The organism is Micromonospora sp. CNZ303 (assembly GCF_004345505.1).
This window is the reverse complement of sequence record NZ_SLVT01000006.1, coordinates 113,517-334,839: the sequence shown is the minus strand read 5'-3', so window position 1 is coordinate 334,839 and position 221,323 is coordinate 113,517. Positions and strand designations below refer to the sequence as shown.

The window sequence follows — 221,323 nt, the reverse complement described above, 5'->3', positions numbered from 1 at the left end:
ACGCCCGGTTACATTCCGAACCCGGAAGCTAAGCCCTCCAGCGCCGATGGTACTGCACTCGGGAGGGTGTGGGAGAGTAGGACACCGCCGGACAATCTTTCAGTTCAGGGCCACCCTTCGGGGTGGCCCTGAACTGCTTTCCGTGAACGGGAGCCCGTCAGAACGCGTAGCGGACCCGGCAGTACGGCGCCTTCGTGGCGATCAGGTCCGTCAACGCCGCCACGTAGGCGCCCTTTCTGCCGGTGCGGTACCGCACGTTCCAGCCGCCGGTCTGCGACCGCTTCGGCTGCTGGAGATCCGGCCGCCAGAGGATCTCCTCGGCCTTCGGGTGCCAGCCGAGGTTCACCTCGTGCAGCCGGTCGTTGTGGGTCAGGAAGATGACCTCGGCGGCGAGCTGTGCCTTGGCGGCGGGCCCGAGCGCGTCGTCGAGCTGGTCGAGCAGCTCCGCCCAGTCGTCCAGCCACCCGTCGCGGACCACCACCGGGCTGAAGTTGACGTGCACCTCGTAGCCGGCCGCGACGAAGTCGTCGACGGCGGCCAACCGCTCCGCGACCGGGGACGTCCGGATGTCGAGCAGCTTGGCGTCGCGGGCCGGCATCAGCGAGAACCGGACGCGGGTCCGGCCCCGGGGATCCCAGTCGAGCAGGTCACGGTTGACGTGCTTCGTGGCGAACGTGGCCTTCGCCGTGGGCAGGCCCCGGAACAGCGTCACCAGGTCCCGGACGTTGTCGGAGATGCGGGCGTCCAGCGAGCAGTCGGAGTTCTCGCCGATGTCGTAGACCCAGGCGGCGGGGTCGCACTGGTTCGGCTCACCCTTGACGCCCTGCCGACCCACGTGCCGGCCCAGGTAGCCGGTGATCCGGTCGATGTTGGCGAAGACCGTCACCGGGTTGCTGTAGCCCTTGCGGCGCGGCACGTAGCAGTAGGCGCACGCCATCGCGCAGCCGTTCGCCGTGGACGGGGCGATGAAGTCGGCCGAGCGGCCGTTCGGGCGGGCGGTGAGGGACTTCTTGACCCCCAGGACCAGGGCCTCCGTCTTGATCCGCACCCACCGGGCCACATTCGTCTCGTCGCCGTACAGCTCCGGGATGCGGGAGTGGCTCTCGACCTCGACGCGCTCCGCGTCGGGAAAGCGCTCCAGCACGGCCCGCCCACGGGGCAGCGCGGCGGCCTCCGGCTCCACGTAGATCCGCCGGATGTCGAACAGCCGCGGGTGCGGGGCAGCGTCGGTCACGAAAGGGACAACTGCGGACCGATCGGTGTTGTTCCCGCGCTCCGGACGCGCCGTTTTCGTGCCCGTGCCGCGGGTACCCGGACCGCATGCCCGAGGGCCACCTCGTCCACCGGTACGCGCGCGAGCAGCACGCCGCCCTCGCCGGGCAGGTCCTCGCCGTGTCCAGCCCGCAGGGCCGCCTCGACGCCGGCCCGTACGACGGGCGGCGGTTGCGCGCGGTGGAGGCGTACGGCAAGCACCTGCTCTACCACGTCGACGACGCGCCGGCCCTGCACGTGCACCTCGGCATGCGCGGGCTGTTCCTGCGCCACGACGACCCGGCCGTCCCGCCCCGCAAGGGCGTCCGGCTGCGCCTGGCCCGCGCCGGCGTCGCGTACGACCTGATCGCGCCCATCCGCTGCGAACCGCTCCCGGACGACGGCGAGCGCGCGCTGCGGGCCTCGCTCGGCCCGGACCCGCTGCGCGCCGACGCCGACGGCGAGGACGCCGTACGCCGGCTCGGCGCCGCCAGGGGCGCGGTCGGCGCGGCGCTGCTCGACCAGGCGGTGTGGGCGGGCCTCGGCAACGCCTGGCGGGCGGAGCTGCTCTTCCTCGCCGGCCTCGACCCCGACGCCCGGGCGGTCGGGCCGGCACCGGCCCGCCGGCTGTGGGAGCTCACCGTCGGACACCTGACGCTGGGCCGCGACGCCGGCCAGGTGGTCAGCGACCCGGCGGCGCCCGACGAGCGGTGGGTCTACAAGCGGCCGACCTGCCGGCGCTGCGGCGCCCGGGTGCGCACATGGCAGCTGGGCGGTCGCACGGCGTACGCCTGCCCGGTCGACCAGCCTGCGACCTGACCCGTCCCCGGGACGCCGGCCCTCCGGGGATCGGACTCGGCCGGGAGGACCGGTCCACCCGGCCGGACGCCGCGGCGGTCGTCGGGAGCGGGCGCTCGATGAAGGGGCCGGCGTTCAGCGTTCAGTGGCGGGCGTTCAGTGGCGGGGCCGGCGCGAGGCGGCGAGCCGCAGGGCGTTGCAGACGTCGGCGACCCCCCGGACGTCCCAGGCGATCTCGCCGGCCACCCGCCGGGTCTCCGGGCCGGTCACGATGCCCGCGAGGATGACGACGCGGTTCTGCACGGTCACCACGATCTGCTGGCGACGGGTGGTCCAGTCGCTGCTCAGCCGCTGGGCGACCAGCGCCGCCAACCGGCCGTTCTCGTCGTCCGGCGAGGGGCCCGGCGGCTCGGGGCGGAACCCGCCCTCGTCCGGGTACGGCCAGGGGATGCGCATGGCGTGCTTCCTCTCGATGGTCGGCGGCCGGGCCACCCCGGCCCGGCGATCGGATCAGCGGGACGACGCGTCGGTCACCGCCGCCGCACGCAGGCCGCGCGGATCCGGCCCGGCGGCGACGGCCGCCAGCCCGGCGGTGTCACCTGCCCCGCCCGGGGAGAGCCGCCGGAACGCCTCCTGCGGGCTCGCGAAGACCGGGAACAGCCCGTCGAGCCGCATGGTGTGCAGCACGGTGCGGATGAAACGGGACGGAGCGGCCAGGCAGAGCACGGCGCCGCGCTCCCGGGCGTCGCGGTGGGCCCGGACGAGCAGCGCGAGCCCGCCGGCGTCGATGAGGTGCACCCGGGTCAGGTCGACCACCACGTGCCCGCCGACATCCACTGCCTGATCCAGCGCGGACCGCAGCTCGTCGGCGGTGTCGACGTCGACGTTCCCGGCGGCCGTCGCCGCCGCGACGTCGTCGAGGTGGTCCACGCCCGGCACCCCGCCCTGACCGGTGGCGTCGGCGTCGCCCCCGCCCGCGAGACCCGGCAGGCTGCACCGGGGACAGCGGTGCGGGCCCGTGGCGAACGGCGAGCCGCTCCAGCCGTGTTCGGCCACCAGGGTCCAGACGACCTCGGCGTCGGGCAGGACGCAGGCGGTGCCCGTGGTCGTGTCCCCGCAGCTGTCGCAGATCAACGTCATCAGGTGCTCGTCCGGTACGACGGTCATCGTGTCTTCCTCCACGGGAGGTCGGGCCGTGCCACGCGCCGGCCCGCGACCGGCGGCGTCTGGGCGGTGTCGAGGTCCGGCCCCGTCCCGCGCGGCGGGGCGGCGGTGCGCCGGGGACCGGCCGTGGCCGCCACGAGGGCGACGCCGACGACAGCCGAGGCGGCCGGCACGCCGACGCGCCACGCGCCCGACCGGTCGGTGTCGAGGCCGACGATGCGGGCCAGGATGACGCCGAGCAGCGCGGTGACGATCCCCGCCACCAGGGCCAGCCAGGCCGGCACCTCCCGCCGACGTGGGGTCACCCACCAGCCCGCCCCGGCGACGAGGAGACCGACGGCGAGCGCGGTGAGGAGACCGGCGACGGTCATCTGGTCCCTCCTGCCGGGCCGGCTGGCCGACGGCAGCCGGCCCACGGGTGTTTCCCCACCACCCTCGGCGCCGCCCGTGGCGCGGGTCACGCGGTTGTATGACAGTTGCGTGACAAAACCGCCGAACGCCGGACACGGTTGGGCGCCCGTCGCCGCCTTGGGGATGATGCCGGTATGACGGACGTGCTGGTGATCGAGGACGACGACCGGATCCGTCTGGCGTTGCTGCTCGCGCTCGAGGACGAGGGCTACCGCGTCCGGGGCGTGGCCACCGCCGAGGAGGGACTGCTGCGGCAACGCCGGGAGCCGGCCGACACCGTACTGGTCGACCTGATGCTGCCGGGCCTCGACGGCTTCGAGTGCATCCGACGGCTGCGCCGCGACGACGACGTGCCGATCGTGGTGGTCAGCGCCCGCGACGACACCCACGACATCGTCGCGGCACTGGAGGCGGGGGCCGACGACTACGTGGTCAAGCCGGTGGCGATCAAGGAACTGTCGGCGCGGCTGCGCGCCCTGCGGCGCCGGGCCCGGGCGACGCCCGAGCCGGTACCGGTGCTCACCTTCGGGCAGCTGGAGATCAGCCCGGACGCCGGGGAGGTACGCCTGGCGGGGCAGCCGGTGCCGGTCACCCGCACCGAGTTCCGGCTCCTGTGCGAGCTGGCCGAGCACGCCGGCCGGGTGCTGTCGCGCCACCAGCTGCTGCAACGGGTCTGGGGCTACGACACCGGCGACGAGCGGCTCGTCGACGTGCACGTGGGTCGGCTGCGGCAGAAGATCGAGGACGATCCGGGCAACCCCCGGCACCTGGTCACCCTGCGCGGCCTCGGCTACAAGCTGACCCGGTGAGACGCCTCGGACTGCGGGCCCGGGTGTCCGCCGGGTTCGCGGTCGGCGCGCTGCTGCTGTCGGCCTCGATGGCGCTGGTCTCCTACGAGCTGACCAGGCGATCCCTGCTGGACGAGCGGGAGCGCACCGCCGTGCGGGCGGCGTACTTCGACGCGGCGGTGGTGCGTACCGGCCTGGACACGGAGGCCCCCGACGTGGTGGAGGTGCTGCGGTCCCTCGACACCGGCGGCAACCGCCGGCCGCTGCTGCACCGCGGCGACGACTGGTACGCCCGTACGGCCGACGCCGGCCTGACCGCCGCCATCCCGGTCGACCTGCAACAGCTCGTTCACGCCGGGGAACCGGCCGTGCAGCGGGTCCGGGTCAACGGCCAGCCCACCCTGCTCGTCGGCCTGCCGTTGGCCCCGTCCACCAGCTACTACGAGCTGACGTCGCTGCGCGAGCTGGACCAGACCCTGCGGGTCCTGGCGCTGGCACTGACCGCCGTGGCCATCGTGGTCGCCGGGTCCGGCGCCGCCCTGGGCTGGTACGCCACCCGGCACAGCCTGCGGCCGCTGACGGCGGTGGCCGACGCCGCACAGGAGATCGCGGCGGGCAACTTCTCCGCCCGGCTCGCCGCGACCACCGACCCCGATCTCACCCGGCTCTCCACCTCGTTCAACCACATGGTCGACCAGCTCTCCCGGCGGATCGAGCGGGACCGGCGCTTCGCCGCCGACGTCAGCCACGAGCTGCGCTCGCCGTTGCAGACCCTCTCGGCCGCGGCCAGCGTCCTGGCCCGTCGCCGGGCCCACCTCGACGAGCGCACCGCCACCGCCGCCGGCCTCGTGGCCGACGAGATCACCCGGTTCCAGCAGCTGGTCGACGACCTCATCCAGCTGGCCCGCAGCGACCAGCCGGTCGACCGGACGCCGGTCGACGTGGCGGCGCTGGCCCGGCGCGTCTGTCAGGTCCGTGGGCTGCCGGCCACGCTCGTCCGGGTCGGCGCGGGTGTGCCGCCCACCTGGCTGGTCGACGAGCGTCGGGTCGAGCAGATCCTGGCCAACCTGGTCGACAACGCGCTGCGCCACGGCGGCGGGCCGGTGGCCGTACGGCTGTCGCAGCGGGACGGGACGGGGATCGTCGAGGTCGACGACGAGGGGCCGGGCGTGCCGCCGGAGGACCGTGACCCCATCTTCGACCGCTTCGTCCGTGGCCGGGCCGCGCACTCGCGGGCCGACGGCGACGGCACCGGGCTCGGGCTGGCCATCGTCGCGCAGCACGCCGCCGCGCACCGGGGGCGGGCCGGCGCGGGCGACCGCCCCGGCGGGGGCGCCCGCTTCCGGGTCGAGCTGCCCGGGGTGCTGCCGTGACCCGCCGCGCGGGCCGGTGGCGGGCCGTCGGCGGCGCGCTCGTCGTGCTGGGGCTGCTGGGCGGCTGCGGCGTCCCGACCGAGGGCGCCCCGCGCGCCGTGGCACCCCCGCCCGGGCCGTTCCCCTCGCCGGGGGCGATCGTGGCGACACCGACCCCCACCCTGACCGCGGGGCGGACGACGGAGGTCCTCTGCTTCGTCAGCGACGACCGGCTGGTCCGCGTCGAGCGTCGGGTCGACGGCACGCCCACCGTCGACGCCCAGCTCCAGCACCTGCTGGCCGGTCCGACCACCGCCGAGCGCGACCGGGGCCTCACGACGGCGCTGCCCGGGGCCGTCCCGGTCGCCGCCGCCCGGCCGCGGGGCAACGAGGTCGACGTGGACCTCGGCGGGGCCGGCGACGAGACGGGCCGCAGCGACGAGGTCCTCGCCTTCGGGCAGATCGTCTGCACCCTCACCGCCCGCTCCGACGTCGACACCGTGGCCTTCTTCCGGGCCGGAGCCCCGCTGGGGGTGCCGCGCGCCGACGGGGCGCTGTCCCGCCGGCCCCTGACCGCCGACGACTACGCCGGCCTCGTGGCACCCCGCTGACGGAACCGGCCCGTGCCGCGAACACCCCGACGGGCCCGCGCCCGACGGCGCCCCGCCCGGTGCCCCGGGGTGGCCCGCTCGGTGCCCCGACGCGGTCTCCGTCCGGTGCCCCGACGGTGGCCCTCGCCCGGTGCTGCGGAGGTGGGCCGTCGGGCACTCCGGGGGCGGGCCGCCCACGGTGTCGCGTGGGCGTGGTCAGCCGCCGAAGGCGGTGAGGAACCGGTCGCGGAAGGCGTCCATCGGCCAGACCGGCGCGCGCGGCCCGGGCCGGAGTCCGTCGTCCCAGCCCCATCCCGAGATCCGGTCGAGCACGGCCGGGTCCCGGGCGACGACGGTGACCGGCACGTCCCGGCTCGCCCCGGCGCCGGTGACGACCGGAGCGGGTTGGTGGTCGCCGAGGAAGACCAGCACGAGGTCGTCGTCGCCGTGGGGCTCCAGGTAGGACACGAGGGTGCCCAGGGAGTACTCGACGGAGCGGCGGTAGCCGGCGCGGGGCTGCGACGACGGGTTGCCGGTGCTCTCGCCGTGGAAGACGCTCCCGTCGCCGACCCGAGACCAGTCGACGAGTCGCGGGATCTTCGTCCAGGGGGAGTGGCTGGACACGAGCGCGATCTCGGCCATCACCGGGGCGCGATCCGCCCGGGAGCGTTCCAGGCGTTCGAAGGTCGCCAGGGTGTACTGGTCGGGCATCGGGGCGTAGCTGAACTTCGGCCCCCGGTAGTCGAGGCTGCGGGCGTCGTAGAAGCGTTCGTAGCCGAAGAAGGCACCCTCCGGCCAGGGCCGGGTGGCGGCCGGCATCACCCCCACCGTCCGCCACCCGGCCCGCCGGAAGGCGCCGCCCAGCGTCAACCGGTCGCTGGCCAGCAGGCTGCGGTGCCGCTGGTCGTTCTCCACCCACATGCCGGACAGCAGCGTGGCGTGGGCCAGCCAGCTGCCGCCGCCGGTGGTCGGCGAGGTGAGGAACCCGCTGCGCGAGGCGAAGCCGGCGGCCCGCAGCCGGCGGTCCCCGTCGGCCAGCACGGCGCCCACGCCCGGGGCGTACTCCGGGTTCTCCACCGCGTCGCGCCCGTAGCTCTCCACGAAGGCGACCACCACGTCCTTGCCGCGCAGCGCGGTCAGCAGGCGGTCGCCGGGGGCGTCCCGGAACGCGTCGACGCCGACCTGGGCCGCGAAGACCTCCCGGTCGCGCAGCCGGGCGCGTACCTGGCGGGCGTGGTCGCCGACCAGGTCGGTCGCGGCGGCGTCGGCCACCGGCACGCCGGGGGACACCCGCACGCCGAACGTGGCGCAGGCCAGCCAGGCCACCACCAGTGCGGCGACCGCGCGCCGGGTCGTGGCGCGGTGCCGCACCAGCAGGGGGGTCAGCCGCAGCACGGACCGCGTCGTCGCGAGGAGCACGGCGGCGAGCAGCAGCACGGCCGCGACGCCCGCCCCGGCGGCGCCCGCCCGCCCGACCGAATCGGTGAGGAACCCGAGCGCGTCGTCGAGCAGGGCCCAGTCGAGCACCAGGTCGAAGGGGCGGCCGAGGGTCGCGAGGAAGCCCAGGTCGGCGACCTTCAGCAGGGCCAGCAACCCGAGCAGCGCGCCGGCGAGCGCCGCCACCGGCCGCCGCGCGCGGGCCGGCAGGGCGAGCAGCACGGCGACCGCGAGCAGGCCTTCGACAGGCACCCGCACGAACGCGCCGGGTGTGAGCCGGGCCGGCTGGTGCGGCGCGGTCAGGGCGACCAGAACGAGCAGGGCGGCCAGCGCGGTCGTCACCCGCGCCGCGCCCCGCCGCCTCCCGCCCGCTCCGTCGAAGGTAGGGCCGCGCGCCCCGACGACCGACCGGCCGGTTTCGGGCGGCGACAAGGGCCGGCTGTTCGCGGGCGGCGACGAGTTTGCGAAGGGCGACGGGGGCCGGCCGTTCGTGCGCGGCGACGAGGTCGGCTCGGTCGCGGGCGGCGACGGGGGCCGGTCGGTCGCGGGCGGCGACCATGTCGGCTCGGTCGCCTGCGGCGACGGGTGCCGGCTGTTCGCGGGCGGCGCCGGGGGCCGGTCAGTCACGGGCGGCGACGAGGTCGGGGCGTACCGCCGCGGGCCGGATCCGGCGGCGCGGGGCGCCCGGCGGCGCCGCCCGGGCCGAGCGGCGCCGCCACAGCCATCCGACGTCGCGGCCGAACGACTCGACGAGCAGGGCCAGCGCGACCGCCAGCACCAGCGCGTCGCCCGGCCCGGGCAGCACCCCGGCGGCCGCGACCAGCAGCAGCACGCCCTGCGCCGCCGCGACGACCTTGCGCCAGTACCTCGGGGGCAGCGGCCGGCGCAGCCAGGGCAGCACCCACCCGGCGGCGACGAACGCGTACCGCATGCCGCCGAGGGCGAGCACCCAGGCGCCCACGGCGGGCGCGACGGCCGCCCCGAGGACGAGGATGAGGAACGCGTCGACCTCCATGTCGAAGCGGGCGCCCAGCGCGCTGGCGGTGCCGGTGCGCCGGGCCACGTACCCGTCGACGGCGTCGAGGGCCAGCGCCACGGCGGTGAGGGCGACCAGCACCCCGGCCGACGCGGCCCGGTCGACGGCGGTCGGGGCGAGCGCGTCCCCGGTCAGCGCCGTCACGCCGCCGACGAGGAGCGCCCGGGCCAGCGTCACCCGGTCGGCCGGCCCGAGGGCGTACGAGCCGGACCGGCGCAGCCCCCGGTCGAGGATCAGGCACAGCGCCGCCCCGTACGCGGCCCCGGCGAGCCAGCCCGCCGGGCCGAGACCGACCGTCGCGGCCAGCCCCGCCAACAGGACAATCTGGACGATCAGCCCGATCGCCGGGCCTTTTCGAACCGTGGGCACCGTGCCTCCGTGTCTATCGTCGACGACATCCGACAGGAACTACGGGAAATACCGCCGTTCGGTTCGCCCCGGATGCGGGTGAGGAGGAGCCGGTGACCGGTGAGGCGCGCGCCTTCTGGCTGCGTACGCCCGGCGAGGGTGAGATCCGGTCGGCTCCGCTCGCCGACCCCGGCCCGGACGAGGTGCTCGTCCGCAGCCGGTACTCCGGCGTCAGCCGGGGCACGGAGACGCTGGTCTTCGCCGGCCGCGTCCCCGCCGACCAGCACGCGGCGATGCGCGCCCCGTTCCAGGAGGGGGACTTCCCGGCGCCGGTGAAGTACGGCTACCTCAACGTGGGGGTGGTTGAGCGGGGCCCGGCCGAGCTGCGCGGCCGGACCGTGTTCTGCCTGCACCCGCACCAGACCGCGTACGTGGTCCCGGCCGCCGCCGTGGTGCCCGTGCCGGACGCGGTGCCGCCCGCCCGCGCGGTGCTCGCCGGGACGGTGGAGACGGCGGTGAACGCGCTCTGGGACGCCGCGCCCCTGGTCGGCGACCGGGTGAGCGTGGTCGGCGGCGGCATGGTCGGCTGCTGCGTGGCGGCGCTGCTCGCCCGCTTCCCCGGCGTGCGGGTGGAACTGGTCGACACCGACCCGGCCCGGGCGACCGTCGCCGCCGCGCTCGGCGTCGGCTTCGCCCCGCCGGCGGAGGCCGCCGGCGGGCGGGACCTCGTGGTGCACGCCAGCGCCACCGCCGCCGGCCTGCAACGCTCGCTGGAGCTGCTCCGGCCGGAGGGCACCGTCGTCGAGCTGAGCTGGTACGGCGACCGCACCGTCGCGCTGGCGCTGGGCGGGGCGTTCCACTCCGGACGGCTGAGCGTGCGCGGCAGCCAGGTGGGCGCCGTCGCGCCGGCCCGACGGGGCAGCCGCAGCTTCGCCGACCGGCTGGGGCTCGCCCTGGAGCTGCTCGCCGATCCCGCCTTCGACGCGCTGCTCACCGGCGAGTCCCGCTTCGCGGAGCTGCCCGACGTGCTGGCCCGGCTGACCGCCGGCAGCCTCCCCGCCCTGTGCCACCTCATCACCTACGACGGAGAGTGACCCGTGTTCAGCGTGACCGTCCGGGACCACATGATGATCGCCCACAGCTTCCGGGGGGAGGTGTTCGGCCCGGCGCAGCGCCTGCACGGGGCGACCTTCGTCGTGGACGCCACCTTCCGCCGCCCCGACCTCGACGCCGACGGCGTGGTGGTCGACATCGGGCTCGCCACCGACCAGCTCAAGGCGGTGCTCGGGGAGCTGACCTACCGCAACCTCGACGACGACCCGGCCTTCGCCGGGGTGAACACGACCACCGAGGTGCTGGCCCGCGCGGTCGCCGACCGCCTCGCCGAGCGGATACGCGCCGGCGACCTCGGTGCGGGCGCGCGCGGCCTGGCCGGCATCACCGTCACCCTGCACGAGTCGCACGTCGCCTGGGCCAGCTACGAACGGTCACTCTGAATGGCGACGGTGCACGTCGTGCTGCCGAACGACATCGACGACCCGGCCGAGCCGAGCGGCGGCAACGGCTACGACCGCCGGCTCTGCCGGGGCCTCGCGGCGGCCGGCTGGACGGTCCGCGAACACGCCGTGCCCGGCGACTGGCCCCGCCCCGACCGGGCCGCGCGCGCCGGGCTCGCCACGGTGCTCGCGACGCTGCCCAACCGGGCGCCGGTCCTGCTCGACGGTCTGGTCGCCTCCTGCGTGCCGGAGGTGCTCGCCCCGCACGCCCGGCGGCTGCGCCTCGTCGTCCTCGTGCACCTGCCGCTAGAGCACGACGCCGAGGCCGCCGCCCTGGCCGCCGCCGGCGCGGTCGTCACCACCAGTGAGTGGACCCGGCGGCGGCTGCTCGACCGGTACGCGCTGCCGGCCGACCGGGTGCACGTCGCCCGGCCCGGCGTGGACCCGGCCCCGCCCGCGCCCGGGTCACCGGCCGGCGGGAACCTGCTCTGCGTCGCCGCCCTCGCCCCGCACAAGGGGCACGACGTGCTGGTGGAGGCCCTGGCGGCGGTCGCCGACCTGCCCTGGGGCTGCGTCTGCGTGGGGCCGCTGACCCGGGACCCGGGGTTCGTGGCGGCCCTGCGGCGGCGGCTGAGCGGGCACGGTCTCGCCGACCGGGTGCGCCTGGTCGGCCCGCGCACCGGGGCGGCCCTGCACACCGCGTACGCCGCCGCCGACCTGCTGGTGCTGGCCTCGCGCCGGGAGACGTACGGGATGGTGGTCACCGAGGCCCTCGCGCGGGGCGTGCCGGTGCTCGCCACGGCGGCCGGCGGGCTGCCCGAGGCCCTGGGCCGTGCGCCCGACGGCGCGGCGCCGGGACTGCTCGTGCCGCCCGACGACCCGGCGGCCCTGGCCGGCGCGCTGCGGCGCTGGCTCGGCGAGCCCGACCTGCGCCGGGCGCTGCGGCGGGCGGCGCGCGGGCGGCGGCGCACGCTCGACGACTGGACGGTCCCCGCGACGGTCGCGGGCGCGGTGCTGGCCGGGACGGTCGCGGCATGACCGGGCACCTGCCGCCGCACTTCGCGCACTGGCTGGCGCTGCGGGAGCCCGCCGACGCGGCGGCCCGCGCCGAGGACCTGGTGGATCTGGTCCGCCCCCGGCTGGCCGGCGCCGGACCGCTCGTGGTGCACGACCTCGGCGCCGGCACCGGCGCGATGGGCCGCTGGCTCGCGCCGCGGCTGCCCGGCCCGCAGCACTGGATCCTGCACGACGCCGACGCCGACCTGCTCGCCCGCGCGGCCGCCGGGATGCCCGCCGTCGCCGGCGACGGTGGCCCGGTCACCGTCGAGGTCCGCCGCGGCGACCTCACCCGGCTGACGGCCGCCGACCTGGCCGACGCGTCGCTGGTCACCGCGTCCGCGCTGCTGGACATGCTCACCGCGGCGGAGATCGAGCGGCTCGTCGCGGCCTGCGCCGGGGCGGGCCGCCCGGCCCTGCTGGCCCTGTCGGTGACCGGCCGGGTGCGGCTCACCCCGGCGGATCCGTGGGACGGGCGGATCGCCGCCGCCTTCAACGACCACCAGCGACGCACGGTCGACGGACGCGCCCTGCTCGGGCCGGACGCCGTGCACGCCTGTGCGGCGGCGTTCGCCCGGCACGGCGTCGACGTGGTCCTGCGGCCCAGCCCGTGGCGGCTCGGCCCGCAGCGGGCGGAGCTGGCCGGCGAGTGGTTCACCGGCTGGCTCGATGCCGCCTGCGAGCAGCGGCCCGAGCTGACCGGCCCGACCCGGGCGTACGCCCGCCGGCGCCGCGCCGAGATCGCCGCCGGCCGGCTCGACGTGCTGGTCGAGCACCTCGACCTGCTGGCCGGCGGTGGCTGAACCGGGCGCCCCGCCGGTGCGCGCCCGCCGGCGGGGCGCGCGTCCGGGACGGGCCCGGCCGGTGGCGCGCCGGTGCTGGCCGTGGGTGCGGACGCTCGGTGGCGGGGGCGTGCTGGCCGTGCTGCTGGGCTGGCTGGGCGCCGGCCCGTTCCTCGCCGGGCTCCGCCTGGTCGACGGTCCGGCGCTGGCCGCCGCCGTCGCCATCGGAGCGCTGACCACGGGCTGCTGCGCCTGGCGGTGGAGCATTGTCGCCAACGGGCTGGGGGTGCGGCTGCCGCTGCCGACGGCGCTCGCGCACTGCTACCGGGCGGTGTTCCTGAACTCGACTCTCCCCGGCGGTGTGCTCGGCGACGTGCACCGGGCGGTGCGGCACGGCCGCGACGTCGGCGACGTCGGCCGGGGGGTCCGGGCGGTGGTGTGGGAACGCGTCGCCGGGCAGGTCGTGCTCGCCGCCGTGGCGGTGGTCGTGCTCGCCGCGTTCCCGTCGCCGGTGCGGCCCCACCTGCCGGCGGTGGCGGCGCTGCTGGCCGCCGTCGGGCTGGGCGTCGTCCTGCTGGCCCGCGCGCTGCCCGCCGCCGGGCCGTCGCGGTGGGCGCGCGCGGCGCGTGCGGCGGTGGCCGACGTGCGCGCCGGGCTGCTCGGTCGCCGCGCCTGGCTGGGCGTGCTCGTGGCCTCCGCCGTGGCCGTCGCCGGGCACCTCGCGACGTTCGTGCTGGCCGCGCGCACCGCCGGCTCCACCGCGCCGCTGACCCTGCTGGTGCCGCTGACGCTGCTGGCGCTGCTGGCCATGGGGGTGCCGGTGAACGTCGCCGGCTTCGGCCCGCGCGAGGGCGTGGCCGCGTGGGCGTTCGGCGCCGCCGGCCTGGGCGCCGCCGAGGGCGTCGCCACCGCCACGGTGTACGGGGTCCTGGTGCTCGCCGCCAGCCTGCCCGGCGCCGCCGTCCTGCTGGTCCGCCGTGCCCGCGTGCCCGCCGGCACCGTCTGACGAGGAGCCCGATGCCCGAGTCCCCGCCCGCCGCCACGGTCCGTACGCAGGTCACCGTGCCGCTGCGGTTCCCCGACGGATACCTCACCACCGCCCGGGTGTTCTCCTTCGACGGCCTCGTCGACGGCCGGGAGCACCTCGCGTTCGGCCTGGGCGACCGGGCCGGCCCCGTCGACAGGGCCGCGACGCGCCCGTCGCCGCCGCTGGTCCGCCCGCACAGCGAGTGCCTGACCGGGGACGTGTTCGGCAGCCGGCGCTGCGACTGCGGCCCCCAACTGCGCGAGGCGGTCGAACGCATCGCCGACCCCGGCGGCTACCTGCTCTACCTGCGGCAGGAGGGACGCGGCATCGGCCTGTACGCCAAGCTCGACGCGTACGCGTTGCAGGACGCCGGGCTGGACACCTACGAGGCGAACCTGGCGCTGGGCCACCGGCCCGACGAGCGGGACTACACCGTGGCCGCGCAGATGCTCGCCGCCCTGGGCGTGGACCGGGCCGCCCTGCTGAGCAACAACCCGGACAAGGCCGCACAGCTTCAGCGGCTCGGGGTGACGGTCACCGCGCGCGTACCCACCGGGGTGCACCTGTCCCCGGCGAACGCCGGCTACCTGGCGGCGAAGGCCGGGCGTGGCGGGCACGCCCTCGACCTGTCCCTCGTCCGTGACTGACCGCCCGTACGTCCTGCTCAGCTGCGCCACGTCGATGGACGGCTACCTCGACGACGCGAGCGGGCAGCGGCTGCTGCTGTCCAACGAGGCCGACCTGGACCGGGTCGACGCGGTCCGGGCGGGCTGCGACGCGATCCTGGTCGGCGCGGGCACGGTCCGCCGCGACGACCCGCGTCTGCTGGTCCGTTCCGCACGGCGGCGCGCCGAGCGCGTCGCGCGGGGCCTGCCCGCCTCCCCGGCCAAGGTGACGGTGACCGGCTGCGGCGACCTGGACCCGACGGCCCGCTTCTTCACCACCGGCGACGCCGACCGGATCGTCTACTGTGCCACCCCGGCCGTGGCGAAGACGGGGGAGCGGCTGGCGGGCCGGGCCACCGTCGTGGACGCGGGCGAGCCGGTGGACCCGGCGTGGCTGCTGACGGACCTGGCCGGCCGGGGGGTGGACCGGCTGATGGTGGAGGGCGGGGCGAGCGTGCTCGGGCAGTTCCTCACCGCCGGCCTCGCCGACGAGCTGCACCTGGTCCTGGCGCCGTTCTTCGTCGGTGACGGGCGGGCGCCCCGGTTCGTCGGCGACGGGAGCTTCCCCTGGCATCCCGGCCGCCGGGCGCGGGTGGCGGAGACCCGCCAGATCGGCGACGTCGTGCTGGTCCGCTACGCGCTCTCGGAGCGCTGCGACGCCACCTGAGCGGGCACCACCCCGAGCGCCTCGTCGACCCGCTCCAGCACGGCGTCGTCGTCGTGGCCGACCCCGCGCAGCAGGTCGATGGCGGTCGCCCGGATCTGGCCGACGATCATCGTGACGGGCAGCTCCGGGTCGGACGCGAGCAGCCGGCCGGCGACCCGGACCGCGGTCATGGCCGCCTCGTCGGCCCGGGCGGCGTGCCGGGCGGCGTCCTCGCCGGTCAGGTCCGTCGCGACGGCCTCGCCAGCGGCGCGTACGGCGGCGGCCAGGGCGGGGATCGCGTCGCCCAGCTCCGGCGGCGTGTCGGCGCACAGCCGGGTCAGCGTCACCGCGGCGCGGGCCAGGACCCGGACGTTGCGCACGGCGTAGTCCAGCTGCCGGGCGGTCGCCTCCACCTCCCGTACCTGCCCGACGTGCCGCCGCCGGCGGACCCGGAACCGCAGCGTCTCCCCGGTGGCCCGGACCGCCGTGCGCAGCCGGTCCACGCAGTCGTCCAGCTCCCGGGCCCGGTCCAGCGCCGTCCGGGCGGCGGTCCCGTCGCAGCGGGCGAGCGCGTCGTCGAGCGCGTCGAGCACCCCGGCGAGGTCGGCGAAGCTCTGCCGGGCCTCCCGCACCAGCGGGGCGAGGGGGTCGCGGGCCGTCAGGAGCTGGCTCGCGGCCAGCGCGACCGCGCCGCCGATCAGCGCGTCGACGAACCGGAAGGGCATCAGCGTGCCGCTGGGCGCGGCGACCGCCATCAGGTACATCGCGGAGACCGCCGCCTGCACCACGAGGGTGGTGCGGGCCCCGATCGCCACCATCAGGCCGGTGGTCAGCAGCAGCACCAGGAAGACGGTGCCGGTGCCGGGGCCGAGCGCGTACACCAGCAGTTCGGCGACGAGCACCCCGGCCGCGACCCCGAGCAGGATCTCCACCGTCTGCCGGACCCGCCGCCCCCGTGCCTCGCCCAGGACGACCAGCGCGGCCGTGGGCGCGAAGAACGGGTCCGGGTGGCCGATCACCCGCGCGGCGAGCATCCAGGCGACGGTCGCGGCGAGGGTCAGCTCGACCACGGTCATGCCGTCGTCGCGGATCCGCCCGCGCGCGCCCCGCCACCACTGTCGCACCGTCGGCACCCCTCTTCCGGTCGGGGCGCGCTCCACGCCGGACCCGTTCGCCGGGCCGGCGTCGAGGACCGCCCCGGCGAGTCCCCCGTTCCGGTCGGACCGGTTCGCGCGTCGCCTCTACCCGCGCCGCGCCCCTGGTAACCGTGCCGGTGCGCAGCCGCCGGACGGCCGGCGGCGCGGCGTGCCGGCCGGCGCGCGTGCGGCGACCGGGCTGTGCATACTTGCGCGGTCGATGTTGTGCCGGCGGGCGGGCCCCCGGCTGCTGCGCGAGGTGGTTGTGGTGGTCGAGAAGACGGCGTCGCGGCGCAACCCGGCGACCGGAGGGGCTGGGGCGATGGCTGACCCGGGGCTCCGGCAGCTGCTGGCCGGCCTGACGGCGGTACGCGACGGTGACTTCGGCACCCGGCTGCCGGAGGACGCCGACGGCCTGCTCGGGGAGATCGCCACGGTCTTCAACGGCATGGTCGACCAGTTGTCGCTGTTCACCTCCGAGGTGACCCGGGTGGCCCGGGAGGTCGGCACCGAGGGGCAGTTGGGCGGCCAGGCCGAGGTGCCCGGGGTGTCGGGCACCTGGAAGGACCTCACCGACTCCGTCAACGCCATGGCGGGCAACCTGACCGACCAGGTCCGCGACATCGCCGAGGTGGCCACGGCGGTGGCCCGGGGCGACCTGTCGCAGAAGATCACCGTGGACGTGCGTGGCGAGATCCTGGAGCTGAAGATCACCATCAACACGATGGTGGACCAGTTGTCGTCGTTCGCCGACGAGGTGACGCGGGTGGCCCGGGAGGTCGGCAGCGAGGGCCGTCTCGGCGGCCAGGCCGAGGTGCCCGGCGTGGCCGGCACCTGGCGCGACCTCACCGACTCGGTGAACTTCATGGCCGGCAACCTGACCAGCCAGGTCCGCAACATCGCCCAGGTCACCACGGCCGTGGCCCGGGGCGACCTGTCGCAGAAGATCACCGTCGACGCCCGGGGCGAGATCCTGGAGCTCAAGAGCACCATCAACACGATGGTGGACCAGCTGTCGTCGTTCGCCGACGAGGTGACCCGGGTGGCCCGCGAGGTCGGCACCGACGGGCGGCTCGGCGGTCAGGCCCAGGTCAGCGGCGTGGCCGGCACCTGGCGCGACCTCACCGACTCGGTCAACTCGATGGCGGTCAACCTCACCGACCAGGTGCGCAGCATCGCGCAGGTGGCCACGGCGGTGGCCCGGGGTGACCTGTCGCAGAAGATCACCGTCACGGCGCACGGCGAGATCCTGGAGCTGAAGAACACCATCAACACGATGGTGGACCAGCTGTCGTCGTTCGCCGACGAGGTGACGCGGGTGGCCCGCGAGGTGGGCACCGAGGGGCGCCTCGGCGGCCAGGCGGACGTCAAGGGCGTCTCCGGCACCTGGAAGGACCTCACCGAGTCGGTCAACGTCATGGCGGACAACCTCACCGCCCAGGTGCGCAGCATCGCCGAGGTGACCACCGCCGTGGCGAAGGGCGACCTGACGCAGAAGATCCGGGTCGACGCGCGCGGCGAGATCCTGGCGCTGAAGGAGACCATCAACACGATGGTCGACCAGCTCTCCGCGTTCGCCGACGAGGTGACCCGGGTGGCTCGTGAGGTGGGCACCGAGGGCCGCCTCGGCGGCCAGGCCCGGGTGTCCAACGTGGCCGGCACCTGGAAGGACCTCACCGACAACGTCAACGAGATGGCCAACAACCTCACCAACCAGGTGCGCTCGATCGCGCTGGTCGCCACCGCCGTCGCCCAGGGCGACCTGAGCCGGCAGATCACCGTGGAGGCCAAGGGCGAGGTGGCCGTGCTCGCCCAGACCATCAACACGATGGTCGGCACGCTCGGCGCGTTCGCCGACGAGGTGACCAGAGTGGCCCGCGAGGTGGGCACCGAGGGGCGCCTCGGCGGCCAGGCGCGGGTGCCGAACGTGGCCGGCACCTGGAAGGACCTCACCGACAACGTCAACTCGATGGCGAACAACCTCACCGGCCAGGTCCGCAACATCGCCCAGGTCACCACCGCCGTGGCCCAGGGCGACCTGACCAAGAAGATCGACGTCGACGCGCGCGGCGAGATCCTGGAGCTGAAGACCACCATCAACACGATGGTGGACCAGCTGTCGTCGTTCGCGGCCGAGGTGACGCGGGTGGCCCGGGAGGTCGGCAGCGAGGGCCGCCTCGGCGGCCAGGCCGAGGTCGAGGGCGTCTCCGGCACCTGGAAGCGGCTCACCGAGAACGTCAACGAGCTGGCCGGGAACCTCACCCGCCAGGTGCGCGCCATCGCCGAGGTGACCAGCGCCGTGGCCACCGGCGACCTGACCCGCTCCATCACCGTGGACGCCCCCGGCGAGGTCGGCGAGCTGAAGGACAACATCAACTCGATGGTGGAGTCGTTGCGCGAGACCACCCGCACCAACCAGGAACAGGACTGGCTCAAGACCAACCTGGCCCGCATCGCCGGCCTGATGCAGGGCCACCGCGACCTGGACGTGGTCGCCGGTCTGGTGATGAACGAGCTGGCCCCGCTGGTCTCCGCGCAGCTCGGCACGTTCCTGCTGGTGGACGACGGCCCCGACGGGACCGGCCTGCGGGTCGTCGGCGGGTACGGGCACGACACCTCCGGCCGCCGGTACGCCCTCGGCGACTCCCTCGTCGGGCAGGCCGCGGTGAGCAAGCGGGCCATCGTGGTGGACACCGTGCCGGCCGACTACGTCACCGTCTCCTCCAGCCTCGGCGCCGCCGCCCCGCTGCACCTGGTGGTGCTGCCGATCCTGTTCGAGGACCAGGTGCTCGGCGTCATCGAGCTGGCCAGCATGAGCCGCTTCACGGAGGTGCAGCGCGACTTCCTCGACCAGCTGACCGAGACCATCGGCGTCAACGTCAACACCATCGTCGCCAACGCCCGTACCGACGTGCTGCTCACCGAGTCGCAGCGCCTCGCCGCGGAGTTGCAGGCCCGCTCGGAGGAGTTGCAGGCCCGCTCCGAGGAGCTCCAGCGCTCCAACGCCGAGCTGGAGGACAAGGCGGCCCTGCTGGCCCGGCAGAACCACGACATCGAGACGAAGAACTCCGAGATCGAGCAGGCCCGGCAGGAGCTGGAGGCCCGCGCCCAGCAGCTCGCCCTCGCCTCCAAGTACAAATCGGAGTTCCTCGCGAACATGAGCCACGAGCTGCGTACGCCGCTGAACTCGCTGCTCATCCTCGCCCAGCTGCTCGCGCAGAACCCGAACCGCAACCTGACCGCCAAGCAGGTGGAGTACGCGACGGTCATCCACTCGGCCGGCACCGACCTGCTCCAGCTCATCAACGACATCCTCGACCTGTCCAAGGTGGAGGCCGGGAAGATGGACATCAACCCGGAGACCTTCGAGCTGGCCGCGCTGCGCGACTACGTCGACGCCACCTTCCGGCCGCTGACCACGCCCCGGGGCCTGGAGCTGGAGATCAGCACCGGGCCGGGCGTGCCGACCGAGCTGCACACCGACGAGCAGCGGCTGCGGCAGGTGCTGCGCAACCTGGTCTCCAACGCGGTCAAGTTCACCGAGAAGGGGCGGGTGCGGCTGCGCATCGAGCGGGCCGCACCGGGCGAGCTGCCGGAGGGGCTCGCCCAGACGGACGTCGTCCTCGCGTTCCGGGTGATCGACACCGGCATCGGCATCGCCGAGCAGCAGCTGACCGCGATCTTCGACGCCTTCCAGCAGGCCGACGGCACGACCAGCCGGCGGTACGGGGGCACGGGCCTCGGGCTGTCCATCAGCCGGGAGATCGCCCACCTGCTCGGCGGCCGGATCCAGGCGCGCAGCGTGCTCGGCCAGGGCAGCACGTTCACCCTCTACCTGCCCGTCGGGCCGGTGCCCGCGGGGACCGGCGAGGCGGCCGGCACGGACGACCGCCCGACCGGCGCGCCGCCGGTCGCGGGCCGTGCCGGCGCGCTGCCCTGGACGTCGCCGGCCACCCTGCCATGGACGCCGCCGGCCACCCTGCCATGGACGCCGCCGGCCACGCTGCCGCCGGCCGTGACCCTCCAGCCCGGCGAGGTCCGCCGGATGCTGGTGCTGGAGCGCCACGACAAGGGGCTGCTGACGCTGCTCGCCCAGGGCGTCGCGGCCGACCTGGGCAACGCCCACCCGCCGGTGGAGATCTCCACCGCGGTGGACGTGGCCTCGGCGGTCGAGGCGCTCGCCGCCGGGCGGCACCACGTCCTGGTGCTCCAGCTCGACCTGCCCGACGACGGCGGTACGAACCTGCTGAAGGCGCTGCACGACGATCCGGCGCTGCGCGCGGTGCCCGTGCTCGCGTACCACGGACACCCGCTGCCGGCCGGCTCGCAGGCCCTGGTGCAGGCGCTGACCCACGAGCGGCCGCTGGAGGTCCTGCGCAGCCTGGACGACCTGCGCGAGCGGATCGCCCTGCACCTCACGGCGGTGACGCCGGAGCGGGTGCTGCCGTTCGCCCCGGTGCTGCCCGACGTCCGTCCCGTCGCCGACGCCCTGCCCGGCGACCTGGCCGGGCGCAAGGTGCTGGTGGTGGACGACGACGCGCGCAACGTCTTCGCGCTGACCAACATCCTGGAGCTGCACGGGCTCGACGTGGTGTACGCGGAGAACGGCCGGCAGGGCATCGAGACGCTGATGCGCCACGACGACATCGACCTCGTGCTGATGGACGTGATGATGCCGGAGATGGACGGCTACGCCGCGACGGCGGCCATCCGCGCCATGCCCCGCTACGCCGACCTGCCGATCATCGCGGTGACCGCGAAGGCCATGCACGGCGACCGGGAGAAGAGCATCTCCTCCGGCGCCAGCGACTACGTCACGAAGCCGGTCGACGCCGCCGACCTGTTGCAGTGCATCCACCGCTGGCTGCACGGCTGAGGGCGTCCCGCCGCGCCCCCGGGCAGCTCCGCCCCCGGCCCCCGCCCCCGGCGGCGGGGGCGGGGCGAGTCGGATTTCGGCCCGTCGCCAATGCGACTCGCCGCATCCGCGCGGTGACGCCGGGTGCTCCCATGTCTCCCACTGGTCCGCACCGGGCGGGCCGAGGGAAACGGAGAGTGCGAGTGGGACCCAACCTGCTGCGCCGCGTCGCCACGGCGACCGTGGCGCTCAGCTGCGCCGTCATCGGGACGGTGGTGGCGGCGACGGGACCGGCGGCGGCCAGCCCGATCCGCAACAACACCCCCTGGTCGGTGCTGCTCTGCAAGTTCAGCGACAAGCCGGCCGAGCCGAAGACCCCGTCGTTCTTCGCCAACTTCCTCACCGACGCCGGCCTCGGCACCTCGGGAGTGGCGGACTACCTCGCCGACCAGTCCGGCGGGCGGGTCTCGCTGGCCGGCTCGAACGTGCGGGGTTGGTACACGATGCCGTACACCCTGGCGCAGTTCCAGTCGATCGACCGCGGCACCCGCATCCAGCGCTGCGTCGACACCGCCGCGGCCAACGGCTACACCGTCCCCGCCGGACACCGCACCGCCGTCATGCTCAACGACTGGGTCGACTCCGGGGCCGCCGGCGGGCGGGTGCTGCTCGACCCGGGCGCCTGGAACGTCGGCTTCGCCGCCCACGAGATGCTGCACGGCTACAACCTGGGGCACTCGTTCTCCAACGACACCACCTACCAGAACGCGCCGTGGTCCCAGCCGGGCGAGTACGACGACCCGTGGGACGAGATGAGCGCGATGCACATCTACGCCTTCACCACGGCGAACTACGGCACGAGCGCGGTCGGGCTCAACGCGTTCCACCGCGACGAGCTGGGCTGGCTGCCGAAGAACCGGGTGTTCACCATGGCCGCCGACGGGGTGGGCTCGCGCAGCATCACGTTGGCGCCGCTGGAGGTGCCCTCGGCGAGCGGCCCGCAACTGGTCCGGATCCCGTTCGACCCCGCCGACACGTTCCGCTACTACACCGTGGAGTTCCGCCGCAAGACCGGCTGGAGCGCCGGCATCCCGGCCGACACGGTCCTGCTGCACGAGGTCCGCAACGGCACGCCCACGCTGCTGCGTACCGGGCCCGGCGGCGGTCCGGCCCAGTCGCTCAACGCCAACGGGGTGCAGATCGGCGTGAACTGGATCTCGGGCAACTCCGCCTCGGTCACCGTCACCACGGACGTGGTGAACCGCTGCCTGCAGGGGTACGTCTGGCGGGAGGCCCGGCCGGGCGACATGGTCTGCGTCACCGGGGCCACCCGCAGCCAGGTGTGGGCGGACAACGCGGCGGCCCCGAGCCGCTGGACCAACGGCGCGTACGGCCCGCACACCTGCATCTCCGGCTACGTGTGGCGGGAGGCGTACGCCGGTGACGACGTCTGCGTGACCGGCGCCCAGCGCACCCAGGCCGCCTCGGACAACGCCGCCGCGGCGAGCCGCCGCAACCCGGCACGCCTGGTCGCCGGGCCGAACACCTGCGTCAGCGGGTACGTCTGGCGCGACGCCGACCAGTCCGACTACGTCTGCGTCACCGGGACGACCCGCTCCCAGGTGCTCGCGGACAACGCCGTCGCCACGAGCCGCTGGGTCAACGGCCCGTACGGCCCGCACACCTGCGTCGCCGGCTACGTGTGGCGCGAGGCGTTCCTCGGTGACGACGTCTGCGTCACCGGCACCCAGCGCAGCCAGGCCGCGGCGGACAACGTCGCCGGCCCGGGCCGGGTGCTGCGACCGGGCGGCTGAGCCGCCGACGCTCCCCGGGCGGGCGACCGCCCGGGGAGCGTCCCGCGTCTCAGGGCCGGCCGGCCTCGAACGTCTCCCGGTCGAGGAAGAGCAGCCGGGCCCGCTTGCCGTTGACGTCGACCAGCGGGCCGGCGACGAAACCGGTGCGCAGGAGCCGCTCGACCGCCTTGTCGTTGCGCGCGTCCGGCTCCATCACGACGCGCCGGTGTCTCGGGTCGGCGAAGACGAAGTCGAGGAACACGCGCAACAGGGTGCCGGTGAAGCCCCGCTCGACCGCGCCGGGCGGGCCGATCAGCAGGTGGGCCCCGTGGTCGCCGGGCTGGACCGGGTAGCACTCGCCGACCGGGTCGGCGGCCGGCTCGTAGGTCTGGAACAGCGCCACCGGTGTGCCGTCGCGGTGGGTCAGCCAGGCGTGGTGGGTGGGGAGCGAGTCCAGGTAGCGGTAGATTTCCTCGACCCGGTCGCGGCCGGCGTCGCGCATGCCCCAGAACCGGGCGCGTTCCTGGCTGACCCAGGCGTGGATCAGGTCGATGTCGGTGTCGGGGTCGACGGGTCGGATCGTCACCCGGCCGAAGCCGTCGACGTCCTGTCGGTAGGTGCTGGCGAGATCACGCATCGTGTGCCACCGTACGGTGATTCCGGTCGATGCGCGAGTAGGTCGGGCCGCAGCGCGGCGCGGGCCGGACGGCGGCCCGGGCCGCCGGCGCGAACGCCCGTCACCCGCCCACCTTCCCGCCGGCAGCGGTGACCGCCGGGGCGCTCGCGGCGGCCCGGCGGCGGGCGGCGGGGACCACCAGCGGGGTGCCGGTCTCCGGGTCGTCGATCACGCGGCAGGGGAGCCCGAAGACCTCCTCGACCAGCTCGGCGGTGACCACCTCCCGGGGCGCGCCGGCGGCGACCACCTCTCCCTCACGCATCGCGATCAGGTGCGTCGCGTAGCGGGCGGCGTGGTTGAGGTCGTGCAGCACCGCCACCAGCGTGCGGCCCTGCTCCTCGTGCAGCCGGGCGCAGAGGTCCAGGATCTCGATCTGGTGGGCGATGTCCAGGTAGGTGGTCGGCTCGTCGAGCAGCAGCAGGGGGGTCTGCTGGGCCAGCGCCATCGCGATCCACACCCGCTGCCGCTGCCCGCCGGAGAGCTCGTCGACGGCCCGGTCGGCCAGGTCGGCGACCCCGGTGGCGGCCATCGACTCGGTGACCACCCGCTCGTCCTCGCGCGACCACTGCCGCAGCAGCCCCTGGTGCGGGTACCGGCCGCGGGCGACGAGTTCGGCCACGCCGATGCCGTCCGGCGCGATGGACGTCTGCGGCAGCAGGCCGAGGGTGCGTGCCACGCTGCGGGCCGGCTGCCGGTGGATGTCCTCGCCGTCGAGCAGGACCGCCCCGGCGGCCGGCTTCAGCAGCCGGGACAGGGCCCGCAGCAGGGTGGACTTGCCGCAGGCGTTGGGGCCGATGATGACCGTGAAGGACCGGTCGGGCACGGCGACGCTCAGGTCCTGTGCGATGGTCCGCCGCTCGTAGGCGAGGGTCATCGCGGTGCCGCTCAGCCGGGACTGCATGCTCGGTGCTCCGTTCTCGTCGTGGGTGGCCCGCCGGCCCCGCCCGGTCACAGTCGGCCGGCCCGGCGCTCGGTGGCCAGCAGCCAGACCAGGTAGGCGCCGCCGAGCACGCCGGTGACCACACCGACCGGCAGCTGGTGCCCGGGGAAGGCCCGCAGCGCGAGCTGGTCGGCGGCGACCAGGAGGACCGCGCCGACGGCCGCCGAGGGCAGCAGGTTCGGCCCGGGGGCCCGGGTCAGCCGCCGCGCGAGGTGTGGCGCGGTGAGGGCCACGAAGTTCACCGGCCCGGCGGCGGCCGCCGCGAGGGAGACCAGCAGCACCGCCGCCGCCAGCACGACGAGGCGCAGCCGCTCCACGCGTACGCCGAGGGCGGCGGCGGTGTCGTCGCCCATCTCGACCAGCCGCATCGCCGGCCCGTAGCCGGCCAGCATGAGGGGCACCAGCACGCCCAGCGCGATCAGCAGCGGCAGCGCGTTCGACCAGCCGCGACCGTCGAGGCTGCCGGTGAGCCATAGCACGGCGCGGGCGGCATCCATCAGCGGGGCCCGGGTGAGCAGCCAGCCGTTGACCCCGGTGAGGATCGCCATGGTGCCGATGCCGACCAGGATCAGCCGGTACCCGTGCACGCCGCGCCGCCAGGACAGCGCGTAGACCAGCGCGCCGGTGACCAGCCCGCCGACCACCGCCGACGAGGCCAGCGCCACGCTGCTGCCGCCGAGCACCACCACGACGAGCGCCCCGGTGGCCGCGCCCTGGGTGAAGCCGAGCATGTCGGGGCTGCCGAGCGGGTTGCGTACGAGGGACTGGAAGACCGCGCCGGCCAACGCCAGCGCGGCGCCGACGCAGAGGGCGGTGACCACCCGGGGCAGCCGCAGCTCGGTGACGATGAACTCCTCGGCCGGGGTGCCCCGGCCGGTGAGGGCGCGCAGCACGTCGGCGGGGCTCATCGGGTAGTCGCCGCTGCCGATGGCGAGCACGCCCAGCGCCAGGGCCAGCAGCACGCAGGTGACGCCGACGGCGACGGCGCGGGGACGCAGCCGCAGGGACAGACGGCCGGTACGCAGGGTGATCACGGGTGGGCCACCCGTCCGCGCTGCACCAGCCAGAGGAAGAGCGGCCCGCCCGCCACGGCGGTCACGAGCCCGACCTGGAGCTCGCCGGGGCGGCTCAGCACCCGCCCGAGCACGTCGGCGCCGAGCAGCAGCACCGGTGCCAGCACCGCGCAGTACGGCAGCAGCCAGCGCAGGTCCGGCCCGGTGAGCGCGCGCACCAGGTGCGGCACCAGCAGCCCGACGAAGACGATCGGCCCGCAGGCGGCGGTGGCGGCGCCGCAGAGCAGCGTGATCGCCAGGATGACCGCGCCCCGGACCAGGGCCGGGCGGGCGCCGAGCGCGCGCGCCGCGTCGTCGCCCAGGGCGAGGGCGTTGAGCGGGCGGGCGACGGCCAGGGCGACCAGCAGGCCTGCCGCCATGAAGGGCGCGACCGTGCGGACGGTCGACGGTTCGGCGCTGGCCAGCGAGCCGACCGTCCAGAACCGCAGCCGCTCCAGCGAGGCCGTGTCCACCAGCATCACCGCGCTGACGTACGAGTAGAGGGTGGCGTTGAGCGCCGCGCCGGCCAGCGCCAGCCGGGCGGGGGTGGCCCCGCGCCCGCCGCCGACCGCGTACACGGCGGCGGTGACGGCGGCCGCGCCGAGCAGCGCGAACCACACCTGCCCGCCGACGCCGCCGATGCCGAACAGCAGCGCCCCGGTGGCCACCGCCGCCGCCGCGCCGGCGTTGATGCCGAGCAGGCCGGGGTCGGCGAGCGGGTTGCGGGTCAGCGCCTGCATGACCGCGCCGGCGACGCCGAGCGCCGCCCCGGCGAGCAGGCCGAGCAGCGTGCGCGGCAGCCGCATGCGGTGCACGACGGCGTACTCGGCGGCGTCGCGGTCCAGCAGGCCCTGCCACACGTCGGTGAGGGGGAGCTGTTTGGCGCCCACGGCGATGCTGAGCACCGCGACGGCCGCGAGCAGCAGCACCGACGCCGCGAGCCCGGCGGCCCGCAGGGCGGTCCGGCCGGGCCGGCGTACGGCCGGCGGTGCCGGCGGCGCGCCGACGCGGGGGGAGAGGGTGGCGGACAGTGTGGGCTCCGATTGGTGCGGAATTCCGAACGGGACTTGACAGCCGTTTAGGTTAGGTTAACCTAACCCCGCTGTCCATGGTCATTCGCCCGACCCTGATCGAAAGACACCGCCATGCCGCATCCCGTGTCCGCCCGCCGCCTCTCCCGCCGGGGCCTGCTCGCCGCCGGTGGCGCCGCCACCCTGGCAGCCCTGCTCGCCGGCTGCGGCGGGGACGAGGACTCCGCCACCCCCGCCGCCAAGGACTCCGGCGGGCCGTGGTCGTTCACGGACGACCGCAACGAGAAGGTCAGCGCCCCCGCCCGGCCGACCCGGGTGGTCGCCTTCACGGGGGTCGCCGCAGCGCTTGTCGACTTCGGGGTCGACAAGCAGATCGTCGGGGTGTTCGGCGAGACCAAGCGCTCCGACGGCAGCAAGGACCCGCAGGCCGGCGACCTCGACGTCGAGTCCGTGGAGATCCTCGGCAACGTCTGGGGCGAGTTCAACCTGGAGAAGTACGCCGCCCTGCGGCCCGAACTGCTCGTCACCCACATGTACGACCCGGGCGCCTTCTGGTACGTGCCGGACGAGAGCAAGAGCAAGATCCTCCCGCTCGCCCCCACCGTCACCGTGACCACCGCGCGGGTGCCGATGACCAAGCCGATCGAGCGGTACGCGCAGCTCGCCGAGTCCCTCGGCGCCGACCTGTCCGCGAAGAAGGTCACCGACGCCAAGGCCCGCTTCGAGGCCGCCGCCGAGTCGGTCCGCCAGGCGGTCAAGGACAACCCGGGCATCAAGGTGCTCGCCTGCTCCGGCAGCCCCGACCTGTTCTACGCCTCCAACCCCAAGGTCAGCACCGACCTGATGTACTTCGCCGAGCTGGGCGTCGACATCGTCGTCCCCACCAAGCTGGAGGCCGGCGACTACTTCGAGGCGCTGAGCTGGGAGAACGCCGGCAAGTTCCCGGCCGACCTGCTCCTGCTCGACAACCGCAGCACCGCCCTTCAGCCCAAGGACATGGCCGCGAAGCCGACCTGGCAGCAGCTGCCGGCGGTCAAGGCCAACCAGGTCGCCGCCTGGGACGCCGTGCCCCGCTTCTCGTACGCGGGTGCCGCGCCGCTGCTGGAGAACCTGGCCACCGCCATCAAGGGCGCGAAGAAGGTCACGTCGTGACCACCGCCGTAGCCGTCCAGTACCGCCTCTTCGCCGCGCAGGTCGTCGGCGCCCGCCGCGTCGGCGCCTCCCTGGTCCGGGTCACTCTCGGCGGGCCGGAGCTGGCCGACTTCGCCGGTGGCGGCCGGGACCAGAGCGTCTCGCTGTTCCTGCCGCACCCCGGTCAGCCCGAGCCGGTGCTTCCCGTCGGGGCGGGGGAGGACTGGTTCGGCGCCTACCGGGCCATGGACCCCGACGTGCGCGCGGTGATGCGCTCGTACACCATCCGGGAGCAGCGCCCCGAGGTGGCCGAGGTGGACATCGACTTCGTCAGCCACGGCGACACCGGCCCCGCCTCCCGCTGGGCCCGGCACGCCCTGCCGGGCGACCGGGTGGTGCTGCTCGGCCCGGCCGTGCACGACAACCGCAGTGTCTGCTTCCGGCCCCCGGTCGGCACGGACTCCGTCCTGCTGGTGGCCGACGAGACCGGGCTGCCGGCCGCCGCCGGGATCCTGGCCTGGCTGCCGCCGGGCACCCCGGTGCGGGCCTGGATCGAGGTCCCCGACGCGGGAGACATCCAGGAACTGCCCACCGAGGCGCGGGCCGAGGTGCGCTGGATCGTGCGCGGCGCCACCGCCCCCGGCAGCACCCTGCTGGCGGACGCGGTGCGTGCCGCCCGGCTGCCGGCCGGCAGCCCGTACGCCTGGATCGCCGGCGAGTCCTCGATGGTGCGCTCGGTGCGCCGGCACCTCGTCGGCGAGCGCGGCCTGGACCGCCGCCACGTCACCTTCTCCGGCTACTGGCGTCGGGGCGCCTCCGAGGAGGACCTGCGCGCCGAGGCCGTCGCCTCGGCCACCGTCTGACGATGCCCGCCGCGCGCCGCGTCCCGCCCCGATGGGACGCGGCGCGCGGCGTCCGGCCGGTCGCTCAGAACTCCCGGTACATCACGTGCAGGCCCACCCGGCCGAGGGTGGGATGCCGGAACGCGCCGGGCACCGTGCCCACCACGTCGAACCCCTCCCGCCGGTACAGCTGCACGGCGGTGGTGTTGCTCGCCACCACGGCGTTGAACTGCATGCCGGCGTACCCCCGCCCGCGGGCCCAGTCGACGGCGTGCCGGCACAGCGCGGTGCCGACGCCCCGCCCGCGCGCCGCGCGGGCCACCATGAAGCTCGCGGTGGCGACGTGCGCGCCCGGCCCGGGGCGGTTGGTGCCCATCTTCGCGGTGCCCAGCACCGCGTCGCCGTCGACCGCGACCACCGTCCGGCCGGGCGCGGCCTCCACCCACATGTCGTACGCCTGCTCGGCGGTCAGCTCCGGGTCGTAGGGGAAGGTCTCCCGCGCCCGGACCACCTCCTGGACGATTGGCCACACCTGGGCCCAGTCGGACTCGTGGAACTCGCGGATCCGCATCCGGCGGATGCTAGGGACGCCTCCGGTGCGGCGGCAAGGCGTTTACCGGCGGGGAGGGCGCGCCCGGCGGCCCCCGGTCGGCGGGGCGGACGTCCGCGCACTACCCGTCGACGAGCTGCTCCCGGAGGATGTCCGCGTGCCCGCAGTGCTGGGCGAGCTCACGCAGCACGTGCAGATACACCCACCGCAGCGGGAGCGGACCGCGCCGGTGCCCGGACAGGATGTCGTCCAGGCCCAGGGACGCCGTCGCGCGGCGCGACGCCTCGCAAGCTTCGCGGTGTGTGCGCTGGACGGTGGCGATCGTGTCGTCGTCGTCGAGGACGAACGACTCGTCCGGCGTGGCGGGGATGCCGATCTCCGCGCGCGAGCGGCACGTGACGGCCTCGTCGAACCAGACCTTCTCGACGAAGGTCGCGTGCTTCACGAGGCCCAGCAGCGTGGTCCGGGAGGCCACCAACGACCGGCGCGCCTGCTCCTCCGTCAGCCCGTCCAGGCAGCCGTTGAGCGCGCCGCGGTGCTCGTCGAGGAACGCCTCGAACTGGGCCCGGGCCGGCTGGGCGACGACCTGGTCGGCGAAGGTGGGCGGATAGGAAGGCATGGTGGGCAGCATTCCAGATCGGCGCCCGGGAGAGCGATTCCCTCGCACCCGGACGGACTGGCGGCGCTCTCCGCGGCCGGGTCTGTCGTCGGCCGGCGGCCGGCAGGCTAGTTTGCTCGGATGAGTCTCCTCGATGACGTCGCGAGGCGTGACGGTTGGCGGTGCTGGGTGTGCGACGAGCCGGTCGACGCCGACATGTCGGTGAACGATCCACGTGGTCCCAGCGTCGACAGCCGCACCGCCGACAGGAAGGCCAAGGTCGCCGAGCGACTCGCGCACCGGGCCTGCAACACCCGCAAGGGCGCGGTCAAGGTGGTCATCGCCTGGCCGGACCACCTGCACGTGGTGGAGCCCGCGCCACTGATCACCGTCGCCGAGCGGCTCGAACGCAAGGGTGGCCGCGAGCTGGTCGCCCGCTGCCCGAGCAGGAAGGACGCCCAGGAGGCGGCGGACTGGCTGGTCGACCGGTTCTCCCGGCTGGTGCCCGGACTGCCGGTGACCGCGAGCGTCGACGCCGGTGGCGGGCAGTATCTCGTCACCCTGGCCACCGGCCGTCGCTGACCGGTGACCAGAAAACCTGTCTTCTGATCAGAAGGGGGGTGCGTCCTCGCCCATCAACGCCAGCACGACGCCCCCCTTCCCGCTCTTGAGGCCCTGGACCACGACCTTGCCGGTGCTGCCGTCAGGAAGCTCCAACGTGAAGGTCTTCCCGACCGCGTTCTTGGGGCCGTTGCCGGCGCTGTTGGCGGGCCGGAAGTCACCTGCCCACGGCGGGGTCCCACCCCTGCGGGCGGGCTCGGCGAAAAGGGCGGCGGTGCCAGGGGTCCTGGTGCCGTCCGAGGAGAGAAGCACTGAGGCGCTGCGATAGGTAGCCATATGCGCCAAGGCTATCCCGGATGCCTCGCGGATGGTGTCCGCGGGCACGATCGGGGCCGCGATGGCGGCGGCGCTGCGGTTCCGCGATCTGGACCTGCTCGAATTTTCGGGATGGTGTCGGATCAGGGTGTAGCCGTTCGTGGAACCAGTGTGCGGCGGCGGCTGGGCCGCCGGACACGAGGAGCCGGGTAAGGCCCTCGTCCGGGACCGAGAGGAGACGACATGACGGAGTACCTGATCACCTTCAACGACGAGTGGGTGTCCGAACACACGGCGGAGCAGCTTCGCGAGAAGAGCAGGGCCGGCTGGGCCGTGATGGCGGACATGCAGGCCGAGGGCGTCCTGCTCTTCAGCAACGGGGGGCTCGACCGGTCCACCGCGGTGTGCAGCGTCGAAGCGGTCGACGGCAAGCCCGTCTTCACCGACGGCCCGTACGTCGAGACCAAGGAGCACCTCGGCGGCTTCGCCGTCGTGGACGTGCCTGACGACGAGGCGGCGCGATACTGGGCCGGCCGGCTCGCGACCGCGCTCGACTGGCCGCAGGAGGTGCACCGGTTCCGAGGCCCCGGGGCGCGCCCGGCGTAGCGGCTCCGGGAAGAAGTGAGCGTCATGCCCAGATACCTGCTGTCCGTCTACGGACCGGCCGAGCACACCGAGTTCGGCACCCATCCCTCCCAGGAGGCCGTGCCGCGGGCGTTCGCCGACACCGGCGCCTTCGACGAGAGGCTCCGGCGGGACGGTCACCTCGTCTTCACCGACGGTCTGGCGCCCGCGACGACCGCCACCACCGTCGAGGGGCAGGGCGAGAGGCCGGTTCTCACCGACGGGCCCTACCTGGAGACGAGGGAGCACCTCGACGGCTTCTGGGTCATCGAGGCGGCCGACCTCGACGTGGCCCTGGCCCTCGCCGCCGAGGGCTCGAGAGCGTGCCACGGTACGGTCGAGGTGCGTCCCTTCCGAACCGGGGAATCCCTCCGAGCGCTGCGGGAGCCATGACCGAGCTCACCGTCGAACAGGCGATCACCCGTGCCCACCACGAGGAGTGGTCGCGGGTGGTCGCCGGCCTCGCGCGCCGTTTCGGCGATCTCGACGTCGCCGAGGAGTCGACGGCCGAGGCGTTCGTGGCGGCCGCGGAGCGGTGGCCGCGCGAGGGCGTACCGTCCAATCCCGGCGGGTGGCTCGCCACCACCGCGACCCGCAAGGCGATCGACCGGCTCCGTCGCGAGTCACAGCGCGACGCCAAACACCAGGCGGCCCGGATCATGTACGACGACACCCCTGCTGAGCCGACCGGCCCGGTCGAGGACGACCGGCTCAGGCTGATCTTCACCTGCTGCCACCCCGCGCTCGCGTCGGAGGCCCGGGTGGCGCTCACCCTGCGCCTGCTCGGCGGCCTCACCGTGCCCGAGATCGCCCGCGCCTTCCTGGTGCGGGAGACCACCATGGCGCAACGGATCACCCGCGCCAAGGCGAAGATCAAGGCTGCGCACATCCCCTACCGGGTGCCCTCGGCCGACGACATCCGCGAACGGCTCGCCGGCGTGCTCGCGGTCGTCTACCTCGTCTTCAACGAAGGCTATCTCGCCAGCGAGGGGAACGACCCGGTGCGCGTCGACCTCACCGAGGAGGCGATCCGTCTCGGCCGCCTGCTCCGGACCCTCCTTCCGGACGACGGCGAGGTGGCCGGCCTGCTCGCCCTGATGCTCCTCACCGACGCCCGGCGGCCGGCGCGCGTGTCCCGCACCGGGGAACTGGTGACCCTCGCCGAGCAGGACCGCGGTGCCTGGGACCGCACCCTCATCGCCGAGGGCAACGCCCTTCTCCGCGAGCGGATCGAGGCGGTGGCGACCGGCGGCGGCCCACCCGGGCGCTACCAGCTGCAGGCCGCGATCAACGCGGTCCACACCGACGCCCCGTCCGCCCGGGACACCGACTGGTCCACCATCGTCGCCCTCTACGGGCGCATGTCGCTGCTCGACCCCTCACCGATCGTGCGGCTCAACCGGGCGGTCGCGGTCGCCGAGGTCGACGGCCCCGGGGTCGGCCTCGCCGAGATCGACCGGCTCGCCGAGGCCCTCGACGGCTACCACGCCTTCCACGCCGCGCGTGCCGACCTGCTGCGGCGACTCGGGCGCGGTGGCGAGTCGCGGACCGCGTACGACCGGGCCATCGGTCTCGCCGGCAACCCTGCGGAGCGGGCCTACCTCACCCGCCGCCGCGACCAGCTCGCCGGCTGACACTACGTGGAGCCAGCGCGTCGACTGGAGCGCGGCAGGGGGCGGTGGTGGCTCGACGTCCGTGGCAGGATCGCGCTTTCGATCCCTGCCGCGATGCCGAGGAGACAGCCTGGTGAAGGCCGACCACTACGACAGTTTCGCCGAGCGCTACAGCGCGGACAACGAGTCCAACCTGATCAACGGCTACTACGAGCGGCCCGCGATGATCGGGCTCGCCGGGGACGTGACCGGCCGGCGGATCCTCGATGCCGGCTGCGGTTCGGGTCCCTTGTCCGCGGCGCTTCGCGAGCGAGGGGCCATGGTGACCGGCTTCGACTCCAGCCGCGCGATGGTCGAGCTGGCCCGACGGCGGCTGGGCGGGGACGCCACGCTGCTGGTGGCCGACCTCAGCGGGCCGCTTCCCTTCGCCGACGGCGCGTTCGACGACGTCGTCGCTTCCCTGGTCCTGCACTACCTGGAGGACTGGACCGCGCCCCTGGCCGAGCTGCGACGAGTCCTGAGGCCGGGGGGTCGCCTCATCCTGTCCGTGAACCACCCGATGGTCTACCCGGCGGTGCACCCGGACGCCGACTACTTCGCCCTCGCACGGTGGTCGGAGGAGTACACCTTCGACGGGCACACCGCGGAGCTGACCTACTGGCACCGGCCGCTGCACGCGATGACGGCTGCGTTCACCGACGCGGGCTTCCGCCTCTCGGTCGTCAGCGAACCCCCCATGTCTCCCGAGACCCCGCGCGAGATCCTGCCGCCACATCTCGTGGACCGCACCACGTTCGTCTGCTTCATCTTCTTCGTCCTCGAAGCGCACTGAGTCCGGGCCGGTCCGCCGCCGCACGCCACCGCCGGCCTTCCCCTCCCGGGCCGGCGCCGACGGTGCCACACGCGCGGTCGGCGGCTCACCCGAGGCGCACGTGGGCCGGCCGTTCGGGCCGGGCGCTGCCGCTGCCGGCGCCGTCGAGCGTCGTGCCGACCGGAACGGCGGGCCGGGCCGGTACGACGGGCGCGTCCCGGCCGGTGCCCCGGTGGCCGTCCCCGTCGTGGCTCGACTCCTCGTGGTAGTCCTGCTCCACGTTGACCGACCACACGTCGTGCCGGGTGCCGCAGGCGATGTTCTCGGCGGTGAGCATGGCCGTCAGCATCGAGTGGTCCTGGTTGTTGTAGCGGTGCATGCCGTTGCGGCCCACCGGGTGGACGTTGGGCACCTCGCGCGCCAGCCAGTCCCGGATCACGTCGACGTTGTGCTGGTAGCGCTCGTCGTAGACCGGGTACGCCTTCGGCATCCGCACCACGTACCCGGCCTCGACCACCCCCGGCCGGACCAGGCCGAGCCGCTCCAGCTCGGCCGTCGCCGCGGCGACCAGCTCGGCGTCCGGCGTACGCCAGGTCTCGTCGTCCTCGAACACGAAGTACTCCAGACCGAGGCAGGTGCGGCCGTCCTTGACCAGGTGCGGCGACCAGGAGCCGAAGTTCTGGATCCGGCCGACCCGCACCGCCGGGTCGTGCACGTAGATCCAGTTGTCCGGGAACGAGAACTCCTCCGGCACCACCAGCGCGACGGTCAGGAAGTCCCGGTACCGCAGGTCGGCCGCGGCGGCCAGCACCTCCGGCGGGGGCGCCGGGCGCAGCGCGGCGACCAGCTCGGAGATCGGCATCGAGGAGACGACGTGCTCCGCCGGCTCGGTACGCTGCCCGCCTGCCCCGTTGACGGTCACGGCGACGGCCCGGCGGCGCTCCGGGGCCCGGTGCACGGCGGTCACCCAGGTGCCGGTGTCCACCCGGCCCCCGCGCCGGCGCACCTCCTCGGCGCAGCGTTCCCACATCATGCCCGGGCCGAGCTTCGGGTACTGGAACTCCTCGATCAGGCTGGTCACGTCCTTGCGGTTGCGTCTGGGCAGCACCGCGTTGCGGACCGCCTTGGCCAGCGACAGGTTCTTGATCCGCTGCGCGGCCCAGTCGGCCTGCAACCGGTCGGCCGGCATCCCCCAGACCTTCTCGGTGTACGTCTTGAAGAACATCGAGTAGAGCCGCCAGCCGAACCGGGCCGAGACCCAGCCCTCGAAGTGCGACTGGTCCTTCGGCGGGCGCAGCCGGGCCCGCGCGTACGAGCCCATGCACAGCACGGCCTCCCGCACGCCGAGGTTGCGCAGGGCGTTCGCCGCGCTCAGCGGGTAGTCGAACAGGGCTCCCCGGTAGTAGATCCGGCTCATCCGGGGCCGCAGCAGGAAGTCCTCGTCGGGCAGGATCTCGTGCCAGAACTCCTCGACCCGGGCCACCTTCGTGAAGAACCGGTGCCCGCCGATGTCGAAGCGCCAGCCGTCCCGCTCGACGGTACGGCTGATCCCGCCCACCACCTCGTCGGCCTCGAACACCCGGACCGCGCTGTCGCGCCGGAGCAACTCGTACGCCGCGGTCAGGCCCGCCGGCCCAGCGCCGATGACCACCGTGCCGTGCTCTTCGCCCATGCCCGTCGCCCCCTGCTTTCTCCCGGAGGCGGCCCGCTTACCCGGCACCGGCCCGAACTCACCCCGGATTGCCGTCCGCTCCCGGGACACCCCGACGGGCGGAGCGCCCGGGACGCCCCGCGACGCGCCTGGCGCCCGGTTCCGCGCCGGGATCGCGCCCACGTGTCAACGGCCCCGGAACGGGGATGTGGCACCGGTCGGGCCGCCGGACCGGGAGACGCGTGATGGACAGTGGGCGGGCCGTCTCGGACCGGCGGTGGCGCGCGCTGCCCGCCCGGCTGGCCGGGCGCGGGCACGACGTGCGGCGGGCGGCGTCGCGGGCCGCGGGCCGGGTGCCGACGCCGTGGCTGTTCGTCCTCGCCGTCTTTTTCGGTACGAAGATCGTGCTCAGCGCCCTCGGGGTGCTCGCGCTGAGCGCCTTCGACGACGTGCCCTGGGCCCCGCCGCCGGACGAGACGATGATGCGCGAGCAGCAGCGGGCGGTCTCCGGGCACCGCGCGGTCGCGCTCTGGTTCGCCTGGGACTCCTTCCTCTACGACCGCCTGGCGCAGCTCCCGCTCGACGAGCCGTGGCCCGACTTCGGCTTTCCCCTGCTCTACCCGTTCCTGGCCCGTCCGCTGGCCCCGCTGCTGGGCGGGGACACCGCGCTGGCGTTGCTGCTCGTCGCGAACGTCGCGTTCCTGCTGATGCTCTTCTACGCCCACCGGCTGGGCGAGCGGCTGCTCGGCGACGACGCCTCCGCCCGCCGGTTCGTCCGCTACCTTGTGCTGCTGCCCGCCGGGTTCCTGTTCCAGGCGGCGCTGACCGAGTCGCTGTTCCTCTGCCTCGCGCTCGCCGCCTTCCACTACGCCGAGCGGCGGCGCTGGCTGCTCGTGGGCGTCGTCGGCTTCTTCCTGGCGACGAGCCGCTCGGTCGGGTTCCTCGTCGTGCTCCCGCTGGCCCTGGTGCTGCTACGGCAGCACGGCTACCGGCTGGGCCCGCGCGCGTGGTGGGCGTACGTGCGGGTCGGCTGGCCGCTGGCGCTGGTGCCCGCCGGCTGGCTGGCGTTCATGGCGTTCTGCCGGTGGCAGAGCGGCGACTGGTTCGCCTATAAGCACGCCCAGGAGACGGGGTGGGGCATCCGGGTGCAGAACCCGCTGGCGGTGCTGTGGCAAGGCCTGACCGGCAGCCCGCCCCGCGACGCCCTGCGGGTGTGGGTCGCGGTGCTGGTGCTGGCGGTCCTGCTCGCGGGCGCCCGCCGACTCGGGCTGCCCTATCTCGTGTACGGGCTGACCATGGTCCTGGTGCCGCTGTCGATGGGCCCGCCGGTGTACAAGAGCCTGCTGCGTTATCTGCTGGCCGTCTTCCCGGTCGCCCTCGTGCTGGCCCGCTGGGCCCGGCAGGCGGGCACCGACGCCTGGCTGACCGCCGCCCTGGCACTGCTCCAGGGCGCGCTCTTCGTCACCTGGCTCGCCTACTGGACCCACTTCATCATCTGAGCCCGCCTACGCCTCCCGCCCGCGCGCCGGGGCGTCCGGCGTACGGGCGGCGACCGCGCGCACCAGCTCCTCGGAGAGCGCCGTCGAGACCAGCGCCAGCCGGCTCGCGTCGGCCTGCACGTCGGCCTGCGCGACCGCCACGCTCTGCGACTCCAGGGCCGGATCGACCTCCCGCGTCGCCGTCGCCCCCGAGCTGAAGCGCCGCAGCGCCACCAGGACCGCCGCGGCCTCACCGGCGGCGTCGGCGCGCTCGCGGCTCCAGCCGGCTGCCACCGCCTGCTGCCGGGCGGCGCCCGCCACGGACTCGTCGAGCGGGCCCAACGCACGCAGGCCGTCGCTGATCTCGACGCAGCGGCGGTAGAGCCGTTCGCCCAGGCGCCACGCCCACCGGGGGTCGACCTCCGGCCGGCGCGGGGGATGCAGGGCGATGGTCGGCATCGCCCGGTACAGCAGGTACCACAACGCGTGCAGGTCGCGGTGCGTGGCGTACCGGCGCGGCCAGGCGCGGACGCCGTCGACCGCCTTGCGTGCCGTCGCCAGCACGAAGCTGACCCCGATCAGCGACACCGACAGCATGATCAGCGTCTGTGTCGCGGCCGGCTCGGGCCACGGCGGCGCCACCCCGGCCAGCTTGAGGCAGATGAACAGGGCCTTGTGCGCGACGAATCCCGCACCGAAGGCCGCGCCGGCACTGAGCAGCCGCATGCTGGTCCTCAGCCGGGCGCCGGCGTAGCGCGCGTAGCCGGCGGACACCCGCAGGATGTCCACGACCGTCACCCCGAGGCAGGTCAGGAACGCGAGCATGTAGACGCCGACCGGTGGCAGGTCGCCGTAGCGCTCGGCGAAGTGCAGGGGCTCGGACCCGGGGAAGTCGGCCCACGAGAACGCCGCGACCATCACGCCGAACGCGACGGCGAGGAACACGCCCCGCCGCGCCATCAGCCGGCGTGCCCGCCCCGGGTCGCCCAGGTGCAGGAAGAGGAACTGGATCGCCGCCGCGGCAAGCAGCGCCGAGCCGTGCTCCACCAGCTTGGCGAGATTGGCCACGCCCGACACGCGGTCGAGCAGGCTGTGCACCGGCGCCCACCCGGCGGTGACGGCCACCCCCATCCCCAGGCAGATCCCCGCGCTCGCCAGGATCCTCGGGTTGGCCGGATCCCGACCCAACGCCCTGAGCTTCACCAGGAACGCCACCGTGGCGACGCTGGCGGCGACCAGATGACCGACCGTGACGAGCACCGGGTCTCCCGCCTAGTCCGTCAACGTCGCGGCGATGCGGTGCATGACGGCGGCCGTGACGCCGCCCAGCTCGTCGAAGGCCACGTCCTCGCCGCCGCCGTCGAGCCGCGCCCCCAGGTATGTCGCCAGCAGCTCCGCGTCGTGCTCCTGCTGCTCGTCGAACGTGGCGGGGGAGCGGGCGAGCACCCCGTGCTCCGCCGCCGTCTCACCCGTTCCGCCGGAGGGCACCGCCCGCGCGGTGTGCCGCAGGGCGATGTGCATCAGCTCGTGCAGGATCGTCTGGACACGCAGCACGGGCGGCGCGTCGCGACTGAACAGGACGTAGTCGGTCCCGGACGTCGCCACCCACAGCCCGCAGGGCCCGGCCTGCCCGTCGACGCTCATCGCGGCGAGCTGGATGCGCCGACCGCGCGTGGTCTCGAGCGCGGACACCAGGCCCCGCACCGTCAGGGGCGACGGCAGGTCCACGTCGAGCTGGCGCAACAACCGCTGTCTCCGACGCCGTCGGTGCCACATCGCCCGCCATCACTCTCCCCGCCGGGCCGCCAGCCCGAGAGACCCCCGTGTCGTGTCACCGCCCGCCGCGTCCACCCCGGACGGTCGACGCCCGTGCCGGCCGCGACGGCGCGGGTGCGGGCAGCATAGCCAAGCGCGACGACACTGTGACGCCCGAGCGGGGCGGAACGTGACAGCTCACGCCCGCGGTGTGCCCGCCGCCCGGGGCGGTCGGCAGAATGTGGACCGTGCACGACGTCATCGACCGCCCCGACCGCCGCACCGGCCGGCTGCTCGCCCGCGCCGCCACCGAGGTCTTCGCCCCGGCGTTGCTGGCCGCGCTGATGCCCGTCGTCGTGGGCCTGCACGCCGCGTCGCCCGTCGGGGTGGGCCTCGCCTGGGCCCTGGTCGGCTCCCTGTTCTGCTCGATCATCCCCAACAGCCTGATCTGGTGGGGCGTCCGCCGGGGCCGGCTGACCGACCACCACATCAGGCGACGGGAACAGCGCCGGCGGCCACTGGCGTACGGGCTGCTGTCCGTGCTGGTGGGCCTCGCCGTGATGATCGGGTTCGGGGCCCCGCGCCCCGTGCTGGCGATGGTCGTCGTCATGTTCGCCCTCGGCCTCGCCGTGACCGTGGTCAACCTGGTGTGGAAGCTCAGCATCCACGCGGCCGTGGCGGCGGGCGCGGCGGCCGTGCTCGTGATCGAGTTCGGACCGGCGCTGCTCGCCTCGGCGCCCGTGGTGGCGCTGGTCGGCTGGTCGCGGGTGCGCCTGCGCGACCACACCGTCGGTCAGGTGGCCGCCGGCACCGTCGTGGGGACGCTCATCGCCGCCCCCACGTTCCTGCTGCTGCGGTGAACGGAGGCGGGAGCCCGCCCTACGTCCGGCCGCGCCCCGTGGTCTTGTTGCGTGCCTCCAGCGCCGCGACCTGCTCCACGATGGCGCGTAGGCTCGCCCTGGGCGCCCCCGGCGGCATCCGGCGGGCCAGGACGGTGATCGTCTCCAGGTCGGGGTCGCCCTCGCCGTCTGCGGCCACGGTGTCGAAGAAGTAGCCCGGGGGCACCCGGAAGAAGTTGGCGAGCTGCTGGATCGCCGACCGGGTGGGATTGTCCCGCTCGCCGCTCAGCAGGTAGTTGACGTAGCTCGTCGAGAGCCCCGTGGCCCTGGCGACCTCCTCTGGCGAGAAGGGCCTGTCGCTGCCGGGCCGGCGATGCGTCTCGAACAGGTGCCGCAGCCGGTCGGCGAAGGACGTCGATCCGCTGGCCTTGCCGCCGTCGGCCATGACCACCCCTCCCGATCCGACCCGAGTGCGCCCACCATAGTGGTTGGGCCGGGCTGTGCCGCCACAATGGTTGCGGGCCGTGGCGGACCGTGCTTGACTGACCACGCCGACCACTGTTGTGGCAGTGACACCGTAGCGGACAACCATAGTGTGTGATAGGACACCCGCACCAGCGGGTGTTGACTCCGCGTCGGCGCGTCGGCCGACGACCGCCAGGTGCGGCACAGGGGGACGGAAACGGGGGATGCGCAAGCCGCTCAGGGCGCGCACTCACCGCACGCCGAGAAGCAGCCGGCAGGGGGGAACCGCAGCCGGTACGGCCGCGCGCATCTGGGGGGCCGTCCTCCGAGCGACCTGGCGCCAGGTGGCCCCGGGTGCCATGCCCGGGGCCACCGACGACGGTGTCCACCGTGGCCGGGGCGTCCCGGTGACGGGAGGCGCGTCAGCCGGCTGACGCGCCGGATCCCCCCGCCCGTGGGCGGACCGGGCTGACCTCGGGGGCCGGCCCGGTGCTGTCGCGGCGCACCACCTCGGCGGGCAGCACCTCGACGCGGGGCGCCGCGGCCCCCGGGTCGAGCGCCAGCGACATCGCGCGGGCCCCCATCTCGACCAGCGGCAGCCGGACGGTGGTCAGCGCCGGGGTGACGTCCCGGGCGATCGGCATGTCGTCGAAGCCGATGACCGACACCTGCCGGGGCACCGCCACCGACCGGGAGCGCAGCAGCGCCAGCGCGCCGATCGCCATCGAGTCGTTGAGCGCCACGACGGCGGTCAGCTCGGGGTCGGCGTCGAGCAGCGCGGCCGTGGCCGCGACGCCGCCGTCGCGGTCGAACTCGGCGTGCCGGACGCGGTGCCCGGGCAGGCTCAGCCCGTGCGCGGCGAGGGACTCCCGCAGGCCGGTGAGCCGGTCAGTGGTGGTGGTGAGCACGGCCGGCCCGGCCACCACCCCGATCGCCCGGTGACCGAGCTCGTACAGCTCCTCGCCGATCAACCTGCCGCCGGCGCGGTTGTCCGGCATCACCGCGTCGCCGGAGTGCTCGTGCCGGCCGATGACCGCGACCCGACCGCCGGTCGCCTCGTACGCGGCGAGCTTCTCGTTGAGCAGCCGGGTGAAGGTGGCGTCGTGGTAGCCCGAGCCGGCCAGGATGATCGCGGCGACCTGCTGGCCGCGCAGCAGCTCGACGTACTCCAGCTCGCGGTCCGGGTCGCGGTAGCTGTTGCAGATCATCAGCAGCCGGCCCTGGTCGGTGGCGACCCGTTGCAGGCCCCGGGTGATCTCGGCGAAGTACGGGTCGGAGACGTCGTGCACGATGACGCCCACCGCCACGCGGTGCGAGCGGGCCAGCAGTTGGGCGTGCGCGTTCGGCACGTACTGGAGTTCGGCGACGGCGCGCAGCACGCGCTCGCGGAGCTCCTCGGTGACGGGCTTGCTGCTGCCGTTGATCACCCGGGAGGCGGTCGCGGGCGAGACCCCGGCCCGCCGGGCCACGTCGGACAGGGTCGCCACTGCCGCCCCCTCGGTCGTTTCTCGACGGCCGCGCCCCGGTGCCGGCCACCCGTCACCGTACCGCAGCGAAAGCGCTTCCCCGCCCCGGCGCCCGCCCGCGTGGCCCGGCGGGCGGCGCCGGCCGCGAGACGGGCCGGACAGCCCCTTGCCTGAGGAGGGAGGCGTTCCCTACGCTGCCCAGGAAAGCGCTTGCCTGAGATCAGCCGCCGGGGGCCTCCCGGCGGCGGCGCAGGCGTGGAACAGGTCGCCCGCCGCCGTCCCGGTCGGAGGCGCCCGCGGAGGGAAGGAACACCATGACCCGCAGGTCGATAGGCATCATCGTCAACGGCGTCACCGGCCGGATGGGCTACCGGCAGCACCTGGTGCGCTCCCTGCTCGCCATCCGCGAGCAGGGCGGCGTGCCCCTGGCCGACGGCACGTCGATCTGGCCCGAGCCCGTCCTGGTCGGGCGCAGCGAGACCAAGCTCCGCGAGATCGCCGAGCGGCACGGGCTGACCGACTGGACCACCGACCTGAGCGCGGCGCTGGCCCGCGACGACGTCGAGATCTACTTCGACGCCCAGGTCACCCAGCAGCGGGAAAAGGCGATCCGCCGGGCGCTGGACGCCGGCAAGCACATCTACACCGAGAAGCCGCTGGCCGAGGACACCGAGGGCGCCCTCGACCTGGCCCGGGCGGCGCGCGCCGCGGGCGTGCGTACCGGGGTGGTGCAGGACAAGCTGTTCCTGCCCGGGCTGCGCAAGCTCAAGCGGCTCATCGACGGCGGCTTCTTCGGCCGGATCCTGTCGGTGCGTGGGGAGTTCGGCTACTGGGTGTTCGAGGGCGACTGGCAGCCGGCCCAGCGCCCGTCCTGGAACTACCGCAGCGAGGACGGCGGCGGCATCGTCGTGGACATGTTCCCGCACTGGCAGTACGTGCTGGAAGAGCTCTTCGGCCGGGTGCGTACGGTCTCCTGCCTCACCGCCACGCACGTGCCGCAGCGGGTCGACGAGGCGGGCCGCACCTACCCGGCGACCGCCGACGACGCCGCGTACGGCATCTTCGAGCTCGACGGCGGCGTGGTCGCGCAGCTCAACTCCTCGTGGTGCGTCCGGGTGCACCGCGACGAGCTGGTCGAGTTCCAGGTCGACGGCACCGAGGGCAGCGCCGTGGCCGGGCTGCGTAGCTGCCGGGTGCAGCACCGGGCGGTCACCCCGAAGCCGGTGTGGAACCCCGACCTGCCGGTCACCGAGCCCTTCCGGTCGCAGTGGACGGAGGTGCCGGACAACGAGGAGTTCGACAACGGCTTCAAGGTGCAGTGGGAGGCGTTCCTGCGGCACGTCGTCGCCAACGAGCCGTTCCCGTGGGACTTCCTGGCCGGGGCGCGCGGCGTGCAGCTCGCCGAGCTGGGCCTGCGGTCGGCGCGCGAGGGCGCCCGCCTGGACATCCCGGAGCTGGACCTGTGAGCGCGAGCGCGAGGAATGAGGTGGTGCTGCCGGGTGGGCGGCGGTACCGGTTGGCCGGGGGTGCCGGCTTTTCGCGCCCTGCCGGGCCGCCGAGCAGCCGGATCGCGTACGCCGCCGCGCACGTGGTGGCCGATCCGACGGCCGAGAACGTCCCCGGCGCCCCGGCCGTGCTGGACTGGGACCGCACCCTGGCCTTCCGGCACCACCTGTGGTCGTACGGCTTCGGGGTGGCCGAGGCGATGGACACCGCGCAGCGCGGCATGGGTCTGGACTACCCGGCCACCCGCGAGCTGATCCGGCGCAGCGCCGCCGAGGCCCGCGCGGTCGGCGGGCGGATCGTCGCCGGGGTCGGCACCGACCAGCTCCCGCCCGGCCCGGCCACCCTGACCGAGGTCGCCCGCGCCTACCGCGAGCAGCTCGACGACGTGCGGGCCGCAGGGGCCCGTCCGGTGCTGATGTGCAGCCGCCACCTGGCCGCCGCCGCCCGCAGCCGGGAGGACTACCTGGGGGTGTACGACGAGCTGCTGAGCGTCGTCGAGGAGCCGGTGGTGCTGCACTGGCTCGGCCCGATGTTCGACCCGGCGCTCGCGGGCTACTGGGGGTCGGCCGATCTCGACGAGGCCGCCGACGCCGTGGTGGAACTGATCAAGGCCCACGACAGCCGGGTGGACGGCATCAAGGTCTCCCTGCTGGACGCCGGCCGCGAGGTGGCGTTGCGCCGCCGGCTGCCCGCCGGGGTGCGCCTCTACACCGGCGATGACTTCCACTACCCGGAGCTGATCCGGGGCGACGAGAGCGGCCACTCCGACGCGCTGCTCGGGGTGTTCGCCGCGATCGCGCCGGCCGCCGCCGCCGCGCTGGCCGCGCTGGACCGGGGGGACCTGGCGACGTACGACGCGATCTTCGCCCCGACCGTGCCCCTGGCCCGGCACATCTTCGCGGCGCCCACCTGGCACTACAAGACGGGCATCGTCTTCCTGGCCTGGCTGACCGGGCACCAGGACCACTTCACGATGGTCGGCGGTGCGCAGTTCGGCCGCTCGCCGGCGCACCTGGCCACCCTGCTCACCCTCGCCGACGCCGCCGGGCTGCTGCCCGACGCGGACCTGGCCGCCGCCCGCGCCCGGGCGCTGTTCACGGTGGCGGGAGTTGACCAGTGAGCGCGAGGAGTGAGCCGGGTCTGCGAGCCCCGCAGTCGCGAACGGAAGGCGGACCAGTGAGTGGGCTGGAACGGTTCTCGTTCAACCAGGCCACGTCGCAGCACTGGCCGCTGCCCGAGGTGGTCGCCGGCTGCGTCGCCGCCGGCGTGCCGGGGATCGGGCTCTGGCGGGAACCGGTTGCCGAGTACGGGCTGGCCCGCGCCGCGAAGCTGGTCCGCGACGCCGGCCTCGAGGTCACGTCCCTGTGCCGGGGCGGCTTCTTCACCGCCGACGGCTGGCGGGAGGAGAACCTGCGCGCCATCGAGGAGGCCGCCACCCTCGGCACCCCGGTCCTGGTGCTGGTCTCCGGCGGGTTGCCGGCGGGCAGCCGGGACATCGACGGCGCCCGCCGGCAGGTCGCCGACGCCATCGCCGAGCTGGCCCCGCACGCCGCCGCGGCGGGGGTGACGCTGGCGATCGAGCCGCTGCACCCGATGTTCAGCGCCGACCGCTGCGTGGTGTCCACCCTCGGCCAGGCGCTCGACATCGCCGAACGGTTCGACCCGGACGTGGTCGGGGTCGTCGTCGACGCGTACCACGTGTGGTGGGACGACACGGTGTACGCACAGATCGCCCGGGCGGGGGCGCGGATCGCCGCGTTCCAGGTGTGCGACTGGGTCACCCCGCTGCCCGAGGGGGTGCTGCTCGGCCGGGCGCTGCCCGGTGACGGCTGCATCGAGCTGCGCCGGCTGCGGGAGGCCGTGGACAAGGCCGGCTACACCGGGCCGGTCGAGGTGGAGGTCTTCTCCGCCGAGGTGTGGGCCCGGCCCGGCCGGGAGGTCCTGGACGCGTCGGTCGCGGGCTACCTGCGCCACGTCGCCTGACGACGGGTCCCGGCCGGTCGGGCGGCCGGTCGGGCGGCCGGCCGGGATCCGGGCGAGGATGAGGGGGTGACCGACCGACGGGTGCACCTCGACGACCTCGGCGCGTGGCTGATCAAGGGCAACGCGGACCGGGTCGACCTGGCCGGCCGCTTCGCCCGTGATCCGCGGGTGACGGGCTGGTGCGTACGCCCCGGCTACCGGGCCCGGCTGATGCGCGCCGGTCAGCCGGTGGTCCTCTGGGCCAGTGGTAGCCGGGGCCGGCTCGCGTACGGCGTTTGGGGCGTGGGGCTGGTGGCCGCCGCCGCGGTGCCGGGGGAGCCGGGCGCGGCCTGGACGGTGCCGTTGGACCTGACGGTCCTCGCCGAGGCGCACCGGGTGCCCCGGGAGTCCTTCCGGGGCGACGCGCGGCTGGCCGGCGCGGAGGTGCTCCGGCAGCCGCAGGGGGCCAATCCGTCCTTCCTCACGGTGGCCGAGTTCGCCGCGCTGCGCGAGCACCTGCCGCCGCGCTGACGGCGGGGCCCCGGCCGGCTCGACCCGGACCGTCGGCGTCGGATCCGCAGCGGGCGGCGAGTGCGGTGACCCGGACGTGGGCCGGGCGGCCCGCCGTCTTCACCCAGCCCCGCCGGCTCTCTATGATCGGTGAAAACTGTCGCCAGGCAGCCGGTCACGAGCCGGCAAAAAGCTACAGGGAAGGGTGGGCATGGCGCTGTCCGCGACCGTCCTCGCCGAGCTGCGCGGGATCGTCGGCCCGTCGCACGTGCACGACGCGGCCGGCGACCTCGTGGCGTACGCGCGGGACGCGACGCCGCTGTTCTCGCACCGCCCGGACGCGGTGGTCTTCCCGGCCGACACCGCCGAGGTCGCCGCGGTGCTGGCACTCGCCACCCGGCACCGGGTGCCCGTGGTGCCCCGCGGCGCGGGCTCCAACCTGTGCGCCGCCACGGTGCCGCTGCGCGGCGGGATCGTGCTGGTGCTGACCCGGCTCAACGCCATCCTGGAGGTCAGCGCGGACGAGCTGCTCGCCCGGACGCAACCGGGCGTGACCAGCGCCGCCCTCGCCGACGCCGCCGCCGCACAGGGCCTGCTCTGGGCGCCCGACCCCGGCAGCCGGACCGTCGCCACGGTCGGCGGCACCATCGCCACCTGCGCGGGCGGGCTGCGCGGCCTGAAGTACGGCGTGACCCGCAACTACGTGCTGGGCCTGGAGGCGGTGCTGCCCACCGGCGAGGTGATCCGCACCGGCGGCCGGCTGTGGAAGGACGTCGCCGGCTACGACCTGACCCGGCTGCTCACCGGCTCCGAGGGCACCCTCGCCGTGATCACCGAGGCGACCGTGGCCCTGCTGCCCGCCCCGGCGTCGGCGAACACCGGGGTCGCGTACTTCCCCACGCTGGCCGACGCGGGGGAGGCGGTCGCCCGGGTGATCCGGGCCGGGGTGGTGCCGGCGACGCTGGAGTTCCTCGACCGGGCCTGCATCGACGCCGTGGAGGACTTCGCCCACCTGGGGCTGCGTACCGACGCCGGCGCCCTGCTGCTCTTCGGCGACGACGGACCGCCCGACCTCGTCGCCGCCCACCTGGACCGGATCGGCGCCGCCTGCGTCGAGGCCGGCGCGGTGGAGGTCACCACCGCCCGCGAGGTCGCCCAGGCCGAGGCGCTGCTGGCCGCCCGGCGCTGCGCGCTGCCGGCGCTGTCCCGCCGGGGCGGGGTGACCATCCTGGAGGACGCGACCGTGCCCCGGCCACGCATCGCCGAGATGGTCGACCGGATCGACGCCATCGCCGCCCGGCACGACGTCGCCATCGCCACCTTCGGCCACGCCGGCGACGGCAACCTGCACCCCACCTGCGTGCTCGACTCGGCCGAGGACCACGACGCGGTACGCCGGGCCGAGGCGGCCTTCGCCGACGTCTTCGCCGCCGCCATCGACCTCGGCGGCACGATCACCGGCGAGCACGGGGTGGGGGCGGCGAAACTGCCGTTCCTCGCCGCCCGCCTCGGCGAGGACCAGCTCGCCCTGCTGCGCCGGATCAAGAGCGCCTTCGACCCGGCGGGCATCCTCAACCCCGGAAAGCTGGGCTCATGACCGGCGACGTGTTCGACCCGGAGCAGCTGTCCCGCTGCATCTCCTGCGGGTTCTGCCTGCCGGCCTGCCCCACGTACGCGATGACCGGCGACGAGGCGTCCTCGCCGCGCGGCCGGATCACGCTGATGCGGGCGTTGCAGGACGGCACCCTGCCCCCGGACGACGACACCCTCGCCGAGCAGTCCTCGTTCTGCCTGGGCTGCCGGGCCTGCGAGCCGGTCTGCCCGGCCGGGGTGGAGTACGGCAGCCTGCTGGAGCAGTGGCGGGTGCACCAGTGGCGGGGCTGGCGGCGACCGCTGGTGGCCCGGGCGCTGATGCTCTTCGTCGAGCAACGCTGGCTGCTGCGGCTGTCCGGCCTCGTCCGCCGCGCCGCCCGCGGCCGGGCCGCCACTGCGCCGGAGCCGGGCGCGCAGCTGATGTTGGGCTGCGTCGAGCGCGGGCTCTACCCGGCGGTCAGCCGGGCGGCGCACGCGCTCGCCCCCGAGCTGACCGTGCCCGCCGCGCAGGGCTGCTGCGGCGCGCTGCACGCCCACAACGGCGACCTGGCCGGCGGCGAGCGGCTGGCCGAGCGCCTCGGCGCGGACCTGCCCGGCACGATCGTCACGACCTCCGGCGGCTGCGCCGCGCACCTGGCCGCCGTGCTCGGCCGGGACCGGGTGCGCGAGCTGTCCACCTGGCTCGCCGACCGGCCCGCCGGGGCGGAGCTGCGGGTGGCCGGGCGGCGGGCCCGGGTCACCCTCCAGGACTCCTGCCACCTGCGCAACGGCCTCGGCGTCTTCGCCGAGCCCCGGACGCTGCTGCGCCAGGTCGCCGACTACGTCGAGCTGCCGTCGGCGGCCGCCTGCTGCGGGGCGGCCGGCACGTACTCGCTGCTGCGGCCGAAGGACTCCAGGCGGATCCTGGACGCGAAGCTCGACGAGATCGAGGCCGCCGGCGTCGACCTGGTGGTGGCCGTCAACCCGGGCTGCCTGCGGCAACTACGCACGGGCCTGCGCCGGCGCCGGTCCGCCGTGCGGGCCGTGCACCTGGCGGAACTGCTCACCCGCGTCGAGTCACCCTCGTGACACTCCGGTCAGGTAGGTTGCCGGCCAGCCGGTACGCCGTCACCCGCTTCCGGGCCCACCTCAGCGCCGCGCACCCCTCGTCCCGGCACTGCCGGGCACGGTCCGTCCGTCCAGTGCTGCGATAACCGCTGCAGCGGCACGAACCTCAGCAGTCAGCGTCGCAGCCGCTCGCGGTTCGCGCTGATCGCGGCAGAAGCGGATGCCTCGGTATCTGGTGGTGATGCCGGTGACGGATCACAATGAGCCGGTCGGCGAGGAAAATCGGGCAGGGAGCAAGCGGTGGAGCAATTTGCAGTCGTGGTCAGCGCCGGCTCGTTCAGTTCAGATGACGGTGGTGCGATCCGGTTCCCACACCGGTGGACCCCTGGGGGCGTCACGGTCGAGGCGGACTTCACCGGGGCCCACCTGTTGCACCTCGCTGCGGCTGGATGCGTCCTGAACGACATATACCGGGAGGCAGGCGAACTTGGCATCCGCATCGACGGGGTACGTGTATCGGCTGAGGGTGGTTTCGACACGCAGACGTGGATATCGAGCGGCATCACCTATCAGGTCGAGCTGAGCTCACCCGCGTCCGTCGAGGAACTTGCCTTGCTGCTGGATCGTGTCGACGATGTCGCCGAGATCCCGCGGGCGATTCGAGCCGGGACCACGGTACGGAGAAGCTGACTTGCCCCTTTTTCCGCGAAGCTCACACCGATCGACCCACCCGGTGAGCAAACCGATGGCGCTGGCTTCACCATCCGCGAAGCGTCGACACCCGATCAGCGGCATGAGCAAGCACCTGATCGAGCGCGCGTTCACACGGTCCCTCGATGCGAGCCTGGCATGCCGGAGAAGTTGTTTGTCCACCCAGGCCTGTCGGTGCCCGGGAAGGCAACGCCTGGGCGTGACCGAGCCAGGTGCACGCGATGTTCTCGGCGCATCCGGACGCCGGGCGCCCGGCGCCGACGGCACCTGGGTGACGAGCGCTTCGCGGCATGAGAGTGCACCGCAGACAAACGCCGCGAGCCAAGCGAACGACCGCTCCGCCGCCGTGCGGGAGGCGCGTCCCCGGGTCGCATGCCCTCCCCGGATTGCCTTTTACAAACGTGCGGTTGTTGCGGCGTGTCTGCTCGTGGATGACGGCTGGTTACGCGAACGGCGCCCGAACACTACGATTCTAGGCCCGGCTCGACAAGCGCGAGCCCGGCCGCCGAGCACCTACTTGGTGTCGATGGTAAAGGTGCCGGAACTGTCAGTGGCCTGCTTCTCCAAGGCCTGCCAGGGCGCCGCGTCCAGACCGAGGACGTCGAGCAGGTAGGCGGAGATGGCGTCCGCGACGAGCGCGATGCGGGCGGGGTCCTCGTCGGTGGTCTCCTTCACGGCCTCTCCGGCGATCCCGCCCAGGGTGTGCTCGCCGTCGGCAATGCTGAGCAGCCGCTTCGGGGCCGGGCTGAGGTGGTAGGCGTCGGTGAACCAGTCGGGGCCGCGGGTGGACATGGCGGACTGGTCCTTGCCCCCCGCGACCACCAGGGCCGGGATAGTCATGGTGGAGTAACCCGGGCGCATGAACGGCAGGTGCTCCACCGCGAACGGGGTCAGGCTGTCGCCGGTTCCGGTCGCGGCAATGAGCGCGCCGGCCTTGACCGCAGGGTGGGAGAAGTTCTCATCCGGGGTGCCGGCGGCGTCGAGGACGCGTGCACCGAGCAGCGCTCCAGTGGTCTGCGCGCCCCAGGAGTGCCCGACGATCGCGATGCGATTGTGGTCCGCGCGTGCGGGCAGGCCGTTGACCTGGTCGAGGATGTCGCCGAGGTGGTCCAGGATGGCGTGCAGGTCCGCGATGCGCACGCGCCAGATGCTGGCGAAGCGGGGGTCGTCGAAGCCGATGCGGTTACGGCGGGAGTCGAGGTGGGTGGGCTGCACGACGACGAACCCGGCGGCCGCCCACCGTTCCGCGAGGGGCGCGTAGCCGTCCATCGACCAGGCATTGCCGTGGGAGAAGACGATGATGGGCAACTTGTCGCCGTCGATGGGCGCTGTGACCTTGACCTGAAGCGGGACGCTGCGGCCGGTGGTGGGCACGGTGAGTGGCTTTACCGAGACGAGCTGGCGGTCGAGTGGTGTAGAGGGCATGAGTGTCTCCGCGACTGGTCGTGGGTTTGCTAGCTTTGACGGAACGTCGTTCCGCAACCCTAGCGGAACAATGTTCCGCGAACAAGGAGGGTGCGTTGTCCGATACACTCGGTGTGCGCCAGGCAGGTGCACGCCGCAGCCGCGAGGCGGTGCTGACGGCGGCGGCCGCGGCCTTCGTCGAGCAGGGTGTGCAGGCCCCCGTCCGCGACATCGCCGGTCGTGCAGGTGTGGGAGTCGGAACGGTCTACCGGCATTTCCCGACCAGGGCGGATTTGGTGAGTGCCGTTTATCGTCACCAGGTCGACGACTGCACGGCTCTGGCCGCGCAGCTGCGGCAGCAGCCGATCCCGGCCGTCGACGCTCTAGATCGGTGGGTCGCGGCCTTTGTGGACTTTCTGGTGACCAAACATGGTCTCAGCGTCGCCTTGGGCTCGGAGGACCCGAGCCTGGCCAATCTCCACGCGCTGGTACTCGACGAGCTCGTCCCAGCGTGCGAGACGCTGCTGGCGGCGAGCCAGGAGGCCGGGGAGATCGACCGGCAAATCACCGCGTACACGCTGCTGCGAGGCATCGGTAACCTGTGCATCCTCGGGCCGGACTACGACAGGGACGACGCGAGGCAGATGGTCGCCCGCCTCCTGGCCGGGTGCCGCACACGTGGCTCCACCATTTCCGGACCCGACGCGGCGCGAGCTGCACAGCGCCCGGATTTCTGCTAGGTAAATGCCGTCTGAAATCCGGATCCGCAGCGCCATCTGCGTCCGCCGCCACGAACTCTCATCGGCATGAGCGGACTTCTGATCATCTGATTCGAGCGAGGAGTTTGGTGAAGCGCTTTACCTTCTCACGCAGGCGGTCGGCGATGTGCAGCCCGTCGGCTTCACGCAGGTAGCGAGACGAGCCGGAAGGCGCCACCACCGCACCATGGGTGGCAGCGCCTTCCGCCCGCCGGACGCGTGTGTCCCGCTGCGCCACTTCTTGCCAGTGCGGGAGTCGGATCTCGAAATCCATCGCATCCCTCTGACCTGGGATGCTGCGACGATCCTTGGAGCTGGAGTGAAAGAGCCCAGGCCGTTCGCTGCGTGAGGGCTGTATCTCCGCGATCCGCGCCCGCCAGCCGTCGATCCGCCGTACGTGGAGACCGCGCTACTCCGTGCGGATGCCGTCCGGGCGGGTGAGCCGCCACAGCACCGGCAGGCTGAGCCCGGTGACCAGCAGCACCACGGCCGCCCCGAGGCCGGTGGAGATGCCCAGCGCCGGCCAGGCGACCGTCACCGGCGTCTGCACCATGCGCAGCAGCACCGCGCCGAGGCCGAGGCCGAACACCACCGCCAGGGCGAGCCCGATCACCACCGGCACGGCGCTCTGCCACAGCACCGACCAGCTCAGCGTGGAGCGTCGGGTGCCCACCGCGACCAGCATCGCCAGCAGCCGGCGGCGCTCCCGCAGCTGCTCCAGCACCCCGACCAGCATGCTGGCCCCGATCAGCAGCAGGGTGACCACCGCGCCGACGTAGAGGCCGCGCTGGACGTTGACGAACTGGCTGGCCTGGCGGTTCTCGGTCAGCGTGAGCACCGAGGCGTACGGGTCGACGCCGGCGGCGGCGTTGCGGACGTGCTCCACCGCGTCCGGCCGGTCGGGCGCGAGCCGCAGGTACGCCTCGGCGCGCAACGGCCCCAGCCGGGCGGCGTCGACCGCGCCGGGAGTGGCCAGCACCCCGCCCTGCCGGTAGCCGGACGGGTCGATGCGCACCGGCGCCTCCCGGGCGGTGGACGGCACCCGCCAGGGCACCCCGTCGGCGACCGTGACCGCGCTGCCCGCACCGAAACCGGCCGGCTCGCCCTCCGCGTCCGGGACCAGGAACACGTCGCCGTCGGCGCACCGGTCGAGCCGGGCGAACTCGGCCAGCGTCCCGCAGTCGCCGATCCGCAGCGTGCCGTAGGCTTCGCCGGCCTTGACCGTGGTGGCCAGAGTGGCGTTGCTCGCGGTCACCCCGGGCGCGCCGGCCAGGCGGGCCAGGCCCGCCGCCGCGTCCGACTGCGGGGCGAACTGCACCTGCACCTGGGCCCGGGAGGTGTCCTGACCGGTGTCGAAGGTGAACCGGCCGGCGACGCCCGCGAAGAGCATCTGCAACCCGATGGTGCCCGCCACGGCGACCGCGATGCCGTTGACCAGCCGCGCGGAGGCGGCGCTGTCGAGCTGGAGGCGGCGCACCGCGAGCTGCCACGCGACCGGGCCGCCGCGCAGCCGGCGTACGACCAGGTCGGTGAGCCAGGGGAGCAGGGTGACCACGCCGACCAGCAGGAGCACGGCGCCGGCCGCGGTCTGCCGCTCGCCGCCCAGCGGCGCGACCCCGGCCGCGCCGGCCAGCAGCAGCCCGAGCCCGGCGGCCGGCAGCAGCAGCCGCCACACCAGCCGCCGACGCACCGGCGTGGCCCGCCGGGTCACCCCGAGCGGCTCGACCAGCACGGCGCGCATCGACACCAGCGTCACCACGACGGCGAGCGCCGGCACCGCCAGCGCGACGGCGGCCACCAGCGGCAGCGGCGGGCGCACGTCGGCGGCGTACACGCTGAGGTCCATGAGGGTGACCAGCGGCACCACCTGCCGGCCGAGCGCGAAGAGCACGCCGCCGGCCGCGACGCCGAGCAGGGCGCCGGCGGCGGCCTCCCCGGCGGCGATCCGGCGGACCATCGCGGCGTCGGCGCCGACCAGGCGCAGCGCGGCCAGCCGCCGGTCGCGCCGCTCACCGCCGAACCGCACGGCCGCGCCCAGGAACACCGCGATGGGCAGCAGCAGGACCACGAAGATGACGACCACCAGCACCACCAGCACCGGGTCGAAGGCCTCGCCGGGCAGCCCGCCGCCGAACGCGTCCAGCCGGGTGGCGTCGTCGGCGGCGAGGGTGCCGCTGCCCAGGTAGTAGGCCAGCTCGTGGGGGCCGGCCAGCCCCTCGTCGGCGATGACGCCGGTGACCGTGGCCCCGCCGAGGCGGGGGGCGAACAGCGCGCCGTCGGCGGAGCCGAGCAGGTCGCGCAGGGCGGGGGAGACCAGCACCTCGCCGGCGCGGGGCAGCGCGGCCACCCCGGGCGGCGCCGGCGCGGCCGGCCCCTCGGGCCGCAGCACCCGGCCGCGCACCGGCTGCCCCCGGAACTCGGTGTCGGTCTGGCGGATCAGCAGGGTGTCCGCGGCGGCCGGGATCTTCTCGCCCATCCGCAGGTCATCGCGGGCGTCGCCGCGCGCCTGCCGGGCGTCCAGCGCGCCGGGCACCGCGGCGGCGAGCAGCAGCATCGCCACCCCCACCCCCACGCCGACCGCCGTGAGCACCGCCCGCAGCCAGCCGTCCCGGCCGCCCGTGAACGCCATCCGGGCGCCCATGACCAGGTCGGCCGCGCGGTCGCGCAGCCGCGTCACGCCGCGACCTCCAGGTCCCGGGTGCGGCCGTCGCGGACCACGACCTCGCGATCGGAGTACGCGGCGACCCGCGCCTCGTGGGTCACCAGCACCACGGCCGCGCCGGTGTCCCGGGCGGCGGCGGTGAGCAGCCGCATGACCCGCTCCCCGTTGAGTGAGTCGAGCGCGCCGGTCGGCTCGTCGGCGAAGACCACCCGTGGCCGGGTGACCAGTGCCCGGGCGACCGCCACCCGCTGCCCCTGCCCGCCGGAGACCTCGCCGGGCCGCTTGCCGGCCACCTCGGCGACCTCCAGGCGGTCCAGCCACTCGGCGGCCCGCCGCTCCGCCTCGCGCCGGCCGACCCGGCCCAGCCGCAGTGGCAGCGCGACGTTCTCCAGGCAGGTCAGCTCCGGTACGAGCTGGCCGAACTGGAAGACGAAGCCGAACTCCTCGCGGCGCAGCGCGCTGCGCTCGGCGTCGCTCAGGGTGGCGAGGTCACGGCCGGCGTAGCGGACCCGGCCGGAGTCGGGCCGGGTGATGCCGGCGAGGCAGTGCAGCAGCGTGGACTTGCCGGAGCCCGACGAGCCCATCACGGCCAGCACCTCGCCCGGGTGGACGCGCATGCTCGCCCCGGCGAGCGCCCGGGTCGGGCCGAACGAGCGGTGCAGGTCCTCGGCGAGCAGCAGCGGGGCGCTCACGACCGCACCGTCGCGGCCAGCTCGTCGAGGCGGGCGGCGGTCAGCTCCAGCCAGCGCAGGTCGGCCTCCAGGTGGAACAGCGCGTGGTCGCAGACCAGTTGCTCGGCGAGGTCGCCGTCGCGCTTGCGGCGGGTCAGCTCGCGCATCATCCGCAGGTGCTCGGCGCGCTGCACGTCGAGCACGTCGGCGGCGGGGCGGCCGGTCAGCAGGGCCAGCACCACCTTGGTGTAGAGGGTGCTCTGCAGGTACGGCTCGGGTTTCTCGGCCCGGGTCAGCCACTGCGCCACGTCGGTGACGCCCGCCTCGGTGATCGCGTACCGCTTGCGTTCCGGGCCCTCGCCGGGCTCCACCGCCTCCACCTCGACGAGGCCGCCGCGCAGCAGCCGGGACAGGGTGGCGTAGACCTGCCCGTACGCGAGCGGGCGGGCGTGCCCGAAGCGCTCGTCGTAGAGGCGTTTGATGTCGTAGCCGTGGCGGGGGGTGGCCTCGAGGAGGCCGAGGAAGGTCTGTCCGATCGACATGCCGGCGACTATACACACCGCGTATACCCGGAGCGTATAGCGGTACATTGCCCGCTCAACCGTCTCCATCGGAGGTCACCGTGTTCGCCCTGTCCCTGACCGAGGACGCGGAACTGCGTCCCCTGGAGCCCTGGCGGGCCGAGGAGTTCCTCGCCCACCTCGACCGGGCCCGTACGCACATCGCGCCCTGGGTGTCGCCCTCGTTCCTGGTCGACGACCTGGCCGGTGCCCGGGCCGTGCTCCAGCGCTACGCGGAGCTGTGGGCGCGCGACGCCGGCGGCATCTGGGGCATCTGGCGGCGGGGTGAGCTGGTGGGCGGGGTCATGCTGGTCTCGTTCGACGCCGCCAGGGGCGTCTGCGAGGCGGGCTGCTGGCTGGAGCCGGCCGGGGAGGGCCACGGGCTGGTCAGCCGGGCGGTCGGCCGGCTCGTCGACTGGGCGGTGCGGGAGCGCGGCATCCACCGGGTCGAGTGGCGCACCAAGCCGGACAACACCCGCAGCATCGCCACCGCCCGGCGGCTGGGCATGCGCCTCGACGGGACGCTGCGCCAGGTCTACCCCGGCCCGTCCGGACGGGTCGACATCGAGGTGTGGTCGGTGCTGGCGCCCGAGTGGCGCGGCGTCCGGTCAGACGCAGGCGAGCACCGCGTCGAGTGAACGGGGCACCCGGTCCGGCTCCAGCGCCGCCACGAGCAGCCGCGCGTACGCGCTCTTGCGGCCGGACCGGGTGCCGAGGAACCGGCGCAGCTGCGCCTCGACGGCCCGGCCCCGCTGCGCCGGCTGCCGCTGGAACAGGTCGAACGAGCGCAGCTCGCCCTCGGCGGCGAGCACCGCCCGCACCCCGACGACGCCGACCGCCCGGATCAGCTCGTCCTCCAGGTCGGCCACGCAGACGTGGAACCCGAGGGCCGCCATGCCGGCCGGGGACAGGTCGGCGCCGAAGCCGCAGCGTTCCAGCCCGCGCCGGAAGTAGCCCTCCTCGGCCTCGTCGTAGAGGCCGGCCAACCGCAGTCCCCGGCCGCCTGGGCCGAGTCGGTCGAGGAAGTGGCCGATGTTCGTCGCGCCGCCCATGGCCACCACCCGGACGCCCTCGGCGTCGAGGTCCCGGCTGCGGCGTGCGGCGAGGGTCTCCAGGGCGACCCGGTCGCTCGGCCCCTCGACGAGCACCACCGTCCGCGCGTCGGTCCCGGGCGCCAGGTCACCGATGCTCCGCACTCCGCCTCCCCGTCCCCGATGCCGCTGTGCCCGCCCGGGCAGCGTGGACCGGGCCGGCCCTCCGACGCAACCGGATTGCGGGCGGCAGGGAATCGCCGGCGGCCGGCGGTCGTGCCGCCGCCCGGGCCGGGTGGCCCGGACGGCGGCGCCAGCGTCAGGGCAGCGACTTCAGGAACGGGCCGTGGCTCAGGCGGAACTCCCAGGCGTAGAACCGGTCCCAGTTGATCGACCAGGTCATCAGGCCCCGGAAGTTGGGGTTGGTGCCGCTGCGCGGGGTGTACGGGCCGCAGCCCTGCCCCTTCACCAGGCAGGTCAGCGCCGCCTGCACCCCGGCCGGGGCGAGGTAGCCGTTGCCGGCGCTGGGGGAGGAGGGCGCGCCGAAGGCCACCTGGTCCTCGCGCAGCGGCGGGAAGACGCGGTCGGCGTTGCCGGCGACGGGGAAGCCGGCGAGCAGCATGTCGGTCATCGCGACGTGGAAGTCCGCGCTGCCCATGGTGTGGTACTGGTTGTCGAGCCCCATGATCGGCCCCGAGTTGTAGTCCTGCACGTGCAGCACCGTGATGTCGTTACGCAGCGCGTGGATCACCGGCAGGTACGACCCGGCGCGCGGATCCTGCCCGCCCCACGGGCCCGAACCGTAGTACTGGTAGCCGAGCTGGACGAAGAACGTCTCCGGCGCCATGGTGAGGACGAAGCCCGCCCCGTACCGCTGCTTGAGGGTGCGGATCGCGGAGATCAGGTTGACGATCACCGGCGTGGTCGGGTTGCGGAAGTCGGTGTCCCCGGTGTTCAGGTAGAGCGAGTGGCCCTCGAAGTCGATGTCGAGCCCGTTGAGGCCGTACCGGTCGATGATGGCCGCCACCGACCGGACGAAGGTGTCCCGGGCGGCGGTCGTGGTGAGCTGGACCTGGCCGTTCTGCCCGCCGATGGAGAGCAGCACCTTCTTGCCCTGCGCCTGCTTGGCGCGGATCGCGGCGATGAACTCGGCCTCGGTCTCGACGCCCGGGCACTCGGCCGCCGGGCAGAGCTGGAACCGGATGTCGCCCGAGGTGACCGTGGTGGGTTCGCCGAAGGCGAGGTTGATGATGTCCCAGTCGGCGGGCACGTCGGCCATCCGCAGGTAGCCCGAGCCGTTGGCGAAGCTGGCGTGCAGGTAACCGATCAGCGCGTGCCGGGGCAGCCCACCCGTCGGTGGCGGCGTGGTCGGTGGCGGTGTGGTCGGCGGAGGCGTGGTGGGCGGTGGGGTGGTCGGCGGCGCCGTGGTGGGCGGGGCGGTCGTCGGCGGGGCCGTGGTCGGCGGGGTGGTGGGCGTGCCGCCCGAGCAGGGCACGCCGTTGAGCGTGCAGTTGGTGGGGGAACCGGAGCCGGTGGCCAGGAAGCCGAACGACACCGAGGCACCGGGGGCCACGGTGCCGTTCCAGGAGCGGTTGGTGAAGGTGTGCCGCTGGCCGACGCTGCTGACCGTGGCGTCCCAGTAGGAGCCGAGCGTGGTGCCCGTCGGCAGGGTGAAGGCCACCTGCCAGCCGGTGATGGTGCTCGGGCCGCCGTTGGTGACGGTGTAGCGACCCTCCCATCCGGTGCCCCAGTCGGCGGTCTTGACGAAGGTGGCGGTCGGGCCGGCGGCCTGGGCCGGCGCGGCGAGGGTCAGCGTGGTGGCGGTGACGGTGGCGAGGGCCGCGACGGCGGCCAGCAGCAGGTTTCGGGCAGGGCGACGCATCCGGACCTCCCGGGTACGAGGGCCGTCGGATCGACGGATGCACAATTATTAGGATTGTTAACTGTAGTTGTCCAGGCGTACGTGTAAGGAAGGGCCCTTCCTTACACTTCGGGTCAGCGCCTGGCCTCGCGACGCTTCAGGGTGCGCTCGTAGTCCTGGAACCGCGCCTTGGCGATGACCGAGCGGTCCGCCGCGCGGAGCACCAGCCCCTCGGAGCGGCCGGCCGGACCGTCCAGGGCCACCAGGGTCCGGGGCAGGTGACCGGTCAGGAACGTGTGCATGCCCTCGATGTCGCGGGGCAGTTCCTCGGCGGGGACGGTGGCCAGCCGGGGCACCGTCGCCAGGCCCGACGCGTCGGCCCGCCCGACGAGGACCGCCTCGCCGAGGAAGCGCTGGCCGCCGCCGTCGCGCCAGGCCGAGATCCGCTGTGTCGGCCAGTCGAGCATCGGCGTGGGGTCGTCCAGCACTGCCACGTCGAAGAGCCGGTGCCCCACCCGGCGTTCGGCCGTGTACTGCCTGGAGGCGGCGGTGACCTTGCCGCCGTACACCTTCAGGTAGAAGACCGTGATCCGGTCGGCCGCCGCCGCGACAGTCAGCCGCTCGGCCACGTCGCGCAGGGCGTCCACGATGCCCAGCGCCGGGTTGCCGATCAGGTCGCCGCGCGCGTACAGCAGCTCCTCGCGGCTGCCGATCAGGTACGCGCCGCCGGGCAGCACGACGATCCGGGCGTTCGTCCCGTCGACCTTCTCGGTGAGGGTGACCGGCCCGGTGAACGCCACGCACTCCGCCAGCAGCCCGCCGTTGCCGGGGTCCAGGGCGTGGTAGGTGGGGATCGACGGGTACTTGGTCAGCGAGTTGATCCTCCGCAGGTCGACCGTCCGGACGTCGAGGCGGGACACGGCAGCTCCTTCACGTGGCGGGGTGCGCCGCGCCGGTTCGCGGTGCGGCGCCGGGCCGGCAGCGTATCCGCCGCGAGGGCCCCGGCTCGCGCCAGTTTCCGGTCCGCGCGTCCATCCTGGACCGTCGGCGTGCGGAAATGTCGTACCCGGGGGCGACCATCCATCCATGGCTGTCCCCGCTCTCACCCCGCACACCGACCAGCCCCGCTCGGTGCCGCTTCGCGAGGCGCGCACCCGGCTCACCCAGCTCGTCGCGCTGGCCGAGTTGACCGACACCGTCACCGTCGTCACCCGCGACGGCGATCCCCGCCCGGTGGCCGCGATCGTCCCGGCGGCCGCCGCCCGCAGCGCCGCCCAGGCGCGGGCCGACGGGGACCGCCTCGCCGCCGTCACCGCCGGCTGGGCCCGGCGCCTCGACGAGGCGCACCGGCGCAGCGCCAACCGGCACGCCGCCGAGCTGCGCGCGGTCACCGCCGCCCTCGCCGAGGTCTGGGCCGAGCTCGACCGCCGGGTCACCCCGGGCAGTGACCCCGGTCTCGCCCGCCTCCGGGCCGCCCACGCCGACCTGCTGGCCGCCGGCCCCGCCGCCTGACCCGCCCGGCTCCGCGCCGCGTCCGGCGCCGCTCGCGTCCGCGCCGTCCCGGGCTCCGCGCCGTCCCGGGCTCCGCGCCGTCCCGGGCTCCGCGCCGTCCCGGGCTCCGCGCAACCTCCGGCCTCAGCGGCGCGCGGCTGCCTGGCCGGGACCCGGTGCGCCGCGTCGACCGCGCCCCGACGCCGCCGCGGGCAGCGCTCGCGCGGGCCGCCGGCCCCGGGGCCGCAGGGCGTCAGCCGGCGGGGTACGCGTGGGTCTGCGCCGCCTTCACCGCGGCCCAGACCGGCTGGCCGGGGACCAGTCGCAGCTGCGCGGCGGCGGCCGGCGTGACGTCCGCCGACACCCCGATCGGCCCGTCGAGCTGCACCCGCAGGTCGTCGCCGTGCCGCTGCACGCCGGCCACCGTCGCCGCCCAGGTGTTGCGCGGGCTGCCCTCGGGGCGCGACGGGTGCAGGGCCACCGCCGAGGGCCGGAAGGCGACGAAGACCTCCCCGTCGAGCCGGTCGGCGACGGTGAGGGTCAGCCCGTCGGCGACCCGGACCCGGTGCCCGTCGGCGTGGCCCCGGTGCAGGTTCAGCCCGACGAGCCGGGCCACGTAGTCGGTGCGCGGCCGCGCCGTGACGGTCGCGGCGTCCCCCTCCTGCACCACCCGGCCCTCCTCGACGACCACGAGCCGGTCGGCCAGCACCAACGCGTCCAGCGGATCGTGGGTGACCAGCAGGGTGGCCCCCGGGTGCGCGGCGAGGTGCCGGTGCAGCTCGGCCCGGGTGTCCAGCCGGGTGCGCGCGTCGAGCGCGGCGAGCGGCTCGTCCAGCAGCAGCAGCGCCGGCTCGACGGCGAGCGCGCGGGCCAGGGCGACCCGCTGCGCCTGCCCGCCGGAGAGGTGCCGGGGCCGCCGGTGGGCGTGCTCGGCCAGGCCGACCCGCGCGAGCCAGTCGTGGGCCGTCCGGCGGGCGGCGCGCCGGTCCGCGCCGTGGCGTCGGGGCCCGAAGGCCACGTTCTCCAGCGCGCTCAGGTGCGGGAAGAGCAGGTAGTCCTGGAAGACCACGCCGATCGGCCGGCGCTCGGTCGGCGTCCAGGCGCGGCGCTGCGGCCGGTCCAGGTCGACGCCATCGAGGGTGAGGTGCCCGGCGGTCAACGGGAGCAGGCCGGCGAGCGCGCGCAGCGCGGTGGTCTTGCCCGCCCCGTTGGGGCCGAGCAGCGCGACCACCTCGCCGGTGGCGACCCGCAGCGCGACGTCGAGGCGGAAGTCGTCCCGCTCCACCACGAGGCGCGCGTCGAGCAGGGGCGCGCTCACGGGCTGGTGATCCAGCGGTCGCGCAGCCCGGCGAGGATGGCCACCGAGACGGTGAGCAGCACGAGGCTGAGCACCACGGCGGCCTGCACGTCCGTCTCCAGCGCCAGGTAGACCGCCAGCGGCATGGTCTGCGTACGCCCCGGATAGTTGCCGGCGAAGGTGATGGTGGCGCCGAACTCGCCGAGCGCCCGGGCCCAGCACAGCACCGCCCCGGCCGCCAGACCAGGAGCCACCAGGGGCAGGGTGACGTGGGTGAACGTCGTCCAGCGGCCGGCGCCGAGGGTCGCCGCCGCCTCCTCGTACCGGCCGTCGGCGCCGCGCAGCGCCCCCTCCACGGCGATCACCAGGAACGGCATCGCCACGAACGCCTCCGCCAGCACCACCCCGGCGGTGGTGAACGGCAGGGTGATCCCGAAGGTCGCGTCGAGCCAGCCGCCGAGCAGGCCGCGCCGGCCGAAGACCAGCAGCAGCGCCACCCCGCCGACGACGGGCGGCAGCACCAGCGGCACGGTGACGAGGGCGCGTACCAGGCGTCGGCCGGGAAACTCGACGCGGGCCAGCAGCCAGGCCAGCGGCACCCCGAGCAGCAGGCAGAGCAGCGTGGCCAGCGTGGCGGTCAGCAGGGACAGCCGCAGCGCGGTGAGCACGCCCGGCGCGGCGAGCCGCTGCGGCAGGTCGGCCCACGGCGTACGGGCCACCAGTCCGACCAGCGGCAGGACGAGGAAGACCAGGCTCAGCACGGCCGGCAGCAGCAGCGCCACGGGCACCCCGGGGCCCCGCCGGCGCAAGCGCCCGCCGTGGGTACGGGTCACGGCGCCTGGAACCCCGCCTCGGTGAGCACCGCGCGCCCCCGCTCCGCGCGGACGTACGCGACGAAGGCGCGCGCGCCGTCGGGGTTGGGCGCGTCGCGCAGCGCGACGATCGGGTAGTCGTTGACGGCGCGGGCGGACTCGCCGAACTCGACGGCCGTCACGTCGGCCGCGGCGGCCAGGGCGTCCGTGCGGTAGACGAGGGCCGCGTCGACCTCGCCGAGCCGCACCTTGGACAGCGCGCCCCGCACGTCCTGCTCAAGGGTGACCGGGGTGAGCGCGACCGAGGCGGCGTCGAGCGCCGTCCGCGCCGCCGCCCCGCAGGGCACCTGCTCCGCGCAGAGCGCGACCTTCACGCCCGGCCGGGCCAGGTCGGCCAGCCCGGCGACGCCCCGCGGGTTGCCCCTCGGCACGGCGAGGACGAGCTGGTTGCGGACGAAGACCACCGGGTCGCCGTCGGCGTTGCCGGCCCCGGCGACGGTGGCCATGTTGCGTGTCGCCGCCGAGGCGAACACGTCGGCCGGGGCGCCCTGGTTGATCTGGGCGGCCAGCGCGGCGCTGCCGGCGAAGTTGAGGACCACGGTCGTGCCCGGGTGGGCCGCCTCGAAGTCCCGGCCGATCCGGGTGAACGACTCGGTCAGCGAGGCCGCGGCGAACACGGTCACCGTGCCGTCCGTCGACCCGCCACCGGCGGTGGTGCCCGCGCCGCACCCGGCCAGGGCCACCAGTGCGGTGATCACCGCCGCGACCGTCCGCGCCCGCCCCGCCGCGCTCACGATCCCTGCCTCCCCCGGGAGGCCCCGGACGGGGAGGCGCGTTCCACCACCACCGTGGTCGACTTGATCACCGCGACGGCCAGCGACCCGACGCGCAGATCCAGCTCGTCGACCGCCTCCCGGCTCATCAGCGAGACGATCCGGAACGGCCCGGCCTGGATGTCGACCTGCGCCATCACGGTGTCCTTGACGACGTTGACCACGATGCCGCGCAGCCGGTTGCGGGCCGAGGAGGCGTCCGACCGGTCGTCGGGCTCGGCGGCCTGCCCCCGGGCGAACGCGGCCAGCTCGACCCCGTCGATGACCCGGTGCCCGTGCTCGTCGCGGCCGGCGGCGAGCCGCCCGGCGTCGACCCACCGGCGCACGGTGTCGGCGCTGACGCCGAGCAGCTCGGCGGCCTCCCCGATGCGGAACGTCGTCACCCGCCCAGCCTAGCGCCCGGCAGATGCAAGGATGGGAGCGGGTAATCCGTCGCGTATGCGGCCCGGTCAGGCCCCCTCTCCTCGTGTTCGCGGCAGGCGCCGCCGCGACACGACCGGCCGTCCGGATGCTGTCGTGACCTGGCCGGATGGACCACAATGGAGGGCTCGGACGGGGGGACGGCGACCGGGAGGGCCGAGTTGGGTCAGGACGACGAGGACAGCGGCAACCCGCCGGCGCCGGAATCCGTGGAGGCCGCCACCGCCCGCCGGTCGAGGGCCCGGCAGGTGCGTCTGGCGGCCCTGCTGCTCCTGCTGGTGGTGATCGTGGCGGCCACGGTGCGGGTGATCGTGGCGACCGGCCCGCCCACCTGGGACGAGCTGCGCGAGCGGGCGGGGCTGACCAACCGGGACAGGCTGGTCATCGGGGTCAAGGACGACCAGCCGGGCGTGGCGCAGAAGCTGGAGAACGGCGCGTTCGAGGGCTTCGACATCGAGATCGCGTACATGATCGCCGAGGACCTGGGGTTCGACGCGCCGGAGGTGACGCTGCTGGCGATCGAGAGCGAGGACCGGGCCCGCCGGCAGGCGCGCGACGCCGGCGGCAGCTTCGTCACCGTCGACCTGGTGGTCGCCTCCTACAGCATCACCGAACAGCGCCAGGGGCAGGGCGTGGTCTTCTCCTTCCCCTACCTGGAGACGGAGCAGTCGGTGGTGACGCGCGCGTCCGACAGCCGCAAGGTCGCCAGCCTGCGCGACCTCGACCGGGCGACGGTCTGCACGTTGGGCACGTCCACCTCGGAGCGGCGCCTGCGGGACGCGGGCGCGAGTCCGATCGGCCGCAACCGGATCAGCGAGTGCATCCAGGCGCTCTATGACGGTGATGTCGACGCGGTCACCACCGACGCGGCCATCCTGGCCGGCTTCGTGGGCCCCCGCCCGCCGGGCGAGCTGCCGCCGGCGGTGAAGCTGCGGGGGCGCCAGGAGTTGCAGCACTGGGACATCGGCGAGGAGGCGGCGGAGAAGTGGGGCGTGAACACCGGCCCCAATCCGGCGATGCGGGACCTGGTCAACCTCTCCCTGCAACAGTCGGCGGAGGGGCCCGACGGCTACCGGTGGAAGGCGGCGTTCGACCGTTACCTGGCCTCGGAGCAGCAGTACAGCAACCTGCAGCAGGTGGCGGTCGGCCGGCAGCCGGAGCCCGAGGAGAAGGTGGAGGTGCGGCAGTGGCCGTGGGAGAGATGGGCCCTGCCGTCTCCGAGCCGGCCGCGATCCGGCGCGCCGACCGTCGCCCGGGCACCAAGCAGGCGCAACAGGCGCAGCAGTGGCTGCTGACGCTGCTGCCGGCGTTCCCGGTGCTGCTGCTGGTGCTGCGGCTCTGGCGGCTCAGCCGGCAGGACATGCCCACGATGCTGCTGCTGGTGCAGTACGTCAGCCCGCTCGGGCTGCTCAGCGCCCTGCTGATCGCGCTGGTGTGGGCGTTCCCGCTGGTGGTGCTGGTGCTGACCGTCCTCGGCCGGCTGCTCCAGGTCAGCGCGCCTGACCGGTTCGACCCGGACCGCTCGCTGCTCGCGTACGGCACCGTGCGTACCCCCGGTTGGGTGCTGGTGGCGGCGATCGCGCTGGCGGCGCTCACCTGGCAGCTGCGGTTCCTGCCGCTGCTGATGATGCTCGCCCTCTGGCTGCTGGCGCTGCGGACCCGGCTCCGCTATCCGGACCGGCCCCGCCTGCTGCTGGTCACCACCCTGGTGCTGCCGGTCGTGGCGGCGACCGCGAGCTACGCCTGGCTGGCGCCCGCCGTGCCGGCCGCGATCGGCGACGGCGAACTGGCCACGGCCCTGCTGCTGGTCGTGCCCCCGCTGGGAGCCGTGGTGCTCACCGGCCCGGTGCCGCGTCCGGTCGCCCCGGCGCTGACCCACAGCCTCGCCTACGCGGTGGCGGCGGTGGTGCCGCTGGTGACGGGGGTGGTCTTCCTGCGGGTGCCGCTGCTGCCCGCGGTCGCCGTCGAGGTCGGGCCGGAGGCGGGCCCGGTGCGGGAGGTGGTACGCGGCCAGGCGGTCACGGTGACCGACCGGATGACGATCGTGCTCGACGGGCGGGGCGAGGTGCGCTTCCTGCCCAACGACCAGGTACGCGGGCAGCTCCTCTGCCCCGACCCGGGGCGGATCCCGGTCACCCGCGTGGACGTGTACGGCTGGCACGTGGAGGAGACGGCGCTGGACTGGATGATCCCCCGGCAACCGGTGGGGCGGGCGGACCCGCGCTGCCTCGGCCGGGTGCCGGCCGGAGGCCCCGCCGAACCGTCCGCGCCGCCGTCGCCCGGGCCCGCCGGGTCGTCCGTGCCACCGTCCTCCGGCCCCCGCTGACGGCCGGCCGGCGGGCGGGGGAGGCGACGGAGGCGGTCAGCCCCGCCGCGCGGTGCGGCCCTTGAGGTGGCGGCCCAGCTCCCGGGCGATCTCCCGCTCGGCGTCGCGCTCGGCGAGCGCCTGTCGCTTGTCGTACGACTTCCTGCCCTTGGCCAGGGCCAGCTCGACCTTCGCCCAGCCACCCGAGAAGTACATCGACAGGGGCACCAGGGTCAGGCCGCCCTCGCGGGTCCGCTCCAGGATCCGGGCGATCTCGACGCGGCGCAGCAGCAGCTTGCGGGTGCGCCGGGGCGCGTGGTTGGTCCAGCTGCCGAAGCCGTACTCGGCGATGTGCAGCCCGTAGAGCATCAGCTCGCCGTCGCGCTCCTGGGCGAAGGCGTCGACCAGCGACGCCCGACCCTCGCGCAGCGACTTGACCTCGGTGCCGGCCAGCACGATGCCCGCCTCGTAGGTCTTCAGGATCGAGTAGTCGTGCCGCGCCTTCTTGTTGGAGGCGATCAGCCTGCGCTCGTTCTGCCGGGCCGCGTTCACCCGGCCGAGGATATCGGCTGCCGGCCGGGACTGGCCGGCCCGGCGCCGGTGCGGCGGCCGGGTCCGGCCGAATCCGATGGCGCCGCCGGTGCCCGGCGGGGGAGACTCCGCCAATGGATCACCGGGCGATGGTGCGGCTCAGCAAGCGGATGTCCCTGGCGTTGCGGCACGAGCCCGCCCGGTTCGGCCTCGCGCCCGACCGGGCCGGCTGGGTGCCGGTCGACGACCTGCTCGCCGCGCTCGGGATCGACCGCGCCGACCTGGACGCCGTGGTGGCCGGCAACGACAAGCAGCGCTTCGCCGTGGAACGCGGTGCCGACGGCGTCGAGCGGATCCGGGCCAACCAGGGGCACTCGATCCCGGTCGACCTGGAGTTGGCGCCCAGCCCGCCGCCGGCGCGGCTCTACCACGGCACCAGCCGCGTCGCGCTCGACTCGATCCGGTCCACCGGCCTGCACCGGGCCGGCCGGCACCACGTCCACCTGTCGCCGGACCTGGCGACCGCCCGACGGGTCGGTGCCCGCCGGCCGGGCGAGCTGGTGGTGCTGACCGTGGACGCGGCGGCGATGGCCCGCGACGGGCACGCCTTCTATCGCAGCGCCAACGGCGTCTGGCTCACCGACGCGGTGCCCGCCCGGTACCTGGCCGACTGAGCCGTCCGGCTCAACCCGCGCGCCGGGCGAGGAACTCGGCGAGCACCCGGGTGTGGGTGGAGAAGGCCAGCTCCGTCGGCTCGGTGAGCACCAGCCACTCGGTGGCCTCCTCGGTCGGCGCCGACGGCGGCAGCGCCTCGGCCGGCCGCTCGGGCAGCTCGCCGAAGACCATGATCGTGCCGCCGACCGGGGCGCCGTGCACCGCGAGGAGCCGGGCGTCGGCGGCGTCGGCGCGCAGGCCGGTCTCCTCCCACAACTCCCGGACCAGCGCCTCCTGCCACTCCTCGCCGTACTCGATGAAGCCACCCGGCAGCGCGAGCTGGCCGCGGGCGGGCTCGATGTCGCGGCGGACGACCACCACCCCGAGGCCGCCGGCCGTGCGGACCGGCAGCACCGCCACCGCGACGGGCAGCGGGTTGCGCCAGACGGTCGCACCGCAGGCCGCGCAGACCCGCGGCCAGCCGGCCGCCGCCGGATAGGCGGCGCCGCAGAAGGAGCAGTGGGAGTACGCCACGGCGGTCATGCCGCAGCACGTTACCCGGCGCACCGGGGGCCGCCGCGAGCCGCCGTCCGGGGCGTGCGGCGGCGGCTCCCGGCGGTCACGGGCGGCCCGTGCGAAGTGCGTCCCGGGCCGTCATGAGGGCGAAGCCGAGCAGGTTCGCGCCCTGCCAGCGCGCCGGATCGTCCGCGCGCGGGTCGTCGGCGGCCAGGCCGATGCCCCAGACGCGGTCGAGCGGGCTGGCCTCCACGAGCACCCGTTCGCCGGTGCCGAGCAGGTACGCCCGCAGGTCGTCGTGCTGGTCGAACTTGGCGACGCTGCCCGCCACCACGATGTCGAAGCGCCGGGCCTCCCAGGTCGCCTGGTCGAAGCCCCGCACCTCGCGGCCGAGCGACTTGGCGCGTTGGGGGTGCCCGGCCGCGAGGATCCGGTCGGCGACCGCCGCGTCGCCGAACAACATCGCCTTGTGCCACATCATCCAGTGCTCGGCGGTGGCGTACGTCCGCTCGCCCTCGGTGAACGGGGCCGGCCACCATTGGCTCAGGCAGCCGGGCCCGACGCTGCCGTCACGCTGCGGTCGGTGACCCCAGAAGTGCAGGTAGCGGATCTTCTCGCCGGCGTGGACGGCGGCGACGAGCTCGGTGACGGATCGCGGCGACATGGCGGCGAGTCTGCCCGAGGGGTCCGACGGAACGCGCGCGCTTTTCCGGCCGGCCGCCGGCGTGGGCGTCGGAGCCACCGCGCCGGGCGGTCGGGTGCACGGGCGGCCGGTGCCGCCGCGCCGGGCGGGGCGGTCAGGCCGGCGGCGCCCCGGTGTAGAAGGCCGTGGTGCGCTCCGCGGCGCCCCGGGCGGCCTCGGCGTCGGTGCCGTCGGCGACGCTCGCCTCGCCCCACCGCTCGCTGCTCGCCGTGACGAACTGCCGGCCCTGCTCGGACACCGACCAGGCCTCGCCCTCCTCCGGCGTGACCCCGCTGCCGTCGGCGGCCAGGTACGACGCCAGGCCGAGCAGCGCCAGGTCCCAGCCGACCCCGACCGCGCCCGGGCCGAACTGGTCCCAGCGCTCCTGGTCGACGTGCGCGACGTGCTCCAGCTCGAACCGGGTCCGGTCGTCCCCGACCGGCGTCAGCCGCACCTCGATCCAGCTCACCTCGCCGCCGAACTCCCAGGTGGCGGCGAAGCCCTTCGGCGGGTCGCAGCGCTCGATCGTGCCGCCGGCGTTGCCCTCCAGCTGGTAGCGGCCGTCCAGCCGCAGGTCTCCGGAGATCGGCATGAACCAGCGGAGGATCCGTTCCGCGTTGGTGCAGGCGTCCCAGAGGTCCTCCAGCGGCGCGTCGTACGTCTGGCTGATGGTCATCACCCGGGCCTCGCCGGCCTCCAGCACCCGCCGGCCGAGCTGGCGGCGTACGGCGTTGATCTGCTCGGTCGCGTCGATCATCGGTCTCTCCCGTGGTCGGTCGTGTCGTCTGTCGTGGGCGGCTGCTCGCGCAGCCGCCGTTCGCGCTTGCCTCGGGCCAGCTCGGTGGCGAGGGCGTGCAGGGGCGGCGTCCAGAACCGGCGGAAGTTGTCGAGCCAGCGGTCGACCTCCCGCAGCGGCCGGGGATCGACGGCGTAGAGACGTCGGGTCCCCTCCGCCCGCACGGTGGCGAAGCCGTTGTCCCGCAGCACCTTCAGGTGCTGGGAGACGGCCGGCTGGGAGATCCCGAACTCCCGCCGGATCACGTCGCACAGCCCGCCGGCGGTCGTCTCGCCGTCGGTGAGCAGTTCGAGGATGCGGCGCCGCACCGGGTCACCGAGTACGTCGAAGGCGTGCACGGAACCCTTTATATCAGTCACCCCTTATTTAAGCGACCCATGATGGGTCGGTGTGTCGCCGACGCCTTCGCGAAGCGTCGGGGATACGACTCTCCACGGGTCGGTGCGAAGATCGGCACGACGCTACCCTGGCATCGACGGACATATACTTTCCGTACGATCGTGGAACCCGTGAGCGGAGGCGGGCGTGCCACTCTTCTTCCTGAGCTACGCCCATGAGGACAACCGCAACGGCCAGGTGCAGGAGTTCTTCGGCGATCTCAGCGAGGCGGTGGCCCGGCTGGCCGGCGTGGGCTGGGACCAGGCGGGATTCGTCGACGGGCAGATGCCGCTCGGCGCGACCTGGTCGCAGGAGCTCGCCGACGCCCTCGCCACCAGTTCCTGCCTGGTGGCGCTGACCTCCCCCCGCTACGTGGTCAGTGACTACTGCGGGCGCGAGTTCCGGGTCTTCGCCGACCGGGTCGACGCGCACGAGCGGGAGTTCCGTCGCCGTCCCCCCGCCGTGCTGCCGATCCGCTGGATCCCCTGCGACCGGGTGCCCGAGGCGCTGACCGGCTTCCAGCACAAGAACTTCCCGGCCGGCGCCGTGTACGCCCAGGACGGCCTGCTCACCCTCAAGCAGCGCCGCCGGCACCACGACGAATACCAGGACTTCGTCGACGCGCTGGCCAAGCACATCGTGCAGACCGACCGCGAGCACCGCCTGCTCCGGCCCGCCCGACGGCCGGTGCTCGCCCAGGTCACCAGCGCCTTCGAGACCACCCGCCGGCGGCCGGCACCCGGCTCGTCCGCCGCCCGGTCGCCCCGCTCGACAAGCGCCCGGCACGTCTGGTTCGTCCTGGCCGCCGGCAGCGCGGCGGAACTGGCCGGCACCCGCAGCGGGGCGGAGGAGCGCTACGGCGCGCTGGCCCGGGACTGGCGGCCGTACCGCCCCGAGCTGGAGGCGCCGATCGGCAGCTACGCCGGGGCGGTCGCGACCACCAAGAGCTACGGCTGGACGGTCGAGGACGCCGTCGACCTCGCCGAGGTGCGGGAGTGGGCCCGGGCGCACAACCAGATCGTCGTGCTCGTGGTGGACGTCTGGTCGGCCGGCCTGCCGCGCTACGAGCTGAGCCTCGTCGGCTACGACCGCGACCCCGACAGCACCACCCCGGTGCTGGTGCCCTGGACGGCCGCCGACGACGCGGCGGCCGACGGCAACCAGCGGCTGTGGGAGACCCTGGCGCGCGTGCTGTCGCACCACGTGGTGCGCAACGATCCCGCGATGTGGCGACCGGAGATCGCCACCGCCGGCCGCTTCCACGCCGAGCTGGAGGACGCGCTGGTCGTGGCCCAGAGCCGCATCTACCGTACGGGCACGGTCTACCAGGAGCCGCCGTCGGACGGCCCGGTGCACCGCCCGATCCTCGAAGGTCCCTGATGGAGGCGGTCAGCCGATGGCGGTGAACGACGCGGCACGCGGGCAGATCGTCACGTTCTACTCGTACAAGGGCGGCACGGGACGCACGATGGCGCTGGCCAACGTGGCCTGGATCCTGGCCAGCCAGGGGCTCCAGGTGCTCGTGGTGGACTGGGACCTGGAGTCGCCCGGCCTGCACCGCTACTTCCATCCGTTCCTGCGCGACTCCGAGCTGCGCGCCACCCCCGGGGTCATCGAGATGATCTGGGATTACTCGATGGCCACGATGCAGCGCAACCCCGGCGACGACCCGCAGGAACTGCTCGCCGGGCACGCCAAGATCCAGCGGCGGGCGGTCTCGCTGAACTGGGAGTTCCCGCACGGAGGCGTGATCGATTTCGTGGCGGCCGGCCAGCAGGACTCGGCGTACTCGCGGCTGGTGAGCACCTTCGACTGGTCGAACTTCTACGAACGCCAGGGCGGGGCGGCCTTCTTCGACGCGGTCCGCGCGCAGATGCGCGCCGAGTACGACATCGTGCTGATCGACAGCCGTACGGGCCTGAGCGACGTCGCCGGCATCTGCACCGTGCAACTGCCCGACACCGTCGTCAACTGCTTCACCATGTCGACCCAGAGCATCCGGGGCGCGTCGGCCGTGGCCCGCTCGATCCGCGCCCAGCGCCCGGACGACCCGCCGCTGCTGGTGCCCGTGCCGACCCGGGTGGAGGACGCCGAGCTGCGCAAGCTGGAGACCGGCCGGGACCTGGTCCGGGCCGAGTTCGCGTCGTTCCTCGACCACCTCTCCGACGCCGCGCGGGCCCGCTACTGGAACACCATCGAGGTGCCCTACCGCGCGTTCTACGCCTACGAGGAGATCCTCGCCGCGTTCGGCGACCGTCCGGAGCAGGCGGGCACCCTGCTGGCGGCGTACGAGCAGCTCGCGTCGGTGGTGACCGGCGGCCGGGTCACCCGGCTGGAGCCGATGCCGGAGGAGGAACGGCGCCGCTCGCTGACCGCGTTCGAGCGGTCCCGGCTCACCGCCGAGCAGACCGTGCTGGTCGGCTACGCCTCGGTGGACCGGCTCTGGGCGGAGTGGATCAGCGACCAGCTCGAGGAGGCCGGGCTGCGGGTGGACCGCCGCGCGGTCGACGTGCCGGTGCGCGCGGGTGGCCGCACCGAGTTCGACCGGGCGCTCGCCGCCGCCAGCCGGGTGCTGGTCGTGCTGACCCGGCACTTCGCGGCCACGCCGCTGGCGGGGGAGGCGTGGAAGGCCGCCGCCAGCCGGGACCAGGTCGCCGGCACCGGCGTGCTCGTGCCGCTGCGGGTAGACGAGTCCCGGCTCGCCCTGCCCTACACCGACCGCACCCCGGTCGACCTCAGCGACGTCGACGCCGGCACCGCCCGGACCCTGCTGCTCGAGGAGGTGGGCGCACCCGCGCACGCGGTGACCGGGCGGGCGGTCGGCCGGTTCCCCGGATCGTTCCCGGCGGTGTGGAACGTGCGCCAGCACGGCACCACCTTCGTCGGCCGGGCGGCGCAGCTGGAGGCGCTGCGCGACCGGCTGACCGCCTCGCCCGCCTCCGGCGTGCAGGTGGTCCACGGTCTCGGCGGGGTCGGCAAGACCCAGCTCGCCGCCGAGTACGCGCTCCGCTTCGCCCGCGACTACGACGTGGTCTGGTGGATCCCCGCCGACAGCGAGGAACGGATCCGGGGCGGGCTGGCCGACCTCGCCGAGGCGATGGGGCTCGGCGCCGGCGGTGGTGGCGAGGCGGTCCGGCGGGTGCTCGACGCGCTGCGCCGGGGCGGCCCCGGCCGGCGCTGGCTGATCGTCATGGACAACGCCGACGAGCCGTCGCGGGCCACCCGGGCGCTGCTGCCGCAGGGCCCCGGGCACGTCCTGCTCACCACGCGCGACCAGACCTGGAGCGAGTACGCGGGCGCCACCGAGCTGACCGTCTTCGACCGGACGGAGAGCGTCCAGCTGCTGCGCGACCGCGTCCGCGGCCTCACCGAGGAGGAGGCGACCCAGGTCGCGGAGAAGCTCGGCGACCTGCCGCTGGCGGTGGAACAGGGCGCCGCCTACCTGCGGGCCACGGCGCTGCCGGTGCAGCAGTACCTCGCCTCGCTGGACACCCCCGGCCTGCTGCGCATCCTCGAGGGCCGGCAGTCGGCCGGATACTCCAAGACGCTCGCCGCGACCTGGCTGGTGACGCTGCGGCAGCTGCGGCAGGAGAAGCCCGCCGCCGCGCGCCTGCTGGAGCTGTGCTCGTACTACGCGCCGGAGCCGATCCCGGTCGCGATGCTCACCGGCGAGCGGTTCGCCGTCTTCATGGCCCCGTTCGACCCCACCCTCACCGACCCGATCCTGCAGGGGCTGGTCACCGCCGAGCTGGGCCGCTACGGCCTCGCCCAGGTCGACGCGGAGAACAACACCGTGCGCATCCACCGGCTGGTGCAGCTCGTCATCAAGGACCAGCTCGACGACCCCGCCGAGACCCGCCGCCAGGCCCAGTCGCTGCTCGCCGCCGCCAGCCCCCGCGATCCGGACAAGCCGGCCAACTGGCCGCGCTACGCCGAGCTGTGGCCGCACGTACGTCCCTCGGCGCTGCACGAGTCGACGGCCGAGGAGGCCCGCCAGCTCGTCGCCGACACGGTGCGTTACCTCTACCGGCGCGGGGACTACGAGTCCGCGCGCTCGCTGGCCGAGGACGCGTTGGAGCGCTGGCGCGACACCGACGACGACGACCCCACCAACCTGCGGATGCGGTTCCACCTGGCCAACGTGCTGCGCGCGCAGAGCCTCTTCGACCGGGCCTTCGAGATCGACCAGGACGTCTACGACCGGCAGCGGCGGATCTTCGGTGAGCACCACCTCTACACCCTCATGACCGCCCGCAGCCTCGGGGCCGACCTGCGCGCCCAGGGCCGCTACCACGACGCCGAGCAGCGCGACCGGCGCACCCTGGAGCTGAGCGTCCGCAGCTTCGGCGAGGACAGCGGCCGTACGCTGACCGCCGAGAACAACCTCGCCGTCTCGCTGCGGCTCGTCGGCCACTTCCGCGAGGCGGCCCAGCTCGACCAGCACATCTACGAGCGGCGCCGGGAACGCTTCGGCGACGAGGACCCGTCCACCCTCGCCTCCGCCAGCAACTACGGTCGGGGGCTGCGCGACACCGGGGAGCTGTGGCGCTCGCACAGCGTCCTGCAACGCACCTCCGCCAACCAGCAGAAGATCATCGGCCCCGACCACCCGGAGACCCTGCGTACCGCCAAGGAGCTGGCGCTGACCCTGCGCCAGCTCGGCCGCTTCGCCGACGCGCACCGGGTGCTGGAGCGCACGGTGGTGCGCTACCAGCGCACCCTCGGCGGCGAGCACGCCGACACCCTCTCCTGCGAGATGGCGCTGGCGACCACCTGGTCGGCGGTGGGCGACAACCCGACCGCGCTGCGGATGGCGCGGCGGCTGCGCGACGCGTACACCGAGGTCCTCGGCGCCGACCACGCCATCACCCTGGCCTGCCTCAACAACCTCGGCGTGTTCCTACGCAAGGGTGGCGACCACCCCCAGGCGCTCGACCTCGCCCAGCGGGTCCGCGACCAGCTTCTCGCCAGCCTCGGCGAGCGGCACCCGCACACCCTGCTCGCCACGCTCAACCTCGCCAACGACCTGTACGCGCTCGGCGAGCGCGACGCCGCCCTGCTGCTGGACACCACCGCCTACGTCGAGCTGATCCGGGCCCTCGGCGCCGAGCACCCGGACAGCGTCTCGGCGGCGCTCAACCTCGCGGTCAGCAGGATCGCCACCGAGAGCGAGGCCGACGCCGGCCGCGCCCTCTACGACGACGCGTTCGGCCAGCTCGTGCAGCTGTTCGGCGGCGACAACCCGCGGGTGGTCCAGGCCCGCCAGCGCGACCGGTTCAACGGCTACATCGAGCCCGCCCTGCTCTGAGAGCGCGTTTGGGATGTGCGCTGGTCGAGCGTGTCGCACAGTGGGTCCGGTCGATGAGTCGGGTCCGGTCGGTAGGCGGATGTGGATCGAGTGCGGCGGTACCCGTCTGACCTGACCGATGCCGAGTGGGAGATCATCGAGCCGATGCTGCCGTCGCCGCAGTGGATGGGCAGGCCGGAGAAGCATCCTCGTCGGGCGATCGTCGACAGCATCCTGTACGTGGTGCGGACCGGGTGCGCGTGGCGGTATCTGCCGGTCGACTTCCCGCCCTGGCAGACCGTGTCCTCCCGCCCACCGTCGGCTGGCCCGCGACTACGAAACCCGCCCGGCCACCTCGGAGTCCATGATTCGCTGGGGCCGCCATCGCCGGCATGCTCGGCCGCCTGACCCGAGGCGGACCCGCCACCCGCCAACAACGCCGCACCTTCAACACACCCGACTGACAGGCATATGGACCGCTCTCTAAGCGGACGCTGCCTCTGGTTGCGCGACCCAGCCGGCGATGAGCGCCAGCCCAGAGTGGCGGTGCCTGGCGACGAACCCGAATGGCCGGTCCAGCAGCAGCCGCACCTGCAGCAGGCGCTTCGACGGTGGCGCGCCCTTGTACTGGATCCCGATCGCGGTCGCCACGACCGCCTCGAACCCTTCCGCGGTGAACGACGTGGTGAGGTCTTGCGCTGCCGCGCCGACGCCCAACGGGAGGTCACTCAGGCCCGGCAGTTGCTGCTCGCTCAGGTCCGACACCGCACGCAGCCCGAACACCTCGGCGTGCGCGAGCAGGTCGTGCGACGAGCTCACGGTGAACCGGGGCAGGCTTACCAGCAGCCCAGGGCTGTCGTCGTGCGTCCAGCCGAGGTCCACGGACACGCCCGGCGCCGTGTCGCCCTGCGCGAGCTGTGAGCCGCGCCGGGTCGGCGCCGCCGATCGGGTGTCAAGTGCGGCGGCGAGGACCGCGGTGGCCGGGGCGTCGGGCAGGCCGATGGCCAGGTCGACGTCGATGCCGTCGGTGCCCTCGACGGTCAGGACGGTGACCTGTCCGGCCGGGGTGTCGTACACGGCGAGCAGGTCACGGTTGGTGGTGCTGCGGTGCAGGCCCCAGAGGGCCTGTCCGGTCCAGGGTCCGTCCTCGGCGGTCAGCACGCCGTCGTCGAACGGCTGGACCCACGTGGTCCGGGCGACCAGCACCGACGCGAGCATCAACATCGTCAGCGGATCGATCGTGACGGGCATCCGGTCGAGCGCGCCGTCGGTCTCCCCGCGCACCCAGCGGTCGAGCACTTCCTGGTCGTAGAGCACCCTGACGGTGCGGGCCGGCAGGCTGTCTCGCCACGAGGCTTTCAGGTTCAGCTCGGGGCGGGCCCAGACGCCGATCGCGGCCCGCAGGCCGGGTGTCGATCGCAGCAGCGCGACCAGCGCCGCCGCAGTGGAGGCGGCGTCCTCGGCAGACACTCCCGTCGCCGCCGTCAACTCGTCGCGGCCCGCACCGTCGGCGGCCGGAGCCAGATAGGCCAGCAGCGGCCACACCCCGGCCCCGGACACCGCAGCCGAGGCTTCGGAGCCGAGCGTGTCCACCCACCGCCGCGTCAGCGCGTTCACGCCCGCCACCGCTTTGTCGATCACGACGACACCATGCGCCTTGACGGCAGCGAGTGCAGCTCTCCGCTGCGCTGCTTCCTCAAATTCGCTGACCGTGACGCCACGCGCCCGCAGCTGCGCAACCTGGTGCGCAGGCAGCACGGCGAGTGGGGTGACGTTCAGCTCACGCAGGTTGCGCAGCGCCTCCACGCCCGCCAGCGACCGGATGCGGAACTCGTCGGACTCGCCGTCGAACTGCTGCCACACCAGGTGCGCCGTGTCGTGACCACCACCCATGAACCAGCCGAGGGAGTGGACGGTGTCGAGCGCCGCCTGGGGTATCGCGACCGTCATCAGCCGGGCCAGGTTGCCTTCGTCGAACTCGAACTCGTCGAAGAAGTACGTCGGCGGCAGCTCGACCGAGTCCGTCAATGCATCGAGCACTGCCAGTTTCAGTATCGGATCACTGAATGGCGCCGCCGCCTCGACCGGGTCAGGCAGGAAGTTGTCCAGCTGGACTCCGCGCGCGGCCAGCGCCACGAGCACCTCGTGGCCCGCTGGGTGAAGCACGGCCGCACAGCCGATGCGCACCCGCTTGAGCTGATCGCAGGCCAGCAGCGGGGTCAGGTCCGCGTCCGGCGGCACACCGACCCACAGCAGCTCCAGCTCAGGCAGCGCGGTGAGCGGTCCGAGATCACTGACCTCGGATTCGCGCAGGTTCAAGGTGCGCAGGCTAGAAAAGCCCTCGATGCCGGCCAGCGACCGGATGGTGCCGTCGGTGCCGTCCGGCAGCGCATCCCACAGATCCGCCGCGTCGGTCCAGGACGCCTGATCCGCGTCCGCCGAGACTTCCAACGCGAGCACCTCGGCATACCGGGCTTTGAGCTCCTCGACCGGACGTTCGCGGATCTCGGCGACCGCGTCGTTGAGATAGTCGGCCTCAAGCAATGCCAAGCGCAGGCAGGGATCCACGCAGGAAACCTACCCCCGATCCGGCACGTGTTCGCCGACTCCGGTCGTGCCGGCCGTCTGGTCGACTGGACCCGCGACACGCTGCGCACCACTCTGGAGATCGTGCGAAAACCCGCCGACCAGAACGGGTTCGTCGTGCACCGCCGCCGTTGCGTCGTGGAGAGGACCCTGGCCTGGCTGACCGCCCACCGCCGGCTGGCCCGCGACTACGAAACCCTCCCTGCCACCTCGGAAGCCATGATTCGCTGGGCCGCCATCGCCGGCATGCTCAGCCGCCTCACCCGAAGCGGACCCGCCACCCGCCAACAACGCCGCACCTTCAACACACCCGACTGACCCACATGTGAAACGCCTTCTGAGCGCCCGGTCTGGTCTCACCGCCGGTCGGGCCCGAGCGCCCGCCCTGCGCCGAGCGTCGCCCTGGTCCGAGCGCTCGCCCTGCGCCGAATCCGGCCGGGAGGGCGCGCTAGTCGGGGCCGGCGGCCAGCCAGGTCGCGACCGCCAGCGGGTCGGCGCCGGGCAGCCGCCGGCACAGCGCCCGGACCAGGTCGGGGCGGGTGGTCAGCACCCGTGCGGCGGCGGTACGCCCCAGCCGCCCGGCGGCCAGCGCGACGCCGACCAGCGCGTCGGCGTCCCCGGGGTCCCCGGCGAGCCGGCGGCGGTATCCGGCCAGGGCGCCGACGGCGTCCCCCGCCGCGTACGCCCGGTCGGCCTGGTCCACCCGCCCCGGCGCGTCCGCCTCGCCGCTGCCCGTGCCGCGGTGCTCCGTCGTCGCCAGCAGCAGCCGCCGCCGCACCGCCGCCTCCGCGCCGGTGTCCCCGGTCGACGCGGGCCGGGCCGGGCCGGGCACGACGGCGGGTGCGGCGATCGGCGGCGGGGGCCGACCCCGCCGCCACGCGTGCGCCACCTCCGCCACGCCGTCGTCGTCGGGGACCAGGTTGGCCAGCGCCCAGCGCACCGCCCCGCCGTCCGCGACGTCGCGCGCCGCCGCCTCGACCCGCGCGTCGCCGGTGGGCTGCCAGCCGCGCAGGGTGCCGGCCATGCCCGCCACGAAGGCCCGCCCGTCGTCGGTCAGCTCCGTGCTGCCGGCGAGCTGCGCGACGGCTCGCGCGGTCTGCACCCGCCAGTACGCGTACTCGAACGCGCAGCGGACGTCCTCGTGCTGTCGGCAGCGCCACACGTCGGCCACCCCGAGATGGGCGTACGCGCCCTGCAACAGCGCGCCGACGGGGCGGGGATCTGACCGCCACGGCGCCCGGTGGCGGGCCGGGCCGCCCGGCGTGTGCAGCGGCAGCAGGTCCAGCAGCGCGCCCAGCTTGGTGTGCTGCACCTCGTGCACCAGCAGCAGCGCGAGCGTCTGCGGGTCGGCCGGCACGGAGAGCGCGATGGCACCCAGTGCGGCGCGGCTGGTGGCGCTGACCGGGTGCCCGGACGGCGGCGGCGTGAGCGGCACCACCGTACGCAGCAGCGTGGCCAGCCCCCGGGCGTGCGCCGGCAGCCGGTCGGCCAGCCAGTGCCACGCCTGCCCGGCCAGCCGGTCGAGCCGCTCCGCCGTGGCGTCGTCCAGGCGGCTCGTCGGCGGCCGGTGGTAGCGGCTCCGGTGCGGATCCTGGTCGTCGACGAGCACCCCGGTCGGGGGCGCGTGCGGGCCCGGGGTGAGCCGGCGGCTCGGCAACCACCCGCGTGCCGGGGCGTGACCGTCGCCCGACCCGTCGGTGGCGTGCACGGCATCGGCCGGCCCGTGCACCGACAACCCCGGCGGCGGTCGCCCGTCGCCGGCCGACCGGGGGTCGTAGCGCCGTCCCGTGCCACGCACGAGCGCGGTGCCGGCGCCGAGCCCGACCGCGCCACCCACCGTGGGCAGCAGCAGCGCACCCTGCGGGCAGGGCACGGCGAGTGTGAAGGGAAGGCCCGCGCGCAGGGCGGCGGCCCCCGCCAGCCCGGCCAGGTAGGCCGCGTCGGGGCGGCCGTGCAGGGCGTCCGTGGCCCAGCCGGTGACCGGCGGGTGGGCCAGGACGTGGGCGACGGCCGCCGGATCCGCCCGCTCGGCGAGGGTGAGCAGGGCGAGGCACCGCGCGGCCGGCGAACCGGTCCCGCCCGCGCGGGCGGCGGCGACGGTCAGCAGCCGCCGCCGCCCGAGCTGACCGGCGCGCAGCACCTCGAGCGTGGCGTCGTCACCGTGGCCCGCGGCGAGGCCGGCGAGCTGGGCGGGGGAGAGCACCACCGACTCACCGCCGCCGGGCCGGGGCGGCGTCGGGCGGCGCGGCCAGGGCGCGGCGGCGCAGGGCGTCGACGTCCGCCGCCACCACCCGCCGTACGTGGTCGATCAGCCGGTAGAGGTCGGGGCAGTAGACCGACGGGTGCGCGAAGCCGGCGCCGGCGCGGAAACGGTGCGCGTACAGGCCGCCACCGCAGGCGCTGAGCACGGGGCAGGCCCGGCAGGCGGCGGCCAGGGCGACCGGGCCGGTCGGCCGGCCCGCCAGCGACGGGTGCCGCAGCGCCTCGTCGAAGGAGTGGCGGAAGACGTCGAGGCCGGTACGCATCGACGCGTCGTCGGTCGTCTTCAGGGTGTCGGTGCCCTCGATGGTGCCGTCGGTCTCGATCGTCATGACGTCCGGCTCGGCGAACCCCACCGCAAGGGTGCCGCTGCGGCCGCCGAGCACCAGCGCGATCAGCGACTCGAACAACCGGATCCCCGTGCGGCGGGGCGTCGTGGCGTACCAACGGTCGAAGACGGCCACCAGCCAGTCGCCGTACGGGGTGTCGGTGCCGCCCGGCCGGCGCCCGGGCGGGGGAGTGCTCCAGTTGCCGTGCGGCAGCAGCAGGTCCAGGCGGGGCGGGTCGAACGCGAGCAGCGACTCGTAGACGCCCACCGGGTCGTTGGCCAGGTCGACCGTGCAGAGCAGCCCCGCCCAGCGGGACCGGTGCCGTGGGCGGCCGAGCAGCCGCAGCGCGGCGGCCACGTCGGCGAAACTGCCCCGTCCGTCGGGGTAGCGGCGGTGCCGGTCGTTGGCGGCCCGACCGCCGTCGAGGCTCACCCCGACGTCGATGTCGTGGCGGTGGCACAGCGCCAGGAACTCCTCGTCCAGCAGCACGCCGTTGGTCTGCACGCCGACGTCGAGCGCCGCGCCGGGGGGCAGTGCCGCCCGCAGGGTGCGTACGGTCCGGTCGAGGGCCGCCGGACCGGCCAGCAGCGGCTCGCCGCCGTGCAGCACGACGCGTACCCGGTCGGGGCCGTGCCGTGCCAGGTGCTCGCCGAGGCGCCGCGCGACCTGGGCCACGGTGCCCGGCGCGATCACCCGGGGCCGCTCCCGCCACCGCTGGTCGGCGCTGCGGTAGACGTAGCAGTGGTCGCACGCCAGGTTGCAGCGGCTGTGCACCTTGAGCACGAGCTGCCGGACCCGGGCCGGCGGCGCCGCGCCGGGCCCGCAGGAGCCCGCCGCCGGCGCCGAAAGGTCGTGCCGGGTCGGCGGACGGGTGTGGTCAGGGTGGGGCGGGGCGGCCGACGTCGGGGCGTCGGCGGACACGTCAGAAGCTCGACTCGAACGCCGACACGTCGAGCTGCCGGCCCGGCTCGTCGCCGGCCACGAGCGTGGCCAGCACGTGGGCCAGCACGCCGTCGCCGGCGCCGGCGAGCAGGTCGGCCAGCGGTACGTCCCCCAGCCGCACCAGGGCGGCTCCCGCGTCCACCGACGGTGGCGGCAGTTCGGTCTCAGCCACGGTGGACCGTCCGGCGACCGTGTGGCCTGCCGCGCGTCATCGCTGCGCTCACCCCGCCTTTTCTACACCATCGGGCGCCTGCCCCGACGGCCCGACACCGCACCCCGGGGCGGGCGTCGGCGGCACCCCGACGGCCCTGGCCGACCGACCCGCCGCCGGTGTCTCCGGCGCCGGGGACGCGTCCGGCGGCGCGCGGTGACAGGTGGTGGTGGACCCGGGTGGCACCGGCACTGCCCGGGACCGCGATGACCGGTGACATCCCGCCTCCCGTCGGCGTCGGTGTCCGAAGCATAGGGGCGCGTGGCCTCCGCAGCGACCACCGTCCGTAAACCCGACTCAGGGTCTGTCGTACCCGTGGTCCATGATCCTTGTCGTCACAGCGACGCCGGCGACCCCTCCGGCGTGCGGATGGTCATGGGCGGCGCCGGGAGCGGCGGACGGGAGGTCGGACAGTGGCTGACGCGGAACGGACCGCGTGGCGACGGCGCAGCACGGTGCGGGTGGTGCCGCCCGCGCGGCCCCGCAAGCTGGCCAAGGTGCCCTTCCTGGAGTTGGCCGACGGGCGGTTGCAGGGCGTGGTCTCCAGCGGGTCGGACGTCGACCGGGTCTACGTCTCGTCGATCGCCTCCGGCACCCACGCCTACCACTGCAGCACCAACAACAACCGCCCCTGCGGCGGGCTACGCGGCGCGCCGTGCAAGCACCTGCACGCCCTGGCCGACGAGGCACTGCTCCAGTACGGCGCCGACCGCGTCGCCCGCTACCTGCGGGTCGACGTCGGCGCGGGGGTGGACACCGCCCGGGAGCTGCTGGCCGCCCTCGCCGGGCGGCACGAGCCGACCCCCGCCGCCGTCGTGTTCAGTCGCTTCCTGCGCCACCTGTCCTACCTGGAACTGCCCGGCAGCGCGGTCCCCCTGCCCGAGCTGCACTGGTTCCCGGCCACCGGGGCGGGCCGCTGATGCTCGGCACGCAGCTCACCGTCCTGCGCGACGGCACCCCGACCGGCCTGACCGACGCCCTCGACCTGGTCGCCGGCCTCGACGACGCCCTGCTGCGCGGCCTCGCCCGGGTGGGTGAGGCCGACGCCGCCGCGCTGGCCGCCCTGGCCGGCGCGCTGAGCGCCACCCCGCTCGGCGACCGGCTCGCCGAGGCGGTGGCCAAGGTGACCGCCGGTTCGGTGGCCGAGGAACACCTGCTCGCCCTCGCCGGCGCCCGGTGCGCGCTGCTCGGCGCCGCCCACGACGCGCTGCTCGGGCAGCTCGACACCGCGCTGGGCCGGGTCCGCGCCCCCTGGGCTGCCGGCCCGGTCGAGTCCCCGGGCGCCGGGTCCGCGGCCCGCGCCGGAGCCCGCGCCTGGCTGCACGAGGTGGCGGTGACCGGGTGGGGCGGCGTCGACCACGAGCTGGTGGCCGCCGCGGGAGCGCCGGTCGAGGCCGCCCTCGCCGAGCCCGGCCTGCGCCGGCTGGCGGTGCTGCTCGACGGGCTCGCCGCCGAGCTGCGCGCCTGCGTGCCGGTCGCCACGATGGCGCAGCCGCCGCTGCGGCGCTGGGCCGACCTCTGGGCCCGAGGCGTGCTGCTCGCCCAGGATGCGGCGGCCGAGTCCGTCCCGACCGCCGTCGAGGAGGTCTCCGGGCGGCTGCTCGTGCTCGGCGTCGACGTGCACGAGCACGACACCGCCGTGCAGGCGCAGGTGCACGCGATCCTCGAACCGGCCGACGGCGGGCCGCCGCGGCTGGTCCGCTGCGCGGTCGGCGCGGTCAAGGTGGAGACGATCGTCGGGCCCGCGCTGTGGCGGCTGCTGGACGCCCATCCCGTGCTGCTGGCCGCGCTGGCCGAGCGGCGCAGCCTCACGGTCACCGGGCTGCCGCTGCACGGGACGGACCTGCTCTGGCGCGACGACCGGGTGCGACCCGGCGAGCCGGCCGACCCGTTCGCCACCGCCCGGGTCCTGTTGCCGACGGCCGTCGCGGCGGCGCCGGCGCCCCTGGAGCGGCACCCCGTCGGGATCGCCGAGCCCGTGCTGGTGGAGGGCTACACCGTGCGCGACGACGACGGCACGACGACCCTCGACATCGGCGGCCAGTCGATCGCCGTCGAGGTCGACCGGCTGCCGTCCTGCGGCCCGCTCACCCCCGAGCTGGTGGCCGCCTCGTCCGCGTGCCTCGGCCTGATCCGGTGGGACGACGGGCGGTGGTCGCTGCAACCCCTGGCGGTGCGGGCCACCGTCAAACGCCAGCCGGTCGAGGCGCACACCGGCGACTGGGCGGGCGGGGTCACCGACCCGAAGGTCGCCAAGGCCGAGGCCAAGGCGGGCGACGCCGTGGCGGTGCTGCGCGAGCGCGCGGGACGGTTGCTGCGCCGATGAACGACGACTCCCCGACCCCCGCGGACCTCGCCGACGCCAACCGGCGCCAGGTGCTCTACTGGCGGCTGCTGGCCCGGCTCTTCGACCCCGACGAGCAGCCCACCCTGGAGTCGGCCAGCATGGCGGTCGTCGAGGACCTCGGGCTGCCGGCCGCCCTGCTGGACCCGGCGGTGTCGGTGGACACCGTCGTCCAGCGCTTCCCGGCCGTCGCCGCCGAGCTGCGCGGCCTGCTCCGACCGACCCCCGACGCTCCCGCCGCCGCAACGTCCGAGCCCGCCGAGTCCGCCGAGCCCGCCGCTGGGCCCACCCAGCCCGCCGAACCCAGCGAGCCCGCCGGATCCGCCGCCGGGCCCACCCCGCCCGCCGCCGAGCCCGCCGCCGGGCCTGGCGACCACGGGCCGTCGTCCGCGCCCGGCGCCGCCGAGGTACGCCGCGCCGCGCTGGTGTCGAAGCTGCTGCTCAACGTGTTCGCCACCGGCCACGGGGCGGTCGACGCCGGCCAGCTGGCCCGGTGGCAGTCCGACGCCGGCTGGTTCGAGCAGGCCCTCGGGATGGAGCCCGGCGGGCTGCGCCGGCAGGGCGGCGGCGACGGTCTCGGCGGGGTGCTGGCCGGCATCGAGGGCGACCTGGTCCGCCGGATGCACCTGCGGGAGGTGCTGGCCGACCCGGTGCTGGCCAGCCGGCTGACGCCCAGCATGTCGCTGATCGAGCAGCTGCTGCGGGACAAGGCCAACCTCTCCGGGGTGGCCCTGGCCAACGCCAAGGCGCTCATCCGCCGGTTCGTCGACGAGGTCGCCGAGGTGCTGCGTACCCAGGTCGCGCAGACCAGCGTCGGCGTCGTCGACCGGTCCGTGCCGCCGAAGCGGGTCTACCGCAACCTCGACCTCGACCGCACCATCTGGCAGAACCTGACCAACTGGAGCCCCGAGGACGAGCGCCTCTACGTCGACCGGCTCTACTACCGGCAGACCGCCCGCCGGGTCACGCCGGCCCGGCTGATCGTGGTGGTGGACCAGTCGGGCTCGATGGTCGACTCGATGGTCAACTGCACGATCCTCGCGTCGATCTTCGCCGGCCTGCCCAAGGTGGACGTGCACCTGATCGCGTACGACACGCGGGCGCTGGACCTCACGCCGTGGGTGCACGACCCGTTCGAGGTGCTGCTGCGCACCAAGCTGGGCGGCGGCAACGACGGCCCGGTCGCGATGGCGCTGGCCCGCCCCAAGATCGTCGAGCCGAAGAACACGGTCATGGTGTGGATCTCGGACTTCTACGAGTTCAACCGCTCCCAGCCGCTGTTCGACGGCATCGAGGCGGTGCACCGCTCCGGGGTGCGGTTCATCCCGGTCGGCTCGGTCAACAGCTCGGGCCAGCAGAGCGTCAACCCCTGGTTCCGGCAACGCTTCAAGGACCTGGGCACGCCGGTCATCTCCGGTCACATCCGCAAACTCGTCTTCGAGCTCAAGAGCTTCCTCACCTAGGAGAACAACCCCTCATGTCCGAGATGCTCCGTGCCCCCGCCGAGGTCAAGTACGCCGAGGAACTCGACTTCCTGGAGTCGGTCGACACCGATCCGAAGCCGTTCTCGTGGCGGTTGAGCCCGCGGATGGTCCGCCTGTTCATCCTCGGCTCGGAACGGGCCGACGGGCTCGACCGGGAGATCCCGCAGAAGTGGTTCGGCGACCGCACGTTCGTCGAACGCAGCATCGTGACCCTGGCGTCGGACCGGGGCCTGCTGCTGATCGGCGACCCGGGCACCGGCAAGAGTTGGCTGGCCGAGCTGCTGGCCGCCGCCGTCTGCCGCAACTCGACCCTGGTGGTCCAGGGCACCGCCGGCACCACCGAGGACCACATCAAGTACTCGTGGAACGTCTCCATGGTCATCGCGCGGGGCCAGTCCCGGGAGTCGATGATCCCGTCGCCCATCATGACGGCGATGGAGCAGGGCACCGTCGGCCGGTTCGAGGAGCTGACCCGCTCCACCAGCGACGTGCAGGACGCGTTGATCTCGATCCTGTCGGAGAAGTACGTCTCCATCCCGGAGCTGAACCACGACAACATCGTCTTCGCCAAGCCCGGCTTCTCGATCATCGCCACCGCGAACAGCCGGGACCGGGGCGTGAACGACCTCTCCTCCGCGCTCAAGCGGCGGTTCAACTTCGTCCGGATCCCCGTGGTGACCAACAAGCGCAGCGAGGCCGAGATCGTCCGCTTCCGCACCGAGGAACTGCTGCGCCGCCACCAGATCACGCTGGACGTGCCGCCCACCCTGCTCGACATCCTGTTGCAGAGCTTCGCCGACCTGCGCGCCGCCGCCACCTCGGCGACCAGCGACGACGAGAAGCTGGAGTCGGCGCTGTCCACCGCCGAACAGATCGGCGTCCTGGAGGACGCCATCCTGCACAGTCAGTTCTTCGGCGACCGCACCCTGCGCGCCGCGACGCTGGCGGGGTCGCTGGTCGGCTCGCTGGCCCGGCGCAGCCCCGAGGACCTGGCGATCCTCAACAAGTACCTGCACGGGGTGGTCGAGCCGCGCGCCAAGCAGGACGGCGGCTGGGAGGGCTTCCTCGACGGTGGCCGCCAGGCGATCGCCGCCCTGTCGTGACCGCGCCCACCACCGCCGGGCCGTTCGGCGCGCTGCGCGAGCAGCTCACGGCCGCCGCCGGCGCCTTCGCCGGCAGCTTGGGCGCCGTCGCGGAGATCCTCGCCGGCATCGTCGACGACGTCGACCGCGCCCTCGGCGAGGAACTGGAGATCTTCCCGGTCTGCCACCACTCTCCGGCGTCCGCGCTGGCCATGGTCCGCAGGCTGCGCGCGAAGCAGCCGAAGGTGATCTACCTGGAGCTGTGCGAGGACCTCCAGCCGCTGCTGGGCGAGCTGCGCAACTGCAGCCTCCCGGTGGCCGTGCAGGCCTTCGCCTCGGAGCTGGACGGCTTCCCGGCCGACTGGGGGCCGCTCAGCGTGGTCGCGCCGATCACCGAGGCCAGCGCGGAATACCAGGCCATCGCGTACGCGCTGGAGACGCCGGGCGTCGAGCTGGTGCTGGTGGACCGCTCCACCGACCACGTCTTTCAGTGGTCGCCGCGCCGCCCGGCCGACGCCGCCGACGAGGCCCCGGCCGGCGGGGACGTGGAGGCCGCCGCGCCGGCGGGGGAGGAGGCTGCCCTGCACGGCGACGCGGTCGGGGTCGAGATCGGCGACCTGCGGCCCCGCTTCGCGGAGCTGGAGGCATACCTCCTGCACCACGGCAAGGTCCGGCACTGGTCGGAGTGGTGGGACCAGTACGTCGAGCAGCCGCTGGCCGACGCCGACCACGACACCTACCGGCAGGTGATGGTGCTGATCGGCAGCCTGTTCCGGCGGCTGCGCCCGGCCGGGGCGGAGCGGCAGGACCGCGACGAGGACCGCGAGCGCTACATGTGGACTCGGATGCGGCAGCACCTCGCCGCCTCCGGGGCCGACCCCGCCGACTGCCTCTACGTCTGCGGCGCGTTCCACGCCGCCAGCCGGGTGGAGCAGTTCGGGCTGCGGGCCGACGCCCCCTTCGAGATCGGCCCGCGCACCGGCACCCGGTGGCACTACGGGCTCATCCCGTCCAGCCACTCCGCCATCGAGGCGCAGTTCGGCCTCGCGCCCGGCTCGGTGTCGATCGCCTCCGCCACCTGGACGAAGGCGGTCGCCCGCACCAAGCTGAGCCCGTTCCGGCTGGAGGGGCAGCGCGGCGGCCGGACCCGCACCGGCGGCCGCCGCCGCGCCACCCCGGCGCCCGGGCCCGCCGCCGGAGTCGCCGACCGGCTCTCCGACTACCTGGCGCAGCCGCCGGCGACGCAGGGCCTGGACGAGGCGGAGCTGCGCGGCTGGTGCGTCGACATCGTCCGGCTGGCCCGGCGCAACGGCTACCTGGCCAGCACCGCCGACGCGATCGCCGTCTTCGAGACCTCGATCCTCCTCGCCGGCCTGCGCAACCGCGCGCGCCCCACGCCGTACGACTTCGCCGACGCGGCGGTCACCTGCATCGAGAAGGACGTCGTCCCGGGCCGCCGGGACGTCCGCCGGCTCTGCGAGATCCTGTTCGGCGGCGACCGGGTCGGTCAGGTGGGCTACGAGGCCCTTCCGCCGCTCGCGCGCGACGTCCACGACCGGCTCGCCCCGCTCGGGCTGGACCTGGAGAAGCGCACGATCCAGCGGGCCCTGGTGGACCTGCGGGCCAACCCCGAGCTGGTGCCCTGCTCGGATCTGCTGTGGCGGCTGCGGCACCTGCTGCCCCGCGACGCGGTCCGGCCCATCATGGGCGAGCGCCGGCTGGGGCAGCGCTCGATCCAGGAGAGCTGGGACCTGGCCCTCGGCCGCAGCCAGCGGGCGCTGATCGAGCTGGGCTACGAGGGGGTGACCGTCGAGCAGGTGCTGGAGCAGCGCCTGCGCCGCGTCGTGCGGGGCCCGGAGGCGACGGCCTCGGTCGCGCTGGAGGCCGTGGAGGACGCCATCCGGCTGCTCGACAGCCCGCGCCTGGTCGACGAGCTCGGAGCCCGGGCGGTGGAGCTGCTCGCCGCCGAACGCACCGTCGACGACGCCCCCGAGGTGCTGCGCCGGATCCGGCGGCTGCTGGCCCACCACCGCGCCACCGGGCCGCTGCCGACCTGGTGCGAGGCGTTCGTGACCACCGGGTACGCGCACTACTGCACCCTGCTGCCCACCGCGTTCCTCGACGAGGAGAGCGGCGTGCGTCAGGTCGGCGCCATGCTGGGCTTCCTGTTCGGCATGGAGAGCCTGGCGCTCTCCCTGGGCTGCGACCGGTCCCAGCTCGAACTCGCCGTCGCGCAGTCGCATCCGGAAACGCCGGCCAAGGTGGCGCTGCTCTGGGCCGCCCGGCACCAGTTGGGCCTGCTGCCCCTGGCCGAGTTGCGCGAGCGGTGCGCCTCGCTGCTCGCCAACCCGCTGGTGGTGCCCGCCTTCCCGCAGTACCTCAGCGGCTTCGTGCAGGCCCTGGAGCCGGTGCCGGGGCTCGCGCCGTTCGTCGTGGAGGTGATGTCGTCCGCGTTCGCCCGGCTGCCCGACCCGGTCCTGCTGCCGTGGCTGCCCACCCTGATCACCACGCTGCGCGAGCACGGCGCGGAGCTGGTGCCGCTGCTGGTGCGGGAGGCGGGGCGTACGTTCCCCGGCTCGCTGGCCGCGCTGGACGCCTGGGTGCCGCCGTGGTCGGCCTCGGCGCCGTCGTCGACGCCAGCGGTCCCCGCCGCCGTGTCCGGGCCGGTCGCCGCCCTGCTGGCGGCCAACCCGCAGAGCGTGGACGCCGTCGCCGCGCTGCTCGGTTGCGACGGCGGCTGGCGCGAGCTGGACGCCGCCACCGCCGCCGTTCCCGCCGGCCTGACCACGCTGCTGGCGGCGCATCCGGAGACCGTCGACGCCGTGGCCGACCTGCTGGCGGCCACCCCGCGCTGACCGGCGCCGGCCGTCGGCGGAGCAGTTTCCGGCGGGTTGTCGATCCTGGCCCGCTCCGTTCGTGTGGAGGATGAGAGGCCGGCGGCGCCGCCGGCCGCCGACGCGAGGAGGGGCCATGAAGCAGTACCTGCTCAGCATCCACCAGCCCGACGGTGACGGGCTGCCGGACCCGGAGTTCCTGGCCGGGGTGATGCGCGAGTTGGGTGCCATCCGGGAGGAACTGGAGGCGTCCGGCTGCTGGGTGTTCGGCCAGGGGCTGCACGCGCCCGAGACGGCGACCGTGCTGCGGCCGTCCGGCGGCGAGGTGCTGGTCACTGACGGGCCGTTCGTCGAGGGCAAGGAACACCTCGGCGGGATCACCATCCTCCGGGCGGCCGACCTCGACGCCGCGCTGGCGTGGGGCCGCCGGTACGCGCTGGCCACCACCCTGCCGATCGAGGTGCGCCCCTTCCAGGGCGAGAGCTGACCGTGCCCGACGTGGAGGCTGTGTTCCGCGCGGAGTACGGCCGTGCGGTCGCCGTCCTGGTCCGCCTCCTCGGCGACATCGACCTCGCCGAGGAGGCGGTGCAGGAGGCGTTCACCGTGGCGGCGGCGCGGTGGCCCGAGACCGGGCCGCCGCCAAGCCCGGCCGGCTGGATCATCACCACCGCCCGCCACCGGGCGATCGACCGGCTGCGGCGGGAGGCCTCCCGCGCCGACCGGCACGCCCAGGCCGCCCTGCTGCACGCCCGCGACGTGCCGGCGGAGGAGGGACCCGTGCGCGACGACCGGCTCCGCCTCATCTTCACCTGCTGCCATCCGGCGCTCGGCCCCGCCGCCCGGGTCGCGTTGACCCTGCGGCTGCTGGGCGGCCTGGGCACCGCCGAGATCGCCCGGGCGTTCCTGGTGCCGGAGGCGACCATGGCCCAGCGGATCGTCCGGGCCAAGGCCAAGATCCGCGACGCCGGGATCCCGTACCGGGTGCCCGGCGACGCCGACCTGCCGGACCGGCTCCCCGCCGTGCTGGCCGTGCTCTACCTGATCTTCACCGAGGGGCACACCGCCAGCTCCGGCGACCGGCTGGTCCGCGCCGACCTGTGCGCCGAGGCGATCCGGCTCGGCCGGCTGCTGGTGTGGCTCATGCCGGACGAGCCCGAGGCGCTGGGGCTGCTGGCGCTGATGCTGCTCACCGAGGCGCGCCGCCCCGCCCGCACCACGGCCGACGGCGCGCTGGTGCCGCTGCCCGAGCAGGACCGCCGCCGGTGGGACGCCGGGCTCGTCGGCGAGGGGCAGGCCCTGGTGCGCCGCTGCCTGCGCCGCGACCGGCCGGGGCCGTACCAGATCCAGGCCGCGATCGCCGCCGTGCACAGCGACGCGCCCGACGCCGCCGGCACCGACTGGGCGCAGATCCTCCGGCTGTACGACCAGCTCACCGCGTACGCCCCGGGGCCGGTGGTGGCGCTGAACCGGGCCGTCGCGCTCGCCGAGGTGGCCGGGCCGGCAGCGGGGCTGGCGGCCGTCGAGCGGCTCGACCTGGCCGGGTACCACGTGTTCCACGCCGTCCGGGCGGACCTGCTGCGGCGGCTCGGCCTGGCGGGGGAGGCGGCGCGGGCCTATCGGACGGCCGCCGAGCTGACGGACAACGCGGCCGAACGCGCCTTCCTGGACAGCCGGGCGACCTCGATGCTGACGGGCGGGTGACGCCCGCGCCCCGCGCGTTTGTCCAGCCAATGGGCCGGGAACTCGGGTCGTCCGGCAGCGCGGCGCCCGGCGCGCCGCCCGACGAACGGACGCGAGCGCCCATGACGTACCGTCCGGCACTTGCCACCGCTTCCGACCAGACCACGCTGACGCTCGGGGTCGAGGAGGAGTACCTCCTGCTCGACCCGCGGACCGGGGAGAGCCTGCCGGTCGCCGACCGGGTGCTCACCGCCCTGTCCGGCAGCGCGCGGGAGCAGAGCCGGCAGGAGTTCCGGCACAGCATGGTGGAGATGGTCACGCCCGTCACCGCCGACCTGGCCGAGCTGCGCGCGCACCTGGTGGCGCTGCGCCGCTCCGTCGGCGACGCGGCCGAGGCCGCCGGGGCCCGGCTCGTCGCGGTCGGTGCCACGCCCGTGCACGAGCCGCACCGGACGGTGCCGGACAAACCGCGCTACCACGCCATGTCCCGGCGGTTCGGGCCGGTGGCGCACGACCCCGCCGTCTGCGGCTGCCACGTGCACGTCGGGATGCCCGACCGTGAACTGGCCATCCAGGTCTGCAACCACCTGCGCCCCTGGCTGCCGGTGGTGCAGGCGATCACCGCCAACTCGCCGCTGCACGACGGCCGCGACACCGGGCACGCCAGTTGGCGCTCCATGCAGCTGGAACGCTGGCCCAGCATCGGGCCGACCCCGCACTTCGAGTCGGTCGCCGACTACGACGCGACGGTGGCGGAGCTGATCGACGCCGGGATCATGCTCGACGCGGCGATGGTCTACTGGTACGCGCGCCCGTCGGCCGCGTACCCCACGGTGGAGGTGCGGGTGGGCGACGTCTGCCCGGCGGTGGACGACACCGTGCTGGTCGCCGGGCTGGTCCGCGCGCTCGTCGCGGCGATGGCCGACGACGCCCGCGCCGGGGTCCCCGCCCGACGGATCCGGGACTGCCTGGTCTCCGCCGCGCACTGGCGGGCCGCCCACGACGGGCTGGAGGGCGACCTGATCGACCTTCGTGCCGGCGTCGCCCGTCCCGCCTGGGACCTGGTCGGCGAGCTCGTCGACACGGTCGCGCCGGCCCTGGCCCGCCACGGCGACCTCGACTACGTACGCGACCAGCTCATCCGGCTGCGGCGCGACGGCAACGGCGCCACCCGGCAGCGCCGCGTCATGGCGCGTACCGACAACGACGTGCGCGCCGTCCTGGACCACCTGGCCGCCGAGACCCGCGCCGGCTGAGCCGCCCCGCCCCGCCGTTCCGCAGCCGTGCAGGGTGTACCGGACGCCCGGCCGGGTAGCCGACGACCGTGACCTTCTCGATCGCCGCACGGTGCCCGCGTACCGGCCAACTCGGGGTGGGGGCCCTGACGGCGAGGCCCGCGGTCGGCAAGCTTGTCGCCCACGTCCGTTCCGGCGTCGGCGCGGTCGCGACCCAGGCCACCCCGAACCCGTTCCTGGCCTACGACGGCCTGCCCCTGCTCGGAGAGGATTGCTCGCCGCAGGACGTCTTGACCGGCCTGCTGGCCAAGGACCCGGGCCGGGAGGTGCGGCAGGTCGGCATGGTCGACCGCTGGGGGCGCTCGCACGCCTTCACCGGCGCCCGCACGAAGGACTGGACGGGACACCGCACCGGCCCCGGCTACGCGGTGCAGGGCAACCGCCTGGTGGGCCCGCAGACCCTCGCGGAGATCGTCGGGGTGTTCGAGGACAGCCGGGAACTCGACTTGGCGGAGCGGCTCGTGCTGGCCATCGAGGCCGGGGAGGGGGCGGGCGGCGACCGGCAGGGCGCCCGGTCGGCGACCGTGACGGTGAGCGGCGATGAGCCGTACCCACTGTGGGACGTGCGGGTCGACGACGCCGAGGATCCGGCGCGGGAGCTGCGCCGGCTGCACGGCGTCTTCCGGGAGGAGGTGCTGCCGGCGATCCGAGGGATGCCCACCCGCGAGGACCCCATGGGCGAGGCCGCCCGGCAGGCGCTCGGGTGACCACGCCGTCTGCCGGACTCACACAGCAGCGGTGGTAAGGAACACCCCGCGCCGCCGGTCGCGCGCCGGAAGCCCTCAGCGGATGTCGTGGGACTGGAGCCAGAGTTCCAGCAGGCCGAGCTGCCACAGCTTGTTGCTGCCGGCGGCGGCCTGCGCCCGGTCCGGCTCGGCGAGCAGTTCGGCGACGTACTCGCGGCGGAACAGGCCGCGCTCGCGGGCGGCGGGTGCGGCGAGGGCCTCGGCGACGAGCTGCCGCACCGGCCCGTCGACGTTGCGCAGCGCCGGCACCGGGAAGTAGCCCTTCGGCCGGTCGACCACCTCGACGGGCAGCACCTGGCGGGCCACCTCCTTGAGTACGCCCTTGCCGCCGTCGGCGACCTTGTGCTCGGGTGGGCAGGCCGCCGCCAGGGCCACCAGGTCCTGGTCCAGGAACGGGGTGCGCACCTCCAGCCCCCACGCCATGCTCATGCTGTCCACCCGCTTGACCGGGTCGTCGGGGAGCATCAGATGGGTGTCCAGGCGCAGCACCGCGTCCAGCGCCGTCTGCGCGCCCGGCGCGGCCAGGTCCGCCGCGAGCAGCTCGCGGCTGGCGTCGCGGTCGCAGGCGTACGCCGGGTCCACCACCCGGCTCAGCTCGGCGTGGTCCCGGTCGAAGAACGCGTCGGCGAAGGTGGCCGCCGCGTCGTCGCGGGGCACCCGCGTGAGGGGCTGGTGGTAGCCGTAGCCGGCGAAGACCTCGTCGGCGCCCTGGCCGGACTGGGCCACCTTGACGTGCCGGGCGACCTGCTCGGAGAGCAGATGGAAGGCGACCACGTCGTGGCTGCCCATCGGCTCGGTCATCGCGTGCACGGTCCGCCGTACCGCCGGGACCAGGTCGTCGTCGGCGAGCCGGATGCGGTGGTGGTCGGTACCGAACGTGCGGGCGACCAGGTCGGAGTAGTGGAACTCGTCGCCGGCCTCGCCGCCGCGGCTGTCGAAGCCGATGCTGAACGTCTGGAGGTCCCGCTGCCCCGCCTCGGCCAGCAGCGCCACGATCATGCTGGAGTCCAGGCCGCCGGAGAGCAGCACGCCGACGGGGACGTCGGCGACGAGCCGCCGCCGTACCGCCTCGCGCAGCGCCTCCCCGACGGCGGCCCGCCAGTCCCCGGCGTCCATGCCGGCGTGGGCGGGGTCCCGGGCGTAGTCGGGCCGCCAGTAGACGTGCTGGCGGCTGCGCCCGTCGGCCTCGACGACGCGCACGGTGGCCGGGGGGAGCTTGCGGATGCCGCGCAGGACGGTGCGGGGCGCCGGCACGATGGAGTGCCAGGAGAGGTAGTGGTGCAGCGCCACCGGGTCGATCGAGGTGTCCACGTCGCCGGCGCGCAGCAGCGCCGGCAGGGTGGAGGCGAACCGCAGCCGGCCGGGTGATTCGGCGAGGTAGAGCGGCTTGATGCCGAGCCGGTCGCGGGCCAGCACGAGCCGGCGTCGCCGGCGGTCCACCAGCACGACGGCGAACATGCCGACCAGGTGGTCGACGAAGTGCTCGCCCCACTGCGCGTACGCCACCAGGACGACCTCGGTGTCGCTGGTGGAGTGGAACGTGTGCCCCGCGTCGCGAAGCTCCTCGCGCAGCTGGGGATAGTTGTAGACGCAGCCGTTGAAGATCAGCGCCAGCCCCAGGTCGTCGCGGACCATCGGCTGGGAGCCGGCCTCGGTGAGGTCGATGATGGTGAGCCGGCGGTGCCCGAGGACCACCCAGCCGTCGTCGAAGAGGCCCTCCCCGTCGGGGCCCCGGGAGCGCATCGCCTCGGTCATCCGGGTCACCGCGCCCGCGTCCGGCGTCGATCCGTCGAACCTCGCCTCGCCACTGATGCCGCACATCGTCAGCGGTCACCGTGCTTCCGGGACATCCGACCCACCGTGATCACTCCTGTCGGCGTCGCAGGTGTGCCGGGCCGCCCGCGCGGGGTGACCCGGTCCCGTCGGCAGGACGGGTGGCTGGGCTACCCGCCGCCGGGGACGGCAAACCCCGGTGGCGCGGGCGCCGGGCGGTCAGTCGCGCAGCGTACGCAGGATGCGGGCGAGCTGTTCCCGGTCGGCGGGTGCGAGGCGGCCGAACAGCTCCTCGGCGGCGGCCCGGCGGGCGGCGTGGATGGCGGCGCCGGCGCGCGTGCCCTCCCCGGTCGGCGCGACCAGGGTGGCGCGCCGGTCCGCCGGATCGGGCCGGCGCCGCACGAGCCCGCGCGCCTCGAGGTCGTCCACGACCTCGGTGGCCGAGCGCGGGGCGATGCGCAGGTGCTCGGCGAGCGCGCTGAGCCGCAGCGCGCCGTGCCGCATCAGCACGCCGAGCGCCCGGGACTGCCCGGGCGTGACGTCCCAGGGCGCGAGCGCCTCGCGGGTGCGGTGGCGCAGCCTCCGGGTCACCGCCCAGAACGCCTCGGCGAGGCCGTCCCCGGCGTCGTCCGTGTCTGCCGTCACGGGGAATACGGTAGCAGCAGGAGCTGTTGTTCCCTCATGTTGAGGCAACCTCAGCATTTCCTACGTGAGGAAGTACCCCCTTGGAACCCGTCCCCTCCGGCCGCGATCGCGGCCCCCGCAAGGTCAGCGCCGCCGAGAAGGCGCAGGCCCGCCAGGTGTCCCTGCGGCGCATCGGCGCGCTCTTCGCCCGGCACCGGGCGGCGCTCGCCACCGTCACCGCGATCATCGTGGTCTCCTCGGTGCTCGCCATGGCCTCGCCCTTCCTGCTGCGCGCCGTGATCGACCGGGCCCTGCCCGAGCGCGACCTGCCGCTGCTGGTCTGGCTGGTGGCCGGCATGGTCGCCGTCGCCGCCGTGACCTCGGTGCTCGGCGTGCTCCAGACCTGGATCTCCACCCGGGTCGGCCAGCAGGTGATGCACCGGCTGCGCACCGACGTCTTCACCCACCTGCAACGGCAGTCCCTGGCGTTCTTCACCCGCACCCGCACCGGCGAGGTGCAGTCGCGCATCACCAACGACATCGGCGGCATGCAGAGCGTGGTCACCTCGACCGCCACCTCGATCGCGGCCAACCTGACCACCGTCGTCGCCACCGTGGCGGCGATGGTCGCGCTCTCCTGGCGGCTCTCGCTGGTCTCGCTCGTCGTGCTGCCGCCGGCCATCTGGCTGACCCGGCGCGTCGCCCACCTGCGCCGCGAGATCACCGCCCAGCGCCAGCGCGAACTCGCCGACCTCAACGTCACCGTCGAGGAAGGGCTGTCGGTCAGCGGCGTGCACCTGGCCAAGACGCTGGGCACCGGGCCCGCCCTGGCCGCCCGCTTCGCCGCCTCGTCGGACCGCCTGGTCGACCTGGAACTGCGCTCCGAACTCGCCGGCCGCTGGCGGATGGCCACCATGAGCGTCGTCTTCGCCGCCATCCCGGCGGTCATCTACCTCAGCGCCGGGCTGCCCGGCGCCGCCGGCACGCTCAGCATCGGCACCCTGGTCGCCTTCACCGCGTTGCAGGGCGGGCTGTTCCGCCCCCTGATGGGCCTGCTCAACGTGGGCGTCTCCGTGACCGCCTCGCTGGCGCTGTTCGCCCGGATCTTCGAGTACCTGGACCTGCCGGTCGAGGTCGACGACCCCGCCGAGCCGGTCGCCGTCGACCCGCGCCGGATCCGGGGCGAGCTTCGCCTGAGCGACGTCACCTTCCGCTACCCGGGCAGCGACACCGCCGCCGTCGCCGGGATCACCCTCGACGTGCCGGCCGGCAGCGGCCTGGCGCTGGTCGGCGAGACCGGCTCCGGCAAGAGCACCCTGGCCGCGCTGATCAGCCGCCTGCACGACCCGACCAGCGGCCGGATCACCGTTGACGGCGTCGACCTGCGCGACCTGCGCCTGGCCGACCTGGCCGCGATCGTCGGCGTGGTCAGCCAGGAGACGTACCTGCTGCACACCACCGTGCGGGAGAACCTGCGCTACGCCCGCCCGGACGCCACCGACGCCGAGATCGAGGCCGCCGCCCGCGCCGCCCAGATCCACGACCTGATCGCCGGGCTGCCCGACGGGTACGACACCATGGTCGGCTCGCGGGGACACCGCTTCTCCGGCGGCGAGAAGCAGCGCCTCGCGATCGCCCGTACGCTGCTGCGCGACCCGCGCATCCTGATCCTCGACGAGGCCACCAGCGCGCTGGACACCGAGACCGAGCGCGCGGTGCAGCGGGCGTTCGACGAGGTGGCCCGGGGGCGTACCACCATCACCATCGCGCACCGGCTCTCCACGGTGCGGGGCGCGGACCGGATCGCGGTGCTCGACCACGGCCGGATCGTCGAGTCCGGCAGCCACGACGGCCTGCTGGAGCGCGCCGGCCGCTACGCCACCCTGGCCGCCTGACGTGTCAGAGTCCAGAAGGGCGCGGCGGGTCAGGTGGCGCGATGGTGGCGGACAGCCGCCGGTCGGTCGCCTGCCATCAGGGCGCTACCGCCGGGCGGCGGCCCGCTGGCGTGCCGATTCGTACAGCACGACAGTCGCGGCGGTCGCCGCGTTCAGGGAGCTGGCGGACCCGGACATGGGGATCCGGACGAGCTGGTCGCATGCCTCGCGCCAGCCGGAGCTGAGGCCGGTGGTCTCATTGCCGATCAACGTCAGGGTGGGTTGCGTGAAGTCGTACTCGGCGGCGTCCAGGATGCCGCGCTCATCGGTTCCCACGATGCTCATGCCGATGCCGTCGGCGCGGACGTCGGCGACCCAGGACAGAACGGCCTGGTGGGAGGGGACCCGGACCACGGGCAGGGCGAACAGCGAGCCGGTGCTCGCCCGGACCGCCTTCGGGTCGTACACGTCGGCGGCGTGGCCGGTGACGATGACGCCGCCGGCGCCGAAGGCGTCCGCCGACCGGACGAGGGTCCCGATGTTGCCGGGGCTGGTGGGCCGATCGAACACGACGGTGAGCATGGTCGGGCCGACCGGGATACGGCCCAGATCGTCCTTCGGCAACGCGATCACGGCCAGCAGCTCTGGAACCGTGTCCGCCTTACCTCCCAGTTCATGGATCAGCTCACGCGAAACGGCGAACTTCTCGGCCCGGACCGTGTCCAGGGCCTCGCGTGCCCAGCCGGACAGTTGCGCGCTGGTGTCGTAGAGCAGCTCCCGGATCTGCCAGCCGTGTTCGACGGCCATGGTGATCGGGCGCACGCCCTGCACGAGGAACTCGCCGCGTCGCTGCCGCTTGGTCCGATTGCCGAGGAGAGCTTTCCACTGCTGGAACCGCGCATTGCGGCCACTCACCCGCAGAACCACTGCCACCCCCGCCTCCACCGCACCGGCGACGGCAACCTCACCGGCACCCCGCCGTGGACCTCACCCCGGCTCCCCGGGGTCTCCGACATGACCTTCGGCCAGGCACTCAGGAAACGGACGGGGCATGTCGCCCCGGCGCCGTGGTCGGTGCCGTCCCCGTCCGGACCGGGGCGTCCCGTCCGAGGCCCCGACGGATCGCGATCTCCACAGGCGAGTATGCACCGTCGGCCCGCTCCAGTTCGTACGGTGCGGCCGGCATCAGCGGCGGTTGGGCCATGAAGCGAGGCCGCGCTCCGTGGTGCGGTTGCGCCGCGTGCACCAGGAACGGGTGGCACAGGAAGACGTCGCCCGGAGATCCGGTGGCGAGGGCGAGTGGCCGGTGCTCGGACGCCGCCACCAGGTCGGGCGCAAGGGCCAGTCCGCTCGCTCCGTTCTCCCCGTACTTCTCCAGCACCTTCGGCACGTCGAGGTGTGAGCCGACCCGGATCCGGGTCGGGGCGTCCTTCTCCCCGACCTCACTGAACAGGAACAGCATCAGCAGCGCCCGGCCGCGGGAGCGCACATTGGTGAAGTACCAGCTCTCACCCTCCGGCAGATAACTGCCCTCGATGTGCCAGCCCGCGTCGTCCGGCTCCTCCTCGTGCGGGAAGCGCAGCGGGAACGTGCCCAGCGAGTAGCGCGGCTCCCAGCGTCCCGCGCCGACGAGCAGGTCGTACGCGCGATGGAGGAACGGGGAATTGGGAGCGGCGGCGAACGGTCCCTGCGCCAGGCCGGGCACCCAGTGCACGGGCTGCGTCCACGTCGCCGGATCGTCCGGGTCGCAGCCCGTCTCCCGCCACAGCAGCCGCGCGCAGTCCGCTGCCACGCGCGGCGCGACGGCGCCCTCCAGCTTGACGAAGCCGTCGCGAAGAAAGCGGGACACCAAGGTCGTGTCATCCATGCCCCCATCGTGCGGCGGCGCCGGTCCCGATCACCCGACATTCTCCGCGCAGCTTCTGTCGGATGCCTCGGACGCCCACTCCGAGCGGTTTCGATCCACTGTGGACATGAGCTACGCTCTCCGCCGGGCCTGCCGGCTCGATCGGTAGGTGCGGCAGAGGCAGCCACCGGCAACGGTGGCCGACGCCGCACGCAACCCGGGTGACCTGCGCGATCCGCGGACCCCGGGGCCGCTCCTGGGTGGGTTCTCCGCCGCCGCTACCTGCGCCGCCACCGCCACATCAACGAAGGATCAATCAGTTGTACGACGCGATCGTCATCGGCGCCCGCTGTTCGGGTGCGTCCACCGCCCTGTTGCTCGCCCAGCGTGGACACCGGGTGCTCGTGGTGGACCGCTCCTCGTTTCCCAGCGACGTCATCTCGACGCACTTCCTCTGGCCGCACGGGATGTCCTACCTGAACCGGTGGGGACTGCTGGACGAGGTCCTGGCGGTCACTCCGGCGCACACCACGGTCGAGGTGGTCAACGACGGCATCTCGCTGACCGGCTCGGTGCCGACCGAACTGCTGCGCGAGTACTTCCGGGACCTGCACGGCGACGACTCGGGCGTGGTGCAGAGCTATGCGTCCGTGCGGCGCCGGGTGCTCGACGAGATCCTGGTCGGCGCGGCCGCCAAGGCCGGCGCCGAGGTGCGGACCAACTTCACCGTTCGTGAGCTGATCGTCGAGAACGGGCAGGTCACCGGTATCCGGGGGCGCGCGGTCGACGGAGAGCTGGTCGAGGAGCGGGCCCGGATCGTGGTCGGTGCCGACGGCCGGAACTCGTTCGTCGCCCGCACCCTCGCGTTGCCGAAGTACGACGAGCGGCCCCGCTGCACGTTCGCCTACTGGAGCTACTGGTCCGGCTTCGACCTGGGCCCGGCACAACTGCACCGGCGCGGTCGGTTGGCCTGCGCGGTGGCGCCGACCAACTTCGACCAGAACATGGTCCTGGTCTGGGGGCCGAGTGAGTGGTCGCGGGAGTTCCGCGGTGACGTGCCGGGCAACTACCAGAAGGCGTTGGACTTCGTCAGTCCGGAGCTGGGCGACGTGGTGCGCACCAAGGGAACCAGGGAGGAACGCATCTACGGCACCCTGGACCAGTCGGCCTTCCTCCGGCCACTGCACGGGCCCGGGTGGGTGCTCGTCGGTGACGCCGAGTCGGCCAAGGACCAGTGCACCGCGATCGGCATCACCCACGCCTTCCGCGACGCCGAGCTGGTCAGCGCCGCACTCGACCGGTGGCTCTGCGGTGACGCGTCGATCGACGAGGCGATGACCGCCTACGGGGACCGCCGCCGGAGCCAGAACGCCGCCGCCTACCACGACTACGTCTGCACCCTCGCCGAGATGCGTCCGTACCGGCACGACGAGTTGCAACTGTTCGTCGCGTTGCGGGGCAACCAGCAGGAGACCGACCGGTTCATCGCCACCCACGCCGACGTCGCGCCGGTGTCGGAGTTCTTCCAGGCCTCCAACCTCTTCCTGCTCAACGACGCCGCGAAGGAGTCCTCCGCGGACCACGCGGTCTTCGAGGACTTCGCGGAGACCTCCCGCAGCTACCAGCAGAACCTCTTCGCCTGATGATCCACCAGGGAGACGACACCGTGACCACCGAGCTGGACCAGCGTGAAGACGGCGAACTGATCGGGATCATCCTCAAGGCGGCACACTGCCGGGACTTCGACACCATGGCGCGTACCGCGGCCGAGGTCTCCGAGATGACCCGTAACTGGGCCACCCACATCCCGTGGGACGACCTCGCGTCGCTCGACGGCGCCGACGACGAGCTGGCCCAGGTGGTCGCCGACCTCACCGAGATGTGGGAGCCGGCCCACCTGCGCAACCCCGTCGACCCCGACGAGGAGTACGCCCTGGACAAGAACGCGTACGACTTCTACCGGCCCGCCGGCCGCAACCTGCTGACCCGCACCGGGGACTTCTACGGCTGGGTGCAGGCCCGTCGACGCACGGAGACGTGGCAGTACTCCCGGGTGCTGGAGGCGGCACCGGACAGCGTCGCCCAGATCACCAACGACCTGGGCCGGCGCGCCCGCGGCATCAACTTCAACTCGCAGGACTACCTGTCGTTCAACACCCACCCGGCGATCCGGGAGGCGGCGGCCAAGGCGATGCACGACTACGGGCCGCACAGCGCCGGCTCGCCGATGGTGCTCGGCAACACCCGCATCTCCGACGATCTGGAGGCTGCCCTCGGCGACCTGGTCGGGCTCGACCACGTGACGCTCTTTCCGACCGGCTGGGCGGCCGGCTTCGGCGCGGTCGTCGGTCTGGTCCGGCAGTCCGACCACATCCTGATCGACCGGCTGGCCCACTCCTGCCTCCAGCAGGGGGCGCGGGCGGCCACCCGGAACGTGGTCCGCTACGAGCACCTCAACGTCGAGGCGGTACGTCGGCATCTGACCGAGATCCGGGCCACGGACACCCGCAACGGCATCCTGGTGGTCACCGACGGGCTCTTCTCGGTGGACGCGGACTGGCCGGACCTCGTCACCCTGCAACGCGTCTGCCGGGAACACGACGCCACGCTGCTGGTCGACGTGGCCCACGACCTGGGCTCGATGGGGCCCGGTGGCACCGGCGTGCTGGGGATGCAGGACCTGCTTGGCAGCGTCGACATCGTGATGGGCGCCTTTTCCAAGACGTTCTGCTCCAACGGTGGCTTCGTGGCTTCCCACTCGCCAGCGTTGAAGCAGTACATCAAGATGTTCGGCGGCTCGCACTTCTTCTCCAACGCGCTGTCGCCGGTGCAGACCGCGGTGGTGCGGGAGGCCACCAGGATCATCCGGTCGGCTGAGGGGGACGTGCTGCGGGCCCGGCTCTTCACCGCGATCCACGCCCTGCGCGACGAGCTGGCCGGCCGGGGCCTGACCTGCATGGGTGAGCCGTCACCGATCGTGCCGCTACTGATCGGCAACGAGAAGCTGGCGCGGACGGCGAACCGCCTGCTCTTCGACCGGGGGGTGCTGGCATTCATGGTCGAGTTCCCGGTGACCCCGACCGGCTCGTCCCGGTTCCGGCTTCAGGTGCAGGCCGGGCACCGGCCCGAGGAGGCCCGCGAGGCGGCCCGGATCATCGAGGGCGCCATCGCCGACTCCCGGGCGTACCTCTCCAGCGCCTTCGGCAGCGCTCCCCGCTGAGACGTCTCGTAACTCGATCAGGGCGGGATGCCCGGCGCCCGGACTGGACCGTCAGCCGGCAGACGTCCGTTCCGGTCTGTGAGCCGTTCGTTGCGGGCGATGCGGTGATCGGGTCCCGGTACCGCGCCCACCATCGGACCAACGCAGTGGAGGCACCCTCGGACGAGGGTGCCTCCTGCTGATCGCTTCGCCTTCCGCGAGACGGGGTCGGCCCGTTCTCAAAACCGTCGCAGAACCAGTCTCATTATTCTGCGGTGGCCAGGTCGAGGTGGCGGTAGACGGTGGCCCGCGAGACCCCCAGCGCGGCGGCGATCTCGTCCGCCGAGTGGTTGCCCCGGGCGTGCATCCGCCGGGCGGCCTCGACCTGCTCCGGGCTCATCGCCCGGGGCCGCCCGGGCCGGCGCCGGCCCTTCGCCACGCCGCCGGCCGCCGGGGTGCCCGCACCGCCGCCGCCGTCGGCCGCCGTACCCGTGCCGCCGCTGGTCGCCGCCGTGCGGGTGTTCGCGCCGCCGGTCGCGCTCTCGGCGCCGGCCGCGCCCGCGCCGCCGGCCCTGCTCTCGCCGTCCGCCGTGCCCACGCCGCTCGCCGTGCCCGCGCCGCCGGCCTGGTCGGAGCCGCCAGCGGGGCCGGAGCCGGGCGGGTCGCCGAGCAGGCGGCGCACGCCGTCCAGCATGTCCGCCCGCAGCACCGCGTCCGGCACGTCGATGAAGAAGACGACCGGATCGCTGCACGCGGCGACCGCCTGCACCGCCCGGACCCGCTCCCGGCGCCCCGCGTCGGGCCCGGCGATCAGGTCGTTGGCGCGCATCGCGATCCGGATCAGGCGGTGGTAGGTGTCGCCCCGGCCGACGAGCGCGATGTCGTGGAAGAGCATGCCGAGTGGTCGGCGGTGGCCCAGGATGATGTCCACCCAGCCTTCCAGCACCGTCCACCGGGCCCGCTCGGTCGGCCCCTGCTCGGCCGCGTCGAGCAGCGCCTCGAAATCGGCGACCATCGGCTCGATCAGGGCGGTGAGCAGGTGCTCCTTGGTGGGGAAGTGGTAGAGGATCGCGGCCTTGGTCAGCCGCAGCCGTTCGGCGATCTGGCGCAGCGGGGTGCGCTGGTAGCCGTGCTCGGCGAACAGGTCGAGCGCGGCGCGCAGGATCCGGGTACGCGTGTCGTCGGGCGCCTCGGCGGTCATGGCGGCAAGCCTAGCGGCGTCTGACCGATGGCAGGCGACCCTGTTGATTCGACTGACCAACGGTCAGTACAGTGTGGTCGTCGGCACCGCCAGCGACAGGAGGGCCCATGCCCGTCATCTCCATCGGCAACCTGGTCAAGACGTTCGGCAGCGTCCGCGCGCTCGACGGGCTCGACCTGACGGTCGGGGCGGGGGAGGTGCACGGCTTCCTCGGGCCCAACGGCTCCGGCAAGTCCACCACCATCCGCGTCCTGCTCGGCCTGCTGCGCCGCGACACGGGCGACGTGCGGGTCTTCGACGCCGACCCGTGGCGCGACGCGGTCGCCCTGCACCGGCGGCTCGCGTACGTGCCCGGTGACGTGAACCTGTGGCCGAACCTCTCCGGCGGCGAGGCGATCGACCTCTTCGGCCAGCTGCGCGGCGGCCTCGACCGGCGCCGCCGCGACGAGCTGCTGGAGCGCTTCGACCTCGACCCGACGCGCAAGTGCCGCACCTACTCCAAGGGCAACCGGCAGAAGGTCGCCATCGTCGCCGCCTTCGCCTCGGCCGTCGAGCTCTACGTGCTCGACGAACCGACCTCCGGGCTCGACCCGCTCATGGAGGCCGTGTTCCAGGACGAGGTCCGCCAACTCAAGCGCGACGGCGCCACCGTGCTGCTCTCCAGCCACGTGCTGGCCGAGGTCGAGGCGCTCTGCGACCGGGTCAGCATCATCCGCGAGGGCCGCACCGTCGAGTCCGGCACCCTCACCGAGCTGCGCCACCTCACCCGTACGGCCGTGACGGTCGAGACGGCGCGGCCGGCGACCGGCCTGGCGGCCCTGCCCGGCGTGCACGACGTGCGCGAGGTCGACGGTCGCACCCACCTGGAGGTCGAGCCCGCCCACCTCGACGAGCTGCTCGGGCACCTGGTGCGCTTCGGCGTACGCGCGCTGACCAGCGCCCCGCCCACCCTGGAGGAGCTGTTCCTGCGCCACTACGGCGACGAGCGCGTCGCCGTCCCCGCCGGCGCCCCCGTCCCGGCGGCGGGCCCGACCGACGGTGACCGTCCCGACGCCGACCGGCCGGCGGGTGCCCGGTGAGCGCGTTCACCGGCACCGGGCGGCTCGCCCGCCTCGTGCTGCGCCGCGACCGGCTCCGGCTGGCGATCTGGGTGCTCGGCACGCCCCTGCTCGGCTACGCCCTCGCCGGCAGCGTCAAGGAGTTCTACCCGGACGAGGCGTCCCGGGTCGGCTACGCCAGCACGTCGGCGTCCAGCCTGGTCGCCCGCGCGTTCAACGGGCCGATCGCCGGCACCGACCTCGGCGCGGTGGTGACCGCCGAGACGTACGTGACGCTGGCCCTGCTCGCCGCGCTGCTGAGCACCTTCGCGGTCATCCGGCACACCCGGCAGAACGAGGAGACCGGCCGGGCGGAACTGCTGGGCGCCTCCGTCGTCGGCCGGTACGCGCTGCTCACCGCCGCGCTGCTGGTGGTCGTCGCGGCGAACGTGGCCGCCACCGCCCTGCTCGCCGCCGCGCTGGCCGGCGCCGGACTGCCGCTCGCCGGGTCGGTCGCCGCGGCCGCCGCCATCGGCGGCGTCGGCCTGGCGTTCACCGGCGTCGCCGCCGTCGCCGCCCAACTGTCCGTCACGTCCCGGGGCGCGAACGCGCTCGCCGCCGCCGCCGTCGGGATCTCCTTCCTGCTCCGCGCCGCCGGTGACGTGCTGGGCGAGCAGACCGACAGCGGGCTGCGGGTGGTCAGCGCCTGGCCGTCCTGGCTCTCGCCGCTCGGCTGGGGCAACCAGGTCCGCGCCTTCGGCGGCGAACGCTGGTGGACGCTGGCGCTGCCCGTCGCGCTGCTGGTCGCCGGGGTGGCGGCGGCCTACGCCCTCGCCGAGCGGCGGGACATCGGCGCCGGGCTCGTCGCGCCCCGGCGCGGGCCGGCCACGGCCGCACCCGGGCTGCTCAGCCCCGCCGGACTGGCCTGGCGGTTGCAGCGCGGCGCGCTGCTCAGCTGGGCGGTCGGGGTGGCGGTGCTCGGGTTCTCGATGGGCATCGCCGGCGACGAGTTCAACGCCATGATCGAGGAGAACCCGGCCGCCGCCGAGGCCATCAGCGCGATGGGCGGCGGCGCGAAACTCATCGACGCGTACCTGGCGGCGATGCTGGGGCTGTTCGCGCTGACCATCGGGGCGTACGTAGTGCAGGCGCTGCTACGCACGCGCAACGACGAGGCCGACGGGCTGCTGGAGGCGGTGCTCGCCACGGCGGTCAGCCGTACCCGCTGGCTGACCACCCAGGTGGTCGCGGCGACGCTCGGCGCGCTCGCCCTGGTGCTGCTGGGCGGGCTCACCACCGGCCTCGGCTACGGCCTGGTCGCCGGCGACCCCCTGGGCCGGGCCGTCGGGCTGGGCGGGGCGGCGCTGGTGCGACTGCCGGCCCTGCTGGTGGTCGCCGGGGTGGTGACGGCGCTGTTCGGCCTGCTGCCCCGCTGGTCGGTGGCGCTGTCCTGGGCGACGCTGATCGTCTTCCTGCTGCTCGGGCAGCTCGGCGCGGTGCTCGACCTGCCGCAGGCGGCGCTGAACCTGTCGCCGTACACCCACGTGCCGTCGGCCCCGGCGGTCGACCCGGCGGCGCTGCCGCTGGTCGTGCTGACGGGGGTGGCGGTGCTCCTGCTGGCGGCCGGCACGGCCGGCTTCCGCCGCCGCGACGTCCCGAGCTGACCCGGGCCGCCCGCTCACGGTCGCGCAACTGTAGGGAAGGAGTAGCCTCGCCGGTTGTCGGAGGCCGCTATCTCCCTCAAGTCGTGCGCAGCACGGGATGGACGCGGATCACGAGCACGTCCTTGCGTAGCTCGTCGGCATCCAGGTCGAGTCCTGCCCATTGGGCCATCGCCGCCAACAGGTTGAAGGAACCCTGCGGGGCGCAGCGCACGTCGGACGCGAGTTCGTCGCCCCCGCCAAGCCGCGCCACCATCTCCCTGCCGACTGCGGCGGCGTCGGCGGCGTGCTGATCCGCCCGCAGCGCCACCGGCTTTCCCGAGCCGGAGACGAACGCCTCCGCCAACAGCAGACGTGCCCCGCCGCGCCGCCACACGTCTGCCTGGCTGGTGGCGGTCGTCCCGGGTCGGCTTGCCGCGAGGTGCCCGAGCAGCCATGCCCCCTGTGCCAGGCCGGTTGCCAACGCGCCCGCCCCCGCGCCGGCCGACCACGGCCGGTTTCCCTCGCCGGCCCGAGCCTTGCCGAGGAAGCGCCAACCTGGACCGGTGTCGGGCACGGGCACGGAGGTCGGTGCTTCCAGCAGCAGGGCGGCCTGCCTTCCGTCGTCGAGGCCGGCCACGAGCGCCGCGACGGCCAACTCCGGGTCGTCGCCGCTCGCGACGACCTCCGGCCCGGGAGCGTCGAGCGCGGCCCACGCGAACTTCGACGGCCGCTTGACCGACCCGATGTCCACGCCGACGATTCGGATGCGCATCGGATCATCACAGCATCAGAGCGTGTCGCCCGCTGTCCCTTTCGGCGGCATGTCAACGGGACCGCGCAAAGGCATCGGGCAGGAAGGCGGTAGGACGTGGCGAAGGGTGACCGGACGTCGCTCGCGGAGCGATTCGATCTCGCATGGCGGGGGCTTGAGTCGCACCTCCGGCAGCAGTGGCGTCACCAGACCGGGAGCGTGTCGAGCAGGGGCCCTGACGCGTTCGATCTGTTGGCCTGGGCCGGGAAGGAGAATCTCCTGACCCGGGACCAGGAGACCTTCCTCGATCGTTGCCGAGGTGTCCGCAACGCGTACGCTCACGTCTCGTTCGACGGCTATTCGGGACCGATCGCCTCGCCTCCGCTAGAGGTCGTGCGGCGGCTGGAGAAGATCTCCGAGGGCGTGCGCCAGCCCCGCAAAGTTGGTGACATCGCCACCACGGCCAAGACCTGCAGACCGGACACATCGCTGCGGGACGCGCTCGGCATGATGCACCGGGACGACTTCTCACAGCTGCCGTACCGGCACGAGCAGCACGGATGGCTGCTCGTCACCCGGGAACAGGTCGGGCGCTGGGTCGAGGCCAAGGCCGAAGCCGACGGCATGGCGCTGGTCGACTTGGCCGTTTCGGTGTCAGAACTCGCGGATCACCCCGAGGTCGGTCCGGTGCGGCCCCGACAGATGGAGGCGGCTGCTCCACTCGCGATCGCCGTGACGGCGATCGAGGACGCCCTCCACCGTGCCGACGACGTGGAAGGTGGGTATCCGCTCGTACTGGTCACCGTCAAGGAAGGCAGGCCGCCGGTGCAGGTGCTCGCGGTCGATGACCTGCCGCGTGCGTACCGGGAACTCGGCCGCTGATCCCGGCGGTGACCGCCCTGCCGCGTCGTGCCCGGTGAGGGCCGGACCCGCTGGGCGGCACAGCGTTGCCGATAAGCGGTGTCTGCGACTCCTGTGGGTAGGGGCCGGGCGCGGCGGCGGCCACCGGAACGGCGGTCACCATGACCTGCTGACCTGCCCCTAGGATCGTCGGCATGCAGGAGGGCCGGTGGACGACGATCACGCCGTCGCAGTTCGCGCACGAGCGGGAGGCACTGGCGCACGTCCAAGCGCTGCTGCCCGACACGGAGCCCTACCGCGCCTGGTCGAACTTCACCTTCACCGCGCAGACCGGCCACCCCTACGAGGTCGATCTGTTGGTGGCGGGTCCGGGCGGGCTCTACCTCGTTGAGATCAAGAGCCTGACCGGCCGGCTGACCTCCAGCGGCTCCAACTGGATCCTGTACGGCCCGAGCAGCACCCGCACGTTCGACAACCCGTTGCACCTCGCCGACGCCAAGGCCAAGAAGATCAAGTCCCTGCTTCAGGCGGCGGCCAGCCAGCGCAAGGGCCCGCCGCTCAGGATCCCGTTCGTGCAGGCGGCGGTCTTCCTGTCCAAGCCGGGCCTGATCGTCAACCTCGCAGAGCACCATCTGCACGGCATCCACGGCCCCGAATCCGCTCCCGGCCACCAGCCGGGCCCCCTGCCGACGATCGGCTCGCTGTTGCAACGCCCACCGCAGGACGAGCGGCAGCGGGTCACCAAGGAGATGTCGGCAGCCCTGCCGGAGCTGCTCAAGGCCGTCGGCATCGCCCGCAGCCGCAAGCACTACCAGATCGGGGCCTGGGAGCTGGACACCCGCCCGTTCGACCAGGGCCCGACGTGGCAGGACCACCACGCCCGGCACCGGGAGCTGGAGCGGGAGCACCGGCGGATCCGGATCTACCTGGTCGAGCGCAACGCGGTGCAGTCCGAGCGGGCCAGCATCGAACGCGCCGCCAAGCGGGAGATGACCGTCCTGCACGGCATCAACCACCCGGGCATCGTGCGGGTCGACTCGATGGAGTCGCACGAGGCCGGGCCCGCGCTGATCTTCCGGTACGACCACCGCTCCATCCGGCTGGACCACTACATGGCCCAGTACGGCGACCGCCTCGACGCGCTGAGCCGGCTCGCCATGATCCGTCAGCTCGCCGAGACGGTGGCGTACGCGCACCGCCGGCGGCTGCACCACCGCGCCCTGTCGGCCCGCAGCGTGCTGGTCAGCCCCGGCCGTCGGCGACGGGGCGGCAGCGAGGACGAGGCATGGCTAATGCCGCAGTTGCAGATCAGCGACTGGCAGGCGGCCACCCGGGGCGCCGACACCGCCGGTGGCAGCAGCGGTGACCCGGTCACCCACTCCTCGCACGCCGCCTCGCACATCGAGCACTCCGCCGAGGCGTACCTCGCGCCGGAGCTGACCGCCCCGAGGCCCGACGCGGTGGCGATGGACGTCTTCGGGCTGGGTGCGCTGGCGTATCTGATCCTGACCGGCGAGCCGCCGGCGGCGAAGCGCCCCGAGCTGCTCTCGCGGCTGGCCCGCGACAACGGGCTGCGCGCCACCGCCGTGGCCGACGGGATCAGTCTCTTCGCCGACGAGCTGATCCAGGCGGCCACCGCCCCGGTGCCGACACAGCGACTCACCACCGTCGCCGAGTTCATCGAGATGCTGCAGGAGGTCGAGGACGAGCTGACCGCCCCGCCGCCCGGCTCGGTGCACCCGGAGGAACGGGAGCCCGAGCAGGTCGACCCGCTGGAGGCGCGCGGCGGTGACCGGGTCGGCGAGTGGACGATCCAGAAGAGCCTCGGCACCGGCTCGACGTGCCGGGCGTTCCTCGCGCACAACGAGCGCACCGGCAAGGACGAGGTGCTCAAGGTCGGCCTCTCCGACGAGAAGGGCGCCCGGCTCGCGCACGAGGCCCGGGTGCTCGGCCCGCTCACCGACTCCCGCGTGATCCGGCTGGCCCGGCCCGAGCCCCTGCAGCTCGGCAACCGCACCGTCGTGGTGCTCGAGCACGCCGGCGAGCTGACGCTGGCGCGCAAGCTGCGCGACGACGGCCGGCTGACCGTCGACGAGCTGGAGACCTACAGCCACTACCTCTTCGGGGCGCTCGACTACCTGGAGGGCGAGGGCGTCTACCACCGCGACATTAAGCCCGACAACATCGCCATCCGGATCCGCCCTAACCGCACCCGCCAGCTGGTGCTGTTCGACTTCTCCCTGGCCGGCGTCTCGGTCAAGGAGACCGCTGCCGGCACCCCCCGCTACCTGGACCCGTTCCTCGGCACCGCCAATCGGCAGGTCTACGACAAGCACGCCGAGTGGTACGCCCTCGCGGTCACGCTGCACGAGATGGCCTCGGGTGAGCTGCCGGTGTGGGGCGACGGCGGCACGGAACCGCAGCTCACCGAGGGCCCACCGGTGCTGGCCGTGGAGGCGTTCGACCCGGCGATCCGCGACGACCTGGTCGACTTCTTCCGGCAGGCCCTGCACCGCGACCACCGGCAGCGGTTCGCCTCGCTGAAGGACATGCGCGACGCCTGGCACCAGGTGTTCCGTCGTTCCGATGCGAGCGTCCCGGTCGGCACCGACCACCCGGAGATCGAGGCCGACGAGCCGGACGAGCAGGCCGCCGAGGCGGCCCGCGACGAGGCCGCGACCCGGGCGACCCGGGCCACCGCGCTGGAGGCCGCCGGCCTCACCCCGCGCGCCGTCTCCGCCGCCCACCGGCTGGAGGCCACCACAGTCGGCGAGCTGCTCACCGTGGCGAACAGGCTCGCCACCCTCCCCGGCCTCGGCGCGCGGACCCGCAAGGAGCTGCAGCGCCGGGTCAAGGAGTGGCGCGGCCGGCTGGGGGAGCGGGAGACCTTCTCCACCACCCCCGCCGCCCGCAGGGCGGCCACCGCCGAAGCGGCCACCGAGACCGCCGCCGGGCACGGCGACGCTGATCTGGTACGCGTCGGCGTGGACGCCATCGTGACGCTGCTGCTGCCGGCGAAGAACGGCCGCAACGGCACCGAGATCGAGGGCACCCGGCTGTTGCTGCACCTGCCCGACGAATCCGGCGCACTGCCGGCGCTGCCGCCCTGGCCGCAGCAGCCGCAGGTCGCCACCGCGCTGGGCGTCAGCTCCGCCCGCATCGCGCAGATCCTCGGCAAGCAGCGCAAGCGCTGGCACGACATTCCCGTCGTCGGCAGCGTGCGTACGCAGATCATCGAGCTGTTGCGCGACGGGGGCCGGGTGATGGGCGTCTCCGAGCTGGCCACAGCGCTGCTCGGCAGTCGGGGTTCGGTGCGCACCGGCGACGCGCTGCGCCGGGCCGTGGCGCTCGCCGCGGTGCGGGCCGCCGTGGAGATCGACGCACTCACCGACGAGCCGCGCCTGCTGCTGCGCCGGCACGGTGAGCGGCTGCTGGTGGCCCTCGAGGCGGGAGAGGACGACGCCCCGGACACCCCGGCCGCGCCGGCCCTGCTCGACTACGCCGACGCGCTCGGTAAGGCAGCCGACCGGCTCGCCGCCAGCGAGGTGCTGCCGAGCCCGGCGACGGTGCTGCGTACCCTCGCGACCGTGACCGCGCCCGGCGGGGCGGCCGACGCGATCGACGAGCGGCGGCGGGTGCTGCTCGCGGCGGTGGCCTCGGAGCGGGCCGCCGCGACCGCGCGACTGGAGCTCTACCCTCGCGACCTCGACCCGGTGCGGGCGCTGCGGCTGGCCCAGGCCGGTGTGGTGCCCCCGGCCACCGGGCCCGACAAGCGGCGCGGCCTGACCCCCACGCAGGTCACCGACCGGGTGGCCGCGCGGTTCCCCGAGCTGGAGCCGTTGCCGCCGCACCCGAAGCTGGACCGGCTGCTCGCCGAGGCCGGTTTCGAGCTGCGCTGGGACCGCGACCGGTACGTGCCACCGCCGCCCCGCAACGCCTCGTCCTCCATGTCGATCATGCAGCGTCGCCCGTCGGCGACGGCCGCGCCGAGCCGGTGGACGGCCGAGTCGCCGGAGCTGGCGGCGGCGATGCGCGCCGAGGAGCGGCTGACGGGCGCCAGGACCGCCGGTGGGTTCCGGGCCCTGACGGTACGCCTCAACCGGTACGCCCTGGCCCGCGAGGAACTGATCCGGCGCTTCGACGCCCGGCCGGTCAACGTGGCGGCCCGCTTCCTGGACCACCTGCACGCCCTGGTCGACGCGCGCCCAAAGCCGACCTGGGAGACGGTGCTGAGAGCCGACATCGCGGAGCCCGGCTCCCGGCCGGCGATCAAGCTGGGCGAGTACGCCGAGCAGGCGTGGCAGCTCGCCGCGCCGGAACTGCGCGCGGAGTTGCGGGCCGGCGAGGGGCCGGTGCTGTTGCACGACGCGGCGGTGCTGGCGCGCTACCGGGCGGTGGACCGGCTCTACGAGCTGGCCGACGCGGCGCGGGGCGGGGCGGGCGACGTGTGGCTGCTCTGCCCGATGGAGGACCCGGCGCTGCTGCCCAAGCTGGACGGCGCGGTCGTGCGGGTGGGCGACAACGAGTGGATCGCCCTACCGGACGCCTGGGTCGTCAACGCCCACCGCAGCGCAGTCACCGCTTGACGCCCGAGCGTCTGCCATCGCCTCGGCGCCTCGGACCGCGTCGTTGCCCGGAGCCTGGAACGTCGTGCCTGCGTACGCGGGTGCCTCGTGCGCGAGGGCTGCCATGTTCTCCGGCTCGCGGGCGACGGCGAGGGCCGGTGAGCCCTGCAGTTCCCACAAGCCGGCCTCGACCCAGCAGAGCTGGCGGTACTTCTCCGGTGCCATGGCCTGCGAGCCGAAGTCCCACCCGACGGCCGAGACGGGCTTGCCGGCGAACTGCCGTCGGGCCCGCTCGCGGTAGGCGTCCCTGGTGATTGTCGCGGGGTGCAGGAAAGACAGGTCGAACCCGTTCTCGGCGAGCCCGAACGCGGCCAGGCCGAAGAGCATGGTGCACTCGATCCCGCTGCCGGCGCAGTAGTCGGCGATGCGGGCCGCACCGTGCAGGGCGCCGGCGTACGACAGCACGTACAGGCAGCGGACGGGGTGAAAGCGCTGGTACTCCCGCAGAGCCGCCACGATCGTCGCGCCGGAGGCGACGGTGTCGCCGATCAGCAGCGTCGAGCCGCCGGCGTCGAACCGTGCGTAGGACACCTCGACCGTGGCGTTGTCGGAGGCGACGGCCACCCTGCTTGTGGAGACCAGGTTCGCCGGCAGGTTTCGGCCGGCCTCGATCGCGACCGCCTCCGCGAGTTGGTAGACCAACCCCTTGCTGAGGATGATCAGCTCGCCGAGGTCGGCGCCGTCGAGTTCGTCCCGGATGTGTCGGACGAACTCGCGGCTGCTGGCGAGGCAGGCCCGCCGGAACGGCAGGCCTGTCAGGTTACGGTCGAACAACAGCGTTTCCAGGTGCCGGTTGTGCACCAGGTGGAGGCCGGTCACCCCCGTCCTGGCGCCGATCGGCTCGGCGGCGCTGGACCCCGTGTCGGCGATCATGCCGTCGTGCTGGGCACTCGCGCCGCGCCGGCCCTGATCCGTCGCAGTGCGTCGAGCATCGGTGTGTCGATGTCGAGCACGTTGTTCTCGTACTCGTCCAGTGCGGCGGACAGCCAGGCGGGGCGAGGTTGGGCTGCCCTGGGTCGGCCGGCCAACGCCACGAGAGCGCGACCGGCGGCGGCGAAGTCGTCGACCACGTCGGTGGCGAGCGCCGCCACGTGCGGGTGCACGTAGTCGGTCACCCGCACGCCCCGATATTCCAGGACGTCACTGCGGTACTGCGAATTGCGGGGTGCGACCACGACCACGGGCGTTCCCAGCGTGACCGCTGCCGCCATCTCGACACCGATGCCGATCCCACGGCGTACCCGCGCGTCGACGATGACCGCCGTCGCCACCATCACCTGGTACATGTCCCGACCGAACTGGCCCAACGTGTTGCCTGCGTCCGGTATCGGATCGTCCGGATTGAGGAAGACGACGTCGCAGGGAGCCGCCCCGCCCGCGACCTCATCCCGCTCCACATCCGTCCAGCAGAGACGCTGTTGGTCGCCCCCGCCCTTCATGATCGATCCGGAACAGTAGACGGAAATCAGCATCATCGTGCCCTTCGGTCGGGATCTGCCTGGTTCAACGTGACATCGAGCTTGTTGGCGACGACGGCCACCACGGTCAACGCCTGCTGGATGGTCGCGGCGTTCTGGAACCTGATGCGCTTCCGCCCGCGGATCACCGCCTCGCGGAGCCGGGCGCGGAGCACCGGATGCTGTGTGGCGGTGGCGACGGTGCCGAACTCGGGAGTAGCGCGCAGGCTGAGCAGATCGGGCCAGCGGGCGCTGCGGTGGACGAAGTCGTGGATGCCGAGCCAGCGCAGGCCGAGGTCGAACGAGCGGGCGGACAGCACCCGGTCTGCGAGGGACGTCCGCATCTGGCGGATGCCGCAGGAGAAGTCACCGAAGTCGAAGTCGGCGACGACGGCGGCGTCGAGGTCGCGGAGGTAGCTGGCGAGGTATTCGCGGGACAGGAACATGTCGATCCTGGCCCGTTCCTCGGCTCCCAGTGTCACCGGCACTGTGGCCCGGACGAACCGGCTGATGAAGGCCTGCCCGTCGAGTCGATCGGGCACCTCATGCAGGTGCGTCTCGACGTCGCCGGCCATCGAGGGCCAGCGACCGGCGATGCTGGCGAGCGTCGTGGCCAGCTCGCCGTCCGGCTGTAGGGCGGTGCCCCAGCTCTGGCCGATGTCCGTGGCGGTGTTCTGCGCGTAGCGGGGCCGCCAAACGAGACCGTCGGTGAGACTGCGGTGCGGGGTCAGCTCGTAGGGGTTGCGGTCGTCGCGGCGGTATTCGACGGCCTTGTGCTCCACGTAGGAGTCGAGGTCCGCGATGTGCGATGAGTAGTGGACCACGCCCCGGACCACGAGTGACCTGATCCGGGTGAGGAAGATCGACAGGCTGGGCACCTCGAACAGGTACGACGCGGGAAGGATCAGTTCCTCGTCGGTGGCGAGCACGGCCAGCCGCGTCGCGTGTAGCGCCTGGGACAGGTCCGCCTCGGTGAAACGGGCCGTCGGTGGGCGGCCGTAACACGACCGAATTTCTGGATTCAGGTACTGGAGGAAGATGGGCCGTTCGCGATCGTAGGACAGCGGCGCGGCGAAGCGTTCTTTCGGATAGAGGCTGAGCTGCTGCCCCGCCACATGCAGGTGCAGGTCCCGGCCCGCAACGTAGCCGTCGCGCCGTGCGCTGACATCCTGCTGAGGCGCGGTCACGCGTCACTCATGGCGCCCGCTCGGGGCCGCCCACGGTGAGATCACGGCCTGCGGTGTACGCGTCCCGGCCGGCGGTCACGTTCTGCTGCACGGTGGTCGACTGGTCGACGCCTTCGCCGGCCGCCCGGACCGCGGCGACCAGGTCCCGTATCGCGACGGCGGAGCCCGGGTCCTCCTCCAGCCGGGCCTGTAGCCGGCCCTCCCAACGGGCCGCCTCCAGGGCGGACGCCGTGTCCCTGTGGTCCGGCGAGGCGGTCAACACCCGTTCGCGCGAATCCTCCAGGACCCGCTCCGCGCGGGCCACCGACTCCGACTCGTCGCGACCGAGAATGCGTGCCACGTGATCCTTCACGTTGAGCCATACGTCCGAGGCCATGGCCTGGATCAGAGCCGCGCTCGCTGCGGCGGCCAGGCCTGCTGCCGACAGGTCGTCCATGGGTCACCGCATCTGTCGTGATGGCGCACACCGGGGGTACGGGCACCGCCCAGTATGCCAACGCCAAAATGCCTGTCAAGAATGCGCTGGGCCTACCCGCTATCGATCCACTGGCATGAGAAACCGCCGTTTTCCCATGGAAAATCGCCTATTGCTTGTGCGACGGTCGGTGCCGAGCCCGATCGAGGGAGCATCGCGCTGTCGTCATCACGACAGTCCGCCCCGGTCGGCGCGTTCGAATTAGCGGCGCTGCGCATGTCCGGCCCGCGAGTGGTGGCACCGGGCAGGAGGGGTCTACGCGAACAGCGACAACAGCGCTGCCTGCTCCGGCGTGAGGCGTATCGGGGCGTGCGCCCCGGTAGTGGGGAAGACTTGGGCGACCTCGAGGTCGGCTCTGCGAATGCTCGTCGCGATTCCGATCTTCACACCTCTGGCCCTGAGGGTCTCGAGCAGGCGGCGGCTGTCGAGAAGGTACGCCGCAGAGATCCGCCACCGGTGGTGCCGCACGGTGCCCGTGGGCTTGGCCGGCCCACTGAGGATCAGGTAGTGGTCGCAGTGGTGCGCGCTGATGTCGAGACCGGCGAAGGCGTCGCCGTAGGCCTTGACGTTCACCGTCTGGTCAGCGAGCGAACCGGTTCGGAATGTGCCGTCGTAGCCGGCCTGGTTTGCCGTGTCGGCCAGCTCGATGTCGAACACCTGGGCGGCGATGAACTCGCCGATGTCACCCGGCTGTGCCGATCGCCCGGTGAACGCCGCGATCCGGGCGTCCAACTCGTCGCGATCCCGCAGCAACGCGGCCAATTGGCGCAAGGTTTCGGTCACGAGGTTGATTCTTCGCGTTGCGCCCTGGCCTGACCAGTCACGCGTCGCTAACTTTTCGTCATGACGACCTCCGCGCGGCAGCGCGTCGCGGCCTTCTGGGACGCCCACGTCGAATCCTGGCTCAGCGGCGACGATCGAATGCCGGAAGAACTCAAGGCATGGTTCGACTCCTATGTGGGCGCCGGCCCTGGCGAGGTGACCCGCGACGGGTTTCCAGAGCCCTATCACGGTGACCTCCTCGGTCTGGAGCACACGCCACGGATGGTGGTGCTGGGCCTGAACCCCGGCGAATTCCGTCCCCGGTTCCAGGGGCGGGACGGCATCTTCGCCAAGGAGATCAAGGAGCACGGCTCGTACAGCAGGTGGGCTACGACATGCCCCTACAACCGCTCGCCATGGACCCTGCCGGATGAGATGGGGAAGAACAGGTACTACCAGGCACGGCTTGAGTTCACCCGCCGGTGGCTCCAGGACCCGAGCGCCGACCATCGTGACCTGTTGATCTTCGAGTGCTACCCGTGGCACTCGAAGTCCATCACGGCGCCGCTGCGGCCGCCCGTCGGGGTCATCGACGAGTTCGTGTGGCAGCCGATCGCGGAGCTGCCGGTGCGGGACGTGTTCGCCTTCGGCCGGCCCTGGGACGGCATCGCCCAGGCGCTCAAGCTACCGCGGACGGGCCGGCTGGGATCCGGCGGCAGGCGCTATGGGTCGAAGGTGTCCAGCCGGGCGGTGCGGACGTACGCGCTGCCGTCGGGCCAGCGGCTGGTCGTCGAGTGGCATCCAGGGTCAGCTGGACCGCCGAGTGCCGAGGAGACGGCCCTACTGCGGGACGCTCTCGTCGAGCGCAGCCCTGTCGAGGTGTCGCCATGACCCCGGCAAGCGACACTCTCGCCACGGCCAGGCGCGTCGAGAAGCTGCGCCAGTACATGGGCGCGCAGGTGCTCGGATCGTCGGGCAAGTGCGTCTGCCGCAAGCTGGGCAGTTGCCGGCGTGCCGTCATGTTCGACGGGCGGGGAGCGCCGCGGCCCGAGGTGTCCTTCGCCGCCGGGCAGCTCTCACACGTCGGCCGTCACTACGACCTCAGGCTGGGCGGGAAGCCGTGCCGCATCCTGGTCATCGCGATGGACACGGTGCGCCCGAGAGAGCACGTGACTCTTGATCAGCGCCACGCTGAGGTGATGAAGTCGGCCGAGCTGTCGTTCACCGACCGGAATCCGCACATGAAGGGCACCACCAATGCCCTCCGGCTCGCTGTGGGGCGGAAGCCGGGGCTCGATCGGGAAGGCGAGCAGCTCCGCATGAGCGGGGTGCGGCAACCCGTGCATGTCTTCGACGCGTACGCCATGGCGAACTTGCGGTTGTGTTCGGCCACGGCCGACGGGGCGAGGTCGTTGAGCGACACGACCATGAGCCGCAACTGCCTCGCGCACCTGGCGGCGACGGTCAAGATCCTGGAGCCGACGCTGTGCATCGTGCAGGGCGTCCAGGTTCACAAGGTGCTCACTGAACTGATGGGCCGACGCCGTCAGGTTGCCCCGCACCTCGAACAGGCGCGACTCGCGGGCGTCGGCACCCTCGTCGCGGCGTTCACCAATCCCTCCGCCTGGGGCAAACTGCGCTGGGGAGGGCTCAACGGTGTTCCCTACCTCTACGAGATCGTGGCGCCGACGCTCCGGGTCGCGTACCAGAGGATGGTCGGCACGCCGGCACCGGCCGGCACCGCCACCGCGCTTTCGCAGCGGCGGCCGGCCACCCTCGATCGTCAGCGGTCGAGATAGCGGCCCCACCACTGGGGGCCGCTCGCCTCGACCTGCTCCGCACCTGCTTGCGGCACCGCGCCACCCGTCGACCGATGGCGTCACCCAGCATCAGCCCCAGCGCGCAGTCCGGCGCGGTCGCCACTCGCGGCGCTGCCCTGATCAGGTCGCCGAGCATAGGACGAGGCAGGGCGGGAGCGCGGGGCGCGGCGGGGCAGGGTGTCAGGAGGAGGGGCCGGGGTGAGGCCGGCGACCTGGACGTAGATCTCGCGCTTCGCGGTCGCCTCGCCGCGCCGGTTCAGGACGTAGCCGGTCAGCCAGATCCAGCCGGCGTACGTCGGCTGGTCGGAGACCGAGACGACGCGGAAGGTCAGCGCGCGGTCCCCGGCGAACTGCACCGAGGCCCGGCCGTCGACGGCGAGCAGGTCGCCGGGGGAGGGGCGCGCGGTCACCAGTGACCGGAGTTGCGGTGGTGCTCCTCCGGCGGCCGGCACTCCCGCGCGTGCAGGGTCTGCCAGTCGCGCAGCGCCCGCCTGATCCGGTCGTTCTCCTGGCTGAGCAGCCGTACCGTCTCGTTGAGCATGGCCAGCTCGTCGGCGACCCGGGCCTGGAACTCGCGTACCTCCGCCTGGTCGACGCCGCGTCGACGTGCGGCAAACTCGCGGGTCCGCACCTCGTACGGCGTCAACCGGCCCGGGTAGCCGGCGGGATGGGGCTGAGCACCTCGGTACACCTGAGCCACGACGATCCTCTCCAGGGCAGGCGGGAGCGCGCAGGCTCCGCGCGGTGGGGTCTGGAAGGGCGGGCCGTCCGCGAGGGGGCCGCGGACGACCCGCCCGCTCGGCCGCCGCAGCCCAATTCGGCGGTACGACGGCAGAGCAGCCGGAGGGGGCCGGGACGGGCACGAACGCCCGCCCCGACCAGGGGATGAGCCGACTCGTTGCCATGCGAGGACCGGCTCGGAATCAACATGGCTAGATATGTCAGATGAGTCAACGCTGCTTGTTAGGCGCGTCGCGGTGTGATCGAATCGGATTGCCACGCGAGGAGTGCCATGCGAGAAGTGCCGGACTACTGGCGCATCGCCGACGATGTGATCGCCGACGTCAGGTCCAAGAAGCTGAAGCCGGGGGACAGGCTGCCCTCGATCGCCGAGCTGCGTCAGAGCTACGGCGTCAGTCACGGGACCGTGCAAATGGCCTACGCCCGACTGGAGGCTTTGCGGGTGATCCGCAGGCAGCAGGGCAAGGGCGTCTTCGTCACCGACCCGAAGACCTGGATGCGGGAGCCGTAGGTAGCGGGCCGGCGACGGAAACGGACCCAACGGGTACCCCCGTCCCGTTGACGGGACGGCTAGAGTCGTCGGGTGATCGACCGGAAGCTGCTCTTGTCCGACCTGCAGAAGCAGGTCAAGAACCTGGAAAAGGACCTGCGGGAGCAGGCCGAATCGGTCGAGGAGGTGCGCCTCCGCCTGCGTGGCGAGTACGACCACGCCTTCAAGGTCGGGCGCACCGCCGCCACCTGGGCGGCCTGGCGCGACGAGCGCGTCACCCAGGTCGCCGTCGCCTGGGTGCTCGGCACCGTCTTCGTACGCTTCTGCGAGGACAACGGCCTGCTGCCCGACCCCTACCTGGCAGGTCCGGGCGACCGGCTGGTGCTAGCCGAGGAGGCCGAGGCGCAGTTCTTCCGCGACCAGCCCGACAAGACGCTGCGTGACTGGCTGCACCAGGGCTTCGACGCCATCGCCGGCACCCAGGCCGGCAGGTCGCTCTTCGACAAGCGGCACAACCCGCTCTACCAGATCCCGCTGTCCCACGACGAGGCCAAGAACCTGATCGCCTTCTGGCGTCGACGTGGCGAGACTGGCGGCCTGGTCCACGACTTCACCGACTCAGAGTGGGACACGCGCTTCCTCGGCGACCTCTACCAGGACCTCTCCGAGGCGGCCCGCAAGACCTACGCCCTGCTCCAGACGCCGGAGTTCGTCGAGGAGTTCATCCTCGACCTCACGCTGACCCCGGCGATTGAAGAGTTCGGCCACGACGTGGTCAAAATGATCGACCCGACCTGCGGCTCGGGCCACTTCGTCCTCGGTGCCTTCGAGCGGCTGCTGAAGGAGTGGGAGCAGCACGCCCCCAACCGTGACCCTCACGAGCGAGTACGCCTCGCCCTCGACGCCGTCCACGGCGTCGACATCAACCCCTTCGCGGTAGCCATCGCCCGCTTCCGCCTCTTAGTCGCCGCCGTCCAGGCATGCAACGTCAAGACCCTCGCCGACTCAGCCGGCTATGTCTTCCCACTGCATATCGCGGTGGGTGACTCGCTCATCAAAGATCGTCAGCTTTCGCTGTTCGATCTCGATGATTTCGATCAGCTGGCTGACCTGCAATACAGCACCGAGGACCTGCAGGATTACCGTGGCATGCTGGAGGACGGCCGCTACCACGTGGTGGTGGGCAATCCCCCCTACATCACTGTCAAAGACAAGGCTCTTAACGAGCTTTACCGGGGGATTTTCACCGCTTGCGCCGGCACGTACGCGCTGTCCGTGCCCTTTGCGCAGCGGTTCTTCCAACTGGCAATGCCGGCTGACGAGGAAGGCAGAGGTGCGGGCTACGTCGGTCAGATCACCGCCAACTCCTTCGCCAAGCGTGAGTTCGGAAAGAAGCTGATCGAGGCCTTTTTCGCACATGAGGTTGACCTGACGCATGTGGTAGACACCTCTGGTGCCTATATCCCGGGACACGGCACACCGACGGTGATTTTGGTCGGCCGCCAGCGCAAGCACCTTCGGGCTCAGGTAGTGCGGACCGTCATGGGAATCCGGGGAGAGCCAGGCGTGCCAGCGGATCCCAGGTTGGGCTTCGTCTGGCAAGCGATTACCAATCAGGTGGACCGGCCTGGATCCGAGAGTGATTGGGTCAGCGTTGAAGACCTTGACCGATTTCGGCTGGAAGGTCACCCATGGAGTTTAGGTGGCGGCGGGGCTGCCGCGTTAACGGCGGCGATCCAGGGGGCCACAGCCGAGGTATTGACCCGGGAAATTGATGTGCCCGTAGGGCGGGCGATCCGGGCAGGCGCGGACGAAGCCTTTATCCGGCCGTTGAATCGGCGCCTACGTACCAGGGTCACAGAAGCGGCCCTCCGGCCGCTTATGGTTGGCGAGACGCTGCGGGATTGGGACTCTAATCCGGAAGATGCCATCTGGTACCCGTACGAACCATCGCTTGGCAAGAGCGGCCTTGCCGAGGAGTTGTGGCCGTGGCGGCATCTCCTTGAGGAACGACGGACTTTCCAGGGCAACATGGCGGATGCTGGGCTCCGGTGGTGGGAGTACATGCAGCACACGTCGTCCGCCTACCAGACGCCAATGTCGATCTCGTTTGCTGAGGTGTCGACCCATAACCATTTTGTATTGGACCGGGGCGGGAACGTCTTCAAGCAGACTGCGCCTGCGATCAAGTTGCCGAAGGGGTCGTCGGAGGACGACCACCTGCGGCTTCTTGGCCTACTCGGCAGTTCGACCGCCTGTTTTTGGTTGAAGCAGGTATGCCATGATAAGGGAATCCGTGGTGAGGGCGGCGGCTTCACCAGCGATGACTGGGAGAGGTTTTACCAGTTCAACGGAACTAATGTGCAGCGGTTTCCGCTGCCGCCGGCGTACCCCCTTGAATTGAGCCGGGAGATTGACGGCCTGGCGCAGCGGCTCGCCACCGTGACCCCGGCGGCGGTCGCGGGCTCCGGGGTGCCGACCCGCGACCGGCTGGATGCTGCCAGCTACGAGTGGCACGCGGTCCGGGGGATGATGATCTGCTTGCAGGAGGAGTTGGACTGGCAGGTCTACTCGCTCTACGGGCTGCTGGACCAGGACCTGACCGCCCCGGAGAGCGTCCGGCCGCCGATGCTGCAGCTCGGGCAGCGGGCCTTCGAGATCGTGCTGGCCCGCAAGATGCGCGACGAGGGCCTGGAGACGCAGTGGTTCGCGCGTCACGGGTCGATGCCGATCACGGAGCTGCCGGTGTCCTGGTCGGCGGAGTACAAGGCGGTCGTGGAGCGGCGGATCGCGGTCATCGAGGGCAATCGCAACATCGGGCTGATCGAGCGGCCGGAGTGCAAGCGGCGCTGGGCCACCGAGGGCTGGGACGCGATGCGGCGCAAGGCGCTGCGCGACTGGCTGCTGGACCGGTGCGAGGCGCGGGAGCTGTGGTACCACTACGTCGACGGGCTGGAGCAGCCGTGTCCGCTGACCACCGCCCAGCTCGCCGACGAGCTGCGCCGCGACGACGACGTGCTCACCGTCGCCAACCTCTACGCGCCCGGTCAGGATCTCGGCAAGGTGATCGCCGACCTGGTTGCCGACGAGCACGTGCCGCACCTGGCCGCGCTGCGCTACAAGGACTCCGGGCTGGCGAAGCGCGCCGACTGGGAGCACGTGTGGGACCTGCAGCGGCAGGAGGACGCGCTGCCCGACGAGGCGGCGAAGCGGGAGTTCCGCAAGCAGATCCCGGTGCCGCCGAAGTACACCTCGGCGGACTTCCTCAAGGGCAGCTACTGGAAGCACCGGGGCAAGCTCGACGTGCCCAAGGAGCGGTTCGTGTCGTACCCGGGTGCCAGCCGCGACGGTGACCCGTCGCTGCTGGTCGGCTGGGCCGGCTGGGACCACCGCGAGCAGGCCCAGGCCCTGGCCACCCTGATCGTCGCCCGCGAACAGGAGGACGGCTGGGCCGCCGACCGGCTGTCACCGCTGGTCGCGGGGCTGCGCGAAATCCTGCCCTGGGTACGCCAGTGGCACGGCGAGTTCGACCCGCAGTGGGGCGCCTCGCCGGCTGACATCTACGCCAGCTTCCTCGCCGAGACCACCAACCGCCTCCACCTCACAGACGAGGCGCTGACGTCCTGGCGCCCGCCGAAGGCCACCCGTGGTCGTAAATCCAAGGCATAGGGGCCCGCTTCACTTCCGCGGCGTTCCTCGGCGACGTTCTTCTGCAAAAATCAAATGGGGAGGTTCATGCCATGGCCACGAGCCAAGCGATCGAGGACCCGGAGGCGCGCTTTTCCGCAGTGCTGGTGAGCGCAGCAGGTCTTCCGGGCGTGCGAATCAGTAGGGCCGAATACCTCAGGAGTGCCCTGACCCAGCACTGTTCTGAGGACGAGATTCGCCGAGCGATCGAAGAGACCCCCGCAGCAGCCGGAATCCCTCTCGAAGTTCTCGATAAGGCGGCAGACGATTCCATCTATTACGAGGCTGCCAAGGCCAGCGTTCTCTCTGCCGCTGCGGGGATGCCCGGTTTGCTGTTCCTGCCCGCCACTGTGCCCGCCGACCTGGCCCAATACTTCGGCCACATGCTCCGAATCGCACAAAAACTTGCCTACCTCTACAGTTGGCCAGACCTTTTCTCGGCCGACAGCGACGACCTCGACGACGCGACCAAAGGGATGCTCATCCTCTTCGTGGGCGTGATGTTCGGCACCCAGTCGGCCAACGCTGCCGTGGGGAAAATATCGGGTGAGATCTCCAAGCAAGTTGTCAAGAAACTACCGCAGAAGGCACTCACCAAGGGCGTTGTCTACCCGGTAGTCAAGAAAGTCGCAAGCTACCTCGGCGTTCAGATGACCAAGCAGACTTTCGCACAGACTGTCTCAAAGGCGATCCCCCTCGTCGGGGCCGTCGTGTCGGGTGGCCTTACTCTTGCGACCTTCCTCCCCATGTCCAAGAGGCTGAAGGAGCACCTGTCCGGCTCGGAACTGGCGAAGCCGAAAGCCCAGGTTGTAGATGCGCAAGTCGTAGATGTGGATGTTCATGAGTCCCCCGCCGCCGATGACATCAAGCGGCAGCCAGGGTCAGAGTGCGCGCCCTTGGGCTAGAGAATAATTGCGGCCGAACTGGCTGGGGAGGCACGATGGCATCACAGGTTCCCCCGGGGATCCAGATCAAGAAGATCCATCCCGCTGTGGGTGAGCTGCAGAAATACGTCCTCAATGGTCCTAGGACCTTCCGATGTGTCAGGTGCCGGCGCATGCGCACGTCCAACCGCTTGGCGACCACAGCGGGAAACTGGGAGCAACTCGTCTGCCACGACTGCTACGCGGTTGGGGCGGCACCGGGTGCCGGCCGGGCTGGATCCGCCCGAGCACGAGGTGCCAGCAGAGCGGCTCGGTCCACACCTGTGCAACGTCAGCCGGATGAGCCCGCCAGCCCGTTGCCCCGGGACATGGTCTGGCTCGCCGCCCTGCACCGTGCCGTCGCTGAAGGACAGCAACTATCGTCGTCCGACGCCGCGACACTGCGTCACGCCGAAAAGGCAACCTCGGCAGCGGCACTGCGCTACGCCGAGCTGAGAGCTGACGCGGAGGCCCGCTTCGCGGAAATCACCGGAAACACGAGCCAGGCCCAGTGTCCGCCTGCTGTTCGGGACAAGCTGGCGCTGGCTCGGAGGGCGGCATGCGAGGCCATCGCCGTCTCCCAGCAGCGAGCCACGATGGACGACCCGGCACGCGTTTCGCCGGAGAAGCTGGACGTGGCGGTCACGCGCGCTGTCGCAGGCGGGGCCCTGCACGACGCGCTCCTTCAAGTCCTGAAGCGACGCGGCCTACGTGCCGACGCGCTCGATTTACCGACCTCGGATGTGTGGGGCTGGCTGGCCCAGCACGAGGGAGGCGACGAGCCGCTGCCTCCCATCGACGTCCAACGTTTCCAGCATCTCGGCGACGAGACGTTCATTCAGGAAGCCGTGCGTGATGCCGGCCGGCAGCACCACGACAGGGCGTTGGCACATAAGGCACTGGCGGAACGCTGGGCGACCGGGGCCGAGGAGATCCTCGCCGAGCTTGAGCGTAGCCGCGACTCCGCGGCAGAGAAGCTGAGACGTACGGCAAGCCAGGAACTGCGGACACGGCTGAATCGGGCCGACGGCGCCTACGCGCAGGGGCACGCCCGATGCCTGGAAGCGAAGCTGATCCTCGATGGTCTGCGGGCGCGAGCCGTGGAGCTGCATCGCGGCGAGCGGCTGCGGTCGCTGCGGGCCAGCTGTCTGGCCGAGACACTCGACCTCGTTCGGCTCTCGAATCCCGCGCTTGCCACGGCGGTCGCGAACGCCTGCGCGGAGCACCACGCAACCTGCCCGAGGGCCCGCCGTGCTGGATCCTGCGCCGATTGTGTGCCGGCGGTGGCCGCTATGGTGCGGGACAGCCTGACGGTCACTGTCACCGGCGTACCGGAAGAAGCCGCCATTGGCCAGCAGCCTGTCGAAGTGCCGTCAGCGGAGGACGCGGTGTGTGGGCATTCCGCTGCCGCCTTCCTCTGCCCCGATCTGGTCAAGCAGATGCCGGCGGACGCCTCACGCGTGGTCGGCGTCGTCGATGTCCGCTTCCACCGCGGCCGGTTCGGCTTCGGCTGGGTCACTCGGTACGGCGAGTTGGGTACGGGTATCGACCGGGCCGCCAACGTGCACGACGCCTGGGTGCAGGCAGCGTGCCGAGCCGTCCTCGACCTGGGCGAGGACCAGGCGAACGTCAGGGTCGTCTGCCGCGACGAGAGGGCGGCCAACGTCGTGCAGTACGTGGTGCGGGTGGGGCTGGTGCCCGACGCCCTGGGCTTCGAGGTAAATCAACGCACGCGGGAGATGCTGGCTGCGCTGGTCCGGCGTCGTGGCAAGGTCTTCACCTTCACCGACAGATGTCCCGGGCCGCATCGCGGCGCGGCGGCGGCGCGGCGGCTTGCGACCGTCGTACTGAGAGCAGGGGCCAAGACCGGTTGCGGTGAGACCGTGCGGGCGACGGCGGAGCAGGTTTCCGAGGAACTCGGGGCACTCGCGGACCCGCAGGACATGCCGGCTGAGGAGAGCGGTGCCCAGTGGCTGCCGGGTGACCACGACGCTGGCGAGCTGCGATGGAACGCCCCACTGCATCGGGCCCACCTCGACGGAGGCTGGACGCCTCTCCCCGACGGATTGGACACGGCGGCTCAGGACAGACAGAAGCTTCGCCTGGTAATCGAGCACCCCAGGCGCGGGAGCACGAACGTTCAGGTGATCAGCGACGTGGTGCTACGCCGATTCGGACAGCGGTGGGAGTTCCACGGCGTGGAGTGGCCGGAGGGGATACTTCCCGGCACGTTCGTCACCTGTCGGTGGCGTCCTGGCGACGCGCGGGTCATCGCGCGCACGGACCTACTGCCGAGCCCGCAGCGGGTGGACGGGCTGCTGTTCCACCACCACTACGACGCGCAGGTGGTCACCCGGGAAAACGCACCCGGATCAGATCAGGAGGAACCGGTCCCCGAGTTGTCCGACACCGGCTGGGTGCTGCGTACGCTGCGCAAGCTGGGGCATCTGAGCGCGGACGGAACCGCGATTCTGGCTGAAGGGGCTCTTCTGCGGAACTGCCTGAGGCTGGGACTGCCGGAACAGCGTGTCAAGGGCATTGGTGCAGCCGTGCGGCAGTTGGTACAGGACCGACGAATCAGCCGAGTAAGCGGCAGCCTCGATCAGGATGACCTTCCCTGGTACCCGCCGTTAGCCGGACAGGCGCGGGCCGATCTCCTGCGCTACGCCCCCAGGGTTGAAGCCGTCAGCCGACGGGGTGAGACCCGTGACGCCCACCGCACCGCCCATCCGGGCTACTGGGTGGAAGGCTACGTCCGGCGGCTGCCGGCTGGAGCGCGGGCCTCCGCCGAGAGCATCGAGAACCACCGCGAGGCAGTTCGGAACGCCGAGGTGGTGGATCGCCCGCTGCCGGATGGATGCACCTTCGTAAAGCGCTTCCGCCGCGTGCGTTGACCCGGTAAATCAAGGAAAGGAATCAGGATGTCCGACCTTGCCGAAACGCGCTCCACTCACACCTGGTGGACTGCCGGCGACGTGGCCGAGGTGACCGAGATGCTGGCGTCCCGGCGGTCTCGGCTATGGCAACTCGTCGCGCCAGCCGACCAGGCGACCGCGATAAGAGCCTTGTCGAGGACGAGTGCGTCATAGCTGTCGTCACGGCCGGCCCGCACGATCCATGCCTTCGTCTTCGGATCTCCATACCCCGTGGCGTATGGCCGTGTCCACCCCATGATCGGCTGTTGATGTCTACCGCGCGACTACTGGGCGGAATATCCGGTAGCGGCCGGTCGGGCCGAGGAGTCAGTCCTGTCGTTCCGGACGCGCGCCTGCTCCGAGCCGGCGCGGACTGATCGGTACGGTAAACGGCATGTCTTCGCCCACCCCCGCGCCGCTGCTCCGGGAGTTCATCGAGATCCCGGAGCGCACGAGCACGAGCGACTTCGTGCTCAAGCTCGCCGACAGTGTCGCCGACGCCGATTCCACCCTCCGTGACTACGTGGTCACGGATCGGCTGCTCGGCAACTTCGACGAGGCGCTCGGGCTGATTCGCTCCGCGGTCGAGGGGCACGCGTCGAAGGCCGCCTACCTGCACGGTTCCTTCGGTTCCGGTAAGTCGCACTTCATGGCGGTGCTGCACGCGCTGCTGCGCGGCGAGTCCGTCGCCCGGGGGCGGGACGAGTTCGCGCCGCTGGTCGCCAAGCACAGCGTCTGGCTGGACGGTCGCAAGTTCCTGCTGGTGCCGTACCACCTGCTCGACGCCCGCTCCCTGGAGCAGCGGGTGCTCGGCGGCTACGTCGACCGGGTCCGCGCGCTGCACCCCGAGGCGCCCATCCCGGCGGTGCACCGCACCGACGCGCTGCTGGACCAGGCCGCCTCGCTGCGGGAGAAGATTGGCGACAAGCAGTTCATCGACGGCCTGCCGGGCGGGGACGTCGAGGACGAGTGGGGCGAGAGCGAGACCTTCTGGACGCCCGAGCGGCTCGACCAGGCGTTCGCAGGCGCGTACAACGACGAGCTGCGCCGCAAGCTGGTCAACGACCTGCTGACGAGCTGGAACAAGGGCTTCTTCAGCAACGCGCGGGAGGACGCGGAGGCGTTCGTCTCGCTCGACCGGGGCCTGACCGAGATCAGCCGGCACGCCAAGGAACTCGGCTATCACGGCCTGATCCTCTTCCTCGACGAGCTGATCCTCTGGCTGGCCAACTCCATCGGCGACCAGCAGTTCGTCTCCCGCGAGATCCAGAAGATCACCAACTTCGTCGAGGGCGGCGACACCCGCCGGCCCATTCCGGTGATCAGCTTCATCGCCCGGCAGCGCGACCTGCGTGAACTCGTCGGCGAGGAGGTCACCGGCGCCAACGAGCTGAGCTACCAGGACACCCTCAACCTGGCCAGCGGCCGCTTCGACGTGATCAAGCTGGAGGACCGCAACCTCCCGGAGATCGCCCGCCGCCGGCTGCTCAAACCCCTCGACACCACGGCCGGCGAGGCCATCGCCCGGGCCTTCGACGCCACCACGAAGGTACGCCGGGAGGTCTTCGACACCCTGCTCGGCACCGACTCCGGCAGCGGCGCCGACATCGACGCCTTCCGGTCGACGTACCCGTTCAGCCCCGCGTTCCTCTCCACGCTCGTGCACGTCTCCAGCGCGCTGCAGCGCTCCCGCACCGCGCTGAAGCTGATGCGCCAGCTGCTGGTCGATCGTCGCGACACGCTGCGCCTCGGCCAGCTCGTGCCGCTCGGCGACCTCTACGACGTGATCAGCAGCGGCGGCGACCAGCCCTTCACCGAGAAGCTCAAGGCCGAGTTCGAGATGGCCCAGAAGCTCTACGACCTGAAGCTGCGCCCCTACCTCCTCGGCCAGTACGGCCTCACCGACGACGACCTCGACGCGGCCCGCCGCGGCGACCCGCAGCCCGCCGAGACGGTGGGCCGGGTCCGGGCCTTCACCGGCGACGACCGGCTGGTCAAGACGCTGCTGCTGGCGGCCCTCGCGCCCAGCGTGCCGGCGCTGCGGAACCTGACCGCCCGGCGGCTGTCCGCGCTCAACCACGGCAGCATCACCAGCCCGATTCCCGGCGGCGAGGTCGCCCAGGTCAGCCGCAAGCTCGCCGACTGGGCGGGTCGGTTCGCCGAGATCCGCATCGGCGAGGGCGACGACCCGGTGGTCTCCCTGGAACTGGTCGGCGTCGACGTCGACAGCGTGCTGGCCACCGCCAAGCACTACGACAACGAGGGCGCCCGCAAGCATCTCGTGCAGCGGCTGCTCTGGCAGCAGCTCGGCGTGCCGTGGAGCGACTCGTTCTTCGCCGAGGCGGGGCTCACCTGGCGGGGGAGCCGCCGCGCCGTCGAGCTGGTCTACGGCAACGTGCGCGACCCGCACGACATCCGGGACGAGGCGTTCCATCCGAACGATCCCGCCGGCTGGCGCATGATCATCGACTATCCGTTCGACGACGGCAGCCACGGACCGGCCGACGACCGGCAGCGGGTGCAGGAGCTGACCAGCCGGACGACCTCCCAGACGGTCTGCTGGATTCCGGCGGCGCTGACCGTCGAGCGCCGCACCGACCTGGGCAAGCTCGCCATCATCGACAAGCTGCTCGAAGGCCAGCGCTTCGACAGCCATGCCGAACACCTCAACCCCGACGACCGGCGCCGCGCCCAGGCCGCGTTGACGAACCAGCGCAGTGCCCTGATCGCCAAGATCCAGGCCGTGCTGCGGCAGGCGTACGGGCTGGCCACCAAGCAGCCCACCGACGTGCAGCTCGGCTTCGACGACCACCTGCAGTCGCTCACCCGTGCCCTCGAACCGAAGCTGCCGATGGGCGCCACCTTCAACGACGCGCTGCGCAGCCTCGGCGACCAGATGCTCAGCCAGCAGTTCCCCGCCCACCCCGACTTCGACCCCGACCGCAAGGGCGAGGCCGTTCGCCTGCCCGAGGTCAAGGTCGTCCTCGACCACGTCCGGCAGGCGGTCGAGTCACCCGAGGGCCGGGTCGAGGTGGACCGGGCCCACCGGCAGACGCTGCGCCGGATCGCCAACCCGCTCGGGCTCGGGACCATGCACGAAGCGGCGTTCGTCATCGAGGGGCAGTGGGCCCAGCACTTCCACCACAAGGCCGCCGCTGAGGGCATCACGGGCGAGCTGCGGGTGGCCGACCTGCTGCGCTGGATCGACCAGCCCCAGGCTCGCGGCCTCGACCCGATCGTGGCGCAGCTCGTCGTGGCCGCCTTCGCCGAGCAGACTGACCGCGCGTTCCACCACCACGGCAGCCCACTCGTCCCGGCGCCCGACCTTGGCCGGATCTCCGCCGACCACACCCTGCGCGAGGAGCGCCTGCCGAGCCAGGAGGACTGGGACACCGCCCGCGCCCACGCCGCGGCCATCTTCGGATTCCAGCCGATCGCGTTGCGGCGGGGCCGGCTCGTGGCGATGTTCGGCCGTGACCTGATGACCCAGGCGAACCGCTACCGCGAAGCCGCGCACGGGCTCGTCGCCCGGCTCGAACAACACGCTAGGTGGCTGGGCATCGACACGGAGGCGGCCGGTGGCCGGCTCGGCACCGCCCGTGTCGCGGCGGACCTGTTGGAAGGGCTGACCAGCTCGCGTACCGCCGTGGAGACCGTGGAGCGCCTCGCTCGTGCCGAACTCGGCGGCCCGGCCGACCGGACCGGGAAGAGCATCAAGAGCGCGGCCCAGGTCTCCGCCGATCTCGCCGCCGCCTCCTGGGACAACTTCGAGATCATCAGCGGGCTCGGTGGCGCCTGGGCCACCGAGGCGACGGCGATCCTCACCGAACTGCGCCGGGTCGGCCAAGCCGACGAGCTGACCGCCCCGCTGTCCCCGGCCCTGCGCCGGGCACAGGCCGACGCGGTGACACTGATCCGTCGTGTGACGCGCAGTCGGGAGTCGATCGACGAGCGGTCCCCTGAGGTCGTGAGCCGCGATCCCGGTGGCACGCGTCAGCCGGGCGCCGGCGGCGGCACGGTGGCCACCCCGAGGAACGAGGTTGCCGTCCCGGCGGCCGACGTCGACCGGGCGGTCGAGAAGCTTCGCGCCTTCGCGGCCGCCCACCCGGGCACCAAGATCGAGGTGAGCTGGAGAATCGTCTCGTGACCCAGGCACCCGCCCCCGCCCAGGCGCTGCGGATCAGCCCGGCGGCTCTGCGCCAGAAGGTGGCGCAGCAGCTCGACCGACACCGCAACGGCGACGCGTACCCGGTGATGGTGGTGCGCGCCGAACCCGCGTGGCCGCACGACCCGACGATGCTGTTGCCCGACGGCCGCCGTGCCCGGATCGAGGCATGTGTCTCGCCGCTCGCCGTCTGGGAGCACCTTGTCGCCGACCGCGGCGACGAGGTGCTGGTCCTGCTCACCGACATCCCGGAGTCCGTGCTGCATCACGGCGTCCGCAGCCGGATCTTCCGGGAGCGGGTGCATACCGTCGAGCCGTGGGACCTCGTCGTGGACGCCTTCGGCGCGCAGTTGCCGGACCCCGCTCTGGAGCGGGAGTCGTGGGCCGGCGTGGCGTTGCTCGACGCCATGCCGACGGCGGGCTGGCCAAAGCTCGCCACCCCCGTGCTGACCCGCGACGTCGCACTGCGGCACCTGGCCGCCGTGCGCCTGGGCCTCGACCGGCGGGGCGAGAACCCGGACGACCTCGATGTCGCCGCCCTGCTGCGGTGGAGCGCCCAGCCGGGCGGGGCCGAGGCCTACGGGCTTTTGCGCGAGGAGGAACAGGACGGGCTGGGTCGCTGGCTCGTGGAGCAGTTCGGCCGGCCGGCGAAGGCCCTGTTCGCACTGACCGCTGCCGGGCGAGGCCAGGAGGCCCTGCCTCTCGGCCTCGTCTGCGACGCGTTGTGGAGCACCGAGAACGCCGACGCGGTACGTGCCCAGGGCCGCGTCGACCAGTACTTCGGCAGCCTCAACGACGACGCGACGGTGCGGGGCTTCGCCAAGGCGACCGTACAGGTGGTCACCGGCCTGCTCGCCGCTGCCGAAGCGGACGTACGACGGCAGGGGCACGCCGTGCTCGACCGCGCCGAGGAACTGCTCGTCCAGTTCAACGCGGCCGGCAGCGCCGGGCACAGTGCGATCCTGCGTACCGGCTTCAACCAGCGGATCGGCGTCGTGGCCCGGGCCCTGCTCGCCGGGCTGCACGATCCGGCGGACACCGCGCTGGAGCGGGCGGTTGAACACCTCGCCGAGCACCGGCTGGCAGCAGCCGAGACGGAGCGGATCACGCGGATCCGGATGGCGCAGCGCCTCGTGCGCTGGCTCCGCACGGACGTCGCGCCGCCCGAGAGTGTCGCGGACGGGATGGATCGGCAGATCGCCGAGTGGGGTTGGGCCGACCTGGCGCTCAACCACGTCTGGGCCGGCGACGACGCTCACCCGGAGTTGCAGCAGGCGTTCCGGCAGATCCACGATCGTGCACAGGCGCGCCGCCGGGAGCTCGACGGCGCCTTCGCCCGACGCCTCGGCGCCTGGGCGACCGCCGGGCCGGGCAACGACGGCGGGCTGCTCACCGTGGAGAACATCCTTCCGCGCGTCGTCGAGCCGCTGATCCGCGCCGACCGGCCGGTGCTGCTCGTCGTCCTCGACGGCATGAGCGCCGCCGTCGCGGTGCAGCTCGCCGACGAGCTGTCCCAGCACTGGGTCGAGTACGACCCGCTGGCCCGAGCCGACGCGGGACGCCGCCGGGGCGTCGTGGCGGCGCTGCCCACACTGACCGCCGTCTCCCGGACCTCGCTCTTCGCCGGCGCGCTGCGCAGCGGCAACCAGGAGCACGAGAAGAAGCTCTTCGCCGAGGGCCGTTGGGGCAAGGGCTCGCGGATCTTCCACAAGGGCCCGGCCCGGGGCGGCGCGGGCGAGGTGTTCGCCGGCGAGTTGGCGGCGGCGGTCGCGGGCCCGGCTCCTGTGGTCGCCGTGGTGATCAACACCGTGGACGAGTCGCTGGCGCACGGTCGGGAGGGCGGCGAGGCAGGGTGGCAGCTCGACGACGTCGGGTTCCTGCGCAGCCTGCTCGACCAGGCGCGGTCCTCCGGCCGCGCGATTGTCGTCACGAGCGACCACGGGCACGTCCTGGAACGCGGGGGCCAGCACGTCAAGGCCACCGACGCCGCCTCCGCCCGCCACCGGACCGGCCCCGGCCCGACCGCGCCGGGCGAGATCGAGCTGACCGGCCCGCGCGTGGTCGCGGAGGGCAAACGGATCATCGCGTTGTGGGACCCGCTCCTGCGCTACCGGCCCAGCAAGGCGGGTTACCACGGTGGCGCCTCGCTCGCCGAGGTCACCATTCCGCTGCTGGCGTTCCTGCTGCCGAACGTCGCCGAGCCGCCGACCGGCTGGGCACCCGTCGAGGCTCGCCGGCCCCCGTGGTGGCAGGCGACCGCCGCCGCACCGGCCGCCGCGCCCGTGACGTCGGCGCCCGTGCCCAAGCCGCGCCGGAAGGCACCGGCCGTCACCGGGGACGCGCTGTTCGACGTACCGGAGGCGACGACCACGACTGCGGCGGCGCTGGCCGGCGACGGGGATCTGGTGGCAGGCCTGCTCGCCTCTGAGCTGTTCAAAGCTCAGCACAGCCTGACGCCGCGCCGCGTGGACGAGCGGAAGATCGAGGCGGCGATGCGCGCGCTCGTCGACGCGAAGGGCGTACTGCCGGTGGCGGTGCTCGCGCAACGTGCCGGTGAGGCACCGGTACGTGCGGGAGGATTCGTCACCACGCTGCAGCGCATCCTGAACGTCGACAACTATCCCGTCCTCTCGCAGATCGACGACAACCGGACCGTTCGCCTGGACCTTGCGCTGCTGCGGGAGCAGTTCGGGCTGCCAGGGGCAAAACCGTGACCACGGTCAGTCCAGCCCGCCGTCGCGAGGTCGTCGACGCCCTGCGGCGGGGTGCCGTGCCCTCCGCCGGCCTGGACCTCTTCGCGGTGGGGCTCGACCGGTTCGGTACCGCGGTCGGCGAGGATCTCGACACCGTCGCCGCCGGTGGCTCCGTCTTCAAGGCTGTTCGAGGCGAGTACGGCTCCGGCAAGACGTTCTTCACCCGGTGGATCGCCGAACGCGCCCGACGGGCCAACCTCGCCACCGCAGAGGTGCAGGTCTCCGAGAACGAGACGCCGCTGCACCGGCTGGAGACCGTCTACCGGCGGCTCACGGAACGGCTGAACACCTCGACGTTTCCGCCGAGCGCGCTGCGCCCGGTCGTCGACGGCTGGTTCTACGCGCTCGAGGAGGACGTCCTCGCGGCCGGCGAGGTCGCCCCCGACGACGTCGACGCCCTCGACCAGGCGGTCGCCGCGCTGCTCGACCAGCGGCTCGCCGCCGTGAGCCGGAGCGCCCCCGCCTTCGCCGCCGCCCTGCGTGGCTACCGGCGCGCCACTCTCGACGGAGATCCGGCGACGGCCGACGCGGTGCTCGCCTGGCTCGGCGGTCAGCCACACGTCGCCGCGGCCGCCCGTCGGGTAGCCGGCGTCAAGGGAGACCTCGACCACTTCGCCGCGCTGAGCTTCCTGCAGGGGCTGCTCGCCGTGCTGCGCGACAGTGGCCACCCCGGCCTGCTGCTCGTGCTCGACGAGGTGGAGACCCTGCAACGGGTCCGCTCGGACGCCCGGGACAAGGCACTCAACGCGCTGCGTCAGCTCATCGACGAGGTGCACTCGGGGCGGTTCCCTGGTCTGTACCTGGTCATCACCGGAACCCCGGCCTTCTACGAGGGGCCGCAGGGTGTGCAGCGGCTCGCGCCACTGGCGCAGCGGCTCGCCGTCGACTTCGCCACCGACTCCCGGTTCGACAACCCGCGCGCCGTGCAGATCCGGCTGCCCGGCTTCACCGTCGACTCCCTGGTCGAGCTGGGCGGACGGGTCCGCGACCTGTACGCGGACGGCTCGTCGGCCCCTTCGCGAGTGGCCGCTCTGGTCGACGACGCCTACCTCGGCCAGTTGGCCCGGGCGGTCGCTGGCGGGCTCGGCGGCAAGGTGGGTGTCGCGCCGCGCCTGTACCTCAAGAAGCTCGTCGGGGAGGTGCTCGACCGGGTCGACCAGTTCCCCGAGTTCGACCCCCGGCAGCACTATGCCCTCACCATGTCCGCCGCCGAGATGACCGCCGTCGAGCGAAATGCCTCCAGCGCTGACGAAATATCACTCGAGCTCTAGGAGAGAATCAGATCATGGGCAACGACCTCGCCTCGCTCCTTGGCACACAGGAGACCGCGACCCTCGAATTCAAGCGGGAGGCGAAGGACCGTAACGCGATCCGGAAGGCCATCTGCGCGCTGGCCAACGACTTGGCGCAGCGTGGGGGCGGCGACCTGCTCATTGGCGTGGACAAGCACGGGCGGCCCGTGGACGGGCTGGACACCTCCGACGAAGCTCTGCTGACCTTCACCAGCATCCGGGACGAGGGAAGGATCCTTGACCGGCCGTCAATGGTGGTGAGTGTCGAGCCGTACCACGGTGCGCCGGTCATCCGGATCCGGGTCAACGCCTCGCACACCCCACCCGTGCGGTTCGACAACATCGTCTACGTCCGGCCTGGGCCTTCCACCCGTACGGCGAGCAGCAACGACGAGAAGGTGCTCTCCGAGCGGCGGCGTTCCTACGACGTGCCATTCGACGTTCGGCCCATCGTGGGCGGCACGCTGGACGAACTGGATCTCGACCTCTTCCGATCGGGGTACCTTCGGCAGGCGGTCGACGTATCCGTGCTCGAGGAGAACCATCGGTCGACCGAGCAACAGCTCGCCTCGCTGCGTCTCGCGGACCTGCAGAACCACCCGACGATTCTAGGGTTGCTGCTCGTCGGAGTCGATCCGACCAGTCGGATTCCCGGCGCTTACGTGCAGTTCGTGCGCTACGAGGGAACGGACGTCGGTGGCGCGGTGCTGGACGAGCAGGAACTCCGACTGAATGTCATCGATGTGGCCGAGCGGCTGGAGACGGTGCTCAAGGGGCATCTGCGGACCCGGCTGGTGGAGGTGAGTGGCTTCCGTGAGGAGTCTCGTCCCAACTACCCCATCGAGGCCCTGCGAGAGGTGTGCATGAACGCCCTCATGCACCGCAACTACGAGTCGTCCAACGCGCCCGTGCGCGTCGCCTGGTTCGACGATCGTGTCGAGGTGACCAATCCTGGCGGCCCCTTCGGGCAGGTCCGAGCCGACAACTTCGACCGGGTCAATGACTACCGCAACCCGTCGCTGGCGGCCGCCATGAAGTCACTCGGGTACGTCAACCAGTTCGGCCGAGGGATCGGCCGCATAAGGGTCTCGCTGGCGAGGAATGGAAACCCGCCGCCGGAGTTCGTCGTCGACGACGCCTCATGGACCGTGCTGGTCAGGAGGGCTTCATGATCTCGGTCGCGCTGTTCAACAACAAGGGTGGCGTTGGTAAGACGACGCTGACCTATCACCTCGCGCACATGCTCCAGAGACTCGGTCATCGTGTTCTCGCAGTGGATCTCGATCCACAGTCCAACCTGACGGCGGCGTTTCTTGACGAGGACGAACTCAGCGAGATCTGGCAGGAGGGGCTCGAGTCGACCTGGCCGCTTGTGGACGGGCAACAGAAACTCCTGCTTCGGGCGCACCGCGACTCGGGCACGGTCGCCTCTGCTGTGCAGCCGATCATGCAGGGGCTCGGTGACGTACGCTTCGCCGATCCGATCACGATCACCGATGGCCTTTGGCTCGTGCCGGGTGACCTCAACCTGAGTGCCTTCGAGGACAAGCTGTCCGCCGCGTGGCCGAACAGCCTGATCGGTGATCCAGCGGCCCTTCGGACCACCACGGCCTTCCACCGACTGATCACCGATGCCGGTCGCCGCGTTCGCGCCGACATCGCCCTGGTCGACGTCGGGCCGAACCTCGGCGCCATCAACCGGGCAGCGCTGCTGGCGGCCGACACAGTCCTGATGCCCCTCGCCGCCGACCTCTTCTCGTTGCGTGGACTCCGCAACCTGGGGCCGGCCCTGCGGGACTGGCGGCGGGTGTGGCAAGGCAACGTGCTTCCGCACGTACCGGCCGACATCGCGGCGCCGAAGGGCACGATGACGCCCCTCGGATACGTCGTCATGCAGCCCAAGATGAGACTCGACCGTCCGGTGAAGGCGTATCAACGGTGGCTCGACAGGGTGCCCGTCGTCTTCGCCAGTTCGGTGCTGAACCAGGCCAGTGGCGCGGACGACCGCTCTTACGAGGTCGCGACGCTGCGCAACTACCAGAGCCTGATGCCGCTGGCGCACGACGCCCGAAAGCCGATGTTCGACCTCCGATCAGCTGACGGCGCGCTCGGCAGCACCCAGACCCTCGTGCAGCGGTGCTTCCAGGACTTCAGGTCGTTGAGTGAGAGACTTCTCCAACGACTTCACGAGGCACGCGCAGACGAGGCATGAGCAGCGCCGAACTGCTGCATCCGGTCGTGTTGCACCACGTGGTCAACACGCTGCAGTGGCCGGCGCTGCGGCCGTTGCAGGACGCAGCCGTCAAGCCGCTCCTGGCCGGCGAGGACGCCCTGCTCCTCGCGCCCACCGCGGGCGGCAAGACCGAGGCGGCGGTGTTCCCGCTGCTGTCCCGGATGGCGCAGGAGAACTGGTCGGGTACCTCGGTGCTCTACGTCTGCCCGCTGAAGGCGCTGCTCAACAACCTTCTGCCCCGCCTGGAGACCTACACCGGCTGGCTCGGCCGTCGCGCCGCGCTATGGCACGGCGACGTGACGATGGGACGGCGCCGGACGATCCTCCGGGAGCGGCCTGACGTCCTGCTCACCACGCCCGAGTCCCTGGAGTCGATGCTGGTCAGCGCCTCCGTCGACCACGACGAGTTCTTCGGTCAGCTCCGGACGATCGTGGTTGACGAGGTGCACGCGTTCGCCGGGGACGACCGGGGCTGGCACCTGCTGGCCGTCCTGGAACGCCTCTCCCGGGTGGCGGGTCGCCCGGTGCAACGGGTCGGCCTGTCCGCGACGGTGGGGAATCCCGACGAGCTGCTGGGCTGGCTGCAGGGCGCCGGCCGTGACCAGCGTCCGGCGCGGGTGGTGGCACCGGGCATCGGCACGGCTGGCGTCACGACGGCGGCATCGCCAGCCGCCGGCGAGATCGAGTTGGACTACGTCGGGTCAGTGCACAACGCGTCCAAGGTGATCGCGGCCCTGCACCGGGGCGAGAAGCGGCTGGTGTTCTGCGACTCCCGCGCGCTGGTCGAGGAACTCGGCCAGCGGCTGCGGGCGCTCGACGTGACGACGTTCCTCTCCCACGCCTCGCTCTCGGTGGACGAGCGGCGGCGAGCCGAGGAGGCGTTCGCGCAGGAGCGGGACTGCGTGATCGTGGCCACCAGCACGCTCGAGCTTGGCATCGACGTGGGCGACCTCGACCGGGTCATCCAGGTCGACGCCCCTCTTACCGTCGCCGCCTTTCTGCAGCGGATCGGCCGGACCGGCCGGCGGCCCGGCAGCAGCCGGAACTGCCTCTTCCTGACGCTCGAAGGGGAGGGACTGCTGCACGCCGCCGGGCTGCTCCACCTCTGGGCCCAGGGCTGGGTCGAGGCGGTCGTACCGCCGCCGGAGCCACGGCACATCGTGGCCCAGCAGATGCTGGCACTGTCGCTCCAGCGGCACCGCGTCGGCGACCAGGTGTGGCCGGGGGAGTGGAACGGCCTGGCACCCTTCGACAGGAGCGCCGAGGTGATCGTGCGGCACCTCGTCGACCGCGGCTTCCTCGACGTCGATTCCGGGATGCTCTTCATCGGGCCGGAGGCGGAACTGCGGTTCGGTCGACGGCACTTCATGGACATGCTGGCGGTGTTCACCGCCCCGCCGCAGTTCACCGTGCTCTCCGGTCGCACCGAGATCGGCCGGATCGATCCGGCGCTGCTCACCGCGAAGGTTCAGGGCCCCCGACTGTTGCTGCTCGCCGGGCGGAGCTGGCGGGTCACCTACATCGACTGGAAGCGCCGGCGCTGCTTCGTGGAACCAGCCGACGGCGGCGGCAAGGCCCTCTGGATGACCGGTGGCTCACCGCAAGGGCTGTCGTACCGGATGGTCCGGTCGGTGCGCGACGTTCTCCTCGGCGCCGACCCGCCGGTCGCCATCACCGGGCGGGCCAGCACCAGGCTGGCCCAGTTGCGCGAGGAGGCCACGCCCCTCGTCCATCCTGGCGGCACGGTGGTCGTCCGCGACGGCGACGGCGAGACGAAGTGGTGGACGTGGGCCGGGTTCCGGGCCAACGCCACCCTGATCGCCACCCTCAGCGAGATCGCCGATCCGACCCAGCGGTACGACGACGCCTCGATCCGGCTGCGACCCGACGTCGACCGGGACATGGCGCGGGCTGCCATGGCCGACGCCGCCGAGCGGCTCTGTCTCCCGGACGTCAGCGAGAAGGCCCTTGCCGGGCTCAAGTTCAGCGCCGCGCTGCCCGAACGGCTGGCGGTGGCGACCCTGGCCGCGCGGCTGGCCGACGTGCCGGCGGCACGCGCGGTGCTCGCCGAACCCACCCGGGCCGTGCACCTCCCGGACTGATCCGTATGAGTGCCGGCGCGCGGCCACCTGCGGCACGTGCGGGACGAAGCCGGACGGGGCCGCCCCTCCGGCGGTCGACGGACCGCCGGAGGGGCGTGCGCGTCGGGAGACGGCCCGACGGATGATGGTGGGCTAGCTGCCGCCGACCACCACGACGGCGCCGGTCGCCGCCTCTACCTGGTGGATGGGCACGAAGTACGAGGTGTCGACGCTGTTACCGCAGGCGTGGCTACCGACCGCAGTCAGGTCGGTGGTGTCGGACGTGGTGGTGTTCCACTTGACCACCGGGGCGCCCGAGTCGCCGCCGAGCGTGGCGCCGTCGTTGGCGTGCCCGGTCACGGTGTCCACCTGCACCATCCGCTTGCCCGCGCAGGTCGCGTTGGTGGAGGTGACGAGACCATGGACGAGGCCGCCGTTCGCGCCGGAGACGTAGACCGCGGACCCGACCGCCGGCCACGTGGTGTTCTTGGCCGTGACCCCCCGCTTGGTGGTGGTGTTGGTGGGGCCGAACCAGATGTGCCGGCTGAATGCCTCGTCCGAGTTCCACGGCGCCAGCATCGCCACGTCGGTGCCGAGCGACTCGTAGTTCGAGCTGACCCGGGCGACCCCCCTGCCGTTGTGCCAGAAGATCCTCCCGTTCGGGCCGCAGTGGCCGGCGGTCGTCATCCAGTTGCTGTTGGTGCCGCCGCGCGTCATCCGGAAACCAGCCGTGCAGAAGGCTGCGTCGTTGCCCGAGCCGTCGCTGCCGCCCCAGAGCGCCATGCCGCCGTTGTAGAGGCTGACGTCGTTGCGTCGGCTGACCTGCTGCACGATGCCGGCTGCGGAGACGCTGACCCGGGGCGTGAGACCGGTGGCCCTGGTGGCGGCGGCCGTCAGCTGCTCGGACTCGCCCGATGCGTGGATGACGATCTGCGCACTCAGCTCGTCCAGCGTCACCTGGTGCACTCGGCCGGCATGCGGGCCGGCCCAGTCGCGGGAGTCGTTCAGCCTCGCCGTCGCGACCCGCAGGCTGTCGATCGACCTCGTGGCCCGTTCGAACCGGACCGCGACGTCCCCGGCGCGGCGTGACGTCGCGCCAAGGCGGGCCTTCAGGGCCACTCCGTCGGCGTTGTCGACGTAGCGGACCACGAGTTGCCCGGCGGTCTCGTCGAAGTAGGTGCCGCCGGATCCGGCCCGGTGGCCGGCGAGCACGGCTTCCAGCCGTTCGTTCTGGCGGCTCACGGCATCGATGTCCACGGCGGGGGCGCCGGGGCCGGGAGACGCGCCGGGAGCGGCGCCAGCGGGGTGGCCCATCCCGGCCAGGAGCAGCAGGACGGAACCGAGGATCAAGACAGGACGACGCATTCGGCCTCCAACCGGTAGTCGCGAGGTGTACCTGCGCCGGCGGCACGGATCGTCGAAAAGTCGCTGCGCCTCGCAGGGCGGGAAACCGCACCGCGGGCACAGCAGATGAATTTCGTCGCGTCCCCCGTAACGCCAACATCGCTCACCGTAGACGTCCTACATGGACCGGGGGAGACTTGTTTTCGTTCACCGCATCCGATACCCGCGCGCCAGGCGGTTCGGAGGCGCGGTTGCGCCGCGATCGCGTCACCGGATCGGGGCCCCTCGTGCTGGCCGGATCACGCTAGACTCCGGGCGGCCGGCGCGTTCGTCGGGAAGGCTGCCGCCGCCGCTCCTCGCCCGCTCCGACTCGCACGTCCACGGGGGACCGATGCGCAGATTCTTGGCACCCATATTGACTCTCATCGCCGTCCTGGCACCGCTTGGAGCGGCCCAGGCGGACAAGGGTCCGGTCACCCGGACGACACTGGGCAGCCCGGTGAACTTCGCGCCGGGGGGCGACCGCCTGATCGTCGGCACCACCCTCAACCTCGTCGCCGGCGAGTCCCGCCACCTGCGCGGGCGGCTCGAAGCGACCAGCAGCACGACCGTCATCGTGGCGATGAACGCCACCCTCAAGTGCCTCGGCGGGGGTGCGCAGGTCGGCATCTCCTCAACCTCGTCCCGCAACCACGAGGGCAGCGACACCACGTCCTACGCGGTCGACGGCCACCTGCCCCTCTATGCCGACCTGCTCTTCACCGCGCCGACCAGCGGCTCCTACCAGTGCGGCCTCTACGGTCGGACGGCGACCAGCCGCACCGACCTCACCTACCACCTGACCGCGGTGGCCGGCGGCTACACCTGGCTGGAGGCGAGCCAGACCAACCAGGTCGGCGCGCACTGGTGGCAGAACCCCGTTTGTGACAGCATCGGCTCCTCGCCGACCTGCACCTACATCGGTCCCGGCCAACCCGACTCCGCGTTCGTCTTCTACGAGCCCGGCGTCCCGCACGACAAGTGGACGGTCGGCGGCAGCACCACCGCCGTGCAGGCGCTGGCCAACGTCACCATGACGACCTGCTACCAGGGCACCGCGTCGTGCGACCGGGTGCCCGAGGCGTACCGGCTGGCGCGGACGTCCGGCAGCCACTCGGTGGTGAACGTCCGATTCGAAGTGCTCCAGATGGATGCCGACGGCACACACACCTGCAACAAGACGACCACCGCCGTGTCGGCGAAGACGATCCTCGACGACGCCCACCACTACACGGCGTACCTGTCCCTGCCGAGCGTGCCGGTGCTCAGCACCTGTGGGCGGCAGTTCATGATGCGCGTCTACGTCGAGCACATCTCGGGCAGCCCGATCAAGATCGACGGTGTGCAGGGTCAGACGTCGCTGGCCAACGGCATCATGATGAATCTCTGACCGTGCCGCGTGCCGCCGGCGTGGTGCTCGTCGAACCCACCCGGGCCGTGCATCTCCCGGCCTGATCCGGATGAGGATCGACGCGCGGACAGACGCGGTCAGTTCGGGTGGGGTGGTTCGTCGAGGATGGCGCTGAAGCGCTCCTCGGCCAGGTCGAGCTGGCCGAGGATGTGCTCCTTCACCGGCGCCGACAGGGGAGTGTCCGGCCGGGTGACGAGGTCGCGGTAGACCGGCACGAGCGGCCGGTACTTGCGGGCCGACGAGGTCACCTTCGGGCCGACGGTGTGGATGACGCCCACCCCGTTGTCCGTGAAGTCGGAGATCTTGATGACCCGCGCCCACGGCTCCCGGTCGAGGCTGGCCGCCACGTGCTCCCGGTACTGGACGTGCTTGTCGCGCCCCGGGTCGTACGCCGGATTGGTGACCGCGCCGACCAGCCGGGCCACCCGCGGGCCGAACCGCTCCGCGAGCACCGCCAGGGCGGCGGCGGTGGCGTCCTCGCCGTGGTGCGCCCCGGCCAGCTCGTCGGGGTGGTCCTCCACCGCGTCGTGCAGCAGGCCGGCGACGATCACGTCGACGTCGCGGACCTGGTAGTGGTGCATCATCCGGATCGCCACCCGCAGCAGGTGGTTCAGGTAGGGCTCGCGTACCCGCCGGTCGTCGCGGTGCAGCTCGGCGGCCAGGTCCAGGGCCTCGGTGAGCCGTTCCCGGGCGGCCTCGTCGAACGCGCGCAGCTCCAGCCGGAACCGGGCCAGCAGGCCGGGCTCGCCGTGGATCTCGGTGATCGCGTGCATCGGCATGGTGGCCAGGTAGGCGGGAAACTCCATCCGCCACTTATAGCCGATCTTCACCCTGCCGGGGGTCCCTGCGGTCGGCCACCCGACGCCGGCACCCCTGGCCCAACGCCACCGCGGCGCTCGGCCAGGGGCAGCCCGTCAGGTGCCCGAGACGCGCTTGACCAGGCGTACGGTGGTGCCGTCGGCGCTGCCGGCGACGGTGGCCTCGTCCATCAACCGGGTCATGATCAGCCGGCCACGGCCGCGCTCGCTGTCGTCGGGGCTCGCGTCCCGCCACCCGCCGGTGTCGCTGACCACCATCTCCAGCCGGTCGGCGCGTAGCCGCCCCCGGACGGTGACGGACGCGTCCGGGGCGAAGCGGTAGCCGTGCTCGATCGCGTTGGCGCACGCCTCACCGGCCGCGATCAGCACCGCGTCGACGTCTGCCTGGCCGATGCCGAGGCCGGTCAGCCACTCCCGCAGCGCCTCCCGCGTCGGCGCGAGCTGCCCCGCGTCGGCGGTCAGCGCCGCGGCGAAGACCGCCGGCTCCCGATGCCGGTAGACCAGCACCGCCACGTCGTCGTTGCGGGTGTCGGGCAGCAGGTCCCGGACCATCCGGTCGGCCAGCGCGCCCTCGGGCAGCTCGCGGCCCTGGGTGAGCGCGGCGACCGCGCGGGAGATGCCGGCGTCGATCAGTTCGCGGCGTCGTTCGATCAGCCCGTCCGTGTAGAGCAGCAGGGTCGAACCGGATCGCAGCCGCGCCCCGGCCTCCGGCCGGCGGGGCACCGTGACGCTGGCCAGCGGCACCGAACCGGCGTGGGTCAGCAGTTCGGCGGAGCCGTCCGGGTGCACCAGGATGCCCGGCGGGTGGCCCGCCGAGGAGTAGCGGAGCACGCCCAGCGAGCGGTCGATGATGGCGCAGAAGACGGTGGTGCAGGCGCCGCCGGGCACCATCCGGGCGAAGTCGTCCAGCGCGGACAGCACCTCGGCGGGGCTCTTGGCCTGCAGGAGCAGGGCGCGCGAGGCGCTGCGCAGCTGCCCCATCACGGTGGCGGCGGGCAGGCCCCGCCCCACCACGTCGCCCACCACCACGCCGACGAGGTCGCCGGGAAGCTGGACCACGTCGTACCAGTCGCCGCCCACCTCGAGCGGCGCCACCGCCGGCTGGTAGCGGGTCGCGAACCCGGCCGGCAGGTCGACCGGGCCGAGCATCGCCCGCTGCATCGCCAGGGCCACCGTCCGCTGCGTCTCGAAGGCCCGCGCGCGGACCAGCGCCTGGGCCAGCGCCGCGCAGAGCTGTCGTACGAGCGGCCGGTCCACCGTCTGCTCCGACCGGGGCGGGTCCAGCTCCAGCCACACCCCGCCGGGCGCCCCGCCCGGCTCGACGCGTGCCCCGAGCGCGGTCACCCGGCCCGCGTCGTCGACGACCAACTGCGGCTCGCCCTCGGCGGGCAGCCCGTTGAGCGCCCGCTGCACCTGCGGGGTCAACGTCAGGCCCTGGGTCACCGCGAACGGCGTGCCGGCGGCGTCGGCGCAGACCGCCAGGCCGCGGGCGCCGTCCAGCAGGGTGCACAGCTCGGACAGGCCGGCGTCGAGCACCTCGGCCACGTCGGTGGCGCGGGCGAGCCGGCCGGAGAGCGCGGCCAGGGCGGACTGCCGGGCGGCGGCGCGGACGTCGGCGGTCACGTCGCGCAGGGTGGCGACCCAGAGGCGGCGGCCGGTACGTGGCTCCCGCAGCGAGTTGTAGACCGCCTCGGCCCAGATCCGGTGCCCGTCGGCGTGTCGCAGCGGCAGGGTGACCCGGCCCCGGCGGGCGTCCCGCGCGGTGCGCAGCACCTCGATCAGCAGGCGCCGGTCGCCGGGCGCGGCGTCGGCCTCCGGCCACCACGGGTGCGGCGGCGCGACCGGCGCCGCCAGCGGGGCGGCGCCGACCAGGCGGCAGAACGCCTCGTTCGCCTCGACCAGCGCGCCGTCGGCGTCGACCACGGCGAACGCGTCCTGCAACGACTCGATCAGGGCCGCCCGCCAGGTCGCCTCCTCGTTGCGCAACCGGGCCAGCTCCAGGTGCGCGCTGACCCGGGCCAGCAGCTCCTCCGAGGAGAAGGGCTTGGCCAGGTAGTCGTCGGCGCCGGTCCGCAACCCCTCCACCGCGGCCTCCTCACCGGCGCGCGCGGAGAGCACGATGATCGGCAGCCCGGCGGTACGCCGGTCGGCGCGCAGCGCCCGGACCAGCCCGAAGCCGTCCAGGCGGGGCATCATCACGTCGGTCAGCACCAGATCGGGCACCCCCTCGGCGATCCGGTCGAGCGCCTCCCGGCCGTCGGCCGCGACGACCACCCGGTGGTGGGGTGCGAGCAGGCCCGCGAGGAACGCGCGCAGGTCGGCGTTGTCGTCCACCACCAGCACCGTCGCGGCGTCCCGGGCGTCGTCGTCGGTCGCGTCCGCCTGGGCGGGCGCGGCCTCCGGCAGCCAGTGCAGGGCCTCGGCGACGTACGTCTCGTGGGCCCGCTCGCGGGGCGTGGCCGTGGCGGTGGGCCGGCCGTACGGCAGGCGGACGGTGAACGTCGAGCCCTCGCCCTCGACCGAGCGCACGCTGACCTCGCCACCGTGCAGGTGGACCATCTCCTGCACCAGCGCCAACCCGATGCCGGTGCCCTCGTGCGACCGGCCGCCGGCGCCGCGTACGCGGTGGAAGCGGTGGAACAACAGCGGCTGCTGGTCGGCGGGGACGCCGACCCCGGTGTCGTCGACGGTCAGCGTGACGTGTGCGTCGTCGCCCCGCAGCCGCAGCCGCACCGCGCCGGCCAGGGTGTACTTCAGGGCGTTGGAGAGCAGGTTGACGACCACCTTCTCCCACATGTCGCGGTCCACGTACGCGGTGCGAGGCAGCGCCTCGACGTCGACGCGGTAGGTCAGCTCGGCCTGGCGCATCGCGTACACGAACGACTCGGCGACCCCGGCGGTGAGCGCCGGCAGGTCGGTCTCCACCCGTTCGGGGTCCAGCCGGCCGCCCTCCAGACGCGCGAAGTCGAGCATGTCGTCGACCAGCTTGCGCAGCCGGCCGGTGTTGCGGTGCACCAGCTCCAGGCGTTCGCGCTGGCCCGGGGGGAGCGGCTCGCGGCGGTCGGCGAGGCTCTCCCGGACCGGCCCGGCGATCAGCGTCAGCGGGGTGCGCAGCTCGTGGCTGACGTCGGTGAAGAACTCCGTCTTCGCCGCGTCCAGCTCGGCCAGCGCGGCGGCGCGACGCCGCTGTGCCTCGTACGCCAGCACGTCGCCCAGCGCCGTCGAGACCCGGTTGGCCACCAGGTCGAGGAAGCCGCGGTACGCCTCGTCCAGCTCACGGAAGGGGCTGATGCCGACGACCAGCACGCCGGCCGGGTGGGGCTGCCCGGTGGCCAGCAGAGGCAGCACCACCACCTCGTCCACGGGCACCCCGACGACCGCCCCGGCCCCGGCGCGGGGGTCGCCGGGCAGGGCCACTCCCCGGACCCGCGCGGGGCGGCCGGTGCGCGCCACCTCGCCGATCTGCGGCAGCCACCCGGGACCCGCGGCGGCGTCGTCCTCGGGCACGCCGACCGCGGCGGCCAGGACCAGTTCGTCGTCGGACTCCCGGCTGCCGCCCAACCCGGGGCCGGTGAGGTGGCTGCCGTCGTCCGGCGTCACGCCCCCGGGACGTAGGTAGATCATCGCGGCGGGCAGGTCGGCCGGGCTGCCGGTGAGGACCCGGGCCGCCGCCCGGACGGCGTCGCGGGTGGTGTCCGCCGCTGCGATGGAGATCGAGCCCAGCTCGCGCAGCGTCTCCAGCCGCCGGTCACCCAGCACCCGGGCCGTGACGTCGGTGGTGGCCACGAAGACGCCGGGAACCCTGCCGTGCCCGGCGCGTACGGGGCTGTAGGAGAAGGTCCAGTACGTCTCTTCGAGGTAGCCGTGCCGGTTGAGCAGGAGCAGCTGGTTCTGCGCGTAGGTGGCGCCGCGCCCGGCGAGCACATGGTCGGTGAGCGGGCCCAGTTCGTCCCAGACCTCCGCCCAGCACCGCGCGCCCGGCTGACCGATCGCGGCCGGGTACTTGTCGCCGAGCACCGGCGTGTACGCGTGGTTGAAGATCTGCACCAGCTCGGTGCCCCACCACAGCAGCATCGGGATCTTCGACGGCAACACCGTGCGCACCGCCGCGCACAGCTCCGGCGGCCAGGTCTGCACCGGGCCCAGGGCGGTGGCGGCCCAGTCGGTGGCCCGGTGCGCGGCGCTGGTCGGGTCGTCGCCGGCGAAGAGGTCGTCTGCGGACGCCCCGGCGCCCGCCGGTTCGACGCGCTGCTTGGAATCCACGTCCCGGCCCCCTGTCCCCGCGTTGGTCTCCGGGTCGCAAGCAGCCGCCGTGTCCTGCCCCTCATCGTCCCGCCGGGGACACTTTCCCCAACCGGCCACGCCCGAACCGTCCATCGACGTGACCCGACCCGCACCCCGACCCGCACCCCGACCGGCGGCCCGCCGAGCGACTCCCCGCCCGATCCCCGCCCGATCCCCGCCCGATCCCCGACCGATCCCCGCCACCCCGGGCCACCTCCCGCCGCCGCCCCGTCGCCCGCCGCCCGTCGCCCGCCCCCGTCGCCTGCCGCCTCATCGTCGATCATGCAGTCGTGGTGCCTCACGAATGCCGCAGAACACCCCACACCGCCCGCCAGAACTGCATGATCGCCAGCGCCAGCGGGCAGCGCCAGCGTCAGCGGGGGCGGCAGCGGGGGCGGGGGTGGGAGCGGGGGTGGGTCAGGTGGTTAGCCAGGTGGTGGCGCGGGTGCGGATGGGGGTGGGGATCTCGTGGGAGCCCGGGAACTCGTCGTAGGTGACGTCGTAGCCGAGCGAGCGCAGGCGGGGGACCAGGCGACGGCTGCACACGTCCACCGGCAGGACGGGGTCCCGCGTGCCGTGCGAGACGTAGACCCGGGGCCGGCCGTGGGTCACCAGCGGCGCGGCGAAGCCGGGGGAGAAGGCCAGCACCGCGTCGACCAGGTCGCCGTTGGTCAGGCCCAGGGAGAGGGCGTACGAGGCGCCGTCGGAGAACCCGCCGAACGCCACCCGCGCCACGGGGTAGCCGGCGAAGGCCGTGGCCAGCAGGCCGTCGATGCGCCGTACGTCCGTCCCGAAGCCCTCGCCGCCGATCAGGTCCCAGCTGCTCGCCACCGCCTGCGGGGCGACCAGCAGCAGCCGGTGCGTGTCGGCCACCGGCAGCAGCAGGTCCAGCCCCTGCCGGGCCGAGCCGCCGGCCCCGTGCAGGAGCAGCACCAGCCGGTACGGCGGCCCGTCGACCGGCTCCGGGGCGTACACCATCGCCAGCGCGGCACCCCGCGGATCGGTCAGCGACGCCAGCCCTGCGGCGGCCAGGGCGGTCGGCGGCGCCGGACGCGCGGCGAGCCGGCCGTGCCGGGGGTTCTCCGCCGGCTGCCGGTGCGGCGGCGCGGGCTCGGCCACCGGATCACCCCTCCTCGTCCTGGGCGGGCATGCGCCGGCGGTTACCCGCCAACCCGACCCGCAATCCCACCGGTGGGTCCCACCGGCGCGGCTGTGGCCGAGGGCCGGCTCAACCGCTCACGCGGCGGACCAGCCGGGACGGGAACATCGTCGCCGGCGGCACCGGTCGACCGTCCAGCACGGCCGTCGCCGCCGCCGTGGCGATCTGCGTCACCGGATGCGTCGCCGTGGTCAGCGCGGGGGTGGTCATCGCGGCGAGCGGGATGTCGTCGAAGCCGGTGACGGCGACGTCTCCGGGCACCTGGACGCCGTCGCCGCGCAGCCGGTTGATCACCCCGAGCGCGGTCGCGTCGCTGCTGCCGACGATCGCGTCGGTGTCCGGCCAGCGCTCCAGCACCTCCCGGGCCGCCGCCCGGCCGCGGTCCGCGCTGAAGTCTCCCGGCACCAGCCGCTCCGGCAGGGCGGCGTCGCGCACGATCCGCCGGTACGCGCCGACCGACCGGCCGGCGCAGGACAGCCAGCGAGGCCCGGTCACCATGGCGATGCGGCGACGCCCGGTGGCGTACAGGTGCCGGACCACGGCCTCGGTGCCGCCGCCGTTGTCCACGTCGAAGGCCGGGACGAGGGCGGAGCCGATGCCGATCGAGGCCACCCGACCGCGCAGCCGCGCCGGGACCGCGTCGAGCACCCCCTCGGTGGTGTTGATCAGGACGACCCCGCCGACGCTGCGGTCCCCGGCCAGCCGGCGCACTTCGCCCGGCGAGCGGGTGGGCAGCCAGTGCAGCGCCACCCCGAGTCCGTGCGGCGCGCAGACCCGGGCGCACGCGCCGAGGACCCGGTGGACGTACGGGTCGTCGAGGACCGTCGCGGCGGTGCCGGTCACCGCCACCACCAGCCGGAACCCGGTGCCCTGGACGAGCGCGCGGGCGGCCGGGTTCGGCGCGTAGCCGAGCCGGTCGGCGGCGACGTTCACCCGCTCGCGGGCGGCGGGGGAGGCGTAGCCGGTGCCGGCGAGCACCCGCGAGGCGGTGGCCCGGGAGACGCCCGCCGCCCGGGCGACGTCCTCCAGGGTCGGTGGTCGGTGTGTCGTCGCCATTCCGGTCCTCCCCGTCGTCGGCCGTCGCGGCGCGGACGGTCGACCGAATCATCCCCCTCCGGCGCGTACCCGGTAAGGGGTGGGGCCGGGTTGTCCTGAGAGCGCTCCCAGGTGTGGGATCGGGCGGTAGACCACCCGAGGCGAGAGGACCGCCACCGTGAGCCGCACCATCGCCCCGCCCGCCGCGCCACGCCCGGCCGTACCCCGGGCGGTGCTGGCCGCCCGTACCGGCGTGGCCGTGGTCTTCGCGCTCAACGGCCTGGCCGTGGCCACCTGGTTCTCCCGGGTGCCCGCCGCCCGGGACGCGCTCGGGCTCAGCGCGGGCCGGCTCGGGCTGCTCCTGCTGGCCATGTCCGTCGGCGCGCTGCTCGCGATGCCCACCGCCGGCCTGGTGGCCCAGCGGCTCGGGGCGGCCCGCACGGTCGCGCTCTCCACCCTGCTCCTCGCGGCCGGGCTGACGGTGACCGGGGTCGCCGCCGTGGCCGGCTCCCTGGCCGGGGTCGCGGTGGGGCTGTGCGCCGTCGGCTACGGCTCCGGCCTCTGCGACGTGGCGATGAACGTCGAGGGCGCGGCGGTCGAGCGGCGGCTGGGGCGCACGATCATGCCCCGCTTCCACGCGGCGTGGAGCCTCGGGTCCGTGGCCGGGGCCGGGCTCGGCGCCGGGGCGGCCCGCCTCGGCGTGCCGGTCGCCGCGCACCTCGCCGCGCTGGCCGCGGTGGTCCTGCTCGGCACGCTGCTGGCCGTCCGGTCGTTCCTGCCGGTGGCCGAGAGCGGCACCGCCTCCGCGTCGGCCGCTCCGGCCGAGCGTCGCCGTGAACTGCTCGCCGCCTGGCGGGAGCCCCGCACCCTGCTCGTCGGCCTGCTGGTGCTGGTGTCGGCGTTCGCCGAGGGCAGCGCCAGCGACTGGCTGGCGGTCGCCTTCATCGACGGCCACGGCCTCAGCGAGGCGGCCGGGGCGGCGGTCTTCGGTGTCTTCGTCGTCGGCATGACCCTGGGCCGCACGGCAGGCACCGTCGCGCTGGACCGGTGGGGCCGGGTGCCCGTCCTGTCCACCACGATCCTGCTCGCCACGCTCGGCGCGGGCGTCGCGGTGCTCGCCGACTCCGGGCCGGTGGCGATCGCCGGCGTAGCGCTCTGGGGGCTCGGCGCCTCGCTGGGCTTCCCGGTGGGGATGAGCGCGGCGGCCGACGACGAGCGGCGGGCGCCGGCCCGGGTCAGCGTGGTCGCCGTGATCGGCTACACGGCGTTCCTCGCCGGCCCACCGCTGCTCGGCCTGCTCGGCGACCGGGTCGGCACCCTGCGGGCCCTGCTCGTCGTGCCACTGTTGCTGCTGCCCACCCTCGCCCTGGTGCCGGCCACCCGCCCGCCGGCCCGCTGAGCGGTCACCCGGCCCGTGCTCGTCCGCCGCCCCGCGCGGCGACGACCGGCGCGCGCGGCGACGACCGGCCCGCGCAGGGGGCTCCCAGGTGCGGCGCAGGGGATTGCCAGGTGGCGGTGCTGCACTGGGGGGACGCCGAGGAGAGGAGCCGGGCATGGGCTGGTTCAACCGGCGGCCGCGCGCCGCCGACGCGACCCCGACGAAGCTCGACCGCGAGGCGACCCGGGAGGACCTGGCCGCGTTGGAGGCGTTCGTGGCCAGCCGCCGGGGCGTGGAGTTCTACCTGGAGCCGGAGACCACGGCGACCGACACCACCGTGGTCGCCATCGCCCACGACGGCGAGTGGATCCGCCGTCGCACCGGCTCGCCGCGCGCCGCCGGCTCCATCGCCCGCAAGCACGCGGTGCCGCTGTACGAGGCTGCCCGCACCGGCTATCCGGAGCGGATGCGGGCGTGGAACCGGGCCCACCCGGAGCGCCACGCCCGCTGAACCGCCCGCTGGAGCCGCCCGTTCAGCCGGCGACGGCCCGGGCCAGGGCGAAGCCGACGGTGGCGGCGCCGAGGCCGGCGGCCACGCTGGACAGCACGTTGACCAGCGCGAGGAACCGCCGGCCCCGGCGCGCCAGGCGCAGCGTCTCGTACCCGAACGTGGAGTACGTGGTCAGCGCGCCGCAGAAGCCGGTGCCGAGCAGGGCGCCGGCGGTCGGCCCGACGGGCAGCCCGGCCAGGAGACCGAGCAGCAGCGACCCGGTCACGTTGACGGTCAGCGTGCCCCACGGGTAGGCGCTGCCGAGCCGGGCCTGCACCGCCCGGTCGGTGAGGTAGCGCAGGGGCGCGCCGACGGCCGCGCCGAGCGCGATCAGCAGGACGGTCACCGGCCGGTCCCGCGCTGCGACCGGCCGTGGCGCGCGGCGTCGAGCAGCCGGCCGGCGGCGGCGTCGCCGAGCCAGACCGCGACCAACGCCCCGAGCAGGGTGGCGGCCAGGTAGCCCAGGGCGACCTTCGGCGCGCCGGCGTCGAGCGCCAGGCGGACGTCCACGGCGTACGTGGCGAAGGTGGTGTAGCCGCCGAGGACGCCCACGCCGAGGAACGGGCGCAGCAGCGGTCGGCGGCCATCGGAGCGCTCCAGCGCCGCCATCAGGACGCCGATCAGCAGGCACCCGGTCAGGTTGACGGCGAAGGTCGCCCACGGGAAGCCCGTCGGGCCGTGCGGGACGGCGTGCTGGAGACCGGCCCTGGCCAGGGCGCCGAGCGCGCCGCCGGCCGCGACGGACCCGAGCACCGCGCCGGGGCGGGTGGCCAGCTCGCCCCGGTCGGCGGGTACGCGCAGGTCGACGTCGGGGTCGATCCGCGGATCCGGTCCGGTCACCTCGCCCTCCCCGCCGGTGCCACGGACGTGACCTCGGCGCGCCCGCCAGCCTAACGTCCGGCGCGGCGGTCGTCGGGGCGTCGTCCCGGGCGCGTGAGCGCACGACGGCGGCGTCGGGTCGCCCCGCCCGGTCCCACCACTGCGACCAGGACAGCGGGACGCGAGCCGGAGCCGGAGGGCCCGTGCCGGGTGCGTTGGTCCGGGCGCGCGGGCCGGCGTACCGTACCGGGACCGGCGGTCGAGGGGACCGCCCCGGACGGGCGTGGAGCGGTCAATGGGCGGGACGGGGCGATCGTCGAGCGGCGGCGGGACGGCCGAGGTGGCCGGGCGCGACGCCGCGTACGCCATGTTCGCCGCCGACGTCGCCAGCCGGGGGCTCGGCATCGAGCTGGTGGAGGCCGCCGGCGGCGCGGCGGTGGCCCGGATGCGGGTGACCGGCGCGATGGTCAACGGCCACGCCATCGCCCACGGCGGGTTCGTGTTCCTGCTCGCCGACACCGCCTTCGCGCTGGCCTGCAACAGCCACGGCCCCGCCACCGTCGCCGCCGGCGGCGAGATCAGCTTCGTGCGTCCCGCCCACGAGGGCGACCTGCTGACGGCGCACGCCACCGAGCGCACCCGGTACGGCCGCAGCGGCATCTACGACGTCACCGTCACCCGGGACGACGGCGCGGTGGTGGCCGAGTTCCGGGGCCGCAGCCGTACCCTGCCCCCGACCGCCGGCTGAATCCGCCGCCGCCCGGGCCGCTTCGTCCGCCCCCACGTCGGGCACCGGCGCGGCTAGCATCGGCGCGGTGCGAGTACTGGTGGTCTCCGCGCCGTTGATCGGGCACGTCGCTCCGCTGCTGCCGCTGGCCGCCGCACTGCGCGACGCCGGGCACGAGGTGCTCGTCGCCACCGCCGCCGACGGGCTGCGGGCGGTGCGCCCCGGGCTGCCGGTGCGCGACGTCGCACCCGCGTTCGACTTCGGCCGCATCGCCCGCCGCGTGCTGCTGCGTCACCCGCTGACCGCGCGGGCCGAACTGGCCGGCACCGCCGGCACCCGGGGCGCCGGGCTGCTCTTCGGCGCCGTCAACGACCAGCTCGCCGACGGGGTGGTCGCCCTCGCCGGGCAGTGGAGACCCGACCTGGTGGTGCACGAGCCGTTCGCGTTGGCCGGCGCCCTCGCCGCCGCGACGCTCGGGGTGCCCGCCGTACGCCAGGAGAACGCCCTCTTCGACGGCCGCGAGCTGGCCCGGGCGACCCTGGCGCGGCTCGGTCCGGCGCTGCGCCGGCACGGCCTGACCGAGCTGCCGCCGCCGGCCGCCGCGATCGCCGTCGCCCCGCCCAGCGTGCTGCGTCAGGACGGCTGGCCGATGCGCTACGCCACCGAGGCGGGCGGCGAACTGCCGGACTGGCTGCGCGAGCCGGGGGAGCGGCCCCGGGTGCTGGTCAGCCGCAGCACCGTCGTCGGCCCCGGCAGCGCCGGACCGATGCCGGCCGTCGTCGCCGTCGCCGACCGGGTCGACGCCGAGTTCGTGCTGGTCCGCCCGGAGGCGCGGCTGGCCCGCCGGGCGCTGCCCGGCAACGTGCGTACGGTCGACTGGATCCCGGTCCCCGCGGCCCTGCCGGCGAGCGCGGCGCTGGTCCACCACGGCGGCGCGGGCAGCGTCCTGAGCGCGCTGATCGCCGGGGTGCCGCAACTGGCCACCGTCGGGGCGGGCGACCGGCGGCACAACGCCGAGCTGGTGGCCGCGCGCGGGGCCGGCATCGCCGCCCGCACCCGCGACATCACCGCCGACACCCTGATCCGGCTCGTCACCGACACCGCGCTGCGCGACGCGGCGCGGCAGGTCAGCGCCGAGATCGCCGCCATGCCGGCGCCGAGCGAGCTGGTGCGGCGACTGGAGTCGCTGGGCTGACCCGGCGTCGGCGGCGGGTCAGCGCGGCGGCCCGGCCCTGTCGCATTCGTCAGACAGAATGTCCCGATGGGACACGTCGTGCTGTTTCATTCCGTCTACGGGCTGCGACCCGCCGTGCTGGCCGCCGCCGACCGGCTGCGCGCCGCCGGCCACCACGTCGTCACCCCCGACCTCTACGGCGAGCCGGCCGTCGCCACCATCGAGGAGGGCTTCGCCCTGCTCGAGCGGATCGGCGAGCCGGCGGTGATGGGGCGGGCCCGGGCCGCGCTGCTCGAGGCGCCACCCGACGCGGTGCTGGCCGGGTTCTCCATGGGTGCCGCGGTGGCCGGCGCGTTGCTCAGCGAGCGGCGCGAAGCCGCCGCGTTGCTGCTGTTGCACAGCGCCGGAGGCGCACCGGAGGCGGTCCGCCCGGGCCTGCCGGTGCAGCTGCACATGGCCGACCCGGACGAATACCCCCCGGAGCCCGAGCTGAGCCGGTGGCAGCGGGCGATGTCCGGGGCGGGCGCGGACCTGAGCGTCCACCGCTATCCCGGGGTCGGGCACCTCTACACCGACCCCGACCTGCCCGAACACGACTCGGCCGCCACCACCCAGACGTGGGAACGGGCGCTCGCCTTCCTCCACGGTCGCTGACCGGTCACCACGCCGTGCGGGCGGGGCGCCCGCGGTCAGCCGAGGCGGGCCAGGTCCTCGGGGGTGAGCCGGATCGCCCCGGCCGCCACGTTCTGCGCCAGGTGCGCCGGGTCGCCGGTCCCGGGGATGGCCAGCACGTGCGGCCCCTGGTGCAGCGTCCAGGCCAGGCGGATCTGGTGCGGGGTGGCGCCGTGCGCCCGCGCCACCGCCCGTACGGCCTCGTCGTGGTCGCCGCCCGCGCCCGCCTCCCGCCCGGCGCCCGCGATCGCGAAGAACGGCACGAAGGCGATCCCCCGCTCGCCGCAGACCCGCAGCAGCTCGTCGGCCCACCGGTTCACGTCGAGGGCGTACGCGTTCTGCACGCAGACCACCGGCGCGATGTCCCGCACCTCGTCCAGGTGATCCACCCGCACGTTCGACAGGCCGAGATGCCGGATCAGCCCGGCGTCGCGCAGCTCGGCCAGGGCGGCGAACCGCTCCGCCATTGAGTCGCGCCCGGGTCGCCGGACGATCCGCAGGTTCACCACGTCCAGGTGGTCCCGGCCGAGCCGGCGCAGGTTCTCCTCCACCTCCCGGCGCAGCTCCGCCGGGCCCAGTTCCCGGTGCCGGGTCGCCTCGTCGAAGGACGGCCCGACCTTGGTGGTGACGACCAGGTCGTCCGGGTACGGCGCTAGGGCCTCGCGGATCAGGTCGGTCGCGTACCGGGGCGGGCCGGTGCCGACGCCGAGCGGTCCACCCGGCGAGACGTAGAAGGCGGCGGTGTCGATGTGGTTGACGCCCAGCTCGACGGCCCGGCGCAGGACGCGGACGGCACGCGCCCGGTCCGGGTCGACGGTGAGCCGCATGGAGCCGAACCCCATCCGGTGCACGGTGCGGTCGCCGAGCGTCCAGGTGCCGGCGGCGGTGGCGGTGGTCTCTTCGACAGGCATCGGGCGAACCTAGCCAGCCGGCCCCGGGGCGCGCACTCGGTCGGCCGCCCGATACCGCCCGGATCGAATCACCGTTAGCTTGGATCGTGGGGGAGATCCCTCGGCCGCCCCACCTTCCCGCCGTGTCCGGCACACCGCCAGCTCACGCCGCGACCGGCGTGCCGCGCGGCAGGGCCCACCTCGGCCGCTGCCCGCGCCCATGCCGCCGCGCCGAACCCCGCGCCCCGAGGGCTGCCGTCGCAGCGGGGCCGGCCGCGCGGTCGCGCGCGGTCGACGGAGCGGGGCCGGCCGGGGGACGGCGATCGCGGGCCGCGACCCAGCCGCGCAGCTTCACCATCCCACCGCCCCCGACAGGTTCCGCGGGGACGGCGACCTGCGGATTGGGCGCGGATCGCGCCCCCGGCAGCGCCGCGACCCGGCGCACGTCGGCGACCCTGACCGCGCGGGCGGGCCGGGGCGCGGCGGCGGAACGGGGCGCGGCGGCGGGCCGCCGCAATGGTGCCGGGTGCGACCCGCGAGCGTTCCGGGCCGCCGGGCGGTCGGCGTCGACGCGCGCCGGCCGCACGTCAGCGGTGGGGGCGTGCCCGACCACGGGCACCGAAGGGGCGGCCGACTCCGCCGGCCGCCCGGCCCGGCGGGCGAACGCGGCCCGCGCCGCCCTCGGCAGTCGGGCGTACGCGACCTCGCGGACCACCGGGTCGGCGACGGCGTACCGGCCGTCGGGCCGGGTGACCAGCAGACCCGTCGCGGCCAGGTCGCGCAGCACCGGGGCGGCCCGCCCGGGGGCCCAGTCGAGCAGGCGCGACACCGTCGCGGCGGTGATCCCCGCACCGACGGTCGCGACGGCCATCAGCACGGCCCGCCGCGCCCCGTCCAGGCAATCCAGCCGGGCGTCGACCTCCCGGCGCACCGCCTCGGGCACGGAGTGCGCCGCGTCCGGCGACGCCGCATAGGCGACGGCCCGCCCCGGGTTGCCGCCGACCAGCGGCAGCAGCCGGGCGATCGCCGCCGTCGGCCGGTCCGTCCGGCCGAGCAGGTGCCGCAGCAGCCGTCCGGTCTCCACCGGGCGCAGCGGCGGCACCGCCAACCGGTGCCGACGGTCCCGCGGGCCGGACAGTGCGCCCGTCCACCCGGGACGGTGCAGGGTCACCACCACCAGCGGCAGCGACCGCGCGGTGGCCGCCGCGAAGAGCCGGTGCAGGAAACGGTGCACCGTCGCGGTGGCCCGGTCGAGGTCGTCCACCGCCACCATCACCGGCTGCCGGGCGGCGAGCCCCAGCAGCGCCTCCCGCGCCACCTCGGCCCCCCGCGCCGCGTCGCCGGAGCCGTCCGGCGTGCCCAGCAGCGCCTCCAGCGCGTACACCGCCTCGGACAGGCCGGCGGGCGGCACCAGGTCCGTGAGGGCGGCGCTGAGCCGTCGCCGTACCGTCGCGGGCGGCTCACCGGCGCGGAGGCCGGCGAGCCCGCGCACCAGGTCCGCGACGGGCGCCAGGGGCTGCGGGTACGGCGGGCAGTGCGCGACGCACCAGCGCACCGGCACCCCGTCCACGGTCCGTACCGCCCGGGTCAGCTCGTGCAGCAGCCGGCTGCGCCCGCTGCCGGCGGGACCGACCAGCGACAGCCAGCGCGGATCGCGGCCCCGCACGGCCCGGACGATCAGGTCCCGGGCGGCGGCCAGTTCCCGTCGCCGCCCGACCAGCGGCCCCTCGTGCCGGGTCGGGGCCGGTCGGGTCGTGCCGGTGGCGTGCCACACGTCGACCGGCAGCGCCTTGCCGGCCAGGGCCACCGGCGGTACGCGACGCTGGTCGACCAGCCCCACGGTGGCGCGGTGGGTGGCATCGCAGAGCGCCACCCCGCCCGGCGGGGCGTACTCCTGCAACCGCGCGGCGGTGGTGATCACCGCGCCGCTGGCCACGCCGTGCCCGCCGTCGCGCGCCGCGGCGAGGTCCACCAGCGCCTCACCGGTGGCCACGCCGGCCCGGACCCGGAGGCGCGGCGCGCCGGGCGGCGGTCGCCGGTCGAGGGCCCCCTGGATCTCCAGGGCCGCCCGCACCGCCCGGTACGCGTCGAACCCGTCGGACCGGCGGGCACCGAACAGGGCCATCACCGCGTCGCCGACGTACTTCTCGACCACCCCGTGCCACCGGCGCAGCACCCCGCCCACGGTGTCGAAGTACGCCCGTTGCAGGATCCGCACGTCCTCGGGATCGAGCCGCTCGACGAGCGCGGTCGACCCGACGATGTCGACGAACAGCACGGTGACGAGGCGTTTCTCCTCCGGTACCGGCCAGCCTGCCGAAATGGACCGCTGCGAACCGGCGACGATGGTGACCATGGGCATCGCACCCGCCTTCCCCACGGTGCTGACGACGCCTCGGACACTGTCACCGATGGGCCGACGGGGGATCTGCCGAACGACGTATGTCCACCCTGCGCAACCGTCGGTCGCGATGTCGACGCGAGGAGTACCACAGGCACGAAAGACCCGTAGAACGGTGCGGGGGCACTTGACTAGGCTGCGTGCCATGGCCAGCGACGTGGACACCGCACCACTCGTCGGCCGGGCCGACCTGGTGACGACGGTACGATCCGTGCTGCTCGACGACGTCACGCAGGGGAACACTGCCGCCGTCTTCCTCACCGGCGAGAGCGGCGTCGGCAAGACCCGGCTGCTGCGCGAGGTGGGCACCAGGCTGCGCGACGCCGGGGCCCTGGTGCTCACCGGCTCCTGTCTGGACATCGGCGACGCGTCGCCCCTGCACCCGCTACTCCAGGCGCTGCGCCGCCTCGACGCCGAACTGACCGGCTCCCAGGCCCGGACGTCCTCGGCGGTCCGTGACCTCCTGGGCGTGTTCGCCGGGGAGACCGCCGGCCCGGACGGCGCCGGGGCGCTGCTGGAGCGGGTCTCGCGGGGGCTGCACCTGATCGCCGAGGGGCGCCCGCTGGTGCTCGTCCTGGACGATCTCCAGTGGGTCGACCGCAGCACCCGCCAGCTGCTGCTCTACCTGTTGGCCGGGTTGGGCGACCTCCAGTTGTCGGTGCTCGCGGCGGTGCGGGCGGAGTCGTTGCAGGGCGCGCACCCGCTGCGCCGGGTGCTCACCGAGCTGCGCCGGCTGCGTACGGTGCGGGTGCTCGACCTGGCCCCGCTGGACCGGGCCGGCACCGACCGGCTCGCCGCCGCCGTGGTCGGCCGGGCGCTGACCCCGGAGGCGGCGGAGCTGGTGTGGCGGCGCAGCGGCGGCAACCCGTTCGTGGTGGAGGAGTTGGCCCGCGACCTGCGCGACGGCCGCGACGGGCTCTCCGACACGCTGCGCGAGATCTTCCTGGCCCGGGTGGACGCGCTGCCGCAGCACGCGCACGCCGTGGTGCACGCGGTGGCGGCCGGCGTCGAGCCGGTGGCGCACTGGCTGCTGGCCCGGGTGGTGCGGCTGCCCGAGGACGAGCTGATCGAGGCGGCCCGGGCGGCGGTCGCCCACCGGCTGCTGGTGAGCGCGGACGACGGCTACCGGCTGCGGCACCGGCTGGTCGCCGAGGTGCTGGAGCACGAGCTGCTGCCGGCCGAGCGGGCCGCCCTGCACCGCCGCTACGCCGAGGCGCTCACGGCGGCCCCGGCGGAGCTGCACCAGGCGCGCCTGGCGCACCACTGGCGGCGGGCCGGCGAGCCGGCGCGGGCGTTGCCGGCGGCGATGGCCGCGGCCCGGGAGGCCGAGCGGCTGCACGGCTGGGCCGAGGCGCACCGGCACTGGTCGGTCGCGTTGCAGCTGGCCGCCGCGCCGGGCGTCGCACCGCCGGACGTGGACCGGGTCACGCTGCTCAGGCACGCCGCCGAGGCCGCCCACCACTGCGGCGAGCACGCCCGGGCGCTGACGCTGATCGAGGAGCTGGCCGCCGCCGACACCGACCCGTCGGCCTGCGCGCTGCGCATCCGCCGGGCCCGCTATCTGGCGGCCGCCGGCCGCTCGGCGCCGGCCGAGGCGGAGTACCGGCTGGCCCTGGAGGCCGCCGACTGCACGCCCCGGGAGCGGGCCACGGCCGCCGCGCACCTGGCCGAGCTGCTGCTGCACCTCGGCCGGTACGCCGACGCGGGCCGGCGGGCCCGGGAGGCGCTGGAGCTGGCCGCCGAGGTGCCGGGCTCCACGTCGGAGGTGGTGCTGGCCAGCGCCGCGCTCGGTTTCTCGGAGGCGTACCTGGAGGACCCGGACGCGGGGCTGGCGGTGATGCGCCGCGCGTTGGAGACCGCGGAGCGCTCCGGCCGCCCGGAGGACGTGGCGTGCGCGTACCTGCACCTGGCCGAGCTGCTGACCGGCCCGCTGAACGTGCTGGAGGAGGGCGTCGTGGTGGCCCGCCGGGGCGCCGAGCGGATGGCCGAGCTCGGCCTGGGCCGCACGTACGAGACGCGGCTGCTGGCCATCGCCACCAACGGGCTGTTCCGCGTCGGGCAGTGGGCCGAGGCGGAGAAGGTCGTCGCGGCGGCGTTGCGGCACCGCCCCTCCGGCGCGGACGCGGTGGAGCTGCTGCTGGCGCGCTGCCGGCTGTCGGTGGGCTACGGCGACGTCGAGGCCGCGGACCGCGACCTGGACGCGGTGGCCACGATGCTCGCCGGCGGCGGGGCGCGGCACGTGATCCCGCTGCTCACCCTGCGGGCGGGGCTGGCCATGTGGCAGGGCCGGCACGACCTGGCCCGGCAGGCGGTGCAGCGCGGCCTGACCGAGAGCCGCTCCGACGACGTGGGCATCCTCGCGGCGCTGGTGTGGCACGGGCTGCGGGCCGAGGCCGAGGCGCACGCCGGCCGCACGGTGGCCGTCGACCCGACGGCGGTGCGGCGGCTGCGGGAGGTGGCCGACCGGGTCGCCCGCAAGAGCGAGGATGCCGCCCGCCCGGTGCGCGACGTGGTGGACGGCTTCCTGGCGCTGTGTGCCGCCGAGGTGAGCCGCCTCGACAGCAGCGACCCGGAGCTGTGGGCCCGCTCGGTGGCGCAGTGGGACCGCCGCCACCACCCCTACCCGGCGGCCTACTCGCGGCTGCGGCAGGCCGAGGCGCTGCTGGCCCGGCGCAGCCGCAGCGCCACGGCGGCCAAGCTGCTGCGCCAGGCGTACGAGGTGGCACAGGGGCTCGGCGCGGTGCCGCTGACCTCGGAGATCCGTACCCTCGCCGGCCGCGCCCGGGTGTCGCTGGAGGATCGTCCGGCCACCGGCGCTCCGGCCGCCGGGGCGGACGGCGACGAGCTGGCGGCGCTGACCGCCCGGGAGCGGGAGGTCCTCGCCGCCGTCGCCGAGGGGCTCACCAACCGGGAGATCGGCCAGCGGCTGTTCATCAGCGAGCGCACCATCGGCGTGCACGTCTCGCACATCTTCGACAAGCTCCAGGTCCGCACCCGGGTGCAGGCCAGCGCGATCTTCCTACGCAACCGGCCCGCCTGACGCGCGGCGCGGATACGTCGTTCTACTGATCCGGCCGGCCGTCGCCGGCTGGCAGGCTGTGCTGCGTCACCGACGGCACGGGGGTGCCGGGGGAACCACTGTGGAGGAGAGATGACGGAACCGGTGTGGGGGCCCGTGCATCGGGACATCGTCGATCTGCTCGCCGACCATCCGGCCGACGTGCCGGCGGTGGTCGACCACCTCACCAAGCTCCAGGACATGCTGGTCCGGCTGCCTCCGCTGGAGGCGAGCTGCCCGCTGGCCGACTTCAACCGGCTGTACCTGACGATCACCGAGAGCGTGCTGAACGGGCTCTACGACGACCGGTTCTCCGACCCGGTGTTCCTGTCCCGGCTGGACGTGGAGTTCGCGGCCCGCTACTTCGACGCGATGCGGCTGTGGACCGACTCCAGCCCGGGTACGCCGAAGGCCTGGGCCTGCCTGTTCCAGCGGATGCGCGGGCCGGACGCCCGCCCGCTGCCGTCGGCGGCCGCCGGGGTGAACGCGCACATCAACTTCGACCTGCCGTTCGCGTTGGTGACCACGTTCGACAGCCTGGAGTCGGAGCCGGTGGACGGCACCGACCAGCACCGCGACTACCTGGAGATCAACAAGATCTTCGCGGACAAGATCCCCGGTCTGCGGCGCGGCTACCTGGAGCGGTGGCAGCTGCTCATCGACATGCTCAACGGCGACATCGACGACTGGTACCAGGGGGAACTGGTCGAGTACACCCGCGACGTCGCCTGGCGCAACGCGCAGAAGATCTGGCGGTGCCGGCACGACCCGGCCGCCCACGAGTGCGAGCGCGCGCGGCTGGACGACACCGCCGCGGCGCTCGGTCGGTTGCTGCTCTCGCCCCTCGGGGCGTTCCTGCAGTAGCCGTGACGGGGGGTCCCCGCGCTCCGCACCCGGCACCCGGCGGAGCGCGGGGACGCGTCCCCGCCGGACCAGGGCTCGTTCGTCGGGGGGCGGCGGGCCCGGGTCGGGGAACGGTCCGCGCGGCCCGGGGGGTCCGCGCGGCCCGGGACGGGACGAGGGGTTCGCGGGTCGGCCGGCCCGGGGGGTGTCGGCCGGCCCGCACGGGGTACGCCCGCGCCATGAGTCACCCGGCCCGTCGGCCCGCCGCCCGACCCCGTCCCCGGCCCGTCGCCCCGTCCCGTCCCGCCCGACCGGGCGACGCCCGGCCCACCGCCCGGGGCGGCGCGCGATGACGGGCGAGGCGCACCGGTTCGCGTTCCGCTTCGACCCGGTCTTCCGGCCGGCGCTCGCGCTGGTGGGCGTCCGGCCGGCGACCGCCTGGGTCGGCGTCGACCGGGCCGAGCTGATGGTCCGGTTCGGCCCGTGGCAGCTGCGCACCGCCCGGGGCAACGTCGTCGACGTCACGCCCACCGGGCCGTACCGCTGGTGGCGGGGGATCGGCGCGCGCGTCTCGCTGGCCGACGCCGGCGTCACCTTCGCCAGCAGCACCGCCGCCGGGCTCTGCCTGCGCTTCGCCGAGCCGGTGCCCGCCCTGCTGCCCGGCGGGTGGCTGCGGCACCCCGGGGCGACGGTCACCGTGGCCGATCCCGACGGCCTGGCCCGGGTGCTGGCCGCCCGCGACGGCGACTGAGCCGTCCCGGCTTCACCGTTCGGGCGGGCGGTCGGCCGGCGACCCCCTACGGTCGGGTCAGGACGGCCGAGGGTGGGGAGGGGCATGCGTGACGAGCACGGGCCGAGGTCGCGGCGCACGCGTGGTCGCCGGCCGCCGCCTGCCGGCCCGCCACGGGACCTGCGCGCCGCCCGGGACCCCACCCGTCCCGGCGACCGCGCCGGGCGCCCGGTCGCCGTCCCCGAGGCGCAGGCCAGCCCCGCCCGGCCCGCCGCGCCGCTGAGCCCACTGCGCCGATGGCTGTTCGCGCACCAGGTGCAGCCGGTCGGCCCCGAGGCGGCGGAGGGGCAGGCCCGCTCGCGGCCGTGGTGGCAGGTCATGTGCCTCACCGGGGTGGACTACTTCTCCACCCTGTCGTACCTGCCCGGGATCGCGGCGGTGGCCGCCGGGGCGCTCTCCCCGCTGGCCACCCTGCTCATCGTCGCGCTGACGCTGTTCGGCATGCTGCCCATGTACCGCAGGGTGGCCAGGGAGAGCCCGCACGGGCAGGGCTCGGTGGCGATGCTGGAGCGGCTGCTGCCGTTCTGGCGCGGCAAGATCTTCGTGCTGGTCCTGCTCGGCTTCGTGGCCACCTCCTGGATCATCACGATCACCCTCTCCTCGGCCGACGCCACCGTGCACCTGCTGGAGAACCCGCACATGCCCGAGAGCGTCGGCGGCACCGGCGTGGCCGTCGGCGTCACCGTCGTACTGCTGCTCGTCCTCGGCGGGGTGTTCCTGCTCGGCTTCCGGGAGGCGGTCGCGGTGGCCGTCCCGCTGGTCGCGGTCTTCCTGGCCCTGAACGCGCTGATCGTGGCGGACGGGCTGGCTGCGATCGCGGCGGACCCGCGGCCGCTGTCGGACTGGACCGCGGCGCTGACGGCCGGTGGCGGCCCCGGGGAGGTGGCGGTGACCGCCGTGCTGGCGTTCCCGCTTCTGGTGCTGGGGCTCTCCGGCTTCGAGACGGGGGTGAGCATGATGCCGCTGGTGGCGGGCGGGGGCGCGGACCGCGAGGCGCGGCTGGCGGCGCGGATCCGCAACACCCGCCGGCTGCTCACCACCGCCGCGCTGGTCATGTCGGTGTACCTGGTCTCGACCACCCTCGTGACCACCGTGCTGATCCCCGCCTGGGAGTTCGGGCCGGGCGGGGCCGCGAACGGCCGGGCGCTGGCGTACCTCGCCCACGAGCGCCTCGGCGAGACCTTCGGCACCGTCTACGACGTCAGCAGCGCGCTGATCCTCTGGTTCGCCGGCGCCTCCGCGATGGCCGGTCTGATCAACATCGTGCCCCGCTACCTGCCCACCTACGGGATGGCGCCGGAGTGGGCCCGGGCCGTGCGGCCGGTCGTGATCGTCTACACCATGGTCAGCGTCGCGATCACCCTGATCTTCCGGGCCGACGTCAACGACCAGGCCGGGGCGTACGCGACCGGCATCCTCGCGATGATGGTCTCCGCCGCCGTGGCGGTCACGATCTCCGCGGCGCGCCGCCGGGAACGCGTCGCGGCCGGCGGCTTCGCCGTGCTCACCCTGGTCCTGCTGTACGCCCTCGCCGAGAACGTCGTCGCGAAGCCGGACGGCATCGCCATCTCCGCGCTGTTCGTCCTCGGCATCGTGGTCGTCTCGCTGGTCTCACGGGTGACCCGGACCACCGAGCTGCGCACGGACCGGATCGAGTTCGACGAGCCGGCCCGCCGGTTCATCGCCGAGTCGGTGGCGCACGACGGCCGGCTGCATCTCATCGCGCACAAGCGGGCCGGCGGCGCCGTCAAGGAGTACACGGTCAAGGAACGGGCGCAGCGGTCGATGAATCCCGTGCCCGGCGAAGGCGACATCCTCTTCCTGGAGATCGACGTGGTCGACCCGTCGGACTTCAGCCAGGTGCTGCGGGTGCGCGGCGTGGAGGTGGGTGGCTTCCGGGTGCTACGCGCCGGTAGTCCGGCCGTCCCCAACGCCATCGCGGCGATCCTGCTGGCGCTGCGCGACGCCACCGGCGTACGCCCGCACGCCCACTTCGAGTGGTCGGAGGGGAACCCGCTCGCGCACCTGCTGCGCTACCTGATCCTCGGCCGCGGCGACACCCCGCCCGTCGTGCGGGAGATCATCCGCAAGTCCGAGCCGGACCCCGCCCGTCGGCCCGGCATCCACGTCGGCGGCTGACCGCGCGGTGCTCCCTCGCTCCCGTCGAGGTGAATAGTTCGCTTATTCATGTTTGACGGACTTGCCCGATTGTCGTCCGTATCGTGACCTCCGGTGGCTGTCGCGACGTCAGCCGCCCCGCGTCCCGTTCGACGCGGCCCGTGTCACGCATGCACGAGAGGCAGGGAAGCCTGATGACGACGTATCAAGGGGCACCACTCAGGCGGCGGTCGAGGTGGTTCTTAGCCGGCGGCCTCGTGGCGGGCAGCCTGGTGGCGGGGGCGGCCGGGCTCACGGACGGCGCCGCCTTCGCCGCCGACCGGGACATGCCGACCGCCTCGCCGTCGCGGTGGGCCGGCGACCACTCCGGTTGGCCGCGCGGCGACGCCGTCGAGGACCGTGACCAGGCGCGCGAGGAGCGGCGCGGCGGACAGGCGCACGACCGCCCCGGACGGCCGGGCCAGGGGCACCGCACGGAGGTCGCGGTGCCGTGCGACCCGGCGAAGCTGATCTCGGCGCTGGTCCGGGCCAACGCCGAGGGCGGCGCCGACCTGCGGCTGGCGCCGAAGTGCACGTACGAGCTGACCCACGCCTTCCAGCAGCCCGACGAGTACGACGGCGGGATCCGCGACGCCCGGGAGACCGCCGACAGCGCCGAGAACCCCGGCGACGCCGAAGCGCCCCCACGCAACCCGCAGCACGACCGGGCCGGGCTGCCCGTCATCTACCACCCGATCTCCGTCCGGGGCGAGGGGGCCACCATCGTCCGTAACGGGCACGCCGAGGCGTTCCGGTTCTTCACCGTCCGCGACGGCGGGGAACTGACGCTCTCCGATGTCGTACTCCGCAACGGTTTCTCCGCCGCCGAGGGTGGCAGCATCCACATCGTGCACGGCGCGTCCGCCGTGGTCGAGGGCACCACGATCGTCGACAGCACCTCCCTCTCGGCGGAGGGGGGCGGCGGCGGGATCTTCAACGACGGGCACCTGGTGGTCACCGGGAGCACGTTCGTCGACAACCACGCCGCCGGCACCGCGGGCAAGGGCGGGGGCCTGCTCAACGGTGGCGTGCTGAGCCTGGAGAACTCGCAGTTCCGGGGCAACAGCGCCGTCGCGTACGGCGGTGGCTTCGCCAACTACCGGGGCGCGGCAGAGGTGCACTCGAGCACCTTCGCGCGCAACAACGCGGCGCAGGGCGGCGGCGTCGCCAGCTTCTCGGCCCGTACCCGGGTCGCCGACACGAAGGTGGTGGGCAACACCGCCCAGACCGGCGGCGGCATCGCCAACTCGGACGCGCTGATCTTCCTGCGCGGCCTGGAGGTACGCGACAACACCGCCACGGGCAACGGCGGCGGCATCTCCACCGTCCAGGGCCTGCTCCCGCTCGACGACAGCGTCGTGTCGGGCAACACGGCGCGCGGCTCCGGCGGCGGCATCCACGCCCAGAAGTCGAACGTCCTGCTGCGGCAGAGCGAGATCCACCGCAACCACGCCGTCGGTGCGAAGTCCACGGGCGGCGGCGTCTTCGCGTCGCAGGGCCGGCTCTCCCTGTACTCCAGCAGGGTGGCCGGCAACGTCGCCACCGTGAAGCCGGGCGGCCTCCTCGTCGACAAGGCGCAGGTCAAGGTCGACGACGAGACCGACATCATCGACAACGAGCCGACCAACTGCGAGGGCAGCCGGGTGCCGGTCGCGAACTGCTTCCGGTGACCCGTCGCGGGCCGTCCCGGCCGGGACGGCCCGCCCCGCCCGGGGCGCGTCCGGCATCGCCGGCGATCATCGCGATCGCGGCGGAGGGTGCCGGACGCGCCCCGCGTGGCGGACGGCTCAGCCGAGGGCGTGCAGCCGGGCGGCGAGGTCACCGGCGAAGAAGTCGAGGAAGCCGTCCGGGTCGGGGCCGGCGTTCTGCAGCACGACGTGGTCGTAGCCGGCCTCGACGTACGGGCGGACGGCCGCCACGTGCGCCTCCGGGTCCGGCCCGACGGAGAACAGTTCCCGGACGTGCCGCTCCTCGACGTACGCGCTGGCGGCGTCGAAGTTGACCGGGTTCGGCAGTTCGCTCATCACCTTCCAGCCGGTCACCATCCACCGGCTGGTCTCCAGCACCGCCCGCACGGCCTGCTGGTCGTCGGTGGCCCAGGCCATCGGCACCTCGGCGTAGCGGGGACCGTCGCCACCGGCCTGCCGGTAGTGCTCGACGATCGACGCCTTCGGCTCGGTGACGAACAGACCGTCGCCGAGTTCCGCCGCCATCGTGGCCGAGGACCGGCCGCTCGCGGCGACCGCGATCACCGGTGGGGTCTCCGGCAGGTCGAAGATCCGGGCGTCCTCCAGGTGCAGGTGCTTGCCCTCGAACGAGTGGTAGCCGCCCTGCCAGAGCAGCCGGATGATCTCCAGCGCCTCGCGGAGCCGCTCGTGTCGGCCCCGTACGCTGGGAAAGCCCTGCCCCACGACGTGCTCGTTGAGCCGTTCCCCGGCCCCGACGCCGAGGGTGAACCGGCCGTCGGAGATCAGCGCCAGGGTCGCCGCGGCCTGCGCGATGATCGCCGGGTACCGGACGGTCGGGCAGGTCACCCCGGTGGCGAGGCCGATCCGTTCGGTCTTCGCCGCGACCGCCCCGAGCACGCTCCAGGTGAACGACGAGTGCCCCTGCGTGTCGAGCCACGGGTGGAAGTGGTCGCTCATCTCGACGAAGTCGAAACCAGCCTCCTCGGCCCGGACGGCCTGGCGGATGAGCTCCTGCGGTCCGTACCCCTCCGAGGCGAGCTTGTAGCCGATCCTCATGCCGGTGCTCCCGTCCCGTGCGGCGCTGCTGGCGCAACGCCGGTTCCCCTGGCGGGGGTCGACAAACGTCGGACCGGGCGGGACGCCACCCCCGATGACCCAGCCTCCTAGGACGCCTTACGCGACGTGGCCGGCGTCGGCACGAGGGGCGGAGTGGGGGAGCCGGCGTGGCGTACCCCGGACACGGCTCGGCCCGCGCCCCGAGTGGGCGCGGGCCGGAGGATTACGTCCTACTTGGACGGCTGGGGCAGTTCGCAGTCGACCTTCGGGTTGGCCCCGATGTAGTTCAGCGGCCCGGCCACGATGGTCACCAGGATCGTGCCGGCCTCGGCGCAGTTCGTGTCGTCGCCGCTGTAGTAGCCGCGCTGCCCGGCGGCGACCGCGCCGATGATCAGCCAGATGACGACCAGGACTCCGAATATCGACGTGCCGCGCATCGCTGCCTCCGCAAAGGTGTGGTGGATCGAGGTGCTGGGCGTTGTACCCAATCGCGATGAACGGCTAACGGTCCCGCCGCCGAGGAACCGGCGCGGCGGACGGCCGACAGGTGGGCGGACGGGCTGCGGGGGCGGTGGTGGCGTGCGTGCGGGGCCGGCGGGGGCCGATGCGCCGTCATCCCCTCGCGTTTCGGCCTGAAACGCCGACATCGCGGCGCCCCGGGGCTCGGGCGCCGCGATGTCGACGACGGCGGATCGGTCGTGCGGCGGTACCCGATCCATCCGGGTACCGCCGTCCGGCGCCGACGCGGAACGCGGCAGCCGGGGCGGCACCGGTCAGGCGTCCGCGCCGCCCACCGGGGTCGGCAGGGCGGTGGCCGCCTCCTGCGGGGCGCCGGCGAGCACCTTCGCCTGCTGCGGCCAGGTCGCCAGGCTCGGCGCGGCCCGCAGCCCGGCCGCCCGGATCGTCTCCCGCAGGGCGGCCTCGTCGAGCTCCGCCAGCTGCCGGTACGTCCGGATGCCGGCCGCCTGCAACGCCGCGGCCATCTTCGGGCCCACGCCCTGGATCCGGCGGAAGTCGTCGGCGGCGTCGGAGTCGGTCGCGACCGGGGCGTCCACCTCGCCGCGCGGCGAGGGCACGACCACCGGCTCGGCCGGAACGACCACCGGCTCGGCCGGCGCGTCGGCCGGCTCCGGCTCGGCGGAGGCGGCCACGGCAACGGGCTCGGCAACGGGCTCGGCAACGGGCTCGACAACGGGCTCGGCAACGGGCTCGGCAACGGGCTCGGCCGGCTCGGCAACGGGTTCGGCCGGCTCGGCAACGGGTTCGGCCGGCTCGGCAACGGGTTCGGCCGGTTCGGCGGCGGTGGGGACGGGCGCGGTCTCCGGCTCGGCCGGGGTCACGCTCGTCGGCGCCGAGGTGGCGGCGGGAAGGGCTTCCGTCGCGGCGGCCGGGAAGGGCTCCGCGTCGGCGCTCGGGGCGGGCTCCTCCGCCGGGCGACGGTCGACGGGGCCGGTCACCTCGGCGGCCACCGGCAGCACGACCTCGTGCTCCGGCCGTACGTCGGTGGTGGTGGCGGAGGGCACGGGGTCGGCGTCGGGCGCCGGCACCGGGTCGCCGGTCAGCGCCATGTCGGCCGGGTCGACGTCATCGGCCCGGGACGCGTCGGCCGCGACGACCGTGGCCTTCGGGGTGTCGGTGCTGCCCGGGTCGGCGTCGGTCGGGGCGTCGACCCCGGGCGCGGCGGGGACGCGGTCGGCGACCGCCTCCGGCGCGGGGTCCACGGTCACCTCGGGGCGTGCTTCGTCCAGGGTGGCGACGGGCGGCGGGTCGACCACCACGGCGGTCATGCCGGCGACCGGGTCACCGTCCACCATGGGCGAGCCGTGGGTGGCGACCGCCGCGTCCCGCCGGCCGCGCCCGAACCAGCCGCCCGCCAGACCCACCAACAGAGCCACGATCAGTATCAGCCAGTGCCCGAAAGACCACGCCACGGCAAACCTCCCTATCGTTCACGTCCGGAAACCCGCGAGAAAAACTCGCCGCAGCTTCGCACACGCCCGACGACGCCGACAGGCAGGACCGGGTGCCCACCGTGGCGGCGGGACGGGTCGCGACGGGCGGTGTCCGCCGGGGCGACGGAGGGTCGCCGCGTCCGCGTCCGCGTCCGCGGTCGCGGTCGGTGGGTGGTGGGCAGGCAGGCGGGGACCCCGGCGCCCACTGGCGGCGCCGGGGTCCCGGTCGGACGGTCAGTCCTCCTCGCCCCGGTAGCTGTAGAAGTCGTCGACGAACCGCCGCGCCAGCCGGGGCACCCGGCTGGTGACGCCGAAGTAGCCCCGCGCGCCGAGCAGCGCGAGCCGGCCGACGACCGGCTTGTACATCCGGTCGTCCCCGCTGGTGCCGCTGCGGTTGAGCGAGTCGGCGACCCGGGCGAACCCGTACGGCACCATCGCGGCCTCGTAGTCGGCCACCGCCTGGAGCAGCGTCTTGTCTCCGGTGGCCGCCAGCCGCAGCTGGCGGCAGAGCAGGGCGGCGTCGCGCAGGGCCGTGTTGGCGCCCACCCCGCGTCCCGGCGTCATCGTGTGGATGGCGTCGCCGAGCAGGGTGACGGTGCTGCTCTTCCAGGGCGGCACCGGCTCGCTGGTGGCCACCCTGATGGGCAGGGCGCTGCCCGGGTCGCTGCGGGCGAGCAGTTCGCGCAGGTGGGGGTGCCAGTTCCGGGTGAGTCGCAGGGCGAGCAGGACCAGGTCCTCGCCGCGCAGCTGCATCACGTCGGTCGGGAAGCGGCGGGCCGTGCTCCAGACGACCAGGTTGATGTTGTCGCGGGTGTTGTCGTGGCGCAGCCCCGGCCAGCCGCGCAGCAGCTCGGCGTCGGCGGGATCGACGCCGGGCTTGAGCGCGCCGTCGCGGTCCCACTTGAACTCCATCACGTGCAGCACGCCCATCATCCCGCCGGTGCCGAAGATCAGCGAGATGCCCTGTTCGATCCGCTCGGGCAGCAGCCCCCTGGTGTGCGGGGTCAGGGGGATGCGGGTGGCGATGTTGATGGTGCCGGCGTCGCGGGTGACCGCGTGCGGCAGGTACTGGCGGCGTACCGCCGAGTGTGTGCCGTCCGCGGCGACCAGCAGGTCGCCGGTGGCGGTGCTGCCGTCGGCGAAGTGCGCGGTCACGGTCCCGTCGTCGCGTTGGTCGTACCGGGTGAAGGCCTTGTCGAAGTGGACGACGTCCTCCATGCCCGTGAGCAGGACCTGGCGCAGGGTCATCCGGGCGACGGACCGTTCGGTGTTCACCGGGTCGGTGTCCGGCCGGAGCGTGAACGAGGCCGTGCGCCGCATGCCCTGGGTGATGACGTTGAAGTAGCGGGGGGAGCGGGCGCAGGTGGCGAGGTAGACGTCGAACAGGGCGGGCGACAGGCACTCGCGCAGCGCGCGGCTGCCGGTCGGCCCGATGCCGACCCGGTAGCCGAGCAGCCCTTCGCCGCGGGTGCGGTACCGCTCGTAGACGGCCACGCTGATGCCGGCACGGCGCAGGCCGTGCGCCAGGCACAGCCCGCCCGTGCCGGCCCCGATGATCAGGACGTGGGGTGGTCTGGACGACATGGCGAGCGCCCCCGTTCAGCCGGCCGGGTGCGCCGCCGCGTCCGCGGCGTCCCACCGGTAGAAGCAGCCCGCGATCGCGTCGCGCGGCGAGCGCCAGGTCGGCAGGTACGGCGTGGTGTGCGCGGAGAGCCGCTCGTTGACCTGGCGGTAGAGCGGGTGGTTGCGGGCCTCGGCCAGCGCGTCCGGGGCCACGTCGGCGGTCTCCATCAGGTGTACGCACAGGTCGTGCAGGCAGTACAGGGACCGGTGCCGGACCCCGGTGAGGGCGGGTAGCTCGGTCGCGTCGGACTCGGCGAAGATCTGTGCCACCCGACCCTCCGCGCCCGGGATGATCCTGCTGACGATCAGTAGACGGCTCATGGGACCCCTCTCGCCGGTGGCGCTCCGCGACCATGTCGCAGACCACGGACTGTTGTGCGGCCACCGTGCCCCGGCGACTGTCACCTGTCCGTCACTCGCCCCGCCGCGCCGGTGACGCCGCCTCAGCGCGCGCGGGGCGCGATCCGGTTGGCCGGCGGCCGGCGGGGCCCGGCCGGGGCGGTACGGGTGGCCTCGCGGATCGGCGCGAGGGTGTCGTCGAGCAGGGCGGTCATCGCCGCCGAGGGCTCCAGCCGCAGTTCGCGCAGCAGCAGGTCGCGGTAGACGTAGAAGGCGTGCACGGCCTCGAAGGCGTTGCCCTCGGCGAGGTGGATGCGGACCACCAGCCGGTGCGGCGTCTCGCGCAGGGGTTCGGCGGCCATCGCCTCCAACGCGGCTTCCAGCGCCGCGCCGTGGCGGCCCGCCGACAGGTGCTGGCCGGCCAGATCCTCCAGCATGTGCAGGCGCAGCTGGCGCAGCCGCTCCCGGTCGGCCAGCACCCAGTCGTCGTACCAGCCGGGGAGCAGGTCGTGGCGGCCGGCGGCGAGCGCGGCGGCGGCGCAGGGGTCGTCGCCGTCGCGTACCCGCGCGGCCGTGCCGACGAGCGCGTCGACGTCGACCCGGACGGCCGAGCCGAGGGCGACCGTGTCGCCGGAGGTGGTGAGCGGGCAGCAGGGGTCCTGGCGCAGCCGCCACAGCGCGGTCCGCAGGGACGACAGCGCGCGGTCCTCGGGCGCGTCCGGCCAGAGCAGGCCGGCCAGGTTGCTGCGGGTGGCGCCGGGGCGCAGCCCGATCAGGGCGATGACGCGTTGCAGGCCGCGCGGCACCACGACCGGGGCGTCGCCGTGCAGCAGCCGGAACCCGCCGAGCAGGTGCAGGGAGATCTCGGCGTCGGCACGGCAAACGGTGGTCGGCGTCGATCGATCAGCGGCCACGGCGGCACCCCCTGCGGAACGCTCGTCCCGACTCGTCTGCTGTCCCCGGCGCGGCTGCCCATGACCCCACTGTCGGATCGCTCCGCCGCGGCACGGCGTCGCACGCCGCGGCCGCCGGGCTGACCGTGACGAAGATTATCAATAGTGGTCACTCTGGGTCAATGTCTTGTCTGGGATGGCGCTTGCCTGTCGGCGTCCACGAGAACCCTTCCTAACTGCGGATAGTCCACACCGGATGATCGGTGCCGCACAGCGGATACACAGCTGGCGTCAACGCAGCGTCACGGAAGCTGCGTCGCCACCCGGCGGTCGCCGGTGACGCCGCCGTGACGCCGGGGGCCGGATCGTGTCGCCAGTCGTCCGGCTAGGCCGGTGCCGTCGTCACCGACGCCCGATGCCGTGGAGGGAGGCCCGTCCATGGACCGTTCGCTGATCGTCGCGAAGGTGGTGCCGAGCGCCGAGGCGCGCGTCGCCGAGATCTTCGCCGATTCCGACGCGACGGAACTGCCGCGCCTGGTCGGGGTCCGGCACCGGTCGCTCTACCGGCTCGGTGACCTGTACGTGCACCTGCTGGAGACGGAGTCGCCGGGCGGGGCAGCGGTCGAGGCGGCCCGGGGACACCCCGAGTTCGCCAGGGTCAGTGCCCGGTTGCAGCCGTACGTGTCGCCGTACCTGCCGACGTGGCGGGAGCCGCGCGACGCGATGGCCCGCTGTTTCTACCGCTTCGACGCCGCGCCCGTCGGGCGGTCGTCGTGACCGCCACCGCGCCCCGCGAGGGGCAGCTCTGGTCCCGCTGCGGTGGCTGCGCCACCCTGCTCTACCGCAAGCGGCTGCGGCGCAACCTCGACGTCTGCCCCGAGTGCGGGGCGCACGCCCGGGTCGACGCGCCCGAGCGGCTGCTCCAGCTCGTCGACCCGGGGTCGTTCACCGCCCTGCCGGAGCGGCCGGCCGAGGTCGACCCGATCGGCTTCGTCGACCTGCTGCCGTACCCGCACCGGCTCACCGCGGCGCGGGCCGGCACCGGGTTGGCCGAGGCGGTCGTCTGCGGCACCGCCACCGTCGGGCGGCAGCCGTGCGTGCTCGCCGTGATGGACTTCCGGTTCCTCGGCGGCAGCCTGGGCTGCGTCGTGGGCGAGCTGATCACCCTGGCCGCCGAGCGGGCCCTGACCGACGGGGTCCCGCTGGTCCTCGTCACCGCCTCCGGTGGGGCGCGGATGCAGGAGGGCGCCCTGTCGCTGATGCAGATGGCCACGGTCAGCCAGGCGATCGCCGCGCTGCGGGAGGCCGGCCTGCTCACCGTCAGCGTGCTCACCGACCCGACGTACGGGGGCGTGGCCGCCTCGTTCGCCACCAACACCGACGTGGTGCTCGCCGAGAGCGGCGCGCGGATGGGCTTCGCCGGCCCCCGGGTGATCCGGCAGGTCACCGGCCGGGACCTGCCGGAGGGCTTCCAGACCGCCGACTTCCTGCTGCGGCACGGCCAGGTCGACATGGTGGTGCCCCGGCACGCCCTGCGGGGCCGGCTGGTGGCGCTGCTCGCCGCCGCGCGGGCCGGGCGGCGGCCGGCGGCGCGTCCCGGCGTACCCCGGCAGGAGCCGTCGCCGCTGGTGGCGCGCCCGGCCGGCGGCGCCGCCGCGACGACGGCGCCGGGCCCGGGCGGCGACGCCTGGGAGACGGTACGGCTGGCCCGGCACCCGGGCCGTCCGACCACGCTGGACTACCTGGAGACGGCGTTCGACGGCTTCGTCGAGCTGCACGGCGACCGGCTCGGTGCGGACTGCCCCGCGGTGGTGGGCGGGCTGGCGCGGCTCGACGGCCGGGCCGTCATGGTGATCGGCCACCAGAAGGGACACACCACCGCCGAGCTGGTCGGGCGCAACTTCGGCATGGCCAGCCCGGCGGGGCACCGCAAGGCGCTGCGGCTGATGCGTCTCGCCGCCCGCCTCGGCCTGCCGGTGGTCACCCTCGTCGACACCCCCGGGGCGGATCCCGGCGTGCGGGCCGAGGAACAGGGCCAGGCGGCGGCCATCGCGGAGAACATCCTCGCCCTGACCGTGCTGCCCACCCCCGTCGTCGCCGTGATCACCGGCGAGGGCGGCAGCGGTGGTGCGCTGGCGCTCGCGGTGGCCGACCGGGTGCTCATGCTCCAGCACGCCGTCTACTCCGTGATCAGCCCGGAGGGCTGCGCGGCGATCCTCTGGCCGGACCGGGGCGCCGCGCCGCAGGCGGCCCGCGCGCTGCGGCTGACCGCCCCCGACCTGTGCCGGCTCGGGATCGTCGACGACCTCGTCGCCGAGCCGGCACCGGCCGCCCACCACGACCCGCAGGCCGCCGCCCGGGCGCTGCGCGAGGCGGTGCTGGCGCACCTGCTGCCGCTGCTCGACGTGCCGCCCGCGACGCTGGTCCGCCGCCGGCGGCAGCGCTTCCGGCGCTTCGGCGCCGCCCGCCTCGGCGCCCGGGCGGGTGCCCGGTGAACGCCGGCGTGATCCGGGCCGCCGTGCCGCCGGCATCCGGCCCGGCGGCGGTCGTCGCGGTGCCGGCCCCCGGCACCCGGACGGCCCCCGACACCTACCCGACGCCGCAGGCGCACCCCACGCCCGGCCCGCACCCCACGCCTGACGGGGCCCGGTCGTCCGGCGTCGAGCGGGCCGCCGGCCCGGTGCCGGCACCTCCTCCGCAGCCGTCGCCCGGCGTCGGGCGGGCGTCCGGCGTGGAGCCGGCGTCCGGCGCGGAGGTGGGGCCGCAGGTGGACAGCGTGCTCGCCGGGCTGCGGCGGCACGCCCGGCACCTGGTGGCCGAGCTGCCCGGCCCGCTGCGGCGGATCAGGCTGCGCGGCGGCGACACGGTGCTGGAGGTGGAGTGGCACGCCGTCCCAGCCGGGACCGCCCCCGCCGCCACGGCGAGCCCGGCACCCCCGCCGACCGCCGCGCCGCCGCAGGGGTACGCCGTGCGGTCGCCCATCGTCGGCACGTTCTACCGCGCGCCGGAGCCGGGCGCCGCGCCCTTCGTCGCCGTCGGCGACCTGGTCCGTCCCGGGCAGGTCGTCGGCATCGTCGAGGCGATGAAGCTGATGAACGAGGTGACCGCCGACCGGGGTGGCCGGGTCGTCGAGGTCCTCGCCGCCGACGGCCAGCCGGTCGAGTACGACCAGCCGCTGGTCGCGCTGGACCCGGCGTGAGGGGCGGGACGCGATGTTCGAGAAGGTGCTGATCGCCAACCGGGGTGAGATCGCCCTGCGGGTCCTGCGCGCCTGCCGCGAGCTGGGCGTGCGTACGGCGGTGGTCTACTCCACCGCGGACGCCGACTCCGTCGCCGTGCGCCTGGCCGACGAGGCCGTGCGGATCGGGCCGGCGGCCAGCCGGCGCAGCTACCTCAACGCCGCCGCGATCGTGGAGGCGGCCCGGCAGGTGGGCGCGCAGGCGGTGCACCCCGGCTACGGGTTCCTCTCCGAGGACGCCGACTTCGCCGAGATCTGCGCCGACAACGGCCTGGTCTTCATCGGCCCGCCGCCGGAGGTGATGTCCGTGCTGGCCGACAAGTCCTCGGCGCGGGCGCTGATGCGCCGGGCCGGGCTGCCCCTGCCGCCGGGCAGCGTCGCGCCGGTGCCCACCGCCGCCGCGGCGGCGGAGGTGGCCGCCGAGGTCGGCTACCCGGTGATCGTCAAGGCGGCGGCCGGCGGTGGGGGCCGGGGCATGACGGTGGTCGCCACCCCGGCCGAACTGCCCCGGGCGTACGCGCGGACCCGGGCCGCCGCCCAGGCCGCCTTCGGCGACGACCGGGTGTACGTGGAGCGGTACCTGACCGGCGCCCGGCACGTCGAGGTGCAACTGCTGTGCGACTCCCACGGCAACGGCGTGCACCTGGGCACCCGGGACTGTTCGGTGCAGCGCCGCCACCAGAAGCTGGTGGAGGAGGCGCCGGCCCCGGCACTGTCGGCCGGCACCGCAGAGGCCATCGCCGAGTGCGCCCTGCGCGGCGCCCTGCACGCCGGCTTCACCGGTGCCGGCACCGTGGAGTTCCTCGTCGACCCCGACGAGGGGTTCCACTTCCTGGAGATCAACTGCCGGATCCAGGTCGAGCATCCCGTCACCGAAATGATCACCGGGATCGACCTGGTGCACGAGCAGCTGCACATCGCCGCGGGGGTGCCGCTGCGCTGGCGGCAGGAGGACGTCCGGTTCCACGGGGTGGCCATCGAGTGCCGGGTCAACGTGGAGGACCCGGACCGTGGCTTCGCGCCGACGCCCGGCCGGCTGGAGCGCTTCGTCCCGCCCGGCGGCCCGTTCACCCGGGTCGACACGCACGGCCACGCCGGCTACCTGTTCGGCCCGCACTACGACTCCCTGCTGGCCAAGGTGGCGGTCTGGGCGCCGGACCGGGAGCTCGCGCTCAACCGGCTGGAACGCGCCCTCGACGAGTTCGACATCGCCGGCCCCGGGGTCCGCACCACCATCCCGTTCGCCCGGCGGGTGCTCGACGACGCCGGGTTCCGCAAGGGCCGCTACTGCACCGGCCTGGTCGAGCAGTTGCTCGCCGGCCCGCCCGACGCACACCACAGGAGGCTCCGATGACCGTCACCCATGGCCGTCCGCTGACCGCCGAGATCACCGACATCCTGGTGGCCAACTGCGGGCTGGACGCCGACGCCGCCGCCCGCGCCCCGGCCGCGTCCCTGGAGGAGCTCGGCATGGACTCGCTGGCGCTGCTCGAACTCTCCGCCGTGGTCGCCGACCGGTGGCAGGTGCAGATCCCCGAACAGGCCGGGCAGCTCAGCATCGCGGGCGTCGCCGAGCTGGTCGCCCGCCAGGCCGACCAACCCGGGCACACCGAGAACAGCGTGCTCATCGCCGCGCCGCTGCCGCTGGTGTGGGACGTCACCAACGACGTCGCCAACTGGCCGCAGCTGTTCACCGAGTACGCCCGCGCGGACATCCTGCACCGCGACGGCGACACGGTGCGGTTCCGGCTCACCATGCACCCCGACGAGAACGGCACGGTGTGGAGCTGGGTCAGCGAACGTACCGCCGACCCGGTCACCCGGCAGGTCGACGCCCGGCGGGTGGAGACGGGGCCGTTCGAGTACATGCGCATCCACTGGCGCTACGCCGAGGAGCCCGGCGGAACCCGGATGACCTGGGTGCAGGACTTCGCGATGAAGCCCACCGCGCCGGTGGACGACGCGGGCATGACCGACCGCATCAACGCCAACAGCGCGGTGCAGCTCGCCGTCATCAGGGAGAAGATCGAGCGGCTCGCCGGCGCCGGCCGGGCGACGGGAGCCGGCGATGAGTGAGCCGACCCTGCGGCTGGTCGCCGCCGCCGACGTCGCGCCCGACGGCCGCCGCGGCGGCGAGCTGCGGGTGCTGCTCGGCCCGAAGACCGTCGGCAGCACCTCGGGTTTCATGGGGGTGGCGACGCTGCGCCCGGGGGAGCGGATCGCCGAGCACTACCACCCGTACAGCGAGGAGTTCCTCTACGTCGCCCGGGGCACGATCACCGTCGACCTGGACGACGAGCCGGTGCCGCTGGCCGCCGGTGAGGCGCTGTTCGTGCCGCGCAACGTCCGGCACCGGCTGCGCAACACCGGGGACGAGCCGGCCGAGGTGGTCTTCCACCTCGGCCCGCTGGCGCCCCGCCCCGAACTCGGTCACGTCGACACCGAACTTGTCGAACAGCGAGGCGGATCGTGAGCGTGAGGAGTGAGCCGGGGTTGCGAGCCCCGCAGTCGCGAACCGAGGTGTCGTCGTGAGTGGGCGCCGCACGGTGGTGACCGGCGTCGGGGTGGTCGCCCCCGGCGGCGCCAGCCGGGACCGGTTCTGGAAGACCATCACCGAGGGGCGTACGGCGACCCGGCGGATCACCTTCTTCGACCCGTCGGCCTTCCGCTCCCAGATCGCCGCCGAGTGCGACTTCGACCCGGTCGCCGCCGGCCTCATCGGAGACGAGCTGCGGCGCGCCGACCGGTACGTGCAGTTCGCCCTCGCCTGCGCCGCCGAGGCCCTCGCCGACGCCGGCCTGGAGCTCACCGACGCCGAGCGGGACCGCACCGGCGTGGTGCTCGGCACCGCCGTCGGCGGCACCACCGCCCTGGAGCAGGAGTACGTCACGGTCAGCGACACCGGCCGCCGGTGGCTGGTCGACGCCGGGCGCGGCGGCCCGTACCTCTATCAGGCGCTCGTGCCCAGCAGCCTCGCCGCGGACGTGGCGTGCCGGCACGGACTGCACGGCCCCGCGCAGGTGGTCTCCACCGGCTGCACCTCCGGCATCGACGCGATCGGGTACGCCCACCAGCTCATCGCCGACGGCGAGGCCGACGTCGTGCTGGCCGGGGCCGCCGACTCGCCGATCTCCCCGGTCACCGTCGCCTCGTTCGACGCGATCAAGGCGACCAGCCCGGACAACGACGACCCGGCGCACGCCTCCCGCCCGTTCGACGCCGACCGGCACGGCTTCGTCCTCGCGGAGGGGGCGGCGGTGCTGGTGCTGGAGGAGGCCGGGCACGCCACGCGCCGCGGCGCGCACGTCTACTGCGAGGTGGCCGGCTACGCCAGCCGCAGCAACGGCTACCACATGACGGGGCTGCGGCCCGACGGGCTGGAGATGGGGCTGGCCATCTCGGCCGCGCTGAAGCAGGGCCGCATCGCCCCCGAGCAGGTCTCCTACATCAGCGCCCACGGCTCGGGCACCCGGCAGAACGACCGGCACGAGACCGCCGCGTTCAAGCGGGCGCTGGGTCAGGCCGCGTACCGGGTGCCGATCAGCTCGATCAAGTCGATGGTCGGGCACTCGCTCGGCGCGATCGGCTCGATCGAGATGGCCGCGTGCGCGCTGGCGGTGGAGTACGGCGTGGTGCCGCCGACGGCCAACTGGAGCACCCGCGACCCGGAGTGCGACCTGGACTACGTGCCGAACGAGGCGCGGGAGCTGCCGGTCGACGTGGCGCTCTCGGTGGGCAGCGGGTTCGGTGGCTTCCAGTCGGCGATGGTGTTCCGCCGGCTGCCCGGGCGGGTGCTGCCGTGACCGCGCGGGCCGTGGTGACCGGCATCGGCGTCGTCGCGCCCAGCGGGATCGGCGTGGACGCGCACTGGCGTACCGTGCTCGCCGGCACCCGCCGCACCGGGCCGATCACGCTGTTCGATCCCGCCGGCTACCCCACCCGCCACGGCGGGGAGGTGCCCGGCTTCGACGCCGCCGCGTACGCCGACAACCGCCGGCTGGTGCAGACGGACCGGTGGACGCACCTCGGCTTCGCCGCCACCGGGCTGGCACTGGCCGATGCCGGCCTGCCCGAGCGGGCCCCCGACCCGTACGGCTACGCCGTGACGCTGGCCAGCTCGTCGGGCGGGAACCTGTTCGGGCAGCGGGAGCTGCAACGGCTCTGGGGCGGGGCGTCGCGCACCGTCGGGGCGTACCAGTCGATCGCCTGGTTCTACGCGGCCAGCGTCGGGCAGCTCTCCATCCACCACCAGTTCAAGGGGCCGTGCGGGGTGCTGGTCGCCGAGACCGCCGGCGGGCTGGACAGTCTGGCGCACGCCGCGCGGGCCGTACGCCGGGGCACGCCGGTGGTGATCGCCGGGGCGACCGAGTGCCCGCTGAGCCCGTACGCCCTGGCCTGCCAACTCCGCTCCGGCCTGCTGAGCGACGTGGCCGACCCGGAGCGGGCCTACCGGCCGTTCGACGCCGCCGCCAGCGGCTACCTGCCCGCCGAGGGCGGCGCGGTGTTCGTGGTGGAGGAGCTGAGCCACGCGCTGTCCCGGGGCGCCCGGGTGTACGGCGAGGTGACCGGCTGGGGCGCCACCCACGACGCCGTCCACACCGGACCGGACACCGCCGGCGACCCGATCCAGTACGCCCGCGCCATGCGGCTGGCCCTGGACCGGGCCGGCGTCGGGGCGGAGACGGTCGACGTGGTGCTGCCCGACGCGCTCGGCGTGCCCCGCTACGACCGCAGCGAGGCCGTGGCGCTACGCGCCGTCTTCGGCGACCGGCCGCCCCCGGTCAGCACCCAGAAGCCGCTGACCGGCCGCGCGCACCAGGGCGGCTCGGCGCTGGACGTGGCCACCGCGCTGCTCGCGTTCGGCCACGACACGCTGCCGGCCTCCGCCGGCCCGGACGAGGTGGCCGAGGGCTGTGAGCTGGACTTCCTGCGGGAACACCGGCGACCGCGCAGCCGCCTGGCGCTGGTCTGCGCCCGCGGCTTCGACGGTTTCAACAGCGCGTTGGTCCTGCGTGGGGCCGCGCCGCAGAGGGGAGTGACGCCGTGAGCGAGCAGGCCACCGGTACGACGTCCGTCGGGTCCCGGGTCGGGGCGCAGCGGGCAGCCGACGCGAACGCGCAGCGGGCTCGGGTGGTGTTCCTGGTACGGGTGCCGCAGGAGCGTACGGAGGCGTTCCTGGCCGCGTACGAGGCGGTCCGGCACCTGGTGGCCGGGGGCGTTGCGGGGCATCTCGTCGACCAGGTCTGCCGGTCGTCGGCCGACCCGGAGCAGTGGCTGATCACCAGCGAATGGGCGAGCCTGGCCGACTTCGAGGCGTGGGAACGCAGCCCGGAGCACCGGGACCTGGTCCGGCCGATGCGGCAGTGCTTCACCGATGCCCGGTCGCTGCGCTTCCTCATCCACGCCCAGACCCCCGCCACGCCCCGCACCTGAGCCCCGTCTCGGCTGTTCCGCCCTCCCTGCTGTCCCGCCGCCCCCGCGTCCCCGCCGTCCCGTCGCACCGTTCTCTCGGCTGCCCTGCCCCTCACCGGCTGCCTCGCACCCAGGTGAGGGGTCGCGGGCTGTTCACCCGCTGGACGCAGGGCACGAGGCGGTCCCATCCCGGCCCGCGCCGTGCGGCCGTACCGGCGTGTCTGAAGAGCACCATCGGCCGTCCGGTGGGCGTGCCGCGCCGTACGCACGACGGGTCATCCGGCGGATACCCTCAGTCGACGTACACGCCCGATACTGCCCGCCGAACCGGTCGTGGGCAATCCGGCCGGCCGCCCTTTCTGATCTAGCCATTTGCATCTAGCTATGCATCCGGACGGCGTCGTAAGGTTCCCCGCAGCACCCCGACAGGCACACCTTATGGGCGGTTCCGCCCTAATTGAGGCTGGGCGGTGAACGGTAGTGGCGACGGGAAATCCTGCGGCGACAGACCCGCTCTGGGTTGACGAAATTCTCCTCGAAGGCCGCTCGACCGACATTTGTCTCCGACTTCCCGAACCGGTCGACCGGGGCACCCTGCGGCGGCTGGTGACCGACGCGCAGGCCCGCCTCGGCGCCGCCGGACTGCGCCCCGGGGGCGCCGCCGCGCTGCGGCTGCCGCCCTCGCTGGCGTACGTGGTGAACCTGCTGGCCACCTGGCGCAGCGGGGCGCAGGCGATCCTGCTCGACCACCGGCTCACCGACCACGAGGTCGACCGGGCGCTGGAGCGGCTCACCCCGCAGGTGGTGGTGGCCCCGGTCCGCACCGGCGGCGGCGGACTGCGGATCTTCGTCGACGTCACGGAGGGCGTCACCGCGTACGCCGACCGTCCGGCGGTCAGCGGGCACGCGGTGATCCAGCTCAGCTCCGGCTCCACCGGACCGTCCAAGGTGATCGGTCGTACCGCCGACGACCTGGTCGCCGAGGTGCGCCGCTACACCCGCATCGACGGCGTGGCGCTGCCCGGCGAGCGGATCGTCCTGCTGCCCTCGATGGTGCACGTGCTCGGCCTCGTCGGTGGCCTGCTCTACGGCCTGCACGCCGGCGTCGAGCTGGTGCCGCCGGAGCGGCTCGCCGGCGACGCGGTGCTGGCCGCGATCGCGGCCGACGACTCGCCGGCCACGGTACTCGGCGTGCCGTTCCACATCGGACTGCTCGCCTCCACCCGCCCCACCGAGCCGCTGCCGCAGTTCAAGCGGATGACCACCGGCGGCGAGCTGGTGCCGGCCCCCGTGGCCCGCGCCTTCACCGACCGGTACGGCGTGCCGCTGGGCAACATGTACGGGATGACCGAGGTCGGCGTCATCGGCACCGACCTGCACGGCCGGCACCGCCCGTCGATCGCCCCGGCGCCCGGCGTCGAGGTCCGCGAGGTCGACGGCGAGCTGTGGGTGAGCTGCCCCGCGTCGCCGTACGTCGGGCTGAGCGACCCCACCCGCTGGGCCGACGGCTGGCTGCGCACCCGCGACGCCGGCGTCGTACACCCGGACACCGGCCTGGTCACCGTTCGCGGGCGGCTCGACTCGCAGGTCTCCGTCGGCGGTCTGAAGGTCGACCTGACGGAGGTGGAGGCGACCGTCGCCGGGTTGGCCGGCGTCGCCGCCGCCGTGGTCGTCTTCGACGGCGGCATCACCGCCTACGTGCAGCCGGACGGGCCGCTGTCGGAGGAGGTGCTCGACAAGCTGATCGCCGAGCGGCTGGCCGGCTACAAGCGCCCCCGCACCCTGCACCTGGTGGATCAGTTGCCCCGCACCACCACCGGCAAGCTGGTCCGCTCGACCGACGCACTGCGGACGGCCGCCACGTGAGCGCGGCACCGCGCGGCCCCGACGGCCCCGTCCGATCCGACCGGCACCGCCCGGACCAGCAGCGCCCCGACCGACACCACGTGGAGCGGCACCGCCTCGTCGGCGACCACCGCGACCGCCAGGACCAGGCCCCCGCCCACGCGGGGATGCCCGACGCGCAGGCGCCTGCCGCCGGGCGCCGACCGCAGCCCGGCGTCGAGGTCGTCGGGCACCGGCCGCCACGCGCCGTCGAAGGCGCCGGTCCCCGGTCGCAGCGCCGCATCGAGGGCGTCGGACCCCTGCTTCAGCGCCCCGTCGGGGTCGTCCGGCACCGGCATGAGCCGCCGCAGACCGCCGCCGCGCAGCCCCGTCCCGAGCGCCTTGCCCACGGCCTCCTTCGCCGTCCACAGCCGCAGGAAGTCGCGGGCCCGCCCGTCGGCGACGCGGCCCGCCAGCCACGCCGCCTCGGCCGGCGCGAACCATCGCCCGGCCAGCGCCAGCGCGGGCAGCGGACGGCACCACTCCACGTCGATCCCCACCGGGCCGGCGGCCCGGGCGGCGACCGCGACCACCCCGTCGGCCCGGCTGACGCTGACCGGCAGCTCCACCCGGGCCCCCGCGCCGGACACCGTGACCAGCGGACGCCCGTCGCGGTCGTGCTCCACCACGATCTCCGCCTCCGCGCGGCCGAGCAGCGCGGCACCCGCGCGCCGCAACAGCCGCGCGGCCGGGAGCGGCCGACCGCCGACGCCCCGGTCGATCCACACGTACGCGGTGTCCCGACCGGGCACCGGTAACTGGCTCACGGAAAGAGGTTAACCATGCGACCCGAGATCCGCGCCTTCGTCGTCGAGCAGCTCGAGGACATGAACTACGACGTCGAGGGCCTCGACGACGAGACGACCCTCGGCCCGTCCGGGGTGGACCTGGAGTCGTTGGCCCTCGCCGACCTCGCCGTGCGGGTCGAGGACCGCTACGGCCTCAAGTTCGCCGACGACGAGTCCGAGAAGCTGGCCCTGATGACGGTCGGCGAGTTCACCACGATGGTCGCCGACCGGGTCGCCGGGGCGCCGAGCGACGACTCCTGATGGCCGGTCCGCCCGACCTGGAACGGGCCGACCTGGTGACCATGCTCGCCGACCTGGCCGGCAAGCCCGCCGCCGACGTCGGCGACCGGATCGGCTCCATGGAGCTGGCCTGGCTGGTGCACCTCGTCGAGCAGCGCCTCGACCGGCGCCTCGACCCCACCGACGACCAGCTCGCCGGAATCCGTACCGTCGACGACGCCCTGGCGGTCTTCCGGGCGTGCCTGACGGCCGCGACCCCGCCGTGCACCCCGCCCGGCCCGATGACCACCGCCGTCGATGGCTGAACCGGCGGCCGTCCAGCTCACCGGCGTCCACGCGACCAGCGCGCTCGGCAGGGGAGCCGACACGCAGCTCGCCGGCGTGCTGGCCGGCGTCCCGGCGTTCCGGCCGGTGGACCGCTTCGACACCGCAGCCCGCCGGGTGGACGCCGCCGCCGTCCTGCCCGACGCCGGTGACCTGGCCGACGAACTCGCCGAGGCGGTCGACGCGGCCTGCCGGGACGCCGGGCTCGACGCCGGTCGCCGGGCCGGCACGGCCCTGCTGCTGGCCGTGCACGGCGGCGCGCACGTGCCGGCGCTCACCACCACGCTGGCCGCCCGGACGGGGCTCACCGGCCCGGCCCGGGCGTACACCACCGCCTGCGTCTCGGCCAGCAGCGCGGTCGCCGACGCCGCCGCCCTGATCCGCCGGGGCGACGTCACCCGGGCCGTGGTGGCCGCCGGCTACCTGGTCGAGCCGGACCAGTACGCGCTTTTCGACGCCGGCCGCGCCCTCGCCACCGACGGCGCGGTGCGCCCGTTCAGCGCCGGCCGCACCGGGCTGCTGCTCGGCGACGGCGTCGCCGCGGTGGTGCTGGAGTCGCGGGCCGCCGCCCGGGGCGCGGTCGCCGACCTGCTCGGCTGGGGCCGGGCCGGGGACGCGTTCCACCCCTGCCAGCCGGAGCCGGGCGGGCGGGGCCTGGCCCGGGCGGTCACCGCGGCGCTGCGCCGGGCCGGACTCCCGGCGGAGGCGATCGGGTACGTCAACGCCAACGCCACCGGCACCGGCCACAGCGACGCCGCCGAGGCGGCGGCCCTGCGCACCGCGCTCGGCGCGGCGGCGGCACGCGTCCCGGTCAGCTCCACCAAGGCGCTGCACGGGCACGCCCTGGAGGCCTCCGGCCTGCTGGAACTGGTGGTGACCGTGCTCGCCCTGCGGCACGGGAAGCTGCCCGTCAACGCCGGCTGGCTCGGCCCCGACCCGGCCTGCCCGCTGGACGTCGTCCGCGACGCGCCCCGGCCCGCCGCCACCGCGTACGCGCTGAGCCTCAACGCCGCCTTCGGTGGCGCGAACACCGCGCTGCTGGTGGGTGCGGCATGAGCGGGACCGCGCAGCACCCCGCCGGCCGACTGACCGTGCTGGCCGAGGCGGCCTGGCCCGAGCCGGGCGACGGGGCGCCGCCGCCGGTGCCCGGGTACGTGCACTCCCGCTTCCCGCCCCTCGTCGCGGCCGTCGCCGAGCGCTGCCTGACCCGGGCGTACGGCCGGCGGCCGGCCCCCGACGGCGAACGGACCGCGGTCGTGCTGGTCAGCGCGGCCGGGGACCGGGCCAGCGCGGCGCACGTGCGCGCCACGGTCGCCGCCGGCGGCCGGCCCGGGCCGCTGTTCTTCTTCCAGTCGGTGCCCAACAGCGTGGCCGGGCACGTGGCCGCCCGGTGGGGCCTCGGCGGGCCGGTGCTCTGCCTCGCGCCGACCGGCGACCCGCGCGCCGAGGGCACCGCCGAGGCGGAGCTGCTGCTGCACGACGGCGACGCCGACCGGGCGTTGCTGGTCCTGATCGAACAGGCACCCGTCGACGGCGGTGCGCGGGACGCGGGCGGACAGCCCGGAGCCCGAGCCGTCGCGGTGCTGCTGGGGGGAGGAGACGCACCATGAGGAAGAGGGGACTGCGCGGGGTGCTGGCCGCCGACGAGCGGATCGGCGCCGGCAACGTGCTGGCCCGGGTGCTGGCGCACGGCGCCGACCCGGACGGGCCGGGCCTCACCTTCGACACCGCCGTGGACGGCCACCCGGCCGGGCGGGCGCTCACGCTGGGCCGGCTCGACGAGCGGGTCGCCGCCCGCGCCGCCTGGCTGCACGAGCGGGGGATCAGGCCCCGCGACCCGGTCGCCGTGTGGGCCACCGCCGCCGCCGACATGGTGCTCAGCTACCTCGCGCTGACCCGGCTCGGCGCGATCCCGGCGCTGATGAACGGCGGGCTGCGCCCCGAGATCGCCGCCGAGTACATCCGTCGGCTGCGCGGCGTCGGGGTGCTCGCCGACGACGCGCACCGCGCCCTGCTGGCCGGCCACGACCTCGGCGTGCCGGTGCTCGGCACCCCGGCCGAGGCGGGCACCGGCGATCCGGCCGCCGCGCCGGAGCACTACCGGCACCACGGCGACGACCCGGTGGTCATCACCCACACCTCCGGCACCACGGGCGTGCCCAAGGCGGTGCTGCACTCGCACGCCAGCCTCTTCGCCGCCACCCGGCACCTGCTCACCATGCCGCAGGCGCAGGGCACCGGCCGCATCCTCAACGCGCTGCCCGCACCGCACACCGCCACCGTGCTGATGGTCAACCAGGCCCTCGGCAACCGCGCCGAGATGCTCCTGCTCTCCGACCAGGGCGGGGAGCGGGTGCTGGAGGCGATCCAGCGCTGGCGTCCCGACGGGGTGTTCGGGTTCTCCGTGACGTGGGCGGAGCTGGCGCGCTTCGACCTGTCCGCGTACGACCTGGACTCGGTGTCGCTGTGGTTCAACACCGGCGACTGCTCGCACGAGCCGCACGTGCGCCGGCTGGTCGCGGTCGGCTCCCGCGACGTGCTGACCCGCGAGGGGGTCACCCGGGTGCCCGGCTCGGTCTTCATCGACGGGCTCGGCTCCAGCGAGATGGGCCACTCGATGTTCCACATCACCCACCGCGTCGACACCGACCGGTACGGCCGCTGCGTCGGCCGGCCCTACCGGTTCGCGCAGGTCGCCGTGCTCGACGCCGGGGGCGACCCGGTGCCGGCCGGCGAGGTGGGCTGGCTCGGCGTCGACTCGCCGTCGCTGTTCCGGGGCTACTGGAACGACTCGGCCACCACGTACCGGTCCCGGCAACGCGGCTGGTACCTGACCGGCGACCTGGTGTACGCCGACGACGAGGGTCGCTACCACCACCTGGACCGGGCCGTCGACGCGGTCGACGCCGGGGACGGGCGTTGGTTCTACACGGCGCTGTCCGAGGAGCGCGTCCTCGCCGCCTGCCCGGACGTCACCGACTGCACGGTGGTGATCACCTCGGGGGCCGACGGGGTGGTCACCGACGTGCTGCTGGAACTCGCCGCCGGCGCCGAACCCGCCGAGGACCGCACCGGGCGGGTCCGCGCGGCGCTCGGCCCGGACGTCGGCGCGACGCTGCGCCGGGTGGTGCCCGTCCGCTCCGCCGACCTCCCGGTCACCGTCACGGGCAAGGTGCGCAAGGTGGTCCTGCGGGAGCGGTACCTCACCGAGGCGCCGTCGTGACGGCCGTCATCACCGGGATGGGGCTGTTCACCCCCGCCGGGCGGGGCGTCGACGCCACCTTCGACGCGCTCTGCTCCGGCCGCTCCGGGCTGACCCGGCCGCCGGCCGGGCACCCCGCCGCCGGGTCGCTGGAGGTCGCCGGCGTGCTGCCGGACGTCGACCCGCGTACGGTCGCCACCGGGCCGGAGACCAGGGTGCTGGACCGGGTCGTGGTGCTCGCCCTGCTCGCCGCCGGCGACGCGCTCGCCGACGCCGGCATCGAGGTGGGCCGGGACGTGGACCCGGGCCGGATCGGGGTGATCGTCGGCGGTGTCGGCGGCATGGCCACCCTGGAGGCGCAGGTGCTGGCCCGGGCCGCGCGCGGCCGGTCGGCGGTCAGCCCGTACCTGCTGACCGGGATCCTGCCGAACATGCCGTCGGCCCGCATCGCCATCCGCCACGGCATCCGCGGCTACACCTCGTCGGTCGGCACCGCCTGCGCCTCCGGCGCCCAGTCGATCGCCGACGCGCTGCGGCTGATCCGGGCCGGGGAGGCCGACGTGGTGCTCTGCGGGGCCAGCGAGGCGCCCCTCTTCCCGACCTTCGCCGACACGTTCGGCAACGCCCGGGCGCTCGCCCGGGGCTGGGCCGACCCGACCGCGGCGAGCCGGCCGTTCGACGCCCGCCGCAACGGGTTCGTCCTCGCCGAGGGCGCGGCCCTGCTGGTGCTGGAACGCGCCGAGCACGCCGCCGCCCGGGGTGTCACCGGCTACGCCGAGGTCGCCGGGTACGGGGCGACGACCGACGCGTACCACCCGACCGCCCCGAGGCCGGACGGCGCGGGGGCGGCGGAGTGCATGCGGCGCGCGCTGGCCGGCGGCGGCGTGCCCGCCGCGCGGGTCGGCTACGTCAACGCGCACGGCACCGGCACGAAGCTCGGCGACATCGCCGAGACCACCGCGCTCGCCGACGTGTTCGGTGTCGGCGGGGTGCCGGTCAGCTCCACCAAGGCGCTCACCGGCCACCTGCTCGGCGCCTCCGGGGTGCTGGAGGCGGCGGCCACCGCGCTGGCGCTCGGCCGGGGCCTGCTGCCGCCCACGCACAACCTCGACGACCCGGACCCGGCCTGCCCGGCGGACCACATCCGCGCCGAGCCGCGCAGGACGGACACCGGATACGCGCTGACCAACTCCTTCGGCTTCGGCGGGCAGAACGTGAGCCTGCTGCTCGCGCAGGCCGCCCGGCCGAGGGACTGACCCCGCACCATCCCGGGCGGACCGCGCCCGGACGGCAACCACGGCGGAGACCGTGGAAAGGGCTGAGGACATTGGACATCCGAGCAATCGACCACATCGAACTCTTCGTGGGGGACGCCCGGCAGGCGGCCTTCTACTTCGACCGGGCGGTCGGCTTCCAGCTGCGCGGCCAGGGCGGTCCCGAGACCGGGCTGGCCGACCAGCGGTCGCTGCTGCTGAGCCAGGGCGACGTCCGGGTGGTGCTCACCACCGGGCTCACCGCCGAGCACCCGGCGTCGCGGTACGTGCAGCGCCACGGCGACGGCGTGGCAGTGGTCGCATTGGAGGTCGACGACGCCGCGGGCGCGTACGCCGAACTGGTGCGCCGGGGAGCGGTGGGGGTGACGCCGCCGACCGTCTTCAGCGGCGCGGACGCCGAGGTGGTGACCGCCGAGGTGGGGGGCTTCGGCGACGTGCTGCACCGCCTCGTGTCCCGCCACGGCGACCGGGGCGAGTTCCTGCCCGGGGCGGTCGAGATGACGCCCCCCGACGACGGCGGCGGCAAGCTGCTCGCCGAGATCGACCACCTGGCGGTCTGCGTGCCGCCCGGGCAGCTCGACGAGACGGTCCGGCACTACCGGGAGGTGTTCGGGTTCGCGGCGATCTTCGCCGAGCACGTGGAGGTCGCCGGGCAGGCGATGAACTCCACGGTGGTGCAGAGCCGGTCGGGTCGGGTGACGCTGGTGCTGCTGGAACCCGACCGTTCGCGCCGGCCCGGGCAGCTCGACGCCTTCCTCGACCAGCACGCCGGCGCCGGGGTGCAGCACCTGGGGCTGCGCACCGACGACATCGTCACCGCGGTGGCCGCCCTCGCCGAGCGGGGCGTGCGCTTCGCCGGCACCCCGGCCAGCTACTACGACGCGCTGGAGGCGCGGGTCGGCCCGGTGGACGCGCCGCTGGACCGGCTGCGCGACCTCGGCGTGCTCGTCGACCGCGACCACGGCGGTCAGCTGTTGCAGATCTTCACCGAGTCCATGCACGTGCGCCGCACGCTCTTCCTGGAGCTGATCGAGCGGCGCGGGGCGCGGACCTTCGGCAGCGGCAACATCAAGGCGCTCTACGAGGCCAAGGAACGGGAACTGGCCGCGGCGGGCACCGCCGTCGCGGCCCCGACACCGCAGGAGGTGCGGACGTGACCGCGACCGAGTTCGAGCCGGCACTGACCGCCGAGGAGGAGGCGCTGCTGCCCTCCGACGACGACGTGGCGTTCTACGCCGCGCACGGCTGGTACCTGTCGAAGAAGCTGCTCACCGACGACGAGGTGGACGCCCTCACGGCCGCCTCCGACCGCTACTACGCCGGCGAGCGGGACCGCCGCCTGCCGGTGCGCCCGGCGCGGCTCGCCTACTGGGAGCCGTCGAAGGGCCCGGTGCAGCGGCACAACGACTACGTCCACCACGAGCACGACGTGCTCGGGGCGATCCTGCGCAAGCCGCTGATCGGCGCGGTCGCCGCCCGCCTCGCGGGGGCCACCGAGATCCGCGTCTTCCAGTCCACGCTGATCCAGAAGCCGCCGGTCTCGGGCGAGCCGTCGAACATCGTGCCCTGGCACTTCGACAAGCACTACTGGGCGTCCTCGTCGTCGGAGGACATGCTCACCGCGTTCATCCCGTTCCACGACTGCGGCGAGGAGATGGGCACCATCACGATGGTCGACGGCTCGCACCGCTGGGCGGAGATCGGCGCCGACGACACGGTGGTGCGCCACTTCGCCGACCGCGACCGCGGCCAGCTGGAGGAGATGCTCGCCGAGAACGCGGCCCACAACCGCGTGGAGATCCGCAAGGTGCCGATGGTGATCCCCAGGGGACACATGAGCTTCCACCACTGCCGCACCTACCACGGCAGCGGCGCCAACGTCAGTGGCCGCCCGCGCCGGGCGATCTCGCTGCACCTGCAGGACGGCGACAACGCCTGGCGGGAGTATCGGCTCTCCGACGGCACCCTCGCCGCGTACAACCACGACGTGCTGGTCCGCCGCACCGACGACGGGCGGCCGGACTACGCGGACCCCGAGTACTGCCCGGTCATCTGGCGCGACCGCGCTCCGCAGGGAGGCTGACATGTCACGGTACGACTGGGGTAGGACGCACCCGGGCATCGAACGGCTGGAGAAGGCGGTGGGCGAGCGCCGCGAGGCGGTCGTGCGACACCCGCTCTACGCCGCTCTCGACAGCCACGAGGCGCTGGTCACCTTCATGGAGCACCACGTCTTCGCCGTCTGGGACTTCATGTCCCTGCTGACGTCGTTGCAGCGGCAGCTCACCTGCGTCACCGTGCCGTGGATCCCCACCGGGCCCACGGGCAGCCGCCGCCTGATCAACGACATCGTCATGGTGGAGGAGAGCGACGAGCTGGGCGACGGCCACATCAGCCACTTCGAGCTGTACGTGCGGGGCATGCGCGAGGCCGGTGCCGACACCACCGCCGTGGACACGCTGATCGACCTGCTGCGGGCCGGCCGGCCGGTGGCCGAGGCGCTGGTGGCGGCCCGGGTGCCCGCTCCGTCGGCGGCGTTCGCCGGCACCACCTGGCGGATCATCGAGAGCACCCCGGTGCACTGCCAGGCCGCCGCCTTCGCCTTCGGCCGGGAGGACCTGATCCCCGACATGTTCACCCAGGTCGTCGCGGTCAACGAGCGCAGCCGGCGGCTGCACACGTTCGTCGACTACCTGGAGCGGCACATCGAGGTCGACGGCGAGCAGCACACCCCGATGGCCATGCAGATGCTGGCCGACCTGTGCGGCGACGACGACGCCAGGTGGCAGGAGTGCGCGGACACCGTCAACACCGCGCTCGCCGCCCGCGCCCGGCTCTGGGACGACATCCTCGCCGCCGTCAAGCAGGGGCGCGAGCGGTGACCGACGCCGACCCGGCCCGGCTCTACCGGACGGTCCGGCTGATCCGCCGCTTCGAGGAACGGGCGATCGAGCTGGTCCGCTCCGGGCACGTCGTCGGCGGCATCCACCCGTACCTCGGACAGGAGGGGATCGCCGCCGGGGTCTGCGCGGCGCTGCGGGCCGACGACGTGGTCGCCGGCACGCACCGGGGGCACGGGCACGTGCTCGCCAAGGGCGCCGACCCGGCCCGGATGATGGCCGAGCTGTGCGGCCGGGTCACCGGCCTCAACGCCGGCCGGGGCGGCTCGATGCACGCCGCCGACCTCGCGGTCGGCGTGCTCGGCGCCAACGCCATCGTCGGCGCGTCCGGGGCGATCGTCACCGGGGCGGTGTGGGCGCGCCGCCGCCGGGGCGACGACATCGTCGGGGTGAGCTTCTTCGGCGACGGCGCGGTCAACGAGGGGATGCTGCTGGAGGCGTTCAACCTGGCCGCGCTGTGGCGGGTGCCGGTGCTGTTCGTCTGCGAGAACAACGGCTACGCCACCACGATGCCCGTCGCGGGCGCGGTTGCCGGCAGCATCCCCGGCCGCGCCGCCGCGTTCGGTATCCCGGCCGCCGTCGTCGACGGCCAGGACCCCGAGGCGGTACGCGACGCCGTGCGCGCCGCCGTCGACCGGATGCGCGCCGGCGGGGGCCCCGAGCTGATCGAGGCCCGCACCTACCGCTTCGACGCCCACCACACCTTCGAACACGCGGTACGCCTCGACTACCGCCCGCCCGACGAGGTGGCCCGGGGCCGCTCCCGCGACCCGGTGGACATCCAGGGCGCGCGGCTGCCCGCCGCCGTACGGGCCGACGTGGACGCCGAGGTGGAGAAGGTGTTGGCGCGGGCCGTCGAGTTCGCGCTCGCCAGCGCGGAACCGGACCCGGCCGACGCCCTCGCGCACCTGTACGCCAGCGGCCTGACCGCCCGCACCGGAGGTGGCTAGCGATGCCCAGGCTCTCCTATCGCAAGGCGCTCACCCGGGCGCTCGCCGACGAGCTGGCCCGCGACGAGTCGGTGTTCCTGCTCGGCGAGGACATCCGGGTGGCCGCCTCGAACGTCACCGCCGGGCTGGCCAAGCGGTTCGGCCCGGACCGGGTGCGCGACACCCCGCTGTCGGAGCAGGCGTTCACCAGCTTCGCCACCGGGGCGGCCCTGGCCGGGATGCGGCCGGTGGTGGAGTTCCAGATCCCGTCGCTGCTGTTCCTGGTCTTCGAGCAGATCGTCAACCACGCGCACAAGTTCCCGCTGATGACCGGCGGGCAGTGCGCGGTGCCGGTCACCTACCTGGTGCCGGGCTCCGGCTCCCGGACGGGCTGGGCGGGGCAGCACTCTGACCACCCGTACAGCCTCTTCGCCCACGTCGGGGTGACCACGGTCGTGCCGGCCACCCCGGCCGACGCGTACGGCCTGCTGGTGTCGGCGGTGCGGTGCGACGACCCGGTGGTGGTCTTCGCCCCCGCCGGGGCGCTGGACGTGCGCGCCGACGTGGACCTCGCCGCGCTGGCCCCGGTGCCGCTGGGGCGGGCCCGGGTGCACCGGCCCGGCGACGACGTGACCGTGGTCGCGGTCGGGCACCTGGTGCACGACGCCCTCGCGGTCGCCGACGAGCTGGCCGAGCAGGTGTCGGTAGAGGTGTTCGACCCGCGCACGCTGTACCCGTTCGACTGGGACGCGCTCGCCGCTTCGCTGGCGCGCACCGGGCGGCTGGTGGTGGTGGACGACTCGAACCGCTCCTGCGGCATCGCCGGGGAGATCATCGCGACGATGGTCGAGCGGGTGCGGCTGGTGGCGCCGCCGCGCCGCGTCACCCGCCCCGACGGCGCGGTGCTGCCGTTCGCCCCGGCGCTGGACCGGGCCGTGCAGCCCAGCCGCGAGCAGCTCCGGGCCGCCATCGGACACGTCATGAAGGAGGGATGAATGGACGACGCCGACTACCGCTGGCCCTCCGCCGCGCGGGCGTGGCTCGACCTGCCCGCGCCGCTGCGCGCCGAGATGGTGGCCGCCGGGGCGCAGTCCTGGCGGGAGGTCTTCGACGGCCGGGCCACGTACAACGAGCAGTGGCGGCTGGCCCGCCCGCCGGTGATGGACGAGACGTCGCTCGGCGTGCTCAACGCCGTCGCCGACCGGATCGCCCAGCTCATCTTCGAGGCGTGCCGGCGGCGGGCCGGCACGGCGGGGGAGCTGCGCCGGCTGCTGGACGTGCCCGACGGCGAGACCCGGCTGCTCGACGACGACGAGCCGCTGACCGAGGCGCTGCTCGACGCGTTCCGGCCGGACGTGCTGCTCAGCGACGGGGTGCCCCGGTTCGTCGAGTACAACATCGACAGCAGCCTCGGCGGGGCGTTCGACGCGGACACCACCGTGCGCCGCTTCGTCGAGGTCTACCGGCGGCGCGGCCTCACCGACCGGGCCCGGCTGGCGGCGGCCCCCTCGGCGGTCGACCGGCGGTTCGCCGCGATCCGCGCCGGCCTCGGCCTGCCCGGGGGTGCCCGGGTCGCCATGCTGATCGACTTCGACGCCGAGTACCCGGGACTCGACGACCCGCAGCGGTTCATCCGGCTGCTGTCGCCGGTCGTCGAGCGGGCCGCCGCGTGCGGCATGGACCTGGTCGTCGCGCCGGTCTCCCAGGTAACGCTGGACGACCGGAAACGGCTCGTCGCCGGCGGCGCCCCGGTCGACGGGGTGTTCCGGCTCTTCGTGCCCAACCGGGTCACCCCGAGCGCCGGGGTCGACGCCCTGGCGGCGGCGCTGGCCGCGGGCACCGTGCCGATGTGGGTGTCGGCGGCAGCCTGGCTGATCGCCAACAAGCGGGCCTTCGCCTGGCTGTGGGAGGACGCCGACACGCTGCCGTCCGCCGACCGGGACCTGGTGCACCGGTACGTGCCGCGTACCTGGTCGCTGACGGCGGACCTGTTCGACCGGGCGGTGGCCGACCGGGCCGGCCTGGTGGCGAAGCCGGCCGACGGCTCCGCCGGGGTGGACGTGCTGATCGGCCGGGAGACCGACGCCGGCGCGTGGCGCGACGGGCTGACCCGCGCCGTCGACCGGGGCGGCTTCATCCTCCAGGAGTACGTGAAGGCCGACGACGTCGGGCTGGACTTCGTGCACATCGGGACCGGTGAGACGGTCACCGCCGAGGTGCCGTACAGCATCGCCCCGTACCTGTTCGGCCGCCGGGCCGCCGGCGCCTGTATCCGTACCGGCTTCCCCGGCTGCGACGGCGTGCTCAACCTGGCCCGAGGCGTCCTCCTCTCCGGCCTGCTGGTGGCCGACTGACGTCGCGCGGCGCGGCGGCTCGCTCCCGCCCCGGTGACCGGGTGCGGCGGATCCCGTACGCCGCGCCGCGCAGACGTTTGCAAGAGTCGATGTGAGCGGTTTGACTGGGGGTCGTCGACGACGATCGCCGCCTGCCTGAAGGAGCCCGCCATGGGTCTTGGTCATCGATGGCTGTCGCGCACGGCGGCGGTGACGCTGCTCGTCCTCGCCGGGCTGGCCGTCCCCGGCGGTCCCGCTGCGGCGGCGAACGCGGATCCGAAGTTCACGTTCGACGTGACCGGCACGACGATTCCGGTGGGGGTCCCGAAGAAGCGGATCCACCTCAAGTTCACCAACCTGACCGACAGGACGCCGAGGGAGGCGGTCTTCTACGTCCGCCCTGGCGAGCAGGACTGGCCGGACGGGATCTCCCTGATGTGGCCGGAGGGCGGTGGCTCCGGCGAGTGCGACGGCGACGCCGCGGGTTGGTACTGCCGGATCGGTCCGGGCGCGCTTGCGGAGTTGCTGCCGGCAGCCGGCGAGACGGTGGATCTTCCCTTCGACGTCAACGTGCAGGACAACCAGCAGCCCTACGAAGGCACGTTCTCCGTCGAGGCCGGCATGGCCTGGGGCGACGAGCCGACGAAGACCACCGCCCGCAAGTTGTTCACGCTCAGGTTGGTCGACGAACCCGAGGCCGATCTGTCGGTGGTGGCGCCGGACGTGAAACAGTCGGTACGGATCGGCGCGGGCGGCCGGCTCGAACCCACCGGGACGTTGCAGCCGGGTGAGACGGGCGCGGTGCGGTACCGGATCGCCAACCAGGGCCGCAGGGCGGTCGGTGGCGTCAAGGTCACGCTGCGCCTGCCCGGGGCGGTGACGTTCACCCGACCGCCGAAGGAGTGCGTCGTCGCCGGCGACCGGCGGTCGGCCGTCTGCACCCACGACACGCTCGCGCTGATTCCGGCCGGCCAGGACACCGACCCGACCGACGGCAGCCACTCCGCCGTCGAGCTGCACGAGCTGGTGACGGTGTCGGCCGCCACGAAGGCGCCCGTCACGTTGGCGGGCGGGACGGTGCAGGTCGAGGGCCTGGCCGCGCGGACGGACGGTCGCTCCGGCCTGCCGCGCACCGAGCTGCCGGCGAACGCCGTCGCCGTGCCGGCGGCCGACGTGGACGACAGCGACAACCGGGACGGGTTCGCGGTCCTGGTCGCGGCGAAGGGCGGTGCCGGGGACGACGGCGGCGACGGCGGTGGCGGTGGGGGCGACCTGCCGATCACCGGGCCCCGGGCCGGACTGGTCGCGGGAACCGGTCTCGCCCTGGTGGCGGCCGGCGGAGTCGTGTTGCTCCTCGCCCGGCGCCGCCGCGTGGTCGCGGTGCGCGGCGGGGGCGGTACGCCTGCCGCCTGATCTTTCACCGCGGTCGCCGCCGGGGCAGGATAGCCGGGTGGGTGGCGCGCGGGTGGGGCTGACGGTCGACGAGCTGCTGCCGGTGGCGCGGGCGGCGTTCGGGCGGGGGCGGGCGCTGGTCTCGGTGCGGCGGCTGACCGGCGGCACGAAGAAGGGCGTCTACCGGCTGACCCTCGACGACGGGTCCACCGGCGTCGCCTACGTCTGGCACCCGGGGGAGGACTACTGGCCGGCGGCGGCAGCGGCACCCGACGACCCGTTCGGGCACGCCACCGGGGCCGGCCTGTTCGCGGCGGCGCACCGGGAGCTCACCGCCGCCGGGGTGCGCGTGCCCCGGCTCCTGCTGCACCCCACCGCGACCCTGCTGCCGGGCGAGGTGGCCGTGGTGGAAGACGTCCGGGGCGGCACCCTGCACGACCTGCGCCGGCGTGACCTGCGCCGCGCCGGGTCGGTGTCGGCCCGGTTGGGCGACGCCGTCCGGAGCATGCACGCCCGGCGTCGCGACCGGTACGGCCGCCCGGGGGCCGACACTCCGACGGCGGATCGGCCGGTGGAGCGGCTCGTCCTCGACCGGGCGCTGCGTGACCTGGCCGAGGCCGCCGCCCGGGTCGAGCGGATCGCGGCCGTACGGGACCGGCTCGCCGACGCCCTGGCCGAGCGGTACGCCGCCGTGGCCCCCCGCTCCCGCCACGGACTGATCCACGGTGAACTGGGCCCGGACCACGTGCTGGTCGACGACCGGGACCGCCCGGTGCTGGTCGACATCGAGGGCGCCATGTTCCTCGACGTCGAGTGGGAGCACGCCTTCCTCGAGCTGCGCTTCGGCGACGACTACCCGGCGCTGGCCGTGCCCGGTCTCGACGAGGACCGGCTGCGCCTCTACCGGCTCGCGACCCACCTGTCTCTGGTGGCGGGCCCGCTGCGCCTGCTCGACGGCGACTTCCCCGACCGGGCCGGCATGCTCGCCATCGTCGCGCACAACACCACCCGGGCGCTGGACCAGCTCGCCTGAGCCCTGCCGCCGGCGCCGGTGGTGGTGAGGGCGTGCGATGGCGTCGCAGGGCCGGGGAAGCGCGGAGGTCAGGCGTCGTTGAGGTACGCGAGGACGGCGAGGACGCGGCGGTTGTCGTCGGAGGACGGGGGGAGACGCAGCTTGCCGAAGATGCTCGCGGTGTGTTTGCCCACGGCGCTCTCGCTGAGGAACAGCCGCTGCGAGATGGCGGCGTTGGAGCGGCCCTGGGCCATGAGTTCGAGGACGTCCCGCTCGCGCGGCGTGAGGCGGGCCAGGGGTGAGGCGGTGCCGCCGGCCGTCAGCAACTTGGCGATCACCTCGGGGTCCATCGCGGTGCCGCCCGCCGCGACGCGCCGCACGGCGTCGATGAACTGGTCGGCGTTCAGGACGCGGTCCTTGAGCAGGTAGCCGACCGCGCCGGCCCCGTCGGCCAGCAGCTCCCGGGCGTAGAGCTGCTCGACGTGCTGGGACAGCACCAGCACCGGCAGGCCGGGGACGTCCCGCCGGGCGGCCAGCGCCGCCTGGAGGCCCTCGTCGGTGAAGGTCGGCGGCAGCCGTACGTCGACGATGGCCACGTCGGGCCGGTGCCGGGCCAGGGCGGTGCGTAGGGACGGCCCGTCGCCGACGGCCTCGGCGATGGTGAAGCCGTGGCTCTCGAGGAGCAGGACCAGCCCGTCCCTCAGGATGTGGAGGTCTTCGGCGAGGACGACGCGCACGGGATCTCCATGGTGACGACGGTGGGTCCGCCGGGCGGACTGTGCAGGGTCAGGGTTCCGTCGAATGTAGCGAGCCGCCGTTGGACGCCGCGCAGCCCGGTTCCCCCGGCCGGGTCGGCCCCGCCGGGACCGTCGTCGGCCACCACCATCCGGAGCACCCCGTCGCGGTGCGACAGCGAGACGGAGATGTGGGCCGCGCAGCGGGCCGCGTTGGTGAGGGCCTCACAGGTGACGAAGTAGGCGGCCGACTCGACCGGCGCGTCGAGCCGGCCGGGCAGGTCGACGTCCACGTCCACCGGCAGCGGGGTGTCGAGCGCGATCGCCCGGACCGCGTCGCCGAGTCCGCGCTCGGCCAGCACCGGCGGATGGATGCCGCGTACCAGGTCGCGCAGCTCGGCCAGCGCGGCGGCGGATGTCTCCTGCGCCTGCGCCAGCACCAGCCGCGCCCGCGCCGGGTCGGTCTCCATGAGCCGCGCGACGGCGGCCAGGCCGAGCCCGACGGCGATGAGCCGAGCCTGGGCACCGTCGTGCAGGTCGCGTTCGATGCGGCGCAGCTCGGCCGCCTGCACGTCGACGGCGTCGGCCCGGGTGGTGGCGAGGTGCGAGACCCGAGAGGCGAGCACGGCGGCCGCCGTGGGGGTGAGCAGGAGCCGGTCCCACGCCAGCCGCAGCCTCATCAGCGGGCCGGCCAGGCCGAGCCCGAGCAGCGCCGTGGCCAGCCCGAGGGGCATGCTCGCCCAGTCCGGTAGCCACGGCCCGACGAGACCGACGTGCTCGATGCCGAACCACAGGTAGAACGGGGTGATCCAGTAGCCGGTGGACAGGCCGATCGGCACCGCCCAGCTCACCCAGGTCAGCGGCTGGCAGAACAGGCCGTAGAACCCGAAGCCGACCAGGACCGCCGGCACGAACGAGAGCGGGGCCAGGGCGAGCGAGCCCAGTGCCCACAGCTGGTCGCGCCAGGTGGCCGGGTCGCCGAACAGCCACCCCGGCCGCTGACCCTGGACGGCCGCCACCAGATCGGTGTAGAGGACCCGCCCGACCCGGTAGTTGCCGTCCTCGCCGGGGCTGGGCGGCGGCGGGTACGGCCGGTACGGCGCGGGCAGGTCGGCGCCTGTCCACCGGCGGACGTGGCGCCGGTAGAGCTCCACCACCGACCGCGTGGCCGGCAGGGTGTACGGCAGCAGCCCGCCCCATGACACGACGGCGGTGAGCAGGTTGAGCAGCAGGCCGCCGAACGCGGCGAGGGACAGCCCGGCCAGTCCGGCACCCCGCCACGTCGCGGCCGACGTCCGGGCGACCCACCGGCCGACCGCCGTCTGCGGTGGCTTCCCAATGCCCAGCAGCATGCCGGTCCACCGCCCGTACGCCCGCAGCGCAGCCGGCGCGAGCAGGAACGCGGCCACCATCGCCGCGACGGCCACCGGCACCGACCACGCGAGCGGCCAGGGGGGCGCGACGAGCAGGAGCACGCCGGCCGCGATCAGCGCGGGCGGCACCAGGAGCGGGACCGCGCCGGTGACCGGGGTGAGCATCAGCCACGCCCATTCCCGGCCGAGCGTCGGGTCCTTCGCGTGCTGGTCGAGCCTGAGCAGGAACGCCGGCACCCGGGGCGACCTGAACACCGTGTCCCCGTGGACGTACCAGCCGTCCGCGCGCCGCTGCGGTGTGGGTGGCCTCGACCGGACGGGCTCGGGGGTGTCCGCTCCGGCCCAGGCGCGGGCGAGCCGGCGGGCCAGCGCGGTCAGCCGGAACTGACCGGAGACGACGAGCGGGTAGGGGAGCACCAGGGTGGCGGCGAGCACGAGGAGGTACCCGTAGGCGAACCCGGCCGCGACCAGGACGACCAGGGCGACGCAGCGCGGTACGGCGAGCACGAAGCGGGTCACGGGTCGAGTCTTCGTCGCACCGACCGCCACCGCATCGGGGCAGGCTACCGACCAGGGGTGGGGCTGGGTACACCCCCACCGGGCGGCTGGACCCATTCTGCGCGCCCGCCGCGATTCCTAGCGTTGCCGGCATGTCAGTCATCGAGGTGCGCAACCTCCGCAAGCAGTACGGCGACCACGTGGCCGTCGCCGACGTGTCGTTGAGCGTGGAAGAGGGCGAGATCTTCGGACTCGTCGGCCCGAACGGCGCCGGCAAGACCACCACCGTGGAGTGCGTCGAGGGACTCCGGACCCCGGATTCGGGGACGGTACGGGTGCTGGGGCTGGACCCGTACCGGGACCGCGCGGCGGTACGGCGGAAGTTGGGCATCCAGCTCCAGGAGAGCCAGCTGCCGGACCGGATCAAGGTGTGGGAGGCGCTCGACCTCTACAGCTCGTTCTATCCGCACCCGGCCGACTGGCGGGAGCTGATGGACGAGCTGGGCCTGGCCGCCAAACGGAACACGGTGTTCGCGAAGCTCTCCGGCGGCCAGAAGCAGCGGTTGTCGATCGCGCTCGCCCTGGTCGGCAACCCGAAGGTGGCGATCCTCGACGAGCTGACCACCGGCCTGGACCCGCAGGCGCGGCGGGACACGTGGGAGCTGGTCCGCCAGGTCCGGGACCGCGGCGTCACGGTCGTGCTGGTGACCCACTTCATGGACGAGGCGGAGCGCCTCTGTGACCGGTTGGCGGTCGTCGTGGCCGGCCGGGTCGTCGCCGTCGACACCCCCCGCAACCTGATCGCCGGTGCCCAGGTGCCCGGCGTCGAACGGCCCACCCTCGAGGACGCGGTCCTCTCCCTCACCGCTGCCAGGAGCCTCCGATGACCGCCCTTGCCAGGATCGTCCGCGTCGAGGCGAAGCTGTTCCTCCGGGATCCGGTCGGCACGTTCTTCGCCATCGCGTTCCCGGCCCTGCTGATCCTGGTGCTCGGCCTGGCCCTGCCGGGGACCCGCGACCCGTCGGAGGAGATGGGCGGTCGGCGTCCCGTGGAGGTCTACCTGCCGATCACCATGACGCTGGCCATCGCGACGGTGACGATGGTGACGCTGGTGGCCGTGGTGGCCAGCTACCGCGAGCGGGGCGTCCTGCGCCGGCTGTCGACCACCCCGGCCTCGCCGACGGCGTTGCTCGTCGCGCAGGTGGTCGTGAACGTCGCCGCACTGCTGGTCGCCTGCGGCCTGGCCTGGCTGGTGGCGGCGACCGTCTTCGACGTCTCCCCGCCCGGCAACGCGGTCGGCTTCGTCCTGGCGTTCACGCTCGGGTCGAGCGCGATGTGCGCCGTCGCGCTGCTCGTGGCGGCGGTCACGCCGAGCGCCCGGGCCTCGTCGGGGGTCGGCCAGCTGATCTACTTCCCGATGATGTTCTTCGCCGGGGTGTGGACGCCGGGGCCGCAGATGCCGGACCTGGTGCGGAAGATCGCCGACTTCACCCCGTTGGGGGCCGCGTCCCTGGCCGTCCAGGACGCCTGGGCGGGCTCGTGGCCCACGCTGCTTCACCTGGCCGTGATGGCGGCGTTCACCGTGGTGCTGGGCGGCTTCGCGGCCCGCTACTTCCGCTGGGAGTGATCCGCCGTCGCGATCGGCACGGGCCGCCGACGATGTCGACGCATCGGGGGACGGCGTCGTCGGACGGTCCCGGTCGGCGCGGTCACCGGGTCAGGCCCACCAGGGCGGCCAGGTGCGCCACGCCGGCCGGCGCCGCGCCGCCGCCCACCACGGCGGAGCCACCGCCCTGGGCCGGTCGGCGGCCAGCCGCGCCACGTCGGCCTCGGCGAGTCTCACCAGCACCGACGCGGTGATCCGGTACGCCCGCCCCAGCCGGGCGGTTCGTCGTTCCGGTCTCCTCCCTGGTAGAACTGTACCGTCGGGACGGTTTAGTTCTAGGGGGATGCGGATGAGTGAGGCGTTGAGCCCCACGCGTCGCTGGGCGTCGCTGGCCGTACTGGTCGGCGCCGTGTCGTTGCTGGCGATCGACGCCACGGTGCTCTACCTGGCCGTGCCGTCGTTGACCGCGGAGTTGTCGCCGACGGCGACGCAGGTCCTGTGGATCGGCGACATCTACTCCCTGGCCCTGGCCGGTCTGCTGGTGACGATGGGCAACCTGGCCGACCGGATCGGACGGAAGCGGTTGTTGCTCGTCGGTGCGGCCGCGTTCGGACTCGCCTCGGCGCTGGCGGCGTTCGCCCCCTCGGCGGAGGCGCTGATCGCGGCTCGTCTGCTGTTGGGCGTGGCGGGTGCGACGATCATGCCGTCGACGCTGTCGTTGATCCGGAACATCTTCACCGATCAGATCGAGCGGACGCGGGCGATCGCGATCTGGTCGGCCGCGGCGGCGAGTGGCATCGCGCTCGGCCCGCTGGTGGGTGGGGTGCTGCTGGAGCACTTCTGGTGGGGCTCGGTGTTCCTGATCAATCTCCCGGTGATGCTGCTCGTGCTGATCGTCGGCGGGTGGCTCCTGCCCGAGTCCCGCAACCCCGCCCCTGGCCGGTTCGACCTGGTCTCCAGCGGGTTGTCGATGCTGACGATCATCCCGTTCGTGTACACGATCAAGAAGCTCACCGCGGGCGGATTCGGCGTCACCGCCGCCGTGGCGATCGCGGCGAGCGTGGTCGGCGGGGCGCTGTTCGTGCGTCGTCAGCGGCGGGTCGACTCGCCGATGATCGAGGTGGACCTGTTCCGCAATCCCGCGTTCAGCGGGGCGGTGCTGGTCAACTTCATCTCCGTGTTCGCCCTCAGCGGCGTCCTGTTCTTCTTCTCCCAGTACCTCCAGCTCGCCCGCGAACTCAGTCCCCTGCGGGCGGGACTGGCGCAGTTGCCCGCGGCGCTAGCGGCGATGGCCGCGGTCGCGGCCGTCGGATTCCTGCTCACCAGGCTCGGGCGGGGACGGGCCATCGCCGTCGCCCTGCTGACCGGGGCTGGCGGAATGGCGGTCCTGGCCGCGCTGGAAGGCAGCGAGCAACTGGGCTGGGTGCTGCTCGCCATGGTCCCGCTGGGCCTGGGGATCGGCGTGGCCGAGACCCTCAGCGTCGACGCCGTGGTTTCCGCGGTCCGCCCGGCCAAGGCCGGCGCGGCGGCGTCGGTCGCGGAGACCGCGTACGAACTCGGCGTCGCCCTCGGCATCGCGATCCTGGGCTCCGTCGTCACCGTGCTCTACCGCTTCCACCTCGCCCTCCCCGCGGATCTCGCCGGCGGGGCTGCGACCCGGGCCGAGGACTCGTTGGCGGTGGCCAGCACGGTCCTGGCGCCCGGCAGCGCGGCACTGGAGGCCGCGCAGGAGGCGTTCGTGTCCGCCATGCAGGCAACTACCCTGATCGCGAGCGCGGTCATGGTGATCGCCGCGATCGTGGCCTTCACGCTCATTCCGAACAGCAGGGACGCTGCGCCAGCGGAGCACTGACATCCGGGTTCGTACCCGGGGAGAAAGGACGTCGACGTGGCACGGACCGCCGGGCGCAGCGCAGCCGAAACGAGACGGCTCATCCTGGACGCTGCCGCGCGTCTCATCAGCAGGCATGGCACCGCGGTGCCCGTCTCGGACATCGCCGAGGCAGCCGGCGTGTCGAAAGGCGGTCTGCTCTACCACTTCCCGAACAAGGAAGAACTCCTCAGCGGCCTGGCCAGCCATCTGATGGGCCAGTTCCGCCACGACGTCGAGCAGGCCGCGGCCGAGGAGGAGGAAGGAACGCCGGGCAGGCTCGCGAGGGCGTACATCCGGGTGAGCTTCGCCCACGCCGGCGACCTCACCGGGCTACGCGACCACATCGCCCTCGCCGCCCACCTCATGTTCGAACCCGGCCTGGAGGCGCTCGCACAACGGGACGCGCAACAGTGGCGGGCGGCCCTCCTCGACGACGGCCTCGAACCCACGATCGTCCGCATGGTCATCGCCGCCGCCGACGGCAGCAACAGCGCACCCCTGTGGGGCGCCATCCTCGACGACGTCGACCGCGACCACCTGGAAGCGGACCTGATCGCCCTCACCTACCGCGACCACGTCCACGTCGGCTCGCGGAACGTCGACATCTGACAGCCCGCCGACGGTTCCGCGTCGATGCCGGGCCGCGTCGGGCTGCCGATCGGCGGGCCGACATATCGAGGTGTGTGGCCGGCGACCGTCCTGGTAGAAAGGCGTCCGTGCGTACCGTCGTGGAGCCGCTGCGGGCACGGCCACGGCCGGGTGACCAGATGGACCGGTTGTTCGCGGGTGGCTGGCCGGCGTTCATCACGGCCGACCGGCAGGCCGGCCGGTACCTCGGCCGGGTGCGGGAGGTGTTCGCCGACCTGGAACTCGTGCTGCTCGACGGCGACGGCGACCTCGTCGCGGCGGGATGGGCGGTGCCGATCCGCTGGGACGGCGACCCGGCGCACCTGCCCGAGGGCTACACCGACTCCCTGCGCCACGCGGTCACCGGCCACGACCGCGACGAGACCCCCGACACCCTCGTGGTGATGGCCGCCCAGGTGCGTTCCGACCTGCGTGGCCAGGGCCTGGCCGGTGATCTGCTCACGGCGCTGCGGTCGGTGGCCGGGCAGCGTGGTTGGTCGCGTGTCGTCGCCCCGGTGCGGCCCACGCTCAAGGCCCGTTACCCGCTGACCCCGATCGAGCGGTTCGCGGCCTGGACCCGGGAGGACGGCTCCCCGCTCGATCCCTGGCTGCGTACCCACTGGCGGCTCGGGGCCCGACCGATCGCCATGGCGCCCCGGTCGCAGACGATGACCGGCACCGTCGCCGAGTGGCAGCAGTGGACCGGCATGGTCTTCCCCGACAGCGGCGACTACGTCATCCCCGACGGCCTCAGCCTGTTGCGCGTGGATCTCGATCTCGACCAGGGCACCTACGTCGAGCCGAACGTGTGGGTCCGGCACCGCTGAGCCGCGTCACCGGCTTGGTCAGGGCGCGAGGTGGGCGCCGAGGCGGCGGACGGTCTCGGCGGCGGCGACCGCGTCGCTGCGGGCGCTGCCGTGCCGGCCGTCGCTGCTGTACATCGTCGCGTCGGCGGTGAGCGGGTGGTCGGTGAGCCGCACGTGCAGGGTGCCGAGCCGTTCCGCGAGGGCCCCGGTGTGCGCCGAGAGCCGCCGCATCCGCTCGCCGAGGCCGGCGCGGTGCCGCTCGGGCACGGCGGGGCTGAGCGACACGTCGAACATGCCGACGGTGACCACGTCCGCCCCGGCCGCCTGCAAAGCCTCGATGATCGCGGTCAGCTCCGCGTCGACGGCGTCCGCGTCGTAGCCCCGCCCGAAGGCGTCGTTGCCACCGCAGACCACCAGCGCCAGGTCGGGGCGGAAGGCCAGCGCCGGGGCGAGCTGGGCGGCGCGCACCTCGTGCGCCCGCAGCCCCCGCAGGCCCAGATTGAGGTACGCCAGCTCCGGCCGGACGGCCCGCAGCTCGGCCGCGATCCGGTCCGCCCACTGCACGTCGGGATAGCCGTCGACGGGCTCGCAGAGCCCTTCGGCCACGCTGTCGCCCAGCACCGCGAAGCGCTGCCACGGGTGGTCGCGCAGCAGCGCCGCGCTCTCCCCGTCGCGCAGGCACCACGGATCCGTCGCCTCGGTCAACGTCGATGGCATGCCGGCACGCTAGCCGACGTCCGGGGGCCGGAGAAGGGCCTGGCGGACTGACGCGACGCTACGGTCGGTCGGCTTCCGGTGCCCGGCTGACGCGGGCGACGCGCGGTCCGCGTGTCAATGTAGCGTTGACATGTGACGCCCGAGCTGAGCCAGCTGTCCACTGTCGCGCCCGACCGCGCGCGGCTGGACGAGCGGGAGCTGGAGCTGATCGACCGCGCGCGTCACCTGGGTGCGACGTGGGCTCAGATCGCTGCCGCGCTCGGCTTGGGCAGCCGGCAGGCTGCGGAGCAGCGCCGACAGCGCCTGGCGGCGGCGCGGCGGTCGCGGCGGCAGGAACGGGATCTCGGATACTCGGCCCGGATCGCGGCGATCCGGGGCGCGGTCTTCGAGCTCCAGCGGTGGATCGAGGCGGACCGGCGGTGGGATGCGCGGTTCCGGCGCGCGGCCCTCGTGAGGAGGACCGCCGAGGTGGCCCTCGACGCCGATCCGGGCTCGCTGTACGCGCTGGCGTCGCTCCTCGCGGCCGACCTGGCCGACCTGCCCGACGTGGAACGTGGCCGGTTACCGGCGCCGGTGCGGACCGTCGCGTCGACTCTGGACGACCTGCTGTCAACGACACATTGACGAGTTGCGGCAGTATTGCCTGTGTCTCACTCAAGGCTGAGGATTCGAGTCGACGTGGCTCAGCCTTGGAGGACTCGTGCGCCGCAACGCCGCGCTGTTCATCGCGATCTCGCTGCTGTCGGGCTTCGGCAGCAGCGCCATGTCACTGGTCGCCGGGATCTGGATCCTGGACCTCACAGGCTCCGCCAGTCTCGCGGCCCTCGCCGGGCTCTGCGTGTACGCCCCGGTCCTCGGCGGCCCCTGGCTGGGGGCTCTGCTCGACCGGGCGCCCAGGCGACCGCTGGTCATGGCCGTCAACCTCGCGTTGTCCGCCGTACTGCTCAGTCTCCTCACGGTGCGCGGACCGGAGCAGACGTGGCTCATCTTCCTGGTGTCCTGCGCCTACGGCGTCAGCTACGTGCTGATCGACGCGGGCGAGTCGACGCTGCTGCCCTCCGCGCTGTCGCCCACGGAACTCGGAGACGTCAACGGCTGGCGTTCGAGCGCCCAGGAGGGCATGAAGCTCGTGGCGCCCGTGGTCGGTGCTGGCCTCTACGCGTGGCGCGGGGGCCACGCCGTCGTCCTGCTCAGCGCGGCGACGCCGGTCCTGGTCGCCGTCCTGTACGCGGCCGTACGGCTGAAGCAGCTGCCACCCGTCCGGCCGGCCGACCGGCCTCGCGGTGTGCGTGCGGGATTCGCCGTCCTCCTCGCGCATCGGGCGCTGCGCGTCACGGTCGTGCTCGCCGCCGTGTCGATCGCCATGTCCGGCTTCACCACCGCTGCCAACTACGCGATCGTCACCACGGGGTTGGGCCTACCGACGACGTTCCTCGGCGTGCTGCTCAGCGCGCAGGGGGCCGGGTCCGTCGTCGGCGGCCTCGTCGTCGGCCGGCTCATCGCGCGGTGGAGCCCGGTCGCCGTGGGCGTCACCGGCACGACGCTCTTCGCCGTGAGTTGCCTGGTGCGCTGCCTGCCCTGGTGGCCCGGCACGGTCGCCGCCTCCGTCGTCGCCGGCGTCGGCCTGCCCTGGGCCCTCGTCGCCGCGGTGACCGCGGTGCAGACGCACACGCCGACAGCGATGCTCGGCCGGGTGTCCGGCACCGCCAACACCGCGATGTTCGGCCCCGTCGCGCTGGCGATCCCCGTCGGCTCCGCCATCGTCCACTTCGGTGGACGCCTCACGCTCGTCGCAGCCGCCGCGATCTGCCTGGCCTGCGCAGCCGGCGCGGCCTACCGCCACCGGACGTGGCGACAGGCCGAGCGGGCCTCGACGGTCAACGGTAGGTCATGCCGGTGCCGTCGGGGACGTCCGCGGTGCGGAAGGCCCAGGTGCCGTCGCCGGATCGGGCGAGCCCTTCGGGCCCGCCCGGTAGGCAGCCGCGAGCCGCTTCGGCGCCCGGTCCTGCCACGCCTCGACGACGAGTTCGGCCAGTTCCTCGGGGTCGATCCGGTCGAGCCGGACGAGGATCGCCGGGTAGCCGTCGAGATGCGGGACGGTGAAGTAGACGGCCGGGTCGTCGGCCAGCAGTGCCTCCTTCGCCCCCAGGTCCGGCACCCGTACGCCGAGGATCGGACCGTCGGGTGCCGCCGCCCCCAGGGCGTCGAGGTCGGCTCGGCGCAGCGGTCGTTCCCAGACGAACGCCCGGTCGCGGACCTTCCACGCCGGCGCCCCCTGGTAGGACGGGTGCTCGCCCGTCTCCGGCAGACCCAGCGCGATCCTGCGTACGTCCTCCCAGGTGGCCATGTCCCGACCCTAAGCCCGGCCTACGACACCCGGTGCCCGCTCGGCCGGCGCCGCCGTCGACCGTGGCCGCAGGCCGGGCAGCAGCGGCAGCAGGGTGACCACGAGGGAGAACGCCGCCATGACCAGCAGGGCGGGGGCGAGACCGAGCGCGGTGGCCGACCAGCCGCCCAGCAGCGCGCCCAGCGGCAGGCCCGCGAACGCCAGCGACCCGGCCAGCCCGATCACCCGGGTCTGCAGGCCGGCCGGCACCCGCTCGTAGATCGCCACCCCGAGCAGCGGGTTCACCGCCGCGATGCCGATGCCGGAGGCGAACGTCACCGCCAGCACCACCGCCAACTCCTCGCTGAGCGCCAGGACCAGCAGGCGCGGGGCGCCGCCGAGCGCCGCGCCGACCACGAAGGTCAGGTACCGGGGCAGCCGGGGACCGTACGCCGTGAACAGCAGGTTGCCCAGCAGCGCGCCGGCCGAGAACGCCCCGAGCAGCAGGCCCAGCCCGGCGGGGCCGCGCAGCACGTCGGCGACCCAGAGCGGGATGTAGACCGCGACGCTCGCGTTGACCACCATGTTCAGCGCCGAGATCACCAGCAGCATGGTCAGGAGCATCCGGTCGCGGCCCAGGTGGCGGAACCCGCCCGCGAGCGCGCGCAGGTAGCCCTCCGGCGCCGCCGGTCCCGTCGCGGGGGCCGGCGGCCGGACCAGCAGGCCGACCAGCAGGGCGCAGGCGGCGAAGCTGGCGGCGTCGATGAGGAGCGCCTGCGTCACCCCGAACCACCAGACGAGCAGCCCGCCCAGCCCCGCGCCGAGCAGGGTGACCAGCCGGCCCAACCCGTCGTAGACGGAGGTCAGCCGGATCAGCCGGACCCCGGCGGCCTCGGCGGCCGGGCGGAACATCACGTGCTTGACCCGGTCGCCGACGCCCCGCAGCGCGCCCACCAGGGCGACCAGGGCGAGCAGCGCGCCGAAGCCGAGCCACGGGGTGAGGGCCACCGCCACCATCAGCCCGGCGCTGCCCGCGTCGGCCAGGATGGCGGTGCGGCGCAGCCCGATCCGGTCCGCCCAGGGCGTGCCGAGGGCGCTGGAGAGCAGGTAGGGCAGCGTCTCGGCGGCGGCCACCGCGCCCATCTTCGCCGCGCTGCCGGTGGTCTCCAGCACCAGCCAGGGCAGGGCCACCACCGAGATCCGGCTGCCCAGGTTGGAGATCAGGTCGGCGGCGACCAGGACGGTCAGCTCCCGCCGGGGGGTCACGCGAGGCTGCCGATCGACGCCTCCGGGTGCGCGACCGACGACGGATGGTCTGCGGCGTACCGGGCCCGCAGCGCGCGCTTGTCCACCTTGGCCGAGCGGTTGAGCGGCAGCCGGTCGACGAACTCCACCCCGCCCGGCGCCCAGGTGTCGCTGAGCTCGGCGGTCACCAGGTCGATCAGCTCCCCGGCGGTAACCGTCGCGCCGGGCGCCGGCACCACGTAGGCGTACGGTAGTTCGCCGGCCGCCTCGTCCGGTACGCCGATCACGGCTGCCGCCCGTACCTGCGGGTGCCCTGCCAGCACGTCCTCGACCGGGCGGGAGTGGATCGGCCAGCTGCGCCGCCGGGTGAGGATCCGGTCCTGCAACCGGTCGACGAGGTAGAGGTAGCCGTCGGCGTCGAGGTGCCCGACGTCGCGGGTGCGGACCCAGCCGTCGACAAGCGTCTCGGCGGTCAGCTCCGGTTGGCCGTGGTAGCCGGCGAAGCGCAGGCCGGTGTGCACCCACACCTCGCCGTTCTCACCGGGCGGCAGCACCGTGCCGTCGTCGGCGCGGATCTCGACGCGCACGTCGCCGTAGGGGCGCCCGCAGGAGCGCAGCCGCTGCGGGTGCGCCGGGTCGTCGGTCAGCCCCGGCAGGGCGGTGACGACCACGGCCTCGCTGAGGCCGTACACGATCCGCAGCACCGGGCCGAAGCGCGCGATCGCCTGGCGCAGCCGGGCGGGCGCGGCGGGCCCGGCGCCCACGTTGAACATGGACATGGCGGAGAAGTCCGCGCCGTCGAGGGCCGGGTGGTCGAGCACCTCGTAGAGCATCGGCGGCGTGACGAAGGTCGAGTTGATCCGCTCCCGGCCGACGGTCCCGATGAACCGCGCCGGGTCCCAGCCGTCGCGCGGGAACAGCACCCCGCCGGTGAAGAGGTTGAACAGCGTGGTGATCTGACCGCTGGCCAGCCACATCGGCGAGTGCGACAGGTGCCGCAGCGGCGGGTGCCCGGCGGCGCGGAAGTCGGCGGCCAGGGCGAGGATCTGCGCGTAGAAACTCTCCCGGTGGTGCACCAGCTTCGGGGTGCCGGTGGTGCCGCTGGTCTGCAGGAACGACTCCGGCGCCGGCACGTCGGCCGGCAGCTCGACCGCCCCGGCGCGCTCCGTCGCGGCGAGGAGGTCCGGGACCGCGCCGCCCGGACCGAGGCAGAGCACGGGTACGCCGGACAGCCCGGCGGCCAGCTCCGGGCCCAGCCCGGCCGGGTCCCGGGCGTCGTAGACGAACGCGTCGGGACGGGCCAGCCGGACGAACTCGGCTACCTCCCGGCGGGACGTCACCGGGGCGACCCACATCGTCCGGCAGCCCAGCAGGTGCAGGGCGAGCTGCACCAGCGGCCCCTCCACCGGGTTGCCGAGCGCGAGCAGCACCGCCTGCCCCGGCCGTACGCCGTGCCCGAGCAGCGTCGCGGCCAGCCCGCGCACCCGCGCGGCGGCCTCGGCGTAGCTGAGCCGCTGTCCGTTTCCGACCAGCGCCTCCCGGTCGCCGAAGCCCGCGAAGAGCTCCAGCGCCCGGTGCGCGTAGCCGGCCGGTCGTTCCGCTCGGTCGGTCATCCGACAGCCCCCTCGCCGCAGCAGTGTGGCCGTGTGCCGGGCGGCCCGGCACGGCGCGGCGGCCGGGCGGGCGCACCGCCGCCGTCCGTGAGCGTAGGGACCACCGACTGTCACCGGACAGAGCCTGAACGGTGCTCCGGACGGACCGGAGGACATTTGATCGCGTCGATCAGGTTGATTGACGGTCGTGAAACGCGACGGCTAGGTTTCTGGACCATCGTCCAGGCGGCGCCGTCAGCGGACGGCCCTGGGCTGCCAACGATGGAGGTTCAATGTCGACTCCGAAGAGATGGCATGTCATCACGGCCGCGGCCACCCTGCTCGTCGCCGGCGCCCCGGCGATGGTGGCCAGCGCCGGCCCGGCGGACACCGGGGCGTCCCAGCAGCGCACGGTCTGGGCGGGCAGCTGGGCAGCCGCCGTGACCAGGGGAAACGCGACCGGCCTGACCAACACCGGCCTCAACGACCAGAGCGTACGGATGGTCGTGCACACCACCGTCGGCGGAGAGCGGTTCCGGGTCCGGCTCAGCAACTCCTACGGCGAGCAGGCCGTCCGGGTCGGCCGCGCCACCGTCGCGAAGCCGAACACCGCGACCCCCGACGACCTGTCCGACATCGACCCCTCGACCCTGCGGACGCTCACCTTCGGCGGCGTCACCTCGGCCACCATGAACCGGGGCGCCGAACTGGTCAGCGACCCCGTCGCGCTGCCCGTCGGCGACCAGCAGGACCTGGTGCTGACCGTGCACTTCCCGACCCCCACCGGGCCGGTGACCTTCCACGGCCAGTCCCGGCAGACCAACTTCATCGGCGCCAGCGACCTGACCTCCGCCGCCGGCGGGGCCGGGTTCACGATCCGACCGAACTGCTGCTGGTTCTTCCTGTCGGGCATCGACGTGCAGCGCCGGCACAGCCCCGGCTCGGTGGTGGTGCTCGGCGACTCCATCGCCGACGGCAACGGCAGCACCGTCAACGCCAACAAGCGCTGGCCCGACCTGCTCGCCGACCGGCTCATCGACGCCCGCCCGGACGTACGCACCCCGGGCGTGCTCAACCTCAGCCTCGCCGGCAACCGGCTCAACCACGAGGGCCCCGAGCCCGGGGCGGGCGGCTTCCCCGGCTACCACGAACTCGGCCCCAACGCCCTGGCCCGGCTCGACGAGGACGTCTTCGCGCAGACCGACGCCCGGACCGTGATCACCGGACTCGGCATCAACGACATCTGGATGTCGGGCGACTCCGCCGAGCAGGTCATCGCCTCGCTGCGGCAGATCAACCAGCAGGTGAAGGCGCGCGGGCTGCGCAGCCTCGTGACGACGCTCAGCCCGTACGAGGGGCACGGCAACCCGGGGGTGTGGACGCCGGAGAAGGAGGCCACCCGGCAGGCGGTGAACGCGTGGCTGCGCGGCAGCGACGAGTTCGACGGGCTGCTCGACTTCGACCGGGTGCTGCGCGATCCGGCGCAGCCGAGCCGGCTGCTGCCCGCGTACGACTCGGGCGACCACATCCACCCGAACGACGCCGGCAACCAGGCGCTGGCGAACGCCGTACCGCTGCGACTGCTCGGCCTGTGACACCGGGCGCGGGCGGCGGGCGACCCCCGCCGCCCGCGCGCGGCACCCTCGACGAGGGAGACCGAAGGACCGTGGACATCACCGAGCTGCTGACCCGTCTCTACAGCGACGAGGGCCGGCAGGACCCGTACCCCTGCTACGCCGCCCTGCACGCGCTCGGGCCGGCCAGCCCGGTGCCGGCGCGCGCGGAGCACCGCTCGGTCGCCGCTGTCGCCGTCGGCTACGACCTGGTCAGTCACGTCCTGCGGGATCCGCGGTGGTACAAGCAGGCGCCGCCGGGCTGGCGGGAGCAGGAGGTGCTGCGCACCCTCCAGACCTCGATGATGTTCGTCAACCCGCCGGAGCACACCCGGATGCGGGCGGCTTTCGCGAGGAGCTTCACCCCGCGCCGGCTCGCCGCGCTGGAGCCGATCGTGCACCGGGTCGTCGACGGGCTGCTGGACCGGATGGCCGACGCCGGCGAGGCCGACCTCGACTTCGTCGCGGAGTTCGCGTACCCGCTGCCGGCCCTGGTGATGGCGGAGTTCATCGGCATCCCCGCCGGGGAACTCGACTTCTACCGGCAGCGGGTGGAACGGATCGACGAGTTCCTGGACGTGGCGGGCCAGACCCCGCAGCGCCTCGCCGCCGCCAACACCGCCGCCGCCGAGCTGCGCGACTTCTACGCCGGGCTGATCGCCCACCGGCGGCACCGGCCCGGCGACGACCTGATCAGCGCCCTGATCGAGGCGGTCGACTTCGGGGACGTGGAGCTGACCGTCGACGAGCTGGTCAGCAACCTGATCGTGCTGTTCAACGCCGCCTTCGTCACCACCGTCTACCTGTTCTCCAACGGGCTGCCGCTGCTGCTCGCCCACCCCGAGGTGGCCGCCACGCTGCCCGGCGACGACGCGCTGACCCGGGGCGCGGTCGACGAGATCCTGCGGCTGGAGGCCCCCGTGCACTTCCTGGCCCGGGCCGCGCCGGAGGACACCGAGGTCGGCGGGGTGCCGGTCGCCCGCGACCGCAACGTGCTGCTGATCCTCGGCGCCGCCAACCGCGACCCGGCCCGCTTTCCCGACCCGGACCGTTTCGACCCGCGCCGCAGCGGACCACCGTCGCTGGCCTTCGGCGCCGGCCCGCACTTCTGTCTCGGCGCCGCGGTGTCCCGACTGGAGGGTCGACTCGCGCTGCCCAGGCTGCTGACCCGCTTCCCCGGGCTCACCGTCGCCGAGCCGCCGGCCTACAGCGGCAGCCTCTTCCTGCGCGGCGTCGACAAGCTGACCGTACACATTCGAGGAGGGCCCGCGTGAGCGTCCATCCGCAGGTGGCGGCGTACCGGGCCGCCCGCGCGGCGGCCGGCACCCCGCCGCTGTACACCCAGACCCTGGCCGAGGCCCGCGCCGCCGACCTCGCCGCGATCCGCGCGGGCGGCGGCGCGGTCGAGCCGGTGCACGAGGTACGCGACACGCGCGTGCCCGGCCCGGCCGGCGACCTGCCGGTGCGCATCCACCGGCCGGCGGGGGAGGGGCCGCTGCCCACCCTGGTCTACTTCTTCGGCGGCGGCTGGACGCTGGGCAGCGTCGACACCGCCGACGGCATCTGCCGGCGCCTCGCCAACGCGGTGCCCTGCCAGGTGGTCACCGTCGGCTACCGGCTGGCCCCGGAGCACCCTTTCCCCGCCGCCGTGCACGACTGCCACGCGGCCACCGCGTGGCTCGCCACGCACCCGGGGGAGTTCGGCGTCGACCCGGAGCGCGTGGCGGTCGGCGGGGACAGCGCCGGCGGCAACCTCGCCGCCGCCGTCACCCTGCTGGCCCGGGAGCGCGGCGGACCCCACCTCGCCGCGCAACTGCTGGTGTACCCGAACACCGACCAGAGCGCCGTACCCGACGGCGACGGCGAGGACCCGCTGCTGTTCAACCGTCGTTCGGTCGCCTGGTACCGGGGCCACTACCTCACCGACCCGGCCGACGCGCGGCACCCGCTGGCGTCGCCGCTGCTCGCCGCGGACCTGACCGGCCTGCCGCCTGCGCTGGTGATCACCGCCGAGCACGACCCGCTGCGCGCCGAGGGGGAGCGGTACGCGCACCGGCTGCGCGACGCCGGGGTGCCCACCACCCTCACCCGGTACGCCGGCATGATCCACGGCTTCTTCGCCATGCCCGCAGCGTTCGACGACGGCCGCCGCGCCCAGGACCAGGCCGCCGCGTTCCTGCGCGGCCGGCTCGGCACGCCGGGCGGCGACGCGGCGGGTGCTGGCGCGGCGGGCGGCGGCGTGGCTGCCGGCGGCGTGGTGGGCGGTGCATCGGCCGGTAGTGCGGCGAGCGTCAGTGGGGGCGGCGCCGGTGGGAAGGGGGACCGATGATGGTGGAGGGCGTACTGCCGAAGTCGGACCTGCCGGTGGCGCAGCCGTCGCCGGCCAGCCTCGCCGACTTCGCAGGGCCGGCCCGGGCGGTGCTGCCGCCCGACGTGTGGGACTACGTCGACGGTGGCAGCGGCGCCGAGACGACGCTCGCCGCGAACCGCCGCGCGCTGGACCGGGTGGCCGTGCTGCCCCGGGTGATGCGCGGCGTGCACACCCCCCGCACCGGGGCGCAACTGCTCGGCGCGGCGTACGCCATGCCGGTGGCCGTGGCGCCCATGGCGTACCAGCGGCTCGTGCACCCCGACGGGGAGTTGGCGTTGGCCGCCGCCGCCCGCGCGGCCGACGTGCCGTACGTGGCCAGCACCCTGAGCAGCGTGTCGATCGAGCAGATCGCGGAGACCGGCGCGACGGTCTGGTTCCAGCTCTACTGGCTGCGTGACCGGGGCCTGGTCGCCGACCTGCTGGAGCGGGCGCACGCGGCGGGCTGCACGGCGGTGACGGTCACCGTGGACGTGCCGATCCTCGGCCCGCGCCGGCGCGACGTGCGCAACGCGTTCGCCATCCCGCCGCAGGTCGTGGCGGCCAACCTGCCGGCCGGCCGGGACGACCTCGCGCACATCGCTACCCCGGGGGTCTCCGCCATCGCCGCGCACACCGGCGAGGTCTTCGCGCCCGCGCTGACCTGGACCGACCTGGAGTGGCTGCGCGGCCGTACGGCCCTGCCGCTGGTGGTGAAGGGCGTGCTGGACCCGCGCGACGCGGAGCTGGCGGTGGCCGCCGGCGCGGACGCCGTGGTGGTCTCCAACCACGGCGGCCGGCAGCTCGACGGGGCGCCGGCCACCGCCACCGTGCTGCCGGAGGTGGTGGCGGCGGTGGCGGACCGGTGCGAGGTGCTGCTGGACAGCGGCGTGCGCGACGGCGTCGACGTGCTGCGCGCGCTGGCCCTCGGCGCGCGGGGGGTGCTCGTGGGCCGGCCGATGCTGTGGGCGCTCGCCGCCGGCGGCGAGGCCGGGGCGCGGACGGCGCTGGCGCTGCTGGCCGGCGAGTTCCGCGACGCCCTGGCGCTGGCCGGCTGTGCCGACCCGGAGGCGGCCCGTGAGCTGCGCGTGATCAGGGAGGGCTGACCGGTGGCGGAGACGGTGGACCTGCGCGTGGCCGACCTGCACCCGGCGGTCGACGACCCGGCGCTGAACTCGATGAACTTCCTCAACGAGGTGGCCCAGCACTACCCCGACGCGGTGTCGCTCGCGGCCGGCCGGCCCTACGAGGAGTTCTTCGCCGTCGCAGCGCTGCATCGGCACCTGGAGACGTTCCGCCGGCACCTGGCCGACGACCTGGGGCAGAGCCCCGCGCAGGTGCACCGGACGCTGTTGCAGTACGGCCGCACCAAGGGCATCGTGCACCACCTCGTCGCCCGCCACCTCGCCGTCGACGAGCAGCTGACGGTCGACGCGGAGGCGATCGTGGTGACCGTCGGCTGCCAGGAGGCGATGTTCCTGGTGCTGCGGGCGCTGCGGGCCGACCCGCGCGACGTGCTGCTCGCCGTCGCCCCGACGTACGTGGGGCTGACCGGCGCCGCCCGGCTGCTGGACCTGCCGGTGCGGCCGGTGCGGGGCGGGCCCGCCGGGATCGACCTGGCCGACCTGCGCGAGCAGGTGCGCCTCGCCCGGGCGGCGGGGCTGCGCCCACGCGCCTGCTACGTGATGCCGGACTTCGCCAACCCGTCCGGGACCAGCATCGGCCTGGCCGACCGGCGGCGGCTGCTCGACCTGGCCGCCGAGGAGGACCTGCTGCTGCTGGAGGACAACCCGTACGGTCTCTTCCCCGCCACGCAGTCCGGTCGGCCGCCCACGCAGTCCGGTCGGCCGCCCACGCAGTCCGGTCGGCCGCCGACGCTCAAGGCGCTGGACACCGCGCGGCGGGTGGTCTACCTGGGCTCGTTCGCCAAGACGGTGCTGCCCGGCGCGCGCGTGGGCTACGTGGTCGCCGACCAGCGCGTCGCCGGCGCCGACGGCACGGTGGGGCTGTTCGCCGACCAGCTCGCCAAGATCAAGAGCATGGTCACGGTGAACACCTCGCCGATCGCCCAGGCGGTCGTCGGCGGGGCGCTGCTGGAGCACGGGTGCAGCCTCGTGGCGGCCACCGTCCGGGAACGGGCCGCGTACGGTCGCAACCTGCGCCACCTGGTCGACGGCCTGGCCCGGCGCTTCCCGGCGGGGACCTCGCCGGTGCGGTGGAACGTCCCGGCCGGCGGGTTCTTCGTCGTGGTCACCGTGCCGTTCGGGGTCGACGACGCGCTGCTGCACCGCTCCGCCCGCGAGTACGGCCTGCTCTGGACCCCGATGGCGCACTTCTACGACGACGGCGCCCCGGTCGACGCCCTGCGGCTGTCGGTCAGCGCCGTGACCCCGGAGCAGATCGACCTCGGGCTGGACCGGCTGGCCGCGCTGGTCGCCGACGAGACGGCCCGCCGGGCGGCGAACGCCGAGGTGGGATGACACAACGCGTTCACCGCATGGCAAAGCGCGACTGCCCGTGTTTCGCCGTCCTGGGTGGACACTCATAATGGACGCCATGGTCGCCTGGGAGTACGCGTTGCTGGTCCGCCGTTATCAGGGGCAGGGCCGCGCCTTTCACGTCAGCTTCACCTGGTACGGCCCGGACGGGTCGCGCCGGGACATCACCGCGTACGGCGACACGGCGATCGCGCACCTCAACCGGGCCGGCCGGGAGGGCTGGGAGCTGGTCTCCGCCGCCGAGGACGTGAACAACGTCCAGGGCAGCACCGAGGTGCACCGCTACCACCTGAAGCGGCCCGTCGCCTGAGGCCCCGGCCGTCCTCCTCCCCGCCGCCCCGGGTCCGCCCCGGGGCCGGCCGCCCGGGTGCGGCTCGGTCCGGCCGCCCCGGCGGCGGTGCGGAGCACACCGCCGTGCGTCGGCGGCGTACCGGGCGCGCGGCGGTTGTTGCTAGCGTCTTCTCCCGCCGCCGCCGGCCGGTCGCCCGCCCGGGGCACTGACGCCGCGCGGCAGGAGGAGGAAGCGTGGCGGCAGGAGGAGACACGGCGCGGCCGACGGGCGGGCCGGCCCGGTTCGTCGTCGGCGTCGACTTCGGCACCCTCTCCGGCCGGGCGGTCGTGGTCGACGTCGCCGACGGCGCCGTGCGGGGCGAGGCCGTCCACCCGTACCGGCACGGGGTGATCAGCGAGCGGCTTCCCGACGGCACGCCGCTGCCACCGGACTGGGCGTTGCAGCACCCCGACGACCACCGCGAGGTGCTCCGCGTCGCGGTGCCCACCGCGCTGCGCGCCGCCCGGGTCCGGCCCGGGGACGTGTGCGGCATCGGCGTCGACGCCACCTCCTGCACGATGCTGCCCGCCCTCGCCGACGGCACCCCGCTCTGCGAGCTGCCCGACCTGGGCGGTCGGCCGCACGCGTACCCGAAGCTGTGGAAGCACCACGCGGCCCAGCGGCAGGCCGCCCGGATCAACGACGTCGCCGCCGCACGCGGCGAGCGCTGGCTGCCCCGCTACGGCGGCCGGGTCTCCGCCGAGTGGCAGCTCGCCAAGGCGCTGGAGGTGCTGGAGGAGGACCCGGCGGTCTTCGACCGGGCGGAGCGCTTCATCGAGACCGCGGACTGGCTGGTCTGGCAGCTCTGCGGCCGGGAGACCCGCAACCTGTCCGCCGCCGGCTACAAGGGGCTGCGGCAGGACGGGCGGTACCCGTCGGCGGACTTCCTGCGCGCCCTGCACCCCCGCCTCGACGGCCTGCTGCCGCGCGTCGACGGTCCGCTCGTGCCCGTGGGCGCCCGGGCCGGCGGGCTCACCGCTGAGGCCGCCGCGTGGACCGGGCTGCCGGTCGGGACCGCCGTCGCGGCGGGCGCCATCGACGCGCACGTCACCGCCGCGGCGGCCCGCGCCGTCGAGCCCGGCCGGATGCTCGCGGTGCTCGGCACCTCCACCTGCCTGATCATGAACGCGGCGGCATACCGCGAGGTGCCCGGCGTCTGCGGCGTGGTCGACGGGGGCGTCACCACCGGGGCCTGGGGCTACGAGGCGGGACAGAGTGGGGTCGGCGACATCTTCGCCTGGTACGCCCGCACCGCCCTGCCGGCCGGCTACGCCGACGAGGCGCGCCGCCGGGGGATCAGCCCGTACGAGCTGCTGGACACCCTGGCCGCCGAGCAGCCGGTGGGCGGGCACGGGCTGCTGGCGCTGGACTGGCACAGCGGGAACCGCTCGGTGCTGATGGACCACGAGTTGAGCGGGGTGCTGGTCGGGCTGACCCTCGCCACCCGCCCCGAGGAGATCTGGCGGGCGCTGCTGGAGGCCACGGCCTTCGGCGCCCGGACCGTGGTCGACGCGTTCACCACCGCCGGGGTGGCCGTCGACGAGCTGACCGTGGCCGGCGGGCTGACCGGCAACCGGCTGCTGCTGCGGATCTACGCCGACGTGCTCAACCGGCCGCTGCACGTGCTCGACTCCGCGCACCCGGCGGCGCTGGGCGCGGCCATCCACGCGGCGGTCGCCGCCGGGGCGTATCCGGACGTGCCGGCCGCCTCGGCGGCGATGGGCGCCGGCCGGCGCGAGACCTGGCACCCCGATCCGGCCCGGGCGGCGGCCTACGACGACCTGTACGCCGAGTACCGCGCCCTGCACGACCACTTCGGCCGGGGCGGCACCGACGTCCTGCACCGCCTCCGCACCCTCCGCCACCGCGCCAGGACAGGACCTTGATCTCGGCGACACCGTGACGCGTCAGCCGTGGGAACCACGGCTCGAGCGAATCGCGTCGTGCTGCTGTTCGACCATGCCCGTCCTGGCTGCGAGGACGCCATGGGGGTGCTTCCTTCTCCTGGTTGGATCGAAGGGTTCGAGGTTCGAGTCCCCGAGTGGCTGAGCCTGTCCGCTATTCGGCGCCGGCGATGGTGGCGCCGCTGACGGTGTCCACATACCACCGCTGGTACTGCTCCAGCGGCCATCCGCGTTGCCGGACGAGCCAGTCGAAGTTGCGGACGTCCTGGGCCAGCCAGAGGATGTCGGCCACCTGTTCGACGTCCAGGTCAGGGCGGAGGGCTCCCGTGCCGACGAGTTCCGCGGCGAACATGGCCATGCCGCGGCGGCGCTCTTCGATGTTCTTGCGCCAGATCGCGGCGGCGTCCGGATCGGCTGTGGCCGCTGCGGCCAACGCGAGCATCACCTGGGCCTGTCGGGCGTTCACCTCGACCAGGTGGCGGGCGTAGCGGGCGAGCTTGGCGCGGGGATCGGCGAGCGCGCGGATCTCGGCGACGAAGGGCCGGTCGGGCAGGGCCACCGGTTCGTCGTCACCGGCCAGGGTGACGTCAACCAGATGGGAGAGCAGTTGCCGCTTGCTGCCGAACACCGCGTAGAGCGTCTGGACCGCGACGCCGGCTTCCGCGGCGACCACGGTCAGCGGCGTGGCCGCGTAGCCGGGGTCGACGAACAACCGACCAGCCGCTTCGAGGATCGCCCGCCGGGTCTGTCGGGATTGCTCCTGCCGCCGGGAAGAGTCATAGCGTCTCTTGACAACCACTGTTCGAGTGTAGTGCTCTATTGGATAGATGTTGACTCTATTGAAGTGGAGTGGCTATGCCGTTCGGTGTGATGCAGGAGATGCCCGGCGTCAGCGAGGCGGAGTACCAGCAGGTGGAGCGACACCTGGGACCGGACCGGCCGCCGGGACTCGTCGCCCATGTCGCCGGTCCGACCGAGGACGGCTGGCGGATCATCAACATCTGGCAGGACGAAGCCGCGTTCCGTCGGTTCCAGTCCGAACGGCTGGTCCGGGCCGCGGGCTTGTCGGCGCAGGAGGACGGCTTCGATCCGACGAAGGCGGCCAGCTTCCGATCGCTGAGCGTCGACGGCGCCGAAATGCCGTTCTGATGGCCGACGCCGCCACCTTGCGGTCCCACAACACCGCTTTCTGGACGGGAGCGGCAGTTGGCTGGATTCGGCACGCCGATCGGCAGGACGAGAGCGGTCGACCGCTGGGCGCGCCTGCCATGGATCGAATGGCCGCGCGGCCCGCCGAACACATCCTTGATGTGGGCTGCGGCTGCGGTGGCACCACGGCCGAACTCGCCGCGGCGGTCGGCGAGACCGGTGCGGCGGTCGGTATCGACATCGCCGAGGCGATGGTGACCGCCGCCCGGCAACGGTTCCCCACGGACCGGTACCCGGGTATCCGGTTCCACGCGGCAGACATCGAGACCCTCGATGTCGTGCCAGGTGCACCGTTCGACGCGGCGTACTCGCGAATGGCCCTGATGCTGTTGGCGGATCCGGTCGCCGGCTGCACCACGATCCGGCGGTCCCTGCGCCCGGGAGGGCGCCTCGCCGCGACCGTCTTCCGCGACGGCAGCGTCAACCCGTGGATGTCCGCGGCGTTGCTCGGCGCAGCACCGCACCTCGGGCCGCTACCACCGCTGCCGGTGGGTGACGAGCCCGGTCCGTTCTCCTTCGCCGACCCGGCGCGGCTCGTCCGGGTCCTCACCACCGCCGGTTTGACCGCCGTCACGATCACGCCGTGTGACGTCGTCATGAATGCTCCAGACGACGCCGACGCGGTGGCCGAATGGCTGATCGAGGTCGGCCCCGCCGGTGCCGCGTACCGGGCGGCTCCGCTGGCTGGGCAGGTTTCGGCCCGGGCGGGGGCGGCCCGGCTGCTCGACCGGTTTCGTGAACCTGGCGTCGGCTACCGACTACCCGCCGGCCTCTGGCTCGTCACCGCGGTCGCCGCCAAGGCTGACAAGCCGTCCGCCTCGGCCCGGCCGCCGGTCGCCCACCACCGACAACCATGTCAGGACGAGAACCGATGAGATCGATCCGAATGCTCGCGCCGACCCTCTGTCTCGTGTTCGCCCTGACGGCTTGTGCCGACGGCGGCGCGCCCGAGCCCTCCGGGGCCACGGCGGACACCCCCGCAGCAGCCGACGCCGCGTCCAGCGCGATCGGATCCGCTCCGGCCCGTGGCGCGACGCCGGTGTCGGCGAAGGAGGTGTGTGCCTACCTGGACGGCCAGTTGCCGACGCTGAGGGGGATCGGCTCCGAGACGGGCACGATGGCCAACCTCACCGTGAACCTCTACTCCTGGTACGAGAAGCAGGGCGCCGTGCCGACCGGCCGTCAGATCGACGACCAGACCCGGCAGGAATGCCCGGCGACCCGGACCGAGGTGCTCGAACTCGCCGGCATGGAGAGCTTCGAGCGGCTGTAGCCGCCGATGACCGCCGCGCAGGCCAGGTGTCCTGGACCAACTACCGCCACGACGACGTGGTGCATCCCGGCGACATCACCGATGCGACGAACGGTGCGACCGAGTTCATCGACGTACCCCTCGGACAGGGGGCGGTGCCGGGATCACCGGCGCCGCCCCCCATCCTGCTTCCACCCGCGGTTCCGGCCGTTGGGCCACCGATCACCGGGGCGCTTGTCATGCCGACGTCATCGCTGTCCCCAGGGGGTGGGGAGCAGCGACGCCCCCGCTCGGCGGGGCCGGGCGGGGGCGTCGGGTGGTGCGGGTCAGCCTAGGTCGACGGCCGGGTAGAGCGGGAAGCCGCTCAGCAGGTCGCTGGCCTGCTTGCCGATCCGGTCGGCGACGGCCGGGTCGAGGACGTACTTGGCCTTGGATCCGGTGCCGTCCGGGTTGGCGCCCGGCTTGGTCTGGCTGAGCACGGTGTGGATCAGCTCGGCCGTCTCGTCCATCTGCGCGGTGCCGAGGCCCCGGCTGGTCAGCGCCGGGGTGCCGATCCGGATGCCGGAGGTGTACCAGGCGCCGTTCGGGTCCTGCGGGACGGAGTTGCGGTTGGTGACGATGCCCGAGTCGAGCAGCGCCTGCTCGGCCTGCCGGCCGGTCAGCCCGTAGCCGGAGACGTCGATCAGCACCAGGTGGTTGTCGGTGCCGCCGGTGACCAGCTTGCCGCCGCGACGCAGCAGCCCCTCGGCGAGGGCATGGGCGTTGTCGACGATCCGCTGCGCGTAGTCGGCGAAGTCGGGTCGGCGGGCCTCGGCGAGGGCGACGGCCTTGGCGGCCATCACGTGCGGCAGCGGGCCGCCGAGCACCATCGGGCAGCCCCGGTCGACCTGGTCGGCCAGCTCGGGCTGGCAGAGCACCATGCCGCCGCGCGGGCCGCGCAGCGACTTGTGCGTGGTGGTGGTGACGATGTGCGCGTGCGGCACCGGGTCGAAGTCGCCGGTGAAGACCTTTCCGGCGACCAGGCCGGCGAAGTGCGCCATGTCGACCATGAAGGTGGCGCCGACGGAGTCGGCGATCTCCCGCATGATCCGGAAGTTGACCTTCCGCGGGTACGCCGAGTAGCCGGCGACCAGGATCAGCGGCTTGAACTCGCGGGCCGCCTCGGCGACCTTGTCGTAGTCCACGAGGCCGGTGACCGGGTCGGTGCCGTAGCTGCGCTGGTCGAACATC

The 221,323-nt window shown here is 74.0% G+C and carries 190 protein-coding genes, 1 rRNA gene and 8 pseudogenes (1 of these 199 running past the window's edge); 121 read left to right on the top strand and 78 right to left on the bottom strand.

Translation table 11 applies throughout. The annotated features are described in order from the left end of the window. Nucleotides 1-93: ribosomal RNA gene (rrf, locus tag EV374_RS13120) — 5S ribosomal RNA — on the top strand; the annotation flags it as partial. A 64-nt stretch (nt 94-157) separates the two neighbouring features. Here rrf and EV374_RS13115 read toward each other — a convergent pair. After that, the gene (locus tag EV374_RS13115) at nt 158-1,234 is read right to left on the bottom strand and encodes a spore photoproduct lyase family protein (RefSeq protein ID WP_207914141.1); all 1,077 of its coding nucleotides are present in this window, start codon (nt 1,232-1,234) and stop codon (nt 158-160) included. An 86-nt stretch (nt 1,235-1,320) separates the two neighbouring features. On the opposite strand from EV374_RS13115, the gene EV374_RS13110 reads away from it, so the two are divergent. After that, nucleotides 1,321-2,070 (top strand): DNA glycosylase, encoded by a 750-nt coding sequence (locus EV374_RS13110; protein ID WP_132235015.1) that lies wholly within the window; start codon nt 1,321-1,323, stop codon nt 2,068-2,070. A 135-nt stretch (nt 2,071-2,205) separates the two neighbouring features. Here the strand turns inward: EV374_RS13110 and EV374_RS13105 are convergent, their stop codons facing one another. Genes EV374_RS13105 through EV374_RS13095 form a run of 3 tightly spaced genes read right to left on the bottom strand, consistent with a single transcriptional unit; the run spans nt 2,206 to nt 3,584 of the window. Continuing rightward, nucleotides 2,206-2,505 (bottom strand): BON domain-containing protein, encoded by a 300-nt coding sequence (locus EV374_RS13105; protein ID WP_132235013.1) that lies wholly within the window; start codon nt 2,503-2,505, stop codon nt 2,206-2,208. A gap of 54 nt (nt 2,506-2,559) precedes the next feature. Beyond that, entirely contained in the window at nt 2,560-3,216 is a 657-nt protein-coding gene (locus EV374_RS13100; protein WP_132235011.1) for an STAS domain-containing protein, read from the bottom strand. Then, nucleotides 3,213-3,584 carry a GlsB/YeaQ/YmgE family stress response membrane protein gene (locus EV374_RS13095; RefSeq protein WP_132235009.1) on the bottom strand — a complete coding sequence of 124 codons (372 nt, stop codon included), beginning with the start codon at nt 3,582-3,584 and terminating at the stop codon, nt 3,213-3,215. Before EV374_RS13095 ends, EV374_RS13100 begins: the two co-directional genes overlap by 4 nt. A 174-nt stretch (nt 3,585-3,758) precedes the next feature. Here EV374_RS13095 and EV374_RS13090 point away from each other — a divergent pair, with 174 nt between their 5' ends. Genes EV374_RS13090 through EV374_RS13080 form a run of 3 tightly spaced genes read left to right on the top strand, consistent with a single transcriptional unit; the run spans nt 3,759 to nt 6,375 of the window. Continuing rightward, complete coding sequence (locus EV374_RS13090) at nt 3,759-4,433, top strand: response regulator transcription factor (protein ID WP_132235007.1); 675 nt, start codon at nt 3,759-3,761, stop codon at nt 4,431-4,433. Further along, a complete protein-coding gene (locus tag EV374_RS13085; protein WP_132235005.1) occupies nt 4,430-5,785 on the top strand; it encodes a sensor histidine kinase in 1,356 nt (451 codons plus the stop codon). Before EV374_RS13090 ends, EV374_RS13085 begins: the two co-directional genes overlap by 4 nt. Continuing rightward, nucleotides 5,782-6,375, top strand: coding sequence for a GerMN domain-containing protein (locus EV374_RS13080; protein ID WP_132235003.1), 594 nt, complete (start codon nt 5,782-5,784; stop codon nt 6,373-6,375). Before EV374_RS13085 ends, EV374_RS13080 begins: the two co-directional genes overlap by 4 nt. A 195-nt stretch (nt 6,376-6,570) precedes the next feature. Here EV374_RS13080 and EV374_RS13075 read toward each other — a convergent pair. After that, nucleotides 6,571-8,232, bottom strand: a pseudogene (locus tag EV374_RS13075) (sulfatase-like hydrolase/transferase); the annotation flags it as partial. A gap of 211 nt (nt 8,233-8,443) precedes the next feature. Then, nucleotides 8,444-9,196 (bottom strand): annotated as a pseudogene (locus tag EV374_RS13070) (CDP-alcohol phosphatidyltransferase family protein); the annotation flags it as partial. Nucleotides 9,197-9,288: 92 nt separating this feature from the next. Between EV374_RS13070 and EV374_RS13065 the strand changes: the two are divergent. Genes EV374_RS13065 through EV374_RS13035 form a run of 7 tightly spaced genes read left to right on the top strand, consistent with a single transcriptional unit; the run spans nt 9,289 to nt 14,868 of the window. Beyond that, complete coding sequence (locus EV374_RS13065; protein WP_132234997.1) at nt 9,289-10,269, top strand: zinc-dependent alcohol dehydrogenase; 981 nt, start codon at nt 9,289-9,291, stop codon at nt 10,267-10,269. A 3-nt stretch (nt 10,270-10,272) separates the two neighbouring features. Beyond that, nucleotides 10,273-10,671: a 6-carboxytetrahydropterin synthase gene (locus EV374_RS13060; RefSeq protein WP_132234994.1), complete on the top strand. Its 399-nt coding sequence runs from the start codon at nt 10,273-10,275 to the stop codon at nt 10,669-10,671. Continuing rightward, nucleotides 10,672-11,709 carry a glycosyltransferase family 4 protein gene (locus EV374_RS13055; protein ID WP_132234991.1) on the top strand — a complete coding sequence of 346 codons (1,038 nt, stop codon included), beginning with the start codon at nt 10,672-10,674 and terminating at the stop codon, nt 11,707-11,709. It abuts the gene before it with no gap. Beyond that, nucleotides 11,706-12,530 carry a methyltransferase domain-containing protein gene (locus tag EV374_RS13050; RefSeq protein WP_132234988.1) on the top strand — a complete coding sequence of 275 codons (825 nt, stop codon included), beginning with the start codon at nt 11,706-11,708 and terminating at the stop codon, nt 12,528-12,530. Before EV374_RS13055 ends, EV374_RS13050 begins: the two co-directional genes overlap by 4 nt. A gap of 16 nt (nt 12,531-12,546) precedes the next feature. Beyond that, nucleotides 12,547-13,515, top strand: coding sequence for a lysylphosphatidylglycerol synthase domain-containing protein (locus EV374_RS13045; RefSeq protein ID WP_132235079.1), 969 nt, complete (start codon nt 12,547-12,549; stop codon nt 13,513-13,515). 11 nt (nt 13,516-13,526) lie between these two features. Next, nucleotides 13,527-14,183 carry a GTP cyclohydrolase II gene (locus EV374_RS13040; RefSeq protein ID WP_132234985.1) on the top strand — a complete coding sequence of 219 codons (657 nt, stop codon included), beginning with the start codon at nt 13,527-13,529 and terminating at the stop codon, nt 14,181-14,183. Next, nucleotides 14,176-14,868, top strand: a complete 693-nt coding sequence (locus EV374_RS13035) for a dihydrofolate reductase family protein (protein WP_132234982.1) — start codon at nt 14,176-14,178, stop codon at nt 14,866-14,868. The genes EV374_RS13040 and EV374_RS13035 overlap by 8 nt, the downstream gene beginning before the upstream one ends. On the opposite strand, the gene EV374_RS13030 is transcribed toward EV374_RS13035, so the two are convergent. Then, complete coding sequence (locus EV374_RS13030) at nt 14,835-15,971, bottom strand: FUSC family protein (RefSeq protein WP_132234979.1); 1,137 nt, start codon at nt 15,969-15,971, stop codon at nt 14,835-14,837. The genes EV374_RS13035 and EV374_RS13030 overlap by 34 nt on opposite strands. A gap of 334 nt (nt 15,972-16,305) precedes the next feature. Between EV374_RS13030 and EV374_RS13025 the strand changes: the two genes are divergently transcribed. Both EV374_RS13025 and EV374_RS13020 read left to right on the top strand, forming a co-directional pair. After that, complete coding sequence (locus EV374_RS13025; RefSeq protein WP_132234976.1) at nt 16,306-20,859, top strand: HAMP domain-containing protein; 4,554 nt, start codon at nt 16,306-16,308, stop codon at nt 20,857-20,859. 176 nt (nt 20,860-21,035) lie between these two features. Continuing rightward, nucleotides 21,036-22,652: a hypothetical protein gene (locus EV374_RS13020; RefSeq protein WP_132234974.1), complete on the top strand. Its 1,617-nt coding sequence runs from the start codon at nt 21,036-21,038 to the stop codon at nt 22,650-22,652. A 49-nt stretch (nt 22,653-22,701) separates the two neighbouring features. On the opposite strand, the gene EV374_RS13015 is transcribed toward EV374_RS13020, so the two are convergent. From EV374_RS13015 to EV374_RS13000, 4 genes are all read right to left on the bottom strand, one after another. After that, on the bottom strand, nt 22,702-23,268 hold the full coding sequence (locus EV374_RS13015; protein ID WP_132234972.1) for a GNAT family N-acetyltransferase: 567 nt from the start codon (nt 23,266-23,268) through the stop codon (nt 22,702-22,704). 100 nt (nt 23,269-23,368) lie between these two features. Further along, on the bottom strand, nt 23,369-24,208 hold the full coding sequence (locus EV374_RS13010; protein WP_132234969.1) for an ABC transporter ATP-binding protein: 840 nt from the start codon (nt 24,206-24,208) through the stop codon (nt 23,369-23,371). A gap of 47 nt (nt 24,209-24,255) precedes the next feature. Further along, the gene (locus tag EV374_RS13005; protein ID WP_132234967.1) at nt 24,256-25,281 is read right to left on the bottom strand and encodes an iron chelate uptake ABC transporter family permease subunit; all 1,026 of its coding nucleotides are present in this window, start codon (nt 25,279-25,281) and stop codon (nt 24,256-24,258) included. Then, nucleotides 25,278-26,354, bottom strand: a complete 1,077-nt coding sequence (locus tag EV374_RS13000) for a FecCD family ABC transporter permease (protein ID WP_486485735.1) — start codon at nt 26,352-26,354, stop codon at nt 25,278-25,280. Before EV374_RS13000 ends, EV374_RS13005 begins: the two co-directional genes overlap by 4 nt. 90 nt (nt 26,355-26,444) lie before the next feature. On the opposite strand from EV374_RS13000, the gene EV374_RS12995 reads away from it, so the two are divergent. Together EV374_RS12995 and EV374_RS12990 are read left to right on the top strand one after the other, a co-directional pair. After that, nucleotides 26,445-27,482, top strand: coding sequence for an ABC transporter substrate-binding protein (locus tag EV374_RS12995; RefSeq protein WP_132234962.1), 1,038 nt, complete (start codon nt 26,445-26,447; stop codon nt 27,480-27,482). Continuing rightward, nucleotides 27,479-28,324, top strand: a complete 846-nt coding sequence (locus tag EV374_RS12990; protein ID WP_132234959.1) for a siderophore-interacting protein — start codon at nt 27,479-27,481, stop codon at nt 28,322-28,324. The genes EV374_RS12995 and EV374_RS12990 overlap by 4 nt, the downstream gene beginning before the upstream one ends. 64 nt (nt 28,325-28,388) lie before the next feature. On the opposite strand, the gene EV374_RS12985 is transcribed toward EV374_RS12990, so the two are convergent. Beyond that, nucleotides 28,389-28,874 (bottom strand): GNAT family N-acetyltransferase, encoded by a 486-nt coding sequence (locus EV374_RS12985; RefSeq protein ID WP_132234957.1) that lies wholly within the window; start codon nt 28,872-28,874, stop codon nt 28,389-28,391. 100 nt (nt 28,875-28,974) lie between these two features. Further along, on the bottom strand, nt 28,975-29,472 hold the full coding sequence (locus EV374_RS12980; RefSeq protein ID WP_132234955.1) for a DinB family protein: 498 nt from the start codon (nt 29,470-29,472) through the stop codon (nt 28,975-28,977). 120 nt (nt 29,473-29,592) lie between these two features. Here EV374_RS12980 and EV374_RS12975 point away from each other — a divergent pair, with 120 nt between their 5' ends. Continuing rightward, complete coding sequence (locus EV374_RS12975) at nt 29,593-30,033, top strand: hypothetical protein (RefSeq protein ID WP_132234952.1); 441 nt, start codon at nt 29,593-29,595, stop codon at nt 30,031-30,033. Nucleotides 30,034-30,060: 27 nt separating this feature from the next. Here EV374_RS12975 and EV374_RS12970 read toward each other — a convergent pair whose 3' ends face one another. Continuing rightward, nucleotides 30,061-30,348 carry a hypothetical protein gene (locus tag EV374_RS12970; RefSeq protein WP_231926050.1) on the bottom strand — a complete coding sequence of 96 codons (288 nt, stop codon included), beginning with the start codon at nt 30,346-30,348 and terminating at the stop codon, nt 30,061-30,063. Nucleotides 30,349-30,570: 222 nt separating this feature from the next. Between EV374_RS12970 and EV374_RS12965 the strand changes: the two genes are divergently transcribed. The 4 genes from EV374_RS12965 to EV374_RS12950 all read left to right on the top strand — a co-directional run bounded on the left by EV374_RS12965 (nt 30,571) and on the right by EV374_RS12950 (nt 33,396). Then, on the top strand, nt 30,571-30,933 hold the full coding sequence (locus EV374_RS12965; RefSeq protein WP_132234951.1) for a YciI family protein: 363 nt from the start codon (nt 30,571-30,573) through the stop codon (nt 30,931-30,933). Nucleotides 30,934-30,957: 24 nt separating this feature from the next. Further along, nucleotides 30,958-31,344 carry a YciI family protein gene (locus EV374_RS12960; RefSeq protein ID WP_132234950.1) on the top strand — a complete coding sequence of 129 codons (387 nt, stop codon included), beginning with the start codon at nt 30,958-30,960 and terminating at the stop codon, nt 31,342-31,344. Continuing rightward, nucleotides 31,341-32,585 (top strand): RNA polymerase sigma factor, encoded by a 1,245-nt coding sequence (locus tag EV374_RS12955; RefSeq protein WP_132234948.1) that lies wholly within the window; start codon nt 31,341-31,343, stop codon nt 32,583-32,585. Before EV374_RS12960 ends, EV374_RS12955 begins: the two co-directional genes overlap by 4 nt. A gap of 112 nt (nt 32,586-32,697) precedes the next feature. Then, a complete protein-coding gene (locus EV374_RS12950) occupies nt 32,698-33,396 on the top strand; it encodes a class I SAM-dependent methyltransferase (RefSeq protein WP_132234946.1) in 699 nt (232 codons plus the stop codon). Between the two features lie 85 nt (nt 33,397-33,481). On the opposite strand, the gene EV374_RS12945 is transcribed toward EV374_RS12950, so the two are convergent. Then, a complete protein-coding gene (locus tag EV374_RS12945) occupies nt 33,482-35,047 on the bottom strand; it encodes an NAD(P)/FAD-dependent oxidoreductase (RefSeq protein ID WP_132234943.1) in 1,566 nt (521 codons plus the stop codon). Between the two features lie 224 nt (nt 35,048-35,271). On the opposite strand from EV374_RS12945, the gene EV374_RS12940 reads away from it, so the two are divergent. Then, nucleotides 35,272-36,525 (top strand): hypothetical protein, encoded by a 1,254-nt coding sequence (locus EV374_RS12940; protein WP_486485731.1) that lies wholly within the window; start codon nt 35,272-35,274, stop codon nt 36,523-36,525. A 6-nt stretch (nt 36,526-36,531) separates the two neighbouring features. Here the strand turns inward: EV374_RS12940 and EV374_RS12935 are convergent, their stop codons facing one another. Together EV374_RS12935 and EV374_RS12930 are read right to left on the bottom strand one after the other, a co-directional pair. Next, entirely contained in the window at nt 36,532-37,764 is a 1,233-nt protein-coding gene (locus EV374_RS12935; RefSeq protein ID WP_132234941.1) for an MAB_1171c family putative transporter, read from the bottom strand. Nucleotides 37,765-37,776: 12 nt separating this feature from the next. Next, nucleotides 37,777-38,250: a hypothetical protein gene (locus EV374_RS12930; protein WP_132234938.1), complete on the bottom strand. Its 474-nt coding sequence runs from the start codon at nt 38,248-38,250 to the stop codon at nt 37,777-37,779. Between the two features lie 257 nt (nt 38,251-38,507). On the opposite strand from EV374_RS12930, the gene EV374_RS12925 reads away from it, so the two are divergent. Further along, entirely contained in the window at nt 38,508-39,119 is a 612-nt protein-coding gene (locus EV374_RS12925; protein WP_132234936.1) for a phosphatase PAP2 family protein, read from the top strand. 19 nt (nt 39,120-39,138) lie between these two features. Here EV374_RS12925 and EV374_RS12920 read toward each other — a convergent pair whose 3' ends face one another. Together EV374_RS12920 and EV374_RS12915 are read right to left on the bottom strand one after the other, a co-directional pair. After that, nucleotides 39,139-39,543, bottom strand: a complete 405-nt coding sequence (locus EV374_RS12920) for a helix-turn-helix domain-containing protein (RefSeq protein WP_132234934.1) — start codon at nt 39,541-39,543, stop codon at nt 39,139-39,141. Between the two features lie 442 nt (nt 39,544-39,985). Beyond that, nucleotides 39,986-41,050: a LacI family DNA-binding transcriptional regulator gene (locus EV374_RS12915; RefSeq protein WP_132234931.1), complete on the bottom strand. Its 1,065-nt coding sequence runs from the start codon at nt 41,048-41,050 to the stop codon at nt 39,986-39,988. A 293-nt stretch (nt 41,051-41,343) separates the two neighbouring features. Between EV374_RS12915 and EV374_RS12910 the strand changes: the two genes are divergently transcribed. From EV374_RS12910 to EV374_RS12880, 7 genes are all read left to right on the top strand, one after another. After that, nucleotides 41,344-42,495 (top strand): Gfo/Idh/MocA family protein, encoded by a 1,152-nt coding sequence (locus EV374_RS12910; RefSeq protein WP_132234929.1) that lies wholly within the window; start codon nt 41,344-41,346, stop codon nt 42,493-42,495. After that, nucleotides 42,492-43,655 carry a dihydrodipicolinate synthase family protein gene (locus tag EV374_RS12905; RefSeq protein ID WP_132234926.1) on the top strand — a complete coding sequence of 388 codons (1,164 nt, stop codon included), beginning with the start codon at nt 42,492-42,494 and terminating at the stop codon, nt 43,653-43,655. The genes EV374_RS12910 and EV374_RS12905 overlap by 4 nt, the downstream gene beginning before the upstream one ends. Before the next feature lie 65 nt (nt 43,656-43,720). Beyond that, nucleotides 43,721-44,518, top strand: coding sequence for a sugar phosphate isomerase/epimerase family protein (locus tag EV374_RS12900; protein WP_132235075.1), 798 nt, complete (start codon nt 43,721-43,723; stop codon nt 44,516-44,518). Between the two features lie 66 nt (nt 44,519-44,584). Continuing rightward, nucleotides 44,585-45,028 carry a hypothetical protein gene (locus tag EV374_RS12895; protein WP_132234924.1) on the top strand — a complete coding sequence of 148 codons (444 nt, stop codon included), beginning with the start codon at nt 44,585-44,587 and terminating at the stop codon, nt 45,026-45,028. Nucleotides 45,029-45,218: 190 nt separating this feature from the next. Continuing rightward, nucleotides 45,219-46,604 (top strand): FAD-linked oxidase C-terminal domain-containing protein, encoded by a 1,386-nt coding sequence (locus EV374_RS12890; RefSeq protein WP_132234922.1) that lies wholly within the window; start codon nt 45,219-45,221, stop codon nt 46,602-46,604. Continuing rightward, on the top strand, nt 46,601-47,668 hold the full coding sequence (locus EV374_RS12885) for a (Fe-S)-binding protein (RefSeq protein WP_132234920.1): 1,068 nt from the start codon (nt 46,601-46,603) through the stop codon (nt 47,666-47,668). Before EV374_RS12890 ends, EV374_RS12885 begins: the two co-directional genes overlap by 4 nt. A 279-nt stretch (nt 47,669-47,947) precedes the next feature. Next, nucleotides 47,948-48,337 (top strand): OsmC family protein, encoded by a 390-nt coding sequence (locus EV374_RS12880; RefSeq protein ID WP_132234918.1) that lies wholly within the window; start codon nt 47,948-47,950, stop codon nt 48,335-48,337. A 534-nt stretch (nt 48,338-48,871) separates the two neighbouring features. On the opposite strand, the gene EV374_RS12875 is transcribed toward EV374_RS12880, so the two are convergent. Next, nucleotides 48,872-49,783 (bottom strand): alpha/beta fold hydrolase, encoded by a 912-nt coding sequence (locus EV374_RS12875; RefSeq protein ID WP_132234916.1) that lies wholly within the window; start codon nt 49,781-49,783, stop codon nt 48,872-48,874. Nucleotides 49,784-49,878: 95 nt separating this feature from the next. Between EV374_RS12875 and EV374_RS12870 the strand changes: the two genes are divergently transcribed. After that, a complete protein-coding gene (locus tag EV374_RS12870) occupies nt 49,879-50,502 on the top strand; it encodes a TetR/AcrR family transcriptional regulator (RefSeq protein ID WP_132234914.1) in 624 nt (207 codons plus the stop codon). 82 nt (nt 50,503-50,584) lie between these two features. Here EV374_RS12870 and EV374_RS12865 read toward each other — a convergent pair whose 3' ends face one another. The 4 genes from EV374_RS12865 to EV374_RS12850 all read right to left on the bottom strand — a co-directional run bounded on the left by EV374_RS12865 (nt 50,585) and on the right by EV374_RS12850 (nt 54,395). After that, a complete protein-coding gene (locus EV374_RS12865; protein WP_132234911.1) occupies nt 50,585-50,794 on the bottom strand; it encodes a hypothetical protein in 210 nt (69 codons plus the stop codon). Between the two features lie 135 nt (nt 50,795-50,929). Beyond that, nucleotides 50,930-53,197 (bottom strand): ABC transporter permease, encoded by a 2,268-nt coding sequence (locus EV374_RS12860; protein ID WP_165947773.1) that lies wholly within the window; start codon nt 53,195-53,197, stop codon nt 50,930-50,932. Beyond that, entirely contained in the window at nt 53,194-53,874 is a 681-nt protein-coding gene (locus EV374_RS12855) for an ABC transporter ATP-binding protein (protein WP_132234909.1), read from the bottom strand. The genes EV374_RS12860 and EV374_RS12855 overlap by 4 nt, the downstream gene beginning before the upstream one ends. Continuing rightward, nucleotides 53,871-54,395, bottom strand: a complete 525-nt coding sequence (locus EV374_RS12850) for a PadR family transcriptional regulator (protein ID WP_132234907.1) — start codon at nt 54,393-54,395, stop codon at nt 53,871-53,873. Before EV374_RS12850 ends, EV374_RS12855 begins: the two co-directional genes overlap by 4 nt. A gap of 80 nt (nt 54,396-54,475) precedes the next feature. Here EV374_RS12850 and EV374_RS12845 point away from each other — a divergent pair, with 80 nt between their 5' ends. Then, nucleotides 54,476-55,051 (top strand): GNAT family N-acetyltransferase, encoded by a 576-nt coding sequence (locus tag EV374_RS12845; protein ID WP_132234905.1) that lies wholly within the window; start codon nt 54,476-54,478, stop codon nt 55,049-55,051. On the opposite strand, the gene EV374_RS12840 is transcribed toward EV374_RS12845, so the two are convergent. From EV374_RS12840 to EV374_RS12830, 3 genes are all read right to left on the bottom strand, one after another. Beyond that, nucleotides 55,022-55,609: a TOPRIM nucleotidyl transferase/hydrolase domain-containing protein gene (locus tag EV374_RS12840; protein ID WP_132234902.1), complete on the bottom strand. Its 588-nt coding sequence runs from the start codon at nt 55,607-55,609 to the stop codon at nt 55,022-55,024. The genes EV374_RS12845 and EV374_RS12840 overlap by 30 nt on opposite strands. A 154-nt stretch (nt 55,610-55,763) precedes the next feature. Continuing rightward, nucleotides 55,764-57,305, bottom strand: coding sequence for a cellulose binding domain-containing protein (locus EV374_RS12835; RefSeq protein ID WP_132235071.1), 1,542 nt, complete (start codon nt 57,303-57,305; stop codon nt 55,764-55,766). A gap of 134 nt (nt 57,306-57,439) precedes the next feature. After that, nucleotides 57,440-58,225, bottom strand: a complete 786-nt coding sequence (locus tag EV374_RS12830; protein ID WP_207914125.1) for an RNA ligase family protein — start codon at nt 58,223-58,225, stop codon at nt 57,440-57,442. A gap of 166 nt (nt 58,226-58,391) precedes the next feature. On the opposite strand from EV374_RS12830, the gene EV374_RS12825 reads away from it, so the two are divergent. Further along, nucleotides 58,392-58,817, top strand: coding sequence for a type II toxin-antitoxin system Phd/YefM family antitoxin (locus tag EV374_RS12825; RefSeq protein WP_132234898.1), 426 nt, complete (start codon nt 58,392-58,394; stop codon nt 58,815-58,817). Nucleotides 58,818-59,049: 232 nt separating this feature from the next. Here EV374_RS12825 and EV374_RS12820 read toward each other — a convergent pair whose 3' ends face one another. The 4 genes from EV374_RS12820 to EV374_RS12805 are packed head-to-tail and all read right to left on the bottom strand — an operon-like array spanning nt 59,050 to nt 62,121. Next, on the bottom strand, nt 59,050-60,114 hold the full coding sequence (locus EV374_RS12820; RefSeq protein WP_132234896.1) for an ABC transporter ATP-binding protein: 1,065 nt from the start codon (nt 60,112-60,114) through the stop codon (nt 59,050-59,052). Beyond that, entirely contained in the window at nt 60,111-60,926 is an 816-nt protein-coding gene (locus EV374_RS12815; RefSeq protein WP_132234894.1) for an ABC transporter permease, read from the bottom strand. The genes EV374_RS12820 and EV374_RS12815 overlap by 4 nt, the downstream gene beginning before the upstream one ends. Beyond that, a complete protein-coding gene (gene modA / locus EV374_RS12810; protein WP_132234892.1) occupies nt 60,923-61,699 on the bottom strand; it encodes a molybdate ABC transporter substrate-binding protein in 777 nt (258 codons plus the stop codon). Before modA ends, EV374_RS12815 begins: the two co-directional genes overlap by 4 nt. Beyond that, complete coding sequence (locus EV374_RS12805; protein ID WP_132234886.1) at nt 61,696-62,121, bottom strand: TOBE domain-containing protein; 426 nt, start codon at nt 62,119-62,121, stop codon at nt 61,696-61,698. Before EV374_RS12805 ends, modA begins: the two co-directional genes overlap by 4 nt. 198 nt (nt 62,122-62,319) lie before the next feature. On the opposite strand from EV374_RS12805, the gene EV374_RS12800 reads away from it, so the two are divergent. Both EV374_RS12800 and EV374_RS12795 read left to right on the top strand, forming a co-directional pair. Continuing rightward, nucleotides 62,320-63,453, top strand: a complete 1,134-nt coding sequence (locus EV374_RS12800; protein WP_486485730.1) for a transporter substrate-binding domain-containing protein — start codon at nt 62,320-62,322, stop codon at nt 63,451-63,453. Next, nucleotides 63,345-64,484, top strand: coding sequence for a hypothetical protein (locus EV374_RS12795; RefSeq protein WP_486485729.1), 1,140 nt, complete (start codon nt 63,345-63,347; stop codon nt 64,482-64,484). The genes EV374_RS12800 and EV374_RS12795 overlap by 109 nt, the downstream gene beginning before the upstream one ends. A gap of 36 nt (nt 64,485-64,520) precedes the next feature. On the opposite strand, the gene smpB is transcribed toward EV374_RS12795, so the two are convergent. Beyond that, nucleotides 64,521-65,015 (bottom strand): SsrA-binding protein SmpB, encoded by a 495-nt coding sequence (gene smpB, locus EV374_RS12790; RefSeq protein WP_132234882.1) that lies wholly within the window; start codon nt 65,013-65,015, stop codon nt 64,521-64,523. A 113-nt stretch (nt 65,016-65,128) separates the two neighbouring features. Between smpB and EV374_RS12785 the strand changes: the two genes are divergently transcribed. Beyond that, nucleotides 65,129-65,668 carry an RNA 2'-phosphotransferase gene (locus tag EV374_RS12785; protein WP_132234880.1) on the top strand — a complete coding sequence of 180 codons (540 nt, stop codon included), beginning with the start codon at nt 65,129-65,131 and terminating at the stop codon, nt 65,666-65,668. Between the two features lie 10 nt (nt 65,669-65,678). On the opposite strand, the gene EV374_RS12780 is transcribed toward EV374_RS12785, so the two are convergent. From EV374_RS12780 to EV374_RS12765, 4 genes are all read right to left on the bottom strand, one after another. Next, on the bottom strand, nt 65,679-66,191 hold the full coding sequence (locus EV374_RS12780; protein ID WP_132234878.1) for an NUDIX domain-containing protein: 513 nt from the start codon (nt 66,189-66,191) through the stop codon (nt 65,679-65,681). A gap of 76 nt (nt 66,192-66,267) precedes the next feature. Beyond that, entirely contained in the window at nt 66,268-66,828 is a 561-nt protein-coding gene (gene ybiA / locus EV374_RS12775; RefSeq protein WP_132234876.1) for a riboflavin biosynthesis intermediates N-glycosidase, read from the bottom strand. 133 nt (nt 66,829-66,961) lie between these two features. Beyond that, entirely contained in the window at nt 66,962-67,603 is a 642-nt protein-coding gene (locus EV374_RS12770; RefSeq protein WP_132234874.1) for an SRPBCC family protein, read from the bottom strand. Next, on the bottom strand, nt 67,600-67,980 hold the full coding sequence (locus EV374_RS12765) for an ArsR/SmtB family transcription factor (RefSeq protein WP_132234872.1): 381 nt from the start codon (nt 67,978-67,980) through the stop codon (nt 67,600-67,602). The genes EV374_RS12770 and EV374_RS12765 overlap by 4 nt, the downstream gene beginning before the upstream one ends. A 187-nt stretch (nt 67,981-68,167) precedes the next feature. On the opposite strand from EV374_RS12765, the gene EV374_RS12760 reads away from it, so the two are divergent. The 3 genes and pseudogenes from EV374_RS12760 to EV374_RS12750 form a co-directional block, all read left to right on the top strand. Further along, a complete protein-coding gene (locus tag EV374_RS12760; protein ID WP_132234870.1) occupies nt 68,168-69,400 on the top strand; it encodes a TIR-like protein FxsC in 1,233 nt (410 codons plus the stop codon). A 16-nt stretch (nt 69,401-69,416) separates the two neighbouring features. Next, nucleotides 69,417-73,328 carry an FxSxx-COOH system tetratricopeptide repeat protein gene (gene fxsT, locus EV374_RS12755; RefSeq protein ID WP_132234868.1) on the top strand — a complete coding sequence of 1,304 codons (3,912 nt, stop codon included), beginning with the start codon at nt 69,417-69,419 and terminating at the stop codon, nt 73,326-73,328. An 81-nt stretch (nt 73,329-73,409) separates the two neighbouring features. Then, nucleotides 73,410-73,610: pseudogene (locus EV374_RS12750) on the top strand (transposase); the annotation flags it as partial. A 180-nt stretch (nt 73,611-73,790) separates the two neighbouring features. On the opposite strand, the gene EV374_RS12745 reads toward EV374_RS12750, so the two are convergent. Beyond that, nucleotides 73,791-75,875, bottom strand: a complete 2,085-nt coding sequence (locus EV374_RS12745) for a serpin family protein (RefSeq protein ID WP_165947772.1) — start codon at nt 75,873-75,875, stop codon at nt 73,791-73,793. Between the two features lie 27 nt (nt 75,876-75,902). Here EV374_RS12745 and EV374_RS32520 point away from each other — a divergent pair, with 27 nt between their 5' ends. Then, nucleotides 75,903-76,211 carry a transposase gene (locus EV374_RS32520; protein WP_165947771.1) on the top strand — a complete coding sequence of 103 codons (309 nt, stop codon included), beginning with the start codon at nt 75,903-75,905 and terminating at the stop codon, nt 76,209-76,211. 130 nt (nt 76,212-76,341) lie between these two features. Here EV374_RS32520 and EV374_RS12735 read toward each other — a convergent pair whose 3' ends face one another. The 3 genes from EV374_RS12735 to fxsA are packed head-to-tail and all read right to left on the bottom strand — an operon-like array spanning nt 76,342 to nt 79,595. Beyond that, a complete protein-coding gene (locus EV374_RS12735; protein WP_132234862.1) occupies nt 76,342-78,099 on the bottom strand; it encodes an aKG-HExxH-type peptide beta-hydroxylase in 1,758 nt (585 codons plus the stop codon). Nucleotides 78,100-78,103: 4 nt separating this feature from the next. Next, a complete protein-coding gene (locus EV374_RS12730) occupies nt 78,104-79,402 on the bottom strand; it encodes an FxsB family cyclophane-forming radical SAM/SPASM peptide maturase (RefSeq protein WP_207914123.1) in 1,299 nt (432 codons plus the stop codon). A 1-nt stretch (nt 79,403) separates the two neighbouring features. Further along, entirely contained in the window at nt 79,404-79,595 is a 192-nt protein-coding gene (gene fxsA / locus EV374_RS12725) for an FxSxx-COOH cyclophane-containing RiPP peptide (protein WP_132234860.1), read from the bottom strand. Between the two features lie 452 nt (nt 79,596-80,047). Here fxsA and EV374_RS12720 point away from each other — a divergent pair, with 452 nt between their 5' ends. The 10 genes and pseudogenes from EV374_RS12720 (at nt 80,048) to EV374_RS12680 (ending at nt 91,060) form a co-directional block, all read left to right on the top strand. Next, on the top strand, nt 80,048-80,554 hold the full coding sequence (locus EV374_RS12720) for a hypothetical protein (protein WP_132234858.1): 507 nt from the start codon (nt 80,048-80,050) through the stop codon (nt 80,552-80,554). Continuing rightward, nucleotides 80,554-81,960 (top strand): hypothetical protein, encoded by a 1,407-nt coding sequence (locus tag EV374_RS12715; protein WP_132234856.1) that lies wholly within the window; start codon nt 80,554-80,556, stop codon nt 81,958-81,960. Before EV374_RS12720 ends, EV374_RS12715 begins: the two co-directional genes overlap by 1 nt. Continuing rightward, nucleotides 81,957-82,220: pseudogene (locus tag EV374_RS33385) on the top strand (VWA containing CoxE family protein); the annotation flags it as partial. The gene EV374_RS12715 and the pseudogene EV374_RS33385, both read left to right, overlap by 4 nt. A gap of 150 nt (nt 82,221-82,370) precedes the next feature. Next, nucleotides 82,371-83,441, top strand: a pseudogene (locus EV374_RS12710) (vWA domain-containing protein); the annotation flags it as partial. 14 nt (nt 83,442-83,455) lie between these two features. Next, complete coding sequence (locus tag EV374_RS12705; RefSeq protein ID WP_132234852.1) at nt 83,456-84,565, top strand: ATP-binding protein; 1,110 nt, start codon at nt 83,456-83,458, stop codon at nt 84,563-84,565. After that, nucleotides 84,562-87,399, top strand: coding sequence for a DUF5682 family protein (locus EV374_RS12700; RefSeq protein ID WP_132234850.1), 2,838 nt, complete (start codon nt 84,562-84,564; stop codon nt 87,397-87,399). Before EV374_RS12705 ends, EV374_RS12700 begins: the two co-directional genes overlap by 4 nt. Before the next feature lie 115 nt (nt 87,400-87,514). Continuing rightward, nucleotides 87,515-87,865 carry a YciI family protein gene (locus EV374_RS12695; protein ID WP_132234848.1) on the top strand — a complete coding sequence of 117 codons (351 nt, stop codon included), beginning with the start codon at nt 87,515-87,517 and terminating at the stop codon, nt 87,863-87,865. A 2-nt stretch (nt 87,866-87,867) separates the two neighbouring features. Then, nucleotides 87,868-89,079, top strand: coding sequence for a sigma-70 family RNA polymerase sigma factor (locus tag EV374_RS12690; RefSeq protein ID WP_132234846.1), 1,212 nt, complete (start codon nt 87,868-87,870; stop codon nt 89,077-89,079). A gap of 101 nt (nt 89,080-89,180) precedes the next feature. Then, complete coding sequence (locus EV374_RS12685) at nt 89,181-90,314, top strand: glutamate--cysteine ligase (RefSeq protein ID WP_132234844.1); 1,134 nt, start codon at nt 89,181-89,183, stop codon at nt 90,312-90,314. A 68-nt stretch (nt 90,315-90,382) separates the two neighbouring features. Beyond that, nucleotides 90,383-91,060 carry a DUF1028 domain-containing protein gene (locus tag EV374_RS12680; RefSeq protein WP_132234842.1) on the top strand — a complete coding sequence of 226 codons (678 nt, stop codon included), beginning with the start codon at nt 90,383-90,385 and terminating at the stop codon, nt 91,058-91,060. 75 nt (nt 91,061-91,135) lie between these two features. On the opposite strand, the gene EV374_RS12675 is transcribed toward EV374_RS12680, so the two are convergent. Together EV374_RS12675 and EV374_RS12670 are read right to left on the bottom strand one after the other, a co-directional pair. Next, a complete protein-coding gene (locus EV374_RS12675) occupies nt 91,136-92,920 on the bottom strand; it encodes an N-acetylglutaminylglutamine amidotransferase (RefSeq protein ID WP_132234840.1) in 1,785 nt (594 codons plus the stop codon). Nucleotides 92,921-93,091: 171 nt separating this feature from the next. Beyond that, entirely contained in the window at nt 93,092-93,517 is a 426-nt protein-coding gene (locus EV374_RS12670; protein WP_486485728.1) for a MarR family winged helix-turn-helix transcriptional regulator, read from the bottom strand. An 80-nt stretch (nt 93,518-93,597) separates the two neighbouring features. Here EV374_RS12670 and EV374_RS12665 point away from each other — a divergent pair, with 80 nt between their 5' ends. Next, complete coding sequence (locus tag EV374_RS12665) at nt 93,598-95,391, top strand: ABC transporter ATP-binding protein (protein ID WP_132234836.1); 1,794 nt, start codon at nt 93,598-93,600, stop codon at nt 95,389-95,391. Nucleotides 95,392-95,475: 84 nt separating this feature from the next. Here the strand turns inward: EV374_RS12665 and EV374_RS12660 are convergent, their stop codons facing one another. Next, nucleotides 95,476-96,303, bottom strand: coding sequence for an RNA methyltransferase (locus EV374_RS12660; RefSeq protein WP_132235065.1), 828 nt, complete (start codon nt 96,301-96,303; stop codon nt 95,476-95,478). A 100-nt stretch (nt 96,304-96,403) separates the two neighbouring features. Beyond that, nucleotides 96,404-97,237 carry a phytanoyl-CoA dioxygenase family protein gene (locus tag EV374_RS12655; protein ID WP_207914121.1) on the bottom strand — a complete coding sequence of 278 codons (834 nt, stop codon included), beginning with the start codon at nt 97,235-97,237 and terminating at the stop codon, nt 96,404-96,406. Between the two features lie 299 nt (nt 97,238-97,536). On the opposite strand from EV374_RS12655, the gene EV374_RS12650 reads away from it, so the two are divergent. Continuing rightward, nucleotides 97,537-98,859, top strand: a complete 1,323-nt coding sequence (locus EV374_RS12650; RefSeq protein ID WP_132234834.1) for an NAD(P)/FAD-dependent oxidoreductase — start codon at nt 97,537-97,539, stop codon at nt 98,857-98,859. Between the two features lie 23 nt (nt 98,860-98,882). After that, the gene (locus EV374_RS12645; protein WP_486485727.1) at nt 98,883-100,436 is read left to right on the top strand and encodes an aminotransferase class I/II-fold pyridoxal phosphate-dependent enzyme; all 1,554 of its coding nucleotides are present in this window, start codon (nt 98,883-98,885) and stop codon (nt 100,434-100,436) included. Between the two features lie 244 nt (nt 100,437-100,680). On the opposite strand, the gene EV374_RS12640 is transcribed toward EV374_RS12645, so the two are convergent. Beyond that, nucleotides 100,681-101,616, bottom strand: a complete 936-nt coding sequence (locus tag EV374_RS12640) for a TetR family transcriptional regulator (protein ID WP_132234830.1) — start codon at nt 101,614-101,616, stop codon at nt 100,681-100,683. Between the two features lie 107 nt (nt 101,617-101,723). Between EV374_RS12640 and EV374_RS12635 the strand changes: the two genes are divergently transcribed. Together EV374_RS12635 and EV374_RS12630 are read left to right on the top strand one after the other, a co-directional pair. Beyond that, nucleotides 101,724-102,695: an ABC transporter ATP-binding protein gene (locus EV374_RS12635; protein ID WP_132234828.1), complete on the top strand. Its 972-nt coding sequence runs from the start codon at nt 101,724-101,726 to the stop codon at nt 102,693-102,695. Then, the gene (locus EV374_RS12630) at nt 102,692-104,317 is read left to right on the top strand and encodes an ABC-2 transporter permease (RefSeq protein ID WP_132234826.1); all 1,626 of its coding nucleotides are present in this window, start codon (nt 102,692-102,694) and stop codon (nt 104,315-104,317) included. The genes EV374_RS12635 and EV374_RS12630 overlap by 4 nt, the downstream gene beginning before the upstream one ends. A 76-nt stretch (nt 104,318-104,393) precedes the next feature. Here the strand turns inward: EV374_RS12630 and EV374_RS12625 are convergent, their stop codons facing one another. Further along, a complete protein-coding gene (locus EV374_RS12625; RefSeq protein WP_132234824.1) occupies nt 104,394-105,068 on the bottom strand; it encodes a hypothetical protein in 675 nt (224 codons plus the stop codon). Between the two features lie 96 nt (nt 105,069-105,164). Between EV374_RS12625 and EV374_RS12620 the strand changes: the two genes are divergently transcribed. Both EV374_RS12620 and pglW read left to right on the top strand, forming a co-directional pair. Then, nucleotides 105,165-105,929, top strand: a complete 765-nt coding sequence (locus tag EV374_RS12620; RefSeq protein ID WP_132234822.1) for a CBS domain-containing protein — start codon at nt 105,165-105,167, stop codon at nt 105,927-105,929. Between the two features lie 173 nt (nt 105,930-106,102). Beyond that, nucleotides 106,103-110,494: a BREX system serine/threonine kinase PglW gene (gene pglW, locus EV374_RS12615; protein ID WP_132234820.1), complete on the top strand. Its 4,392-nt coding sequence runs from the start codon at nt 106,103-106,105 to the stop codon at nt 110,492-110,494. On the opposite strand, the gene EV374_RS12610 is transcribed toward pglW, so the two are convergent. The 5 genes from EV374_RS12610 to EV374_RS12590 form a co-directional block, all read right to left on the bottom strand. Next, nucleotides 110,444-111,406 (bottom strand): hypothetical protein, encoded by a 963-nt coding sequence (locus EV374_RS12610; protein ID WP_132234818.1) that lies wholly within the window; start codon nt 111,404-111,406, stop codon nt 110,444-110,446. The genes pglW and EV374_RS12610 overlap by 51 nt on opposite strands. Next, nucleotides 111,403-112,005, bottom strand: coding sequence for a hypothetical protein (locus tag EV374_RS12605; RefSeq protein WP_207914118.1), 603 nt, complete (start codon nt 112,003-112,005; stop codon nt 111,403-111,405). Before EV374_RS12605 ends, EV374_RS12610 begins: the two co-directional genes overlap by 4 nt. After that, nucleotides 112,005-113,177: a hypothetical protein gene (locus tag EV374_RS12600; protein WP_132234814.1), complete on the bottom strand. Its 1,173-nt coding sequence runs from the start codon at nt 113,175-113,177 to the stop codon at nt 112,005-112,007. The genes EV374_RS12605 and EV374_RS12600 overlap by 1 nt, the downstream gene beginning before the upstream one ends. A 7-nt stretch (nt 113,178-113,184) precedes the next feature. Further along, nucleotides 113,185-113,517: a hypothetical protein gene (locus tag EV374_RS12595; RefSeq protein ID WP_207914116.1), complete on the bottom strand. Its 333-nt coding sequence runs from the start codon at nt 113,515-113,517 to the stop codon at nt 113,185-113,187. Between the two features lie 390 nt (nt 113,518-113,907). Then, nucleotides 113,908-114,435: a DUF6998 domain-containing protein gene (locus EV374_RS12590; protein WP_132234810.1), complete on the bottom strand. Its 528-nt coding sequence runs from the start codon at nt 114,433-114,435 to the stop codon at nt 113,908-113,910. Between the two features lie 60 nt (nt 114,436-114,495). Between EV374_RS12590 and brig1 the strand changes: the two genes are divergently transcribed. Further along, nucleotides 114,496-115,305, top strand: a complete 810-nt coding sequence (gene brig1 / locus EV374_RS12585) for an anti-phage DNA glycosylase Brig1 (protein WP_132234808.1) — start codon at nt 114,496-114,498, stop codon at nt 115,303-115,305. Next, entirely contained in the window at nt 115,302-116,213 is a 912-nt protein-coding gene (locus EV374_RS12580; protein ID WP_132234806.1) for a hypothetical protein, read from the top strand. The genes brig1 and EV374_RS12580 overlap by 4 nt, the downstream gene beginning before the upstream one ends. An 80-nt stretch (nt 116,214-116,293) precedes the next feature. On the opposite strand, the gene EV374_RS12575 is transcribed toward EV374_RS12580, so the two are convergent. Together EV374_RS12575 and EV374_RS12570 are read right to left on the bottom strand one after the other, a co-directional pair. Next, nucleotides 116,294-116,644, bottom strand: a complete 351-nt coding sequence (locus tag EV374_RS12575; protein ID WP_486485726.1) for a hypothetical protein — start codon at nt 116,642-116,644, stop codon at nt 116,294-116,296. Beyond that, complete coding sequence (locus EV374_RS12570; protein ID WP_486485725.1) at nt 116,641-116,934, bottom strand: DivIVA domain-containing protein; 294 nt, start codon at nt 116,932-116,934, stop codon at nt 116,641-116,643. The genes EV374_RS12575 and EV374_RS12570 overlap by 4 nt, the downstream gene beginning before the upstream one ends. Nucleotides 116,935-117,246: 312 nt before the next feature. Between EV374_RS12570 and EV374_RS12565 the strand changes: the two genes are divergently transcribed. The 10 genes from EV374_RS12565 (at nt 117,247) to EV374_RS12520 (ending at nt 137,535) form a co-directional block, all read left to right on the top strand. Continuing rightward, nucleotides 117,247-117,486 (top strand): winged helix-turn-helix domain-containing protein, encoded by a 240-nt coding sequence (locus EV374_RS12565; RefSeq protein WP_132234804.1) that lies wholly within the window; start codon nt 117,247-117,249, stop codon nt 117,484-117,486. Nucleotides 117,487-117,558: 72 nt separating this feature from the next. Beyond that, entirely contained in the window at nt 117,559-121,134 is a 3,576-nt protein-coding gene (pglX, locus tag EV374_RS12560; RefSeq protein WP_132234802.1) for a BREX-2 system adenine-specific DNA-methyltransferase PglX, read from the top strand. Nucleotides 121,135-121,205: 71 nt separating this feature from the next. Then, nucleotides 121,206-122,057, top strand: coding sequence for a hypothetical protein (locus tag EV374_RS12555; RefSeq protein WP_132234800.1), 852 nt, complete (start codon nt 121,206-121,208; stop codon nt 122,055-122,057). A gap of 347 nt (nt 122,058-122,404) precedes the next feature. After that, nucleotides 122,405-124,969, top strand: a complete 2,565-nt coding sequence (locus tag EV374_RS12550; RefSeq protein ID WP_132234798.1) for a hypothetical protein — start codon at nt 122,405-122,407, stop codon at nt 124,967-124,969. A gap of 415 nt (nt 124,970-125,384) precedes the next feature. Further along, the gene (gene pglY / locus EV374_RS12545; protein WP_132234796.1) at nt 125,385-129,137 is read left to right on the top strand and encodes a BREX-2 system ATPase PglY; all 3,753 of its coding nucleotides are present in this window, start codon (nt 125,385-125,387) and stop codon (nt 129,135-129,137) included. Then, a complete protein-coding gene (pglZ, locus tag EV374_RS12540) occupies nt 129,134-131,869 on the top strand; it encodes a BREX-2 system phosphatase PglZ (protein WP_132234794.1) in 2,736 nt (911 codons plus the stop codon). Before pglY ends, pglZ begins: the two co-directional genes overlap by 4 nt. After that, on the top strand, nt 131,866-133,179 hold the full coding sequence (gene brxD, locus EV374_RS12535) for a BREX system ATP-binding protein BrxD (RefSeq protein WP_132234792.1): 1,314 nt from the start codon (nt 131,866-131,868) through the stop codon (nt 133,177-133,179). Before pglZ ends, brxD begins: the two co-directional genes overlap by 4 nt. Nucleotides 133,180-133,193: 14 nt before the next feature. Next, complete coding sequence (locus tag EV374_RS12530) at nt 133,194-134,372, top strand: ATP-binding protein (RefSeq protein WP_132234790.1); 1,179 nt, start codon at nt 133,194-133,196, stop codon at nt 134,370-134,372. Beyond that, entirely contained in the window at nt 134,369-135,412 is a 1,044-nt protein-coding gene (locus tag EV374_RS12525; RefSeq protein ID WP_132234788.1) for a ParA family protein, read from the top strand. The genes EV374_RS12530 and EV374_RS12525 overlap by 4 nt, the downstream gene beginning before the upstream one ends. After that, entirely contained in the window at nt 135,409-137,535 is a 2,127-nt protein-coding gene (locus EV374_RS12520) for a DEAD/DEAH box helicase (RefSeq protein ID WP_132234786.1), read from the top strand. The genes EV374_RS12525 and EV374_RS12520 overlap by 4 nt, the downstream gene beginning before the upstream one ends. Before the next feature lie 132 nt (nt 137,536-137,667). On the opposite strand, the gene EV374_RS12515 is transcribed toward EV374_RS12520, so the two are convergent. After that, the gene (locus EV374_RS12515) at nt 137,668-138,879 is read right to left on the bottom strand and encodes a S1 family serine peptidase (protein WP_132234784.1); all 1,212 of its coding nucleotides are present in this window, start codon (nt 138,877-138,879) and stop codon (nt 137,668-137,670) included. Between the two features lie 370 nt (nt 138,880-139,249). Here EV374_RS12515 and EV374_RS12510 point away from each other — a divergent pair, with 370 nt between their 5' ends. Beyond that, nucleotides 139,250-140,287, top strand: coding sequence for a hypothetical protein (locus EV374_RS12510; protein WP_207914114.1), 1,038 nt, complete (start codon nt 139,250-139,252; stop codon nt 140,285-140,287). A 98-nt stretch (nt 140,288-140,385) separates the two neighbouring features. Here the strand turns inward: EV374_RS12510 and EV374_RS12505 are convergent, their stop codons facing one another. The 4 genes from EV374_RS12505 to EV374_RS12490 form a co-directional block, all read right to left on the bottom strand. Further along, nucleotides 140,386-141,114 (bottom strand): HD domain-containing protein, encoded by a 729-nt coding sequence (locus EV374_RS12505; protein WP_132234782.1) that lies wholly within the window; start codon nt 141,112-141,114, stop codon nt 140,386-140,388. 108 nt (nt 141,115-141,222) lie between these two features. Continuing rightward, nucleotides 141,223-145,389, bottom strand: a complete 4,167-nt coding sequence (locus tag EV374_RS12500) for a SpoIIE family protein phosphatase (RefSeq protein ID WP_132234780.1) — start codon at nt 145,387-145,389, stop codon at nt 141,223-141,225. A gap of 438 nt (nt 145,390-145,827) precedes the next feature. Beyond that, complete coding sequence (locus EV374_RS12495) at nt 145,828-146,529, bottom strand: alpha/beta hydrolase family protein (RefSeq protein WP_132234778.1); 702 nt, start codon at nt 146,527-146,529, stop codon at nt 145,828-145,830. A 109-nt stretch (nt 146,530-146,638) separates the two neighbouring features. Continuing rightward, on the bottom strand, nt 146,639-147,625 hold the full coding sequence (locus EV374_RS12490) for a LacI family DNA-binding transcriptional regulator (RefSeq protein WP_132234776.1): 987 nt from the start codon (nt 147,623-147,625) through the stop codon (nt 146,639-146,641). 157 nt (nt 147,626-147,782) lie between these two features. On the opposite strand from EV374_RS12490, the gene EV374_RS12485 reads away from it, so the two are divergent. Together EV374_RS12485 and EV374_RS12480 are read left to right on the top strand one after the other, a co-directional pair. Then, nucleotides 147,783-149,003 (top strand): MFS transporter, encoded by a 1,221-nt coding sequence (locus EV374_RS12485; protein ID WP_132234774.1) that lies wholly within the window; start codon nt 147,783-147,785, stop codon nt 149,001-149,003. Nucleotides 149,004-149,157: 154 nt separating this feature from the next. Further along, nucleotides 149,158-149,493 (top strand): hypothetical protein, encoded by a 336-nt coding sequence (locus EV374_RS12480; RefSeq protein WP_132234772.1) that lies wholly within the window; start codon nt 149,158-149,160, stop codon nt 149,491-149,493. Nucleotides 149,494-149,515: 22 nt separating this feature from the next. On the opposite strand, the gene crcB is transcribed toward EV374_RS12480, so the two are convergent. Together crcB and EV374_RS12470 are read right to left on the bottom strand one after the other, a co-directional pair. Next, nucleotides 149,516-149,878, bottom strand: a complete 363-nt coding sequence (crcB, locus tag EV374_RS12475) for a fluoride efflux transporter CrcB (protein ID WP_132234770.1) — start codon at nt 149,876-149,878, stop codon at nt 149,516-149,518. Then, entirely contained in the window at nt 149,875-150,372 is a 498-nt protein-coding gene (locus EV374_RS12470) for a FluC/FEX family fluoride channel (RefSeq protein ID WP_132234768.1), read from the bottom strand. Before EV374_RS12470 ends, crcB begins: the two co-directional genes overlap by 4 nt. Before the next feature lie 274 nt (nt 150,373-150,646). Here EV374_RS12470 and paaI point away from each other — a divergent pair, with 274 nt between their 5' ends. The 3 genes from paaI to EV374_RS12455 all read left to right on the top strand — a co-directional run bounded on the left by paaI (nt 150,647) and on the right by EV374_RS12455 (nt 152,906). Then, nucleotides 150,647-151,099, top strand: coding sequence for a hydroxyphenylacetyl-CoA thioesterase PaaI (gene paaI, locus EV374_RS12465; RefSeq protein ID WP_132234766.1), 453 nt, complete (start codon nt 150,647-150,649; stop codon nt 151,097-151,099). Between the two features lie 67 nt (nt 151,100-151,166). Beyond that, the gene (locus tag EV374_RS12460; protein WP_132234764.1) at nt 151,167-152,273 is read left to right on the top strand and encodes a nucleotide disphospho-sugar-binding domain-containing protein; all 1,107 of its coding nucleotides are present in this window, start codon (nt 151,167-151,169) and stop codon (nt 152,271-152,273) included. A 66-nt stretch (nt 152,274-152,339) separates the two neighbouring features. Continuing rightward, a complete protein-coding gene (locus EV374_RS12455; protein ID WP_132234762.1) occupies nt 152,340-152,906 on the top strand; it encodes a dienelactone hydrolase family protein in 567 nt (188 codons plus the stop codon). Between the two features lie 35 nt (nt 152,907-152,941). Here EV374_RS12455 and EV374_RS12450 read toward each other — a convergent pair whose 3' ends face one another. After that, nucleotides 152,942-153,835: an aldo/keto reductase gene (locus EV374_RS12450; RefSeq protein WP_132234760.1), complete on the bottom strand. Its 894-nt coding sequence runs from the start codon at nt 153,833-153,835 to the stop codon at nt 152,942-152,944. A 142-nt stretch (nt 153,836-153,977) separates the two neighbouring features. Further along, the gene (locus tag EV374_RS12445) at nt 153,978-156,176 is read right to left on the bottom strand and encodes an adenylate/guanylate cyclase domain-containing protein (RefSeq protein WP_486485724.1); all 2,199 of its coding nucleotides are present in this window, start codon (nt 156,174-156,176) and stop codon (nt 153,978-153,980) included. Nucleotides 156,177-156,360: 184 nt separating this feature from the next. On the opposite strand from EV374_RS12445, the gene EV374_RS12440 reads away from it, so the two are divergent. The 5 genes from EV374_RS12440 (at nt 156,361) to EV374_RS12420 (ending at nt 164,733) form a co-directional block, all read left to right on the top strand. Next, nucleotides 156,361-159,255 carry a helix-turn-helix transcriptional regulator gene (locus EV374_RS12440; protein WP_132234758.1) on the top strand — a complete coding sequence of 965 codons (2,895 nt, stop codon included), beginning with the start codon at nt 156,361-156,363 and terminating at the stop codon, nt 159,253-159,255. A 111-nt stretch (nt 159,256-159,366) separates the two neighbouring features. After that, on the top strand, nt 159,367-160,137 hold the full coding sequence (locus EV374_RS12435; RefSeq protein WP_132234756.1) for a DUF5995 family protein: 771 nt from the start codon (nt 159,367-159,369) through the stop codon (nt 160,135-160,137). 328 nt (nt 160,138-160,465) lie between these two features. Next, nucleotides 160,466-160,867: a hypothetical protein gene (locus tag EV374_RS12430; protein WP_132234754.1), complete on the top strand. Its 402-nt coding sequence runs from the start codon at nt 160,466-160,468 to the stop codon at nt 160,865-160,867. A gap of 84 nt (nt 160,868-160,951) precedes the next feature. Then, nucleotides 160,952-163,045: an amino acid transporter gene (locus tag EV374_RS12425; RefSeq protein ID WP_207914112.1), complete on the top strand. Its 2,094-nt coding sequence runs from the start codon at nt 160,952-160,954 to the stop codon at nt 163,043-163,045. Between the two features lie 173 nt (nt 163,046-163,218). Then, nucleotides 163,219-164,733 carry a hypothetical protein gene (locus EV374_RS12420; RefSeq protein WP_132234752.1) on the top strand — a complete coding sequence of 505 codons (1,515 nt, stop codon included), beginning with the start codon at nt 163,219-163,221 and terminating at the stop codon, nt 164,731-164,733. 117 nt (nt 164,734-164,850) lie between these two features. Here the strand turns inward: EV374_RS12420 and EV374_RS12415 are convergent, their stop codons facing one another. The 6 genes from EV374_RS12415 to EV374_RS12390 all read right to left on the bottom strand — a co-directional run bounded on the left by EV374_RS12415 (nt 164,851) and on the right by EV374_RS12390 (nt 170,635). Then, nucleotides 164,851-165,807: a TIGR03557 family F420-dependent LLM class oxidoreductase gene (locus EV374_RS12415; RefSeq protein WP_132234750.1), complete on the bottom strand. Its 957-nt coding sequence runs from the start codon at nt 165,805-165,807 to the stop codon at nt 164,851-164,853. A gap of 230 nt (nt 165,808-166,037) precedes the next feature. Beyond that, nucleotides 166,038-166,244 carry a hypothetical protein gene (locus EV374_RS12410; RefSeq protein WP_091630565.1) on the bottom strand — a complete coding sequence of 69 codons (207 nt, stop codon included), beginning with the start codon at nt 166,242-166,244 and terminating at the stop codon, nt 166,038-166,040. Between the two features lie 336 nt (nt 166,245-166,580). Next, nucleotides 166,581-167,264, bottom strand: a complete 684-nt coding sequence (locus EV374_RS33380; RefSeq protein WP_486485734.1) for a helix-hairpin-helix domain-containing protein — start codon at nt 167,262-167,264, stop codon at nt 166,581-166,583. A gap of 729 nt (nt 167,265-167,993) precedes the next feature. Next, complete coding sequence (locus tag EV374_RS12400) at nt 167,994-169,343, bottom strand: FAD-dependent oxidoreductase (RefSeq protein WP_132234746.1); 1,350 nt, start codon at nt 169,341-169,343, stop codon at nt 167,994-167,996. A 15-nt stretch (nt 169,344-169,358) separates the two neighbouring features. Continuing rightward, nucleotides 169,359-169,703, bottom strand: coding sequence for a TcmI family type II polyketide cyclase (locus tag EV374_RS12395; RefSeq protein ID WP_132234744.1), 345 nt, complete (start codon nt 169,701-169,703; stop codon nt 169,359-169,361). Nucleotides 169,704-169,825: 122 nt separating this feature from the next. Continuing rightward, nucleotides 169,826-170,635 carry a BTAD domain-containing putative transcriptional regulator gene (locus tag EV374_RS12390; protein ID WP_132234742.1) on the bottom strand — a complete coding sequence of 270 codons (810 nt, stop codon included), beginning with the start codon at nt 170,633-170,635 and terminating at the stop codon, nt 169,826-169,828. Between the two features lie 417 nt (nt 170,636-171,052). Between EV374_RS12390 and EV374_RS12385 the strand changes: the two genes are divergently transcribed. From EV374_RS12385 to EV374_RS12340, 10 genes are all read left to right on the top strand, one after another. Continuing rightward, complete coding sequence (locus tag EV374_RS12385) at nt 171,053-171,391, top strand: TcmI family type II polyketide cyclase (RefSeq protein ID WP_132234740.1); 339 nt, start codon at nt 171,053-171,055, stop codon at nt 171,389-171,391. Further along, the gene (locus EV374_RS12380) at nt 171,388-173,109 is read left to right on the top strand and encodes an acetyl-CoA carboxylase carboxyltransferase subunit alpha (protein ID WP_132234738.1); all 1,722 of its coding nucleotides are present in this window, start codon (nt 171,388-171,390) and stop codon (nt 173,107-173,109) included. The genes EV374_RS12385 and EV374_RS12380 overlap by 4 nt, the downstream gene beginning before the upstream one ends. A 185-nt stretch (nt 173,110-173,294) precedes the next feature. Then, complete coding sequence (gene accB / locus EV374_RS12375; RefSeq protein ID WP_132235053.1) at nt 173,295-173,813, top strand: acetyl-CoA carboxylase biotin carboxyl carrier protein; 519 nt, start codon at nt 173,295-173,297, stop codon at nt 173,811-173,813. A 13-nt stretch (nt 173,814-173,826) separates the two neighbouring features. Beyond that, complete coding sequence (locus EV374_RS12370) at nt 173,827-175,206, top strand: acetyl-CoA carboxylase biotin carboxylase subunit (RefSeq protein WP_132234736.1); 1,380 nt, start codon at nt 173,827-173,829, stop codon at nt 175,204-175,206. Next, entirely contained in the window at nt 175,203-175,928 is a 726-nt protein-coding gene (locus tag EV374_RS12365; RefSeq protein ID WP_132234734.1) for an SRPBCC family protein, read from the top strand. The genes EV374_RS12370 and EV374_RS12365 overlap by 4 nt, the downstream gene beginning before the upstream one ends. Next, complete coding sequence (locus EV374_RS12360; protein WP_132234732.1) at nt 175,921-176,325, top strand: cupin domain-containing protein; 405 nt, start codon at nt 175,921-175,923, stop codon at nt 176,323-176,325. The genes EV374_RS12365 and EV374_RS12360 overlap by 8 nt, the downstream gene beginning before the upstream one ends. Before the next feature lie 55 nt (nt 176,326-176,380). After that, on the top strand, nt 176,381-177,655 hold the full coding sequence (locus EV374_RS12355) for a beta-ketoacyl-[acyl-carrier-protein] synthase family protein (protein ID WP_132234730.1): 1,275 nt from the start codon (nt 176,381-176,383) through the stop codon (nt 177,653-177,655). Continuing rightward, the gene (locus EV374_RS12350) at nt 177,652-178,899 is read left to right on the top strand and encodes a beta-ketoacyl synthase N-terminal-like domain-containing protein (RefSeq protein ID WP_132234728.1); all 1,248 of its coding nucleotides are present in this window, start codon (nt 177,652-177,654) and stop codon (nt 178,897-178,899) included. Before EV374_RS12355 ends, EV374_RS12350 begins: the two co-directional genes overlap by 4 nt. An 83-nt stretch (nt 178,900-178,982) precedes the next feature. Then, nucleotides 178,983-179,285: an antibiotic biosynthesis monooxygenase family protein gene (locus EV374_RS12345; protein ID WP_132235051.1), complete on the top strand. Its 303-nt coding sequence runs from the start codon at nt 178,983-178,985 to the stop codon at nt 179,283-179,285. Nucleotides 179,286-179,744: 459 nt separating this feature from the next. Then, nucleotides 179,745-181,130 (top strand): class I adenylate-forming enzyme family protein, encoded by a 1,386-nt coding sequence (locus EV374_RS12340; protein ID WP_132234726.1) that lies wholly within the window; start codon nt 179,745-179,747, stop codon nt 181,128-181,130. Here EV374_RS12340 and EV374_RS12335 read toward each other — a convergent pair. Further along, nucleotides 181,061-181,915 (bottom strand): 4'-phosphopantetheinyl transferase family protein, encoded by an 855-nt coding sequence (locus EV374_RS12335; RefSeq protein WP_132234724.1) that lies wholly within the window; start codon nt 181,913-181,915, stop codon nt 181,061-181,063. The genes EV374_RS12340 and EV374_RS12335 overlap by 70 nt on opposite strands. Before the next feature lie 15 nt (nt 181,916-181,930). Between EV374_RS12335 and EV374_RS12330 the strand changes: the two genes are divergently transcribed. From EV374_RS12330 to EV374_RS12265, 14 genes are all read left to right on the top strand, one after another. Then, on the top strand, nt 181,931-182,197 hold the full coding sequence (locus EV374_RS12330) for an acyl carrier protein (RefSeq protein WP_132234722.1): 267 nt from the start codon (nt 181,931-181,933) through the stop codon (nt 182,195-182,197). Next, on the top strand, nt 182,197-182,481 hold the full coding sequence (locus EV374_RS12325) for an acyl carrier protein (RefSeq protein WP_132234720.1): 285 nt from the start codon (nt 182,197-182,199) through the stop codon (nt 182,479-182,481). Before EV374_RS12330 ends, EV374_RS12325 begins: the two co-directional genes overlap by 1 nt. Then, on the top strand, nt 182,474-183,556 hold the full coding sequence (locus EV374_RS12320) for a beta-ketoacyl synthase N-terminal-like domain-containing protein (protein WP_132234718.1): 1,083 nt from the start codon (nt 182,474-182,476) through the stop codon (nt 183,554-183,556). Before EV374_RS12325 ends, EV374_RS12320 begins: the two co-directional genes overlap by 8 nt. After that, entirely contained in the window at nt 183,553-184,110 is a 558-nt protein-coding gene (locus tag EV374_RS12315; protein ID WP_132234716.1) for a beta-ketoacyl synthase chain length factor, read from the top strand. The genes EV374_RS12320 and EV374_RS12315 overlap by 4 nt, the downstream gene beginning before the upstream one ends. Beyond that, nucleotides 184,107-185,723: a class I adenylate-forming enzyme family protein gene (locus EV374_RS12310; RefSeq protein ID WP_132234714.1), complete on the top strand. Its 1,617-nt coding sequence runs from the start codon at nt 184,107-184,109 to the stop codon at nt 185,721-185,723. The genes EV374_RS12315 and EV374_RS12310 overlap by 4 nt, the downstream gene beginning before the upstream one ends. Then, nucleotides 185,720-186,958: a beta-ketoacyl-[acyl-carrier-protein] synthase family protein gene (locus EV374_RS12305; protein ID WP_132234712.1), complete on the top strand. Its 1,239-nt coding sequence runs from the start codon at nt 185,720-185,722 to the stop codon at nt 186,956-186,958. The genes EV374_RS12310 and EV374_RS12305 overlap by 4 nt, the downstream gene beginning before the upstream one ends. A gap of 71 nt (nt 186,959-187,029) precedes the next feature. After that, complete coding sequence (hppD, locus tag EV374_RS12300; RefSeq protein WP_132234710.1) at nt 187,030-188,133, top strand: 4-hydroxyphenylpyruvate dioxygenase; 1,104 nt, start codon at nt 187,030-187,032, stop codon at nt 188,131-188,133. Continuing rightward, on the top strand, nt 188,130-189,059 hold the full coding sequence (locus EV374_RS12295; RefSeq protein ID WP_132234708.1) for a phytanoyl-CoA dioxygenase family protein: 930 nt from the start codon (nt 188,130-188,132) through the stop codon (nt 189,057-189,059). The genes hppD and EV374_RS12295 overlap by 4 nt, the downstream gene beginning before the upstream one ends. 1 nt (nt 189,060) lies before the next feature. Next, complete coding sequence (locus EV374_RS12290; RefSeq protein WP_132234706.1) at nt 189,061-189,858, top strand: DUF3050 domain-containing protein; 798 nt, start codon at nt 189,061-189,063, stop codon at nt 189,856-189,858. Continuing rightward, a complete protein-coding gene (locus EV374_RS12285) occupies nt 189,855-190,826 on the top strand; it encodes a thiamine pyrophosphate-dependent dehydrogenase E1 component subunit alpha (protein ID WP_132234704.1) in 972 nt (323 codons plus the stop codon). The genes EV374_RS12290 and EV374_RS12285 overlap by 4 nt, the downstream gene beginning before the upstream one ends. 2 nt (nt 190,827-190,828) lie before the next feature. Next, entirely contained in the window at nt 190,829-191,800 is a 972-nt protein-coding gene (locus EV374_RS12280) for a transketolase C-terminal domain-containing protein (RefSeq protein ID WP_132234702.1), read from the top strand. After that, nucleotides 191,801-193,159 (top strand): hypothetical protein, encoded by a 1,359-nt coding sequence (locus tag EV374_RS12275; RefSeq protein WP_132234700.1) that lies wholly within the window; start codon nt 191,801-191,803, stop codon nt 193,157-193,159. Nucleotides 193,160-193,309: 150 nt separating this feature from the next. Then, nucleotides 193,310-194,551, top strand: coding sequence for a hypothetical protein (locus EV374_RS32515; RefSeq protein WP_165947769.1), 1,242 nt, complete (start codon nt 193,310-193,312; stop codon nt 194,549-194,551). A 37-nt stretch (nt 194,552-194,588) separates the two neighbouring features. Further along, entirely contained in the window at nt 194,589-195,563 is a 975-nt protein-coding gene (locus EV374_RS12265) for a phosphotransferase family protein (protein ID WP_486485723.1), read from the top strand. A gap of 68 nt (nt 195,564-195,631) precedes the next feature. Here the strand turns inward: EV374_RS12265 and EV374_RS12260 are convergent, their stop codons facing one another. Continuing rightward, nucleotides 195,632-196,279, bottom strand: a complete 648-nt coding sequence (locus EV374_RS12260) for a response regulator transcription factor (RefSeq protein WP_132234698.1) — start codon at nt 196,277-196,279, stop codon at nt 195,632-195,634. Continuing rightward, complete coding sequence (locus tag EV374_RS12255) at nt 196,243-198,168, bottom strand: histidine kinase (protein WP_165947768.1); 1,926 nt, start codon at nt 198,166-198,168, stop codon at nt 196,243-196,245. The genes EV374_RS12260 and EV374_RS12255 overlap by 37 nt, the downstream gene beginning before the upstream one ends. 131 nt (nt 198,169-198,299) lie before the next feature. Here EV374_RS12255 and EV374_RS12250 point away from each other — a divergent pair. Both EV374_RS12250 and EV374_RS12245 read left to right on the top strand, forming a co-directional pair. Beyond that, nucleotides 198,300-198,968 (top strand): annotated as a pseudogene (locus tag EV374_RS12250) (ABC transporter ATP-binding protein); the annotation flags it as partial. A gap of 62 nt (nt 198,969-199,030) precedes the next feature. Then, nucleotides 199,031-199,774: an ABC transporter permease gene (locus EV374_RS12245; RefSeq protein WP_132234692.1), complete on the top strand. Its 744-nt coding sequence runs from the start codon at nt 199,031-199,033 to the stop codon at nt 199,772-199,774. Nucleotides 199,775-199,864: 90 nt separating this feature from the next. Here the strand turns inward: EV374_RS12245 and EV374_RS33375 are convergent, their stop codons facing one another. After that, nucleotides 199,865-199,996 carry a hypothetical protein gene (locus EV374_RS33375; protein ID WP_486485722.1) on the bottom strand — a complete coding sequence of 44 codons (132 nt, stop codon included), beginning with the start codon at nt 199,994-199,996 and terminating at the stop codon, nt 199,865-199,867. 106 nt (nt 199,997-200,102) lie between these two features. Between EV374_RS33375 and EV374_RS12240 the strand changes: the two genes are divergently transcribed. The 3 genes from EV374_RS12240 to EV374_RS12230 all read left to right on the top strand — a co-directional run bounded on the left by EV374_RS12240 (nt 200,103) and on the right by EV374_RS12230 (nt 203,080). Then, nucleotides 200,103-201,605 (top strand): MFS transporter, encoded by a 1,503-nt coding sequence (locus EV374_RS12240; protein WP_132234690.1) that lies wholly within the window; start codon nt 200,103-200,105, stop codon nt 201,603-201,605. Between the two features lie 36 nt (nt 201,606-201,641). Next, entirely contained in the window at nt 201,642-202,235 is a 594-nt protein-coding gene (locus EV374_RS12235) for a TetR family transcriptional regulator (protein ID WP_132234688.1), read from the top strand. A gap of 107 nt (nt 202,236-202,342) precedes the next feature. Beyond that, complete coding sequence (locus tag EV374_RS12230) at nt 202,343-203,080, top strand: hypothetical protein (protein ID WP_486485721.1); 738 nt, start codon at nt 202,343-202,345, stop codon at nt 203,078-203,080. 18 nt (nt 203,081-203,098) lie between these two features. Here EV374_RS12230 and EV374_RS12225 read toward each other — a convergent pair whose 3' ends face one another. After that, on the bottom strand, nt 203,099-203,776 hold the full coding sequence (locus EV374_RS12225) for an SGNH/GDSL hydrolase family protein (protein ID WP_132234686.1): 678 nt from the start codon (nt 203,774-203,776) through the stop codon (nt 203,099-203,101). A gap of 132 nt (nt 203,777-203,908) precedes the next feature. Here EV374_RS12225 and EV374_RS12220 point away from each other — a divergent pair, with 132 nt between their 5' ends. Together EV374_RS12220 and EV374_RS12215 are read left to right on the top strand one after the other, a co-directional pair. Beyond that, complete coding sequence (locus tag EV374_RS12220; RefSeq protein ID WP_132234684.1) at nt 203,909-204,400, top strand: hypothetical protein; 492 nt, start codon at nt 203,909-203,911, stop codon at nt 204,398-204,400. A 76-nt stretch (nt 204,401-204,476) separates the two neighbouring features. Then, nucleotides 204,477-205,622, top strand: a pseudogene (locus tag EV374_RS12215) (MFS transporter); the annotation flags it as partial. 42 nt (nt 205,623-205,664) lie between these two features. Here EV374_RS12215 and EV374_RS12210 read toward each other — a convergent pair. The 3 genes from EV374_RS12210 to EV374_RS12200 are packed head-to-tail and all read right to left on the bottom strand — an operon-like array spanning nt 205,665 to nt 208,960. Next, entirely contained in the window at nt 205,665-206,123 is a 459-nt protein-coding gene (locus EV374_RS12210; RefSeq protein WP_132234682.1) for an MmcQ/YjbR family DNA-binding protein, read from the bottom strand. Between the two features lie 9 nt (nt 206,124-206,132). Then, nucleotides 206,133-207,368, bottom strand: a complete 1,236-nt coding sequence (locus tag EV374_RS12205; protein WP_132234680.1) for an MFS transporter — start codon at nt 207,366-207,368, stop codon at nt 206,133-206,135. Beyond that, complete coding sequence (locus tag EV374_RS12200) at nt 207,365-208,960, bottom strand: AMP-binding protein (protein WP_132234678.1); 1,596 nt, start codon at nt 208,958-208,960, stop codon at nt 207,365-207,367. The genes EV374_RS12205 and EV374_RS12200 overlap by 4 nt, the downstream gene beginning before the upstream one ends. Nucleotides 208,961-209,259: 299 nt before the next feature. Here EV374_RS12200 and EV374_RS12195 point away from each other — a divergent pair, with 299 nt between their 5' ends. The 7 genes and pseudogenes from EV374_RS12195 (at nt 209,260) to EV374_RS12165 (ending at nt 217,614) form a co-directional block, all read left to right on the top strand. Further along, nucleotides 209,260-210,534, top strand: a complete 1,275-nt coding sequence (locus tag EV374_RS12195; RefSeq protein ID WP_207914148.1) for an SGNH/GDSL hydrolase family protein — start codon at nt 209,260-209,262, stop codon at nt 210,532-210,534. Between the two features lie 71 nt (nt 210,535-210,605). Continuing rightward, nucleotides 210,606-211,826, top strand: coding sequence for a cytochrome P450 (locus EV374_RS12190; protein WP_132234674.1), 1,221 nt, complete (start codon nt 210,606-210,608; stop codon nt 211,824-211,826). Beyond that, nucleotides 211,823-212,761, top strand: a pseudogene (locus EV374_RS12185) (alpha/beta hydrolase); the annotation flags it as partial. The gene EV374_RS12190 and the pseudogene EV374_RS12185, both read left to right, overlap by 4 nt. A gap of 119 nt (nt 212,762-212,880) precedes the next feature. Next, nucleotides 212,881-214,005: an alpha-hydroxy acid oxidase gene (locus EV374_RS12180; RefSeq protein WP_132235045.1), complete on the top strand. Its 1,125-nt coding sequence runs from the start codon at nt 212,881-212,883 to the stop codon at nt 214,003-214,005. Between the two features lie 3 nt (nt 214,006-214,008). Continuing rightward, nucleotides 214,009-215,379: an aminotransferase-like domain-containing protein gene (locus tag EV374_RS12175; RefSeq protein ID WP_132234670.1), complete on the top strand. Its 1,371-nt coding sequence runs from the start codon at nt 214,009-214,011 to the stop codon at nt 215,377-215,379. A 67-nt stretch (nt 215,380-215,446) separates the two neighbouring features. Beyond that, nucleotides 215,447-215,707, top strand: a complete 261-nt coding sequence (locus tag EV374_RS12170; protein ID WP_132234668.1) for a hypothetical protein — start codon at nt 215,447-215,449, stop codon at nt 215,705-215,707. 215 nt (nt 215,708-215,922) lie between these two features. After that, complete coding sequence (locus EV374_RS12165; RefSeq protein ID WP_132234666.1) at nt 215,923-217,614, top strand: ribulokinase; 1,692 nt, start codon at nt 215,923-215,925, stop codon at nt 217,612-217,614. 172 nt (nt 217,615-217,786) lie between these two features. Here the strand turns inward: EV374_RS12165 and EV374_RS12160 are convergent, their stop codons facing one another. Then, the gene (locus EV374_RS12160) at nt 217,787-218,431 is read right to left on the bottom strand and encodes a TetR/AcrR family transcriptional regulator (protein WP_225852043.1); all 645 of its coding nucleotides are present in this window, start codon (nt 218,429-218,431) and stop codon (nt 217,787-217,789) included. Between the two features lie 56 nt (nt 218,432-218,487). Here EV374_RS12160 and EV374_RS32510 point away from each other — a divergent pair, with 56 nt between their 5' ends. Genes EV374_RS32510 through EV374_RS12150 form a run of 3 tightly spaced genes read left to right on the top strand, consistent with a single transcriptional unit; the run spans nt 218,488 to nt 220,114 of the window. Beyond that, nucleotides 218,488-218,781: a hypothetical protein gene (locus tag EV374_RS32510; protein ID WP_165947767.1), complete on the top strand. Its 294-nt coding sequence runs from the start codon at nt 218,488-218,490 to the stop codon at nt 218,779-218,781. Continuing rightward, entirely contained in the window at nt 218,781-219,716 is a 936-nt protein-coding gene (locus EV374_RS12155) for a methyltransferase domain-containing protein (protein ID WP_165947766.1), read from the top strand. Before EV374_RS32510 ends, EV374_RS12155 begins: the two co-directional genes overlap by 1 nt. Next, nucleotides 219,713-220,114 (top strand): hypothetical protein, encoded by a 402-nt coding sequence (locus EV374_RS12150; protein ID WP_132234662.1) that lies wholly within the window; start codon nt 219,713-219,715, stop codon nt 220,112-220,114. The genes EV374_RS12155 and EV374_RS12150 overlap by 4 nt, the downstream gene beginning before the upstream one ends. A 305-nt stretch (nt 220,115-220,419) precedes the next feature. On the opposite strand, the gene EV374_RS12140 is transcribed toward EV374_RS12150, so the two are convergent. Next, on the bottom strand, nt 220,420-221,323 hold the 3' portion of the coding sequence (locus EV374_RS12140; RefSeq protein WP_132234658.1) for a glycine hydroxymethyltransferase. It continues 536 nt past the right edge of the window; 904 of the gene's 1,440 nt are visible here — the last part of the coding sequence; its start codon lies off the right edge, out of view; it ends in the stop codon at nt 220,420-220,422.

What these genes read in the sequence shown, in the direction of transcription:
- EV374_RS12385 (WP_132234740.1), top strand. Translation starts at nt 171,053, where the DNA reads ATGGACCGTTCGCTGATCGTCGCGAAGGTGGTGCCGAGCGCCGAGGCG.
- EV374_RS12675 (WP_132234840.1), bottom strand. Translation starts at nt 92,920, where the DNA reads ATGTGCGGCATCAGTGGCGAGGCGAGGTTCGACGGATCGACGCCGGAC.
- EV374_RS12155 (WP_165947766.1), top strand. Translation starts at nt 218,781, where the DNA reads ATGGCCGACGCCGCCACCTTGCGGTCCCACAACACCGCTTTCTGGACG.
- EV374_RS12275 (WP_132234700.1), top strand. Translation starts at nt 191,801, where the DNA reads ATGGACGACGCCGACTACCGCTGGCCCTCCGCCGCGCGGGCGTGGCTC.
- EV374_RS12715 (WP_132234856.1), top strand. Translation starts at nt 80,554, where the DNA reads ATGCTCGGCACGCAGCTCACCGTCCTGCGCGACGGCACCCCGACCGGC.
- EV374_RS13110 (WP_132235015.1), top strand. Translation starts at nt 1,321, where the DNA reads ATGCCCGAGGGCCACCTCGTCCACCGGTACGCGCGCGAGCAGCACGCC.
- EV374_RS12555 (WP_132234800.1), top strand. Translation starts at nt 121,206, where the DNA reads ATGGCCACGAGCCAAGCGATCGAGGACCCGGAGGCGCGCTTTTCCGCA.
- EV374_RS12910 (WP_132234929.1), top strand. Translation starts at nt 41,344, where the DNA reads ATGACCCGCAGGTCGATAGGCATCATCGTCAACGGCGTCACCGGCCGG.
- EV374_RS12415 (WP_132234750.1), bottom strand. Translation starts at nt 165,807, where the DNA reads ATGAGGATCGGCTACAAGCTCGCCTCGGAGGGGTACGGACCGCAGGAG.
- EV374_RS12440 (WP_132234758.1), top strand. Translation starts at nt 156,361, where the DNA reads ATGGCCAGCGACGTGGACACCGCACCACTCGTCGGCCGGGCCGACCTG.
- EV374_RS12425 (WP_207914112.1), top strand. Translation starts at nt 160,952, where the DNA reads ATGCGTGACGAGCACGGGCCGAGGTCGCGGCGCACGCGTGGTCGCCGG.
- EV374_RS13025 (WP_132234976.1), top strand. Translation starts at nt 16,306, where the DNA reads ATGGCTGACCCGGGGCTCCGGCAGCTGCTGGCCGGCCTGACGGCGGTA.
- EV374_RS12480 (WP_132234772.1), top strand. Translation starts at nt 149,158, where the DNA reads ATGGGCTGGTTCAACCGGCGGCCGCGCGCCGCCGACGCGACCCCGACG.
- brig1 (WP_132234808.1), top strand. Translation starts at nt 114,496, where the DNA reads ATGACGACCTCCGCGCGGCAGCGCGTCGCGGCCTTCTGGGACGCCCAC.
- EV374_RS12410 (WP_091630565.1), bottom strand. Translation starts at nt 166,244, where the DNA reads ATGCGCGGCACGTCGATATTCGGAGTCCTGGTCGTCATCTGGCTGATC.
- EV374_RS12445 (WP_486485724.1), bottom strand. Translation starts at nt 156,176, where the DNA reads ATGCCCATGGTCACCATCGTCGCCGGTTCGCAGCGGTCCATTTCGGCA.
- EV374_RS12920 (WP_132234934.1), bottom strand. Translation starts at nt 39,543, where the DNA reads ATGGCCGACGGCGGCAAGGCCAGCGGATCGACGTCCTTCGCCGACCGG.
- EV374_RS12400 (WP_132234746.1), bottom strand. Translation starts at nt 169,343, where the DNA reads ATGTCGTCCAGACCACCCCACGTCCTGATCATCGGGGCCGGCACGGGC.
- EV374_RS12245 (WP_132234692.1), top strand. Translation starts at nt 199,031, where the DNA reads ATGACCGCCCTTGCCAGGATCGTCCGCGTCGAGGCGAAGCTGTTCCTC.
- EV374_RS12965 (WP_132234951.1), top strand. Translation starts at nt 30,571, where the DNA reads ATGACGGAGTACCTGATCACCTTCAACGACGAGTGGGTGTCCGAACAC.
- EV374_RS12490 (WP_132234776.1), bottom strand. Translation starts at nt 147,625, where the DNA reads ATGGCGACGACACACCGACCACCGACCCTGGAGGACGTCGCCCGGGCG.
- EV374_RS12180 (WP_132235045.1), top strand. Translation starts at nt 212,881, where the DNA reads ATGGTGGAGGGCGTACTGCCGAAGTCGGACCTGCCGGTGGCGCAGCCG.
- EV374_RS12315 (WP_132234716.1), top strand. Translation starts at nt 183,553, where the DNA reads ATGAGCGGGACCGCGCAGCACCCCGCCGGCCGACTGACCGTGCTGGCC.
- EV374_RS12290 (WP_132234706.1), top strand. Translation starts at nt 189,061, where the DNA reads ATGTCACGGTACGACTGGGGTAGGACGCACCCGGGCATCGAACGGCTG.
- EV374_RS12325 (WP_132234720.1), top strand. Translation starts at nt 182,197, where the DNA reads ATGGCCGGTCCGCCCGACCTGGAACGGGCCGACCTGGTGACCATGCTC.
- EV374_RS12320 (WP_132234718.1), top strand. Translation starts at nt 182,474, where the DNA reads ATGGCTGAACCGGCGGCCGTCCAGCTCACCGGCGTCCACGCGACCAGC.
- EV374_RS12515 (WP_132234784.1), bottom strand. Translation starts at nt 138,879, where the DNA reads ATGCGTCGTCCTGTCTTGATCCTCGGTTCCGTCCTGCTGCTCCTGGCC.
- EV374_RS12695 (WP_132234848.1), top strand. Translation starts at nt 87,515, where the DNA reads ATGAAGCAGTACCTGCTCAGCATCCACCAGCCCGACGGTGACGGGCTG.
- EV374_RS12240 (WP_132234690.1), top strand. Translation starts at nt 200,103, where the DNA reads ATGAGTGAGGCGTTGAGCCCCACGCGTCGCTGGGCGTCGCTGGCCGTA.
- EV374_RS12530 (WP_132234790.1), top strand. Translation starts at nt 133,194, where the DNA reads ATGGGCAACGACCTCGCCTCGCTCCTTGGCACACAGGAGACCGCGACC.
- fxsT (WP_132234868.1), top strand. Translation starts at nt 69,417, where the DNA reads ATGGCGGTGAACGACGCGGCACGCGGGCAGATCGTCACGTTCTACTCG.
- EV374_RS12200 (WP_132234678.1), bottom strand. Translation starts at nt 208,960, where the DNA reads ATGACCGACCGAGCGGAACGACCGGCCGGCTACGCGCACCGGGCGCTG.
- EV374_RS12980 (WP_132234955.1), bottom strand. Translation starts at nt 29,472, where the DNA reads ATGCCTTCCTATCCGCCCACCTTCGCCGACCAGGTCGTCGCCCAGCCG.
- EV374_RS13090 (WP_132235007.1), top strand. Translation starts at nt 3,759, where the DNA reads ATGACGGACGTGCTGGTGATCGAGGACGACGACCGGATCCGTCTGGCG.
- paaI (WP_132234766.1), top strand. Translation starts at nt 150,647, where the DNA reads ATGGGCGGGACGGGGCGATCGTCGAGCGGCGGCGGGACGGCCGAGGTG.
- EV374_RS12310 (WP_132234714.1), top strand. Translation starts at nt 184,107, where the DNA reads ATGAGGAAGAGGGGACTGCGCGGGGTGCTGGCCGCCGACGAGCGGATC.
- EV374_RS12970 (WP_231926050.1), bottom strand. Translation starts at nt 30,348, where the DNA reads ATGGCTACCTATCGCAGCGCCTCAGTGCTTCTCTCCTCGGACGGCACC.
- EV374_RS12550 (WP_132234798.1), top strand. Translation starts at nt 122,405, where the DNA reads ATGGTCTGGCTCGCCGCCCTGCACCGTGCCGTCGCTGAAGGACAGCAA.
- EV374_RS12655 (WP_207914121.1), bottom strand. Translation starts at nt 97,237, where the DNA reads ATGGATGACACGACCTTGGTGTCCCGCTTTCTTCGCGACGGCTTCGTC.
- EV374_RS12635 (WP_132234828.1), top strand. Translation starts at nt 101,724, where the DNA reads ATGCCCGTCATCTCCATCGGCAACCTGGTCAAGACGTTCGGCAGCGTC.
- EV374_RS13100 (WP_132235011.1), bottom strand. Translation starts at nt 3,216, where the DNA reads ATGACCGTCGTACCGGACGAGCACCTGATGACGTTGATCTGCGACAGC.
- EV374_RS12940 (WP_486485731.1), top strand. Translation starts at nt 35,272, where the DNA reads ATGGACAGTGGGCGGGCCGTCTCGGACCGGCGGTGGCGCGCGCTGCCC.
- EV374_RS13015 (WP_132234972.1), bottom strand. Translation starts at nt 23,268, where the DNA reads ATGCGTGATCTCGCCAGCACCTACCGACAGGACGTCGACGGCTTCGGC.
- EV374_RS12450 (WP_132234760.1), bottom strand. Translation starts at nt 153,835, where the DNA reads ATGCCTGTCGAAGAGACCACCGCCACCGCCGCCGGCACCTGGACGCTC.
- EV374_RS12360 (WP_132234732.1), top strand. Translation starts at nt 175,921, where the DNA reads ATGAGTGAGCCGACCCTGCGGCTGGTCGCCGCCGCCGACGTCGCGCCC.
- EV374_RS12170 (WP_132234668.1), top strand. Translation starts at nt 215,447, where the DNA reads ATGGACGCCATGGTCGCCTGGGAGTACGCGTTGCTGGTCCGCCGTTAT.
- ybiA (WP_132234876.1), bottom strand. Translation starts at nt 66,828, where the DNA reads ATGTCGCCGCGATCCGTCACCGAGCTCGTCGCCGCCGTCCACGCCGGC.
- EV374_RS12330 (WP_132234722.1), top strand. Translation starts at nt 181,931, where the DNA reads ATGCGACCCGAGATCCGCGCCTTCGTCGTCGAGCAGCTCGAGGACATG.
- EV374_RS12505 (WP_132234782.1), bottom strand. Translation starts at nt 141,114, where the DNA reads ATGGAGTTTCCCGCCTACCTGGCCACCATGCCGATGCACGCGATCACC.
- EV374_RS12945 (WP_132234943.1), bottom strand. Translation starts at nt 35,047, where the DNA reads ATGGGCGAAGAGCACGGCACGGTGGTCATCGGCGCTGGGCCGGCGGGC.
- EV374_RS12975 (WP_132234952.1), top strand. Translation starts at nt 29,593, where the DNA reads ATGAGTCTCCTCGATGACGTCGCGAGGCGTGACGGTTGGCGGTGCTGG.
- EV374_RS12420 (WP_132234752.1), top strand. Translation starts at nt 163,219, where the DNA reads ATGACGACGTATCAAGGGGCACCACTCAGGCGGCGGTCGAGGTGGTTC.
- EV374_RS12610 (WP_132234818.1), bottom strand. Translation starts at nt 111,406, where the DNA reads ATGATCGCCGACACGGGGTCCAGCGCCGCCGAGCCGATCGGCGCCAGG.
- EV374_RS12770 (WP_132234874.1), bottom strand. Translation starts at nt 67,603, where the DNA reads ATGATCGACGCGACCGAGCAGATCAACGCCGTACGCCGCCAGCTCGGC.
- EV374_RS12780 (WP_132234878.1), bottom strand. Translation starts at nt 66,191, where the DNA reads ATGACCGCCGTGGCGTACTCCCACTGCTCCTTCTGCGGCGCCGCCTAT.
- EV374_RS12210 (WP_132234682.1), bottom strand. Translation starts at nt 206,123, where the DNA reads ATGGCCACCTGGGAGGACGTACGCAGGATCGCGCTGGGTCTGCCGGAG.
- pglY (WP_132234796.1), top strand. Translation starts at nt 125,385, where the DNA reads ATGTCTTCGCCCACCCCCGCGCCGCTGCTCCGGGAGTTCATCGAGATC.
- EV374_RS13055 (WP_132234991.1), top strand. Translation starts at nt 10,672, where the DNA reads ATGGCGACGGTGCACGTCGTGCTGCCGAACGACATCGACGACCCGGCC.
- EV374_RS12525 (WP_132234788.1), top strand. Translation starts at nt 134,369, where the DNA reads ATGATCTCGGTCGCGCTGTTCAACAACAAGGGTGGCGTTGGTAAGACG.
- EV374_RS12625 (WP_132234824.1), bottom strand. Translation starts at nt 105,068, where the DNA reads ATGCGCATCCGAATCGTCGGCGTGGACATCGGGTCGGTCAAGCGGCCG.
- EV374_RS12435 (WP_132234756.1), top strand. Translation starts at nt 159,367, where the DNA reads ATGACGGAACCGGTGTGGGGGCCCGTGCATCGGGACATCGTCGATCTG.
- EV374_RS12865 (WP_132234911.1), bottom strand. Translation starts at nt 50,794, where the DNA reads ATGGATTTCGAGATCCGACTCCCGCACTGGCAAGAAGTGGCGCAGCGG.
- EV374_RS12565 (WP_132234804.1), top strand. Translation starts at nt 117,247, where the DNA reads ATGCGAGAAGTGCCGGACTACTGGCGCATCGCCGACGATGTGATCGCC.
- EV374_RS12885 (WP_132234920.1), top strand. Translation starts at nt 46,601, where the DNA reads ATGACCGGCGACGTGTTCGACCCGGAGCAGCTGTCCCGCTGCATCTCC.
- EV374_RS13105 (WP_132235013.1), bottom strand. Translation starts at nt 2,505, where the DNA reads ATGCGCATCCCCTGGCCGTACCCGGACGAGGGCGGGTTCCGCCCCGAG.
- EV374_RS12395 (WP_132234744.1), bottom strand. Translation starts at nt 169,703, where the DNA reads ATGAGCCGTCTACTGATCGTCAGCAGGATCATCCCGGGCGCGGAGGGT.
- EV374_RS12825 (WP_132234898.1), top strand. Translation starts at nt 58,392, where the DNA reads ATGGCTGTCCCCGCTCTCACCCCGCACACCGACCAGCCCCGCTCGGTG.
- EV374_RS12995 (WP_132234962.1), top strand. Translation starts at nt 26,445, where the DNA reads ATGCCGCATCCCGTGTCCGCCCGCCGCCTCTCCCGCCGGGGCCTGCTC.
- EV374_RS12365 (WP_132234734.1), top strand. Translation starts at nt 175,203, where the DNA reads ATGACCGTCACCCATGGCCGTCCGCTGACCGCCGAGATCACCGACATC.
- EV374_RS12280 (WP_132234702.1), top strand. Translation starts at nt 190,829, where the DNA reads ATGCCCAGGCTCTCCTATCGCAAGGCGCTCACCCGGGCGCTCGCCGAC.
- EV374_RS12785 (WP_132234880.1), top strand. Translation starts at nt 65,129, where the DNA reads ATGGATCACCGGGCGATGGTGCGGCTCAGCAAGCGGATGTCCCTGGCG.
- EV374_RS13040 (WP_132234985.1), top strand. Translation starts at nt 13,527, where the DNA reads ATGCCCGAGTCCCCGCCCGCCGCCACGGTCCGTACGCAGGTCACCGTG.
- EV374_RS12705 (WP_132234852.1), top strand. Translation starts at nt 83,456, where the DNA reads ATGTCCGAGATGCTCCGTGCCCCCGCCGAGGTCAAGTACGCCGAGGAA.
- pglW (WP_132234820.1), top strand. Translation starts at nt 106,103, where the DNA reads ATGCAGGAGGGCCGGTGGACGACGATCACGCCGTCGCAGTTCGCGCAC.
- EV374_RS12685 (WP_132234844.1), top strand. Translation starts at nt 89,181, where the DNA reads ATGACGTACCGTCCGGCACTTGCCACCGCTTCCGACCAGACCACGCTG.
- EV374_RS12510 (WP_207914114.1), top strand. Translation starts at nt 139,250, where the DNA reads ATGCGCAGATTCTTGGCACCCATATTGACTCTCATCGCCGTCCTGGCA.
- EV374_RS12225 (WP_132234686.1), bottom strand. Translation starts at nt 203,776, where the DNA reads ATGCCATCGACGTTGACCGAGGCGACGGATCCGTGGTGCCTGCGCGAC.
- EV374_RS32510 (WP_165947767.1), top strand. Translation starts at nt 218,488, where the DNA reads ATGCCGTTCGGTGTGATGCAGGAGATGCCCGGCGTCAGCGAGGCGGAG.
- EV374_RS12455 (WP_132234762.1), top strand. Translation starts at nt 152,340, where the DNA reads ATGGGACACGTCGTGCTGTTTCATTCCGTCTACGGGCTGCGACCCGCC.
- EV374_RS13010 (WP_132234969.1), bottom strand. Translation starts at nt 24,208, where the DNA reads ATGCAGTCCCGGCTGAGCGGCACCGCGATGACCCTCGCCTACGAGCGG.
- EV374_RS32515 (WP_165947769.1), top strand. Translation starts at nt 193,310, where the DNA reads ATGGGTCTTGGTCATCGATGGCTGTCGCGCACGGCGGCGGTGACGCTG.
- EV374_RS12985 (WP_132234957.1), bottom strand. Translation starts at nt 28,874, where the DNA reads ATGCGGATCCGCGAGTTCCACGAGTCCGACTGGGCCCAGGTGTGGCCA.
- EV374_RS12150 (WP_132234662.1), top strand. Translation starts at nt 219,713, where the DNA reads ATGAGATCGATCCGAATGCTCGCGCCGACCCTCTGTCTCGTGTTCGCC.
- EV374_RS12605 (WP_207914118.1), bottom strand. Translation starts at nt 112,005, where the DNA reads ATGCTGATTTCCGTCTACTGTTCCGGATCGATCATGAAGGGCGGGGGC.
- EV374_RS12640 (WP_132234830.1), bottom strand. Translation starts at nt 101,616, where the DNA reads ATGACCGCCGAGGCGCCCGACGACACGCGTACCCGGATCCTGCGCGCC.
- EV374_RS12370 (WP_132234736.1), top strand. Translation starts at nt 173,827, where the DNA reads ATGTTCGAGAAGGTGCTGATCGCCAACCGGGGTGAGATCGCCCTGCGG.
- EV374_RS12520 (WP_132234786.1), top strand. Translation starts at nt 135,409, where the DNA reads ATGAGCAGCGCCGAACTGCTGCATCCGGTCGTGTTGCACCACGTGGTC.
- EV374_RS12955 (WP_132234948.1), top strand. Translation starts at nt 31,341, where the DNA reads ATGACCGAGCTCACCGTCGAACAGGCGATCACCCGTGCCCACCACGAG.
- EV374_RS13095 (WP_132235009.1), bottom strand. Translation starts at nt 3,584, where the DNA reads ATGACCGTCGCCGGTCTCCTCACCGCGCTCGCCGTCGGTCTCCTCGTC.
- EV374_RS12580 (WP_132234806.1), top strand. Translation starts at nt 115,302, where the DNA reads ATGACCCCGGCAAGCGACACTCTCGCCACGGCCAGGCGCGTCGAGAAG.
- EV374_RS12850 (WP_132234907.1), bottom strand. Translation starts at nt 54,395, where the DNA reads ATGTCGATCGGACAGACCTTCCTCGGCCTCCTCGAGGCCACCCCCCGC.
- EV374_RS12890 (WP_132234922.1), top strand. Translation starts at nt 45,219, where the DNA reads ATGGCGCTGTCCGCGACCGTCCTCGCCGAGCTGCGCGGGATCGTCGGC.
- EV374_RS12960 (WP_132234950.1), top strand. Translation starts at nt 30,958, where the DNA reads ATGCCCAGATACCTGCTGTCCGTCTACGGACCGGCCGAGCACACCGAG.
- EV374_RS12430 (WP_132234754.1), top strand. Translation starts at nt 160,466, where the DNA reads ATGACGGGCGAGGCGCACCGGTTCGCGTTCCGCTTCGACCCGGTCTTC.
- EV374_RS12875 (WP_132234916.1), bottom strand. Translation starts at nt 49,783, where the DNA reads ATGCCCTCTACACCACTCGACCGCCAGCTCGTCTCGGTAAAGCCACTC.
- EV374_RS13050 (WP_132234988.1), top strand. Translation starts at nt 11,706, where the DNA reads ATGACCGGGCACCTGCCGCCGCACTTCGCGCACTGGCTGGCGCTGCGG.